This is a genomic window from Rhizobium sp. TRM95796 (assembly GCF_025779995.1).
GTDB lineage: Bacteria > Pseudomonadota > Alphaproteobacteria > Rhizobiales > Rhizobiaceae > Rhizobium_E.
Genome location: NZ_JAOXHE010000001.1, coordinates 1076996 through 1298478, shown reverse-complemented (window position 1 = coordinate 1298478; position 221483 = coordinate 1076996). Strand labels below are relative to the sequence as shown.

202 protein-coding genes, 2 tRNA genes and 2 pseudogenes (1 of these 206 cut by a window edge) are annotated in these 221483 nt (G+C 61.9%); 83 read left to right on the top strand and 123 right to left on the bottom strand.

Translation table 11 applies throughout. The features are described from left to right. Positions 1-77 precede the first annotated feature (77 nt). A pseudogene (locus OCK01_RS06135) lies at positions 78-212 on the bottom strand (type I restriction-modification system subunit M N-terminal domain-containing protein); the annotation flags it as partial. Between the two features lie 112 nt (positions 213-324). Here OCK01_RS06135 and OCK01_RS06130 point away from each other — a divergent pair. The 4 genes from OCK01_RS06130 to OCK01_RS06115 all read left to right on the top strand — a co-directional run bounded on the left by OCK01_RS06130 (position 325) and on the right by OCK01_RS06115 (position 4890). Then, positions 325-1257, top strand: a complete 933-nt coding sequence (locus OCK01_RS06130; protein WP_263823132.1) for a DUF4357 domain-containing protein — start codon at positions 325-327, stop codon at positions 1255-1257. A gap of 180 nt (positions 1258-1437) precedes the next feature. Beyond that, a tRNA-Ser gene (locus OCK01_RS06125) sits at positions 1438-1527 on the top strand. An 89-nt stretch (positions 1528-1616) separates the two neighbouring features. Continuing rightward, a complete protein-coding gene (locus OCK01_RS06120) occupies positions 1617-3548 on the top strand; it encodes a DUF6538 domain-containing protein (RefSeq protein ID WP_263823131.1) in 1932 nt (643 codons plus the stop codon). A gap of 133 nt (positions 3549-3681) precedes the next feature. Further along, positions 3682-4890 carry a hypothetical protein gene (locus tag OCK01_RS06115; protein ID WP_263823130.1) on the top strand — a complete coding sequence of 403 codons (1209 nt, stop codon included), beginning with the start codon at positions 3682-3684 and terminating at the stop codon, positions 4888-4890. A gap of 33 nt (positions 4891-4923) precedes the next feature. On the opposite strand, the gene OCK01_RS06110 is transcribed toward OCK01_RS06115, so the two are convergent. Beyond that, positions 4924-5541, bottom strand: coding sequence for a recombinase family protein (locus OCK01_RS06110; protein ID WP_263823129.1), 618 nt, complete (start codon positions 5539-5541; stop codon positions 4924-4926). Between the two features lie 1287 nt (positions 5542-6828). Between OCK01_RS06110 and OCK01_RS06105 the strand changes: the two genes are divergently transcribed. The 11 genes from OCK01_RS06105 (at position 6829) to OCK01_RS06055 (ending at position 19429) form a co-directional block, all read left to right on the top strand. After that, positions 6829-7089 (top strand): hypothetical protein, encoded by a 261-nt coding sequence (locus OCK01_RS06105; RefSeq protein WP_263823128.1) that lies wholly within the window; start codon positions 6829-6831, stop codon positions 7087-7089. A 157-nt stretch (positions 7090-7246) separates the two neighbouring features. Continuing rightward, complete coding sequence (locus OCK01_RS06100) at positions 7247-7570, top strand: plasmid mobilization protein (protein WP_263823127.1); 324 nt, start codon at positions 7247-7249, stop codon at positions 7568-7570. Then, the gene (locus tag OCK01_RS06095) at positions 7567-8757 is read left to right on the top strand and encodes a relaxase/mobilization nuclease domain-containing protein (protein ID WP_263823126.1); all 1191 of its coding nucleotides are present in this window, start codon (positions 7567-7569) and stop codon (positions 8755-8757) included. Before OCK01_RS06100 ends, OCK01_RS06095 begins: the two co-directional genes overlap by 4 nt. Further along, entirely contained in the window at positions 8754-9392 is a 639-nt protein-coding gene (locus tag OCK01_RS06090; protein WP_263823125.1) for a hypothetical protein, read from the top strand. Before OCK01_RS06095 ends, OCK01_RS06090 begins: the two co-directional genes overlap by 4 nt. 80 nt (positions 9393-9472) lie before the next feature. Continuing rightward, entirely contained in the window at positions 9473-10429 is a 957-nt protein-coding gene (locus OCK01_RS06085; RefSeq protein WP_263823124.1) for a restriction endonuclease, read from the top strand. Positions 10430-10575: 146 nt separating this feature from the next. Beyond that, the gene (locus OCK01_RS06080; protein ID WP_263823123.1) at positions 10576-13380 is read left to right on the top strand and encodes a class I SAM-dependent DNA methyltransferase; all 2805 of its coding nucleotides are present in this window, start codon (positions 10576-10578) and stop codon (positions 13378-13380) included. Next, positions 13377-14852, top strand: coding sequence for an ATP-binding protein (locus OCK01_RS06075; RefSeq protein WP_263823122.1), 1476 nt, complete (start codon positions 13377-13379; stop codon positions 14850-14852). The genes OCK01_RS06080 and OCK01_RS06075 overlap by 4 nt, the downstream gene beginning before the upstream one ends. A 120-nt stretch (positions 14853-14972) precedes the next feature. Next, the gene (locus OCK01_RS06070; RefSeq protein ID WP_263823121.1) at positions 14973-17036 is read left to right on the top strand and encodes a DEAD/DEAH box helicase; all 2064 of its coding nucleotides are present in this window, start codon (positions 14973-14975) and stop codon (positions 17034-17036) included. Further along, on the top strand, positions 17029-18207 hold the full coding sequence (locus OCK01_RS06065; protein WP_263823120.1) for a GIY-YIG nuclease family protein: 1179 nt from the start codon (positions 17029-17031) through the stop codon (positions 18205-18207). Before OCK01_RS06070 ends, OCK01_RS06065 begins: the two co-directional genes overlap by 8 nt. Positions 18208-18241: 34 nt before the next feature. Next, positions 18242-18652 carry a hypothetical protein gene (locus OCK01_RS06060; RefSeq protein WP_263823119.1) on the top strand — a complete coding sequence of 137 codons (411 nt, stop codon included), beginning with the start codon at positions 18242-18244 and terminating at the stop codon, positions 18650-18652. A 75-nt stretch (positions 18653-18727) separates the two neighbouring features. Then, a complete protein-coding gene (locus tag OCK01_RS06055) occupies positions 18728-19429 on the top strand; it encodes a hypothetical protein (RefSeq protein ID WP_263823118.1) in 702 nt (233 codons plus the stop codon). 881 nt (positions 19430-20310) lie between these two features. On the opposite strand, the gene OCK01_RS06050 is transcribed toward OCK01_RS06055, so the two are convergent. After that, the gene (locus tag OCK01_RS06050; protein ID WP_263823117.1) at positions 20311-21108 is read right to left on the bottom strand and encodes a hypothetical protein; all 798 of its coding nucleotides are present in this window, start codon (positions 21106-21108) and stop codon (positions 20311-20313) included. Positions 21109-21139: 31 nt separating this feature from the next. Next, a complete protein-coding gene (locus OCK01_RS06045) occupies positions 21140-22144 on the bottom strand; it encodes a hypothetical protein (protein ID WP_263823116.1) in 1005 nt (334 codons plus the stop codon). 490 nt (positions 22145-22634) lie between these two features. On the opposite strand from OCK01_RS06045, the gene OCK01_RS06040 reads away from it, so the two are divergent. Continuing rightward, entirely contained in the window at positions 22635-24602 is a 1968-nt protein-coding gene (locus OCK01_RS06040) for a hypothetical protein (protein ID WP_263823115.1), read from the top strand. A 282-nt stretch (positions 24603-24884) separates the two neighbouring features. Then, on the top strand, positions 24885-25721 hold the full coding sequence (locus OCK01_RS06035; RefSeq protein WP_263823114.1) for an MBL fold metallo-hydrolase: 837 nt from the start codon (positions 24885-24887) through the stop codon (positions 25719-25721). A gap of 174 nt (positions 25722-25895) precedes the next feature. Here OCK01_RS06035 and OCK01_RS06030 read toward each other — a convergent pair whose 3' ends face one another. Further along, positions 25896-26540 carry a cysteine hydrolase family protein gene (locus OCK01_RS06030; protein ID WP_263823113.1) on the bottom strand — a complete coding sequence of 215 codons (645 nt, stop codon included), beginning with the start codon at positions 26538-26540 and terminating at the stop codon, positions 25896-25898. 331 nt (positions 26541-26871) lie between these two features. On the opposite strand from OCK01_RS06030, the gene OCK01_RS06025 reads away from it, so the two are divergent. Next, positions 26872-27414 (top strand): helix-turn-helix transcriptional regulator, encoded by a 543-nt coding sequence (locus OCK01_RS06025; protein WP_263823112.1) that lies wholly within the window; start codon positions 26872-26874, stop codon positions 27412-27414. A 347-nt stretch (positions 27415-27761) separates the two neighbouring features. On the opposite strand, the gene OCK01_RS06020 is transcribed toward OCK01_RS06025, so the two are convergent. The 14 genes and pseudogenes from OCK01_RS06020 to OCK01_RS05955 form a co-directional block, all read right to left on the bottom strand. Beyond that, positions 27762-28379: a response regulator transcription factor gene (locus OCK01_RS06020; RefSeq protein ID WP_318530226.1), complete on the bottom strand. Its 618-nt coding sequence runs from the start codon at positions 28377-28379 to the stop codon at positions 27762-27764. 176 nt (positions 28380-28555) lie between these two features. Further along, complete coding sequence (locus tag OCK01_RS06015; protein WP_263823110.1) at positions 28556-30637, bottom strand: ATP-binding protein; 2082 nt, start codon at positions 30635-30637, stop codon at positions 28556-28558. 17 nt (positions 30638-30654) lie between these two features. Then, positions 30655-31023 (bottom strand): response regulator transcription factor, encoded by a 369-nt coding sequence (locus OCK01_RS06010; protein WP_263823109.1) that lies wholly within the window; start codon positions 31021-31023, stop codon positions 30655-30657. A gap of 354 nt (positions 31024-31377) precedes the next feature. Then, positions 31378-31977, bottom strand: a complete 600-nt coding sequence (gene wrbA / locus OCK01_RS06005; RefSeq protein WP_263823108.1) for an NAD(P)H:quinone oxidoreductase — start codon at positions 31975-31977, stop codon at positions 31378-31380. A gap of 111 nt (positions 31978-32088) precedes the next feature. Then, positions 32089-32991: an alpha/beta fold hydrolase gene (locus OCK01_RS06000; RefSeq protein WP_263823107.1), complete on the bottom strand. Its 903-nt coding sequence runs from the start codon at positions 32989-32991 to the stop codon at positions 32089-32091. A gap of 154 nt (positions 32992-33145) precedes the next feature. Next, positions 33146-33943 (bottom strand): SDR family NAD(P)-dependent oxidoreductase, encoded by a 798-nt coding sequence (locus tag OCK01_RS05995; RefSeq protein WP_263823106.1) that lies wholly within the window; start codon positions 33941-33943, stop codon positions 33146-33148. A 76-nt stretch (positions 33944-34019) separates the two neighbouring features. Further along, entirely contained in the window at positions 34020-34841 is an 822-nt protein-coding gene (locus OCK01_RS05990) for an alpha/beta hydrolase (protein ID WP_263823105.1), read from the bottom strand. Positions 34842-34882: 41 nt separating this feature from the next. Beyond that, positions 34883-35719: an alpha/beta fold hydrolase gene (locus OCK01_RS05985; protein WP_263823173.1), complete on the bottom strand. Its 837-nt coding sequence runs from the start codon at positions 35717-35719 to the stop codon at positions 34883-34885. Between the two features lie 330 nt (positions 35720-36049). Then, the gene (locus OCK01_RS05980; RefSeq protein WP_263823104.1) at positions 36050-36976 is read right to left on the bottom strand and encodes an MBL fold metallo-hydrolase; all 927 of its coding nucleotides are present in this window, start codon (positions 36974-36976) and stop codon (positions 36050-36052) included. Positions 36977-37078: 102 nt separating this feature from the next. Next, positions 37079-37465, bottom strand: a complete 387-nt coding sequence (locus OCK01_RS05975) for a hypothetical protein (RefSeq protein ID WP_263823103.1) — start codon at positions 37463-37465, stop codon at positions 37079-37081. A 174-nt stretch (positions 37466-37639) separates the two neighbouring features. Next, positions 37640-40411 (bottom strand): ATP-binding protein, encoded by a 2772-nt coding sequence (locus tag OCK01_RS05970; protein WP_263823102.1) that lies wholly within the window; start codon positions 40409-40411, stop codon positions 37640-37642. Between the two features lie 269 nt (positions 40412-40680). Next, entirely contained in the window at positions 40681-40998 is a 318-nt protein-coding gene (locus tag OCK01_RS05965) for a hypothetical protein (protein ID WP_263823101.1), read from the bottom strand. 255 nt (positions 40999-41253) lie between these two features. After that, positions 41254-41763, bottom strand: coding sequence for an MFS transporter (locus OCK01_RS05960; protein ID WP_263823100.1), 510 nt, complete (start codon positions 41761-41763; stop codon positions 41254-41256). 48 nt (positions 41764-41811) lie between these two features. Next, positions 41812-42035, bottom strand: a pseudogene (locus OCK01_RS05955) (haloacid dehalogenase); the annotation flags it as partial. Positions 42036-42413: 378 nt separating this feature from the next. Here OCK01_RS05955 and OCK01_RS05950 point away from each other — a divergent pair. Continuing rightward, complete coding sequence (locus tag OCK01_RS05950) at positions 42414-44585, top strand: putative bifunctional diguanylate cyclase/phosphodiesterase (RefSeq protein ID WP_263823099.1); 2172 nt, start codon at positions 42414-42416, stop codon at positions 44583-44585. Between the two features lie 123 nt (positions 44586-44708). Here the strand turns inward: OCK01_RS05950 and OCK01_RS05945 are convergent, their stop codons facing one another. From OCK01_RS05945 to OCK01_RS05920, 6 genes are all read right to left on the bottom strand, one after another. Beyond that, positions 44709-45173: a DUF411 domain-containing protein gene (locus OCK01_RS05945; RefSeq protein WP_263823098.1), complete on the bottom strand. Its 465-nt coding sequence runs from the start codon at positions 45171-45173 to the stop codon at positions 44709-44711. A 65-nt stretch (positions 45174-45238) separates the two neighbouring features. Next, positions 45239-45514, bottom strand: coding sequence for a copper-binding protein (locus OCK01_RS05940; protein WP_263823097.1), 276 nt, complete (start codon positions 45512-45514; stop codon positions 45239-45241). Between the two features lie 22 nt (positions 45515-45536). Beyond that, positions 45537-46016 carry a plastocyanin/azurin family copper-binding protein gene (locus OCK01_RS05935; protein ID WP_263823096.1) on the bottom strand — a complete coding sequence of 160 codons (480 nt, stop codon included), beginning with the start codon at positions 46014-46016 and terminating at the stop codon, positions 45537-45539. 11 nt (positions 46017-46027) lie between these two features. Beyond that, positions 46028-47401, bottom strand: coding sequence for a multicopper oxidase family protein (locus OCK01_RS05930; protein WP_263823095.1), 1374 nt, complete (start codon positions 47399-47401; stop codon positions 46028-46030). A 13-nt stretch (positions 47402-47414) separates the two neighbouring features. After that, a complete protein-coding gene (locus OCK01_RS05925) occupies positions 47415-48860 on the bottom strand; it encodes a TolC family protein (RefSeq protein WP_263823094.1) in 1446 nt (481 codons plus the stop codon). Positions 48861-49154: 294 nt separating this feature from the next. Next, entirely contained in the window at positions 49155-49661 is a 507-nt protein-coding gene (locus OCK01_RS05920; protein ID WP_263823093.1) for a hypothetical protein, read from the bottom strand. 153 nt (positions 49662-49814) lie between these two features. Here OCK01_RS05920 and OCK01_RS05915 point away from each other — a divergent pair, with 153 nt between their 5' ends. Then, complete coding sequence (locus OCK01_RS05915) at positions 49815-50264, top strand: DUF305 domain-containing protein (protein ID WP_263823092.1); 450 nt, start codon at positions 49815-49817, stop codon at positions 50262-50264. A gap of 34 nt (positions 50265-50298) precedes the next feature. On the opposite strand, the gene OCK01_RS05910 is transcribed toward OCK01_RS05915, so the two are convergent. The 3 genes from OCK01_RS05910 to OCK01_RS05900 are packed head-to-tail and all read right to left on the bottom strand — an operon-like array spanning position 50299 to position 52558. Further along, positions 50299-51018 carry a nickel/cobalt transporter gene (locus OCK01_RS05910; RefSeq protein ID WP_263823091.1) on the bottom strand — a complete coding sequence of 240 codons (720 nt, stop codon included), beginning with the start codon at positions 51016-51018 and terminating at the stop codon, positions 50299-50301. Between the two features lie 47 nt (positions 51019-51065). Then, positions 51066-52274, bottom strand: a complete 1209-nt coding sequence (locus OCK01_RS05905; RefSeq protein WP_263823090.1) for a nickel/cobalt efflux transporter — start codon at positions 52272-52274, stop codon at positions 51066-51068. An 8-nt stretch (positions 52275-52282) separates the two neighbouring features. Beyond that, positions 52283-52558, bottom strand: a complete 276-nt coding sequence (locus OCK01_RS05900; RefSeq protein ID WP_263823089.1) for a metal-sensing transcriptional repressor — start codon at positions 52556-52558, stop codon at positions 52283-52285. A gap of 188 nt (positions 52559-52746) precedes the next feature. On the opposite strand from OCK01_RS05900, the gene OCK01_RS05895 reads away from it, so the two are divergent. From OCK01_RS05895 to OCK01_RS05880, 4 genes are all read left to right on the top strand, one after another. Continuing rightward, the gene (locus OCK01_RS05895) at positions 52747-53070 is read left to right on the top strand and encodes a hypothetical protein (protein WP_263823088.1); all 324 of its coding nucleotides are present in this window, start codon (positions 52747-52749) and stop codon (positions 53068-53070) included. Positions 53071-53167: 97 nt separating this feature from the next. Next, the gene (locus OCK01_RS05890; RefSeq protein ID WP_263823172.1) at positions 53168-53833 is read left to right on the top strand and encodes a HupE/UreJ family protein; all 666 of its coding nucleotides are present in this window, start codon (positions 53168-53170) and stop codon (positions 53831-53833) included. Between the two features lie 22 nt (positions 53834-53855). After that, entirely contained in the window at positions 53856-54494 is a 639-nt protein-coding gene (locus tag OCK01_RS05885) for a transmembrane anchor protein (RefSeq protein ID WP_263823087.1), read from the top strand. A 398-nt stretch (positions 54495-54892) separates the two neighbouring features. Next, entirely contained in the window at positions 54893-55219 is a 327-nt protein-coding gene (locus OCK01_RS05880) for a DUF982 domain-containing protein (protein WP_263823086.1), read from the top strand. A gap of 51 nt (positions 55220-55270) precedes the next feature. Here OCK01_RS05880 and OCK01_RS05875 read toward each other — a convergent pair whose 3' ends face one another. The 4 genes from OCK01_RS05875 to OCK01_RS05860 form a co-directional block, all read right to left on the bottom strand. After that, on the bottom strand, positions 55271-56527 hold the full coding sequence (locus tag OCK01_RS05875; protein ID WP_263823085.1) for an adenylate/guanylate cyclase domain-containing protein: 1257 nt from the start codon (positions 56525-56527) through the stop codon (positions 55271-55273). A 191-nt stretch (positions 56528-56718) separates the two neighbouring features. Beyond that, positions 56719-57168: a Cu(I)-responsive transcriptional regulator gene (gene cueR / locus OCK01_RS05870; RefSeq protein WP_263823084.1), complete on the bottom strand. Its 450-nt coding sequence runs from the start codon at positions 57166-57168 to the stop codon at positions 56719-56721. Between the two features lie 55 nt (positions 57169-57223). Then, a complete protein-coding gene (locus tag OCK01_RS05865; RefSeq protein ID WP_263823083.1) occupies positions 57224-59698 on the bottom strand; it encodes a heavy metal translocating P-type ATPase in 2475 nt (824 codons plus the stop codon). Positions 59699-59777: 79 nt separating this feature from the next. Further along, positions 59778-60329, bottom strand: coding sequence for a Crp/Fnr family transcriptional regulator (locus OCK01_RS05860; protein ID WP_263823082.1), 552 nt, complete (start codon positions 60327-60329; stop codon positions 59778-59780). A gap of 61 nt (positions 60330-60390) precedes the next feature. On the opposite strand from OCK01_RS05860, the gene OCK01_RS05855 reads away from it, so the two are divergent. Further along, complete coding sequence (locus tag OCK01_RS05855) at positions 60391-60918, top strand: Spy/CpxP family protein refolding chaperone (protein WP_263823081.1); 528 nt, start codon at positions 60391-60393, stop codon at positions 60916-60918. A gap of 31 nt (positions 60919-60949) precedes the next feature. Here the strand turns inward: OCK01_RS05855 and OCK01_RS05850 are convergent, their stop codons facing one another. The 22 genes from OCK01_RS05850 to OCK01_RS05745 all read right to left on the bottom strand — a co-directional run bounded on the left by OCK01_RS05850 (position 60950) and on the right by OCK01_RS05745 (position 85252). Further along, positions 60950-61153: a heavy-metal-associated domain-containing protein gene (locus OCK01_RS05850; protein WP_263823080.1), complete on the bottom strand. Its 204-nt coding sequence runs from the start codon at positions 61151-61153 to the stop codon at positions 60950-60952. A 143-nt stretch (positions 61154-61296) separates the two neighbouring features. After that, entirely contained in the window at positions 61297-62217 is a 921-nt protein-coding gene (locus tag OCK01_RS05845; RefSeq protein ID WP_263823079.1) for a restriction endonuclease, read from the bottom strand. A gap of 36 nt (positions 62218-62253) precedes the next feature. After that, on the bottom strand, positions 62254-62694 hold the full coding sequence (locus OCK01_RS05840) for a hypothetical protein (protein WP_263823078.1): 441 nt from the start codon (positions 62692-62694) through the stop codon (positions 62254-62256). 34 nt (positions 62695-62728) lie between these two features. Continuing rightward, positions 62729-63046, bottom strand: coding sequence for a hypothetical protein (locus tag OCK01_RS05835; RefSeq protein WP_263823077.1), 318 nt, complete (start codon positions 63044-63046; stop codon positions 62729-62731). A gap of 4 nt (positions 63047-63050) precedes the next feature. Continuing rightward, positions 63051-63503, bottom strand: a complete 453-nt coding sequence (locus tag OCK01_RS05830; RefSeq protein WP_263823076.1) for a hypothetical protein — start codon at positions 63501-63503, stop codon at positions 63051-63053. 150 nt (positions 63504-63653) lie between these two features. Further along, positions 63654-64418 carry a GIY-YIG nuclease family protein gene (locus OCK01_RS05825; protein WP_263823075.1) on the bottom strand — a complete coding sequence of 255 codons (765 nt, stop codon included), beginning with the start codon at positions 64416-64418 and terminating at the stop codon, positions 63654-63656. Positions 64419-64428: 10 nt separating this feature from the next. Further along, on the bottom strand, positions 64429-64614 hold the full coding sequence (locus OCK01_RS05820) for a hypothetical protein (protein WP_263823074.1): 186 nt from the start codon (positions 64612-64614) through the stop codon (positions 64429-64431). Then, positions 64611-66305, bottom strand: coding sequence for a restriction endonuclease subunit S (locus OCK01_RS05815; protein WP_263823073.1), 1695 nt, complete (start codon positions 66303-66305; stop codon positions 64611-64613). The genes OCK01_RS05820 and OCK01_RS05815 overlap by 4 nt, the downstream gene beginning before the upstream one ends. Next, positions 66302-67756: a type I restriction-modification system subunit M gene (locus OCK01_RS05810; RefSeq protein WP_263823072.1), complete on the bottom strand. Its 1455-nt coding sequence runs from the start codon at positions 67754-67756 to the stop codon at positions 66302-66304. Before OCK01_RS05810 ends, OCK01_RS05815 begins: the two co-directional genes overlap by 4 nt. Next, positions 67734-68342 carry a hypothetical protein gene (locus tag OCK01_RS05805; protein ID WP_263823071.1) on the bottom strand — a complete coding sequence of 203 codons (609 nt, stop codon included), beginning with the start codon at positions 68340-68342 and terminating at the stop codon, positions 67734-67736. The genes OCK01_RS05810 and OCK01_RS05805 overlap by 23 nt, the downstream gene beginning before the upstream one ends. Positions 68343-68344: 2 nt before the next feature. Next, complete coding sequence (hsdR, locus tag OCK01_RS05800) at positions 68345-70789, bottom strand: EcoAI/FtnUII family type I restriction enzme subunit R (RefSeq protein WP_412178977.1); 2445 nt, start codon at positions 70787-70789, stop codon at positions 68345-68347. Between the two features lie 298 nt (positions 70790-71087). Next, a complete protein-coding gene (locus OCK01_RS05795; RefSeq protein WP_263823069.1) occupies positions 71088-71432 on the bottom strand; it encodes a hypothetical protein in 345 nt (114 codons plus the stop codon). 617 nt (positions 71433-72049) lie between these two features. Continuing rightward, positions 72050-72793, bottom strand: coding sequence for a hypothetical protein (locus OCK01_RS05790; protein ID WP_263823068.1), 744 nt, complete (start codon positions 72791-72793; stop codon positions 72050-72052). Next, positions 72790-74709 (bottom strand): ATP-binding protein, encoded by a 1920-nt coding sequence (locus OCK01_RS05785; RefSeq protein WP_263823067.1) that lies wholly within the window; start codon positions 74707-74709, stop codon positions 72790-72792. Before OCK01_RS05785 ends, OCK01_RS05790 begins: the two co-directional genes overlap by 4 nt. Before the next feature lies 1 nt (position 74710). Beyond that, a complete protein-coding gene (locus tag OCK01_RS05780) occupies positions 74711-75148 on the bottom strand; it encodes a hypothetical protein (RefSeq protein ID WP_263823066.1) in 438 nt (145 codons plus the stop codon). A 114-nt stretch (positions 75149-75262) separates the two neighbouring features. Further along, a complete protein-coding gene (locus tag OCK01_RS05775) occupies positions 75263-76192 on the bottom strand; it encodes a hypothetical protein (RefSeq protein WP_263823065.1) in 930 nt (309 codons plus the stop codon). A gap of 143 nt (positions 76193-76335) precedes the next feature. Then, positions 76336-76521, bottom strand: coding sequence for a hypothetical protein (locus OCK01_RS05770; protein ID WP_263823064.1), 186 nt, complete (start codon positions 76519-76521; stop codon positions 76336-76338). A gap of 246 nt (positions 76522-76767) precedes the next feature. Further along, positions 76768-77853: a hypothetical protein gene (locus OCK01_RS05765; RefSeq protein ID WP_263823063.1), complete on the bottom strand. Its 1086-nt coding sequence runs from the start codon at positions 77851-77853 to the stop codon at positions 76768-76770. Between the two features lie 291 nt (positions 77854-78144). Continuing rightward, positions 78145-79383 (bottom strand): type II toxin-antitoxin system HipA family toxin, encoded by a 1239-nt coding sequence (locus OCK01_RS05760; RefSeq protein WP_263823062.1) that lies wholly within the window; start codon positions 79381-79383, stop codon positions 78145-78147. 3 nt (positions 79384-79386) lie between these two features. Then, positions 79387-79824 (bottom strand): helix-turn-helix transcriptional regulator, encoded by a 438-nt coding sequence (locus OCK01_RS26530; RefSeq protein WP_412178969.1) that lies wholly within the window; start codon positions 79822-79824, stop codon positions 79387-79389. Between the two features lie 236 nt (positions 79825-80060). Next, on the bottom strand, positions 80061-83240 hold the full coding sequence (locus tag OCK01_RS05750) for a type ISP restriction/modification enzyme (RefSeq protein WP_263823061.1): 3180 nt from the start codon (positions 83238-83240) through the stop codon (positions 80061-80063). Positions 83241-83413: 173 nt separating this feature from the next. Further along, positions 83414-85252, bottom strand: a complete 1839-nt coding sequence (locus OCK01_RS05745; protein ID WP_263823060.1) for a calcium-binding protein — start codon at positions 85250-85252, stop codon at positions 83414-83416. 295 nt (positions 85253-85547) lie between these two features. On the opposite strand from OCK01_RS05745, the gene OCK01_RS05740 reads away from it, so the two are divergent. Together OCK01_RS05740 and OCK01_RS05735 are read left to right on the top strand one after the other, a co-directional pair. After that, positions 85548-86324, top strand: coding sequence for an SDR family NAD(P)-dependent oxidoreductase (locus tag OCK01_RS05740; RefSeq protein ID WP_412178976.1), 777 nt, complete (start codon positions 85548-85550; stop codon positions 86322-86324). Between the two features lie 86 nt (positions 86325-86410). Beyond that, positions 86411-87130 carry a FadR/GntR family transcriptional regulator gene (locus OCK01_RS05735; protein WP_263823058.1) on the top strand — a complete coding sequence of 240 codons (720 nt, stop codon included), beginning with the start codon at positions 86411-86413 and terminating at the stop codon, positions 87128-87130. 18 nt (positions 87131-87148) lie between these two features. Here OCK01_RS05735 and OCK01_RS05730 read toward each other — a convergent pair whose 3' ends face one another. The 10 genes from OCK01_RS05730 to OCK01_RS05685 form a co-directional block, all read right to left on the bottom strand. Beyond that, positions 87149-87607 carry an SRPBCC family protein gene (locus OCK01_RS05730; protein WP_263823057.1) on the bottom strand — a complete coding sequence of 153 codons (459 nt, stop codon included), beginning with the start codon at positions 87605-87607 and terminating at the stop codon, positions 87149-87151. A 3-nt stretch (positions 87608-87610) separates the two neighbouring features. Continuing rightward, positions 87611-88480: an XdhC family protein gene (locus tag OCK01_RS05725; RefSeq protein WP_263823056.1), complete on the bottom strand. Its 870-nt coding sequence runs from the start codon at positions 88478-88480 to the stop codon at positions 87611-87613. A gap of 11 nt (positions 88481-88491) precedes the next feature. Next, positions 88492-89697, bottom strand: a complete 1206-nt coding sequence (locus OCK01_RS05720) for a vWA domain-containing protein (RefSeq protein WP_263823055.1) — start codon at positions 89695-89697, stop codon at positions 88492-88494. Continuing rightward, on the bottom strand, positions 89694-90572 hold the full coding sequence (locus OCK01_RS05715) for an AAA family ATPase (RefSeq protein ID WP_263823054.1): 879 nt from the start codon (positions 90570-90572) through the stop codon (positions 89694-89696). Before OCK01_RS05715 ends, OCK01_RS05720 begins: the two co-directional genes overlap by 4 nt. A gap of 209 nt (positions 90573-90781) precedes the next feature. Continuing rightward, entirely contained in the window at positions 90782-93202 is a 2421-nt protein-coding gene (locus OCK01_RS05710; RefSeq protein WP_263823053.1) for an aerobic carbon-monoxide dehydrogenase large subunit, read from the bottom strand. Continuing rightward, positions 93199-93699, bottom strand: a complete 501-nt coding sequence (locus tag OCK01_RS05705) for a (2Fe-2S)-binding protein (RefSeq protein ID WP_263823052.1) — start codon at positions 93697-93699, stop codon at positions 93199-93201. Before OCK01_RS05705 ends, OCK01_RS05710 begins: the two co-directional genes overlap by 4 nt. Positions 93700-93709: 10 nt before the next feature. Next, the gene (locus OCK01_RS05700) at positions 93710-94573 is read right to left on the bottom strand and encodes an FAD binding domain-containing protein (protein WP_263823051.1); all 864 of its coding nucleotides are present in this window, start codon (positions 94571-94573) and stop codon (positions 93710-93712) included. Positions 94574-94758: 185 nt separating this feature from the next. Continuing rightward, on the bottom strand, positions 94759-95928 hold the full coding sequence (locus OCK01_RS05695) for an MHYT domain-containing protein (RefSeq protein ID WP_263823050.1): 1170 nt from the start codon (positions 95926-95928) through the stop codon (positions 94759-94761). A 110-nt stretch (positions 95929-96038) separates the two neighbouring features. Then, complete coding sequence (locus OCK01_RS05690; protein ID WP_263823049.1) at positions 96039-97913, bottom strand: diguanylate cyclase; 1875 nt, start codon at positions 97911-97913, stop codon at positions 96039-96041. Positions 97914-98108: 195 nt separating this feature from the next. Further along, a complete protein-coding gene (locus OCK01_RS05685) occupies positions 98109-99128 on the bottom strand; it encodes a helix-turn-helix domain-containing protein (protein WP_263823048.1) in 1020 nt (339 codons plus the stop codon). 147 nt (positions 99129-99275) lie between these two features. On the opposite strand from OCK01_RS05685, the gene OCK01_RS05680 reads away from it, so the two are divergent. Both OCK01_RS05680 and OCK01_RS05675 read left to right on the top strand, forming a co-directional pair. Further along, complete coding sequence (locus OCK01_RS05680) at positions 99276-100343, top strand: cadherin domain-containing protein (protein WP_263823047.1); 1068 nt, start codon at positions 99276-99278, stop codon at positions 100341-100343. Between the two features lie 198 nt (positions 100344-100541). Next, positions 100542-101084, top strand: coding sequence for a hypothetical protein (locus OCK01_RS05675; RefSeq protein ID WP_263823046.1), 543 nt, complete (start codon positions 100542-100544; stop codon positions 101082-101084). Between the two features lie 69 nt (positions 101085-101153). Here OCK01_RS05675 and OCK01_RS05670 read toward each other — a convergent pair whose 3' ends face one another. The 5 genes from OCK01_RS05670 to OCK01_RS05650 form a co-directional block, all read right to left on the bottom strand. Continuing rightward, positions 101154-101300 carry a DUF1127 domain-containing protein gene (locus tag OCK01_RS05670; protein ID WP_182828600.1) on the bottom strand — a complete coding sequence of 49 codons (147 nt, stop codon included), beginning with the start codon at positions 101298-101300 and terminating at the stop codon, positions 101154-101156. Positions 101301-101482: 182 nt separating this feature from the next. Continuing rightward, the gene (locus OCK01_RS05665) at positions 101483-104587 is read right to left on the bottom strand and encodes an efflux RND transporter permease subunit (RefSeq protein ID WP_263823045.1); all 3105 of its coding nucleotides are present in this window, start codon (positions 104585-104587) and stop codon (positions 101483-101485) included. 12 nt (positions 104588-104599) lie between these two features. Next, the gene (locus OCK01_RS05660) at positions 104600-105700 is read right to left on the bottom strand and encodes an efflux RND transporter periplasmic adaptor subunit (protein WP_412178975.1); all 1101 of its coding nucleotides are present in this window, start codon (positions 105698-105700) and stop codon (positions 104600-104602) included. A gap of 103 nt (positions 105701-105803) precedes the next feature. Continuing rightward, a complete protein-coding gene (locus OCK01_RS05655) occupies positions 105804-106361 on the bottom strand; it encodes a TetR/AcrR family transcriptional regulator (protein ID WP_182828602.1) in 558 nt (185 codons plus the stop codon). A gap of 144 nt (positions 106362-106505) precedes the next feature. After that, positions 106506-106940: a winged helix-turn-helix transcriptional regulator gene (locus OCK01_RS05650; RefSeq protein ID WP_182828603.1), complete on the bottom strand. Its 435-nt coding sequence runs from the start codon at positions 106938-106940 to the stop codon at positions 106506-106508. An 84-nt stretch (positions 106941-107024) separates the two neighbouring features. Between OCK01_RS05650 and OCK01_RS05645 the strand changes: the two genes are divergently transcribed. The 3 genes from OCK01_RS05645 to OCK01_RS05635 all read left to right on the top strand — a co-directional run bounded on the left by OCK01_RS05645 (position 107025) and on the right by OCK01_RS05635 (position 110052). Then, positions 107025-107900: an SDR family oxidoreductase gene (locus OCK01_RS05645; RefSeq protein WP_263823043.1), complete on the top strand. Its 876-nt coding sequence runs from the start codon at positions 107025-107027 to the stop codon at positions 107898-107900. A gap of 158 nt (positions 107901-108058) precedes the next feature. After that, on the top strand, positions 108059-109267 hold the full coding sequence (locus tag OCK01_RS05640; protein WP_263823042.1) for a vWA domain-containing protein: 1209 nt from the start codon (positions 108059-108061) through the stop codon (positions 109265-109267). 107 nt (positions 109268-109374) lie between these two features. Further along, the gene (locus tag OCK01_RS05635) at positions 109375-110052 is read left to right on the top strand and encodes a L,D-transpeptidase (RefSeq protein ID WP_263823041.1); all 678 of its coding nucleotides are present in this window, start codon (positions 109375-109377) and stop codon (positions 110050-110052) included. A 4-nt stretch (positions 110053-110056) separates the two neighbouring features. Here the strand turns inward: OCK01_RS05635 and OCK01_RS05630 are convergent, their stop codons facing one another. Then, a complete protein-coding gene (locus tag OCK01_RS05630; RefSeq protein ID WP_318530225.1) occupies positions 110057-110419 on the bottom strand; it encodes a VOC family protein in 363 nt (120 codons plus the stop codon). A gap of 79 nt (positions 110420-110498) precedes the next feature. Then, complete coding sequence (locus OCK01_RS05625) at positions 110499-111200, bottom strand: helix-turn-helix transcriptional regulator (RefSeq protein ID WP_263823169.1); 702 nt, start codon at positions 111198-111200, stop codon at positions 110499-110501. 140 nt (positions 111201-111340) lie between these two features. Between OCK01_RS05625 and OCK01_RS05620 the strand changes: the two genes are divergently transcribed. Continuing rightward, positions 111341-111979 (top strand): 2-dehydro-3-deoxy-phosphogluconate aldolase, encoded by a 639-nt coding sequence (locus tag OCK01_RS05620; protein ID WP_263823040.1) that lies wholly within the window; start codon positions 111341-111343, stop codon positions 111977-111979. 74 nt (positions 111980-112053) lie between these two features. On the opposite strand, the gene OCK01_RS05615 is transcribed toward OCK01_RS05620, so the two are convergent. Both OCK01_RS05615 and OCK01_RS05610 read right to left on the bottom strand, forming a co-directional pair. Continuing rightward, a complete protein-coding gene (locus OCK01_RS05615; RefSeq protein ID WP_263823039.1) occupies positions 112054-112182 on the bottom strand; it encodes a hypothetical protein in 129 nt (42 codons plus the stop codon). A gap of 3 nt (positions 112183-112185) precedes the next feature. Beyond that, positions 112186-112347, bottom strand: a complete 162-nt coding sequence (locus OCK01_RS05610) for a hypothetical protein (RefSeq protein WP_263823038.1) — start codon at positions 112345-112347, stop codon at positions 112186-112188. Between the two features lie 577 nt (positions 112348-112924). On the opposite strand from OCK01_RS05610, the gene OCK01_RS05605 reads away from it, so the two are divergent. The 5 genes from OCK01_RS05605 to msrQ all read left to right on the top strand — a co-directional run bounded on the left by OCK01_RS05605 (position 112925) and on the right by msrQ (position 116314). After that, a complete protein-coding gene (locus OCK01_RS05605) occupies positions 112925-113647 on the top strand; it encodes a tellurite resistance TerB family protein (protein ID WP_263823037.1) in 723 nt (240 codons plus the stop codon). Positions 113648-113730: 83 nt separating this feature from the next. Then, on the top strand, positions 113731-114420 hold the full coding sequence (locus tag OCK01_RS05600; RefSeq protein ID WP_263823036.1) for a GNAT family N-acetyltransferase: 690 nt from the start codon (positions 113731-113733) through the stop codon (positions 114418-114420). Position 114421: 1 nt separating this feature from the next. Next, complete coding sequence (locus tag OCK01_RS05595) at positions 114422-114643, top strand: hypothetical protein (RefSeq protein ID WP_263823035.1); 222 nt, start codon at positions 114422-114424, stop codon at positions 114641-114643. Positions 114644-114719: 76 nt separating this feature from the next. After that, positions 114720-115667, top strand: coding sequence for a protein-methionine-sulfoxide reductase catalytic subunit MsrP (gene msrP, locus OCK01_RS05590; protein WP_263823034.1), 948 nt, complete (start codon positions 114720-114722; stop codon positions 115665-115667). A 26-nt stretch (positions 115668-115693) separates the two neighbouring features. After that, the gene (gene msrQ, locus OCK01_RS05585; RefSeq protein WP_182829419.1) at positions 115694-116314 is read left to right on the top strand and encodes a protein-methionine-sulfoxide reductase heme-binding subunit MsrQ; all 621 of its coding nucleotides are present in this window, start codon (positions 115694-115696) and stop codon (positions 116312-116314) included. Here msrQ and OCK01_RS05580 read toward each other — a convergent pair. Further along, positions 116290-117045, bottom strand: a complete 756-nt coding sequence (locus OCK01_RS05580) for a gamma-glutamyl-gamma-aminobutyrate hydrolase family protein (protein ID WP_263823033.1) — start codon at positions 117043-117045, stop codon at positions 116290-116292. The genes msrQ and OCK01_RS05580 overlap by 25 nt on opposite strands. 248 nt (positions 117046-117293) lie before the next feature. Here OCK01_RS05580 and OCK01_RS05575 point away from each other — a divergent pair, with 248 nt between their 5' ends. From OCK01_RS05575 to OCK01_RS05545, 7 genes are all read left to right on the top strand, one after another. Next, positions 117294-118397 carry a TRAP transporter substrate-binding protein gene (locus tag OCK01_RS05575; RefSeq protein WP_263823032.1) on the top strand — a complete coding sequence of 368 codons (1104 nt, stop codon included), beginning with the start codon at positions 117294-117296 and terminating at the stop codon, positions 118395-118397. A gap of 235 nt (positions 118398-118632) precedes the next feature. Next, complete coding sequence (locus OCK01_RS05570; protein WP_263823031.1) at positions 118633-118854, top strand: aa3-type cytochrome c oxidase subunit IV; 222 nt, start codon at positions 118633-118635, stop codon at positions 118852-118854. Between the two features lie 89 nt (positions 118855-118943). Then, entirely contained in the window at positions 118944-120086 is a 1143-nt protein-coding gene (locus tag OCK01_RS05565) for a Re/Si-specific NAD(P)(+) transhydrogenase subunit alpha (RefSeq protein ID WP_263823030.1), read from the top strand. A 1-nt stretch (position 120087) separates the two neighbouring features. Then, complete coding sequence (locus OCK01_RS05560) at positions 120088-120495, top strand: proton-translocating transhydrogenase family protein (protein WP_137157647.1); 408 nt, start codon at positions 120088-120090, stop codon at positions 120493-120495. 12 nt (positions 120496-120507) lie between these two features. Beyond that, positions 120508-121908, top strand: coding sequence for an NAD(P)(+) transhydrogenase (Re/Si-specific) subunit beta (locus OCK01_RS05555; protein WP_182828616.1), 1401 nt, complete (start codon positions 120508-120510; stop codon positions 121906-121908). A gap of 106 nt (positions 121909-122014) precedes the next feature. Further along, positions 122015-122284, top strand: a complete 270-nt coding sequence (locus OCK01_RS05550) for a BrnT family toxin (RefSeq protein ID WP_263823029.1) — start codon at positions 122015-122017, stop codon at positions 122282-122284. Beyond that, positions 122259-122567: a BrnA antitoxin family protein gene (locus tag OCK01_RS05545; protein WP_263823028.1), complete on the top strand. Its 309-nt coding sequence runs from the start codon at positions 122259-122261 to the stop codon at positions 122565-122567. The genes OCK01_RS05550 and OCK01_RS05545 overlap by 26 nt, the downstream gene beginning before the upstream one ends. Here the strand turns inward: OCK01_RS05545 and OCK01_RS05540 are convergent, their stop codons facing one another. The 4 genes from OCK01_RS05540 to rpsU form a co-directional block, all read right to left on the bottom strand. Beyond that, positions 122568-123635 (bottom strand): NAD(P)/FAD-dependent oxidoreductase, encoded by a 1068-nt coding sequence (locus OCK01_RS05540; protein WP_263823027.1) that lies wholly within the window; start codon positions 123633-123635, stop codon positions 122568-122570. A gap of 54 nt (positions 123636-123689) precedes the next feature. Continuing rightward, complete coding sequence (locus OCK01_RS05535; protein WP_263823026.1) at positions 123690-124601, bottom strand: biopolymer transporter Tol; 912 nt, start codon at positions 124599-124601, stop codon at positions 123690-123692. A gap of 63 nt (positions 124602-124664) precedes the next feature. Beyond that, positions 124665-125471, bottom strand: a complete 807-nt coding sequence (locus tag OCK01_RS05530) for a tetratricopeptide repeat protein (RefSeq protein ID WP_246697636.1) — start codon at positions 125469-125471, stop codon at positions 124665-124667. A 188-nt stretch (positions 125472-125659) separates the two neighbouring features. Next, positions 125660-125890 (bottom strand): 30S ribosomal protein S21, encoded by a 231-nt coding sequence (gene rpsU, locus OCK01_RS05525; protein WP_182828621.1) that lies wholly within the window; start codon positions 125888-125890, stop codon positions 125660-125662. 294 nt (positions 125891-126184) lie between these two features. Between rpsU and OCK01_RS05520 the strand changes: the two genes are divergently transcribed. The 5 genes from OCK01_RS05520 (at position 126185) to OCK01_RS05500 (ending at position 131660) form a co-directional block, all read left to right on the top strand. Next, a complete protein-coding gene (locus OCK01_RS05520; RefSeq protein ID WP_182828622.1) occupies positions 126185-127438 on the top strand; it encodes a sarcosine oxidase subunit beta family protein in 1254 nt (417 codons plus the stop codon). Positions 127439-127455: 17 nt separating this feature from the next. Then, on the top strand, positions 127456-127776 hold the full coding sequence (locus OCK01_RS05515) for a sarcosine oxidase subunit delta (RefSeq protein ID WP_263823025.1): 321 nt from the start codon (positions 127456-127458) through the stop codon (positions 127774-127776). Then, complete coding sequence (locus OCK01_RS05510) at positions 127773-130769, top strand: sarcosine oxidase subunit alpha (RefSeq protein ID WP_263823024.1); 2997 nt, start codon at positions 127773-127775, stop codon at positions 130767-130769. The genes OCK01_RS05515 and OCK01_RS05510 overlap by 4 nt, the downstream gene beginning before the upstream one ends. Further along, positions 130762-131316 (top strand): sarcosine oxidase subunit gamma, encoded by a 555-nt coding sequence (locus OCK01_RS05505; RefSeq protein WP_263823023.1) that lies wholly within the window; start codon positions 130762-130764, stop codon positions 131314-131316. Before OCK01_RS05510 ends, OCK01_RS05505 begins: the two co-directional genes overlap by 8 nt. A 68-nt stretch (positions 131317-131384) precedes the next feature. Beyond that, positions 131385-131660 (top strand): hypothetical protein, encoded by a 276-nt coding sequence (locus OCK01_RS05500; RefSeq protein ID WP_263823022.1) that lies wholly within the window; start codon positions 131385-131387, stop codon positions 131658-131660. A 405-nt stretch (positions 131661-132065) separates the two neighbouring features. On the opposite strand, the gene OCK01_RS05495 is transcribed toward OCK01_RS05500, so the two are convergent. Both OCK01_RS05495 and glgX (OCK01_RS05490) read right to left on the bottom strand, forming a co-directional pair. Then, entirely contained in the window at positions 132066-133115 is a 1050-nt protein-coding gene (locus OCK01_RS05495; RefSeq protein WP_263823021.1) for a DUF2332 domain-containing protein, read from the bottom strand. Positions 133116-133205: 90 nt separating this feature from the next. Beyond that, entirely contained in the window at positions 133206-135146 is a 1941-nt protein-coding gene (gene glgX, locus OCK01_RS05490) for a glycogen debranching protein GlgX (protein WP_263823020.1), read from the bottom strand. A 137-nt stretch (positions 135147-135283) separates the two neighbouring features. On the opposite strand from glgX (OCK01_RS05490), the gene OCK01_RS05485 reads away from it, so the two are divergent. The 3 genes from OCK01_RS05485 (at position 135284) to OCK01_RS05475 (ending at position 136997) form a co-directional block, all read left to right on the top strand. Beyond that, on the top strand, positions 135284-135889 hold the full coding sequence (locus OCK01_RS05485) for a TetR/AcrR family transcriptional regulator (protein ID WP_263823019.1): 606 nt from the start codon (positions 135284-135286) through the stop codon (positions 135887-135889). Between the two features lie 12 nt (positions 135890-135901). Next, complete coding sequence (locus tag OCK01_RS05480; RefSeq protein WP_182828629.1) at positions 135902-136345, top strand: SRPBCC family protein; 444 nt, start codon at positions 135902-135904, stop codon at positions 136343-136345. A 94-nt stretch (positions 136346-136439) separates the two neighbouring features. Then, complete coding sequence (locus tag OCK01_RS05475; protein ID WP_263823018.1) at positions 136440-136997, top strand: LysE family translocator; 558 nt, start codon at positions 136440-136442, stop codon at positions 136995-136997. Here OCK01_RS05475 and OCK01_RS05470 read toward each other — a convergent pair. The 20 genes from OCK01_RS05470 to OCK01_RS05375 form a co-directional block, all read right to left on the bottom strand. Next, the gene (locus tag OCK01_RS05470; protein WP_263823017.1) at positions 136990-138396 is read right to left on the bottom strand and encodes a bifunctional serine/threonine-protein kinase/universal stress protein; all 1407 of its coding nucleotides are present in this window, start codon (positions 138394-138396) and stop codon (positions 136990-136992) included. The two genes, OCK01_RS05475 and OCK01_RS05470, sit on opposite strands and share 8 nt — an antisense overlap. 1 nt (position 138397) lies before the next feature. Beyond that, complete coding sequence (locus OCK01_RS05465; protein ID WP_263823016.1) at positions 138398-139138, bottom strand: metallophosphoesterase family protein; 741 nt, start codon at positions 139136-139138, stop codon at positions 138398-138400. Positions 139139-139209: 71 nt separating this feature from the next. Beyond that, the gene (locus tag OCK01_RS05460; protein WP_263823015.1) at positions 139210-140232 is read right to left on the bottom strand and encodes a sensor domain-containing diguanylate cyclase; all 1023 of its coding nucleotides are present in this window, start codon (positions 140230-140232) and stop codon (positions 139210-139212) included. A gap of 107 nt (positions 140233-140339) precedes the next feature. Further along, positions 140340-141971, bottom strand: coding sequence for an alpha-D-glucose phosphate-specific phosphoglucomutase (locus tag OCK01_RS05455; RefSeq protein WP_263823168.1), 1632 nt, complete (start codon positions 141969-141971; stop codon positions 140340-140342). Positions 141972-141976: 5 nt separating this feature from the next. After that, complete coding sequence (glgA, locus tag OCK01_RS05450) at positions 141977-143419, bottom strand: glycogen synthase GlgA (protein ID WP_263823014.1); 1443 nt, start codon at positions 143417-143419, stop codon at positions 141977-141979. 7 nt (positions 143420-143426) lie between these two features. Further along, positions 143427-144686: a glucose-1-phosphate adenylyltransferase gene (glgC, locus tag OCK01_RS05445; protein WP_263823013.1), complete on the bottom strand. Its 1260-nt coding sequence runs from the start codon at positions 144684-144686 to the stop codon at positions 143427-143429. Positions 144687-144711: 25 nt separating this feature from the next. Continuing rightward, the gene (glgB, locus tag OCK01_RS05440; RefSeq protein WP_263823012.1) at positions 144712-147021 is read right to left on the bottom strand and encodes a 1,4-alpha-glucan branching protein GlgB; all 2310 of its coding nucleotides are present in this window, start codon (positions 147019-147021) and stop codon (positions 144712-144714) included. After that, positions 147018-149483 (bottom strand): glycogen/starch/alpha-glucan phosphorylase, encoded by a 2466-nt coding sequence (locus tag OCK01_RS05435; RefSeq protein ID WP_412178968.1) that lies wholly within the window; start codon positions 149481-149483, stop codon positions 147018-147020. The genes glgB and OCK01_RS05435 overlap by 4 nt, the downstream gene beginning before the upstream one ends. Before the next feature lie 316 nt (positions 149484-149799). Then, complete coding sequence (locus OCK01_RS05430) at positions 149800-150978, bottom strand: vWA domain-containing protein (protein WP_263823011.1); 1179 nt, start codon at positions 150976-150978, stop codon at positions 149800-149802. A 111-nt stretch (positions 150979-151089) separates the two neighbouring features. Beyond that, the gene (locus OCK01_RS05425) at positions 151090-151971 is read right to left on the bottom strand and encodes a transglutaminase family protein (RefSeq protein ID WP_263823010.1); all 882 of its coding nucleotides are present in this window, start codon (positions 151969-151971) and stop codon (positions 151090-151092) included. A gap of 8 nt (positions 151972-151979) precedes the next feature. After that, positions 151980-154343 carry a circularly permuted type 2 ATP-grasp protein gene (locus OCK01_RS05420; protein WP_263823166.1) on the bottom strand — a complete coding sequence of 788 codons (2364 nt, stop codon included), beginning with the start codon at positions 154341-154343 and terminating at the stop codon, positions 151980-151982. Between the two features lie 43 nt (positions 154344-154386). Further along, positions 154387-157713 carry a DUF2126 domain-containing protein gene (locus OCK01_RS05415; RefSeq protein ID WP_263823009.1) on the bottom strand — a complete coding sequence of 1109 codons (3327 nt, stop codon included), beginning with the start codon at positions 157711-157713 and terminating at the stop codon, positions 154387-154389. A 111-nt stretch (positions 157714-157824) separates the two neighbouring features. Beyond that, positions 157825-158499, bottom strand: a complete 675-nt coding sequence (locus OCK01_RS05410) for a dimethylsulfoniopropionate lyase (protein ID WP_263823008.1) — start codon at positions 158497-158499, stop codon at positions 157825-157827. Then, positions 158499-159449: an agmatinase gene (gene speB / locus OCK01_RS05405; RefSeq protein ID WP_263823007.1), complete on the bottom strand. Its 951-nt coding sequence runs from the start codon at positions 159447-159449 to the stop codon at positions 158499-158501. The genes OCK01_RS05410 and speB overlap by 1 nt, the downstream gene beginning before the upstream one ends. A 178-nt stretch (positions 159450-159627) precedes the next feature. Beyond that, complete coding sequence (locus tag OCK01_RS05400) at positions 159628-161241, bottom strand: 5-guanidino-2-oxopentanoate decarboxylase (RefSeq protein WP_263823006.1); 1614 nt, start codon at positions 161239-161241, stop codon at positions 159628-159630. Positions 161242-161303: 62 nt separating this feature from the next. Next, positions 161304-162110 carry an ABC transporter permease gene (locus tag OCK01_RS05395; protein ID WP_182828641.1) on the bottom strand — a complete coding sequence of 269 codons (807 nt, stop codon included), beginning with the start codon at positions 162108-162110 and terminating at the stop codon, positions 161304-161306. A 9-nt stretch (positions 162111-162119) separates the two neighbouring features. Beyond that, a complete protein-coding gene (locus OCK01_RS05390; protein WP_182828642.1) occupies positions 162120-162944 on the bottom strand; it encodes an ABC transporter permease in 825 nt (274 codons plus the stop codon). Between the two features lie 173 nt (positions 162945-163117). Next, positions 163118-164233 (bottom strand): ABC transporter substrate-binding protein, encoded by a 1116-nt coding sequence (locus tag OCK01_RS05385; protein ID WP_263823005.1) that lies wholly within the window; start codon positions 164231-164233, stop codon positions 163118-163120. A 68-nt stretch (positions 164234-164301) separates the two neighbouring features. Continuing rightward, positions 164302-165375, bottom strand: coding sequence for an ABC transporter ATP-binding protein (locus OCK01_RS05380; RefSeq protein ID WP_263823004.1), 1074 nt, complete (start codon positions 165373-165375; stop codon positions 164302-164304). A 79-nt stretch (positions 165376-165454) separates the two neighbouring features. Continuing rightward, the gene (locus tag OCK01_RS05375; protein ID WP_263823003.1) at positions 165455-166387 is read right to left on the bottom strand and encodes a LysR substrate-binding domain-containing protein; all 933 of its coding nucleotides are present in this window, start codon (positions 166385-166387) and stop codon (positions 165455-165457) included. A gap of 146 nt (positions 166388-166533) precedes the next feature. On the opposite strand from OCK01_RS05375, the gene OCK01_RS05370 reads away from it, so the two are divergent. Genes OCK01_RS05370 through OCK01_RS05355 form a run of 4 tightly spaced genes read left to right on the top strand, consistent with a single transcriptional unit; the run spans position 166534 to position 171706 of the window. Then, positions 166534-168105 carry an amidohydrolase gene (locus tag OCK01_RS05370; protein WP_263823002.1) on the top strand — a complete coding sequence of 524 codons (1572 nt, stop codon included), beginning with the start codon at positions 166534-166536 and terminating at the stop codon, positions 168103-168105. Positions 168106-168154: 49 nt separating this feature from the next. Beyond that, positions 168155-169078 (top strand): dimethylarginine dimethylaminohydrolase family protein, encoded by a 924-nt coding sequence (locus tag OCK01_RS05365; RefSeq protein WP_263823001.1) that lies wholly within the window; start codon positions 168155-168157, stop codon positions 169076-169078. 17 nt (positions 169079-169095) lie between these two features. Continuing rightward, positions 169096-170244, top strand: a complete 1149-nt coding sequence (locus tag OCK01_RS05360) for an alpha-hydroxy acid oxidase (RefSeq protein ID WP_263823000.1) — start codon at positions 169096-169098, stop codon at positions 170242-170244. A 7-nt stretch (positions 170245-170251) separates the two neighbouring features. Further along, entirely contained in the window at positions 170252-171706 is a 1455-nt protein-coding gene (locus OCK01_RS05355; RefSeq protein ID WP_263822999.1) for an FAD-binding oxidoreductase, read from the top strand. Positions 171707-171729: 23 nt separating this feature from the next. Here the strand turns inward: OCK01_RS05355 and OCK01_RS05350 are convergent, their stop codons facing one another. Next, the gene (locus tag OCK01_RS05350; RefSeq protein WP_263822998.1) at positions 171730-172569 is read right to left on the bottom strand and encodes a sulfotransferase family protein; all 840 of its coding nucleotides are present in this window, start codon (positions 172567-172569) and stop codon (positions 171730-171732) included. Positions 172570-173149: 580 nt separating this feature from the next. On the opposite strand from OCK01_RS05350, the gene OCK01_RS05345 reads away from it, so the two are divergent. Continuing rightward, a complete protein-coding gene (locus tag OCK01_RS05345) occupies positions 173150-173386 on the top strand; it encodes a hypothetical protein (protein ID WP_263822997.1) in 237 nt (78 codons plus the stop codon). Between the two features lie 61 nt (positions 173387-173447). Here OCK01_RS05345 and OCK01_RS05340 read toward each other — a convergent pair whose 3' ends face one another. Both OCK01_RS05340 and OCK01_RS05335 read right to left on the bottom strand, forming a co-directional pair. Beyond that, positions 173448-174254: a phosphodiesterase gene (locus OCK01_RS05340; RefSeq protein WP_263822996.1), complete on the bottom strand. Its 807-nt coding sequence runs from the start codon at positions 174252-174254 to the stop codon at positions 173448-173450. Positions 174255-174485: 231 nt separating this feature from the next. Then, complete coding sequence (locus tag OCK01_RS05335) at positions 174486-175844, bottom strand: aspartate aminotransferase family protein (protein ID WP_263822995.1); 1359 nt, start codon at positions 175842-175844, stop codon at positions 174486-174488. 194 nt (positions 175845-176038) lie between these two features. Here OCK01_RS05335 and OCK01_RS05330 point away from each other — a divergent pair, with 194 nt between their 5' ends. The 9 genes from OCK01_RS05330 (at position 176039) to OCK01_RS05290 (ending at position 187935) form a co-directional block, all read left to right on the top strand. Beyond that, positions 176039-177397 carry a glutamine synthetase family protein gene (locus OCK01_RS05330; RefSeq protein ID WP_263822994.1) on the top strand — a complete coding sequence of 453 codons (1359 nt, stop codon included), beginning with the start codon at positions 176039-176041 and terminating at the stop codon, positions 177395-177397. Positions 177398-177505: 108 nt separating this feature from the next. Next, a complete protein-coding gene (locus OCK01_RS05325) occupies positions 177506-179173 on the top strand; it encodes an amidohydrolase (protein ID WP_263822993.1) in 1668 nt (555 codons plus the stop codon). Positions 179174-179420: 247 nt separating this feature from the next. Continuing rightward, on the top strand, positions 179421-180506 hold the full coding sequence (locus OCK01_RS05320; protein ID WP_263822992.1) for an ABC transporter ATP-binding protein: 1086 nt from the start codon (positions 179421-179423) through the stop codon (positions 180504-180506). A gap of 4 nt (positions 180507-180510) precedes the next feature. After that, positions 180511-181431, top strand: a complete 921-nt coding sequence (locus tag OCK01_RS05315) for an ABC transporter permease (protein WP_263822991.1) — start codon at positions 180511-180513, stop codon at positions 181429-181431. Continuing rightward, on the top strand, positions 181424-182230 hold the full coding sequence (locus tag OCK01_RS05310; protein ID WP_263822990.1) for an ABC transporter permease: 807 nt from the start codon (positions 181424-181426) through the stop codon (positions 182228-182230). The genes OCK01_RS05315 and OCK01_RS05310 overlap by 8 nt, the downstream gene beginning before the upstream one ends. A 20-nt stretch (positions 182231-182250) precedes the next feature. After that, positions 182251-183279, top strand: coding sequence for an extracellular solute-binding protein (locus OCK01_RS05305; protein ID WP_263823165.1), 1029 nt, complete (start codon positions 182251-182253; stop codon positions 183277-183279). 66 nt (positions 183280-183345) lie between these two features. Continuing rightward, positions 183346-184377 carry a histone deacetylase family protein gene (locus OCK01_RS05300; RefSeq protein ID WP_263822989.1) on the top strand — a complete coding sequence of 344 codons (1032 nt, stop codon included), beginning with the start codon at positions 183346-183348 and terminating at the stop codon, positions 184375-184377. Between the two features lie 150 nt (positions 184378-184527). Next, positions 184528-187767, top strand: a complete 3240-nt coding sequence (gene amt / locus OCK01_RS05295; protein WP_263822988.1) for an ammonium transporter — start codon at positions 184528-184530, stop codon at positions 187765-187767. Between the two features lie 93 nt (positions 187768-187860). After that, a tRNA-Val gene (locus OCK01_RS05290) sits at positions 187861-187935 on the top strand. Positions 187936-187970: 35 nt separating this feature from the next. On the opposite strand, the gene OCK01_RS05285 is transcribed toward OCK01_RS05290, so the two are convergent. Beyond that, complete coding sequence (locus tag OCK01_RS05285) at positions 187971-188552, bottom strand: tyrosine-type recombinase/integrase (RefSeq protein ID WP_263822987.1); 582 nt, start codon at positions 188550-188552, stop codon at positions 187971-187973. Between the two features lie 34 nt (positions 188553-188586). Here OCK01_RS05285 and OCK01_RS05280 point away from each other — a divergent pair, with 34 nt between their 5' ends. Beyond that, positions 188587-188811 (top strand): hypothetical protein, encoded by a 225-nt coding sequence (locus OCK01_RS05280; protein ID WP_263822986.1) that lies wholly within the window; start codon positions 188587-188589, stop codon positions 188809-188811. Between the two features lie 33 nt (positions 188812-188844). Here the strand turns inward: OCK01_RS05280 and OCK01_RS05275 are convergent, their stop codons facing one another. From OCK01_RS05275 to OCK01_RS05255, 5 genes are all read right to left on the bottom strand, one after another. Beyond that, entirely contained in the window at positions 188845-190350 is a 1506-nt protein-coding gene (locus tag OCK01_RS05275) for a sugar ABC transporter ATP-binding protein (RefSeq protein WP_263822985.1), read from the bottom strand. Beyond that, on the bottom strand, positions 190347-191390 hold the full coding sequence (locus OCK01_RS05270) for a hypothetical protein (protein ID WP_263822984.1): 1044 nt from the start codon (positions 191388-191390) through the stop codon (positions 190347-190349). The genes OCK01_RS05275 and OCK01_RS05270 overlap by 4 nt, the downstream gene beginning before the upstream one ends. Continuing rightward, the gene (locus OCK01_RS05265; RefSeq protein ID WP_263822983.1) at positions 191387-193516 is read right to left on the bottom strand and encodes an ABC transporter permease; all 2130 of its coding nucleotides are present in this window, start codon (positions 193514-193516) and stop codon (positions 191387-191389) included. Before OCK01_RS05265 ends, OCK01_RS05270 begins: the two co-directional genes overlap by 4 nt. A gap of 73 nt (positions 193517-193589) precedes the next feature. Then, positions 193590-194579: a sugar ABC transporter substrate-binding protein gene (locus OCK01_RS05260; RefSeq protein ID WP_263822982.1), complete on the bottom strand. Its 990-nt coding sequence runs from the start codon at positions 194577-194579 to the stop codon at positions 193590-193592. A gap of 29 nt (positions 194580-194608) precedes the next feature. Further along, a complete protein-coding gene (locus OCK01_RS05255; protein ID WP_263822981.1) occupies positions 194609-195619 on the bottom strand; it encodes an ABC transporter permease in 1011 nt (336 codons plus the stop codon). A gap of 351 nt (positions 195620-195970) precedes the next feature. On the opposite strand from OCK01_RS05255, the gene OCK01_RS05250 reads away from it, so the two are divergent. The 4 genes from OCK01_RS05250 to OCK01_RS05235 all read left to right on the top strand — a co-directional run bounded on the left by OCK01_RS05250 (position 195971) and on the right by OCK01_RS05235 (position 200563). Beyond that, positions 195971-197563 carry an AMP-binding protein gene (locus tag OCK01_RS05250; protein WP_263822980.1) on the top strand — a complete coding sequence of 531 codons (1593 nt, stop codon included), beginning with the start codon at positions 195971-195973 and terminating at the stop codon, positions 197561-197563. Positions 197564-197583: 20 nt separating this feature from the next. After that, a complete protein-coding gene (locus OCK01_RS05245; protein ID WP_263822979.1) occupies positions 197584-198771 on the top strand; it encodes an acetyl-CoA C-acyltransferase in 1188 nt (395 codons plus the stop codon). Positions 198772-198942: 171 nt separating this feature from the next. Continuing rightward, positions 198943-199587, top strand: coding sequence for a TetR/AcrR family transcriptional regulator (locus tag OCK01_RS05240; protein WP_182828675.1), 645 nt, complete (start codon positions 198943-198945; stop codon positions 199585-199587). 79 nt (positions 199588-199666) lie between these two features. Beyond that, the gene (locus tag OCK01_RS05235; RefSeq protein WP_263822978.1) at positions 199667-200563 is read left to right on the top strand and encodes an SDR family NAD(P)-dependent oxidoreductase; all 897 of its coding nucleotides are present in this window, start codon (positions 199667-199669) and stop codon (positions 200561-200563) included. Between the two features lie 91 nt (positions 200564-200654). Here the strand turns inward: OCK01_RS05235 and OCK01_RS05230 are convergent, their stop codons facing one another. The 4 genes from OCK01_RS05230 to OCK01_RS05215 all read right to left on the bottom strand — a co-directional run bounded on the left by OCK01_RS05230 (position 200655) and on the right by OCK01_RS05215 (position 204909). Further along, on the bottom strand, positions 200655-200789 hold the full coding sequence (locus OCK01_RS05230; protein WP_263822977.1) for a hypothetical protein: 135 nt from the start codon (positions 200787-200789) through the stop codon (positions 200655-200657). Positions 200790-200858: 69 nt separating this feature from the next. After that, the gene (locus OCK01_RS05225) at positions 200859-203204 is read right to left on the bottom strand and encodes a glucose/quinate/shikimate family membrane-bound PQQ-dependent dehydrogenase (RefSeq protein ID WP_263823164.1); all 2346 of its coding nucleotides are present in this window, start codon (positions 203202-203204) and stop codon (positions 200859-200861) included. A 56-nt stretch (positions 203205-203260) separates the two neighbouring features. After that, positions 203261-203770: a sigma-70 family RNA polymerase sigma factor gene (locus OCK01_RS05220; RefSeq protein WP_182828678.1), complete on the bottom strand. Its 510-nt coding sequence runs from the start codon at positions 203768-203770 to the stop codon at positions 203261-203263. Between the two features lie 89 nt (positions 203771-203859). Continuing rightward, positions 203860-204909, bottom strand: a complete 1050-nt coding sequence (locus tag OCK01_RS05215) for a DNA topoisomerase IB (RefSeq protein ID WP_263822976.1) — start codon at positions 204907-204909, stop codon at positions 203860-203862. 273 nt (positions 204910-205182) lie between these two features. Between OCK01_RS05215 and OCK01_RS05210 the strand changes: the two genes are divergently transcribed. Next, the gene (locus OCK01_RS05210) at positions 205183-205437 is read left to right on the top strand and encodes a hypothetical protein (RefSeq protein WP_263822975.1); all 255 of its coding nucleotides are present in this window, start codon (positions 205183-205185) and stop codon (positions 205435-205437) included. Between the two features lie 29 nt (positions 205438-205466). Here OCK01_RS05210 and OCK01_RS05205 read toward each other — a convergent pair whose 3' ends face one another. After that, positions 205467-206135 carry a hypothetical protein gene (locus OCK01_RS05205; protein WP_263822974.1) on the bottom strand — a complete coding sequence of 223 codons (669 nt, stop codon included), beginning with the start codon at positions 206133-206135 and terminating at the stop codon, positions 205467-205469. 208 nt (positions 206136-206343) lie between these two features. On the opposite strand from OCK01_RS05205, the gene OCK01_RS05200 reads away from it, so the two are divergent. From OCK01_RS05200 to OCK01_RS05190, 3 genes are all read left to right on the top strand, one after another. After that, on the top strand, positions 206344-206682 hold the full coding sequence (locus OCK01_RS05200) for a hypothetical protein (protein ID WP_263822973.1): 339 nt from the start codon (positions 206344-206346) through the stop codon (positions 206680-206682). 37 nt (positions 206683-206719) lie between these two features. Then, the gene (locus tag OCK01_RS05195; RefSeq protein ID WP_263822972.1) at positions 206720-206965 is read left to right on the top strand and encodes a hypothetical protein; all 246 of its coding nucleotides are present in this window, start codon (positions 206720-206722) and stop codon (positions 206963-206965) included. 67 nt (positions 206966-207032) lie between these two features. Further along, the gene (locus OCK01_RS05190) at positions 207033-207218 is read left to right on the top strand and encodes a hypothetical protein (protein ID WP_182829476.1); all 186 of its coding nucleotides are present in this window, start codon (positions 207033-207035) and stop codon (positions 207216-207218) included. A gap of 59 nt (positions 207219-207277) precedes the next feature. Here OCK01_RS05190 and OCK01_RS05185 read toward each other — a convergent pair whose 3' ends face one another. After that, complete coding sequence (locus OCK01_RS05185) at positions 207278-207457, bottom strand: hypothetical protein (protein ID WP_263822971.1); 180 nt, start codon at positions 207455-207457, stop codon at positions 207278-207280. A 128-nt stretch (positions 207458-207585) separates the two neighbouring features. Between OCK01_RS05185 and OCK01_RS05180 the strand changes: the two genes are divergently transcribed. Then, entirely contained in the window at positions 207586-207873 is a 288-nt protein-coding gene (locus OCK01_RS05180) for a BON domain-containing protein (protein WP_263822970.1), read from the top strand. Positions 207874-207924: 51 nt separating this feature from the next. On the opposite strand, the gene OCK01_RS05175 is transcribed toward OCK01_RS05180, so the two are convergent. Beyond that, positions 207925-208488: a DNA-3-methyladenine glycosylase gene (locus OCK01_RS05175; protein ID WP_263822969.1), complete on the bottom strand. Its 564-nt coding sequence runs from the start codon at positions 208486-208488 to the stop codon at positions 207925-207927. A 374-nt stretch (positions 208489-208862) separates the two neighbouring features. On the opposite strand from OCK01_RS05175, the gene glgA (OCK01_RS05170) reads away from it, so the two are divergent. Next, entirely contained in the window at positions 208863-210335 is a 1473-nt protein-coding gene (gene glgA / locus OCK01_RS05170; RefSeq protein WP_263822968.1) for a glycogen synthase GlgA, read from the top strand. Positions 210336-210435: 100 nt separating this feature from the next. Here glgA (OCK01_RS05170) and OCK01_RS05165 read toward each other — a convergent pair whose 3' ends face one another. From OCK01_RS05165 to OCK01_RS05155, 3 genes are all read right to left on the bottom strand, one after another. Continuing rightward, the gene (locus OCK01_RS05165; protein ID WP_263822967.1) at positions 210436-210936 is read right to left on the bottom strand and encodes a hypothetical protein; all 501 of its coding nucleotides are present in this window, start codon (positions 210934-210936) and stop codon (positions 210436-210438) included. Between the two features lie 138 nt (positions 210937-211074). Further along, positions 211075-211674 carry a TetR/AcrR family transcriptional regulator gene (locus OCK01_RS05160; RefSeq protein ID WP_263822966.1) on the bottom strand — a complete coding sequence of 200 codons (600 nt, stop codon included), beginning with the start codon at positions 211672-211674 and terminating at the stop codon, positions 211075-211077. Between the two features lie 261 nt (positions 211675-211935). Further along, positions 211936-213033 carry a PRC-barrel domain-containing protein gene (locus OCK01_RS05155; RefSeq protein ID WP_263822965.1) on the bottom strand — a complete coding sequence of 366 codons (1098 nt, stop codon included), beginning with the start codon at positions 213031-213033 and terminating at the stop codon, positions 211936-211938. 406 nt (positions 213034-213439) lie between these two features. On the opposite strand from OCK01_RS05155, the gene OCK01_RS05150 reads away from it, so the two are divergent. Further along, positions 213440-213940 (top strand): ferritin-like domain-containing protein, encoded by a 501-nt coding sequence (locus OCK01_RS05150; protein WP_263822964.1) that lies wholly within the window; start codon positions 213440-213442, stop codon positions 213938-213940. A 331-nt stretch (positions 213941-214271) separates the two neighbouring features. Then, on the top strand, positions 214272-216119 hold the full coding sequence (treZ, locus tag OCK01_RS05145) for a malto-oligosyltrehalose trehalohydrolase (RefSeq protein WP_263822963.1): 1848 nt from the start codon (positions 214272-214274) through the stop codon (positions 216117-216119). 4 nt (positions 216120-216123) lie between these two features. Here the strand turns inward: treZ and OCK01_RS05140 are convergent, their stop codons facing one another. Continuing rightward, positions 216124-216345: a hypothetical protein gene (locus tag OCK01_RS05140; RefSeq protein ID WP_182828691.1), complete on the bottom strand. Its 222-nt coding sequence runs from the start codon at positions 216343-216345 to the stop codon at positions 216124-216126. 130 nt (positions 216346-216475) lie between these two features. Here OCK01_RS05140 and glgX (OCK01_RS05135) point away from each other — a divergent pair, with 130 nt between their 5' ends. Beyond that, positions 216476-218554, top strand: a complete 2079-nt coding sequence (gene glgX, locus OCK01_RS05135) for a glycogen debranching protein GlgX (protein ID WP_263822962.1) — start codon at positions 216476-216478, stop codon at positions 218552-218554. Positions 218555-218600: 46 nt separating this feature from the next. On the opposite strand, the gene OCK01_RS05130 is transcribed toward glgX (OCK01_RS05135), so the two are convergent. Continuing rightward, positions 218601-219314 (bottom strand): helix-turn-helix transcriptional regulator, encoded by a 714-nt coding sequence (locus tag OCK01_RS05130; RefSeq protein WP_263822961.1) that lies wholly within the window; start codon positions 219312-219314, stop codon positions 218601-218603. Between the two features lie 120 nt (positions 219315-219434). Here OCK01_RS05130 and OCK01_RS05125 point away from each other — a divergent pair, with 120 nt between their 5' ends. Next, positions 219435-220070, top strand: a complete 636-nt coding sequence (locus OCK01_RS05125) for a LysE family translocator (protein WP_263822960.1) — start codon at positions 219435-219437, stop codon at positions 220068-220070. A gap of 77 nt (positions 220071-220147) precedes the next feature. Here the strand turns inward: OCK01_RS05125 and OCK01_RS05120 are convergent, their stop codons facing one another. Next, complete coding sequence (locus tag OCK01_RS05120; RefSeq protein ID WP_263822959.1) at positions 220148-220630, bottom strand: BON domain-containing protein; 483 nt, start codon at positions 220628-220630, stop codon at positions 220148-220150. 23 nt (positions 220631-220653) lie between these two features. After that, positions 220654-220830, bottom strand: a complete 177-nt coding sequence (locus OCK01_RS05115; RefSeq protein WP_263822958.1) for a hypothetical protein — start codon at positions 220828-220830, stop codon at positions 220654-220656. A 338-nt stretch (positions 220831-221168) separates the two neighbouring features. Here OCK01_RS05115 and OCK01_RS05110 point away from each other — a divergent pair, with 338 nt between their 5' ends. Further along, on the top strand, positions 221169-221483 hold the 5' portion of the coding sequence (locus tag OCK01_RS05110) for a PAS domain S-box protein (protein ID WP_263822957.1). The gene runs 3465 nt beyond the window's last position; the window shows 315 of its 3780 coding nt (coding positions 1-315); the start codon lies at positions 221169-221171; its stop codon lies beyond the right edge, outside the window.

Sequence of the window (221483 nt, the reverse complement as noted above, 5' to 3'; positions counted from 1 at the left end):
CCTGTTGCCGGCATACTGCCGTGTTCAAAAGCCGAAAGCCACTTATCTCAACTGTTCAATTTTCCCGAACCACCTCTCTCTTCTCGCGTCTGGATGTCATCCAGGCCGCGCATGAAGAGAAGGTAGGTGATCTGCTCGATCACCTCCAGCGGATTGGAGATCCCGCCGGCCCAGACCTGATCGACCTTCGAGCGGATTTCACCTGTGAGCATGCTGTCTCATTCCAATATTCATTCGAGTCGGTTTGACACTAAGCCATAGAGACGTGTTACAGAAGTTGCATCATAAAGTTGAGTGTTGATGCTGTAGAAGGGGAGGAACGTCGTGGATCCGGTCGGTCGCGTCGTCAAGATCTTTATCACCGGGCAGGATCCGCGCAGTCTGCGAACAGTGGAGCTCGACAACTGGACGGGCGTCGCCATCACCGGCCAGCCGGAGTTTTTCAAGAAGGCGCTTGAGGCGGAAGTTCTCAGTCGCTCATGTGTCTACCTGCTCATCCGCTCCAGCGCCGACGATGACCTGCCGGAAATCTATGTCGGCGAGAGCGATGACTTTTCACAACGCTATACGAGCGGAAAATTCCCGATCGACTTCGACACGTTCCTGATCTTCACCAGCAAGGACGACAATCTCACACGCGCGCACGTAAAGTGGTTGGAACGCGAATTGTGGATGATCCTCAAAGGCAACAGCGGCAAGGCGCTGGTCGCCAACAGCAACAAGCCGACAGGATCAAATCTCCCGCGCGCCGATATCGCGACGATGCGGACCTATCTGGGAAATCTGATCTATGTCCTCGAGGCGCTGGGATATGATCTGTTCTCCGTGGAGGAGCGGACATCGGCGTCGCCGCAAGTGTCCCGCCTGGTTGATGAGCCCGTTACTGAAGCGGCCAGCCCCACGCTGAAGCTCTATTCGCCTTTGCCCAAGCGTCCTCAAGACAAGGCTTTTCTCACATATGCCAACGGCTCATACACTCTGCTGCGAGGGTCGAAGATCAGTGCGAAGACGACCGAAACCTTGCCGGCAAACGTGAAGAGATTGCGAGAGCAGTCAATCGAAAATGGCGAGCTGATCGATCGCGGCGACTACATGGAACTGATGCGCGATATTCCATTCTCAAAGCCCTCTCCGGCGTCCGCCCTGGTCAAGGGCCGCAGGTCTACAGGCTACATGGACTGGCTGAGAGAAGGGGACGGCCTTCAACTCGGCGCCGTTCTGGGTCTCGCCACGCCAGCCCCGCCCAGCGAGGATTAGGCGCAGCCGCGCCACACTGAGCCTCTACGGGTGCCGCCGGGCGCTTGGGAGAACGACCTGAAGAAACCGCCCGAAACCCCGTTTTTCCATCTTGCCATCCTCAAAAATCGTCGCTATATCCGCGCCACGCTTCGCCCCTGAGCCCTCGACCAGCTCTCCACCCGGGCGAAAGCGGACTGCGGAGAGGTGGTAGAGTGGTCGATTGCACCGCACTCGAAATGCGGAGTACCTTTACGGGTACCGTGGGTTCGAATCCCACCCTCTCCGCCATCGGATTTTCACTCTCCGTCAATTAGCCGCAAGCTCTTGGCTTTGTTCGCAATTTCCTGACCGACGGCCCCAATTCAGGGACAATCGTCATGAAAGTATCGCGAAAAGTATCGCGCCCGGTACACCCTCCGGTATCGCTTGCCGGGCCGGAACCCGCAGCCTCGGGGAAACTGAATCGCAACACAAAACAGCGATCATGCGGTCCGTATCTCGTCAGAAGCGGCAATATCTGGCTCTTCCAAATCAAACTGCCGCGGCGGATCGCAGGCGGAGCGGTGAAGCGTCCTCTGCGCGTGAGCTTGGGCACATTGTCCGCCAGCGAGGCGCGCCGTGTCGCGGCGATGCTGGCGGGGCTGGCCTTCAAATGGTTTCAGGAGATCGAACGGCGGATGCAGAATGGCGAAGACATGGATGATCTTACGAGCGATAGCGAAGGCGACGCCGAGGACGCAGATTTGTTGTGGTCGTTCCTGACCACACGGATGAAAGCGGTTCTTTATGACATCCGGACACCGATTCCGACGCCATCGCCGGAGGACGAGAGACGGTTCGAGGGATGGCGCGATCTGGTCCAGATTTCGCGGGAGGTGGTGGCCAAGCAGGAGGGGCGGCCGCACAACAGCCTGGTCGCCGACAATGCGTCGATACTGGTAGCGTCTGCGGCGAAGAAGTTCGATCCGGTGACTCAGGCCGAACCGCCCCTTCCAACGCTCGCGAGCACACCGTACACGTCCGGCGACACGGTTCTGCCATCACCGTCCGCGAAGCTAGACTTACCCCCGTCACCCCAAACGCTCCCGCGGACCACGGCAGTCGAAATGCGTGTGATACCCGCAGCGCCCAGGGTGACCTCAGGGCCGCAATCCGACCTTCCTCCCGCCATGCAAGACCGCCGCTACGTGGAGCGTCCGTCGTCGAGCATGAAATCGTTCAGCACGGTCGCAGCCGAATATTTCGCACAGCGCGAAATCAACACATCTGCCGACGACAACGATATCAGAACCGCCCGTTTCCGCGCGAACCTGTTTCTCGAATTGATTGGCGACCACCCCGTTGACACCTACGGTGTTACGGACCTGCAAGCCTATGTCAATCTGCTGAAACACTGGCCTGCGAACAAGGAAGAGCGGCCGGAAACAATGTCTGCACGCGAAATTCTCAAGGGCAATGCCGATCTCCATCTGGCACCGTTGTCGAAGAAGACCTTGCGGGAGGGCTACCTCACGGTTGTCAAATCGATCTTCGGATATGCCGAACGCCATCACGGACTGACGAACGTCATTCGGGGCGCGAAACTTGATTATCCGGACACGGCGCGGCCGTCGATACCCTCGGAGCCGCTGGCCTATCACAAGATCACTCAGTTGTTGCAGGCTGGTGTTCAGACCGAGGAACTCGACTATGCTATGCTCCCGTTGCTTGGCCTGCTCACAGGGCGCAGGCTGGCCCTGCTGGTTCATCTCCGGGGTAGCGATCTCCGGGAAAAGTTCAAGGGAGTCTGGGTAGCGCAGACACCCGGCATCATCCTGGACGGAAAAGTCTGGAAACGCATCCCCTACAAAACCGACGCCAGTATCACTTTCTTCGTGCTCCACGAATTTCTGGTGGAAATCGGTTTTGTGGAATGGGCCGCTGGTCTCGGCGACCGCTTCATCTTTCAGGAACTCGCGCGGCTTGTCGATCCGAGCAAAAGCGCCTCCCAATATATGGCGCGCCTGTTCGGTCGAGCCGGGATCAAGGATACTCGTGGGGAGGTCTTCCATTCGCTCCGGGGTGGTTACATCGACGAATCCCGTGATCAGGACATCAGCGAGCGCGACAGCAAATTGCAGGTCGGGCACGAAGTCCGCACGGACGAGCATGGGAAGTACGGTTTCCGGGTGATTTCAGAGAAGAAGGCGAGGCGCATCGCCTCGATGGAACTGAATCCGGAAATAGACCTATCCTGTTACCGAGGTCTAGATTTCGAGAGGATGGACGGCAAGAAACGCAGCTCTGGGCGAAAGCCCTCCAAGACCTGATTTCGGACGCGCCCTCAAAGTCTCGATCCTTTAATCGGCGATTGACCCACGCGTCTCCGGCGCGGACCATGGAAAAACGCCACCTGAATATGGGCTGGAACCCTCAGGTGGCGCTTCTTTCATTGGAGTCATCATGATAGCTGCCGGCGCAGACTACGAGAAACAGTTTTCTCTCACCGATGAATATGAGGCCAGTATCGAGCGCTCGCCCACCTCGGTCGGCGACCAGTCCACCCCGCATAGGCAGGCGGCCGCCCTCGCGCAGCGCCTCGAAGCCATTGGAATCAACCCGTATCAGTCGGACAAGGAGCGATACCTCGTGGCCTTGCAAGACGGTCCCGGCGAGGTCATCGACCTCGGACGACCGCTCCGGGGAACCCGGCTTTTCGCGAGCCATGCCGTTCGCAAGAATCGTCCCGTCGTGCAGGATTTCGAGTCCTTCGCCGTCGAGGACGGCTTGAAGGATTGCCTCTACTGGGGGATCGGCCTGACTGGCGCGAAAGCGGAGGCAGCCGATCTTCGCGAAGCCATGAAGCGGTTCAATGACAGGATCAACATCGAGTTCTCGGAATTGCGCAAGCGGTTTGCATTCGAGCTTCTATTGCTTGTCGTCCACCCCCGTTTCGATCCCGTCTCGGGCCTCTTCGATTTACATGCGCATTTCGTCGCCCGGATAGCGCCGGAAGGCCGCGAAGCCGTCCGCCGACGTCTCATGACGAAATTCTCGAAGATCGACCTTCCGGACAGCCCGATCCGAAAGGCCGCGGCAATCGCAACCTACATGCTTTGGGGTATTTTCCGGAACAAGGTCATGATCACATGGCCGGATTATGCCCTCAAGGCTGTCTGGGGTCTCACACAGAGCCGTTTCCGCTTCGTGAGGTCCGGAGGCGCATTTGCAAAATGGAAGGCATCCAGGCGGTCGCCGGAGGAGACGGTGGCGGTTGCCGTCGACAAGGGGCAACGGAAACGAAATCGTGCAGAAACCGCCGGTCCCCGGCGGCAGGTATTCACGGGCGATCGGCTGCTGTCGAAGGTGATGGTCAAAATTCGAGGCGTCAGGGTCGCCGCGCTTTTGTTCGAGGCCGCCAGAAGCGAAGACGCCGAAGTCGTGGAGACGAGCCAGGCGGACGCCGGGTCTATGTATCCCTCAGCGACTGTTCGCGTAACTCAGGAATCTCAAGAGAGGCACGCCGACACCTCATGCTCAGCTGGCCGACCATCCACTGACCCGTTCTGGCATGGGCTTTCAAACCGACTATCTCGGGCCAAAAAGGTCGTAAGCTCGTGGGGAACCAAAATCGTCGAATTCGCTCGTGCCGCGATCAGGTGGCTCTTATAGCAGGGCGCTGGAAAGCATGACGTCGTTGAAGGGTTACAAGACCCCGAGCGCCTTCTTGCCATCCTCGCGCAAGACCCCGTCTGGCCCTACGTGCCGATAGAGCGTTTGTCGGGATACAGCCAGTTCCTTGCAGAGATCGGCAACCACGGTTTCGGGTTTGCCCATCGACGCCTGAGCCAGTCTGATCTTGGCCGACGTCATCGAAGACTTCCGACCACCGACACGACCTCGGGCGCGGGCGGACGCCAGCCCGGCAAGGGTTCGCTCACGGATCAGCTCTCGCTCGAACTCCGCCAACGATGCGAAGATTCCGAACATCAACTTCCCCTGCGCCGTGTTGGTGTCGAGCGGCGTGTCACCCGCCAAGACTCGAAAGCCAACGCCGCGCTTCGACAGATCATCCACCGTCGTCACCAGATGTCGGAGATCGCGACCCAACCGGTCAAGCTTCCACACGACGAGTGTGTCCCCGGATCGCAGTGCCTTCAGGCAGGCATCCAGTCCGGGTCGATGGTCTTTCTTTCCGGACACGAGGTCTTCATAGATCATCTGGTCATCGACGCCGAAGAGCATCAGGGCATCTTTCTGGAGGTCCAGCACCTGGCTGCCGTCCGCCTTTGACACCCGCATATACCCGATCAGTTCCCCCATGGAGCCTTGCCTTTCAATCCGTCATGCAAACGGTCGTTTGCGTGACACAGAATGAATCTCCGCTTCGTCGGCCGCAAGACGTCACGATTCCCGTCATTTTATCTACGTCCCGCAAACGTCGGCGAAACCTCTTTCAGCGAGGCGACAAGCAAGCGATAATCAGGATGAGACGAGGCTTCAGGGTCATTGGTCCGTCTCACTTTGCCCGCAAGCCTACTCCTTCCCGACACCCGGCTTGCTACGGCGACGAGGGTGAGAAATTTCAATCGGAGTGCGACGCCGGGCGCAGTCGGTCCCGCCTCCGGGCTTATCTCGCCCGCCGCTGCGCTGAGGCTCCTGCGGCTACGCTTCGTCCGGTCGCCGCACACGCGAACTCCCGAAGTCCCGCCAAGCGGCGGCGCTATGCTGACTTCTCCGGTATGCTCATTTTGCCATGGGGCTCGGACACGCGCCGGAGGGGAAATGGACAGGGAAGTTGCTTAACCGCGCTCCACGCTCCTCTATTGCGGCTCGTAGAGCGTCGTTACCATCGGAGGCAGGTTAGGACCTATCAGATTCCATTTCCCATCCCATATGCCGCCAGCTTACCACCGGGCTCGCTTGGTCAACGGCGTTGCCGTCCGCCGCGACGCTTCGGCCCCTTCGGGGTGACGGGCGCTGCGCGCGGCGGCAATTCCGAGGCATCGGGACGAGGGATTTCGGTTCCGCCCCGCAGGCGGGTTCGCCCTGCCTCCGGCGGATCGAACAAGGGATAACGAAAGAATTGGAAGACGCGAAGACCGCGCGCGGCGGTGGAAACTCAGTCGGCACCGGGAGCGGCGAAGGTCCGAAAATCGTACTAAAGACCTCGAAACTCGAAAGGGTCGCGTCGAAAGTCGAAGGGTCCAACACTTGGCCGACGATTGGCCCTAGCATCACGTACCTGTACGTGACGGCTAGACCCGGCGAGGCCGGAACGAAAATCCGCCCGTCCCAATGCTTTCGCAGTATCCCCGACGATCGTTCGAACGTCGAACGATTCAGTTCGAGAATCGAATGGAAGACTTCGAAAATCGAACCATCCATCAAAACGACGCTTACAGACAGTTCGATTTTCGGCCGATCGATTGTTCGGTTTTCGACGCATCCGGGACGTTCGGAACGATGAATTCGACCGTTAAGATTCCGCATAGTCCGTTAACAGACGATCGGGCATGACCCGCGGTGCCCGTTTCTGTTCCTGGGCTCGCTTCCAGTTTTTTGCTATTCTTCATCTCGTTGAAACGGCATGGAAATTGACAATCTGACATGACCTCGAAACTGAAAACAATCCCCGGATTGACCTTCAACCTTCTTGTCGAGGAAGTTAACGAGCGTGACCGCGAGGGCCGACGTTTGCTCTATCTTGCGTCTGTATATCTTCAGGTCCGTGGTTCCTCCCGGCTGTACCTCATCCGCCGTTCGCGCCTCCCCGGTGCGGCGATCCTATTTGAGCGCGACGCTCGGCTTGGTCGGATCGACGTCGGCCACTTCGTCGATGTCATGAAAGTCAATCTACCGATCGCCTGAAGCGAAGACCCCGCCCTTTGCGCCGGTGAAGTCCAGAACCCAAAATCTGCGAAGACATGAGGGGTAGCCAGCAATGGCGTGTGGATACACGCCCCGCAGGTCAGGGGAAACCCCCGTGAACCCCTCAATTTCCGTGCCGGGCCAGGGAAGAGCGGCAATGCGCGACAAGATCATTCGAGTTCGAGCCACCACGGACGAACTGGCTCTAATTCAGGACCTCGCGAAGTCCCGCGGCATGTCGCTGTCGGAAATGGTGCGTCGTTCTGCGCTGGGCGTGCGTATGCCCGCCGCGGCACTGGACAGGCGCGATCTGGCTGAACTCGCCCGAACACTTGCCGCACTTGGCCGGATCGGCGGGCTCCTGAATCAACTCGTGCGTCGGGCACATAGCGGGAAATTGACCGGGCACGATGCCGAATTGTCGAAGACGCTCGCTGGCGTCGACGCGTTGCGCGCGCACCTGCGGGAGATCATCCGATGATCATCCAAAGTACCCGTATCCGTAGGGAAGGCGGCATCGCCTATCTCGCTCATCACCTCTTGGACAAGTTGGAAGAAAATGAAAGCATTGAAGTCTTGGCGGGCGACCGCAATTCCCTCTTCGACGCCCATGCGCTCGCTGACCTCAAGCGTTGCCGATATAGTCTGCGCCACATTTCCATCTCGCCGGAGAAGGAAATGTCGGCCTCAGACCTGAGTGCCTTCCTGCGGATGGTGGACGCGGAGTTCCAGATCGGCCCGGAGAGGCCCCGGCTGCTTGTGAGGCACATCAAGCACAGCCGATCGCATTTCCACGTCGCCGTCGCCGAGGTGGACCCCGTCTCGTTTCGAGTCCTCGACTGCCGCAAGGACTATGCGCGTCTCGAAGAGCTCGCCCGGCGCTACGAGGCCGACCATGGCGAGAATGTCCAGCCTTCCCGTGCCGAGCGTCGTGAAGCACGGATCGAGGGCTTCTCGGACACGGCGCGCAAAAGGGCCGAACGGACGTCGCCCGGCTTCAATCGTACCAGATTGAAGTCCGCCTTCGCCATAGGCACCGCGGCATTCCGCGCGGAGTTGAAGGCCCAGGGTCTTCGCCTTGCCAACGGCGAAAAGGGCGCGATCCTGGTCACCCGCGACGGCGTCTTCGTGGCGGCCGCCAACCGTGCCGCCGGAGTCCGGAGAAACGAGTTCCAGAAAATCATTGAAGGAGAATTCGACAATGAACGACTTATCGGAAACCAGAAGTCAGCACCCAAACATGCTGGCGACGGTCGAACGCAACACAGCGCGTCTCCTGCCGTTGCTCACACTGCTCGAAACACCGGAAGGACCAGACCGGGTCGGGCAACTAACGGACTTGCTCCGTCTAATTCTGGACGCCCAGCAGCGTCAAGCCATCGCGTTGAAGACCGTCGCCGACAAGCTCGATCGCCTCTCCCAGCGATAACCGGCCGCCGCCGGGAGGACATCATGCTCGCCTGCCTCAATAGGGAATTGGACGAACTGCTACGCCGCGCCCAAGAACTCGCGGAATGGATCAGGTGGGCATTCGAACCCGCGACCTCACGTCTCACCCGTCAGATCGAGGAAGCTCGACGGAAGCGGAAATCATTTCCGTATTCACCGGCCGAACGCGCAGAGCGGCCCGAGCCGACCTATGATTATCGGCGGAGGACGGCACCATGACCAATGAGAAATCGAAGACCCCGAGAAGGCGACGCCGCAATTGCCATGACAGGCTCCGCGCCATGATGCTCGAAGCTCGAAGGCGACGCCGCGCCAATCCTGCGGAGTCGGTGGCGGTGCAGTTACTAGCCCTCTTCACAATCCTCCTGGGTCGGATGCCGGTTGTTCCGAGCGTCGTAACCCCAACTCCCTACACCTCGCCACCGCTCTCACCGGGCGAGGCATATCGGAGGGATATCGGTCGACGTCTTGGAATTCCCCCTCGCTACGTCGGCGTTGTTCTGGCGCAGGGCATCGTGCCGTATTCCGTCTTGTTTGACCATGTGCGCCGCGGTGGCAAGAGCCGAGACGACGCCATGAAGGTTCTCCGGCAGCGGGCACCGGAGCCTTGCCGGGACTGGCTCGATCACGTCGAGCAATGGGGTCTCTGGAGTAGCCTCTTGCTTTGCCACGTCCGCAGCGGTCTTGACGAAGACACCGATGTCCGGCTCCTGAGATCAACCCTTGCTTGGCTGGACGTCGAGACCCCAGATGACGGCGTACCTGGCCCAGCCGGTGCGGGCGCTCCGGCAACGCCCGGGCTTGGTCCTGACATACCTGACCCCGACGAGGACCCGAAGCCGCCGAAGCCCTAAGGGCAGGGAAAAGGTGACTTCAACTCTTGCCATTTCACTTCCCCTTCTACACTTTCTCGATGAAGTCCTGGAGGGGTGAAATGGCAATACCGGATTACGAGACATTGATGCTTCCGGTCCTCAGGCTGTTTGCCGAGGGTGCGCCCAACGTCGCTGCTTGCGTTCCGTCCCTTCAGAAGCAATTCGACATTTCCGACGCCGAGGCGGCCGAGCTCATCCCCAGCGGACGGACAACCGTACTGCAGAGTCGCGCGCATTGGGCGCGGACTTATCTTTCGAAAGCCGGGTTGCTCGCATCCCCCCGCCGGAACCATCACGAAATCACCGACCTCGGTCGGCAGGTGATCGCGTCAAGCCCAACCAAGATCGACAACGAGCTGCTTGCCGGGTTCGAGGGCTTCACCGAATGGATCGAGCGCTCACGGCAGGGCGGTGACGCCGAGCCGCCGCAGGGCGGACTTCCCGCGACCTCGATAATTGTGGACCTCACGCCAATCGACGAGCGGCAGACGCCGGAAGACGCCATGTCCGCCGCCGCGTCCCTTTTGGACGCCGCGCTGCGCGACGAACTCCTTGGGGTCCTGCAACAGCTTTCCCCGCAGCGCTTCGAGCGCCTTATTATCGACCTCCTGATCGCGATGGGTTACGGCGGGGGTGATCTCGCGAACGGCTTGATGACGAAGGCCACGGGCGACGGCGGGATAGACGGCATCATCCATGAAGACGCCCTCGGCCTGGACGCCGTCTATGTTCAGGCGAAGCGTTATGCACCGGAGAACAAGGTCAGCCGTCCCGATGTCCAACGCTTCATCGGATCGTTGACCGGAGAGGGCGCGACCAAGGGCGTCTTCGTGACGACATCCGACTTTTCCAAGGACGCGCACGACTACCTCACGCGGGTCCAGCATCGTGTTGTTCTGATCAACGGACAACGGCTTGCGCGCCTCATGATACAGCATGGCGTCGGCGTGCGTGTCCGCCAGACGTACCGAATTCAAAGCATCGACGAAGACTATTTTGCGGACGTCACCGGCTGAGCGGATTTGACCGCAAGATAGTATTGGAAGACCTCAATCCTTCGCATGACGACTCAACCCCCATCCGCTATTGATCTTTCCCAACAATCTCCGATCCTCCACCGCGAGGGTCGGCATAAGAACAAGGGAATGGAGGACGTCGCCCGATGAATGCCGTCGAGATCGAAGAAGCCGTGTCCGTGCTCGCCAGCGAGCCGTTCGACGCCGTCGAGTTCCCGTTCGCCTTCCTGGCCGCATTCGGCAACAAGGAAACGACGATCAAGCGTCTCAGGACATCGTCGGCAAATTCGTCGGATGTCGCGGGCGGGGTCCTTCAGAAGAGCAATATCCATATCGCGACCTGTGCCGAGGGCAGTGTCGGTGAGACCCTTGTGACGCTGCGCAACAGCCCGAAGACGGCGTCGAACAAGGCCAAGTTCATCCTGGCAACGGATGGCAAATGGTTCGAGGCGGAAGACCTTACCAGCGGCGAAACCGTCGCCTGCCCCTATCCCGAGTTCCCGGATCATTTCGGCGTCTTCCTGCCGCTGGCGGGCATTACCACCGTCAAGCAAATCCGGGAAAGCTCGTTCGACATCCGGGCGACCGGCCGGTTGAACAAGCTTTACATTGAGCTTCTGAAGGACAATCCGGAATGGGCGACGGCGGCGCGACGTCCGGACATGAACCACTTCATGGCGCGACTGATTTTCTGTTTCTTCGCCGAGGATACTGACATCTTCAACGGCGAAGGTCTGTTCACGGCTACCGTGAACCAGATGAGCGAGCGCGACTCCTCGAATACACACGAGGTCATCAGCACGATTTTCCGGGCGATGAACACGCGCACCACGCATGAGGGGAAACCCGACAACCGCCATCGCAAGGCGGCGGACATACCCAGATGGGCAGATGGCTTTCCCTATGTGAACGGAGGCTTGTTCTCCGGCAACACCGAGGTGCCGACGTTCAGCAAGATCGCCCGTTCCTATCTTCTGCACATAGGCGGCTTGAATTGGAAGTTGATCAATCCTGATATCTTCGGGTCCATGATCCAGGCTGTCGCCGACGATGACGAACGTGGTGCGCTCGGCATGCACTACACCAGCGTGCCGAACATCTTGAAGGTCCTGAACCCTCTATTTCTCGATGACCTTCGCGAAAAGTTGGCGGAGGCCGGTGACAACGCTCGCAAGCTTCTCAACCTCCGCAACCGGATGTCCCGGATCAGGGTCTTCGATCCTGCGTGTGGGTCTGGGAACTTCCTGGTCATCGCCTACAAGCAGATGCGGGAGATCGAGGCCGAGATCAACAAACGCCGTGGGGAGCCGGATCGGCGCACGGAAATTCCCCTCACGAACTTCCGGGGCATCGAACTGCGCGACTTCCCTGCGGAGATAGCCCGTCTTGCGTTGATTATCGCGGAGTATCAGTGTGACGTCCTTTATCGTGGCCAGAAGGAAGCCCTTGCCGAGTTCCTGCCTCTGGACGCCGAGAACTGGATCGTCTGCGGGAATGCGTTGCGACTTGATTGGCTGAGCATCTGCCCTCCTGCAGGGACTGGTGTCAAACTTCACGCCAACGATCTGTTTCACACGCCTCTCGATCAGGCTCAGATTGATTTCGAGAACCAGGGTGGGGAAACCTACATCTGCGGCAATCCGCCCTATCTTGGTAGCAAGTGGCAGACAGACGAGCATAAATCTGACCTCAAGGCGATCTTTGAGCGACGAACGAATAGCTGGAAGTCACTCGACTACGTGGCAGGTTGGTTCATGAAGGCCGCAGACTACGGTACGCAGACAAGCGCCGTCGCCGCATTGGTGGCCACAAACTCAATTTGCCAAGGAGTTCAGGTTCCAATTCTGTGGCCGCTAATTTTCAAGACGAACCACAAGATTCAATTCGCTCACACGTCATTCAAATGGTCTAACCTGGCGAGCAACAATGCGGGCGTCACCGTTGTCATCGTTGGTATTTCTAACAGACAGCAAGCAGTAGGCCGCCTATACTCCGTAGATGACAGTGGCAAAGTGGTGGTGCAGGAGGCCAGCAATATCAATGCTTACCTTGTTGCTGGAAGAGATATCGACATTCAGCCTTCGAAAAAGTCGATATCGGGGACTGCGTACATGGATTTGGGGAACATGCCCAAAGACGGTGGAAATCTGCTCCTTTCCTTCGATGAGGCAGTGGCAGCGACAAGCGCGGAGCCAACAATCTCTCGCTTCGTCCATGACTTTGTTGGATCGCAGGAGTACGTAAAAGGAATTGTCCGACGCTGCCTATGGATAGAAGATTCTGAGGTTGATGCCGCGCTAGAATCGAAATTCGTTGCCGCCCGCCTGGCTGGAGTTCGGGAAATGAGGTTGGAAAGCGATGCCGAGTCGACACGGGCATTCGCTGACCGCCCGCATCGCTTTAAGCAGATTCAAGGTAGAGGGCGTACGTCATCAATCGTTGTTCCGAAGGTGACGTCTGAAACCCGTCCCTATCTTCCGGTTGGGCTACTGTCACAACATTCCATCGTGTCTGACAATGCATTCGCCCTTTACGACGCCCCGCTCTGGAACATGGCCTTGATCGCCTCGCGCCTCCATCTTGTTTGGATCGCCACCGTATGCGGCAAGCTGGAAACGCGATACCGTTATTCCAACTCACTTGGCTGGAACACCTTTCCAGTGCCGCCATTGACGGAGAAAAACAAGTCCGACCTGACGCGGTGCGCAGAAGACATCCTCCTGGTCCGGGAAGCGCACTTTCCGGCGACGATCGCTGATCTCTACGAACCGGACACCATGCCCGCCGATCTGCGCGCGGCCCATGAGCGCAATGATGAGGTACTGGAACGCATCTATATAGGTCGCCGCTTCCGGAACGACACCGAGCGGCTGGAAAAGCTGTTCGAACTCTACACGAAGATGACTTCGGATGGCAGCCGGGCAGTCAAGCGGAGGGGGGCAGGCAAATGACCGCCACCAAGGCCACGATGGCCGATGCTCGCACCCTGGCTCTAGTCGATGACCTGAGGAGCCTTCCGGCCGAGACCTCATGGGTCGAGTTCAAAGAGAACAATGAAGACCCGCAGATGATCGGCCGGTTGATCTCGGCGCTATCCAATTCCGCCCGTCTCGCCGACCAGCATTTTGCCTATGTGATCTGGGGCGTGAGGGACGACGATCACACGGCCGTTGGCACCAGCTTCGAGCCGACGAGCCAGAAGCAACAGGGCCAGCCACTCGAACTCTGGCTGGCTCAGCGGCTACAGCCGTCGATCGCGTTTTCTTTCCGGCCGATCGAGTATCGAGGGGTAAGGATCGTCCTCCTGGAAATACCCGCGGCGGCAACCAGCCCTGTGGAATTCGAGCGAACGGCCCATATCCGTATCGGTAGCGCGACACCGCGGCTATCCGACCATCCGGAACGCCTCAGGGCGCTATGGGCAAGATTGCAGCCCTACGCGTGGGAAACCGGGATTGCGGCGCAGTTCCTGTCGAGCGATGACGTTCTCGCGCGCCTGGACTATCCGAGCTATTTCAGCCTGACAAAGCAACCGCTGCCGGACAACCGTAGTGGCATTCTCGAAAAGCTTGATGCCGATGGCCTCATAAAGAAAGACGTCGGCGGACATTGGAATATCACCAATCTCGGCGCGGTTCTTTTCGCCAAGCGGCTCGGCGACTTTTCCCCGTCCATCGCCCGCAAGGGCATTCGTTTCGTCGCATACGACGGATTGAACCGTGCGGGCATCGTGACCCATCGACAGGATGGGCAGAGAGGCTACGCGACCGGGTTCGAAGGCCTGATCCAATATCTCGATCACCTGTTGCCGCATAACGAGCATATCGGCAAAGCCTTCCGCGAGGAGCGGCCGCTTTACCCATCCATCGCCATTCGCGAGCTTGTCGCCAACGCCCTTATCCACCAGGACATGACAATCACCGGGGCAGGCCCGCTGATCGAACTGTTTGCCGACCGAATGGAAATCACCAATCCGGGTCAGCCGCTCATCCAGCCCGAGAGGTTTCTGGATTCGCCACCGCGTTCACGCAACGAGGCGCTCGCATCCTTGATGCGCCGCATGAACCTGTGCGAAGAACAGGGAACCGGGATCGACAAGGTGTTCGCCGCCGTCGAACTGCATCAATTGCCGCCGCCAGATTTCCGAGCGGAAGGCGACGCAGTGCGGGTTGTTCTCTTCGCGCCCAGACGCTTTGCGGACATGACTCCGGACGAGCGGGTCCGGGCCTGTTACCAGCATGCGGCCCTGAAATATGTCAGCGGTCAGCGCATGAAGAATTCAACGCTCTGCGAGCGGTTTGGGATCGACCCGCAGAATGCCGCACAGGCATCCGGCATCATCCGGCAAGCCCTCGGTGGAAATTGGATCAAGCCTGCCGACCCTGCCCATCCGCGAGCAGGCTATGTTCCGTTCTGGGCTTAGGTTTGAAAAGTTTTGATCGGGTTTTGATTTCAGAGAGGGAGAAGCATGGCAAACGAGAGAACTGATAAATGATTTCAATATCTTGCTTTGTAGATTCATTCTTGATCGGGTTTTGACAAAATGGGCAAGGTCATTCCATCCGTTTCCATGCGCACCGCCGGAACTGGCGCTTCGACCAAGGCCAATGAACTCGGCATGCGCACGATGCAAGAGCGCGCCTACGAGCACCGTGGCGAACAATATCTGCTGATCAAGTCGCCTCCGGCATCCGGCAAGTCTCGCGCTTTGATGTTCATCGCGCTCGACAAGCTCCACAATCAGAATGTCCGCAAGGCGATCATCGTGGTCCCGGAACGGTCGATCGGTGGCAGTTTCGCCGACGAGCCGCTTTCGAAATACGGCTTCTGGGCCGACTGGGAAGTGAAGCCCCAGTGGAACCTCTGCAACGTCGCCGGCATCGAGAATTCGTCCGTCGCCAAGTCCAAGGTCAAGGCCGTTGGCCAGTTCCTGGAGAGCGACGACAGGGTTCTGGTCTGCACACATGCGACATTTCGGTTCGCTGTCGAGGAATTGGGCGTCGAAGCCTTCGACGATTGCCTCATCGCCGTGGACGAGTTCCACCATGTCTCCGCCAATCCGGACAACAAGCTCGGCGCGCAGCTCGGACAGTTCCTGTCCCGTGACAGGGTGCATCTGGTCGCGATGACGGGGTCCTACTTTCGCGGCGACGCCGAGGCCGTTCTTGCGCCGCAGGACGAGTCGAAATTCGTCACCGTCACCTACACCTACTATGAACAACTCAACGGCTACGACTACCTGAAGTCTCTCAATATTGGCTATTATTTCTATTCCGGCCGATATCTCGACGCCATCACCGAGGTTCTCGACCCGGCCCTCAAGACCATCGTGCATATCCCGAACGTGAATTCGCGGGAAAGCACGAAGGATAAGGTCAAGGAAGTCAACGAGATCATGGATGCACTCGGAAGCTGGGAGGGCGAAGACCCGGCGACGGGGTTCCACCGAGTCCGGCTTGCGGACGGGCGTCTCATCAAGGTTGCCGATCTGGTGGACGACGAGCCGTCGCGGCGCGACAAGGTCGTTTCCGCATTGAAAGACCCGGCGCATCGCAACGATCGTGATCATGTCGATATCATCATCGCGCTCGGCATGGCAAAAGAAGGCTTCGACTGGATTTGGTGTGAACACGCCCTGACAGTCGGCTACCGCGCCAGCCTCACCGAAATCATCCAGATCATCGGCCGGGCCACCCGCGACGCGCCGGGCAAGAGCTCGGCACGCTTTACGAACCTGATCGCCGAACCGGATGCGAGCGAAGAGGCTGTCGTGGACGCCGTGAACGATACGCTCAAGGCCATCGCCGCCAGCCTGTTGATGGAACAGGTCCTAGCGCCCCGGTTCAATTTCACGCCCAAGAACGCCGAGAGCGGCCCGCTGCCGGACTTCGATTATGGCGACAAGGGCTACGACCCCAAGGGTACGAATGTCGGCTTCAACGAAACGACGGGCCAGTTTCATTTCGAGATCAACGGCCTTGTCACACCACAGAGCAATGAGGCCAAGCGCATCTGCCAGGAAGACCTCAACGAGGTGATCACCGCCTTCGTGCAGGACAAGCCCGCCTTGGAGAAGGGCTTGTTCGATGACGAGACCGTGCCGGAAGAACTGACGCAGGTCCGAATGGGTAAGATCGTCAAAGAACGCTATCCAGAACTCAGCGACGTCGACCAGGAAGCCATTCGGCAGCACGCCATCGCCGCACTTAACCTGACCCAGAAGGCCAAGGCTATCGCGGCGGAAATGGAAGACGCCGGACAGTTGAAAGGCGGATCGGCGCTGATCGACGGAGTCCGCAAATTCGCCATGGACGTCCGCAATCTGGACATCGACATGATCGACCGGATCAATCCGTTCGAGGCTGCCTATTCGATCCTCGCGAAGTCCATGAGCGAGCAAACCTTGAAGCAGGTCGCCGCGGTCATTGCGAGCAAGAAGGTCAGTATTCCCTATGAAGAGGCGCGAGACCTTGCCCTTCGCGCTCGCAAGTTCAAGGAGGAGCGGGGCCGCGCACCGGACATCACGTCGCCGGACGCATGGGAGAAGCGACTGGCAGAGGGCGTCGCGGCGTTGAAACGACATGTCGAGCTAAAGCAGAATGGTTGATATTTCCGACGAAGACCTTCTCGCCGAACTGGACGCAGCCCCGGAGGCCAAGAAACAGGCTGCCAGGACGCCGCGCGAGGAACGCATCATTGCCGGATTTGAAGACATCGTCCGGTTTCGGGAGGAACATGGCCGTGTTCCCCAGCACGGAGAATCCCGGGACATCTTCGAACGCCTCTATGCCGTCCGGCTCGATCGGCTGCGCGAGCAGGAGGATTGCCGAGCGCTATTGCAGGACTTCGATCGGTACGGGCTGCTGGTAGCGGCTCCGGCTTCGAAGGAAGAAATCGAAGACCTTGATGACGACGCGCTTCTCGCCGAGTTGGGCGTCGAACCCGTTGGCGACGTGGACCTCACCAACCTTACGCATGTGAAGCCGCGGGCAGAAGTCCGCGCGGCCGAGGAGGTAGCCAACCGCACTCCGTGCGCAGACTTCGACGAGTTCAAGTCACTGTTCGACAGCGTGCAGCAGGAACTCGAGTCCGGAATTCGCCAGACACGTCCGTTCGAACTCAAAGCGGAAATCCGACCGGGTGCCTGGTTTATCGTCGGCGGGCAAAAGGCATATGTGGCTGACATGGGCGAGCAGTTCACCACAGAGCATGGGCGAACCGACGCCCGGTTGCGCGTCATCTTCGACAATGGCACCGAAAGCAACATGCTCATGCGGTCGCTACAGCGTTCGTTGAACAAGGACGACGCTGGCCGCAGAATTACAGACCCCGTTGCCGGGCCGCTCTTCTCCGGGGAGATGACAGACGGAGATATCGAGAGCGGCACGATCTACGTGCTGAGAAGTAAGTCCGACCATCCTACGGTCGCCGAAAACCGAGACCTCGTGCACAAGATCGGCGTCACCAACATGTCGGTTGAGCAACGGATCGCGGGCGCTCGACTCCAATCAACCTACCTGTTGGCCGATGTCGAGGTCGTCGCCACCTACAGGCTTTTTAATATCAACCGGATCAAGCTGGAACACGTGCTTCACCGCGTCCTGTCTCCGGCGCGCCTGGACCTCACGATAAAGGATAGGTTCGGCAACCCGGTGAAGCCGGAGGAGTGGTATCTGGTGCCACTGCATGTCATCGACGAGGTCGTGGAGAAGGTGAAGGATGGGTCAATCACGGGGTACGAGTATGATCCAGCCGAGGCGCGGTTGAGGGCGATCTGAAAATTCTGTCGAGATAAATTAACTGGAGATTCAAATGAGTGAAAACATGGAGGTGCTGAAGGGGCGGGTTCTGGCCTTGTCGCCCTGGGAGCAAAAGGACATTGTAGGTGGTCTGCCGATTCAGGTGCTGCTCTCCGCTCTGTATGACAAGACCTCCGATCTAGGCTCAATTTACAAAGAGTTGAGAGACAAAGATTCGATGCTCAATGTTTTCGATGAGAGAGCTCGTCTTCGAACCGTTGTTGAAAAATTCGGTGAGACAATTCTCCGGTTTACCGACGCTCAATTCCAAAAGGGTGAGCGTAGCAACGGATGGCGTGATCTCAGCCATACAGAAATGCAAGATATCGTAATCGAAGCTCTGATGACCTCGCTTGGCAACGCTATGAGGGTCAGGAAGGAAACAAGAAATATCGAGGGAACCGCGGGAATGGCGGAACGCTGAAGACTATCTTGCAAAAGTCTGCGTCGGCGAAATCTGTGCACGACCGAGCGCAGCGTATCGGTTGCGGAGGACATAGTGACAAAATTCAAAGAGCCTTTTTTCCGCGTTAAGCTTTCTGATCAGCTGATCGAGTCCATGACGCTTGCGGCGCTCGAGGCTTATGTCTTGGGCGATCAGCGAAACAAGAAGAATAAGGAGAAGATAGAGACGCTCGGTTATATCTGGGGATTCAGGAGAATAGAAGGCGAAACGGTCAATCTTTATCTGGACAGAATGAGCCTTAGTCTTTCGGCAAGGCGAACAAACGGTTCGGTGACGCCACATGAGCATGCCGCCGAATTGAAGCACAATTTGATTGAACGTTGGTCGCCACATCTGCTGCTGCTGGGGGATTTTCATACACATCCGTTTGACGATTTGACTGAAGTTAAGTCCAACTCCGGATGGGATTTTTCTCAGGCCGATCTCGACTACTTGGACGGCGACGAATTCCTATGGGAAAAGTCGGATCAAACACCAGTCAACTTGGTGATGACCGTATGTAGATTGGGCAGAGTTCGGGAGACCTTTTCAGCAGAGATGTGCGATCAAAACCTCTGGCAGTTCGATGCCGGAGAGTTCCGCTTCTGGCTGAATGTCAATGTCGGATTCGTCAACCGTGATGGTGACCGACGTCAGACTTTCAAGGACAAGAGCGGTGTCTTCCTTGATTTGAATACTCGCTTCTACAACATGCCTGGTGACCGGATAGCGTCTCATATCTTGCGGGACGCATAAAAGTTTGGCAAAGAAATGACTGGTACTTGCAACGGTTATAGCCCCCAGCAACTTGTCAGGATCGCTCCTTCCTATCGCAAGCTGACCGGGAAACACGCCCCCTTTTTGAGGAGAGCCCAGCGGAATGTGCGGCGACCATGACCGTCCGCCAGGGGAATGGCATTCGGAGGACTATTCCGAGCCATTCATCTTCCAGCCACCTGCATACTACCCGCTCTGTAAACCCTGCTATGCGCGACTACACAAACGTTTCAATGCCCCGTCAGGCGAATGGGAGTTGTTCTATCTTCACCTTGAGGCGGGCGGGTCTGGGAAGGAATTCGTCGAATTTCGAGGCCTGGCCGAGCGCCGGAATCTGTGCGGCCGAGTCGCATCGGGCGCGCCTCTAGGCTTGCCGCATATCCGGAACAGAGAACCAGGACCCTATTGGTGGTGCGAATTGACGCTTGATCCGGAATCTCTTCACGCCCGCTGGGCCAGACCGCGCCCATTGCGCCAAGGCCCGACGAGGCGGGACTCCGCCGAGCGATCGCAAATGCGGAACTGTCAGATCGTGAGATTGCACTCCGTCGGACGCATGCCAATGCCCCGCTTCGAACGGCTACCATAAGGATGCTCGCCCCAGAGACGCTATCCTGCGATAGCTATAGGACAGACCGCAAATCAGGTGTACTGCGGATTGACGAAACCACTGACGTCCTTGCTTGCGTGGGAACCGGATCGTCGGGAGGACGGCTCACCCTTCTGGGTGAGCCTTATGGCCGAGGGTTGGAACCCGCCTGGGCGCGAGTTCGAATTGACATTGGTGCCTTCGGCGGCCGCCGCCGTGCGGATGTTCGAAATGCGGTAGACGACCGAATGCGGAATTTGAAACTGGCAGATCAGAGGGCAAGATTCGACACAATTCGTCGAGCCTTCTCTCGCCCTGTATCGATGATTGCGGCATTCGTCTTCTGCGAGAGAAGCGCCCTTTGCTTACGCTCCAGAAAATAAGCGATCCTCTCTGCGTTCGCCCCACTGGCATGCGGCATGCCAGTGAGAACGCGTTCCGGACGAATGAGGCCTTTCCCGACGAGCAACTGAATTGCTTCCTCCACCTTACCGCCAAGAGGAATCCAGAGCGCATTCGGCAGAGCGATAGCTTCCTCGACCAGCGACGAGGTAATGAAAGATTTCAACAGCGGAGACGAGGTCATGGGCGGTGATGAACCGCCGTAATCTTTGGCTCCAACGAATGTCGGATATCTGATGGCCGAGGTATAGTGCACGAGATGAGCCGATGAGCCGAACAAGCCCGCGCTCGATTGGATACCCAATTTCTCGTGCAGCCCAAGATAGTCCAGCATGGCAGTTATGTTCGCGCGCATCGATCCGGCGAAGCTTGCAGTCGCTTTGGCGGCCCTGGCCGCAGATGCGACGTCCGCGCCGCGCAAGAGCTGTCGTCGCGCTTCCAGCAAGGCATCAGTAGCCTGCCTCCTTCCGGGCGTGATGCCGCAGATCACCACTTTTGCCTTCTCGTTGATCGTTTCGAAAGGCGCGTATGACGTGGTAATCGGACCTTCCGTCGCAAGTCTCAGGCTGCCGCCCAAGGTAAGATCGTTGGTGATCTGTGACACCGAGGCCGAGGTAATTTTCGCCGAGAAATCGGCAAGTGTAGGCAGTGACGCAATGTTCGTCATTAAGGTCTCCATATTCAATTGTGTTGAAAAATTAGTCTGAGAGACGATCGCGAGTGGGAATTCGGAAGTTTGCAGGCAACCCGTGCAGTTCATCGGTGGTAAATCTCTTCCATTCGACACCGCGAATGATACCCCAATTCCCAACGTCATTCGGACGTCGCCAACTGGGTGCAGGCATCCGTTGCAAGTGCGCCAAGGCATCCGAAAAATCGGCTATCTGGACCTCATCCCCCTTTGTGCCGACCGTGTAGTTTCCTCCACGGATCAGCCCGGGATGGAACGGGGTCCCATCGCGCCCCACCGGAATGAAGAGTACGGTGGAAGCGGCATCAATCGGCTGCGAAGGTTGCTCAGGCTCATCAACCGATTCCCAGATAGAATCGAAGAACTCGGCCCTATCCTTCAACCAGGCAAGCGCATCGGCTGCGGGTATTCGTCCTCCTTCGTTCCCGAGCTTTCGATCATTACCGGACATCATGTTTCGAATGCGCCCTTCGGACACGCCGCCAAACTCGGCGAGTGCCGCGGGCTCCACCAAGCCGCCGTCATCAAGTGCCATTCGGTTCGCCGCCAGCCGAACGATTTTTGTCAGCTGGATATCTTGATCTGATGCCGAAATCTTCCAGAGTGCGAGAGGAGACTTGTCGATAAACTGCATCATCTCGCTGACCAGCGATTCGATGTACCGCCGCCGCTCCGACGGGGCGACGTCCTTCTGCAAGATCACTCCGTAGATCGCGTATGCAGCGGCCTCTTCGAGCCGCCGCGCGATAGGCCAGATGCCGTAGATGGCAGGCATGGCATCTTCGAGAATCCGCCGCCACTCGTTGCCAGAGTAGGTATATCCGGTGGCGGCCCCGACAGGAGCGAGCATAGTGGTCAGCCCTTCCGCCGCGGCCTGCTCTCCAACTATGGCCGTCAGATACTCTCCCGCAGCCTCCACGATACTGACAATCCACTGGCCGAAGTCCCAGTCGTTCAAAAGCTCGACATCGAGCAGGTTGATACGTTCTTCTCTTGAAAGGTCTGCGCGCAAAATCATCCTCCATGAATTCGTGATTTATCGAATTCATACATTTTCCCTCAGTCTATTGCAAGAGGGAAATTTCGTTTTTATGTGATAAAACGTATTTGACAATTTTCCCTCAATAAGTATTTTCTGACGTCAGAGCGTTGTTCGACGCTTCGGGGCGAACCCCGCTTTCTCTATCGTTGCGACAGTCAGCCGCGAACACGGTTGGCCAATTGAGGCGGGGCGACCCGCCTCATTTTTTTGTTGACGCTCTTGTCTCGGGTTTAGAACAGGGCTCGACGTGGAGCCTCGGTATCGCTAAAAGTATCGCTCTCGGTATCGCAATTCGGGTGATTGGTCCGTGAGTTGCGAGCAGTGCACGGAAAGTGCGATAATTGACGGAGAGTCCCACCCTCTCCGCCAAGTTGTATTCCACTCTCCGCCTATTTATCTCAAGGCCTTGGCTTTCTTAGCGAATTTCTGATCGAACTGCCCAGACCCAGGGAGTCCGACCATGAAAGTATCAGCCAAAGTATCAGGCCGGGTACAATCTGAAGTATCCGCAGCCGACGCGGAAATCATTTCCGCATCGAAACCGAATCGCAAGAAAAAATCGCCATCCTCCGGCCGATACCTGGTCCGCAACGGCAACTCCTTGCTGTTTCAGATCAGGATGCCGAAGAGCCTCGTCTCAAAAGGCAACGGGCTTCTGCGATTGAGTCTCGGGCCGATGCCTCTCGCCAAGGCGCGAGCGCTCGCCGACGAACTCGCCGGAATTGCCCGAAAGGCCTTTCGTGATCTGGAGAGAATAATGAACGACGACGACAACATCGATCACGAAGAGGATAGCGAAGAGAGCCGCAAGAGAAAGATGGCGGCACTTTTCGGCCTCGACGGAGCCGATGACGAACGTCTGACGATTCAGGTCATGACGGCGCATATGAAAGCGGCGCTGTATGACATGCACCAACCGGGCGCTCCGCTGTCTCCACAGGAGGCGCAGGGACACGAGATGATCCGCAACCTCGTGTCCATCACACGGGAGGTGACAGCGAAGCGAGAAGGTCGAGAACATAGCCCACTCATCGCCGACAACGCCGACCTGTTGGCTTCCACGTACATCAGTAAATGGCAGACCAGTACGGCGGCACCGGATAACCCTCTGGCTCCAACTGCGGCATCCATGTTGTCCCCGGCCGCTGGGGCTCCCTCCCAAACGAACTCTTCGCCTGGGCCGATTGTTACCGTTCCGCCGCCCATTCAGGTTCCGCCTCTTGTCTCCGGGGCGTCTCCCCCCGAGCCGCAATATCGCGAAGAAGACGATGAGGAAATCGCGGCCTATCATCTGGATAGACGCGTCGCTCGGCGTGCCCATTCCACTCGTCCAAAGTTCAGTGTCGTCGCGCGAAAGTACTTCGCTGCGCGCAGGCTCAAGGACTCTGACCGGACCAACGACATCGAAATTGCGGAAGCACGGGTCGAATTGTTCTTGGACCTGATTGGCGACCATCCTGTAGACACTTACAATGGCACCGACCTCCAGGCCTTCATTGAGTTCCTGAGATACTGGCCATCCAAGAAATCTGATCGTCCCAAGGATATGTCGCCGCGAGAAATCGTCGAGTTCAACAAAGACCTGCATCTCGTGCCGCTTTCGCGCAGCACCCTCGAAGACGGCTATATTGCCGTGGTCAAATCGGTTATCAACTCCGCCCAGACCGAAATGGACTTCGTATCCAAGTTTCGAACGGCTCGTCTCATTTACCCGAGCACTGCTCGGTCTAAGACTCATTCCGAACCATTGGGCAGCGACAAGATCAGCAAGCTGTTTGCAGCAGGCGTGGCAACGGGCTACATTGACGAGGCCATGCTGCCGCCTCTCGCTTTGTTGACGGGCAGAAGACTTTCGCTTCTTTCATATCTGATCGGCGATGATTTCCGTGAGAAGTTCACAGGGGTTTGGGTCGCCCAGACCAGCGGCATCGTTTATGTGAACGGCAGACTTACGCGTGTCCCTTATAAGACCGACGCCTCCACAGAATATTTTGTGCTCCACCGCTTCCTTGTGGAGATTGGGTTTGTCGAATGGGCGATGTCCCGCGGCCAAGATTTCATATTTCCTCAGATCATGAAGAGTGAGGACCCATCCAAACGAGCCTCGCAAATCATGCAGCGTCTGTTCAAGCGCGCCGGAATCAAGGGCGCGCGAGGTGAGGTATTCCACTCACTCCGGGGCGCTTACATTAACGAGTCGACCGAACAGAAGGTAGACAGGCGCGAGCGCAAGCAGCAGGTCGGGCACGAACTCGGCGAAGACGAGCATGAGATGTATGGCTTCTCCTCACTAACAGAGAAGCAGGCGCGACGCCTTGCTCATCTTGAGCTCAGCGCCGAGATCGATTTTTCGGTGTTCCGCGGATTGGATTTCGAGAAGATGGCGGCGAAGGAACGGAAGAAGGGGCGCAGGGCATTCGAAGACTGACATCGCTGTAATGCGCCATCGACGAAAACTATTTCCGCTTCGCTCCAAAGGCGCAAAGCGGAGTTAGCCCTGCCTGCTTCGCACGGCGGATCGTCTGCATCCGAGGCTCCCCAACCAGCCGAATTTCACCAAGGTCTTCCGCGATTAATCGGTGTCGCTGGGCCGATATCGGGCGGGGGACAAGGTTTCCGGGAACGCGCCCTATATCTCCGTATGATTGATCGGCGGCCGCTGATGTGATCGGCTCTATGCTCGGGCCTTGAGCCAGGCAGGGAGAGCAAATTGCGAATCCATCATCTCAACTGTGGATCACATTGCCCCGTCGGCGGCGCTCTTTTCGATGGATCGAGCAAGGGAGCCCTCGCGCATATCTGCACGCATTGCCTCCTCGTCGAAGCGGCCGACAGCCTTGTGCTTGTCGACACGGGGTATGGCCTGAAAGACGTGACTGGGTTTTCGGGACGAAGGCTGCCCGTTGCCTGGTCGCTCATCCTGAACACACGGCTGCGCGAGCGGGACACCGCGATCCGTCAGATCGAGGCACTGGGATTTTCCGGGCGCGACGTCCGCCACATCGTCCTCACCCATCTCGATTTCGACCATGCGGGCGGGATCGCCGATTTTCCTCATGCCCGCGTCCATGTCATGGCGACTGAGAGAGAAGCCGCCGACAACGCGCGCGGTTTCATAGCCCGGCAACGCTATCGGCCCGCCATGTGGAAGGACGTGCGGGAATGGCGGACATACGAGCCGAGCGGAGAGGCCTGGTTCGGCTTCGAGGCCGTCCGCGGTCTCGACGGACTTCCTTCCGAATTTCTCATGGTGCCGTTGCCCGGCCATACGCTGGGCCATGCAGGCGTCGCGATCCGGGGAGACGACGGCTGGTTGTTGAACGCGGGCGACAGCTTCATGCACGATGGCCAGCTCGATCCGGCGCATCCGCATTGTCCCATCGGGATCGACATCTACCAGGCAATCATGAGCAGCGACCGCGACGCCCGCCTGGCAAACATTGAGCGGCTGCGGGGACTGAAGCGTGATAATGGCGCGTCCGTCCGGATATTCGCCTCCCATGACGGCACACAGTTTACGGCCATGCGTCATTCCCCGGAAGCGTGATCAAAATGCGCAGATCAATTGTTCGAGCCCCTAGACCGCTCGCGGGAGCCGGGTTGCCGTGGCATCGCGGGCTATGTCGAGGGCGAGCAGAGGCACTTCCTGGGAGATTGTCAGCGGCTGCGATCGCGTCCGGTTTCCAACGGAATGCGTGCGCTTGTCAGCATCGGCGATCGGTTATCTTTCTTCCTTCTGAATACTGCCCGCGATGCGGGCGATCACTTCGGCCGAGGACAGGATTTCGGAGGCGTAGGACGGCGCGTTTATCTCCACCGTCACCCTCACCTCGTCCATGCTGAAGGCCGCAATGGCATCCTTGACCAGGGTGACGTGATAGCCGAGCTCGGCCGCATACCGCATCGTGGTGTCGACGCAGGTATTGGCGCGCATGCCGATGATGATGACCTTCTCGACACCGCTCTGACGCAGGAGGAGGTCGAGGTCCGTATTCTGAAAGCCGCTCGACACCCAATGTTGCTGGGCAACTGCGTCGCCTTCCTGCGGCGAGAAAGCGGGATGAAACTGTCCGCCCCAGGTCCCTTCGGCGAAAGACTGCGTCCGGCTCGCACCGGCCTGCGCCGGAGGCTGATGCTTCCAGCGGAGGAAGTCGCCCTTGCACCAGCGATGGTGGGGCGCGATGAACACGCGGATACCCGCCGATCGGCATGCCTTCATCACGTGCTCCATGTTATCGACCGTGTCGAGCGCCCTGATGGTCTCCTCGCAATAGATATAGAGCTTGCCACCCTCCGAGATGAAGTCGTTGTAGGGATCGATGATCAGGAGTCCGGTCGACCCGGGTTCGTAGGCCAGATGCGTCATCAGGTTCGCTCCATCGCTTCGTTAAGGCAAAAAAGTGGGTCGGCCCCGGCGGTGGGAGCCGACCCAACTGGCACGTCCGGGACGGGTCACGTGCCTCGCGGCCGGGGCGGAGGGGAGGACGCCGGCCGTGTTCGATGGATTGAAGTTAGCGCCGATCGGTCTTCGAATATTGTGGAATCCCGCTGAATTCGGACGACGCTCACCTGCGTTCGACCATCCATCCGGCGCGTCGGCCATACCTTCGTTTGCCGATATCCAACCGAATGTACAATTCATCGGAGGCAGCGAGGCGAGCATTCTGGGCATCACTTGATCACTCAGGGAGAGCCCGATGAATGCCATTCTGCATTCAGACTTCGAAGCTGGGGCCGCGGTCGCCGCCACACTCGCCGATCTGCTCCTTCGACTTGAGACCGGCCCGTCAGCCGAAGCCAGAACGGCGACGGATCGCCTTGGCGACCTCGCCGTCGATTTCCGCCTTGCCGACGAGAAGCCGGGCCAGGGTCTGTCTTCGTGGCAGCGTCGCAAGGTCATTCGAGACATTGAGGAAAACCTCGGCGGCACGCTTCGTGTGGCCGAACTGGCGAAAGGAGTCGGGCTCTGCGAAAGCCATTTCGGTCGCGAGTTCAAGACGTCGTTCGGCATGACTCCCTACGCCTACGTCATCTCGCGCAGACTCGCGCTTGCCAGGACGCTGATGAGCACGACCGACCTGCCCCTGAGCGAGATCGCGCTTGCCGTCGGCCTCAACGATCAACCCCATTTGTGCACGCTGTTCCGACAGGCCTTCGGAGCGACGCCGGGGCGTTGGCGAGCAGCGAGGTCGACCAACAATGCAATGTCCGCAGACCTACGTGTAGGCCACCTGCACTAGAGGAGACGATAGTATGGGGAATGTCTTCACCAGCTCAGAAAGCTCGACCCGTTCGGCATGCGCGATGGCGAAGAGGAACGCGGCCTACAAGCAGGGCAATCCGCTAGGTCCCCTTGTTATCGGCATCGCGACAGCCTCAGTCTTGGTCGCATCGCTCCTGTTGGCGACCGCCAGCCTGGGGTCGCCCAATCAATCCGGATACGGTGTCGCCCCCTCCGAAAAGGAATGATCGGAAGGCTGGTCAGCCAAAAATCAAGCCTGAACATCGCGAAGCGCAATAAACCGAAGGGGCGCTGATGACGGTCAGCGCCCCTTCGGTTTGAAGGATCGACAGAGTTTATTGGATGTCACGCTGCCGTATGGGTGATCGAAGCCGCGTCGGTGCCCTTGAGCATCTCCGCCATGCGGACCAGGTCCGGGAGCGTCTTTGCGCCCATCTTGCGCATCGCCGACCCGCGGTGGATTTTCACGGTGATCTCGCTGAGGCCAAGCTGTCCCGCCACCTGCTTGTTCAGGAGGCCGGAGGTGACCATGGTCATCACCTGCTGCTCTCGGAGCGACATCGCGTAAAAGAGCTCGGCGACCTTCGAGACGCTGGAATTCTTCTGTCTACCGGAGCGGTCCTTCTCAATCGCGACACCGACGGCGTCGAGCAGCTCCTGTTCGCGAAACGGCTTGGGCAGGAAGTCGACCGCTCCGGCCTTCATCGCCTTGACCGACATCGGGACATCCGCATGTCCGGTCATCATGACCACGGGGAGGTCGACACCGTACTGGGCGAGCTTGTGCTGGAAATCGAGGCCGCTGATTCCGGGGAGCCGGACATCAAGGAGAAGGCAGCCCGGCTCCGGCCCACGCTTGGCAGCGAGAAATTCCTCCACGTTCGGGAAGGTGCGGCAGCCGATACCGACGCTCTCGAACAGGAGCGATAGCGCCTGAGCGAGAGACATGTCATCGTCGATCACATAGACAGTCGAAGCGTTCCGTGACATTGCCCTACCCCCTTTCGATCCGACGCCCGCCGTGGGCTCTCTTGATGAATGGCAATATTCCACAGGCCATGCGAAGATGCGAATTAAAACTTGTAAAGACCGATCAACATCGGCGTATCTGCCTCATCTGCGGCCTGTACTCCATGGCCTCATGCCGCCGCGGGAAGAATGATCTTGAAGAGAGCGCCTGGTCCGGTGTTTTCCACGGTGAGCTTGCCACCATGGGCTTCGACGATCTGCTTGCAGATCGCGAGACCCATGCCGAGACCGGTCGTCTTCGTCGTGAAGAAATTGTCGAACAGGAAGGGCATGTTCTCGGCGGGAATCCCAAGCCCGCTGTCCTGAACCTCGATCGAGACATGATCGCCGCCGACACCCGTCCGGAGCGTTATGGCACGCCGGGCGTGCGGCAGCTTCTGCATTTCCTGGATCGCGTTTACCACGAGATTCACGATGACCTGCTGAAGCTGAACAGGGTCCACCGCGATCGACGTTTTGGCGTCCGAGAATTGCTTCTCAAGACGCACGGCATTCATCTTGAGCTCGTGGTCGACGAATTTGAGCGAGTCCTCGACCAACGACGCCGCGTTCACAACGAGCTTGTCAGCTTGCTTGCCCGTCGCCATCGCGCGGGTTCGGGCGATGACATCGGCGGCCCGCCGGGCGTCGGCGACGATGTTGTTCTGGATGACCGCGAGTTTGTCCTTGTCCACAGTAGGCCGTTCCAAGAGCCGTCGTCCCGCCGCTCCGTAGGTCATGATGGCGCTGAGCGGCTGGTTGATCTCATGCGATATGGATGCCGTGAGTTCTCCTAGGAGCGCCAGCCTTGTATGGTGGGCGAAAGTCTTCTTCAGCTCCGCCAACGCCTGCTCGGCCGCGACGCGTTCGCTGATGTCGATGAGGCCAACCAGCAGACGACCTTCCGCCCTCAGTGCGGGGGACGGATTGAACGAGAGGTGAACCGCGATCGGCGTGCCGTCGACGCGAAGCTGCTCGGTTTCCTCCTCGAACCCTGGCAGCAGATAGAATCCCGATTCGAGCGCGCGAATGAACGTCCGCATGCCCTTTGGGGACCAAAGGCTCCTTACAGTCGTGCCGACGAGTTCGCTTGCCGACTTCGCCCCGTAGAGCGCGACCGCGGCGCTGTTCACCTCGGCGACGACAGTCGCCTCCATTGCCTCCTGAATCAGGTGTGGGTTGAGCTCGATATGGGCGCGGAGATCGGTCACGCCCTCGTCCTTGAGGCGGCGGAATATCTGCCAGAGCCGACGGGTGTCGAGGTGCAGGAGACCCATGCTCATCGCCTGGAACAGCTCGCGGTAGCGGGCTTCGCTTGCGATGAGCTCCGCCTCGGAGCGCTTCCGGTCCGAGATGTCGATTGCGCCGACCAAAACAGACCCCTTACCCTCGTGGCCGGGAGGCCAGCAGACGGTGAAGAGGGCGTTGAACGGGGTGCCGTCCATCCTCGTCAGGATCGTCTCGGCCGACAGCCGCGGCTCCCTGCGGATAGCGTAGAGCAATGCGTCGGCGAACAGATGTCTGCTCTGCCTTGGCCAGGCGGCTTCGACGTTGCCGCCGATCATCGCCTCGCGGCTCTCCGCGCCGAACATTTCCACCGTCTTCTCATTGACGTCGAGGACAATCGTGTTGCGCAACGCCTGTTCGAGCCATTCCTCGTCGTTGTGGAAATGGTGGGCGAAGTCGGTCACTCCGCGTTGCATCAGCTCTCCGATCATCCGGCGCACCCCGGAGAAATCGAGTTCCCAGAATGAGGCCGCCATGGCCTGAAAGATGTTCTCGTAGCGGTGCGAGGCGATGCGGGCCTGCTCTGCGATCTCGTCGAGACGGGCGAGATCGCGGCTTCTCTCGACCACGAACGATGGATATCCGTGGTCGTCGCGTTGCAGTGTCCAGTCTACTCCGGTCTTCAACTCGGCTCCGGCAGCCGACCTTCTGTAGAGCTCGCCGGACCATTCCCCCGCGTCCAGCAAGAGACCCTTGATGGTGTCGAGGCCATGAGGATGTCTTGTCGCCAGGAGTTCGTCCGTGTTGCGGCCCGCGGCAGCGTCGGCCGAGTGTCCGTAGAGGTTCTGCGCCGACCGGTTGACGAACATGATCTCGCCGTCCATTCCGAAGACCATGACGGCATCGGAAACCGTGTCGAGCGCCGACGCCAAGGCCCGCACGTTCGGAATTGGCGTTCTTGCTGGGACCAATAGCTCGACCGTCATCCCGCCCCTCTACAATCTCAATGCCTTGCGAAAACCCTGTCGAGACATTCGAGCAGAAGCTCGCTCTCGAAGGGCTTCGCCAAAAGGCACACTGGACCGCACGCCAGCGCGGCATCAAGTGTGGATTTCTCCTGCAGGGCCGTCATCATGATGACGGGCAGCCCGCCGCGCCTTTCGCTCATGGTGCGGTTGAGCTCGATGCCGCTCATGCCTGACATGTGGATGTCCGTGATCAGGCAATCTGCTGTGTCGGCTTCCGCCGAGCGGAGAAACGCCTCGGCGTTGTCGAAGCCCGTCGCCTGATAATCCGACGCCTGGAGAAGGTCGACCAGCGCATTGAGCAGCGACTTGTCGTCGTCGACGACGGCAACCGAGATTTCAGCCACGAGCATATCCTATCCACTGGCACATGAATGGCAACATTAGCGATCTCAAAGACTTCTCGGAATCATACGATGGTTTATCCCGGCCGAAATCTGTCGCCTTGGCGCGGCCTCATGCTTCTGAACTTGGTTAGAGTTCTTCAAGAAGGGTGTGGCGCGCGCCGCGGTGCATTCGACAAATCCAATTTCAACAGGGAGCCGCCCGATCTGATCAAGGTCTGGTTCTAGAAGCGACTGCGGTTCACCGTGAGGCTTCTGCCGTCCGATTGCCGCGCATTAATTGGCGAGAGACCGCGCAGTTCCGAACTCGGCTCCACGCGGTCTGGCGAGACGGCTTCTTGCATCTTGCCCGCGGGTTTAAGCGAACATCCTGGCCGCGATCCTGGCGACATGCGCGCCCTGGAATCTTGCTCCGTCGAGCTCGATCGGAGAGGGTTGCCGGGAGCCGTCGGCACCCGCGATTGTCGACGCGCCATACGGAGACCCGCCTTTCACCTCTTCGACGCCGGTCTGCCCTGCGAACGCATACGGCAGCCCCACGACGACCATGCCATGGTGAAGCAGGGTCGGCACGAACCCGAGGATCGTGGTCTCCTGGCCGCCGTGCTGTGTTCCCGATGACGTGAAGACGGAGCCGATCTTGCCGACCAGTTTGCCCTGAGCCCAGAGGCCTCCCGTCTGGTCGATGAAGTGGCGCAACTGGGCGGTCACGGTGCCGAAGCGCGTGCCGGAGCCGAAGATGATCGCGTCGTATTGGTCGAGCTCCGAAGGTGACGCGACGGGCGCGGCCTGTTCGGTTTTGTAACCGCGCGAAACGCAGAATTCGTCCGAGAAAAGCTCGGGGACACGCTTCACGGCGACGTCAGCGCCTTCGGACCGCGCGCCATCGGTGACAGCGTGGGCCATAGTCTCGATGTGACCGTAGGCCGAATAGTAGAGAACGAGTATCTTTGCCATTTCAGTTTTCCTTTTTGTGCGGTCATGCGGCGGCGATCGCGGGTCTTTGCCGGCACGCCGTCACGTCTTGCAGTTGGGGGATGGGGTCGGTGTCGGCCGACCCTCTGGTGATCAGAGCGGCTGCGTCAGGAAGGAGCGGATGTAGGCGGCTGCCAGGTCGGGATACTGGTGCTGAGGACCGTGCCCCGTGCGGGGCAGGATCACGAGCTGGGCGCGCGGTATCTTGCGGACGAGCGGGAACCAGTTGTCGACCTTGGTGCTGGGATCGTTGGCTCCGCCGAGGACCAGCATCGGAACTGTCGATTTGGTGAGCGCGTCGCGGACACCTTCCTTGTCCTCGTGATACTTCTGGGCGGCGACGAAGAAGAGCTTGAACTCGTCCATGGTCGAGGGGATGTGTTCGGTCACGCCGGGTCGGGCGTAAATGCGATTGCGAGAGGCCTTGGCGGCGGCGAGGCTTTCCTTGAAGGCCGGATCGAAGAACAAGGTCTCTTCATCCTTGAGGTCGTTGACGGGCTTCACCGCAAGTTTGAACCAGTCTTCACGCATGCGGTGTTCGACTGCGCCTGGGGGATTTGTACCCATGAGGACAGCCCGGTCGACCAGTTCGGGATGCTTGACCAGGAAGACCTGGGCGAGAGCGCCGCCCCAGGACCAGCCGACGAGGTCGAACGTCTTGAGGTCCAGCGCCTTGGTGAAATCGGCCATTGTGTCGGCGACCACGGCCATGTCTGGCGTCAAGGTGCCGTCCGAATAGCCGACGCCGGGATAGTCGACGATGATGACGCGGTGACCCTTGGCTAGCGCGTCAAGGAAGGCCGGGTCCCAGGTGTCGAGAGTGCCGCGGAGGCGGTTGAACATGACGAGAGCGTTGCCGGCCCCGATGTCCCTGTAGCCAAGCTTCACGCCGTCAACTTCGACGAACTTTGTCTCGACCGTGGCGGCGGATTCGTTGGCGAAGGCCTGGGACGGCAGCCAGACGAGCAACATGAACAATGCGAATGCGTATTTCATTGACGTGATCCTTGGGTTTGGGCTGAGAAGGCCGCCGTCGTCCAGCGGGCATAGATGGAGGGCACGCAGCCCGCGGGAGGAACGGGCTGCGCGATGAGGGCGATCACGCGTGGCGGCGCGCGATTTCGACGCCCTTGGAATGGAAGTTTTCGACCTAGTGAGTGGACGAACTCAGGTATCGCGCCGCGGGCCTGTCGAGCGACAGGTGCGGACCAAGCTCGTGACGAGCGCTGTCGAGGGCCTTCCAAAGGTCCTCGTTGCCCAACGACGGGATGGTGACGACCTCGCCCGCGTCGAAACCCGCGAGCGCGGCGTCCACCATGTGTCCGGCGTCCATCATCATGCCAGCCGGGATCGCCGCTTCGTCGAAACCGGCGCGCTCGAAAATCTCTGTTCGCGTGAAGCCTGGCAACACGGCCTGTATCCGAACGCCCTTGGACTTCAACTCGACGTCCAGCGCCTGTGTCAGCGAAAGCACAAACGCTTTGCCTGCGGCATAGCTGCCATTGAACCGCTCGGGCATCAACGCCACGACGGACGCGATGTTGACGATCGCTCCCGAACCCTTCTGGGCGAAGGACTTCGCGGCCGCGGTCGTGAGAGCGTGCAGAACGTTGACGTTGAGATAGACCATGCGGTCCAGGTCGTCGTCGTTGGAACTCAGGACACTGCCGCTCGGTCCGATGCCAGCGCTGTTGACGATCAGTTCGATGTCCCGATCCTCGCGGATACGCTTGATGAGCAGGTCGAGGTCGCCACGCTTGCCAAGGTCGAGGGGCAGCGGGGTGGTGGCGACCGCGTACTTCCCGGTCAGGCGATTGGCGGCGTTACGCAGCCTTTCGTGGTCGCGAGCGACCACGATGAGGTCGTAACCGCGGGCGGCAAGCCTATCGGCATAGACAGCGCCGATGCCGGATGACGCCCCGGTGACGATTGCGATTGGTCTGGTCATGATGATCTCCTTGCTCGGTTCCAATCTGCGAATTTGGGGTCGTCACGCCGGACCACTGCGATCCCGCGTGACGACTTCAGGCGGCGTTGACGACAGCGAGCCGCTTCACCTTCGACATGTCCCGACGTGCGTGGCTCACCGCCCAGTCGAGCGCGAAGTCGGCGACCTCTTCCCAGCCTGCCTCGATGCAGGTGAAATGCGACCGGTCCTCGAAAATCTTGAGAGCCGTCTGGGAGGGCGCGCGCTTTTGCTTGTCGTAGATCGCCCTGGTCATGCTGGCGTCGGCGATCAAGTCACGTCCGCCGCCGATGAGGAGCAACGGAGCGCGATCGGGATTGTCCCAGTTGATTTTGCCGATGGACGAGAGGATGCCGTCCCAATAGACCTTGCCCGCCGTCGGCACGATGTAGCGGTCGTAGTAGTAGTCGACCTTGTCCCTCGGAAGCGCGTTGGCGAAGCGATTGGCGAAGAACTTGCGCGACATGTGCATCGTGCGGCCCCAGCTGCCCCACGAACCCAGGACCGGGAAAGCGGAGACGATCGAATGGATACCGAGCCGGACGCCCGTTGTCGGCGCGGGGTCGATGGCCACGCCTACAGCGCCGAGGCCGCGGTCCAGCAGAATCTGGGTCCAGACCGCGCCCGCGGAGTGCCCGATGAGGATCGGCGGCTCCGGAAGCTTCCGGATTTCCGCCTCGAAGTGGTCGACGATGCCCTTGACGCCGACAGTCTTGAGCATGGGATGCGGGTTGGCGCGGAGATCGGCCGGATCGCGGTCGTCAAACGGCCAGTTCGGGGCGACCACGGTATAGCCTCTGGCCTCGTAGCGGGCCTTGAAGCCCTCCCAACTCTTTGCGTTCAGCCAGGCTCCGTGGATGAGCATGATGGTCTTGGTCATCGGAATTCTCCTTGATCAAACTGATTGCGGAGCAGCGCCGTTCAGGCCGAGGTCTTGAAGAACGCCAGCAGGTCGGCGTTGATCACGTCGGGATGGGTGGTGCACATGCCGTGCGGCAGGCCCGCATAGGTCTTGAGCGTGCCGTTCTTGAGCAGCTTGGCCGACAGCGGCGCGGAATCGGCATAGGGTACGATCTGGTCGTCGTCGCCGTGCATGACGAGTAAGGGCAGTTCGATCGTCTTGAGGTCCTCGGTGAAGTCTGTCTCCGAAAAGGCCTTGATGCAATCGTAGTGCGCCTTGGCACCACCCATCATGCCCTGACGCCACCAATTCTGGATCACGCCTTCCGAGACCTGAGCACCGGGACGGTTGAAGCCGTAGAACGGGCCGGCGGGCACGTCGCGGAAGAACTGGGCGCGGTTGGCGATCAGCGCGGCGCGAAAACCGTCGAAGACCTCGATCGGCAGACCGCCAGGGTTCTTCTCGGACTTCACCATGACCGGCGGGACGGCACCAATGATGACGGCCTTGGAGACGCGGCCCGGCTTGGAGCGGGCGACGTAATGGACGACCTCGCCGCCACCCGTGGAGTGGCCGACATGAATGGCGTTCTTCAGGTCGAGCTTTTCGGCCAGCGCCGCGACGTCGGCGGCATAGGTGTCCATCTCGTTGCCCGTGTCGGTCTGGGTCGAACGGCCATGGCCACGGCGGTCATGGGCGATGACGCGGAAGCCCTTCTCGAGGAAGAACATCATCTGGTTGTCCCAGTCGTCGGCCGACAGCGGCCAGCCATGGTGGAAGACGATCGGCTGGGCGTCGCGCGGACCCCAATCCTTGTAGAAGATTTCGGTGCCGTCGTTCGTGGTGATGGTGGACATGATGAAGTTCCCTTGCTCGGTTGTGTTTGCTGCGTTGGCGGCCGGAGCCATTTTCGGAAGAGCCGCGACGGCGAGCGCCGTGGCTCCCCCGAGAAGCAGGTCGCGCCGGGTCGTGGTGATCGAAGGATGTGTGATCGTGGTGGCGTTCATGTTCGTCTCCTTGGCGGCGTGAATGCCTCTGTTCGACGAGATGAAGCTTGGCCGACCGGGCCGTGTAACGCGAGTAAAGGGTCGTAAATCGGTGATAATCGAAGTTCGTTTCAAATCCGGCCCATAAGAAAGGGACCGGGCATCGAGCCAGGTCCCTTCAGACATCTCAGCAATGGTGGATCAGGCGGCTACAAACCGATAGGCGTCGCCCTTCCGTTCGGCGTAACCGACGCCGGGATACGTCCAATGATATCCCAGGAGCTTGAGCTTCTCGCTGGCGGCGCGGTCGAGGAGATCGAGGCGGTTCTTGAGCGCCAGCTCGGCGTCGGTGTCGAAACCGAAATGCCATTGCGGATGCGCAAAGAAGATGACGTCGTTGGTGCAGGCATCGCCCGTGATGATCAGGTTGTCGCGCCCGGCGAGCTCGACGGAAATGTGTCCCGGCGTATGGCCCGGGGTGTTGATGATGGACATGCCGGGCACGATCTCGTCGCCCTCCTTCACCCGCGTGATGCGACCCTCGACGGCAAACAGGTCACGCTGTGCGCCCTTGGCGAATCCGTGAAGCACGGCCGGCCGCCGAGATTCGAAATCCTTGTCCGTCCAGAAATCCCATTCGGCCTGGCCAACATAGTATTGAGCGTTGGGATAGAGAACCTTGCCGTCCGCAGTCGTTGTCGCGCCCGAGTGGTCAGGATGGGCATGGGTGAACACCACCCTGGTGATCGAGGCCAGATCGACGCCCGCCGCCGTCAGATTGTCCGCAAGCCGCCCGGTGCTCGGCTGGAAGTTGCCGCCCGCGCCGTTGTCGATCAGCATCAGTTCGCTTCCGTACCGGATCAACGGTACATTGGCCTGGACCTGCGCGCCCGTCATGTCGCCGCCTAGCGAGGCCAGGATCGGCGCGCGAACCTCCGGCGATGCGTCGGGCAGCAAGACGTCTGCCGACAGCGTGAGGAAACCGTCGCTGAACACCGAGATGTCGAAATCGCCATGGGCGAAACGATGGGTGTTCGTGGCGTAGGCGGGAACGCCCGCAGCGCCAGCAAGTGCCGCGCCCGCGGCAAGCGAGAGGAATTCCCTTCGATTGGGCTGAAAACCGGTCATCGACGTGTCTCCGTGGAATGGATGAGGCACGGCGATTGTGGGGTCACGCCCGCGTAGGGGCGAGTGAATGCTTGTAAATCACTGCGAAGGGAAACCGCGCCGTCACGCCGTCAGTTGGCGAAGCCAATCGAGATCGGTTGCCGAAGTCCGGATGATTGTGGAAGGCTGCGGGCCGTGGTCCGGCTGCAGCCCATCGGGAATCACGACAGTCTTGCCATGATCGAGGAACGCGCGCATGAGCCCGGAGGCGGGTCCGAGATCGGCCGCGTCGATCGGAAAGAACACCGCCATGTCGAAATCGTTGATGACGATCTGATCGATACCCAGCGCCTCGGCTATGTCGCTGCGGGCGGTGTGATCGGCGAGGAAGCCCGCGATGACCGGATCATCCGAGAACTGCCGCATATGCCCGGCGACCAGCGGAAACCCGCCTCCGTCGCATGCGAAGACAGCCTCTGCTCCCGCGTGTCGAAGCTCGACATAGGCCATGGCGACACCACGCGCCAATTCTCGGTCCGGCGTGCCCGAAGAATTTTCGCCGTCCAAGACGAGAAGGATTCTGGGTTGAACGGTCGCCATGCCACTGCCTCTGTTGTCCAAAGGCTATTCGGGCGCGAGGTGGCGGGCCAGTGAGGAGTTGTAAATCAGTGTAAATGCGGCCGATCAATGCAACGCGCGACGATCGGGCCGTGCCGCGTCCGTCTTGGGCGGTCCAGTGAATTCGACGTTGTCGGCGGGGCCAGAGCTTTTTGGTATCTTCGAAACATCAAGGGATACCCGGCATTCCCATGCGACAGCGCCTTGGAAGATCGCTTCGTCCCCAGCGGCTTTGAACCATTTGTGTGCAGCCGCGGCACCGTTTGTCCCGCCCTCTTCGTAGGCTAACAGCCCTTTCACGCGGAGCAGCTCGGGTCTGCACCACCGCTCGCCAGAGGATTCACCATGGGCAAGCGCTTGGTCAATGACCTCGTGCGCCTCTGCGAAGCGTCCCAAGGAGGCGAGCGCTCTCGCCTCCAACGCCTGGAAATACGTCCTGAACAGATTGAAGCCCGCGTGATCGAGGACCGCCATGCTCCTGCGCAACGAAGCGAGGCATTCCTCGGCACTCCCTTCCAGAAATCTCAGCTCTGCTTCGAAGCAGTTCGCGTAAGAGTGCCAGACGTCCAGGGACAGGGACTTGGTGTGATCCTTGAGGAGCGCGATGTAATCCTTGGCGAGGTCGATGCGACCTTCCAGAAGGGCAAGTGGGCAGGCCGCTTCGGCAAGGACGTTGGTCAACGACAGCTCATGACCGATCGAGATCGCATGTTCGACGTTTGCCTGGGCTTCGGTCAAGGCGGCGTCCCCGTCGCCGAGCATCCAAAGATCGCGTGCAAGAATTATCCTCGCGGTGATACGCTGATCGAACTGAAAGCGGGTCGTCTGCCCGGAGGGCAAAGCATCGTACTCGCCTATCATCTGCTCCAGGAGTTCGCGGGACTGCTCGTGGCGGCCGAGCCAATGCAATGTGGCTCCCCTTATGCGTTTCGCCACCACCGTGTCGACCGGATCGGTCGATCCCGCAGCGACGCTCGCGAACTTGTCGGCGAATTCGAGACCAAGTTGTGGTTCCGCACGGTTTATGGCGTCCACCCACATCGCCCAGATCGCGCGCAGTTGATAATCGACATCGCCGAGGCTCTCCGCGATCCGAAGCGCGGCTGTCCAGGCGTCGACACCTTTCTCCGGCACGTCTGTCGACCGCATCTGTGGCCAACCGAGCGCCGTGTAGAGCTTCATTCTTCGTCGTTCGTCGAGGTCAGGATGGGCATCGAGATAGGCGATGGCCTTTGTGACGGAGGTCAGACATTCGTCCAGCAGGGACAGCCGGAAGAACAGGGGCAGCGCGGCGACGGTTAATCTGACGCCCACCAGCTCGTCGCTGCCGGGTTCGAACGCCCATTCGAGCGCGAGTCTCAGGCTGGCGACATGCTGGGCGAAATCTTCCGGCCAGTCCTCGGTTGACGCAGAATAGAGCTCCTGCTCGCTGATCTCGAAGAGTTCGCAAAGATACTCGGCGAGCCGCGCAATGGTTGCCGGATAGCGGCCACTCTCAAGCAACTTCTCGGCGGCGTAGAGCCGTGTCGTGTCGAGGAGCCGATAACGTGTCGTGTCTGATAGCGCTTCGGCGACCACCAGCGACTTCGAAACGAGGCCCTCGACGACGTCGTCGGGATCATCCAGCACCGCCGAAGCGGCGTCGGCCGTGAACCAGCCGCGGAAGATCGACAGCTGCTGAAGGGCTGTTTGCTCCTCGGGCGTGAGGACGAAGTAACTCCAGTCCAGCGTGGCGCGCAGGGTTTGGTGTCGCAGGAGCGCGGTGCGCCTGCCCCGGCTCAGAACCCGGAAACTGTCTTTCAAGGACGACGAGAGCGCCTTGGCAGACATCGTGTCCATGCGTGCCGCGGCCAGCTCTATGGCCAATGCGATGCCGTCGAGTTGCTGGCAAAGCTCCACGACGTGGACGACGTCGTCGTCCGTAAGCTTGTAGCCGCCGCGGCAGGCGGCGGCGCGCTCCACGAACAACTGTACCGCTGACGACGCCAGCGCTTCGGCGACACTTGCAGTCGCCTCCGGAAGGTCGAGTGGGCTAAGGCGGCGAACCCATTCGCCGGCCGCGCGCAGCGGTTCGCGGCTTGTCGCGAGGAACCTCGGCGTCGATGTGCGGTCCAGGAGGAACTCAACGAAGAGCGCCGCCTCGTCGACGACATGCTCGCAGCTGTCGAGGACGATCACGATATCGCGTCCTTCCAGCGTCTGGGCAATGTCCGCGTCGATGTTCTCGCTTCGCGCGAGGATTTCGAGCTTCGACGCCACTTCCGTCGAGATGAGTTCGCCCGAACTCAATTCGGCGAGATCGACCCAGACGACCTCGGCGGACGTCCGCTGCAGCAAGGCGCGAGCCACGGTGGACTTGCCGATCCCGCCTGGTCCCACAATGGTGATGAGCCGGGCGTCCGGAAGCTGCTCCGACAAAGCCTCGATGACGTTGGCCCGTCCGAAGACCTTCGAATTGGTACGGCGCTCCGACGGAACGGCACGCAGCGGGACGGGCGCGCGCGCCTCCGAAGGTGCGGCCGACTTTCGAGTCACCTCGGCAATGAAGGTGTATCCGCGCCCGGGCACGTTGGTAATGTAGACCGGCTCCCGCTTGGTGTCGCCGAGCGCGCGGCGGATCGCCGAGATATGGACACGCAGGTTCGTCTCGTCGACGAAGGTGTCGGGCCACGCGTGGCGTATGATCTCGGCGTTGGTCAGGAGCTTCCCGGCATGGGAGGTCAGGCAGGCCAGGATGTCGACGGCGCGGCTTCCGAGCGCCACAGGGCTGCCGGCTCGCGTCAGCGTGCGCCTTCCAGCCCTCAGAACGAACTCGCCGAAATGGACCTCGTCTTCCACGATCTGTCTTCCTCGCGTCGATCATGACGATAGTCAATTCGGGGCTCACTTCCAATCATACGATGGCATGATCGAGCTTCTTGCGAACACCCTGCGGTTACCTCGGCTCGTTTGGGATTCAAGGTCCTGAGGCGAAGCCGGAGGACCGTCGCGGGCATCGCGTTCCGCGCTTCCCGATTTGCAAGAAGGGCCGAACATGCCCGGATCGGTCGCGCCCGAGCCCGGTCACGTCGCGGCTGCGACGCTCTGGCGCAGAAAGGGCAATCTGATCAACGGACGTAGAAGATGTAGTTGCCGTTAAGGGCTCTCTTCCGTGAGATGATGTGGCGGATGGGAACGCCGCGTGCCAGAAGCTTACGGCCCAAGGCAGGGTCGGCGTCGATCTCGCGCTGAAGTGCTGCGACCTTCGCCTTTGTCGCCATTGTCTTGATGAAGGCCTTTTCTGCCTTGTTCGTGATTTCGCTCAGGTAGATGACCGAGAAGGGCGTGGGCCGCCGAACGTTGGAATCGACGTCGCCTGCGAAGACGGACGCTGCGAATGAAGCGAGGACGCCGAAGAAGGCGATCGCCAATGTTTTCTTCTGCATGGAACTCTCCGTTGAAAGGGCGCTCAGCGCCGTGTCGTTGCGGAGAGATCATTCCAGAGCGTGGGATGCATCGCCATTATACGCCCCGTCATGACGGACCTACAAAGGTTTAGTTAAGCGGCGAAGTGAGTGAGGCAAGCGGTTACCGGAGTACCCCAGGTGGATCAAGTAGACCAAACGGCCGGAATGCGCCATTAGCGGTCATCGCTGTCACGTCGATAGAAACAAAGGGCGGCTCACGCCGCCCTCCCGAGGTTACTCGGCGGGTGCCATCGCGGCCTTGCCGCTGCGGAGGCCGATCAGCGCCAGCACGGCTCCCGCCGCAGCGACGACAGCCGCTCCGGAGAACGCGGCCTTGAAGCCGGGGAGAAGGTCCGCCGCTTCGGCCGAACCGGATTGATTGGCAGCCGCCACGGCCACCATCGCGGCAAGGCCCACCGCCGATCCCACCTGGTAGGTCGTGTTGATCAGACCAGACGCAAGTCCGGTCTCCTCCGGCCGCGCGCCCGAGACGCCGACCATCGTCGCCGGAATGTAGGCCAGGGACATGCCGAAGGCCGCGAGCAGCGATGCTGGCAAAACGTCGGCCACAAAGTCCCCGTCAGCGGGCAAGCGCGAAAGCATGACCAGCACGGCCGCCAAGACTGAAAGACCGACGACTAGAATGGTCTTGGGGCCGACGAGCGCGATGAACTTGCCTGACAAGCCCACCATCAGGCCATGATGGCCACCGTCATCGGCACCAGCGCCAAGCCGCCTTCCCATGCGGAGTAGCCAAGGGTCTAACGCCCCAGTAGCTGAGATTGAACTGGATCAGTCGATCCTCGCCCTGCGTAGCCTCAAAGGGTTTGCGATTGAGCTGACTGACGACAGCGCCATCACTGCGGCGGCAATGATCGGGGGGAGAAGCAGGCCAAATGCGGGATGGAGCACCCCAGCGCCGATCCTGCCGCGTTGTTAACGCGGGCCAAGGAAAGCTGCTGGTTAGTGTTGCTAATGGTCGCATGCGAAAGGTCTCGCGCGTTGAGCAGTCCCTCCCTAGAATTTGCGCTCTAGCAAAATCCGCCAACGTACTCGGTCCATGGCATGCACCAACTGCACCGCGGGCGCATAACCGGCAAGCTGTTCGACACGTGGTGCCCAGCGGGTGAGTGGAAGCAAGACCTCGAATCTCCATTTCGCGGTGACTAAGTCCAATGGCCGGAGTTATTCGGTATGGCCCAGGGGTTCAGGCGACGACCCGATCACGGGTGCCTTGCCGCGAACCTCGGATACGGGTTAGCGGATTGGAGTTTTATCGTACAAGCACATGTTAATACTGCTTTCAGAGTAATGACTTAATATCGTTTCTGTAGCAAGGCATGATGCCGCTGGCCGCCCATGTGCAGGGGCATTAACGTCGCATTGGATCGTACATGGCACTGAGCTCCCGACTGCGTTTGCGCCTCCTCGCTGTCCTGGCCACGTGCCTCTTTATCCTCTCGACGCTCGCAAGCCTTGCGTATGTGGTTTCAAACGCAATCGGGTCGATGGCCTTGTCGGCGGACCAAATGGATGATGCACGCGCCCTAACTGCCACCACGGGAGCACTTTCTGCTCTAAAAAAGCAGCTGGGCGCTACGGTTCGTGACAATGCCTACTGGGACGATGCCTACAAGAGTCTAAATGGTGATGGGGCCGCGGAATGGGCAACAGAGAACTGGGGGGCGACGACGGAGGACTATCCGCTTTACGATACCGCCTTGGTAATCAATCCCGACGGCAGTTCCTTGATTGCTTACCACAAAGGCGTTTCGATTAGCGATTCGGATGTCGACAGGTTCCTTCTAGGAAACCTCGGGGATGTCGTGGCCGCCGCGCGCCGATCTGGAATTACGGCAGAAAACCTGTCGGTCGGGTTTGTAAAAACCAGCAGTGGGGTGGCTCTGATCGGCGCTGCAGCTGTCCAGCCTTCACAGGAGGATGCCACCTTCGACATTCGAAAGGCGAAGGTCCTCGTCTATTCCAAGCAGTTAACTTCGAGTGTTGTGGCCGAAATCGCTGAGACCTTCAGCATTGAGGGTCTCTTGTTGACTGAAGCGCCTGGCGAACCTTCCATTCTCCATGCCGATATCGTAGACATCAAAGGCCGCAAGATTGCCAGCATGACATGGCCACCTATTCATCCGGGAACCGCGAGCTATCATCGAGTCCGCCCCGCCTTTCTTCTTTCGGCATTAGTCCTTTTGGTCCTACTTGGAGCCGTAGCGGCGTGTGGCTTCGTCGTCTTCCGCGTCCTACGAAACGGCGAGCGCGTGGCCAACCATAAGGCGAAGCATGATGCGCTGACAGGCCTGTTGAATCGTGCAGGATGCCTTGAGCGGCTTGAGATGGCTCTTTCCATTAGAAGCAAGTCCCCGGCGACCCTCCACATTCTTGATTTGGACGGTTTCAAACCCGTCAATGATGCGTGGGGGCATCTGGTCGGGGACAGGCTCATACAGGATGTAGCCGACAGACTTGTTGCGAGCCTCCCATCGACCGCCTCTGTGGCGCGCCTCGGCGGCGATGAATTCGCCGTGATCGGAGACGCGCCTATGCTCGAGACGGACCCGAGCTCGCTCGCTGACTTCATACTCGCGGCGTTGAAGCCACCATTCAATATCGACGGCAGGATCATCGAGATTGGCGGCAGCGTCGGCTCGGCCCAGGCAGAGGCTGGAGTGACTGACAGCGTCGAGCTCTTGAGAAGGGCCGACCTTGCCCTCTATCGGGCAAAGGACCTCGGACGCGGCGTGGCGGTTGGGTTTGAACCTTCGTTGGATGAAGATGCTGGAAGGAACTCCGAACTCGAGCAAGAGCTGCGACATGGTATTGCAAATAAAGAAATTCGCGTCGTGTTCCAGCCGCTAGTCGATGCGTCAACGCGGGAAGTGACGGGGGTCGAGGCGCTTGCTAGATGGACCAGTCCAACTCGGGGACCTGTTTCGCCGGAGATATTCATAAGGGTCGCTGAGAAGGCGGGTCTTATCGACCAGCTCGGCTTTCAGGTTCTAAGGCTGGCCATTCTAGAAGGGGTGCGCTGGCCCGGGATCGGAGTCGCGGTCAACGTCTCGCCACTGCAATTGAGAAATCCAGACTTCTGTCGTCAGGTCCGAGATATACTCGCGAAATCCGGCTTCGACCCGGCGCGACTGACCATTGAGGTAACGGAGAGCGCCCTCATCTCGAATCCTGATCAGGCGAAGCGGGCATTCAACGGTTTGCGTGAGGCGGCGGTGAAGATTGCGCTCGACGATTTCGGCTGCGGCTATGCCAGCATCGGAACGCTCCGCGAATTCGGATTTGACAGCATGAAGGTCGACCGCTCGCTTGTCATTGGGCTACACCAGGATAACAATGGAGGGGCCATACTTCAGGCGACCGTAGCACTCGCGAACGCCCTGCACCTGCCGGTCACCGCCGAAGGCATCGAAACCGAGGAACAGGCGACGGCAGTTAGATTGTGCGGCTGCGACAAACTCCAGGGATTTCTGTTCAGCAAACCCGTCACAGCCGACGAGATCACGGCAAAGTATTTCGCGCACCTGCTTGTACGGTCTGCCTGAGAATCCATTCACCAAACGCTGTCGCTTGAACCACGTTAGTTGCGGTATTGATTGACAAGCGTGATCGCCGTTCCGGGCGTGCCCGTGATGACGATTGTCTTCCATTTTCGCCTCCTCGCCGCGTCAGGCCTTCGGCCGAACGGCTTCGAACAGATAGGGCTTGCCTGACAGGGGCACGGCGACCACATCGTAGCTCGCGGAAGGATCGTCGCCCATCCCGAGCGAACCCGAGGGCATGCCCGGGACGGCGAGGCCTTTGACCGGTGGCCGCTCCGCAAGAAGCTTGCGCACGGACGAGAGCGGCACATGGCCTTCGAGGAAGTAGCCATCGATCTCGGCGGTGTGGCAGCCCTCAAGTTCTGCGGGAACACCAAGGTGGGCCTTGATCGGCGCGAGGTCCCCGAGGTCGTTGAGCTGGACGTCGAATCCGGCGTTCTGCATCGCCTCTGCCCAGAGATGGCAGCAGCCGCAGTTCGGGTCCTTGTGGACCGTCATGACGGTCGGGGAGGCTGAGGTGGGCTTTGCAAGAACGGCCAGCAGGAGCGCCGAGACGCTCCCCGCCAGAAACTGTCTGCGGTCGGTTTTCATGGTCGTTTCCTTCCCTGATGAAGCGTCCGGGCGGCACGGTCGTGATAGACCATGCCGCCACGCGTTCATTTGACTTCGGTCACCGTGATCTTGCCGTTCACCCGATCGGCCGAGAACTCGATGTCGGACCCTGCCTTCAACTTTGCGGCGTCGACGCCCTCGCCAATGCGGAACACCATGGTCATGGCGGGCATGTCGAGGCTCTTGAGTTCCTCGTGGATGATCGTGACCTTCCCGGCCTTTTCATCCAGCTTCTTGACCTTGCCCTTAGTAAATTCGGCCGCGAAGCCGAAGGTCGCCGAAAGGGCGATGGAAAGGGTGATAGCGATGAGCTTTCTCATGATCGTGTTGCTCCTTTAGGTGTCACTTCTCTGCGACGGTGACGTCACCATGCATGCCGGCGTCGTAGTGGCCGGGAACGAGGCAGGCGAACTTGAATTCTCCGTCCTTGGAAAACTGCCAGATGATCTCGCCCGCCTTACCAGGCGCAAGACGGATTGCATTTGGATCGTCGTGTTCCATCTCCGGGAACTTCTCCATCAGCGCCTTGTGTTCGATGACTTCCTTGTGCCCATCGAGCACGAATTCGTGATCCAGTTCGCCGACATTGTGGATCGAAAGGCGCACGGTCTGCCCCTTGCGCACCTTGATGGCGGCCGGCTCGAAGACCATCCTGCCGTCGTCCGTTTCCTTCATCGTGATCTTGATGGTCTCGGTCACCTGCGCCGCCTTGCCGGGCTTGCCGACGACCAGTTCGTCGTGGTGTCCGCCCTCATGCGTGCCGGATGCCAATGCGGCGAATGCGAATGCCGATAGTGCCAATGCGATGATCTGCGTCTTCATGGATTGTCCTTTCAGTGATGGTCTTTGTGGGAGGAATTCGTCGTCGCGCCGTCCTTCGGCGTTACCTTGGTCTTTGCGTCCTCGGCTTTGGCATGATCGGGCAACGATCCCGTCCACTCCCAAGCTTGGGTGCCGGGCGGGTTTTCGTACCAGCCCGGATCGCTGTAATCGTCGGCCGAGATGCCCTCGCGGACCTTCACCACCGAGAACATTCCACCCATCTCGATCGGGCCGTGCGGGCCCCAGCCCGTCATCATCGGCACGGTGTTGTCAGGGAGTTCCATCTCCATCTCGCCCATGTCGGCCATGCCCTTGGTACCCATGGGCATGTATTCGGGCTGGAGCTTCTTGATCTTTTCACTGACCTTGCTCTTGTCGACGCCGATGAAGGTCGGCACGTCGTGGCCCATGGCGTTCATGGTGTGGTGCGACTTGTGGCAGTGGATCGCCCAGTCGCCGAGATACTTGGCGTCGAACTCGTAAGCCCGCATCGCTCCAACAGGGATATCGATCGACACTTCAGGCCAGCGCGCCTCAGGCCGCACCCAGCCGCCGTCTGTGCAGGTCACCTCGAAGTCGTAGCCATGCATGTGGATCGGATGGTTCGTCATGGTGAGATTGCCCACCCGAACGCGCACACGGTCATTCTTCGAAACAACGAGCGGATCAATTCCGGGAAACACCCGGCTGTTCCAGGTCCAGATATTGAAGTCCGTCATTGTCATCACCTTCGGCACATAGGTGCCGGGATCGATGTCGTATCCCGAAAGCAGGAAAACGAAATCCCGATCCACGGGCATGAACTTCGGGTCCTTGGGATGAATGACGAAGAAGCCCATCATGCCCATCGCCATCTGCACCATCTCGTCGGAATGCGGGTGGTACATGAAGGTCCCTGATTTCACGAGGTCGAACTCGTAGACGAAGGTCTTACCGACAGGGATATGCGGCTGGCTCAGCCCGCCGACGCCGTCCATGCCCGAGGGCAGGATCATCCCGTGCCAATGCACCGTAGTGTGTTCGGGCAACTTGTTGGTCACGAAGATGCGAACCCGATCGCCTTCTACCGCCTCGATGGTCGGTCCGGGCGACTGGCCGTTGTAACCCCAGAGGTTGGCAGTCATACCCTCCGCCATCTCGCGCTGGACAGGTTCGGCGACGAGGTGGAACTCCTTGATGCCGTTGTTCATGCGGAAGGGCAGAGTCCAGCCATTCAAGGTGACCACGGGCTGGTAATCCGGCCCCGAAGGCGGATGGAGCGGCCCCTGGGTCGAGGCCTTGTCCATGAGGGCTGCCTCCGGCAATCCCATATTGGTGGTGGAGGCCCAGGCAGAACTGGAGACCAGTGCCGCGCCCGCGCCGAGGATTTGTCTTCTTGAGAACATCTCTGATCCTTCCCTAATGTCCGCCGGGGGCGTTGGACGGCGCGGCGGATGCAGCCTCGGCCGGGGCCGAACCTGCGCCGCCGCCATAGACGGCGGCCGTCAGGTTTGCCGCCGCGAGCCAGAAGTCGCGCTTGGCGTTGATGGAGAGTTGCTGGGCGTTGACCTTGTCCCGGGTGTCGGCCAGAAGCTCGAATGTGTTGGTGATCATGCCGTTATAGGTCAGCAATGACTGCTGCTCGATCGTCGTCCTTAGCGGCACGACGCTGTTGCGATAGAGCCGGGCGATGTCATGGCTGGACCGATAGGCCTCATAGGCAGACCGCGACTCCGAGCGGACGTTGACCGCCTTTTCCGCGAGCTGGTTGGCGGCCCGCATGTAGGCAAGCTCGGCCTTGCGCATCCGCGCCTTGCCGCTGTCGAAGATCGGGATGACGAACTCCAACTCCTTGGAATAGGTCGTCTCCTTCCTGATCTTGCCGTCCTCCTTCTCGCGCTCGGTCTCGAAGCCCGAGACGATCTCGAGGTCGGTGACGAAACGGGTCGCTTCCGTCAGACCGTAGGCTTTGGCGTTCGCCTCCAGTTCCAACTTTGCCACCTGGAGATCGACGCGGTTGGCAAGCGCCTGCGCCTCGATGACATCGGTCGTGATGAGCTTTTTCGGCAACGAAGGAAGTCGGTTGGGAAGCTTGTAGGCAGCATCGTTCCCCCAGAGACCCATCAGGCGCGTGAGTTCCTCCTTGGACAACCGCTCGGCCAAGCGCGCCTGTGCGGCCTGGCCCGCCAGTTCGGCGTTGAAGGCGTGCTCCCGCGCCTGGGAGGCCTTCGTCATTGAGCCGGCCTTGCCAAGCTCCTGCGCAAGTTCGGAGGCCGCGTCTGCGGCGATCTGCGCCTGGCCCAGTTGCACGACGATCTCGCGCGCCGCGACCGCGTTGATCCATGCCCGCCGCGTATTGGCGGCCAGTTCGAGCGTCTTGATCGCGGCGTTGAGCTGCGCCTGCTCGAAACGGACCTTGGCGACCTTGATCGTCTTCTCCCGCGTGGCTAGCGCCAGGAGGTTGACGGCGAGCGTCGCTTCGATCGCCCGGTAGGCTTCAAGGCCTGGCGTGCCGAGCCCTACCGAAGCGGTCGGATTGACGAACATCGTCGATTGCCAGACGTCGGCCCCGGCGTCGCCGAGATCGGCATAAGCCGCCTGAAGGCCCTTGTTGTTGAGGAGAGCGATCTGCACAGCCGTCTCGGCGTCGAGGGTCTTGGACGTCGCCAACAGCGTCTTGACCCGCGCTTGGGTCTTTTCGGCCTGGGCGCGGCTCTGGACCCAAACGGTATCTTTGGCGAGGACGGCCGTCTTATCGCCGACGGTGGTGAACCCGGCATCATCAGCCGAGAACTCGGCTCCGGTCGTGCATCCGGCGAGCAGGATCACGGCGGCCAATCCGCCGATAGTAAGGGAGGGCTTCATGAAGCATCTCCCCCATCGGAGGAGAGGTCCTCGTTGAGCTTTTTCCATGGCTCAGGTTCGACCGGAACACGCGCCGTGTAGGCTACGGGACTGTGATGATGGCTCGATTTTGCCTCTATGGACGGGTCAGCCGGGTCACGGTAGGACGTAACCTCGGGTGGCTTTGTGGCTGCGCATCCGGCCAGCAGAACTGGCAGGGCGGCCACCATTAACAGGTGTTTCATGGATGGATTCCGAACATGAACTGAGGTTCGGTCGCGAACGACCGCCTTCAGCCGCGGATGCGGCCGTCAATCATGTACGGGAACAGGGGGGCCGAATAAGTCCTATTGGGTCGGCGAAAACCAGCAGGTCGTTCGAGTATTCCAGCGCCGCCGAGACTCTGGCGACTCGGAACTCAGGCGCATCATCGACGACGGCCATGTTCAGGCAGAAGTTCGAGCAGCAGTCTTGTTTGGACGTGTTCTCGTGATGGTCGGCCGTCCGTTCGCCATGGTCGTGAACCGCTTCGGCCGCGTCATGCGAATGGGCGGCATGCGCATCGGCGGAGGCCGCCTTCTGGGCGTAGCTCGCGGCAAAGTCGCCATGCATCGCAAAGCTCACAGTCGGCAACATGTAACCCGCCAGCGAGGCGACCAGGGCCAGCCGGAGAAAGAACATCAGCCTATGGGCGGCGATTGCGATCACGAGTTCGGTTTCCTTGACCGTCTGCATACAGAACGATTTGCGGTCCGCCGTCAAGCGAAAGCCCAATCGACAACCATTACCACCTCGTAAGCCTTCCAACACTGGCAAGGTCAAGGGGCTTTTCAACGCGCAGTTTCTCAGCTCGACATTTCAGGGTTCGGAACTCTCACCACATGGCCTGTGTTGATGCAGGACAAGGCGGATCGGGGCCCATGGGCTACCGTCCGGCCCCGAGGCGCAACTTGCGCCCATCAAGGAGACATCACCATGAGAACCAAGCTCGCCATCCTTTCCGGAGCTGTAGCATTCCTGGGACTCGCCTTGGTCCAAGCCCAGGCTCAGGAAGCAGCCATGCCCGGGAAATGCAGCAGCGCCGCCTCTGAAATGAACATGCCCATGGGCAAGATGATGGACATGCCGATGGGAGCTATGATGGAGCAGATGCACGGCATCGAGCTCACCGACTTCAACAAGAGCTACATGGAAGGCATGCGCAAGACCATGCCGCCGATGATGCAGGCGATGATGGCTGGTGACCCCGACATCGCGTTCGTTTGCGGCATGATCGCTCATCACATGGGAGCGATTGAAATGTCCAAGACCTTACTCTCGTATGGCAAGAACGATGAGGCCAAAGCGATGGCAAAGAAGATCATCGACGCTCAGCTCAATGAGATCGAGGAGATGTCGAAGTGGGTCGAGACGAACGCAAAGTGATCTGATCTTCTCGTCCTGGGATGCTCGCCACAGATCAGCGGAACATGATCTCACGGACAGCGACCACCACCAGGATCGCTCCTGCCAGGGCCTCGACCGTTTTGGTCGCGCCAGCGATCAGCTTTGGGTGTCGGGACAACAGTTTGGCAACTCGTTGACGGAAGACGATGGCAGTGAGCGCCGTGGCCGACAGCGTGACGGCGACGCCGATCATCATCACGGCGGCGAACATGACGCCCGCGATCGGAACGCCCCGCGCCATGGCGAAGCTCATCACGAACAGCGTCAGCGGACACGGGACAAGCCCCGCCATGACACCGACGGAAAGGCCTTCGCCATCGCCGTGAGTGTGCGGTGGACGGAAAAGCGCGCTCCACAGCATCCAGAGACCGATCAAGCCGAGCAGCCCCCGGCTGAGGTTCTCCAGTATCGGGGCGTCGCCCGCACTGCCGAGCATTCGCGATACGAGAGGCAGCGAAAACCAGGCGATGAGGACTGCGGTCGTGACATGGACGAAGGAAAGCGTCAGGGACACGGCGAGACCTCGACCCAGTCCGGCTGAGGACCCCGTCAGGTAGGTGGCGAGGAGCGCCTTGCTATGGCCCGGCGTCATCGCGTGAACCGCGCCGAACACGACGCCGAGCGGCAGGAAGGCGAGGAAGGCGGACCAGCTGCCACCTGCGGCAAACGCCTTTATGTGCTCGGCGAGCGCCAGATAGATGTCCCTTTGGATGTCGATCAGCGCTTGGAACACGAGCTCTACAACTCCTTGCGAGTTCGCCTAACCCGGGAATCAGGGCCTCACTGCGATGTTTCGACGGCAGGAGCCGGGCCATGGTGCCCTGCCTCCAATCCACGCCAACCCTGCACCCCAACATAAAGGCCGACCGCGATGATGAGCAGGCTCGACACATAGGGCGCTCGCCGGGCGACCGTCTCGAACCAGGAGATGCGTTTGGTGGCGTGCCGCACGCTCAGCGCCGCGAGCGCCCCCACGGTGACCAGCGTGATGGCAAGCCCGATCGAGAAGCAGAGCACCAGCACGAAGCCGAGACTGAACTGCTTGAGCTGGATGCAGAGGAGCAACACGGTGATCGCCGCCGGGCAAGGGATCAGGCCACCTGTCAGGCCGAAGAGAACGATCTGCCAGTTTGTCACCTTCCGGTCGGCAAAGCGGCGGCGGATATCGTTGGCGTGCGCCAGTTCGTGCGCATCCTGGTAGCCGTCGGTGGCGACTTCGAGACCGCGAAGTTCCTCGTGGATGTGGTCGTGGCCGTGATCATGACCCTCGGTGAAAGCGAGATCGTAGTCGTGGCTATGTCCGCCGTGTCCGAGGTTGAGCCGCGCCATGAATTCGTGCGGCTCGGGGATTTCGTCGACCGACTCCATGAAGCCGTCGCGCTCGACGAAAATGAAGGACTGCATCGCGCCATCCGGGCGTTCGATGGTCAGGGTGACGTCGGCGGCGCGCCAGCCATGGCCTCGCTCGTTTCGGATACGCCAGCGCGGCGGAACGCCATCCTCGAATACCTCGACCGCGACAACGCCATGTCCCGTATCGATCCGTCGGATGTCTTCTCCATGACCGTGATGGCGCGCATGGGAATGCGAGTGGTCGCCATGGTGTCCGTCATAGGAATGCCCGGCCGCAGCTTTGGCGGCCTGCTGGTCACGCCACGTTTGCCGGAACATCCAGAGCGCCACGCCGATGATGATGACCGCCGAAGCAAGCTGGAAATACGGCTCGATTTCTTCGGCGTCGATGCCTTGCCAGATATACATGCCGACGAGCGCGATGCCCCAGACGATCGCCGTGTGCGACACGGTGGCCGCTAGTCCGAGCATGACCGCCTGCGTCACGGTTCCCCGGATCGCGACGATGAAGGCCGCCATCATGGTTTTCGAATGGCCCGGCTCAAGGCCGTGGAGTGCGCCAAGCAGGATGGCTGACGGAATGAACAGCCATGCATGGGCGGTGCTCTGCTGGAGCAGTTCGGCGAAACCAGGCATCGGCAAACTCACAGATACTTCGTGATCGTCTTGAACTCGTCCATGGAAGCTCGCTGGGCGCGACCTTCCTTTCCGACAGCATCCTCAAGACAATGATCGATATGATCCTGGATCAGTGCACGCTTGGCTGTCGAGATCGCCTTCTCGACGGCGTGCAACTGCTGGGCGATGTCGACGCAAGCGCGGTGCTCCTCCATCATAGCGATGACGCTGCGGAGGTGGCCCTCAGCTCGCTTGAGCCGTTTGGCGATTTCCGGATGGCTTTCATGGATATGGTCTGTCATGCGCTTGACCTATCCCCCTGGAGTGGATTAGTCAACGCGCTAGCATTCGTTCGGATTTCAAGGAAACAGCCTCGCCCATGCTATTGTGGGATAGTATTCGTGCTCCCTCACGGGATCGACTCTCAACCCCGGCGCTCCCGCGCCACAATGATGGTGTGCCCTTGCGAACTTGCCTGGCGGCCCTACTTATGATCGCGGTAATGTTTCTTCCCTTGAGCGGGCTGGGACATGGCCCCCTCGATCATGGACCGTCGTTTGCATTCGCTCTTGCCGAGCACGACGAGGACCACGGGCATAGCCACGACATCGATGCAGAGGACTTCGAATCGTTTTCTGGCGAGGCCGACCATCACCACGCTGACCACACCCACGAGAAGGCGAGCACGCCGCCAGGGTTGGGTCAGGTCGTCATGAAGTCCTCATCTGCCGCCTTCACGCTCGGGCAGGATGACGCCCGCGCCGGCCGTCTCTACGCAATAGATAGACCACCGAGACCTTCCTCGCTCGTCTGAACCGCCGCGCTCGCGGCAACTCAACGAACGACAAGGTATTCTCATGCGACCGATCCACGGACGGGGTAGCGACGCCATGCGGCTCGCGCTCCTACCGATGCTCGCGATTCTCCTGATGCTCTTCACCGCCGGACTGGCTTCTGCACATGCGGTTGCCGAAGGCGACAAGGGCTATATCCAGGAAATCTCGGGCATCCACATCCTGCCCTTCATCTATCTCGGAGCCAAGCACATGGTGACGGGATACGACCATCTGCTGTTCCTGTTCGGGGTGATCTTCTTCCTCTACAGGCTCAAGCACATCGCGATCTATGTCAGCCTGTTCGCGATCGGGCACTCGACCACGATGCTGCTCGGCGTGTATTTCGGCTGGAACGTCAGCGCTTACCTGATCGACGCCATCATCGGGCTGTCGGTCGTCTACAAGGCGCTCGACAATCTCGGAGCTTTCAAGGTCTGGTTCGGCCATCAGCCCGACACCAAGCTCGCGACCCTGATCTTCGGCTTCTTCCACGGCCTTGGTCTGGCAACCAAAATCCTCGAATACGACATCGCGCAGGACGGGCTGATCCCGAACCTGCTCGCCTTCAATGTCGGGGTCGAGATCGGCCAGTTGATCGCGCTTGCCATCATCCTCATCGCCATGAGCTACTGGCGGAAGACATCGAGCTTCCTCCGACACGCCTACACCGCCAACGTCATCATGATGACCGCCGGCTTCGTGCTGATCGGCTACCAGCTAACCGGCTATTTCGTCTCCTAATCCCCCAGCAAAGGAACTCGACATGTTCAATTCCAACGCGCCTTCCAAGGACGACCTTCCCACCTCCCGCCAGTTGGCGATCTCGACCGTCAGCGCCGCGGCCGCCGCGGTGGTTATCCTCGCCACCATCGTCCTGCCGTCAGAATACGGCATCGACCCAACCGGGGCCGGAAAGGTCCTGGGGCTCACCGAGATGGGCGAGATCAAGGCCCAACTCGCCGAAGAAGCCGAAGCGGACCGCGTCCAGCAGATGGAGGCTCCGGCGAAAACCGATCTTCCCAAGGATCAGGGCACAAGCCTGATGGAAACTATCGGGAGCTTCTTCATCTCCTCCGCTCATGCTCAGGAGGCGTGGAAGAAGGAGATGACGGTGACGCTCGCGCCCGGCGAGTCCACGGAGATCAAGCTCGAGATGAAGGCTGGCGCGAAAGCCACGTATTCCTGGACTGCGGAAGGCGGCACACTGAACTACGATCTCCACGCCGACGGTGATGGCTCCACGACGAGCTACAAGAAGGGCCGCGCGCAACCCGGCGACGAAGGCGAGTTTGAAGCCGCCTTCGACGGATGGCACGGCTGGTTCTGGCGAAACCGGAGCGATGCCGACGTCACGCTCACCATCAAGGCTTCGGGCGACTTCGCCGAGATGAAGAAGATGTAGTTGATACGGTGGCGGCCCGCCCATTCCCGGCGGGCCGCTCCCATATGCCCGCAACCACCGCCGTGAACGGTCCAAACCCGCGTCCGCCATCTCGCCGGGGCCCGTTATGCCTTTTGTACGCCAACGTTCCCTCCGATCCCAACACCACCCGATGTTTGACTGGTTTCGGCAAATCACTGCTCAAGTCCGAATTCACCGCGCGTGACGAAGCTGGCCGCGTTGCCCTCCATAGCCAAGTGCGGTTTCACTCCCGGTGGAAGGCACCACCAAGGACGTAAAATTGAGAATTTACAGATGCCTGCCCACCGAGACCAGGCAGCCAATCATGGATATGACCACCCCCGATGCGCGGCCTTGAGAATGGAATGCGGTCGCCGAACGGGGCAGGACCGACGCCAGTGCATTTGACCTTCACCTCGGTGGTTGCGCTCCAGATCGGCGGGCGATGGCACTTCGTCGAAACGGCGGATCAAGCGCGCCAATGCCTCCGCGACGAGTTTGACGGGCACGATGGTCCTTCGTTTCAACGTGCCTTGAGCACGTGCGAGGCGGTCTTTGCCGGACTCGTGCCTGCCGATGGCTTGCAAGCCGCTTTCACGGTCGCCGCAATGGAAGCCGGATACCCATTCGAGGTCCATGACAGAGACCAGTCGCTTTTAGAGCGGCGGGTGGCTGCAGAAGCGGAGAACGCACTCACCGACATGTTCTTGCGTCCAGAGGATTGAATCGGCTTGGCCTGGACGTCGAAGGGAACCGGCCGAACAAGCTCCGCTGGGTCATATGTAGGCGACATTAAGCGGAAGTTTGCGGCCGGGTATCGCCACCGCCTTGGAATCATGCCACGCGGCCAACGTTCCAGCCGACCGTGCGGCGAACTTCACGTCTTCCGAGACGACAAGGGTCGCACCGACTGATTTGGACACGACTTGAAGACGCTGCGCGACGTTCACGACGTCACCGAGGACCGTGTACTCGCTGTGGCATCCAGCTTCGAGGACCCCGGCCATCGCGGTTCCCGCATGCAGCCCGATGCCCGCCTTGAGCGCTGGTCGTCCCGCGGCCACTTCGCGCTTCCGCCAGCGATCGAGTTCGTCCACGAGCTCCAGCGCGCAGGCCATGGCCCGGTCGTCATCGTCCTCCCGGGGAGCCGGATGTCCGAACACAGCCATCACACCGTCGCCGAGGAATTTGTCGACAGCGCCGCCGTGCCGGACGACCGCCGCCGATACGATGTCCCGAAACTCGGAAAGCATGTGGCGCAGTTGTTCGGGAAAAGCGGACTCCGCGAAACTCGTAAAACCTCTCAGATCGACGAACATGACGGCCACCTGACGGCGCTCGAGCTGGAGGTCGCCGCCGCCTGCAAGCTGGTCGACGACCGCCGGAGAGAAGAACCGCGCGAGATTGCTCCCGCGCCGTTGGGCGGCCTCCGCGGCCGTCGCTGTTTCGGTATGCTGGCGCACGATGACATGGACGGCAAGCGCGGTGACGCCGAAGCTGAGCGCAAGCCCCAGTTCACGTTGGACTTCGGGATCGAACAGGGCTTCGGACAGTCCAAGTCCCGTGTTGGCGACGGCTGCCGCGATGATGGCGATCCAGCCGAGAAAGACCACCGACGAAAAGCGACCGACGAGCTTCGCGTCGGACGTGAGCGCGGCGTTTATCAGCAGGACGAAGACGACGACCAAGCCCGGCGGCGTCAGAGCGCGGCCGTGGTCCAACGGCCCCTGCGCGGCGTGCATGCAGAGCATGAGCAGGATGGCGACCGCATCGGCGAGCACGAACAGCGGTTGCCGCCATGCGGCGTCGGGACGCCTGGCGGCGACAAGCAGTGAAAGCAGCGTCACGATCAGATATCCGACGATGAGCGCGGTGTGGACAGTGCTTCTCTGATAGGTGCCGATCACGAAGTTGCCGACCAGAACCGCGACGGCGGCCAAACGCAAGAGCTCGCCGCCGAGCAACCGTATGCGAAGCCCATCGCCTGGTACGGCGCGCGCATGTGCGGCGTGGTGCGCCGAATGATTGGACATATCTATCCCCTGTCCGGTGTGGTGCCTATGAATGCCGTCTGGGTGCGTGAGGATGGAAGACCTGCCGAGGGCTTGAACCTGGATCGGCTGCGCACCGAGCAGCTGCTGTGGCGTCGAGATACTAGGGCCGTGACCCTTGTATCGCTCCATCTTCCTTCATGCGCAAACGGATCGCGCGGTTAACGTTACGTTCAGACGGCGGCGACGCCGAACTTACGGCCTTCCTTGGCGGGCGTGGCGTCGACCTTGCCTTTGCCCTCCGCGAAGCCTTCGATGATCGGACAGTCGGGACGATGATCCCCTTGGCAGCTGTTCACCAGATGCTTGAGGGTCTTCGTCATCTCCGCGATCGCCGCCGCCTTCCGCTCGAGTTCGGCGACCTGTTCGAGGGCGATCGCCTTGACGTCGGCGCTGGCGCGGGAGCGGTCACGCCACAGAGCGAGCAAGGTCTTCATCTGCTCCACCGAAAACCCGAGGTCCCGCGCCCTGCGGACAAAACGCAGGGTGTGGATGTCGTTCTCGGTATAGGTCCGGTAGCTCGAGTCCGTCCGGTGGGCGGGTTTGATGAGGCCGATCTGCTCGTAGTAGCGGATCATTTTTGACGAGACCCCGGTGGCCTTGCTTGCATCTCCGATGTTCATGTCCGTCTCCTGGGATGGTGGAGGCCCGTGCCGATGTCGACGCGGTCGATTGAAATCATGCTGTCCGAAAAGTCCGCAGTCTCAGGGCATTCGCGAGCACGAAGACGCTCGACATGCCCATGGCGGCGGCGGCGAGAACTGGGGACAACAAGGTGCCGTTCACCGGATACAGGACACCCGCGGCGACGGGGATCAGGACGACGTTGTAGGCGAAGGCCCAGAACAGGTTCTGCTTGATGTTTCTGATGGTCGCCTGGCTGAGCGCGATCGCCCGTGGAACCCCCGTCAGCTCACCGGACATCAGGACGACGTCGGCGCTTTCGATGGCGATATCCGTGCCTGTGCCGACGGCGAGGCCGACATCGGCTTCGGTCAGCGCCGGAGCGTCGTTGATGCCGTCGCCGATGAAGGCCACCTTGCGGCCGCCCGCTCGCAACCGCTTGACCGCGTCGACCTTGCCGTCCGGCAGGACTTCGGCGACGACCTCGTCGATGCCGAGCTGTGCGGCCACGGCATGGGCGGTGTGGGCGTTGTCGCCCGTGATCATCGCTACCTTCAAGCCGAGCGCATGCAGAGCATTGATGGCTTCAGGCGTCGTGTCCTTGATCGGGTCGGCAACCGCGATTACCGCCGCCAGCTTGCCGTCGACGGCGGCGTAGAGCGGCGAGCGCCCCAGACTGCCCAACTGCTCTGCGCGGGCGGCAAAGCCAGTGACGTCAATCCCGGCCGCGGCCATTGCGCGGTCAGCGCCCACCAAGACCTTCTTGCCGTGGACCACACCACTCACGCCGAAGCCGGGCTTGGCTTCGAACTCCGCGACGTCGGCCAGCGCGATACCTTGACCCTTTGCTCCGGCGACAATGGCCCCGGCGATCGGATGCTCGGAACGCACCTCAACGCTGGCGACCAGGCGCAGGACTTCGGTCTTCTCAAATCCGTCGGCGGCGTCGAAGTCCGTCAGTTCCGGCCTGCCCTTGGTCAGCGTGCCCGTCTTGTCGAGCGCAACGACGTTGACGTCGCGCAGGCTCTGGAGCGCCTCGCCCTTGCGGAACAGGATGCCGAACTCGGCGGCGCGGCCGGTGCCTACCATAATGGAAGTCGGCGTGGCGAGACCCATGGCGCAGGGGCAAGCGATGATCAGGACCGCGACGGCGTTCACCAACGCATAGGTGAGTGCATGGTCAGGACCAAGCGCGAGCCATGCGACGAAGGTGATGGCGGCCGCCGCGATGACGGCGGGCACGAACCAGCTCGTGACCTTGTCGACCAGCGCCTGTATCGGAAGCTTCGAGCCTTGCGCCGCTTCGACCATGCGGATGATCTGGGCGAGCAGCGTGTCGCCGCCGATCTTGGTCGCCTGGTAGGTGAAGGACCCGGTCTTGTTGATCGTTCCGCCGACGACCTCGGAGCCGACGGCCTTCTTCACCGGAACGGGTTCGCCTGTGATCATGGATTCGTCGACATAGGAGTCGCCGTCGACGACGGTTCCGTCGACCGGGACCTTCTCGCCGGGGCGGATGCGGACGATCTCGTTCCGCCGTACATCATCGACCGGGACCTCGACGAACGCGCCATCGCGTTCCACATGCGCCGTCTTGGGCTGGAGCCCGATCAGGTGCTTGATCGCCTGACTGGTCTTGCCCTTGGCGCGCGCCTCGAGGAAGCGGCCGAGCAGGATCAGCGTCACGATGACGGCCGCCGCTTCGTAGTAGACGTTCTCGGTTCCATCAGGCAGCACGCCGGGGAAGAAGGTCGCGATGACGGAATAGCCCCACGCCGCCGAGGTGCCCAACACCACCAGCGAGTTCATGTCCGGGGTCCAGCGGATGAGGTTCGGAACGCCTTTCTGGAAGAAGCGCAGACCTGGCCCGAACAAGACCAGCGAGGCGAGCGCGAACTGAAGGTAGCGGTTCTCCTCCATGCCGATAGTCTCCATGACCCACACATGGATGGCGGGGATGAAGTGCGATCCCATCTCCAGAATGAACAGCGGCAGCGTGAAAGCGGCGGCGAAGGCGAGCGACAGGCCGAGCGCCTTCAACTGCTGCTCCTTTCGGTCCGGCTCCGAACCAGCCGCCGCCTCGCGCGGATGGATGACCTCGTATCCGGCTTTGCGCACCGCGCCCTGGAGCGCGGAGACATCGCCGCCTGTGAAACGGATGGTGGCCTTCTCGGTCGCGAGATTGACGGTGGCCTGCAGCACGCCGGGCACCGCCGATAATGCCTTCTCGACGCGGCCGACGCAGGACGCGCAAGTCATGCCTTCGATCTGGAGTTCGCGGGTCTCAATGCGTGGCTCATACCCGGCCTTCGAGATCGCCTGGATCACGGCGTCGGCCACGGACGGATCGCTATAGGAAACGGTGGCGCGTTCGGTGGCGAGGTTCACGTTGGCCGTCTGGACGCCCGGCACGGCGGCGATCGCCTTCTCGACGCGGCCAACGCAGGAGGCGCAGGTCATTCCATCGATGCCGAACTCGGCCCAGGAGGTGTCGAAGGTGTCTTGTTCAGTCTTCTTGAGCGCAGTCATGGGGTGGTCCCTTTCAGTAACTGCACAGATAGATAATCCTTCCAAGCTTGGTAAGGTCAATCGGTCTTTTGCGGAATCTTCAGATAAACCGTGGCTTGCTCGGAGACCGCTTCCTGCGAGCGGAAAGTTCCCGGTACAGCGCCTCCGGCGACACGCCGATCTCCTCGGCGACGTCCTTCCAGAGTCCTTTCTCCGGCATGCCGCCTTCATTCCAGACAAGCCAGAAGTCTAGCCGTTCGGAGACCGTCCGCAGCGACATGAGTTGAGCCCTGCGCCTCGCCGTCTGGAGTTGATGCGACATGCTTGCCGCCCAGGCACGGCAGAAGCCGATGTCGGTTTCCAGAAGCCGACGGATATCGGCGACGGCGAAGGCATCCGTCACCGAGTCCGTCAAGGTGACGGCATCGCAGTGGTAGTACGCGGAGAAGACGGATGCCTCGGCGAGGATGTCGCCTCGGCAGGCCCGCTGGAGGACGACCGGATGTCCATCCTGCTGGTGGCGCAGGAGCCTGACGGTCCCGCCCCTGATGATATGGAGCCGCTCGACCGCGTCGCCGCGGTGGAAGACGGCGGCACCCGGCGCGAAGACACGTTCCGTGCCGCGAAGGCTGGTGAACAGTTCGGCTGACATGACAGATATCATGTCACAGGGGTGCTGCGACGTTCAAGATGGCGCGAAACGGAGACCTTCGATGCCGAAACGCACAGCCCTGATTATGGCCACCCTCTTCGCGGTCAATCCCGCGCTCGCCGCTGACCCCCATCGTGAGCATGTCCACGCATCGCCTTATGCCGGGGAGAAATCGCACGAGATTAAATCGCTGTCGCAGGCGGATGTCGACGAACTGCTTCGCGGCGGTGGATGGGGCCTCGCGAAGGCCGCCGAGTTGAACGGCATGCCTGGACCGTCCCATGTCCTCGATATGGCATCCGAGTTGAGTCTGTCGGCGGAGCAGGTCGAGAGGACGCGGAAGATACGCGATGCGATGCGCCGCGAGGCAAAGACGATCGGCGAACGGTTCGTTGCGAAAGAAGCGGCGCTCGAGACGAGGTTCCGTGCAGGCGACATCGCAGAGCCGGAACTAAAGACGCGGGTGGCGGAAATCGAATCCATCAGGGCGGAACTCAGGACCGCGCACTTGTCGGCGCATATCGAGATGACGCGCGTCTTGTCGGCCGAACAGGTCAGGCGCTATGCGACGCTTCGCGGGTACAGGTGAGCGGGCCGTTCCCGGCCCGCCCCACCCGAAATCAGGCGGCTCTGTAGGTCGCGGGATAGCCGGCTTCGTCGAGGGCCGCGACGATCGTGCCGGGATCGGCCTTGGTCTCCACGGTTGCCCTGCGCTTGCTCAGGTCGACATTGGCGACAGCGGTGGGGTCGACCGAAATGATCGCCTGGGTGACGGTGCCGACGCAGTGGCCGCAGCTCATGTCGGGGATGTCGAAGTCGTACATGGTCAAATCTCCTGTCATTGGGACATGAGATGATATGGGGTTTCCAACGCTGGCAAGGTCAAGGGGCAGTCCCACAGACATGGTGCTTCGCGAAAGCGATGGCGGCTTTGGGTCAGATGCGGAAATCATTTCCGCTTCCGCCCTCACTCCTCGACGAAGAAGTCCTCGTCGAGCCGCTTAACCTCCACCGTCCGCGCCACCCTGACCCCGACGCCGTGCTCGATCATCAAGTCGGCGAGGCGGTCCCCGTCAATGAGGATGACGCGCTGGGGCAAGTGGCGGACGAAGTCGGCGGCGGGGGCGCTGAAGCTTGAGGTCGTGACAAAGACGCCCTTGGATGCGCCATTGCCGACGAGGCTGCCGACGAAGGCCTGCACCTCCGGACGGCCGACGCCCACATGGACCGCGTAGCGCTTGGCCTGGACATAGATGCGGTCGAGGCCGAGCCTGTCTTCGTCGATCACGCCGTCGATGCCGCCATCGCCGGACTTGCCGATCCGGCGCGCGGCGTCTTCGTGGCTGCCGCCATAGCCCATGGCGACTAGGAGGTCGACGATGGCGCGCTCGAAGAAGGTCGGGCTTTGCGCCAGGATGCGCTGAAGGAGATCGGCCTTGAGGGCGGCGTGCAGCACCGATTGGGCGGCGTCGATCTGTTCTTCTGGCGTCGCGCTCGCTTCCTGCGCGCTCGGGGAAACTGGAAGGTCGGACGATGTTTCCGCGCGGCTCGCTTCATAGAACTGGACGAAGGCAGGATAGGCCCTGAGCGTTTCGACGTCGATCGATTGGGGATTGCCGGCCAGCAGTTTTCGTCCCTCGGCGCTCGCAACGAAACGGCCGCGCGAAGGGCTGTCGATCAGGCCCGCCTTGCCCATGTAGAACTTGGCCCAGTGGATGCGGTTGTGAAGGATGCGCTGTCGGCCGCTCGGCAGAATTTCGTCCCGCTCGGTCTGCGTGAGGCCAAGCTCGTCAGCGATAAGCTCGGCGATGTCAGGTACCTTTGTCTCGCCTTGAGCGGCAAAGCGGAGGACGGGCAGCATCAGGGATTGGTAGTCCGGAATTGTCATGATCCACCATATGGGCAGGACACTATGTTTCGCAACCTAACTTAGTTGACCAGCGACCCCGAGTATCCAGCCCTCGACGCCGGCAACCACTTTCTCCGCATCACTGATGTTCGGGCGAAGCATATCCCGCAAAGCATCGGAACGGTCTGCCATGGATAACTTGGCGGCAATCACATAGGCGTCGTGCTGATCGCCAGTTCGATCCTCCATGGCAAAATCGCGCGACCAGAGGGCGGGATAAACCTCAGCGATCGCGGAGTGTCCGGCTGGTATGTCCCATCCATCGAACGGCCAGAAATGAACACGCTGGCCGAGCTGCCGTCGGATGTAGAGCAGCCAGGGAATTCCGGAATGGCTGGACTTTGCCACCAATCCCTGGACGTCGAAATGGAAAACAGATTTTGCGCCCCGTGCTCGCTCCTCCGTCAATCGCCGCCAGCGGGAGTTGCCGCTCCGCGCAGCACCATTGCCCGCCACGCCTTCCCTGACGAAATCGACATAGACGTGATCCTCATCGGTCGGCCAATGGCGCTGAAAGTCCTCCAGAAATCTTGGCCAGTCCGGCAGGAGACCGTGTCTCGAAATAGCGCAATGGAAACGAGAAGGCGTGATCGATACCGACGATCGTCGGCACGTCTTCGGAGAGAATTTGGACCAACCACTCGGCCACACCGCGGCGTGTCCAGTATTTCCTGTTCGATGGGGGCGGCAGAATTTCGACAGGCGGATTGCCGCCGCTGGCCATGTAGACGCGGAGCCCCTTGAGACTGGACGTCGGCGTCTCCGCGCCGGAATAGTCGATACCGATGTAGCGCTGGAAGTTTGGCATCAAGTCAATCTGTTCCCCGGCACGCCAACAACTCTTCTATCCGCTGCTGACGAATGCCGACGTCCGCCAGTAGCTTGCGCGCCTCTGAGATGGCGGCGTCTATGACCAGCAAGTGTCCAGCGATCTCGGCATCGATTCCGGTTGACGGGCGTTTCACTGCTGAAGCGGACGGTCGAGTTATCTTGGTTTCGGGGAGGCCCCCATGTCGACCGGTTCTCTTGTCCAGCTTTTTCTTGCGGAGATCAGCGTACTGCGGCTGCGCTCTGGCCCACGGAAAGATGCCGCCCTTCGCCGCAATCTCGGTCTCAAGCAACATCTTGCCCTTTTTCGGCAGAGAGCGAGGTACCGTTTGCGTGACTTCTGCATCGATCACCGAATGGAGAAATTGGAGCCTCCAATCGTCGTTGCGCTGAACACGGCGGGAGCTTTCGTTCGGACTGTTTACCTTCTTTGCCACGCCAGGTCTCTTCGGTTTTGGATCGGACTTTCCAAACCAATCCGAACCCGGCCGGATGATGGTGCTTCCACCATTGTAAGCTCCCCTAGCCATGTTTTCCTCCAAACCCTACGTTTCACTCAGTGGCAGAATGGGACGCCGACAACTCCACTACCCTACCTTCACGCCGAATCGCGACACACCGGGGATTGTCGCAAACACGCTCAGCGCCGCCGTCCAGTCACCGCGGAAGAACTCGCCTCCCAGGCTTTGTAGCCGCTTCTCGGCGGCATTCTTGAACGTCTGCTCAGCAGCTTCGGCGGCGGCCTTCCCATCGTAGAGTTCGGATTTCAACTCTATCTTCCAGCGGCCTTTGGCAGCGGGTGGGAAGCCGCAGTTGAGCTCCTTCTGCCGCCGCTCGACGTCGTTGGAAACGCCGATCTTGATGAGGTCGGATTTGTCGAACTGCGGCTTGGGCATACCCATCATGGCAAACCCGTCGCCTTCAAAACGGGCGAGATAGAGATGAGTCGGACCATCCTCGTAGTTGGACGTCCGCTCGCCAAAGCTGCCGGGAAAGGCCCTTGATGGGCGGAAGGCTTCGAGCAGCGTGACCTTCTTGCCCGCCGTCTCTGCCACCGGGGGTTCACCGAAGACATTGACCTCGGTCACCCTCACCTTCAGCGCAAGATCGATTTCTGCCGGGGTCAACTGCGGACTCCAGACAGCGATGGCTTGGCCGGCCTCGGGGCGATAGGTCTCAGGTGCAATGGTTTCGAGTAGCGTCGGTTCGTCGACACGCCACGCCCGCACGACGGGAATGGCGTAACTCCACTTTTCAATGAAGCCATTGTCCCGCTTGCGCTTCATGCCAGCGGCCGACGACTTGTCGACATCGCGGATTGCTCCACGCACCACTTGGAGGAAACCCAGCACACGGTGGCGCTCATCCGCGTCTGGTTTCTGACGAGGTTGCGCCATAGATCAGGAACAGGTCGCCATCCACGATCTGGCCCAGCATGCGATCACGCGCTGTCTCCTCACTCCAGCCGATATAGCCATCCTCCTCGGGGTTGAAGCCATAGAAGGAGCGGAGTCGAATAGAGCGCGGCTTATCGGGCAGGCTAGTCATTCAGCCGCTTCCTTCAGTTCGTTGGCGTCAACGGGCGCAAGCGCCTCGGCCAGCAGCGCGTCGAGCAGCTTCTCGCGCGTCTCGTCGGCGCTGCTCAGGCTGGTTTCCAACTGATCGCAGAGCGCCATGAGTTCATCGACCTTGGCGACGATGCGGTGTTGTTCAGCTAGCGGTGGGAGAGGGATGAGCATGTTTTTCAATGCTGAACCGCTGACGTTCGCCTGCCCAGTTTGCTTCTTGATAAGGGGCACAATTTGTGTCTCTCGGAAGCAGGGCGCGTTCATCGCAATGTTTAAGTACACAGGATCGGAATGTGACAATGAGGGACGCAGACGGATGAGATATGACGCAAATGTCCGCGCATCGCTGTCGCCTAAGTAAATACCAGTCTTCCCGACGAGCTCGGCGCTGTTCGTTCGGTTGTACAATATATCGAACTTTTTCAGGTACAGAGCTGGCAAGTCATCGGAACTTTCTGGAATGCGCTTCTCGTTTCCCCAGATGACTTTTCCGTCTTGAATGTTGCCCATCGTCAGAACTGGAACGCCGCTTTGCGATGCATGGGCTTTTTGTGACGTGCCGTATTGAGTGAATAGAAAAGCATCTCCAGCTTGGCACCATGCCCACGACCCTGGGATGGTATGAGGGTAGTCGTGAGCGCCCGCGGGCTCCAAGGGCGATTCCCTGCGAATTTCCTTTTTGCGAACCAGCGCATCTCGCTCTGCCGCAATCCGCTTCAACAACGCCTCCGCTGGCTCATCCGCCGGGTCCCGCGGCACAAGCTTGCCGCGGACGGCGAGGTTGAGGATGGTCTGGCGCAGCTGCTTGATCTGGTCCGGCCGGGCGGTGAGGGCCGGCAGGGCATCGAGGGCGAAGCGGGCGTCGTCGCGGAAAGTCTCCGAGTCGGGGGTGTTGAGGCGGGCGAGGCTTGCCGCCGCCAGCCGGTCTCGCTTCGTCTCCCGCTCCGTTCGCGCCGCTTCCAGCTCGTCGCACAGCGCCATCAGTTCATCGACCTGTCTTTGGACGGAAGGTGGAACTAAAGGAATCGGCACTTCTTCTATCCGACCGAGCGTCAGAGTTACATTCGCGGTTCCGGACATTCTGGAGACAAGCAACTCATCCTTGAACGCCGAGAGGTATTCAAACAGAAATCGAGCAGAGAAAATGGCTTCATCAAATGGTAGTACTGCAGCGAGGATCGTCCCGAGCGCAAACTGACCCTCCTGATAGTGCAGGCGGTTGATGCTCGCGTTCCCATGTCCGGTTGATGACACCAATGGGACAATGGCGGCAGCGCCATCGAAGTCAAAGTGATCGGCTGTAAGTCTGTCAGCAGCTGTTACGACAAGCGGATATTCCCCAGGCTTCGCCTGTTGGATACCTGTTTTACCCTTTTCAACGCGCGCAACTTCCCCAAGCGAGACAAAAAGCGAAGGATCGGAAAAATCCTCTGGCAATTGTTCAATCGTGATTGCTTCCCTGCGCTTCTGCTTTGGTAGCGACCGTTTGGCAATGAGGCTCGCTTTGCCTTCTTCTAACAGACTGAGCAGTTCGTCCGGTTTGAGTGAATTTTCTCGTTGACCCAGCCTTCCCGACACAGCCAGTGCGACAACGATTTTTCGAAGTTGCAGCACATGCGATGGGTGATCGCTGATCGCCTCAGAAAGCGCGGACAGAAGCACTGCATTCATCGGGCAAGCGCCTCCGCCAGAATGCTTTTCAGCTGATCGCGCAGCCGCGCCGCATTGGCCTCGGCAGCCACCAGCTCTTCCAAGAGCTCTTCCGGATCGCCGTGGTCATCGGCTACCGCATGCGGGTTCTTGAAATCGAGATTGTAGCCGCGTGCCTTGATGTCATCGAGCGTCACCCGCCAGGCCTGCGGACCTTCTTCGCGGCCCTTGCGCTCCTTGCCGCCCCACCATTCGGCGCAATCGTGGAGATGCTCCTGCCGGATCGGCTTGGTCATGGAATAGGCCTTCTGGCCCTCCGGCACCCGGTGCTCCCAATACCAGATGTCCCTGGTCGGCGTGCCCTTCTCGAAGAACAGCAGGTTGGTGCCGATCGAGGCATAGGGCTTGAAGACGGAGTTAGGCAGGCGGACGATGGTGTGGAGGTTGCACTCTTCCAGCAAATGTTCCTTCAGCCGCGTCTTGATGCCTTCGCCGAACAGCGAGCCATCGGGCAGGACCACGGCGGCGCGGCCTCCATCCTTCAACAGGCGCACAATCAACGCCAGAAACAGGTCTGCTGTTTCCTTGGTGCGGAAGGTCGGGAAATTGTTCTCGATGCCGTCTTCCTCGCGCCCGCCGAAGGGCGGGTTGGTGAGCACCACATCGACGCGCTCATCCTTGCTCCAGGAAATCAGCGGCCGCGCCAGCGTATTGTCGTGGCGCACGAAGCTCGGGTCCTCTATGCCATGCAGCAGCATGTTGGTGACGCAGAGCATATGCGGCAGCGGCTTCTTTTCCACGGCCCGCAGCCCGGCCTGCATCAACTCGCGCTGTTCGGGCGTGCGCACATGGTTCTTCTCCATGTGGCGGATGGCGCAGGTGAGGAAGCCGCCCGTTCCGCAGGCGGGATCGAACAGCACTTCGCCTGGCTTGGGATCGATGCGGTCGACCATGAAGGCGGTGAGTGCCCGGGGCGTATAGTATTCCCCGGCATTGCCGGCGGACTGTAGATCGTTGAGAATCTGCTCATAGATTTCGCCGAAATGCTGGCGCTCGGTCAGGCTGTTGAAATCGATATCGCTGATCTTGTTGACCACCTGCCGGATCAGTTGGCCGGACTTCATGTAGTTATAGGCGTCCTCAAACAGATCGCGCACCACCCGACGGCGATCACCCGGCTGCGCCGACAAAGGAAGGCCTTTCAGCGCCGGGAAAAGCTCGTTGTTGACGAAGGCGAGCAGCGCTTCCCCGGTGATGCCTTCCGGATCAGCCGCCCAATTCCGCCACTGGAACTTTTCTGGGATCGGCGAGACATATTCGTCTCGGGTCAGTTCCAGTTCCTGATCCTGGTCGTCCATGATCTTGAGGAAGAACATCCAGCAAAGCTGACTGATACGCTGGGCATCGCCATCGACGCCCGCATCCTGGCGCATGGTGTCCTGGATGGATTTAACTGTGTTGCGGACGGACATTTCTATTCTCTTTAGCTTTCATGAAGAACGCGGCTTCAACGTCACTGACCCGAAGTGTCTCTCTCCAGCAAGGATCGAGGACTGGGGAAGCCTTTAGCAGCGTGAGCGCATCTCTGCAGTCCCGGAGAAACGCTGCATACCCATCGATGTCGTTGGGATAGCCTATTCGCTCCCTGATGACACTATCGAGAATCACGCATTTCGCGGGATCGAGGAACCGAGCGATCTTGGAGGCATATGACATTCCGAGATGCGGAATCTTGCAGAGCGTTTGGATAGCTTTGGGCTCGTCGCCATCGTCGATTTGCTGAGATGCCGCTCTTAGTTTGGCTGCAATCTCGAACCCACTTGCTTTCTGCACCCGGTCGGCATTGCGACGCATCCTCGACCAATTGTAGACATCCCCTACAAAATTCACGCTCGCATTTTCAGCAAAGCCATAGGCTTTAAGCCTGTTTGCGGCTTCCTCGATATCTGCGCTTCCCGAATATTTTGTTCGATGCCGCTCCAGAAGGATCGGAACCTCAGCAGGCAGAAGGACAAAGCGAAAAATTGCAAGTCCATCTGTGACCTGGAGAATCGGCATCGTCAGGCGATCTCCGGATAGAGTTCGCTCTGCATGTCGTGTACGGCCTGTTCGAATTGCGCTTTGCCGCCGAAAGCGCGCACCAGCTCGACCGGAGTACCAAGGGTGTTTGCCGGAGGGATTCGCAGGACATTGGTATCGTCGAGGTTCAGGACACCCTCATCGGCATATTTCGAGAGCAACACGTCGAGGACCGCGCGGGCCTTTCCCTCATATCGGCCGAAAACATCACGCTTCTTGACGTTGTCGGCTCGTTCCTGGCGGGTCAGCGGTTTTCTGTCGAAGGCAACGTGGCAGACGAGATCAAAGGGATCGAGATCGACGCCGAGCTCCTTGGCGATGGCATCAAGCGGCAGACCTTCGGACGCAAGTTCCTTCACCAGCGCGTCCTTGCGCTCCTCCGATTTCCAGCGCTTCAAGAAATCATCGAGGCTCGCAAAGTGCTTGAGGAGCGCCGCTTTTGTATAGTCGCGGAGGCTCTCCGTGACGAGCTTGCCATTGGCATCAAGATATTCGATGCGCTCGGCGACGATGCGGGCTGCGACGCCGTCGACGAAGACCTTCTTCTGACGCTCGCCACCACCGGGCGGGAAGACTGCGCCGTCGTCTTCCCCAGCTGGATCGTCGGCCGTGTAGTCGCCCTGTTCGCCCTCGCCGAAACCGTCTGGTTCAACATCCGGCGGTGTGATTGGGTCATCCTCGCCGGGTTCATAGATTTGCACGGGATCGCCGTCGAATTCCGGGTCGGCGAAATGGTTGGTCGCGCCGCGGAAATCCATGAGGGTGAAATAGAACTTCTGTGTGTCCTCGTGAACGCGCGTGCCGCGACCAACGATCTGCTTGAATTCCGTCATCGAGCCGACCTGACGGTCGAGGACGATGAGGCGACATGTTTGGGCGTCGACCCCGGTGGAGAGCAGTCGCGACGTCGTGACGATCACAGGATAGCGCGACTCCGGGTCGATGAAGTTGCCGATCTGGGCCTGGCCCAAGGCGTCGCTTCCAGTAATGCGCATGACATAACGCGCATTCTCGTCGCAGAGGTCCTTGTTCTCGTTGATGAGTGCCTGGCGCATGCGCGCGGCATGTTCTTCGTCCACGCAGAAAACGATGGTCTTCTGATAGCGGTCGCCGCTCTCCTTGAGGAATTCGGTGACTTTGGCCGCGACCAATTTCGTGCGCTCGTCCAGCACCAAGGTACGGTCGAAATCCTTGGTGTTATAGATGCGGTCCTCGACCTCCTCGCCATCGCGGTCGAGCTGACCCTTTTCCGGCCGGTAGCCTTCGACATCGCGGTCGATGTGAATCTTAATCACCTTGTAGGGGGCCAGGAAGCCGTCGCTGATGCCCTGCTTCAAGGAGTAAGTGAAAACTGGCTCGCCGAAATAGGCAGTGTTGGAAACATACTCCGTCTCCTTTGGCGTCGCCGTCAGGCCGATCTGGGTGGCCGAGGAGAAGTATTCGAGAATTTCGCGCCAGGCGGAATCCTCGGCGGCGCTGCCGCGGTGGCATTCGTCGATCACGATAAGATCGAAGAAGTCCTGGGAGAATTCGCGGAATAGCTTCTGCCTCTCCTCCGGTCCGGTGATCGCCTGATAAAGGCCGAGGTAGATTTCGTAGGCGGTATCGACACGCCGCTTTCTATCCAGCGCCAGCGGGATATCGACCTCGCTGCCGTCAGCACGCTCGATCGTCTTCGACTTGGTCGAAAGCTTCGCCATCGCGCCGCCGAAGGGCCGGAAATCGTTGACCATGGTCTGGTCGATCAGGACGTTTCGATCCGCCAGAAAAAGGATGCGCTTCTTGCGACCGGCCTTCCACAGACGCCAGATAATCTGGAACGCGGTGTAGGTCTTGCCTGTGCCCGTCGCCATGACGAGAAGGACTCGATCCTGCCCTTTGGCGATCGCCTCGACTGCGGCATTGATCGCGTTGACCTGATAGTAGCGGGGAGCCTTTCCGCTGCCATCGTCGTAGTAGTCCTGAAGGACCAAAGCCTCTGCGGAACTGTCGAGACCCTTCCATGAACGGAACAGACGCCACAGCTCTGCGGGAGACGGAAATTGATCAAGTCGGAGCGTTTCCTCCTTGACCGCGCGTTGACCCGTCCGATCATGGAAGACGAAGCCATCGCCATTTGAAGAAAACACGAAGGGGATCGAAAGGGTCTCTGCGTAGTCGAGACCCTGCTGAAGACCGTCGCCGACCGAATGGTTGTTGTCCTTCGCCTCAATGAGCGCGATGGGGATATTCGGCTTGTAGTAGAGAACGATGTCCGCCTTCTTCGCATTCCCGCGGGCAACGAGCTTGCCGCGCACAGTGATGCGGCCCTTGGTGAAGTAAACCTCCTCGCGGACCTGCAACATCATGTCCCATCCAGATTGTTTGATGGCTGGCAAGATGAACTTCGTGCAGATATCGCGTTCCGTAAGTGACGGCTTGTGCATCCCAATGAATCTCCCCATGCAATTGATGGCATGCATCAACTCGTTTTGCATCCATAATTTGTCGACGGACACCAATTGAAACTTGGCCGATGCGGAAAACATTTCCGCATCTTCAACTCGGAATCTCCGATTCTTTTGCAAACGCCGTTACTCGAAGTAATGGGGGGACAGCGCATTGAAACGAACAAACAGTGTTTGCAGAAGCGACAAAGGCCGCCCGCCTTCGGCGAGCAGCCATCTGAATGTGATAGGTCAACGGAAGCTGGATAGATCGAAGTCGCGGTGGTAATTTGCGACGTCAGGAAGAAGGCAGTTCGCCAGCTTCGCAGGAACGGCCGAGATGCCGCTTTATCCGGCCGGGACCGATCTGGCTCGGATACTTGTGTTCCAGCATCGCGAAGACGTCCTCGGCCTCGTCGGCGTCGAAGCCTTGGAGCTCGAGATTCGACACCAGGATGGTGCAGAGCGTGTCGAGCGGTGCACGGGATTGTTGCTTGCGGGCCTCGGCATGGGCCTTCCGGATCGTCAACCAGAGCAGCATGCGGGCGAAATCGTCTCTGCCCGGTCTACGCCGTTCTTTTGCTGCTTCCCGCACTGCCGCCTGGCGCTTCCTCTGTTCTTCCCGTCTGGATTTTCGGGCCATAGTTGTCTCCTCTCATCGGCCTTACTGGGGACAAGACTGCGGCCCACGGATGCAAAGAACAAACGGCGGTGTTCCCGGAATCGCGCTTTCCGGGTTCAGCAACGGAGTCTCGGAGAACGGAATCGCGGGTTGGCAGCCATGAATCGGATCATGGTAAATTGAGATGCATCGAGTTGACTTGTCTCGACTTACGCACAACGCAGGCCAGATCGAAGTGAGGTCTCGGCGATTTGACTGCCGTTCCGCGCGTCCTGAAATCACACTAAAAGCAGCCTTTTGCGCCGGAGCAGCCCTGAACGGCGGTGAGAATAACGAAGCGAACCCGACCGCTGGGGACCCATCTGAACATGCAATCTACCATCAGCTTCAGAGCGCCGCCGCAACGATAAGACTTCTGTCTCAAACACAGACGGGCGTTTACGCCGGAATCGCATTTCCGCATTTCGGAATCTCAGGTAGCGCGTCGCGAATCGTGGGCCGGCGCCATCTGAATCGCCATTTCGATGGCCCGAATCGAATATTCCGCGATCAGCAACGTTTGTTCGAAACCGCGAAACAAAATGCCCGGTTTGCGCAACGGCAACCGAGACTTCTGAATCGCGGTTCACTATGTGGTTTCAGTTGCCTGCCTTCGCCGCCGCGATCTCCCGCCGTAGTTCCTCGCCCTCGAGAACGACCTGCTCGGCAAGGCGTGCTGCCAGCTTGGCCAGCAACATCGGGAAGTTCGCGAGCAGGTCACGTGCGATCGTCTCTGCGACTTCCAGCCGACTGTTCACATGTGCGGCGAGGACCGGATTATAGTTGAGCGTTTCGGCCGTGTTAGCGGGTGGGCGATAGAGAAGCGGCATGTCCTCACCGGTGCCGAAGGCGGTCTCAAGTTTGAGGGTGAGTTCCGTCGCTCTGGCCAGATCACTATCATCCGCACCGCCCGCCCCAATCAGCGCCGATCCGAAGATGAGCATTTCGGCGACGCGTCCGGCGAGAAGGCATCCGATCAGTTTCATCGCGCCTTGCTCCGACTGAACGACGTCGACGTGCAGTCGCGTACGCGTTTCGCCACCATGCTGGCCGCCAATCCGAACGGTCTCGACCGTGCCAACACCGAGCTCTTCATATGCAATCGCGTGGCCGATCTCGTGGACGGCGATCGGCAGCGCGACTGAAGAGTGTGGCAGATTGCTTCCCGTGAGTAGCGCCTTCTGAAGCGCCGTCCACGTCAAGGGAACGCCTTGCCTGCGGCAGCGGCCTCGCAATTCCCGAACCAGACGTTCGATATCGGCACCCGTCATGCCCGCGGCGAGTACGGCCAGCGGTTTCAGGTCCGCATACTTGCTTTTGGTGTTGTCTTGCATCCTGCTCATGACCGACCTCCTTTGACCGTGTCTTCGATTTTAGGAGTGTTTTCAGTGAGAGGAGGCATAGGCGTGCTGAAGATATCGGCCTCGGTTTGGAGCTGCGACATAGGTCGGCTTTCGAGAACGCGCGCGAGATCGTCACCGAGATGGTGAGCGAGAATGCGCGTCAGCGCCGCGCCATCCGGCTGAGGAATGACGATGTGGCGCTCAAGCCGTCCTGAGCGCCTGAGCGCCGGATCGATCTTGTCGGGGTGATTGGTTGCTCCGACGACGATCACACCCTCCGACTTGCCGACGCCGTCGAGAAGTTCCAGGGCGCGGTTGATGACGCTGTCCCAATATTCAGCGTAGTGGCGGGAAGAATCGCCGCGACGGCCGATGCCATCGATCTCGTCGACGAACAAGATTGCGGGTTTGTGTCTTCCCGCGGTCTGGAACGCCGCGGACATGCATTTGAGGACGTCTCCGAGATACCCCGGTTCGAGCCATTGTGCCACCGAGGTCGCCAACATCGGAACCTGAAGCGTGTTGCAGAGCGCTTTTGCAAAGGTGGTCTTGCCGGTGCCGGGCTGGCCAGACAGCAGAAGCTTGGTGCTCAGGTCTGACCAATCGAGTTGTCCATTCCGCCACCGCGCCAGATCAGACTTGAGGTCGAGTGCCCAATCGCGTGCGGCACCATAGCCTGCCAGGTCCTCAACTAGCAGGAGGCGATCTGTCGTTGTCCCAGCCCTCCAGTTCGACTTGGCCTCTGTCTGTCTTGGCTGAACGATCTCGAACGTCGTTTCTGTCGTCTTCCTGCTCTTGTAACTCTGGCGGCTGCGTCCGGCCGACTCGTCCTCGTCATCATCGTCATCTGCGGTGGCTTCGGTTGCCGCCTGGACCTTCTGGAGGATAGCGATCATCTGCTCGGCGGACCGACCTGGCCGCAGCGTGACGACCAGGTCGTCGATCGAGAGATTGCCCGGCTCGTATCTCGCCTTGTTCATTGCGGCCAGCGACAACTTTGGCGGAATACCAAGGCAGACCTGCATTACCTCGGCCACGATTGCGGTGTCGATTGTGGGACAGACGAGCGTCAGGTCGGCCGCGGCAGCTAGGCGCAGGGGCAGGTCCGCCGATACTTCGTCGATCAGGATCACGGGCATGGTGGGCTTGAGCAGCGCCCTGGTCAGCAATTCCGGACCGAAGTCGTCATCCTTCTTGCGAATCTGCTTGCCCGAGAAAACTGTCATGCGATGGGCGTCGGCCGGATTGTCCCGATAGCGGCCAGTCAAACCCTGGCCGCCGAAACCGTCGACCAGGTTCGCCTTGAACGGCAGGATCAACGCGCGTTCGAGTGCCAGCGCGCAGAGCCGTTCGAAGGACACCACCGGGACGCGCAGTGCGACCATTGCATTGGTCCGGCTGAGCACGCCGAGAAGGGCTGAGACGTCCGACACGCTGCTGCCGACGGCACGGGCGACAAGCAGTGCCACAGCGGCGTCGGCGACTGATGGGCGCGCGACATGCTGGCGCATTAAGCGCAGCCGCTCGAACCGTTCGGTAAGTCGATCAGCCGCTTCATCGGCCACTGTCGTCGCCTCGGCAGTCCGCTCATCCCCGATCAGGTGTCCCTTCGAAATGGACCTGTTGCAGCCCAACTCGATGCCATCACCGAACTCGTCACCTTCGGCCTCGGTCGGAAGGCTTCCCCGGCGGAGCGCACGCTCAAGTGTGTTGCTTCCGGTCCTTGCGTCGGCAGCCAGCAGGCGGGCTCCCGCCGCTGTCACCAACCAGGCCTCGCCGGACTGGTCGTCGCCCGCAATCATGAAGTTACTCTCCGTCAGACCAACGGCTTCGGCACGGTGGTAGAGATCATGGACAGCCTTGCGCCGAAGCCGGCGGAGAAGATATCGCGCGATGCGATCGGTAACATTCAGCATGTCACTCACCTCCCGACGGCATGGCATGGCAGGTCGAGGATGGCTCAGCATGCCCGCGGGCAAGTTCGTCCTGAATCCGAATGCGTTCCGGAAGGCGGCAGTCGAGCCAGTCTCTGAACACCATCGCAGACGGGTCTCCAGCGTCGCAATGCCGCTCGAGCAGGTCGGCAACGAGCTTCGGCAGGCTGGCGCGCTTGCGGCCGCGGCGGGCGACCCACCGCATGCCGGTCCCGATCACCCAAGCGGCATCGGGCAGGTCCGCAAGTGACGGCTTTGGTGACGAAGCACAGATCGCCAGGGCGCGCAGCAGCGCATCGCCGCCGGACCGTTCGGCGAGCGGCCGAGGACCGAAGGCTTCGACAACAGACAGGGAAACTACCGAGTCTAGGGATGTTGGTGGCCGTCTGTCTGTGGTGGGGAAGGGAAGAATATCTGCCATGGCAATGTTCTCCTGACGCCGGGAGCGATCTCGACCGGGGGGACTGTTGGGTTTCTTGGGAAGGAGGTTACTATTCCGCCCGCGCCGGCCGATCCGACACTGGCGGATTTGAACTCAATGGGCTGTCGGCGGCGGTGGTGCGACGCCGATCCGCAGCGCGCGATCCAAAGGAGCTGCATTTTCGGGGTCGCCGCCGGGAAGCGTGCCAGCAGAATGACCGACGACGTCGTGCCCGCCGTCCCTACGATCGAAGCGAGGCCAGCTAAGCCGCTGGATATCGGTCGGTGCGTATGACGCCGCCGCCGGGACAGCAAGTTTCCGGCGAACCTGCTCCCTTGCCTCCGAGAGTGTCGCGTCGGTCAGCCGATCGAAGTCCTGACGGACCTGACGTACGAGATCGGCGGCTCCGATGACGCCAAGCAGATGATCGAGATGTGCGAAGCTCCAGATGCCCTGCCTGAGGTCTGTGCGCCTGCCTGCCGCCTCAAGGATCACGACGCGCACCTCATCGACGGCGATACGCTGATGGTCCTTCCATAAGAGATCGGGCGCGACGAGTGCCCCCGCGAGCATACGCTGGCGCAGTTCAACGATGCGCGCCGTCTCGTAGGAGCCAAGGCTTCGCTTGATATCCACCACATGCGCCACCCGTGTGGTCCGATCGACGACGATGAGGTCGGCGACATAGACTTTGCGCGTCCGCGCATTGGCATCGAGGGTCAGACCGCGATAGCGCGTTTCGGGATTGCGGTCGACGAGATCGAGCGCATCCTCGCGCACAGGCAACCGGACCTGCGTCAAAACGATCAGGTTCGGATTGCTCTCGGCAATCACGGCGATCACTTTTTCGAGCAGGCGGCCCTCGGCGACCGACGCCGCGTTGGCCAAGCTCGCTAGCCCGGCAATACCGCTATCGAGCATCGCAGTCATCGCTTCGATCGAAAGGCTGCGGGCGAGTTCGTCGCGAACCAGTTGATCGAGCGTGCGAGCGAGTTCGGCGGGGTCGGCTTGTTTGACGATCGAGGGGATAGATGTGTGTTTCATACGTTCTTCTCCTGACGGAGATCGATCGAGGCTCGAGCAACGCGGATGCGGAAATGATTTCCGCATCGCACCACCATGAGCGTACAGGAAGACCCATGCGCATCGGGTAGGATGCACGAGCACTTCGACCGATCTATTACCTTTCAGTGGCTGCGGCTCAGACGCACGCGCTTGTCGGCGCAAGTGCAGCCGGGCGCATGGACGCCGCTCGCGGGATCACAGGTGATCGCCGATGCGGGCGTCGACACGGGTGTCTGAGCTGAGGTTTCAGCGGGAGAAGAAAGCAGAGAGGCTTCCAGGGTGGAAGCGGATTGGTTATGGCTGTTCATAGCCTGGTTCCTTTCGAGAGAAGGATGTCGGGTTAGGCCCTCGTCTGGAATTGCCGTTCCGGCGGGGGCCGCTTACTAAGAGCAGGATTGCCGTCTTGCTCGTATCCCTGGCATACAGGGCTCCGGTTACAACTTGCAAGCCGGTATCGGAATACCGGTGAAAGTGAACGCGGGAATGGTTAACGGACGACGCGGAGAAAAAGAAACCCTGCCGATGCAGGGTTGAGTCCTCGATTGCCGGATCGCCTATTCGGCTGTGACCAGCGCGACGTTCCGACGCCGCGACGTCAACGGCACCACATTCTCGGACGGCTGCGTAGGGGCGTCGACCTCATTCAGCAGCGCGATCTCAGATTTCACAGTGACGTCTGCTTGGGCCTCTACGCTCTCTTCCGACACCGCTTCTGCATCGGCGGGCGCTTCGCTTTCGATCGCAAACCGGAGCTTTGGATAGACCTCCTCGATGAGCCAGGTGGAGAATTCCTCGCGGCCCGGCCACTGCTCCTGGCTGCCCAGACGGTGAAGGATCGCCTGGAACTGACCCCAACCGGTCGTAGCGTCGATCGTGGTGGGCTTCCAATTGATGTAAGGTTCCTTGGCTACATAGTACGGAGCCATCGTCAATGCGAACAGGTCGTGGACATGACGGCAGTCATACTGAATGGCGGCGGCCAGCTCGCTTTTGATCACGCGCTTGCCCTCCTTGATGCGGGCAACCGCACTCTCGACATGACCCAGAACGTTATCCAGAAGGGCATAGAACGTCGTCATCTGGGACTTTACCCGCTGCTCGGCAACCTTCCTGAACCCCGCGCGCCCAGGCATATTCAGTGGGTCGATTGCCATCGCCGGCAGCTTTTCGACCTGAAGCATGTCCTTCGCTTTGGCCGCGGTCACAGGTTCGCCGCGCGCTATCATCGCCACGACATCATCGACCCGTCCGTCATCATGGGACGCGGCGAGGGCGAACATCAAGGTCGAGGGCGCTGCCGCAATCTCGAGCGTTTCCTTATGACGCGTGAGCTTGTGGTAGACGGAGGTGTAGTTCTTCGCCCACTTGGTCGTGTAACCACACCGCTTCTTGACCCAGGCACCGAAGCGCTTCGGCGGAAGAATGGCCTGTGCACGGGCGAGCTGTTCTCCCAGGGCGAAAGCCTGTTCGGTGGTACGACGTCCGAGCGCCCGGATTTTGTCCGCGGCGTCCTCCAGCTCCCATTCCTGTTGCTCGGTCAGGACCACCTCCTTCGCGGGTGGCATGTCGCTTTTTGACACGCCCGCCAATACCGTGGAGGCTTCGAGCGCCTCTGCCAACTTCTTCTTCGTTCTCGCCATTTCTGTACTCCTGACTGTTTGAGTGACGATCAACATTGCCACACTATGATCTGTCGAAGCAGACAGGCTGTCAATTACTATCTATCTGAATAAACTTCGTAAAGCGTGATTTCGATGGTCAGAATAGGGGTAAAACGACCCCAAATCTGCACTCAGACTGCGCCATGTTGTCGCAGATGAAGAGGTGTTTGATTCAATTCTTACTGGATTGGATTTCGAGCGCAGATTTGCCCGATAGCAGTCAAGAACGACCTAAAACGATGTTGAAAATGCGACATGAGAGGCAGGGCCTCAAAGCTGGCGGAGAATTCGCTCGCAACGCTTACCAATGGCATGTTCGGCGCGTTTGAGGACATCGTGACCGCCAGCAGGCATCGCGTCGACACGAGCCAGCGCCTCGGTAGTGTTTGCTTTGACGCGTTGGGCAAGCTCACGGACCCGGGCAAGCGTGGCGGCCGTGCTTAGCCCGGCCGAGCTCGCGAGCGCCCGCCAGTCGTCGCCATTAAGTTCATTCGGATTGGTCCTTTTGCCAATGACCTGAGGCAGGGACTGATCGACGTTGCGATAGACCATCGCGCACATGACGTCGTAGAGTGGCGCGAGCTTCGCCGTCCCACTCGCACCGATAAGGGTCGAATAGTTCTTGGCGTGCGAATCCGAATTGCCGACGAGCACGTTGAAGATGACGCCGTCAAGAAGATTGAGGCGCTCGGCGGGTGAGACAAGGTCGGCGAGGATGGAAAACATGGCGGCGATGCCAGCGCCGCCTCGCGCACCAAGTCCCGTCCGCTCGTACTTGGCCGCAGGCAGGACACCCAGCAACTGACAGAAGTCTTCCTGATGGATGCGGCGGACGATGCCGCTCGCGTCCACCAGACGATCATAGCGCCTGACGAGCAGGTAGCATCGCTTTCCCGCCACACCTGTGGTCACCACGGCGGCCGACAGCCCACATAGATCAGCCAGGACCATACAGAAGGCTTCGTTCTGCACCGATCCAGAGAGTCTCCGGGTGTCAGGCTTGAGGATGTGTGTGGAGGGCGTTCCGTAAAGCGGGATGGCGATCTGGCCCTCACCTGTCATGTAGACCGGGAGCTTGTCCTGCACGCCCGCGAGCGACATCGACACACCGCTTTCGCCCGCGAGGAACGGGCGTTCGGGAAGCTCATCCAGGATGCGCTCAAGCGCTGTGGCATCGGGTACGATGCTGAAATGATTTCCGGATCGGCGAGGTTCGCCGAAGGAGAAGGCTCCCGCGGTGTCACGTCCCAACCTCAGCAAAAGTCCTATGACATTCTGCGGCGCGACCTTCAGCATCATGCCGAGTTCGCTCAAATGGGCTTCGGGAAGAAGATTGGCGAGCCAAGGCAGAACGCGGTCGCTTCTATAAAGGCCGCGGCCGAGAGGCATTGTGAGAGATAGGGGAAAGGCGGCACGTCTGTTGGCCCAGTCCAGATCGTAGCTCAGAACCACTCCGTCGCGGTCATCGAGACGGGCGACCGGAATGGCGTCGTAGAAGATCGGGATCATGCGTTAGCCGCCGAACCGGGGAAGATGGGAAAGCGCGTCGTCGTCGGCCCCGGCTGCTGGTTCGTGCGTTGATCTCACGTCGCCAAGCTCGATGCCGACGACGCGTGCGGCGATCAATGCCTTCTCGAGATGACAAGTTGGTTTACCGCGCTCCAGTTCAACGATGAAACGTTCACCCGTACCGCATCTTGTCGCGAGTTCGGCCTGGGTCCAGCCCAGCTCTTTTCTTCGGGCACGGACGGCCGCGCCAAATTCCACCGCTGATTTAATCATGAGCTTACCGTAGAGGAAGAATCGTGGCGTAGCAACGGAAATCGCACCGAACGGTAAGATCGCGCCCGTCGCAAATGACTGTCCTCCCGATCGGTAAGCAATCAGGTTGGAGGCGGGCAGCTCGTCATCTGCGCGCGCCTTGAGCAACCTGACCTTCGTGATGACCATTCCGCAAGGCAGACCGTCATCCTAACACCAAGGTAGCGAACGGGCTTGAGGCGTGAAAAACGGCTCTCCGGAAGGAGGGCTCTTGCATCGAAGTATCAGCGAAAGTATCCTACGAAGTATCAAATTCGGCAGTTTTTACAGACTCTTGCTCTGAAGGCCGTGGAATCCCTGTATCAGGCGGAGAGTCCCACCCTCTCCGCCATTTGATCCCTTCGTCTTTCCTGTCAGCCAATCCATCATTCCATGCTTGCGGCCGTCTTGGCGCGGCGCGCTTTTTTCATGGCGTCGGTGATCTCCATGGTCTGGATGGAGACCTCGGTGACGCGGGCGATGAGGTCGATGACCTTTTCTTTGTAATCGGCGAAGCGGTAAGTATTGAATTTCTCGCGGATGGTCGGGTCCTTCGGGGTCTTTTCCTTGTACTGGTCGAGGATCCATTCGAGGCCAGAGCGGTTGCCGAGGCGGTAGGCGAAGGCTTGAGAGGGGATGCCGGAAAGGGTGGTTTCGCTGTCGATGCGGATCACCCCGGCGGCGGGATCGGCTTTGAGAATCGGCTTGGGAGCAAGGCCGGCCGCGCGGGCGCCGGCGTCTGGCGTGTCGATTCGAGTAACTGCGAAAGGCTCGACCGTTTCATAGCCGATATGCAGCGCCATCAGCTTTTCGCCCCAGCCAGCCCAGGCCCAGAAATCGGGATAGAAGGGAATGCGCGGGAAATCGCGCTTCAGGTTCTGCGCGTAGGTTTCGCGATAGATGGGGTCATGCAACACGGCATAGACATAGTGGAAAACGTCCTGCTTGCCGAGCGCGCGATTGCCGGCGGACGCCTTGCATTGCGGGACCGCCGCAGTAGGCTCCGCCGACATCTCTTGCGGATCGACTGAGCGCAGGCCGTCGCGCCCATAAGCCTTGTGAAACTGCTTCAGGCCCCAGTCGGTGATGTTGTCGATGCGCTCACCGGTGGCCGTGTAGCGGTAGAGGGGAAGAAACTGCGCAGCATTAGGAAGAAAGAGATCTTTGTTCGGCACAGCATTGGTTGCTAATGCCGCGAAAGGCACACGATCTTCAACGCTGACAGAAATTCCAAGATTTTTTGAGTTTTGAAAAGGAAAAAATTCAAAATTTTGATAAGGCCTGTGTGTGAAGACAGGCGAAAAATATGTGAATCGATGAACAAATGGGCGATAGTTGGATTTATATATGGCATTTTTGCTCAGCTTAATAGGGGTGCGGCGTTGCAGGTGTCTTTCTAGCTCCGATGTCCATTTAATCTCACGGTTAATACTAAAATTAGACCTTTCACTCCTTCGTAGTTGGTGCCAAAAATCCGTGTCCCGTTGATAGACGCCCACGAAGTGGGAAACCTTGTTTAGCAGGGTGTCCTCTGTCTCACCGTAAGCCCACTCGTCTCGGTTCGTCACAATGCCTAACGAAAACAACCGGAAGATAGCCCGTTCTTGCGAGGACGTCTTAGCTGTCTTGGTTTTCTTATCTGCAACAGGAATAAGACTTTCCCAGTCATTGTCTGTCTGGTTGATCCAGTTGCCCTTCTTGTCCGGTTCGATGCGCTCGCATTTCAACGTCGCGAGTTTGGAAGCGCCGAGGAAACTCAGTTTTTCGGAGGCTGTGTCGAATTCCGGGCGCCTGACATAGAAAATCTTGCAGCCCTTTTGCTTGCGGCGCTTGCCGAGGAAGGAGATGGCAACGCCGGTCTGGATGCCGAAGACATTGTGCTTGGTGCCCGACAGTTTCGGATTGGCCCTGACGTCGCCGCCGAGATCGACGACGTGGATTTCATGAAATTCCTCCGCCACCGCCTTGCGGAAACCGTCGAAGGTGCGGCTGTCGATGAAGGAGCGATTGGTGACGAAAGCGAGCACGCCATCATCATGCATGCGGTCCGACGCCCAACGGAAGAAGCGGGCATACATGTCATAGACCTTGGTCTTCTGCGCCGTTGATAGACGGATGTAACTCGACTTGATCAGCTCGTCGATGCGCGGATATGCCCGATTCTTGTTGTTGTCGTTCTCGTTCTGCTGGTTGGCGTTGTAAGGCGGGTTGCCGATGATCACCGAGATTTTTCGAGCGTTCTGCCGCTTCACGCGCTCGATATTCTCGTCCGAGAGCGCGGCGAACATGTCGTGCTGGTGGCCGGCGCGGATGCCGAGGCCTTCGACATTGTCGAGCGTGTCGACGAAGCAGAGATTGGGAAATTCCGCGAACTGGCCCGAGATCGCCGCATAAGTCGCTTCAATATTCAGGTTGGCGACATAATAGGGCAGGATTGCCACTTCATTGGCGTGCAGTTCGTTCTTGTATTTGTGGGCCAGCTTCTTCGGGTCGCCGCGGAAATAATCGAGCAATTCGCAGATGAAGGTGCCGGTGCCGGTGGCCGGATCGAGGATCTCGACATGCGGGTCGATGAGATTCTTGCCGAAATGCTTCTCGCATAGCCAGTCGGCGCCTTCGATCATGAATTTGACGATCTCGTTCGGCGTATAGACCACGCCCAGACGGTCGGCCTTCTTGGTGTCGTAGACCTTGTAGAAATTTTCGTAGATCACCTTGAGAAACGTCTGTTTCTCCGAATGGCTGGTGATCTGTGCGGCATTGGCTCGTATGGCGGCGTAATAGGGCTCCAGACCCTTCAGCGTCTCCTTCTTCACCGCGCCGGTGAAGAACTTGCCTTCGAGCGCGTAGAGCTCGCGCGCGATGTTGTTTTCGTGGTGGAAGTCGCCTTCGTTGAACACATTGGCGAATATTTCCTCGGTCAGGATGTGCTGGATCAGCATCTCCCGTACATCGGCTTCCGTCAGCGTCGGATTGATCGTTTCCTTGCAGGTTTCGAGAAATTTCTGCGCCGCCGCTTTGAAGGGCGCGTTGTCGGCATAGGCGGTCTCGATCCTGGATCGTAGCGCGCCCAGCACATGCGGCAGATAGGTCTTGAATTCCTCGACCGCCTTGCGGAATTCGCGGATTTCCGCCCGCTCATAGCCGAAGAACAATGTCAGCAGCTTCAGCAGCGCGCCGTTATCGGTCATCGCGCAACGCAGCACCTCGGCCCGATCCTGAATGAGCACGGCGGTGTGGGAGTTTTCGAAAATGATATTGTCCTGAGGATAGCCCTTGGCGAGCTTTTTGCGGATCTCTACGTCGAGATCGTCGGCGGTGTCCTTGGCCTCCCAATAGCCGAAGGGAAGGCCGATCGAATGGAAGATGGTGCCGTCCGGCCGGATTCGGGACTTCTGATTGGATGCGAATTCGTATTGCGCGGCGAACTGCCAGTTGAGCTGACGCGCCCAAGTCTTCAACAAATCCTTGAAAGCCTCAGAGATCACGCCTTCCGTCACAGAGCCGGAAAATTTGCGCAAACGGTCGATTTCATTCAAATATTGATTGATCAGCTGCTGGCTCATGCGGTCCCCCTGCGCGGGTGACATTAACCGGAAGGCTCAGCTTTCGGTAGTGGCTTTCTGACGCCGGTTCACCGAAACGACTGGATGCGGCCCCTCGTTGTCACAGCGGCAGGCCGTCCGCATGAAAACGCCCCGCCATCGCTGACGGGGCGTCTTTTTTGGGCGGGGACGGCTCAGAGCGCGAACTGATCCGCCGTGAGCGACACCGCGCCGGACAGATGCAGGGCGAAGTCGCGTTTGCCGTCGCCGTCGGTGTCGCCGGCCAGATAGGTGTCGCCGTCGCGGGTGAAGGCGCGGAGTTCGCCGGCATGGCCGGAGAAGGCGTCGGAGCCGATGAATTTGAAGGCCTGGTCGCCCTTGCGGTTGCTGTTGGCGTCGATGGCGCTGAGATCGAGGATGTCGCCGGCGCGGCCGGAGAAGTCGTAGATCACATCGGCCGCGTTCAGCCTGCTGGAGCTGTCGCCGCTCGCGAAGACGAAGACATCGGCGCCCTGGCCGCCCGACAGCTGGTCATAACCCGCGCCGCCGTCGAGCCTGTCGGCGCCGGCGCCGCCGATCAGGAAGTCGCGGCCTGCGCCGCCCGATAGCGTGTCGGCGCCGGCCTGGCCCTCGAGGATGTCGTTGCCGCCGTTGCCGGCGACGATGTCGTCGCCAGAGCCTGACAGCAGATGGTTGGCCCGGTCGCTGCCGGTCAGCGTGTTGGCGGCGGCGTTGCCGTAGCCGGTCACGGCCGAACCGGCGAGGGTGAGGTTGGCCGCGCCCTTGACGAGATGGAAGTCGTCGACCGAGGTCGAAATGGTTTCCACCGTCGCGCCATGCTCGAGCGCCACAGAGCCGCCGGAGACCGTGATGCTCACGCCCGCATCGCCATCGATCACATTCACCGCGTCGAGCGTCAACACGCCGGAGGAGACAGTGAGCGCGCTCGTCGCGAAATGGCTGGCGAGGGTGACGCCCTCGGCGATGGCGCCGCTGATGGCGACGTCGCGGGTGACGGTGATCGAGTCGGTCTCCACCGTCACCGTCTCGCCGGCGAGGGCGGCGGCGAAGCGGATGGAATCGCCCTCTGGAAGCTTGGCGAAGGCTTCGCGCAGCGTCAGCGCATAGTCTTCGGCATCCGTGGCGTCCGAGCCGGTGTTGACCGACCAGGCATGGTGCAGGTCGGCATTGCCTGAGCCGCTGTCGTCGAGCACATAGGTGAACAGGCGCGTATAGGCGTCGCCTTCATTGTCGCCGCTGGGATCGATGATCAGCTCGACGGTGATCTCCACCTCGCCCTTGTCATTCTTGCGGACTTCGAGACCTTCGGTTTCGGTGCGTCCGCCCGATGGCGTGGGCAGCTGGAACAGTTCTTCGACATGGCCGGTGGAGAGATCGAGGCTGTAGACCGAGCGGGTGGAATCATGGGCGGCCATATACATCACGCCGTCCAGCACCTTGGCGCCCTGGATGTTCTTCAGGCTCTTGTCCATCTGCAGCGTGCCGGTGAAGCTCCAGTCGTCGAGATCATAGACATTGATCGTGTCGCCCGACTGCCATTCCTTGCCATAGCCGACGCCGGCCTCGCCATCGACAGCCACCCAGCTTGCGACGTCGTCATGTTCATTGGTGGGATCGCCCTTGAGCTCGTACAGTTCGCCTGTGTAGCTGAGGTCGGAGGCGTTGAGCACGGCGACATGGCCGTTCTGGTAATCGCCTTCCTCGCTGTCGAGCGAGATATAGACGCGGCCGTCATAATAATCGATGTCGCCGATATGGTCGAAGCCCATCGCGGCCAGTTCCGCCGGGATGCCGGTCTTGATGTCGAAGTTGGACAGATCGATCGAGCCGGTGGTCTGCAGGAAATTGAAATCAGCGTCGAGCCGCGCCATGCCGTATTGCCAGGATGAAATCCATTCATTGGCGTCGGCGTTCCAGACCAGGCCTTGCGTGAAGCGAAGGCCCGACAGGTTCGAATCGAGATAGTCGTAATCGGTTTTGCTGGCCAGGCGCCAGGTTTGGGTCTCAGACATGGATCGCTCCGTCAGATCGAAAAACAAGTGAATGGTCCCGCCCGTCATGGGCGGCGATACCGGCAGCCGATGCGGGATCAGCCGATGTTCGCGGCTGGCCGACCTTTGGGAAAATTCGGTCGCGGCCTCGACATGCGCAGTTGGTAATGGCTGGAAATGACAGAGGAATGACATTATTCGTATTATTCATACGAATAGAAAATGACAGACTCGGCGCCCGTCCGCCCGGCCGAAGCAAAACCGTCATCTTGGGTCGCTAAAGCGGGCGACCATTGTCATGCTCAGGAGAACGATGATGCTTCCGATCTCGACGCTCGCTCACTATCCCAGCCTGGCCGGGCGCTCCGTCTTCATCACCGGTGGCGGCGGCGGCATCGGCGAAAGCCTGGTGCGGCGGTTTTGCCGGCAGGGCGCGCGCGTCGCCTTCGTCGATATCGCCGAAGAGGCGTCGCGGGCGCTTGTCGCCGAACTGGTCGGCGAGGGGCTGGCCGCGCCGCTGTTCATCCCCTGCGATCTCCGGGATATCGAGGCTTTACGCAGCGCGATCGAAGAGGCCGCAGACGTCTGCGGGCCGATATCGGTGTTGTGCAACAATGCCGGCAATGACGACCGGCATCAGACCGAAGACGTCAGCGTCGCCTATTGGGACGATCGCATGGCGGTGAATTTCCGGCATCAGTTCTTCGCCGCCCAGGCCGTGGCGCCGATGATGACTGAGGCCGGCGGCGGCTCGATCATCAATCTCGGCTCGATCACCTGGATGGTCGGCGATCCCGATTGTCCGGCCTATGTGGCGGCGAAAGCCGGGATTTATGGGTTGACCCGGGCGCTGGCCCGCGAATTCGGGCCGAAGCGCATCCGCGTCAACTGTCTCGTCCCTGGTTGGGTGATGACGGAGCGGCAGAAGACGCTGTGGCTGACGCCGGAGGGCGAACGGCAGATTGACACGCGGCAATGCCTGCCGGGCCGGCTCGATGCCGACGACATCGCCAGCATGGCGCTGTTTCTCGCCGCGGACGACAGCCGCATGTGTACAAGCCAGCAATTCATCGTCGACGGCGGCTGGGTGTGATGGGCGCTTGACGTCGTCATTGCCGATTGTTCATATCGTATGAAGAATCAGGCGGAGGCGGCGCAATGCGATTTCAGAGTTCCCGAATGGCCGGGTCGGCTGTGGCCAGCCTGCATGCCAAGGTGCTGGAGCAGATCGGCCTCGCCATCGTGCGCGGCGAGCTTGCGCCCGGCGATCCCATGCCGAACGCCGATGACTGGGGCGCGGCCCATGGCGTCAGCCGCACGGTGATGCGAGAGGTGATGAAGGTGCTGGCCGGCAAAGGCATGGTGGAATCGCGGCCCAAGATCGGCACCCGCATCCGCGACCGCAGCGAATGGAATTTCCTCGATCCCGACGTGCTCGCATGGCGGTATGGCTCGACCTCGTCGCATGAGGATGCGCGGGCGCTGTTCGAACTCCGCCGCGGCATCGAGCCGCTGGCCGCCGCGCTGGCGGCCCGGCGGCGGACGCCCGACGACATTGCCAGACTCTACACGCTCTATGAACGCATGGAGCAGGCCGCCGACGACAATGACCGTTTCACCGAGGCCGATCTCGCCTTTCACCAGGCCATTCTGCGCATGACCGGCAATGAGCTGGTCGGTTCGCTCGCGGCGCTGACGGAGACGGCGATGGTGATCAGCTTTCGCCTGTCGGACGACAATCCGCTCGGCCAGCGGCCCTCCCTGCCGCTGCACAAACGCGTCTGCGACTGCATCGCCGCGCGCGACGAAGAGGGCGCGCGCGCCGCGATCACGGAATTGCTGGATCTGGCGGAGGAAGATGTGCGCCGCTCGCTGGCGGCGCGCGGCGGCGGCGGCTGAGACGCCGCCAGGTGAAACTCACGCCGCCTGCGCTTCGCCCGCCACTTTCTCCCCGAAGCTGGTGAAAAACTGCGCCGCGAGCTTCTTGGCGGTGGAGTCGATCAGGCGGCCGCCGAGCTGGGCGATCTTGCCGCCGACATCGGCTTTCACCGTGTAGCTCAGAAGCGTAGTTCCGTCGGCCTGCGCAGTCAGCGTCACATCGGCGCCGCCCTTGGCGAAGCCCACCATGCCGCCCTTGCCTTCGCCCGAGATGGTGTAGGAATGCGGCGGGTTGAGGTTGGAAAGCTGAACCGCGCCTTCGAAGCGGGCTTTCACCGGACCGATCTTCAGCACGACGGTGGCGGTCATGTCAGTGTCAGACGTCTTGTCGAGGGCCTCGCAGCCGGGAATGCACTGGCGGAGGATGTCCGGATCGTTGAGCCCCTGCCAGACCGTGTCCACGGGCGCGGCGATGATCTCGCTGCCGTTCATATCCATTGTCTATTCCTCCCTGTTGGCGTCCTGTATGTGACTGTCAAGTTCCGCCCGCTGGCGGCCGCGCCTGACGGCGACGATTTCGGCGAGGATGGAGAGCGCGATCTCATCGGGCGCGATGGCGCCGATATCGAGCCCGGCGGGGGCCTTGACGCCGCCTAGCCGCCGGGCCCGGTCCTCGCTCGGAACGGGTAGAGTCGTGAGAATGGAGTTCGACAGCGTCGCGAATTTCTTGCGACTGCCGACGAAGCCGCAATAGTCCGCCTCCATGCCAAGCGCCGCTTCCAGCGCCGCGCGGTCGCCGCGGCCTTGCGTGGAGACCACGACATAGCGTTTGCCTTGGTCGGGCGCGGACGGTGAGAAGCCGTCGGTCACGCGATCGGCGTCGGGGATGACGGTCAGATCGGCATGCGGCGCGGCGAGATCGACGTGATAGCCGAACTGGCGGCCGAGCGCGGCGAGCGCCAAGGCCACCGGGCTAGCGCCCAAAATCACCAGCGCCGGTTTGGGCAGCACCGGCTCGATGAAAATGTCCATCGAGCCCTTGCTCGGACAGCCATTGACGAAAAAGGTCGCGCCATTGCGCTCCTCGCCGCCCTTCAGGCCCTGATCGGCGAGCAGGTCCTCCGGCTGGATGGAGACGAGGCGCGGCTGGCCGTCGGCCAGCGCCTGCCGCGCCGCTTTCAGCACCGCTGCGCGGGCGCAGCCGCCGCCGATCCAGCCGGCGACGATGGTTCCATCCGGGCGGATCACCCCCTTGGCACCGGCCTTGGCGGCGGTGACGGAGACGGTGCGCACCACGGTCGCGACCGCGAAACTCTCTTCGGCGGCTTTCAGCTTCGACATGATGTCCATGACGTCGACGTGAACGGTCATCGGTTCTGTCCTCACAGGCGGGCGAGATAGGGTTCGAGATCGGCGAGCGAGGCCAGCGTATGGGCCGGCGCATGCAGCTGGACGTAAGGCAGCGCGGCCCTGATGCCGGCGGCGCGGGGCTCATAGCCGTCCCAGCCCAGCATCGGATTGAGCCAGACGACGCGGCGGCAGCGGCGCGCAAGCTGCGCCATCTCTTGTCCGAGGGCGCTCGCGTCGCCGGTCTCGTAGCCGTCGGAGACGATCATCACGCAGGTGCGGGAATGGATGACGCGAGCCGCATGCCAGCGATTGAAGGTCGCCAGGCTTTCGGCGATGCGGGTGCCGCCGCCCGCGCCGCGCGCCATCAGGCCGAGGCGATCGAGCGCGCGGGCTGGATCGCGCTCGCGCATCGCCGAGGAGACATGGGCGAGACGGGTGTCGAACAGGAAGGCTTCGGCCTCGCGGAACTCGTCGAGCACGCCATGGATGAAGCGCAGGAAAACGCCGGTATAGGCCTGCATTGAGGCCGAGGCGTCGAGCAGCACCACGAGCCGCAGCGGCTTGACCTTGCGCTTCCGCCAGACGAGATCGAGCGCGGCCCCGCCATGGCTGATATTGGCGTGGATGGTGCGGCGGAGATCGATCCGACGGCCCTTGGCCCGCATCTCGTCGCGCCGCGTCAGCCGCGTGCGCATCACCCGGGCGAGCCGGGCGGCGATGGCGTGGGCGCGGGCGATATCCTCGGGGTCGGAGAGTTTTCTGAAATCGGTGCGGTCGAGCGTCTCTATCGCCGAGGCGCCCTCCATGCGGCCGGTCGCGCCGTCTTCCGTCTCTGTTTCGCCCGAGACGGGGACCTGATCGGCGCCGCCCGCCTGTGAGGCGCTTGCGGCGCGGTCTGCCAGCGATTTCATCGCCGGATTGGCCTCAGGACCACTGCTCGCTGAGACGAGGCTTCGGCGCTTCACCCGCTTGCCCAGCCAGAAGGCGTCGAACAGACCGTCGAACCGCTGCGATTCCTCGCGCCGGCTGGTGAGCAGATGTTTGAGCGCGGATCGGAATTGCCCGGGCGCAGCAGCGAAGCCTTTCGCCATCAGGAGCGCCGCATCCTGCGCTTCCCTCAGGCCGATTGCGAAAGCGTTGTCGCGCAGCGTCGCCAGGAAAGCGGCGAGGCGTTCGGCGATCACGCGGTCGACATGATCGGATTCCTCTGAGGTCAGGGGCGTTCCGCAACAGCTCATGCGACCCTCCCGGCCAGACGCGCGGTGACTTCGGGCGTGATCCGCGCCCGGTCCTCGCGGGTTTTGAGCAGGCACAGCAGCGTTTCATGCACAATCTCGGGATTGTCTCCGAGGGTTTCGACGCCGAGGCCCGAAAGCGCCACCGCCCAATCCAGCGTTTCGGCGACGCCGGGAACCTTGCGCAGATCCTCCTTGCGGATGGCTTCGACCATGCGGGCGATGGCGAGCGCAAGCGACGCGCCGGCAGTCTGGATCCGGGCGAGAATGATCCGCGCCTCGCGATCGACATCGGGATAGTCGACATAGTGATAGAGGCAGCGGCGGCGCAGCGCATCCGAGAGTTCGCGTGTTCCGTTGGAGGTGAGCACGACGAGCGGGACGGACGTGGCCCTGATCGTGCCGAGTTCGGGGATCGTCACCTGATAATCGGAGAGCAGCTCCAGCAGAAAGGCCTCGAATTCCTCGTCGGCGCGGTCGATCTCGTCGATCAGCAGCACCGGCGGCGAGGCCCTGCGGATGGCCTTCAGCAGCGGCCGCTCCAACAGGTATTTTTCGGAAAACACGTCGTCGGCGAGAGCGTCGACATCGCGGCCGCGACCGGCCTCGATCGCCAGCAACTGCCGCTGATAGTTCCATTCATAGAGCGCGGCAGCCTGATCCAGCCCCTCATAGCATTGCAGCCGGATGAGTTCTGCGCCATGGACCTCGGCGAGGGCAGTGGCCACCGACGTCTTGCCGACGCCTGCCTCGCCTTCGAGCAGCAGGGGGCGGCCCAGCATCTGCATCAGCTGGAGGGCGGTCACCAATTCGCTGTCGGGGATATAGCCGGCGGCGGTGAGGCGGGAGGCGATGTCGGGGCGGGGGATAGGGGTCATGATGCAAACCAGGGCGATAAAACCCCCTCTGGCCTGCCGGCCATCTCCCCCACAAGGGGGGAGAGACCCTGCAGCTGCGTCTTTCCCGCCAATGAGTGACACTGGCAAGGCCGGCTTAGCCCCTCCCCCTTGTGGGGAGGGGTTGGGGAGGGGTTCTTTTCCAACCGGCTCCCGATGATCTTGACGGACCGCCAAGTCATGGCCGCGCTCTACGCCGCCACGCCGAGATCGCGTGCGGCCTTCCAGTTGCGCCAGTGGTCATGCGGCATCTGGATATGGGTCGCGCCGAGAAAGGCGAAGGCGTCGTTGACGGCGTTGGAGAAGGCCGGCACGCCGCCGACATTCGGGCTTTCGCCGACGCCCTTGGCGCCGATCGGGTGATGCGGCGAGGGCGTGACGGTGAAATCCGTTTCCCAATGCGGGGTTTCGACGGCGGTGGGGATGAAGAAATCCATGAAGGACCCGCCCATCACATTGCCCATCTCGTCGTAGCGGATCTCCTGGCCCATGGCGATGGCGAAGGCTTCGGTGAGGCCGCCATGCACCTGGCCTTCGATGATCATCGGGTTGATGCGCGTGCCGCAGTCATCCAGCGCATAGAAGCGCCGGACCTTGTAGACGCCGGTGTCGACATCAATGTCCATCACGCAGAAATAGGCGCCGAAGGGATAGGTCATGTTGGGCGGATCGTAATAGCTGACCGCCTCCAGTCCCGGCTCCATGCCCGGCGGCACGGAGTTATAAGCCGCCCAGCAGATCTCCTTCATTGACTTGAACTTTTCCGGCAGGCCCTTGACCCGGAAGCCGTCGATGTCGAATTCGAGGTCGTCCTCGTGCACTTCGAGCAGATAGGCCGCGATCATCTGCGCCTTGGCCTTGATCTTGCGGGCCGCCATGGCGATGGCTGCGCCGGCCACCGGCGTCGAACGCGAGCCATAGGTGCCGAGGCCGTAAGGCGCGGTGTCGGTATTGCCTTCCTCGACCATGATGTCGTCGGCGGGGATGCCGATTTCGGTGGCGATGATTTGCGCCCAGGTCGTCTCGTGTCCCTGTCCCTGGCTCTTGGAGCCCACGCGGGCAATGCCGGCGCCGGTGGGATGCAGGCGGATCTCGCAGGAATCGAACATGGCGATGCCGAGAATGTCGCAATTCTTCGACGGGCCGGCGCCGACGATCTCGGTGAAGAAGGACACGCCGACGCCCATGATCTCGCGCGTCTCGCCGCGCTTGAAGGCTTCGCGTTTCTCCGCCTGTTCGCGGCGGAGGCCGGCGTAATCGATGGTCTCCATCGCTTTGGCCATGGCGGTGTGATAGTCGCCGGAGTCATATTCCCAGCCGAGCGCCGAGTGATAGGGGAATTGCTCGGCCTTGATGAAGTTCTTCATCCGGAGTTCGGCCGGGTCCATGCCGAGCTTCTGGGCGAGGATGTCCATGCCGCGCTCGATGCAATAGGCGGCTTCCGTGACGCGGAAGGAGCAGCGATAGGCCACACCGCCCGGCGCCTTGTTGGTGTAGACGCCGTCCACCGCCAGATGGGCGACCGGGAAGTCATAGGACCCCGTCACGATGTTGAAGAAGCCGGCCGGCCATTTGGACGGATCGGCGCAGGCGTCGAAGGCGCCGTGATCGGCGAGCACATGCACGCGCAGCCCGGTGACCTTGCCCTCCTTGGTGGCGGCGATTTCGGTGGTCATGTGATAGTCGCGGGCAAAGGAGGTGGTGGTGAGGTTTTCCATCCGGTCCTCCACCCATTTCACCGGCTTGCCGGTGACGATGGTGGCGACCGCCGCGCAGATATAGCCGGGATAGGCGCCGACCTTGTTGCCGAAACCGCCGCCGATATCGGGCGCGATCACATGGATCTTGTGTTCCGGGATCTTGGCGATCAGCGCCACCACGGTGCGGATCACATGCGGCGCCTGGAACGTGCCCCAGATGGTCAGTTCGCCCTTGATCTTGTCGAAGGAACAGACGCATTGGCAGGTTTCGAGCGGCGAGGGATGGGTGCGGTGATAGGAGATCATCTCTTTCACCGTCACATCGGCCTTGCGGAAGGCGGCGTCGGTCAGGTCCTTGTCGCCGACGGCCCATTCGAAAATGTGGTTGTGATGCTTGCGGGGGCCATGCGCGCCCACGGTCTTGCCGGCGAGATCCTCGCGCAGGACAATGGCGTCCTCCGCCATGGCCTGGAAGGGATCGACCAGCACGTCGAGCGGCTCATACTCCACCTCGACCGCGGCGATGCCGTCATCGGCGGCGTAGCGGTCGGTGGCGACGACGAAGGCGACTTCCTGGTTCTGGAACAGCACCTTGCCGTCGGCCAGCACCATCTGCACATCGCCGGCCAAAGTCGGCATCCAGGCGAGATTGACCGTCTTCAGCGTTTCGGCGGTCAGCACCGCCAGCACGCCGGGCACTTTCAGCGCCGCTTCCGTGTTGATCGACTTAATGCGGGCATGGGCATGCGGCGAGCGGACGAAATCGCCATGCAGCATGCCGGGCAGCTTCACATCGTCGACATAGTTGCCCTTGCCCTGGGTGAAGCGGATGTCTTCGACCCGCTTGCGCTTGCAGCCCATGCCTTCGAGGCGGGCTTCGCGCTGTTCGCGCGTGGGTGTCATGTCGTTCATTCCGCGGCCTCCTGGAAATCGGCGCCGTTCAGCTTGGCGGCGGCGTATTGGATCGCTTTGACGATGTTCTGGTAGCCGGTGCAGCGACAGAGATTACCGGCGATGCCGAAGCGGATTTCCTCTTCGGTCGGGTTCGGGTTTTCCTGCAGCAGCCGGTGGGCGCGCATGATCATGCCGGGCGTGCAGAAGCCGCATTGCAGGCCATGCATCATGCGAAAGCCTTCCTGCAGCGCCGACAGCGCGCCGTCCGGATTGGCCATGCCTTCGATCGTGGTGATGTCTGCGCCATTGGCTTGCACGGCGAAGACGGTGCAGCTTTTGACCGAGCGTCCGTCGATATCGACGGTGCAGGCGCCGCAATGGGACGTTTCGCAGCCGATATGGGCGCCGGTGAGCGACAGCGTCTCGCGGATGAAATGGATGAGCAGCATGCGCGGCTCGGCCAGTCCCTCCATCTCGGCGCCGTTGACGGTCATCTTGATATGGGTTTTCGCCATTTGAACCTCCTCAGGCCGCGCGCGCGGCGGCGCGCTGGATCGCGCGGGCGACCATGATGCCGCCGACATGGATCTTGTACTCGGCCGGGCCGCGGGCATCCGCCGCCGGGGCCATGATCGACCGCGCCAGGTCTGCGGCGCGCGCAATGGATGCGTCGTCCAGACTGGAGCCGATCAGCGAAGCCGCCGCCTCTTCCGCCAGAAGCGGGATGTCGGCGAGATTGGTGAGGCCGATAGCGCATGCGGCGACCTTGCCGCCCTCCATGGTGAGCACCACGGCCGCTGCGGCAGTGGCGTAGTCGCCCACCTTGCGCTTCAGCTTCTCATAGGCATAGCCATGCCTCTCGGCCGGCGACGGGATCGACACCGCGGTCAGGATCTCGCCCGGTTCGAGCGCGGTGAAGTAGGCAGCTTCGTAGAAATCGCGAGCGGCGACGTCGCGCGTCCCGTTCGGCCCTTCAAGGCGATAGTGGGCGCCCAACGTGATCATCAGCGCCGGCATGTCGTTGCCGGGGTCGCCATTGGCGACATTGCCGCCGATCGTGCCGCAATAGCGCACTTGTGGATCGGCGATCAGCTTCGCCGCCTCATGCAGGATCGGCAGCGATTGCGCGATCTCGGCGGATTGCAGCAGCTCGTGCTGGGTGGTCATGGCGCCGATGACGATGTCGGCGCCGGAGCGACAGACGCCCTTCAGCGCCTCGATCCCGCCGAGATCGATCAGATGCTCCGGCGAGGCCATGCGCAGCTTCATCATGGGGATGAGGCTGTGGCCGCCCGCGAGCGGCCGCGCCTCCTCGCCGAGATCGGCCAATAGCTTGATCGCGTCCGCCACGCTCGACGGGCGGTGATAGTCGAAAGAACCCGGGATCATCTTCTCCTCCAGATGATGGGCACGCCGCGCTCCCGACGCGGGTGTTGGAGGAGCCTGTGTCCCAACCTCGTTTTCGGCAAGGCGAGCCGGCGGCGGGCGTCACGAAACGCGGCGTTTTGCACGAAATGCGGCTATCCGCGCACGAACTGCGTCAGTCTTTCTTACCTATCGTGGGAAGGTGGCCGTCAGGCGCCGCTGCGGGTCATGCCGAGCCGGGCCTTGACCTCGGCGACGCGGGCGCGGCTGACTGGGGCCTGATGCGGATGGGGCCCATCGAGCTCCACCACCGCCGCATCGCCTTCCTTGCGCACGAGCGTCACATGCGGCATGGCGACGATATGGCTGCGATGGACGCGGATGAACATGGTCGGATCGAGTTGCGCCTCGGCTTCGGAAATCGACCAGCCGCACATGCGCTCGCGATTGCCGTCATGCACCCAGGTGTAATGCGCATCCGCCCTGATCGACCTAACGTCGCCGACCGGCACGAATTGCGTCGCCCCGCCGCTCTGCACCGGGATGCGCTCGATCCGACCGCGCTGCGCCGGCATCGGCGTCGGATCGGGGTCGATTGCCGGCGGCTCTCCGATCGCGGCTCCATCGGCGGCCGCGAGCGCGGGTTGAGGCTCGGCGCTTCCCCATTGCTCCGGCAACAGGAACAACAGAAAGCCGGCCGTGACGAAAAAGCACAGACAGGCGACGACCAGCGAGACGAATTGCGAGGACATCTGGAAGCTCGCGCCCATCGCCGCCATGTCATGGCCGGAGCCGGCGGGGACAATATGCATGCCCCACATGGCGGTGTAATGCATGCCCGACACCGCCAATCCGAAGGCCACGGCGGAAAGAGCGAGCCGCAGGCCGACCTGCGGATCGAGAAAAATCCGCAGCGCGCCATAGGCGGTGGCGATGGCGATCACCACCGACAGCAGCACTTTCAACGGGTCGTGTTCGATAGCGAAAGAACCCGCCAGCCCGTGAATCCCGACATAATGCATCGAACAGATGCCGACGCCGAGCAGCAGCGCCGCAAGTCCGGTCCCGAACGCGCCGGGACGGCTGCCGACCACGAAGAAGATCGACACGCCGACGACCAGCGCGCAGATCAGAAAGGACACGATGGTCGGCAACACCAAATAGGCGACGTCGACGGGCAAGGGCGCCGCCAGCATGCCGATGAAATGCATCGTCCAGATGCCGGTCGACAGAAAGCCGGCCGCGCCCACCAGAAGCGCGCGGCGTTGCAGATCGGTCTTGCCCAGAATGCGGCCCGCGAGGCCGAGGCCGGTATATCCGCCCAGAACCGCGATCGCCAGGGAAAGCGCCACGAGATAGGGATTGTGGCCTGCCAGCATATGATGTCTTCACGCGCAGCCTCCCCGCCGCGCGCTTCCTCCCAGGAAAGAGAATACAGGCGAAGGCGCGCGACTGGCAAGTTCGGCGAGCGATAAATGCGGCGCTGCGGCTAGTGGCCGCCCATCTTGACCCGGTCGTGCTCGGGCGCTTCTCTATCGCCGCCACGAACCGTGTCGCGGCCTGCCGCTTTTGCGTCGTAGAGAGCGGCGTCCGCCAATCCGACGAATTGGGCGGGCGTGAACTGCTTTTCGGCGGAGTGGAAAACGGCGACGCCGATGCTTGCCGTCACCACGCCCTTTTCGCTGCCGACATGGGGAATATCGAGGGCGCGCACACGCTTGCGCAACTCTTGCGCTATCGTGACCGCATCCGAGGCGGTCGTGTTCGGCAGGATCACCGCCATCTCCTCGCCGCCATAACGGGCGGCCCGGTCGCCGCGACGGCGCGCCGCGCCGCGCACCACCCGGGCGACCTGCCGAAGACATTCGTCGCCGGCGGTGTGGCCATAGGTGTCGTTATAGGCTTTGAAACGATCAACATCGATGAGCAGCAGGCTGAGGTCGCCGTCGACCTCGCGGCATCTGTCCATTTCAGCGACGAGGGACGCGTCGAAAGCGCGGCGGTTGAGCAACTCGGTCAGGCTGTCCGTCATCGCCATCTCTTCGAGCTTTTCGTTGAGGTCGCGGAGTTTCTGCTCGTCACGCTTGGCGCGGGTAATGTCGGAGCAGACGACGAGGCAACCGCCATCTTCGGAAATGGTCGTGCGCGATTCGATCCAGCGCCCGTCCTCGAGCCGGAATTCGACCGTGCCCGCGAGCCGGAGTTTCGCAATCGCCGCCTCGATGAAATCCTCCTTCCCGTCGGGCGGAATGCCGATGAACTCGCCACGTTGGATCGCTCCCTCGAGGATATCCCGAGCATGGGCGCCCGGTACGCGAAGGTCTGCGGTCAGCGGAAACATGGAGCGATACCGCTCGTTGCAGAAGATCACCTTGAGATCTGCGTCGAACATGATCAGGCCGTCCGCCATGTTGCTGAGCGCCGCCTGGGCGATTTTCTCGCTGTCGGCGAGAGCCTGGATCAGCTTCCTCTTTTCGGTCAGGTCCCGGTTGTGCGTGATGATGCCGACGAGCTCGCCGGCGTCGTCGTAGAGCGGGGCCTTGAGGGTCGACAGGATGATCGGGTCGGATCCTCGCCAGGCGATGGTCTGCTCGATCATTTGCGCCCTGCCGGAGGCCAGGATGTTTCTCTCCTCGGCCTGAAAGCGATCGGCGAGTTCGGCGGGATAGAAATCGTGGTCGCTGCGACCGAGCAGCGCATTCACGGGGCCTGCGCGCATCAGCGCCGCCGTTGCGGGATTGGCCAGCAGAAATCGCCCCTGGCTATCCTTGACGTTCAGGCTTTCCGGAAGCGACTGGATCACCGCCTCGCACATCTTCAACCGCTTGTCGGTCTGTCGCCGCCTCAATTCGTTGAAGGTCGCCAAAGTCGCGAGACTGGTGGTCACGAAGACGATCAGGATCCAGAGAGGCGCCTCCCGATGAAGGGCCGCCACATTGGAATTGAGCGGCAGAATCATGACGACGAACAGGTCGCAAGCGGAAACAAAAAAGGAGAACAAGATCGATTCACGAAGGCTGGCGATGCGGCCGGCGAGCAGGAGCGAGCCTCCCGCGCCGATGGCGGCGACAAGTCCGATCACGGCGAGACCAGGTCCCGCGCCGGCCCCGCCCAGCCAGAGACGATACGCCCCTGCGATGACGGTTGCGACCAGAGCGCCGGGCCAACCGCCGACGAGCCCGGCGATGGAGATGGGGATCGTTCTGAGATCGATGTAAACGCCGGTGTCGACCTCGATGGGCCGGGTCATCACGGCGAGCGCGCCCAGACCGAAGACGACGCCGAGCTTGAGCTTGTCGGCCAGGGGGCTTCCTTCGCGCCGGGGCGCGAAATTCGTCCAGGCCAGAATGACGAAGAGTATCATGGCGCAATTCGCCAGGACATGGTTCCAAAATGCGCTCACGCCAACACTCGCAGTCTATGTCTAATGGCTTATATGACGATGAACTTACGAATTGTTGGTTACCGAACCGCCCTATCATTTTGCATGATGGGTAAAGAGTTTCGATCCCGGTACAGGCTGGTTCGGCGCCGAGCTATCGGTCGTGACTGCGAGACGTCAGATAAGTCGCAACCACTTGTGAAAGACTGGGGAGAGTGGATCTGCATCCAGCCCAGGCTGCGTCGACGACGTCTCGGCGCGACCACCGAAGCGCAGGTCTCGAGGCGTACAGTCGAAATACGCCTTGAAGGCGCGGCTGAAATGCGCCTCGCTCGAAAATCCGAAATGTTCGGCGACGTCCGCAATTCGCAGGGTCGTCTCGGCCCGCGCCAGAATGCGCGCAGCCGCGCGCAGTCGGGTTTCGCGGATGACGGCGGCAACGCCGCCGGCCGGCTCGAACAAGCGATAGAGCGCCGAGCGTGACAGGCCGGCGGCGCGCGCAACGAAATCGGGCGTCAGATCCGGCGCATGCAGATGATCTTCTATCACCCGTCTGGCCCGGTTCAGCGCCACGCCTGACAGTTCGCGGCGCGCCCTGACGATATTGTCCGCGGTCGGGCGAAGACAGGCCGCAGCCAGCGCCGGCGTGACTTCGGCAAGGCCCAGGCCCGCATTGGGGGACAATCCTTCGGCGTGGCGCATCAAGGATTGGAGGTGATCCGCCAAGACGAGCGCGGCGCCGTCGCGCAGAACCAAACCATGGCGGCTGGCGGCCGCATCCGCAGCGTCGCCCAGCAAACGACGAGGAATGACGACCGAGACATTCTGCCCCGGCGTAATGTCAGGTTGTGTGGGTTGGCCGAGATCGATGATCTTCAGCCCTAGGCCGCTACCGGAGAGGCTGTCCGGATCCAAATCGACGCGCAGCAGCATGTGATCGACGAAATCACGCATAAGCCGCCGCCGGGAGCGCGAATGCTGGAAGGGCTTGGTGCGCATGGAACTGACGAGAACCGAACCGAGGTTGACGCTGTCGATCGCTCCGCAAAATTCGGCGGTCGTGTCGGACGTCGGCAGCCGCTCCATATCGAACATCGTGTTGATCCGACTGCGAAACGCCTCGAAGCGGTGTTTTGGAGCGACCATGTCGGTGCTGAACCGCCTCTTCGCCAAATGCGGGTAGTTTTCCGACGCCACGGATATCCTTTCCAAATAAGCTTTTCTTAACATTGGAACGGGATGCAAAAAAGATCCCTAGCCTATGGGATTCTACGCATAACGCCTGATTGATGGTTCACGTTAAAAACCTGCGCGGTAAAACTCGACGCATGCAGGGAGATGAACATGGCTGTCAAACGAGGTTCCAAGGGCGACGACACCCTTTTCGGAACGACTGCGAGTGACCGATTCTTCGCCAGCAAAGGACAGGATCGGCTCTATGGTGGGGCCGGAACAGATACTCTCGTCCTCACAGGCGCGGCAAAGCACTATGAGTTGGCTTTGACCAAAGACAACGGTTTGGTCACAGGTTCAGTGATCGATCTTCGCAAGGGCGCGCCGGATGGCGTCCAGATCATCGACAGCATCGAAACGATCAAATTCGCGGACGACACTCTGGAAGTTCTCGGCGCTAATCTTCCGCCTCACAGCATAACTCTGTCGAGTTTGTCGATCAACGAGAATGTTACGAAGAATATTCCGTATATAACCGTATCGGCGCAAGATCCGGAAGATATGCCGATCATACGTTATTCTCTGCTCACTGAGAACACGCCGTTTAAGCTCGCTCAGGATCCTTTGCGGACCGCTTCGCTCTATGTGAGCGGTAAGCTCGACTACGAAAAACAATCGAGTTACGAAATCGTCATCCAGGCGAAAGACCTTGCGGGCGGCGTCTCGACACAGACATTCACGATTGAAGTGCGCGATGTCGCCGAACGCTTGCTCGGCACCAACGCGAATGATGTTCTTGTGGGCGACTCCTCGATGAACATCATCCATGGCATGGCTGGAAACGACAGGATGTCCGGCGGCAATGGCGACGATCAGTTGATCGGCGGGATCGGCAAGGACCGCCTCACCGGCGGCAATGGCGACGACGACTTCATCTTCAAGAGCCTCGCCGACTCCACCGCCAATGCCTCCGGTCGCGACGTGATCACGGATTTTGCCCGCGCTCGCTACGAGCATATCAATTTGGGAGCGCTGGACGCCGACACCTCTCGGCGCGGCAACCAGGATTTTGACTTCATCGGCAGCGATGGGTTCAGCAAGACAGCCGGTGAATTGCGTTTCACCGACTCCAAGAACGGCGTCACGGTGCAGGCGGATGTTGATGGCGATGGCAAGGCCGAGTTTTCCATCGATGTTCTCAGCATTTCCAAGCTGGACGCCGGCGACTTCTTCCTCTGAACCTCTCGATCAGGCGACAGCCTTGGAGATGAGCGCGGGGTCCACCCCTGTATCCCGCGCCTCGTCGCGGGCGGACGTGTGACGTCCGCCCGCTTTTTTCTATGAATTCCCATGCGTTGTTCGCTCCTGAGTGGCTTTCTCCGTCATACCGGCTAGAATTTACGGCGATTTCGGTCGATGCGCTTTCAGGAGATCCCCATGCGAACATACATCCTTGCCGCCGCCTTGCTGGTCGCTGCATCCGGCGCCTTGGCGGACGATTGCGCCTTGTCGACCGCAAGCGCCTGCCAGACGGCGAACACGCTGCTCTGGGCCAAGGACTTCAAGCCGGCCCTGCGGGCTTTCGCCGGGAAAAAGAAAGTGACGTGGCTGGGGCGGGCGACGCCGCTCTGGGAGGTCGTCAACGAGGCGATGAGCGGCGTTCCTGACGACAGGGCGGAGACCGCGCCGGGCGTCTACAGGTTTTCAGCCTCCCGCTATCAAAGCGCGATGGAGCGCGGCGCGGTCGTCGTCGAAAAGGGCAAGATCCGGGCGGCAGGCGTGCTGCACTTCAATTGCGGCAAGCAGGGTTGCGACAAGGCTTACACCTTGTCGGTCATTCTCCGGAACAAGGATGACGCGGCGGCGGGATGGATCGAGGCCTGGGGGCGGGAGCAGATGACGCTCAATGCAGAGAGTGGCGGCTATAGCGCCGGGGAAACCGCCATTTCCCGGACCGAGGTGATCATGACGGGCAAATGATCGTCGGACGAAGGCCGGAAAGGGATCGCCCCGATATGTCGTAGGGCGATCCAAAAATCGCGGATGACGTCAGCGGCGGATTTCGCCGCGCGCCACCGCTTCGATGTCGGCGCGACGCAGGCCGAGATCCTGCAACTCGCGTTCGCTGATGCGGCCGAGTTCGGAGAGGGTCTGGCGATATTTGCGCCAGTCGTTCAGTCTTTTCATGAAGCTCATTTTGTTATCCTTGGCCTTTTCGGCATCTATTCAACGCCCGTGATATAGGCGCCGGCGCCCAAGGAATGAACAGCCACGATCGCGCGGCAAATATGCATTGCATGCATAGCAATTATTGCCGAATGGTAAAAATGCGAAGGGCCGCCCGAGGGGCGGCCCTTGCTCAACCGACATGCGGCGTATCAGACATGCGTCGGGCGCTTCGTCCTGAACAACCTGAGCACGAAGACGAAGAAGGCCGGAACGAAGATGATCGCCAGGATCGTCGCCGATATCATGCCGCCCAGCACGCCGGTGCCGATGGCGTTCTGACTGGCCGCGCTCGGACCGGTTGCGATGGCGAGTGGCACGACGCCGAGGGCGAAAGCCAGCGAGGTCATGATGATCGGGCGGAAACGGATCTTGGCCGCCTCCACGGCCGCATCCTTGAGGCTGCGGCCCTCGGCGAAATAGTCTTTCGCGAATTCGACGATCAGGATCGCATTTTTGGCGGAAAGACCGATGATGGCGATCAGGCCCACTTTGAAGTAGATGTCGTTGGGCATGTCGCGCAGGAACACAGCCAGCACCGCGCCGATGACGCCGAGCGGCACCACCAGCATCACCGACAGCGGGATCGACCAGCTTTCATAGAGGCCGGCGAGCAGCAGGAACACGAACAGGATCGAGAAGCCGAACAGGAACGGCGCCTGCGAGCCCGATTGCAGCTCTTCGAGCGACTGGCCCGTCCATTCATAGCCGAAGCCTTCGGGCAGCTGTCGGGCGAGTTCCTGCATCTTTTCGATCGCCGCGCCCGAGGCCACGCCCGGCGCCGCCATGCCCGAGATGCGGACGGAGGGATAGCCGTTATAGCCGATGACCTGGGCGGGACCGCGCTGCCACTTGACGTCGGCGAAGGCCGAAAGCGGCACCATGCCGCCGCTGGCGTTGCGGACGTTCAGCTTCAGGAGATCCTCCGTCTGCAGGCGGCTCGTTTCGCCCGCCTGGATGATCACCCGCTGCATGCGGCCGGAGTTCGGGAAATCATTGACATAGCTGGAGCCGAGATTGGCCGTGATGGTGTTGTTGATGTCGGCGAAGGTCACGCCGAACGTGTTGGCCTTTTCGCGGTCGATGCTGAGCAACACCTGGGCCGCATCCGGCAGGCCTTCGGGACGCACGCCGACGATCATGCCGCTCTGCTGGGCCTGGGCCATCAACTGGCCGGCGGCCGCCTGCAGCGCCGCCTGTCCCTTGCCGCCGCGATCCTGCAGGCGGAAGGAGAAGCCGTTGGACGTGCCGAGACCCTGGATGGGCGGCGGCGACAGCGCGAAGGCCATGGCGTCTTTCAGCCCGAACAGTTGCATGTTGGCGCGGTTGGCGATGTCCTGCGCCGATTGACCGTCGCCGCGCTCGGACCAGTCCTTCAGCGTCACGAAGGCGAGGGCGGCGTTGGGGCCGGTGCCGGAGAAGCTGAAGCCCTGGATGGCGACGATGTTTTCGACCGACTGTTCGGCGCGGAAGATCTTCTCGACCTGTTCGAGCGTCGCCACGGTGCGGTTGTTGCTCGATTCGGCCGGACCTTCGATGTTGACGATCAGGAAGCCCTGGTCCTCGTTCGGCACGAAACTGCCGGGCAGCTGGATGAAGAGATAGCCGAGGCCCGCCACGATGGCGAGATAGACGATCATCAGCCGACCGGCGCGACCGACGATGCCGGTGACGCCGCGGCCATATCCGTTGGTCAGACGGCCGAAGCCGCGATTGAACCAGCCGGCAAGCCCCTTCTTCTCATGATGCCCTTGAGGAATGGGCTTGAGGAAGGTCGCGCAGAGCGCCGGGGTCAGCGACAGCGCCAGGAAGGCCGAAAACAGGATCGACACGACCATGGTCAGGCTGAACTGGCGGTAGATGATGCCCGTCGATCCCGGAAACATCGCCATGGGAATGAACACTGAGGCGAGCACGAGCGTGATGCCGAGGATCGCGCCGGTGATCTGGCCCATGGCCTTCTTGGTGGCTTCCTTGGGCGACAAGCCCTCTTCGGCCATGATGCGTTCGACGTTTTCGACCACGACGATGGCGTCGTCGACGAGAATGCCGATGGCGAGAACCATCGCGAACATCGTCAGGACGTTCACCGAGAAGCCGCTGACATACATGATCGACAGCGTGCCGAGCAGCGCCACCGGCACCACCAGCGTCGGTATGACCGTGTAGCGGAAGCTCTGCAGGAAGATCAGCATGACGACGAAGACCAGCGCCACGGCCTCGATCAGCGTGTGCACGACCTTTTCGATGGAGGCGGAGACGAAGGGGCTGGTGTCATAGGGCACGGCATAGTCGATGCCCGCCGGGAAAAAGCCCTTGATCTGCTCCATCTTGGCCTTCACCGCGTTGGCGGTGGCCACGGCGTTGGCGCCGCTGCTCATCTGGACGCCGACGGCGGCGGTGGGCTTGCCGTTCAGCCGGCTCGAGAAGCTGTAGCTTTCGGAGCCGATGTCCACCCGCGCGACGTCGCGCAGACGCACCGTCGATCCATCCGGATTGGCGCGCAGCACGATATTGGCGAATTCCTTGGGATCGGTCAGCTGGCCCTTGACCAGCACGGTGGCGGTCAGGTCCTGGTTGATGGGATTGGGCGCGGCGCCGATCTGGCCGGCGGCGACCTGGGCGTTCTGGGCGGTGATCGCGGCGGTGATGTCGGACGCCGTCATCTTCAGGCCGACCATCTTGTCGGGGTCGATCCAGATTCGCATCGCGCGCTGGGCGGCGAACAGCTGGACATTGCCGACGCCTTCGATGCGGCGCAGTTCGCCCATGATGTTGCGGCTGAAATAGTCGCCGAGCGCCACGGCGTCTCGCTGGCCGTCGGTGGAGGTGATGGCCACCACCATCAGGAAGCCGGAGCCGGCCTGCTGCACTTCGATGCCCTGCTGGGTGACGGTCTGCGGCAGACGCGGCTCGACGCGGCGAATGGCGTTCTGAACATCCACCTGCGCCTGGTCGATATTGGCGCCGGAGACGAAGGTGGCGTCGATGGAAATGCGGCCCGACGAGTCCGAGGTGGATTCGAAGTAGCGGAGGCCGTCGACGCCGTTGAGCTCTTCTTCGATCGGCTGGGTGACGCTCTGGTAGATTTCCTGCGGGGAAGCCCCGGGAAAGTTGGTCGAGATCGACAGCTGCGGCGGCGCGACGTTGGGATATTGCGCGATCGGCATGAAGGGCAGGGCGATGAGGCCTGCGATCGAAATGAAGATCGCAAACACCCAGGCCAGAATGGGTCGTTGAATGAAGAATTGTGCCATCAGGACGAGCCTTTAGTTCTTGGGCTGGGCGGCGGCGGCTTCGGGAGCCACTTTCGCGCCGGGCTGGACCTTGGAGACGCCGTCGACGACGATGCGTTCGCCGCCCTTGAGGCCGCTCTCGACGGTCCATTGCGCGTCGATCACGGCGCCGAGGGTCACGTCGCGCAGCTGGGCGACATCGCCCTCGCCGACGACATAGACCTGGGCCCGGCCATCCTGGGTGCGGATGACGGCGCGCTGCGGAATGAGAATGCCGTCCTTGTTGACGGCCTGTTCGATGCGGATGCGGACATATTGCCCGGGCAGCAGATCGCCTTTCGGATTGGGGAATTCGGCGCGCAGCGTGATTTGGCCCGTGGTTTCATCGACGCTGGCGCTCGAAAACAGCAGCTTGCCTTTTTCCGCATACATATCGCCGCTGTCGAAGACCAGTTCGACGCGGGCCTGACCAGGGGCGGGGCTTTCGAGGCGGCCCGCCTCGACGGCCCGCTTCAGCGACAGCATTTCGTCGACCGATTGGGTGAAGTCGGCATAGACCGGATCGATCTGCTGGATCTGCGCCAGATTCTGCGTGCTGTCGGCGGTGACGAGCGCGCCTTCGGTCACCAGCGCCCCGCCGATGATGCCGGTGATCGGGGCGCGCACTTCGGTGTAATCGAGGTTGATCGTCGCTTCATCCAGCGCAGCCTGCGCCAATGCGACATCGGCGGCGGCCTGGGCGGCGGCGACGGCGGCATTGTCGTATTCGACCTCGGAGACCGCGTTGCGCTTGCGCAACTGGTCCTGGCGTTCGAGCTGTTGACGAGCATTCTTTTCCGTCGCGACCGCGCGCTGAAGCGTGGCCTGGGCGCTGGCGACGCGCACCTTGAACAGTTTCGGGTCGATCCGGTAGAGCACGTCACCGGCCTTGACCAGGCTGCCCTGTTCGAAGACGCGCTCCTGCAGGATGCCGGTGACGCGGGCGCGCACCTCCGCCGTGCGGGTGGCGGCGATGCGGCCGGGCAATTCGCTCATCACCGGCACAGCCTCGGTCTTCAGGGTCACAACGCCGACGGCTGTCGGCGGCATCTGCTGCTGCTGGCCGAAGCTTTGCGAGGCGATCATGGCGGACATGGCCAAGGCCGTCAGTCCGAGGGCGATTTTTTTCATCGTCTTACCTTCAATCGGTTGTCTGAATTCGGAGAAATTCGGTGGCGGCGGACGCCCGGAGCTCGGATCATGGTTCGGGAAAGGCGGCGTACATTGTCCCGATATCCCGTAGCAATCCGGCGCGCTCGACCTCGCTCCAATGATGGAGGTCGAAATATTCCATGATCGTCAATCCATAAAATGCGAGATAGGCGATCAGCGAGGCCCGCGGACGCCTGGCGTCGCGGGTGACCGCGGCCAGATCCTCGGCGGTGCATTGGCGAAACAGGGACTGAACGCCCTCGTCGTGCGAACTGGCGGCGCAGATGGCCAGCGCCACGGCTCTTTCGCTGTCGGAGGCGAGGGCGCCGGCCGCGGAGAGCCGGCCGAAGAGCGGAGGATTGTCGCTGTCCTGCTGAATGCGCACGCTTTCTGCGACGCGTTCGCGGTCGATACGGATGCGGCGTTCGACCAGCGCGTTCAGAAGGCCCGACTTGGTCTTGTAATCATAGACGACGCGGGACTTGCTGATGCCTGCTTCGCGCGCGACTTCGTCGATCGACAAGCCCACCGCTCCCAGGCGCACGACCACTCGTTCCGCCGCATCCAGCACGTCGTCGGTCGAGATTTTACGCGTCTTGGCCATCCAGCGGTCCATGCAGTCGGAATGCGAACGATCGTTCTTTTATGCCGGTATAACAATCGCCTCGACAGATCTTTGTCAACCGTGGAAAGCATTTCAAGCTAAGTTTTTTCGCGTGATCCGGCAGGAATTCTGATTTTCCCGAAATCAGGCCGCATTTTCCTGCGTCGAATCGAATCTGGCGCGGGCGATGCGGATGTCCGCATGGCGACGCTCGGCCCAATCCATCAGAGCGGAGATGGGGATCATCGCGTCGCGTCCCAGCTCGGTCAGCGCATATTCGACGCTGGGCGGCTTGGTGGGAAACACTTGCCGGCTGACCAGTCCGTCCCGCTCGAGGTCCCGAAGCGTCTGGGTCAGCATCCGTTTGGAAATATCGGGAATGTCGCGCGCCAGGCTCGAGAAGCGGCGGTTTTCCGTCGTGAGCGACAACAGGATCAGCACTGTCCATTTGTCGCCGATGTGATCGAGCACATCGCGGATCGGGCAGTTTTCGCGACTGAAGCCGAGAGCGTTCCATTTCTCCATCCGGTCGCCGGACCTCAGCGGTCCCTGTTGGTTCTTTGCAAGTAACCTGGGCATCGAAAACTGCCTCCTTTTCAGTCGGGTCGTTGGTCTCTATTGTAGACCTGTCTTCAAAATAAGACCATACCCAAGGAGAATGTGATGTCTCACGACGCCAAGACCTATCTGGTTACCGGAGCGAATGGACAGCTCGGCCTGCTCGCCGTGCAAAGCCTGATCGAAAAGGTTCCCGCCGCGCAAGTGATCGCGCTTGTCCGCAAGCCCGAAGCCGGAGCCGATCTCGCCGCTCTCGGCGTGACGGTGCGCATCGGCTCCTATGACGACCCGGCGAGCCTCGACGCCGCCTTCGTCGGAGTCACCCATGTTCTGCTGATTTCGTCGAGCGAGGTCGGCCAGCGCCTGGCGCAGCACGAGAATGTCATCGCCGCCGCCAAGAAGGCCGGCGTCGCCTTTCTCGCCTATACCAGCATCCTGCGCGCCGACACCTCGCCGCTCGGCCTGGCCGTCGAACACCTGGCCACGGAGAAGGCGATCGTCGCATCGGGGATTCCTTACGCCTTCCTGAGGAATTCCTGGTATCTCGAAAATTATCTCGGTTCGATCGGCCCGGCGCTCGAGCACGGCGCCGTCGCGGGCTCCGTCGGCGAAGGCCGCATCTCCGCGGCGTCGCGGGCCGACTATGCCGAAGCGGCCGCCGTGGTGCTTGCCAATTCGGACGCTTACGTCAACGCGGTGCTCGAACTGGCCGGCGACGACGCCTTTACGCTCACCGATCTCGCGGCGGCGATCGGCGAACTCGCCGGTAAGCCGGTCGTCTACGCCTATATGCCCGAAGACGCCTACAAGGCCATGCTAGTGCAGGTGGGTCTGCCGGAGGGCTTTGCCGGCCTGCTCGCCGACTCGGATGTCGGCGCGTCCAAGGGCGGGTTGTTCGAAGACGGCAAGACGCTGAGCCGGATCATCGGCCGTCCGACCACGCCGCTGAAGACGGTTCTGGCCGGCGCGATGGGCAAGTAACGGAATCGGCCGCGCCGCCGCTCCCGACGGGCGGCGGCTCTTCCTCCCCCGGCGCAGCTTCGCCACCGCATGCGAATGCAAATCTTTATACATTGGAAAGGCTGAGGGGCTAAAATAGCGACTGCGCAATAACGCGTGCTCTGTATCAGGAGCCCCTCTTGTCGAGCCTGTTTGGTGTATTTCGTCTGTTCATCGGGTCGCGTCGCGGAAATTTCGCCCTGACGGCGGCCCTGGTGCTGCCCGTGCTGCTGGGCGGCGTCGGCCTGGCGTTCGACATGGCCGCGATGGTCAATCAGCGCACGGTGTTGCAGAACGGTCTGGATACGGCGTCGCTGGCGGCGGTCAGCGCGCTCGCGGCCAAGGACAAGACCACTCTGAATGTCAAGAGCTACGCGATCGATTTTCTCGTGGCGCAGCTTTCCGGGCAATTGCCGAGCAACGTGGTCGAAGATCTCAAGACCTCCACCACTGTCGTGCCCGATAAGAACACGGTGGGCACCCAGACCACGTACACGGTGGCGATGTCGGCGCGCATCACGGTGGAACTGACGCCGTTCACGCGACTCCTCGGCTTCACCAACCGCAAGATCGCGGCGCGTTCTTCCACATCCTCTGTTGTCGTCGGCAATGCTCTGTCGCTCTACCTCGTCGTCGACCGGTCGGGATCCATGTCCTGGGTGACCAACACAGCCTTGTCGACGCCTGCCAGTTGTCAGAATTACGCCGATCTCGAAGACTGGGCGTATTATCCGGATATCGCAGCCACATCCCCCTGTTACCTGAACAAGATGGGAGCGCTCAAGCAAGCCGCCGCCACCCTGTTCGATACGATCGATTCGATCGAGACGTTGGACGCGAACAATCATGTCACCCGCACCGGGTCTGTGACGTTTACGGACAAGGAACAGGCGGCCTCCGCTCTCGCCTGGGGAACGACCACCGCGCGCGCCTACATCTCGGCCTTGCCTTCCTATCCCTCGGGCGGAACCGACATGTCCGACGCCATGGACACCGCCTATGCGGCGCTCACCGCCGCCAGCGAGGCGACGGAGCACGCCAACCACGGCAACACCCATGTGCAGAAATTCATCGTGTTGATGACCGACGGCGAAAATACAGGGGCCAGCAGCAAGCACAAGCCGTCGCTCGACACCAAGACGCTCAACGCCTGCACCTCGGCCAAAAATGCCGGCATCACCATTTATACGGTCGCCTTCATGGCTCCGACGCTCGGCAAGACCCTATTGCTCGCCTGTTCCGGTTCATCGAGCAATTCCTACACGGCCGACAACGCGTCGGAACTGATCACCGCTTTCGAAGCCATCGCCAAGAAAGTATCGGATCGCTCGACCAAGCTGACCAACTGAGCATCCTCTCCGCCCTCATCATGAGGGAACCCCGGGAAACGTCATACGTTTGCCTGTTCGGGCGAAGACAAAGCGCGGACGCGCATGTCCGAACAGACGAGGTGTTCATGACGACGGGAATTCATAGGCGCAGCCTGATCCTGGGCGCGCCATTGCTGCTTGCGGGCTGCGCGAGCGAGAGGCGGGTCACCAGTATCGGAAGACCTGCGGGGCCGCGTATCGATCCCTATTACCAGGCGATGTATGGGCCCGTCCTCGGCGAACCTTTCCCGGTCGCCGCCGTCGATCTTCGTCGCGTGGATCCGAAATTCTGGCGGCAACAAGTGGCCTATGACAGCTATGAACCTGCCGGCACGATCGTCGTCGACGTGCAGCAACGCTTCGCTTATTACGTTTTGGGCAATGGCGAGGCGATCCGCTATGGCGTCGGCGTGGGACGCGAAGAGGGCCTCAACTTCCAGGGTGAGGCGCGCATCGGCCGCAAGGCGGCATGGCCGCGCTGGACGCCGACCCCCGACATGATCGCGCGGGATCCGGAAAAATACCTGCAATACCAGACTGGCATGGATGGCGGGCCGATGAATCCGCTCGGCCCGCGCGCGCTCTATCTTTATGTCGACGGCCAGGACACGCTGTTCCGTCTGCATGGAACGGTGGAGCCTTGGTCGATCGGCACGATGGTGTCGTCGGGCTGCATCCGCTTTCTCAACCAGGACATCATCGATCTCTACGGCCGGACGCCGGTCGGAACGCGCGTCGTCGTCCAATCCGGCGGCTACGCCTGAGAGATCAGCGCGCCACGTGGAAGACGCGCAGCCGATGGCCGTCGGGGTCGACGGCCGTGAAGGTGCGACCGAAATCGGCGGCCATCGGCGGCTGGATGAGTTCAATGCCGCGCGCCGTCCAATCTTTGGCCGTCGCGTCGACCTCGTCGTCGGAGCCGAGGGGGAAGCCGAGTTCGAAACCACCCGGCGGCGTGGCCGCGGGAATGACGCCGTCCCTGGACCAGAGAGCGAGTTTCAACCCGTTCGGAAGCACGTAGAACGAGAAGGTCGGCGCGGCCTCGATCGGTTGAAGGCCGAGCAACGCGTCGTAGAAAGCGCGGCTTGCGGTCATGTCGGCGACGTAGAGGAGAATATAGCTGGGGGTCATGATCTTGTCCTTTCTGATCTCGGGGCTTCGGCGTCAGGGTCGGCGTCGGCCTCGAAGGACGGTCTAGCGCTGCCTGCTGTCAGTTTTTGTCAGCAGCGTTCGGGCCGACGCCTTGTTCGCGTTTCCACTCCTTGAGCATGGCGGCGCGGCGGCGGGGATAGCGGCGGTCGAGCGGGCGCAAGCCTTCGATCCGGTCGGCGCGGAAATGGCGGAAGCCGTTGCGCAGCGCGCACCAGGCCACCACGACCCGGACATTCTCGAAAAAACCGAGCGCGAAGGGCCAGATCTCGCGACGCGTCGCCGCGCCGCTGGCGTCGGCATAATCGATCTCGGCGGCCTGCTCTTCCCGGATCAGGCGACGCATCAGCTTGAGGTCGACGCCCGAGCCCGCGCGGGGGGAGGGGCCGACCAACAGGCTCGACGTTTCCAGCCGCTCGGCGAGATCGGCGGGCAGCACGGCGCCGATCTTGGCGATCAGATGTCCGGCGGCGTCCGACAGGCCTTCGTCCGCCCGGCTGGCCACCCAGCGGGCGCCCAGCACCAGCGCCTCGATCTCGTCTTCGGAAAACATCAGCGGCGGCATCAGGAAGCCGGGGCGCAGCACATAGCCGAGACCGGCCTCGCCTTCTATGTCGGCCCCTTGAGCCTGCAGCGTGGCGATGTCGCGATAGAGCGTGCGGAGACTGACGCCGGTTTCCTCGGCCAGCGCCTGGCCGGTGACCGGCCGCCTGTGACGCCTGAGCGCCTGCAACAACTGCATCAAACGTTCTGAGCGGGGCAGGGCGGAACGGGACATCGAAGAACCTGTTTGACCGCTGTCGGCTGGCTGCGGGTCGCGTCTTTCATATCCTTTTTGCTCGACACCGCCAGCCGAGTTTAGTAGGTCTGCCTGCAATTCAATCGTTTTAAGGGAGCGGCGACATGAACGCCAAGACCGAGAACCTTCTCTCCACGCTCAAGCTGCAACCGGTCGTGCCGGTGATCGTGATCGACGATGTGAAATCGGCCGTGCCTTTGGCCCGCGCGCTGGTGGCGGGCGGCCTGAAGGCCATCGAAATCACGCTGCGCACGCCCGCGGCGCTGGACGCCATCAAGGCGGTCGCAGAGGAAGTCGAAGGCGCAGTCGCCGGCGCCGGCACCGTCCTCGATGCGCGCCAGTGGGAACAGGCCGTGAAGATGGGCTCGAAATTCGTCGTGTCGCCCGGCGCGGGTCCCTCGCTGCTCGACGCCGCCGACCAGAGCGACGTGCCGCTTCTGCCCGGCGCCGCCACCGCCACCGAAGTCATGCATCTGCGCGACCGCGGCTATAGCGTGCTGAAATTCTTCCCGGCCGAACAGGCCGGCGGCGCCGCCTATCTCGGCGCGCTCGCGTCCCCGCTCGCCGGCATCCGCTTCTGCCCAACCGGCGGCGTCTCGCTCAAGAACGCCCGCGATTATCTCAGCCTCTCCAACGTCGTCTGCGTCGGCGGCTCCTGGGTCGCGCCCAAGGCCATGGTGACGGAGGGCGATTGGGACGGCATCACCAAGCTCGCAGCGGAAGCCGCAGCGCTGGCTGGGTGACGCCTAGGGTCTTCGGCTGATCGACAAGGAAATGCCTGCCGCCGCCTCTATGGTCTACTCGACGTGAGGCGGCGTTAGGCGTCGACCAACTCGATTTTCAGTCGCTTTCCGAGCGACCGCGCAGCGCGCTCAAGCGTGTCGAGAGAAATGCCGATATTGGCCGGATCGAGAACACGGTCCAACTGAGAGCGGCTCGTGCCCATTTTTTAAGCCATGTCGGATTTCGAAAGCGCCTGCAGTTTTCGCTCTTCATCGATTTGCCAAGCCAGAACCTGCTTGATCGCCGCGCCGTAGACCGCTTCTTTCTCGCCGAGGTCTTCGAGGAAGTTTTCAAGCGAGCCGCCGACGACAGGATGATTGTCTGTCATATCTCGAAAGTCCTCCGCTTCATTTTCGAATTTGATAATCTTTCCAACGCTTGATCGCCAATTTGATTGCCGCCTGCTGGCCGCCTTTGCCTTCTGCGCCGTGAAACAGCAGCATGACGCCGTCATCGATCCCAAATTATGTTCTTGCTTCGACGCGACCATTTCTGATGCTTGACCGCACTTTGAGCACCCCGTCTCGCAGCGGTCTGCATGTCGGCAACCCGATCGGCCAGCCAAACTCGACTTTGGCGATATCGACGGCGACCACCTGACGATCTGTCTTGTTCAGTGACATCAGCCATTCTTTTACCGGCTGGACACCGCTCCGGGTCGTGTCGAACCGGGCGACAATCCGCCTCGACTGGGCAGAGTGCACCATATTTGGTTCGAACTTCAATGGGAGAGTTGGGGCGTTCCGGTTCGTCCCAGGGTTGCGCAAAGTGTGCGTCTTTTCCAGGGGTATTGGTCATAGACGCCGCGAAATTTTCGGTGATGGCGTGACCTGCGTCATCCTCTTTGCATAATCCGCGCGTCATACCTATCTGCTGACGAGATCATCTCAACCGGAGGATATGGAATGTTCGACGCCAAGAAAATTCTCGACCAGTTTTTAGGCTCCAATATGCCTGGAGTCGGCGGTTCGGTGAAAGACCGGGCCGGACAGGTGACCCAGATGGCGAAGGACAATCCACTTGCCTCCGGCGCGATCGCCGCCGTGCTGCTGGGCACCGGTACGGGACGCGAGCTGACCGGTTCGGTTCTGAAGCTGGGCGGTCTCGCCGCCATCGCCGGTCTCGGCTATCAGGCCTACAAGAACTGGCAGGCTGGCAATCAGCCTCAGCCGGTTGGCGGCGCGCCTGCGCCGGCTCAGGGACAGGCCGCGCCGGATCTGCTGCCGGCGCCTGCCGGCACCGGCTTTTCGCTGGAAGATCACACCAACAATGACGATTTTGCGCTGGTGCTGGTGCGCGCCATGATCTCGGCCGCGCGCGCCGATGGTCATATCGACGAGGCCGAACGTCAGGCGATCCTCGGCAAGGTCAAGCTCGCTGGGCTCGACGCCGACGCCGAGGCCTTCCTCACCGGCGAACTGACCAATCCCGTCGATCTCGACGCCATCATCGGCGCCGCGAAGACCGAAAGCCAGAAGGTGGAGCTCTACACGGCATCCCGCATCGCCATCGATCCGGACACCCGCGCCGAACGCGGCTATCTGGATCTTCTGGCGGGCCGGCTGGGTCTCGCCGATGGGCTGATCGATCATATCGAGGCGACGGTCGCTTCCGCAAAGGTCGGCTGAGCCGCCGCCCATCACCGAAATTTATTTGTCGATCTCTCGGCGTGGTGATGAACATCATCCCCGGTTCTGTTAAGGAGACGGGGATGAAGAAGGAAGATCTCAGCAATTGGACGCCGCGGCCCGCGCCGAAGGCGGTGCGGCTCGAAGGCCGTTACGTGACGCTCGTTCCCTATGTGCGGAGCGAGCATGCGCGGGCGCTATGGACGGCGCTTGGCGAAACCGGCGTCAATGCGCGTCTGAAATACTTCGCAGCGCCCGATTTCCAGACCGCGGACGCCTTCGCCGACTGGCTTGACGCCGTCGAAAAGGCCGGCTGGCTGCGCGAAGTGTTTATCGACAACGAGACCGGCGACGTCGTGGGCATGGCCCATTATATGCGCGCCGATCCCGCCAACGGCGTGGTCGAGGTCGGCGGCGTGGCGCATGGCCTGGCGATGGCGCGCAGCCCGATGTCGACCGAAGTCCATTACCTCATGGCGCGGCATGTGTTCGAGGATCTCGGCTATCGCCGCTACGAGTGGAAATGTCACAACGACAACGCGCCCAGCCATGAAGCGGCCAAACGTCTCGGCTTCTCCTTCGAAGGCGTGTTCCGCAAGCACATGATCTCGCGCGGCGAAAATCGCGACACCGCCTGGTACGCGATGATCGACGATGACTGGCTGCGCCTGAAAATGGCGTTCGAAGCCTGGCTGGCCCCGTCGAATTTCGACGCCGCAGGCCGACAATTGCGCGGTCTCGCCGAGATCCGCTCCACTATCACGGAAGGTTGACGTGTCACAGTCAGAGCACAAGCGCGAGACGCGCAGGAACGCCATCGCGGCCGCCATCATTCTCCTGGGAGCGGGCGTCGCGCTCGCTTTCATGCCCAGGATCGTTCTGGGGCTGGGCGACGTCTCGCCCTGGCTCGGCTTCGGCGCCGGCGTGGCGATCATCCTGTCCTTCTTCGCCGTCTTCTGGCTGCGCGCGCGCTGGCAAAAGCGCCGTTCACGCTGATTTGACGCGCGGCGTTGTAACAAATGCCGCGTTGCCTCGTATAAGCTTGCAAGACCTGACCTGAAGAGGATCCGTCATGCCGGCTTATCGCTTTCCCAAGATCGCAGCTTCGGAGATCACTCCGCAATCCGTTTTCCTGCGTCGACGGGAATTCCTGGCAGGCGCGGCGGCGGCCGGCCTGATCGGCGCGACGGCGTCGCCGTCGCTCGCGGCGTTGGCCGCCAAGCCGTCCGCCTACAAGGTGAACGACAAGATCACCCCTAAGGAAGACGCCACCACCTACAACAATTTCTACGAATTCGGCGTCAACAAGAGCGATCCCGCCGATTACTCCGACAAATTCAAGCCCCGGCCCTGGACGATCAAGATCGACGGTTTGGTGTCCAAACCTCTGGAGATCGATGTCGATCAGCTGATCGCCAAGATGTCGGTGGAAGAGCGCGTCTACCGCTTCCGCTGCGTCGAGGCCTGGTCGATGGTCCTACCCTGGAGCGGCTTCATGCTGGCCGATCTTCTCAAACTGGCCGAACCGCTCGCTAGCGCCAAATACGTCGCCTTTCAGACGGCCCTGCGTCCGGACGAAATGCCGGGGGTCGGCGGCTTCGCGCCCATTCTCGACTGGCCCTACAAAGAAGGACTCAGGCTCGACGAGGCGATGCATCCGCTGACGTTGATGGCTGTCGGCATCTATGGAGACCTGCTGCCCAATCAGAACGGCGCCCCGATCAGGCTCGTCGTTCCCTGGAAATACGGCTTCAAGAGCATCAAGTCGATCGAGCGCATCACGCTGGTCGAGGCCCAGCCGCCGACCGCCTGGAACACGGCGGCGCCGGATGAATACGGCTTTTATTCCAACGTCAATCCCAAGGTCGATCATCCCCGCTGGAGCCAGGCGACCGAACGGCCGATCGGCGAGGGCGGCGGCTTTTTCAACTCGCCGAAGAAGGATACGCTGATGTTCAACGGCTATTCGGATGAAGTCGCCTCGCTTTACGCCGGCATGGATTTGAAGGCGAATTACTGATGGCCGTCTCGAGCAGCGATGCGTCGATGGACTGGCCGCGCCGCATCAATCGCACCGTCGCCAAAATTTCGCCCTGGTGGATCTACGGGCTCGGGATGATCCCGGCCGTCTGGTATTTCTGGCAGGGCGCGACCGGGAAGCTGAGCGCCAATCCGGTGCAGTCCTTCGAGCACCTCCTGGGCGAATGGACGCTGCGGTTCCTGATCGCGACGCTGCTGGTGACGCCGATCCGCGATCTCACGCGCGTCAATCTCTTCCGCTTCCGGCGTGCGCTCGGGCTGATGAGCTTTTATTACGCGCTGATGCATGTGCTGACCTACGCCATCCTCGACCGGGCGCTGGTGCTTTCCGAAATCGTCGCCGACATCATCAAGCGGCCCTATATCATGGTGGGCATGGCGGCGTTCGTGGGCCTGGTCGCGCTGGCGGTCACGTCCAACAACTGGTCGATCCGCAAGATGGGCCGCAACTGGGGTCGGCTGCATCTCCTGATCTATCCGGCCGCCATTCTCGGCGTCACGCATTTCATCATGGCGGTCAAAAGCTGGCCGCCGCGGCCGCTGGTCTATATCGCCATCATCGCCGTGTTGTTGCTCTACCGGCTGGCCAAATACACGGCCGCTCAGCGGCCCTTCGCTTCGGCATAAGCGCGCACGGCGTCGCCGAAGGATTTGAACAGGCGTGCGGAGGTGGCGTCGCTTTCGACCCAGTATTCCGGGTGCCACTGCACGCCGATGGCGAAATTCGGCGCGTCGATGACGGAGACGGCCTCGATCGTGCCGTCTTCGGCCACCGCTTCGACGGCGAGGCGAGGCGCAGCGACGCCGATCGCCTGGCGGTGCAGCGAATTGACCTGGAATTCGCCGGCGCCGAGGGCTGCGGCGATGCAGGAGCCTTCCTTGACCTTCACGGTCTGCCGGATGGCATACATCCTGTCGCGCTCCGGCACGTCGGGACGGCGGTGATCCCAGACGCCGGGCTTTTCCTGAATTTCGGTTTCCAGCGTGCCGCCGAGCGCGACATTGAGCTCCTGAATGCCGCGACAGATGGCGAGCAGCGGCACGCCGCGATCGATGGCGCGGCGGATCAGCTCCATACTGGTGGCGTCACGCGCCGGATCATAGGGGCCGTTCTGTTCCGAGGCGTCGCCACCGTAAAGCGAGGGATGCACATTCGAGCGCGACCCGGAAATCAGTACGCCGTCGACACGGTCGAGGATGGCGTCGATGTCGTTGCCGCTTTCGAGTGCGGGCACGACGATGGCGGTTGCGCCCGCGCCCTTGACCACGGCGTTGACATATTGTTGCGGCGTCGCATGCCAGTAGTAACCTTCGATTTCGCGCGTGTCGGCGGGAATGGCGATGATCGGGCTGGGCATGCTCGTCTCCGGCGTCGTTGGGAACGGCCATCAAGTGGCGCGTCGGCTTTGTGATGTCAATCGCCTCATTCCTAAAACGAAGCGCCTAACTATCGGTAAGCACTATCTTACTGCGACGGAAGCATAAGGAAAATCCGATGTTCGCGTCTTGCGGGCGCCATGGGGGCATGCTTAACATCCGCGTCGGGCGAGGGCGACCTCGCTGGGGAAAGCAAAACTGCAAGATCCGTTTTACTGGGAGGTGTCACATGGATCGTCGTTCATTTTTCAAGAAGGCTGGCGTTGCGGCGGCCGGCGCGGCTGGCGCGGCCTCACTGGCTGCGCCTGCGATCGCGCAGTCCAATCCGAAAGTCACCTGGCGCCTGACCTCGTCCTTCCCCAAGGGGCTGGACACGATCTATGGCGGCGGCGTCGACATCGCCAACCATGTGCGCGCCGCCACCGACGGCGCTTTCGACATTCAGGTCTTCGCCGCGGCCGAAATCGTGCCGGGTCTCGAAGCGGCCAACGCCGCCGGCGCGGGCACCGTCGAAATGGCCCATACCGTGCTCTATTATTACTACGGCAAGGAGCCGACCTACGCGCTCGGCGCCGCCATTCCCTTCGGCCTCAACGCCCGCATGCAGAATTCCTGGTATTACACCGGCGGCGGCGACCTGATGAACGAGTTCCTCGCCACCCAGAATCTCTACGGCATGCCGGCCGGCAATACGGGCGTGCAGATGGGCGGCTGGTTCCGCAAGGAGATCAATACGCTGGAAGACCTCAAGGGTCTCAAGATGCGCATCGGCGGCCTCGCCGGGAAGGTGATGGAGCGGCTCGGCGTCGTGCCGCAACAGATCCCGGGCGGCGACATCTATCCGGCGCTGGAAAAGGGCACCATCGACGCGGCCGAATGGGTCGGCCCTTATGACGACGCCAAGCTCGGCTTCAACAAGGTCGCCAAATATTACTACTATCCGGGTTTCTGGGAAGGCGGCCCGGTGGTTCACGCGGTGATCAACCTCGCCAAATGGAACGAGTTGCCCAAGCATTATCAGGCCGTGCTGTCGGACGCCTGCGCCACGGCCAATTCGATGATGCTCGCCAAATACGACGCCAAGAACGCCGTGGCGCTCAAGGAATTGGTCGGCGGCGGCGCGGTGCTGAAGCCCTACAGCCAGGAGATCCTCAACGCCGCCTACGAAGCCTCGCTGACGACCTATGCCGAGCTCAGCGAAAAGAGCCCGCATTTCAAGAAGATCTATGACCACCAGCTGGCCTTCAAGAAGGACGCCTATCTCTGGGCGCAGATCGGCGAATACACCTTCGACACCTTCATGATGATCCAGCAGCGCGCCGGCAAACTTTGAAACCGCAGCGCTGATCCTGCCCGGCCCGGAACGCCCGTCGTTCCGGGTCTCTTTTTTTGATTTTCGACGTCGCTTTCAATCGATTTTATGTCGCTTGGGGGCCCGTCTGAGATTGCGCGGCCCTAGACCTTTGTGTAAGGCCTGAAGCAGCGCCGAGGTTCAGCCTCAGGCTGTAGGGGAGTAGGACAAAGCGCCGGGAGACAGTATTCCGCGCTTTCAGAATGGGAGAATTCGAATGGCCGAACATCACACCGGACCGGCGGAAGTTGGCGCGTCGATGGACTACGCCGAACATGAGAAGACCTATAGCGGTTTCCTCTGGGCCGCCAAATACGGCACGATGGCCGTCGTGGTGTTGCTGATTGCGATGACGGTCGGCTTTTTCACCGGCGCCGGTTTTATTTTCTCGGTCCTGCTGTTCATCGTCCTGACGATGGCCGGTTTCTTTTTGATCTGACATTTCGATCCGCGCGAAGCGACGTCCGGCCGTGACTGCGGCCGGAGCCTTTCGTGCGCCTTAAATTTGGCGAAGAGGAGAGCCGGCGCGTGGGCAGTCTGATATTCGTGGCGAAAGAGACCGAGGGAGCAGAGCCGCGGGTGGCGGCGTCTCCCGACACGGTCAAGAAAATGAAAGCACTGGGCTTCGACGTGGTCGTCGAAGCCGGAGCGGGCTATGCGTCGCGTATCCCGGACGCTGAATTCGAGAAAATGGGAGCCCGCGTCGGGGGCGGCTCGGACGCTGCTTCCGCCGATGTGGTGTTGAAGGTTCGTCGGCCGACCGCAACAGAGCTCGCGGGCTACAAGCCCGGCGCCATCGTTCTCGGAGTCATGGACCCTTATGGCAATGACGAGGCGCTTCAGGCCATGGCTGCAGCCGGCGTCTCCGCCTTCGCCATGGAGCTGATGCCGCGCATCACACGCGCGCAATCCATGGACGTGCTGTCGTCGCAGGCCAATCTCGCCGGCTATCAGGCGGTGATCGACGCGGCTGCGGAATATGACCGGGCCATGCCGATGATGATGACCGCAGCCGGCACCGTGCCGGCGGCGAAGGTCTTCGTGATGGGCGCGGGCGTCGCGGGCCTGCAGGCCATCGCCACGGCGCGGCGTCTTGGGGCGGTGGTGTCGGCGACCGACGTGCGTCCCGCCGCCAAGGAACAGGTCGCCTCGCTCGGCGCCAAGTTCATCGCCGTCGAGGACGAGGAATTCAAGGCGGCGGAAACCGCTGCTGGTTACGCCAAACCGATGTCGGCGGAATACCAGGCCAAGCAGGCGGCGCTGGTGGCCGAGCACATCGCCAAGCAGGACATCGTCATCACCACCGCCCTCATTCCCGGTCGTCCGGCGCCACGGCTCGTCAGCCGCGAGATGCTGAAGGCGATGAAGCCGGGTTCGGTCGCGGTCGATCTCGCCGTCGAGCGCGGCGGCAATATCGAAGGCGCGGTGGCGGGCGAGATCGTCGAGGTCGAAGGCGTCAAGGTCATCGGCCATCTCAATGTCGCCGGCCGCATCGCCGCCTCCGCCTCGCTGCTCTACGCCAAGAACCTCGTGACATTTCTGGAGACCATGGTGTCGAAGGAGACGAAGACGCTCGCCCTCGACATTACGGACGAGCTGGTCAAGGCGACCATGCTGACCCATGGCGGCAAGGTGGTCCACCCCAATTTCGGCGGCGCGCAGGGAGGCTGAGATGGCGACGGAAACTCTGGATAAAGCTTTACAGAACCTCGATGCAGCGGTTGCTGCGGTTCATCAGGCCGTCGAGACGCAGCCTTCGATCGCGGATGCGGCGCATGCGCTGTCGGGCGGGGCGATCGATCCCTTCGTCTTTCGACTGGCGATCTTCGTCCTGTCGATCTTCGTCGGCTATTACGTGGTCTGGTCGGTGACGCCGGCGCTGCACACGCCGCTGATGGCGGTGACCAACGCCATTTCCTCGGTGATCGTGGTGGGCGCGCTGCTCGCGGTCGGCCTTTCGGCGAGCGGTTTCGCCACCGGCTTCGGCTTCGTGGCGCTGATCCTCGCCTCGATCAACATTTTCGGCGGCTTCCTGGTCACCCAGCGCATGCTCGCCATGTACAAGAAAAAAGAAAAGTAAGGGGCGAAATCCATGTCCGTCAATTTCGCAGCCTTTCTCTATCTCGTTTCCGGCGTGCTGTTCATCATGGCGCTCCGCGGGCTCAGTCATCCCTCCACCAGCCGACAGGGCAACCTCTACGGCATGGTGGGCATGGGCATCGCCATCGTCACCACGCTGCTGCTCGCCAAGCCGACATTTGGCGGGCTGGCGCTGATCGTGCTTGGCCTCGCCATCGGCGGCGGCGTAGGCGCGGTCATCGCCCGGCGCATCGCCATGACGTCGATGCCGCAGCTGGTCGCCGGTTTCCACTCGCTGGTCGGTCTCGCCGCGGTGCTGGTGGCGGCGGCGGCGCTTTACGCGCCGTCCTCCTTCGGCATCGGCGAGGTGGGTCAGATCCATGGCCAGGCGCTGGTGGAAATGTCGCTGGGCGTCGCGATCGGCGCGATCACCTTCACCGGTTCGATCATCGCCTTCCTGAAGCTTGATGGACGCATGAGCGGCAAGCCGATCATGTTGCCGATGCGGCATGCCCTGAACATCGCCATCTTCGCGGCGATCGTGGTGCTGATCGGCGTTCTCGTGGCCACCGAAAGCCATTTCGTGTTCTGGCTGATTGTGGCTCTCGCGCTGGCCTTCGGCGTGCTGCTGATCATCCCGATCGGCGGCGCCGACATGCCGGTGGTTGTGTCGATGCTCAACTCATATTCGGGTTGGGCGGCGGCCGGCATCGGCTTCACGCTCGGCAATCTGGCGCTGATCATCACCGGCGCGCTGGTGGGCTCGTCGGGCGCGATCCTCAGCTATATCATGTGCAAGGGCATGAACCGCTCCTTCGTGTCGGTCATCCTCGGCGGCTTCGGCGGCGACGCGGGGGCTTCCGCCGCCGCGGACAATTCCGACAAGACGGTCAAGCAGGGCTCGGCCGACGACGCCGCCTATCTGATGGCCAACGCCTCCAAGGTGATCATCGTGCCGGGTTACGGCATGGCGGTGGCCCAGGCCCAGCATGCGCTGCGCGAGATGGGCGACAAGCTCAAGGAAGCCGGGGTCGAAGTTAAATACGCCATCCACCCGGTCGCGGGCCGCATGCCCGGCCACATGAACGTGCTGCTCGCCGAAGCCAATGTTCCCTATGACGATGTGTTCGAACTCGAGGACATCAACTCCGAATTCGCCCAGGCCGACGTCGCCTATGTCATCGGCGCGAACGACGTCACCAATCCGGCGGCCCGTGACGACAAGTCCTCGCCGATCTACGGCATGCCGATCCTCGATGTCGACAAGGCCAAGACCTGCCTGTTCGTCAAGCGCTCGCTCGGCTCCGGCTATGCCGGCATCGACAATACGCTGTTCTACAAGGACGGCACGATGATGCTGCTCGGCGACGCCAAGAAGGTGACGGAAGACATCGTCAAGGCTTTGGCGCACTGACATCTCGCCATCTCGGCCATCAAACCCCGCCCTGAACAGGCGGGGTTTTTCGTTTGCACGTTCCGCGCGATCTCGATAGCTTCGATATGCTTGTTGTCTTCAATAAATGCGGATCGTTTGGGACGAAATCAAGCGGCAGGCGAATTTGCGCAAGCAAGGCTTCGATTTCGCTGCGCTGGATGTGGGGTTTGTTGAACGCGCCCTCATCTTTCCAGCGAAACAGGGGCGTCGTCAGGCCATTGGCCTGTTCGTCGAGCAGATGGCGGTGGTGATCTTTTTCCGACTTGGGGAGGAGGGGCTGTCGATCATCTCGATGCGCGCGGCGAACCGTAAGGAAAGGGCTCTTTATCATGTCGCAAAAAATGACCAAGCCTGATGATCCGGATTTCATACACGGCTTTCCGCGCGAGATCTGGGATGAAGTGTCCGACAATCCCGAACTGACCGAAGAGGATTTCAAGCTCGCCAGGCCCTTCCGCGAGGTGTTTCCGGAACTGGCCGCGGAGATCGAACGCAGCCGTGGGCGGCCCGCGTCCGAGAACCCGAAGAAGCAGGTGACGCTCAGGCTCGATGCCGATGTGGTCGCCCGTTACAAGGCGGGCGGCAAGGGATGGCAGAGCCGCATGAACGCCGATCTTCGCAAAGCGCTTGGCCTCTGATCAGGAAAAGCGCGACAGGCGATAGGGCGCGAGCAGCGGCTCGGCTGCGCCCTCCAACAGTTCTTTCGCCGCGAATTCCCCGATGGCTGGGGCGAGCGTGATGCCGGAATGGGTGACCGTGATATAGAGGCCGGGAACGCCCTCGGCGCGGCCGACGATCGAGAAACCGTCCTCCGGGATGGGGCGAAAGCCGATGCGGTATCCTTCGAGCTCCAACTGGTCGCCGCCGACGAGGCGCGAGCACATGTCGTCGAACACCCGCCTGGCCGTGGCGGCGGGATCGGCGCCGGGATCCGTGCCGTTGAAGGAGGTGGAGGCGATGATGCGGCCATCCGGCGCCTGGCGCATTTCCATTTCCGGCGCAACGACGATATGATTGAGCAGACGAGGGGCGGGCTTGGTGTCGATGATGAGGCCCGGCGAGGAACTCATGGGCACTTTGACGCCGGCGGTTGCGGCAAGCGCCGCAGTCTCAGCGCCGGCGGCGAGGATGACCTCGTCGGCCTCGACGACGCCGTTCGCCGTCACGACGCCGACCACACGGCCGTTTTTGAAGGACAGCGCCGAGATCTCGGCGCCGTCATGGACAATTGCGCCGAGACGTTCGGCGTCCGCCAGCAGCGCGAGCGCGACGGGACGCGGCTCCACCATGCCCTCGCCGGAAATCTTCAGCGCCCAGTCGGGAGCATGTCTGATGGCCGGCTCGAGGCGCAGGATCTCGTCCCGATCGATCCGTTCGAGATCATAGCCCCAGCTTGCATGTTCCTCCGCGAACTTTTCCAAACCCTCCGGCGGCAGGTCGTAGCAGATCGAGCCGCACCAGTCCGGGCTGACGCCGGGGACGGCGGCTGCGAGCCTGCGCCAGCCGGCCATGGCCGCCATGCGCAGGCGGAAATATGGTTCGGGATTGCCCCAATTGGCGTTGATCCATGCGAAGGAATTGGGCGTGGCCACGCCGCCGCGCACGCCGCAGAACACCGTCACCCGCGCTCCCGCCTCGGCCAGATGCCAGGCGATGGAGGCTCCGATGACGCCGCCGCCGATGACGATGATGTGTTTGCCCGACATGCCGATTCCTCTGTTGCGCCGCCAACTTAGCGTCGAAAGCGGAAAAGGGAAGGTCTAGCTTTCCATGGGATAGGAGACGAAGGCGAAGCGCCGGCCATCCGGGGACCAACTGTTGACGTTGACCGTGCCCTGGCCGCCGTGCAGGCTCGCTATTGTTTCCGCCGCCGCCCAATCGCCATTCCGCACCAGTTGCAGTTCGACCGGCCGGTTTTCGGGATGTCCCCGCGTGCCCTCGGGATAGGAGAGGTAGCAAGCGAGATCGCCTGTTGGCGCGAGATGCGGAAACCAGTTGACGCCAGCGTCGAAGGTCAGCTGTTCGAGATCGCCTCCGTCGCGTCTCATCCGCGCGATCTGGGCGTGTCCCGGCGTCGCGCTGAAATGCTCGGTGTTGAAATAGATCCACTCGCCGTCGGGAGAATATTCGCAGCCATCCGCGGGTTTCGCACCATAGGTGAGCTGGCGCAATGCGTCGCCATCGGTTCGCATCACATGGATATTGGCCGCCCCCCAGGGGCCATGCGGCCCAGGCTCGACACCGACGAAAGCGAGCTCGGCGCCGTCGAGGCTGACGCCGTGCAGGAAATGCCGGAGCGGGCGATCGGGAGCGGGGCGGCTGACGGGCCAAAAGCGCCGCGTCGCGAGCGACACGCCGTAAATGCGCCAATCGTAACAGGAGACATAGATCGTATCGCCATCCGGCGCAGGCACATGGTCATTGTTGACGAAGGGTAGGCCGGGGATGTCGAGTTGCTGAAGATCGCCTGACGCGAGGTCGAGCGTCCAGAGAAGGCCGTCGCCGTTCAGAAGAAGCCGGTCCGGCCAAGGCCAGTTCGGCGCTTCCAGGAGAAGATCGCGGGTGCGGAACGCTTCCCTCGTCTGTCCGGTGTCTGCGTCGAAGATATGGACGGTGCAGCTTTGCATCGGCAGCAGCCGTCGATGATCTCTCTGGACATCTTCGTGAGCCACGCCGATTCTCCTTCGCACGCGCATCCATGAAAAAGGCCGCTCGCGGCGGCCTTCACTCCGTGGTTATTGCGCCGCGACGCCGGTCGCGGCCCGTGTTCTCGCCACACCGTCGCGGGCCGGCTGGTATTTGAGATCCAACGACAGAGCATGCGCATAAGACTTGTAGGCGCGTCGCGCGTCGCCCTTGCGCTCATAGATCAGCGCCTGGTTGGCCCAGGATTCGGCCAGCGATCCATCCAGTTCGATGGCGTGATTGAAGTCGGCGAAGGCGTTGTCGTCGTCGTTCATCGCCACATAGGAAATGCCGCGGCCGTTATAGGGCTCTGCGGAATTCGGCGAGAGCGAGATGGCGGTCGAGAAGTCTTCGATCGCCTTGGCGTGATTGCCGCGCTTCTGGTAGATCAGGCCGCGATTGTGATAGGCGCGCGGATCGGTGGTGTCGAGGCCGATCGCCTGATTATAATCGTTCATCGCCGGATCGAGCTGACCGGCCTGGCGATAGACATTGCCGCGGCCGATAAAGGCGACGTCGTAACGCGGATTGAGCTTCAGCGCCGTGTTGTAGTCGGCGAGCGCCGCTTCGGGCTGGCCCATGTTGCGGTAGATAAGCCCGCGATTGGCGTAGGCCTGATAGAAGCGCGGGTTGAGCGCGATTGCCTGGTTAAAGTCAGCCAGCGCGCGCTTGAATTCGCCGGCGCGGCCATAGGCCGATCCACGCGTGTTATAGCCTTCCGGATCCTGCGGGTTGGATTCGATCACCGAAGTCAGCGACGCGATGTTTTCCTCGCCGCCCTGGGCCTTGTTGATGCGGATCGTGTCCGTCGTATCGGTCGTGTTGCAGGCGGCGAGCGCGAGCGTGAGCCCCGTCATGGCCAGGCCGATACGGACCTTTCGACCCAGGCCATTGGCCTGTGCGAGGAGGGAAGTGGCGAGGCTATTGTGTCGGAGCATGATCGGTTCTTCGCGCAAGCTGCCGGAGCAGGGGACAATCAAAAAGGCGGCGGCGACTCACATCGCCCCCGCCAGACAACATCGAATTTCGTCAAGACGACGGCGGTTCAGCGCGCGGCAGCAGCGCGACCCGTCACGAGGCCTTCGCGCTGGGCGCGCTTGCGCGCCAGCTTGCGAACGCGACGAACAGCCTCGGCCTTTTCGCGAGCGCGCTTCTCAGAAGGCTTTTCGTAGTAGTCGCGCATCTTCATTTCACGAAAAATGCCTTCGCGCTGCATCTTCTTTTTCAGAGCGCGGAGAGCCTGATCAACATTGTTGTCGCGAACCAGTACCTGCACGTGAATCCCGTTCCTTGTCTCGAGTTGAGCCCGGCCTTGAGGCGCAGGGCGAACAAAATAAATTCGCTAAGCCGGACGGCCAAGCGATTGACGCAAGCAACTACCAGATCAAATGCGGCAAGTCCAGTGGTTCCCGTCATATTTTGAACCGCAGCCAGCGGTTATGCTGGCTGTCGCGGCTTTGGCGGAGACCCGCCCGACTGCGTCGCAAAATGGACGTTGTCAGAACATCTTTTTTGCGATTTCCTCAGGCTCATCAAGGCTGCTGACGCCGGTATCTGGAGCAAATTCGCGATGCGCAAATATTCTGTTTTCGCCGTCGCCCGCGAGGCCCTTCGCGGGCATACGGGCTGGGAAAAGCAATGGACGTCGCCCGAGCCGAAAAAGGAATATGATGTCATCATCATCGGCGGCGGCGGTCATGGCCTCGGCGCGGCCTTCTATCTCGCCAAGGAGCATGGAATCACCAATGTCGCGGTGATCGAGAAGGGTTGGCTTGGCGGCGGCAACACCGGCCGCAACACCACCATCATCCGCTCCAACTATCTCTATGAAGAGAGTATGGACATCTATGAGCATTCGCTCAAGATGTGGGAGAACCTGTCTCAGGAGCTGAATTACAACGTCATGTATTCGCCGCGCGGCGTAATGATGCTGTCGCATACGGTGCATGACAAGCAGACCTTCATGCGTCACGTCCACGCCAACCGCCTCTATGGCATCGACAACGAATGGCTGACGCCCGAGCAGGCCAAGGATTATTGCCCGCCGCTCGATATCGCCGCTTCCGCCCGCTACCCGATCAATGGCGCGGCGCTGCAGCGTCGCGGCGGCACGGCTCGCCATGACGCAGTCGCCTGGGGTTACGCCCGCGCCGCGACTGATCGCGGCGTGCATGTGATCCAGAACACCGAGGTCACCGGCATTCGTCGCGGTCCCGACGGCGCGGTGATCGGCGTCGAGACGAACCGTGGCTTCATCGGCGCCAAGAAGATCGGCGTGTCGGCTTCGGGCCACAATACGGCGATCATGTCCATGGCCGATGTCCGCGTGCCCTTGCATTCCAACCCGCTGCAGGCGCTGGTGTCGGAGCCGATGAAGCCGATCTTCCCCTGCGTGGTGATGTCCAACACCGTGCACGCCTATATCTCCCAGTCCGACAAGGGTGAATTGGTGATCGGCGCCGGGACGGACCAGTATGTGTCCTATTCGCAGACCGGCGGTCTGCAGATCATCACGCATACGCTCGACGCCATCTGCGAAATCTTCCCGATCTTCCGGCGCGTGAAGATGATGCGCCAGTGGGGCGGCATCACCGACAACACACCCGACCGTTCGGCGATCCAGTCCAAGACCCCGGTCAAGGGCCTTTATGTGAACTGCGGCTGGGGAACCGGCGGCTTCAAGGCCACGCCGGGCTCGGCCCATCTCTTCGCCCATCTCATCGCGCGCGACGAACCGCACAAACTCGCCGCCGGCCTGACGCTCGACCGCTTCCGCTCCGGACGTCTGGTCGACGAAGCCGCCGCCGCCGCCGTTGCGCATTGACAGGTTAGGTCAAGACCATGTTTCTCATCCACTGCCCCTATTGCAACGAAGACCGTTCGGAGCTCGAGTTCCGCGGCGTGGGCGACGCCCATATCGATCGTCCGCAGAACATCACCGAAATTTCGGACGAGGACTTCGCCGAGTATTTCTTCATGCGCGACAATCCAAAAGGCCTGATCTACGAGCGCTGGCGCCATATCCATGGCTGCGGCCGCTTCTTCCGCGCCATTCGCCACACCGTCAGCGATCGTTTCGTCATGACCTACCGGCAGGAAGAGCCGCGTCCTGACGAGGCGACCGTCCAGGCCAAACTCGCCGGCATTGGAGGCCAGAAATGAGCGGAGCCAACCGTATCGCAGGCAAGGGCCGCCTGACCCCCGCCAAGACCGCCCGCTTCACCTATGACGGCCGCATTCTGACCGGTCTCGAAGGCGACACCGTCGCCTCGGCGCTGCTCGCCAACGGCATTCATCTCGCCGGCCGGTCGTTCAAATATCACCGTCCGCGCGGCATCCTGACGGCCGGTCCGGAAGAACCGAACGCGCTGATGGACGTGTCACGCGACCCGAGCCGCAAGACGCCCAACGTCCGCGCCACGATGCAGGAGCTCTATGACGGCCTGACAGTGTCGTCGCAGAACCGCTGGCCGTCGCTCGCCTTCGACATCGGCGGCATCAACAACCTGTTCGCGCCCTTCTTCGCCGCCGGCTTTTACTACAAGACCTTCATGTGGCCGAAGGCCGCCTGGCACAAGGTCTATGAGCCGCAGATCCGCAAGGCCGCCGGCCTCGGCGTATCGCCGACGCAGGACGATCCCGACCACTACGCCAACCGCTTCGCCCATTGCGACGTGCTGGTGGCGGGCGGCGGCGCGGCTGGCATCGCAGCAGCGCTCGCCGCAGCTGAGACCGGCGCGAGCGTGATCATCGCCGACGAGCGCGCCGAATTCGGCGGCGCCCTGCATTTCGACACCAACGTCACCATCGACGGCCAGGACGGTTACGTCTGGGCGCAGAAGACGATCGCAAGGCTCAAGGCCCTGCCGAATGTGACCGTGCTGCCGCGCACCACCGTGTTCGGCTATTACGAGCACAATTTCATCGGTCTCGCCGAGCGCGTCACCGACCATATGGCCAAGCCCGCGCCGCATCTGCCGCGCGAGCGTCTGTGGCAGGTCCGCGCCAAGCGCGTGGTGATCGCCACCGGCGCGATCGAGCGCCACATGGTGTTTGACGGCAATGACCGTCCGGGCGTGATGCTGGCGTCGGCGGCCCGGACATATCTCAATCATTATGGCGTGGCCGTCGGCGCCAAGGTTGGCGTCTACACCGCCCATGATTCCGCCTATGAAGCCGCCTTCGACCTCAAGGCCGCCGGTGTCGAGATCCCCGTGATCGTCGACAGCCGCGACAAGCCGGGCGAAGCCGTGCTCGCCAAGGCGCGTTCGATGGGCATCAACGTGCTGACCGGCCATGCGGTGCTGACCACGAAGGGCAAGCTGCGCGTCTCCTCGATCGTCGTGGCGCGTCGCGGCCAGAAGAGCGGCGAAAAGATCGCCGTCGACGCGCTGATCATGTCCTCGGGCTGGACGCCGTCGGTGCATCTCTTCTCGCAATCGCGCGGCAAGCTGGCCTTTGACGCCGAGAACCAGCGCTTCCTGCCGGGAACCTATCTCGAGGACTGCATGTCGGTCGGCGCCTGCAATGGCACGAACTCGATACAGGCTACGATCGACGAGGCGCTCGGCGTCGGCGAATTGCTCGCCCGCGCCGCCGGAGCCGAAGGCAAGTCCACCGTCTCCATCGCCGCGAACCAGGCCTTCGACTGGACGGGCGGCATGGCGGGCAGCGCCGAAGGCGCTGGCCCTGACGACACCTCGGCCAAGGCTTTCGTCGACTTCCAGCACGATGTCTGCGCCAAGGATATCCGTCTCGCCGTGCGCGAAGGCATGCATTCGATCGAGCATGTCAAGCGCTTCACCACCAATGGCATGGCGACCGACCAGGGCAAGACCTCCAATATCCATGGTCTGGCGATCGCGGCGGAAGCGCTGGGCAAGGCGATGCCCGAAGTGGGCCTCACCACCTTCCGCGCGCCCTATACGCCTGTCACGTTCGGCACGCTGATCAACCATTCGCGCGGGCCGCATTTCGACCCGGCCCGCAAGACGCCTATCCATGCCTGGCACGAAGCCCAGGGCGCGGATTTCGAAAATGTCGGCAACTGGAAGCGCGCCTGGTATTATGCGCGTCCGGGCGAAGACATGCATCAGGCCGTCAATCGCGAATGCAAGACGGTCCGCACCGTCGCCGGCGTGTTCGACGCCTCGACGCTCGGCAAGATCGAAGTGGTCGGCCCCGACGCCGCCGCCTTCATGAACCTGATGTACACCAACTCCTGGGACACGCTGAAGCCCGGCCGCTGCCGCTATGGCATCATGCTGCGCGAAGACGGCTTCGTCTATGACGACGGCGTCGTCGGTCGTCTGGCCGAGGATCGCTTCCATGTCACCACCACCACGGGCGGCGCGCCGCGCGTGATGCATCACATGGAAGACTATCTGCAGACGGAATTCCCGCATCTCAAGGTGTGGCTGACCTCGACCACCGAACAGTGGGCGGTCATAGCCGTGCAGGGTCCGAAGGCGCGCGAGATCATCGCGCCCCTCGTCGAAGGCATCGACCTCTCCAACGAGGCCTTCCCGCATATGAGCGTCGCCGAAGGCAAGATCGCCGGCGTGCCGACGCGTCTCTTCCGCATGACATTCGCGGGCGAACTCGGCTTCGAAATCAACGTGCCGGCCGATTACGGCCAGGCCGTCTGGGAAGCGATCTGGGAACGCGCCGAGCCGATGGGCGCTTGCGCCTATGGCACGGAGACCATGCACGTGTTGCGCGCCGAGAAGGGCTATATCATCGTCGGTCAGGACACTGACGGCACGCTGACGCCCGACGACGCCGGCCTCGCCTGGGCTGTCGGCAAGAAGAAGACCGACTTTGTCGGTATTCGCGGCTTGAAGCGCCCTGATCTCGTCCGCAGCGGTCGCAAGCAGCTGGTCGGTCTCAAGACCAAGGACCCGCGCGAGGTGCTGGAGGAAGGCGCGCAGATCGTCGCCGATCCCAACCAGCCCAAGCCGATGACCATGCTCGGCCATGTGACGTCGTCCTATTGGTCGGAAATTTGCGAACGCTCGATCGCCATGGCCGTTGTTATCGACGGTCGCGCCAAGATGGGGCAGACACTTTATGTGCCGATGGCCGACCGGGTGGTCGCCGTCGAAGTCTGCGACGCCGTGTTCTATGACAAGGAAGGAGGCCGCATCAATGGCTGACGCTCTCTCTGCTCTCCGAAAGTCGCCGATCAAGGCGGGCCATGGCGGCTCGGCGGTCGCCTCCGTGACCTTTGCTCCGGCCGCCGCTCGCGCCTCGCTGCGCGCCGGCGCGGACGCCGTCTCTGCTTTGTCTTCGGCGCTCGGCTTGGAACTGCCGACCAGGCCCAAGGGCACGGCTTCGGCCGACGGCAAGCATGCGCTCTGGCTCGGTCCCGACGAATGGCTGCTGATCGGGCCCGACGGCGTCGATTTCGTGGCGCTCGCCGGCCAATCCGGCGCGCTGCATTCGGCGGTGGATGTGTCGCATCGCAATGTCGCTTTCGTCATCTCCGGGTCCGGCGCCCGCGCCACTTTGGCCTCGGCCTGCCCCTTGGATCTCGGCGACGCGATCTTCCCGGTCGGCGCCGCCTCGCGCACGGTGTTCGGCAAGGCCGAAGTGGTGATCTACCGCACCGGCGAGGAAAGCTTCCGGCTGGAATGCTGGCGCTCCTTCGGCGAATATTGCTTCGGCATGCTCAACGAAGGCGCGGAAGACGCGGCGATCTGACGGATCGCTTTGCATCGGCTTCGCCCTGCGCTATTGTCTAACGACATTCTTGCGTGGGGCGAAGCTCAATGATTTCACTGACGCTGACAGGCGAATTGGAAGAGCGGCTGAAAGCCGCCGCCGACGAGAGCGAAACAACGGCCCCGGAAATCGTCGCGCGCGCCGTCGAGCACTATCTCGAACTTCGGGATGTCCGCCTGAATTCCGCCCGCGCTGCTGCGGCGGAGGCTGACAAGGGCTATTTCGTTTCTCAAGCCAAGATGCATGCATGGATGGACAGTTGGGGGACGGAGGATGAGCTGCCTCCGCCGGAAGCGGATACCAACTGTTTTTCCACGCATTGAGTCCAGATCAGAAAGAGAGCGTATAACCTGATGTTGGGGCCTGTAAAGCTCAATACGAAAGCAGCCAAAATGGAAGTCTCATCATGAAGATTGATAGAGATAAAATTATATACCACTTTCTGCTGGGGCCACTTGGATTCAGATATCGAACGATTATCGCAGCGCTTGTTGCGGCACTCATTAATGGCGTTCTATTTCCCTCAAACCCCTACATATTCGTGATAATTATGGCGCTCTATCTCGCCTTTGGGATGAGTGGCATTGAGCGCAAATTGATACTGAAGTGGCGGCAAAAAAGTAAGTAGAAGGCTTCATTGCGTCCGCTTGTCATCAATCAAACTGACGACGAATCGGACCTTCGAAGCATAGGCCGCCTGCCTGTGGCTTTCACCGGAGGCATACGATTCACCACCCCGCCCACCTGATCCATCGGCCGTGGAAATCTCCGCGGCCGATTTCTTTTTTCGCGCCGCCGGGCCAGATCTCGAGCGTGAGGGCGGCGCCGTCATGGGATCTGTCGTCGGCTTCGAGCGCGAGGCGGGCCAAAGGCGCGTCGTCGGTGGCGTGCCCGCCGGCGGCGGCGATCAGCGCCTCTCCCTCCGCCTGCAAAGGCGCCGGCAGATATTGCCAGGCGATGGTGTGGAAGATCACATGAACGGCGCCGGGGCGCGGGGAGGCGAGGCGGGTTCCAAGCCAGTCGATAGCGTCGGCCTGTTCGACGGTCACGCCATGGCGTGCTGCGATGTCGAGCGCGGCGCGGGTGCGCGACAGACGATCCTCCTGATCCGCCCAGATGTAGGACAACATGCGCAGGCGGTGGGCGGGATCGGCGGCATTGACGGGGTGGAGATCGCAGCCGGCGCGCTCCAGCACCGAGATGCGCGCTTCGGGCGGCGCTTCGCCATGCCAGTCCGGCGCGATTTCGACGGTGGAGGCCGGATCGCCCCAGGCGAGGTCGCCGAGGCGGTAGCGATAGCGGTCCCATTGCAGATTGAGCCCGGCGCTGGCGCCGACTTCCGATAGGACGAGCGGCTTGCCCAGGAGTTCGGCGATGGTTAGGAAGCCGGGAAGGAGCGCGCCGGAGCGGCGCACTTCATTGGTTTGCGGCGCGGATCGAAGACGCGCGAGAATGAAATCGGCATGATCGGCGAGGGCCTTTTCGACGGCGTTCCAGAGCCGATCATCCGGCGCGTCGTGCGGCGGGTAGACGGAGATGAGATCCGGAGCGAGCCCTTCCAGCACCAGGGCGTGCAGGCAACCGGCCAGTCGCAGCGGTACGGAATCCGCCTGGGGCGAGGGATCGCCTGACCAGTTCAACAGCCGATCGGCTATTGCGCCCCCGGGCGTCAGCCGCGCGGAAATAAGCCGGCAGAGACGGGCGGTGAAGGGCGATCCCAGCGCGTCGCAGGCGGCGGACTGGCGTTCGAAGGCGTGGCGGACGGCGTTGATGGTCATGCAAGATGTCCCTGTGTTCACCCGGCTGAAGTTAGAGCCGATTGACGACAGTTTCTATGTCGGTGTCCTGCAACTTTGGCGCCGAAACGCTCAGGCGGGCGGACCGAGATAGAGGCTCACTGAGCGAGGCGACACAGTCATGCCGTCGCCGACGAGGCATTTCCAAAGCCGCGCGCCGCCGGGCAGGCGGATGGGTTTTGCTTCATTGGCGCGATTGAAGGCGACGGCCAGCGTGGCCTGGCGACCGGTGACGCGGTCGTTGGTCTGCAGGGTCATGATCAGCTGGTCGGCATGATGGGATTCCCAATCGGCCACCTGCATCGGTTCGCCCTTGACGGTCAGCCAGGCGACGTCGAGGTCAGTCAGGAATTCCAACCCTTCGAAGATGGTGAAGCGGCGGCGGAGCGCCGAGAGCATAGACGCATGCTCCAGGATCTCCCGGTCGATCATGGACCAGTCGATCCAGGACAACGCGTTGTCCTGGGCATAGGCGTTGTTGTTGCCCTGCTGGCTGCGGCCGAATTCGTCGCCGGCGGTCAGCATGATCGCGCCCCGGGACAGGAACAGGGTTGAGAGAAGCGCCATCACATCCGTGCGGCGACTGGCGTTAACCGTGGCGTCGTTGGTCGCGCCCTCGACGCCATTGTTCCAGGAATAGTTCTCGTTGTGGCCGTCGCGATTGTCCTCGCCATTGGCCTCGTTGTGCTTGTGGTCGTGGGAGACGAGGTCCCAGAGCGTGAAGCCGTCATGGGCGGCGACGAAATTGACCGTGCGGGTGCGGCGACCCTCGTGCCGGCTGAAAATGTTGGACGAGCCTGATAGCGCGGTGGCGAGCGGGCCGATGCGATGATTGTCGCCGCGCCAGAACAGGCGGATGTCGTCGCGGGCGCGGTCGTTCCACTCCAGGAAGGAGGGCGGGAAATTGCCGAGCTGATAGCCGCCGGGACCGACATCCCAGGGTTCGGCGATGAGGATGCGATCCTTCAGGATCGGGTCGGCGCGCATGTCCGAAAGCAGCAGAGCGTCCGAGGTAAAGCCCTGAGGGCCGCGTCCAAGGATCGGCGCGAGATCGAAGCGGAAGCCGTCGATGCCGGCATGGCGCACGAAATGGCGGAGGCTGTCGAGAACGAGATTGCGCACCGGCGCGTGATGACAGGCCAGCGTGTTGCCGCAGCCGGTGTCGTTGATCAACTCGCCCGGCTTGCCCGGCGGGTGGCTGTAGTAGGTCAGGCTGTCGAGCCCGCGCATCGAGAGCGTGCCGCCCTCAGTGTCGCTTTCGCCGGTGTGGTTGAAGACGAGATCGAGGATCACGCCGAGGCCATGGCTGTGCAGCGTGGCGACGGTTTCGGCGAGCTCACGCAAGCCGCCGGGGCAGAGGCGCGGGTCGAGCGCCATCAGCGCGATCGGATTGTAGCCCCAACTGTTTCTCAAGCCGAGCGGCGGCAGGTGACGCTCGTCGAGCCAGGCGGTGATGGGCATCAGCTCGAGCGCAGAGACGCCCAGCGTCTCGAAATGCGCGAGAATGGCGGGATGGGTGAGCGCCTTGATCGTGCCGCGCTCATCCTCGGGAATATCGGGATGCAGCATGGTGAAGGCGCGGACATTGATCTCATAGACCAGCCCGCCCGGCTTCCAATGAGGCGGCTGGGCATGGATGGGCGACAGGTGCTGGAGAATAGCCCGCGGCGCGATGTCGGCGGTGTCGACGCCATAGGCGGCGAGACGGTGATCCTGTACAAAGGGCCGGTCCAGCTCCAGCGCATAGGGATCGACGAGAAGCTTGGACGGATCGTACCAGAGGCCATGGCTCGGCGCATAGTCGCCGTGGGCGCGGAAGCCGTAGCGCTGGCCGGCGCGAACGCCCTCGACATCGGCTCGCCAGACATGGTCGTGTCCGCATGTCATCTCGGTCAGGCTCTCGCGTCCCTCCGCATCGAATAGACAAAGCTCGACCTTGCCGGCATGCCGCGAGAACACGCCGAAATGCGCGCCGGCGGCGGTGAGCGTGGCTCCGAGCGGATGGTGGGTCATGGGGTGGTTCCTGCGGGTCTGATCGATTTCGGCACATCCTACTCCGAAACACTTACGAAGCGTCAATCACCGATGTGATGCTTGACGAGGTACCAACCGGTTGGTATGTATGGCGTGAGAAGACGGGGAGGAATGCTGTGGCTGACCTGCGGCAACAGACGCGGATGAAACTGCTGGACGCCGCGCAGGCGTCGATCCGAGCCAAAGGTTACGCGGCGACATCGGTGGATGACATCTGCGCCGGCGCCGGCGTCACCAAGGGCGGTTTCTTCCACTACTTCAAGAGCAAGCAGGACGCGGTGCTGGCCGCCGTCGATCACTGGAACGAGTTCACGGGCGAAATCTTCGCCACGGCTCCCTATGCCCATCTCGCGGATCCCCGCGACAGGGTGCTGGGCTATGTCGATTTCCGCATGGAAATCCTCGATCGTCCGGTTCCGGAATTCACCTGCCTTCTCGGCGCGCTGGTGCAAGAGCTCTATCAGACGCATGAGGACATTCGCGCCGCATGCGACGCCGGCATGAGCGCCCATATCGCGACCATCGAGGCCGACATCGCCGAGGCGCGGTCGACATATGCGCCGGATGCGGACTGGTCCGCCGAGAGCCTCGGCTACTTCATCCAGTCCGTGCTTCAGGGCTCGTTCATTTATTCGAAGGCCAAACACGAAGCGGAGACGGCGCGCGCCAATCTTCGCCATCTCCGCCGCTATATCGAAAGCCTTCTGCCGATATCATTGTAAGAGGAGACCGTCATGCCCTACACCATCCGCCTGCACCGTATCATCAAGGCGCCGCCGGAACGCGTCTATCGCGCGTTTCTCGATCCCGCAGCCAACGCCAAATGGTTGCCGCCACAAGGCTTCACCTGCACGGTCGACCATATCGACGCCCGCGTCGGGGGCACATACCGGATGACCTTCACCAACTTTTCGACCGGCCAGGCCCATTCCTTCGGCGGCGTCTATGTCGACCTCGTCCCCAACGAACTCATCCGCAACACCGACACGTTCGACGATCCCAATCTGCAGGGCGAAATGGTCACGACGGTGCGGTTGACGCCGGTGTCCTGCGGCACCGAGCTGCATGCCGAGCAGTCTGGGTTGCCCGACATGATCCCGCCGGAAAGCTGCTATCTCGGCTGGCAGGAATCGCTCGCCCAGCTGGCGCAACTGGTTGAGCCTGAGATTCCGGGCTGACCAATCTGCGACATGACATCCGGCCTCTTGATCTTCATCAAGGCTCGGCGGGCCATGTGTTATAACAGATAAGGCGTGATCGCGGAGATATGTCTTGTTTGAATATGTGCTTGGCCTGATTGCCCTGCTCCTGACGCCGGGGCCGACGAACACCTTGCTGGCGCTGGGCGCGGCGGAGCGCGGCGTGAAGGCCGGGATGCGCTATGCGCCTCCGGCGCTCGCCGCCTATCTCATCGTCGTCATCCCGCTTGCGACCGTGGCCGGAGAGGCGCTGACCGCATTTCCGACAGTCGCCCTCGTCATCAAGGCGCTCGCTGCGGCCTGGGTGTTCTGGCTTGCGGTCAAGCTTTGGCGTCCCGACACGGGTGCGGCGCGCGTGGTGACGGCGCAGGAGATTTTCGTGACCACGCTTCTCAATCCCAAGGGTTTGGTCATCGGTCTCGTGTTGACGCCGCATGGGTCTCTCGCAGAGGTGCTGCCTTATCTCGGCTGTCTCGCGGCGACGGCGCTGGCTGCCTCCATGGCCTGGATTCTGTTCGGCGCTCTGGCGATCGGACAATCGGGTCGGGTCGCGCCGCGGACGATGCGGCGGGCAGGGGCCGTGATGCTCGCCGGCTTTTCGTTGTTTCTCACCTCGAGCCTGATCAACTGACGGCTTGAGCGCGCTTGCGCACCACCGTTACCGTACAAGGCGCATGCGCAGCCACTTCGCCGGAGACGCTGCCGATCAGCGAGCGCATGGCCGAGGCGGCCCGCGCGCCCATCACGATGTGATCGACATTGTTGGCGCGGGCGAAGTCGAGAATGGCGTCGGCCGGATTGACCGCCTCGATGACGTGATAGGTGATTGCGCCGTCGCGAGCCTGCAGGGGCGCGGCCCAGCCCTTGAGCTCCACCAGCCGACTGACATGCTTGTTGTTGCCCTCTTCATCCAGCGTCGTGTCGAGGCTGATGCGGTTGATGCGGAGAATATTGAGGCAGGCGATGCGGGCGCCGGGCGACTTCTCGACGATGCGGGAGACGTTCAGCCTGAGCGCGTCGAGGAGATCCTGGTCGGCGCGGGCGAGGTCGATGGAGACGAGCACGATCGGCGCATCGGCATATTGGCCCGCCACCACCTGCGGCTCGACGCGGTCCCAGGGTTCGGGATTGAAGCGGCGCCGGAGCACGGCGGCGAGGCCGTCGCGCCTGAGCTTTTCCGATCGCGCCGTCAGCTTGACCTGGGCGAGATCCTTGAGGTCATTGGCGAGTTGCGCCGCCGTCTGGTAGCGCCAGGCGGGATTGACCTCCAGGCATTTCAGGATGACTTCCTGCAGCGCCGGGGGAATGTCCGCCTTGAGTGCGCGGGGTGGATAGGGATCGCGCCAGAGCCGCTTCTTGAGCCCCTTCAGCCGCTGTGGATCGCCGAACGGACGCCGTCCGGTGGCGAAGAAGTAGAGCAGCGCGCCGAGCGCGAACAGATCGCTGCGGAAATCGGTGCGTTTGCCGAGGATCTGTTCCGGCGCCATATAGGGCGCAGTGCCATAGGGAAGGCGGAACTCTTCCGCCATCAGATCCGGTAGTTGCGTATGGCAGGCGAGGCCGTAATCGATCAGCACGGCCTCGCCCGTGTCGCGGAACAGGATGTTGGACGGCTTGATGTCGAGATGGACGACGTTCTGGCGATGGAGATCATCGAGCGCCAGCGCGATCCGTCGGCCGAGATCGGCCAAGTCGAGGGGAGGGCGCGGCAGTTTCTCGAGCATGGGATAGAGCGAGACGCCGGGAACCTGCTCCATGACGATATAGGGCTGGCGGGCGAAATCGCCATTGGCGATGAAGGCAGGCGCATGCGGTCCGGTGATGCGTGGCAGGATCATCTGCTCCATCTCGAAGCTGACAATCGCGGCCGGGTCGTCTCCCTCGCTCATCTTCGGCGTCTTCATCAAAAGAGGGACGCGCTGGTCGGGATGCGTCACGCTCCAGAGCCGCGCCATGCCGCCATTATGCTTCAATTCGCCGATCACGAAGCCGTCGATGACGTCGCCGGGGGCGAGCCTGGGTTTCGCCATGTCAGCGGCCCACCATCAGGCGGCCCGCGAGGCTTTCCGGCAGGCAGGCGGCGTGGATCTTGCTCACCGTTTTGTCAATGTCGTAGCTGACGCGGAGATAGCGCAGCGTGTGCGCCTCGGTGTCGTAAAGGCCGATCGCCGCCTTGGAATTGTCGTCGCGCGGCTGTCCCACCGCGCCCATCACGGCCAGCCAGCGGCGCGAGGCGGAGAGCGGGATCGCCTGGTCCGAACAGGGCGTGAAATGAGTGACCTTGCCGGTGGACGACAGTGAATAGAGGGCCGGTCGGTGGGTGTGGCCGCAAAAGCTGACGGTCGCCGTGCAGGCGCCGAGATGGCGGGCGGCTTCGACTGATGACAGCACATAGCGCCAGCGCGCCGGCTCGCTCGCTTCGGCGTGGATATAGAGCCTGTCGTCGTCGACGAGGTTCATCGGCAGCGAACCGAGATAGCGGCGGGCGTCCTCCGACAGTTGGTTGCGCGTCCAGTCCATGGCGCGCCGGGCGGCGTCGGTCATCGTCTGGGAGGCGTCCTTGCAAGCCTGGTCGTGATTGCCGCGGATGACGAGCGCGCCTGCCTCCTGCAGCGCGCGGGTCTTCTCCACGCACCATTCCGGATCCGGCCCATAGCCGACGATATCGCCGAGGATCACCAGACGCTCTGCGCCGAACCTGTCGGCAACCGCCAGACAGGCTTCAAAGGCTTCACGATTGGCGTGTATGTCCGACAACAGCGCGATCAGCACGATGACGTCCTCCCCGCCAAGCTTTTAGCAGAGGCGAAGATGGCTCGCCATTAGCCGAGAGGCTAACGCCGTCAGGCGGCGGTTGTCCGCTGAGCGCCGGGCTTTTCGTCGTCATCCGCAAATTGAACCCGGTTCCGTCCGTTGGCCTTGGCCTGATAGAGCGCCCTGTCAGCCATCTTCATCAGATCCTCGATGTGAAACGTGACGGGCGAGGCCATGGCGACGCCGAAGCTCGCGCTGACGCTGAGATCGACCCCGAGATCGTCGAATGTGATCTCGGCCACGGAAAGACGCAGCCGCTCGGCCACCGCCATCGCCACCTGTGGCGTCGCGCCTTCCAGAAGCACGGCGAATTCTTCGCCGCCCATGCGCGCGATCACGTCATGGTTCCGCAGCGTGCGGCGGCAGGCCTGTGTAACACGGGTCAGGACCTGATCGCCGATGAGGTGGCCATGCCGATCGTTGACATGCTTGAAGTGATCGAGATCGAAGGAGATGAGCGCGACGAACGGCCTTGCGCTGGGGGTGGGGGACAGAAGTTCCCGGGCGAAACTGTAAAAGGCCCCCTTGGAGGCCGCGCCGGTCAGCCAGTCCAGGCTGGACCGCAGGCGAAGCTCCATCTGGTCCATGGCGACGGCCGCGAGGCCGGCGAGAATATTGCTCTTTTCCTCGGAGAAGTCGCGCGGCGCGAGATCCATCACGCTCAGCGCGCCCAGCGCGAAACCGTCCGGCGTGATCAGCGGGGCGCCGGCATAAAACCGCACATGGGGTTCGCCGGTTACATAGGGATTGGCGGCGGTGCGCGGATCCAGGCTCAAATCCGGAAACACAAGCGGCGTCTTGCCTTCGATCGTCATGCGGCAGAAGGAGTCCGCACGGTTGATTTGACACAGCGTCGAGCCGCTTTCGGCCTTGAACCATTGCCGATCCCGGTCGATCAGCGAGATATGCGATATCGGCATGCCGAAAATGTTGCGCGCCAGTTCCACGATGCGGTTGAAATGCGCCTCGTGCTCGGTGTCCAAGATGCAATAGCCGGCAAGCGCTTCAAGCCGACGTTCTTCGGCGCTTGCTCCATCGCTGTCGTCCTGCATGCGCTTCCCCCCAAATCACCATGCAGGCATCTTATCACGAGTTCGTTTAGTCTAAGCTAATTGAGGGGCATGGTTCGGCGCCCCTCAAAACTCGTGCCGGGTCGAGATCAGGTGATCACGCTCGGGGCGTCGCGACCCGTTCTTTTCCTGATGCCGGCGATTTCGTCCGCGACGGTGATCAGATCGGCCAGGGCTTCCTGCGTATTGATGTCGTGGCGGCTGGCGTCGGGCTCGTAGCGCTCGACATAGACCCGCAGCGTCGCGCCGGAGGTACCGGTGCCGGAGAGGCGGAAGACCACGCGGCTGCCGCCTTCGAACAGGATGCGGATGCCCTGGTTCTTGGAGACGGAATTGTCGACCGGATCGTGATAGGCGAAATCGTCGGCCGCCTGGACCTTGAGATCGCCGAAGCTCTTGCCCGGCAGGCTGGCGAGCTGGGCGCGCAGATTGTCGACCAGACCGTTGGCGGCGTCGGTCGCCACTTCCTCATAGTCGTGGCGCGAATAGTAATTGCGGCCGAAGGCGGCCCAATGCTTGGTGACGATGTCCTTCACCGGCTCGTTGCGCACGGCGAGAATGTTGAGCCACAGCAGTACGGCCCAGAGGCCATCCTTTTCGCGGACATGGTTCGAGCCGGTGCCGGCCGACTCCTCGCCGCAGATCGTGGCCATGCCTTCGTCGAGCAGGTTGCCGAAGAATTTCCAGCCGGTCGGCGTCTCATAAATGCCGACGCCCAGCTTTTCGGCCACACGATCAGCAGCGCCGGAGGTGGGCATGGAGCGAGCGATGCCGGCGATGCCTTTGGCGTAGCCGGGGGCCAGATGGGCGTTGGCGGCGAGCATGGCGACGCTGTCCGACGGCGTCACGAACATGTCCTTGCCGATAATCAGGTTGCGGTCGCCGTCGCCGTCCGAGGCGGCGCCGAAATCGGGCGCGCCCGCCCCGCTCATCATCTCGTCATAGAGTTCCTTGGCGTGGACGAGGTTCGGATCGGGATGATGGCCGCCGAAATCGGGAAGCGGGATGAAGTTGCGCACCGATCCCTCGGGCGCGCCGAGCCTGCCTTCGATGATCTCCTTGGCGTAGGGGCCGGTGACGGCGCTCATGGCGTCGAAGACGACGCGGAAGCCCGAGGCGATCTTGGCGCGGATGGCCGGGAAATCGAACAGGCTCTCCATCAGTTCGGCATAATCCTTGACGGGATCGATGACCTCGATCTCCATGCCGTCCAGCGTCACCGTTCCGACAGTGTCGAGATCGACGTCGGCGGCGTCGGATATCTTGTAGCTGGAGATCTTCTTGGACAGATCATAGATGGCGTCGGTGATCTTCTCGGGCGCCGGGCCGCCATTGGAGGCGTTGTATTTGATGCCGAAATCCTCGGTCGGGCCGCCGGGATTGTGCGAGGCCGACAGGATGATGCCGCCGAAGGCCGCGTATTTGCGGATGATGTTGGAGGCGGCCGGCGTCGAGAGAATGCCGCCCTGGCCGACCATGACCTTTCCGAAGCCGTTGGCGGCGGCCATCTTCATGGCGATCTGGATGACCTCGCGGTTGAAATAACGGCCGTCGCCGCCGATCACCAGCGTCTTGCCCTCGAAGCCTTCGAGGGAGTCGAAGATCGACTGGATGAAGTTCTCGGCGTAGTTGGGCTGCTGGAAATGCGGCACCTTCTTGCGCAGGCCCGATGTGCCGGGCTTCTGGTCGGAATAGGGCGTGGTGGAAACGGTCTTGATCATCGCGGTCATACCTTGGCTCGAAGCGTTTCGTAGAGATGGGCGTATTGGCGGGCGCTGGCGGTCCAGGAGACGTCGGAGCGCATGGCGGCCCGCTGCATGCCCGTCCAGAGGGCGTGGTCGGAAAAGAGTTTGAAGGCCCGGGTGAGCGCGCCGCCGAGGCCTGCGTCGCTGACGGGCGAAAACTGGATGCCGGTGGCGACGCCAGCCGACAGCGCCGCGCCATTGGCGTCGATCACCGTATCCGCCAGTCCGCCGGTTCGGGCGACGATGGGAATGCAGCCATAGCGCAGGCCATAGAGCTGGGTCAGGCCGCAGGGCTCGAAGCGCGAGGGAATCAGGATCGCGTCGGCGCCGGCCTGCATCAGGTGAGACAACGGCTCATCATAACCGAGCACCAGGCCGACCTTGTCGGGATGGCGTTCGGCCGCATCGCGCAATTGCGCTTCGAGCGCGCTGTCGCCGGCGCCGAGAACGGCGAGAGAGCCGCCTTCGGCGACGATCCGGTCGACGGCGGAGGCGATGAGATCGATGCCCTTCTGATGGGTCAGGCGCGAGATCACGCAGAACAGCGGGCCTTCGCTGGGCGACAGGCCGAAGCGCTTTCTGAGTTTCAGGCGGTTCTCGGTGCGCCGTTCCAGGGTCGCGGCGCTGTAGTTCACAGCCACCGCGCTGTCGCTGGCGGGGTCCCAGACCTGCGGATCGATGCCGTTGACGATGCCGCTGAGGTCGGCTTCGCGCGCCTGCATCAGGCCTTCGAGGCCCATGCCGTATTGCGGCGTCTTGATCTCCTCGGCATAGGTGGGGCTGACCGTGTTGATCGCCCAGGCGGTCCTGAGACCCGCCTTGAGAAAGGCGACGTCGCCGTAATATTCGACATCGCCCGAGTGATAGGCGTCCTCCGGCAATTCGAGCCCGCCGAAGATCCCGCCCCAGAAGCGGCCGGGAAAGGCGATGTTGTGGATCGTCATCAGCGAGGGCACGCGGGCGCTGGCCGGGCTGTATTTCAGGTAGACGGGCGCAAGACCGGCCTGCCAGTCATGGCCGTGCAGAAGTTCGGGCGTCCAGGACGGATCGAGCCCGTTGCACAGCCGGTTGGCCGCCATCGACAGCGCGGCGAAGCGCCGCCAATTGTCCTCGTGATCGCGACCGCCCGCATCCGTATAGGGCCCGCCCGGCCGATCGAAATATTGTGGCTGGTCGAGCACGTAGAGATCGAGCCCGGCATGACGGACGAACAGGATGCGCGCCGGCGCGCCGATCAGGCTCGGCAGTTCGGCGACGACCGCGGCGTCGCCGATCTTGCCGAGCACTGAGGGATAACCGGGCAGCAGCGTCCGCATCTCCACGCCGAGAGGGGCCAGCGCGAGCGGCAGAGCGCCCGCGACATCGGCCAGGCCGCCGGTCTTGATGAGCGGAAAGACTTCCGAAGCGACCGAAAGGACTTTCATCTGCGCCTCAGCCAAGACGATCGATCATCGCCTGGGTGATCAGGCAGATGCCGCTCTCGGTGCGGCGGAAGCGGCGGGCGTCGATCTCGGGATCTTCCCCGACCACCAGGCCGTCCGGAATGATCACGCCCCGGTCGACGACGCAGTTCTTCAGACGCGCATTGCGATGCACGGTGACCTCGGGCAGCACCACGGCGTGGTCGAGCTGCGAATAGGAGTTCACCCGGCAGCCGGTGAACAGCAGCGTGCGGTTGATGGACGCGCCGGAGACGATGCAGTTTCCGGAGATCAGAGACGATACGGCGGCGCCGCGGCGGCCATCCTCGTCATGGACGAATTTCGCCGGCGGCGTGATTTCCGAATAGGTCCAGATCGGCCAGTTGCCGTCATAGAGGTCGAGTTCGGGCACGATGTCGGTCAGGTCGATATTGGCCTGCCAATAGGCGTCGACCGTTCCGACGTCGCGCCAGTAGGCATGCGTCTCGGTCTCGGCGCGGACGCAGGATTCGGCGAAGCGATGGGCGACCGCCTTGCCGTGCTTGACGATATACGGGATCAGGTCCTTGCCGAAATCGCGGCTGGAATTGGGATCGGCGGCGTCGCGGCGCAGCAGATCCATCAGGAACTTGGTGTGGAAGACATAGATGCCCATCGAGGCCAGCGCGAATTCCTCGTTGCCGGGAATGCCGGGCGGATCGGCGGGCTTTTCGATGAAGTCGATGATCACGTCTTCGGGATCGACATGCATGACGCCGAAACCGGTGGCTTCCATGCGCGGCACTTCCAGGCAGCCGATGGTGACGTCGGCGCCGGAATTGACGTGCTGGCGCAGCATCAACTCATAGTCCATCTTGTAGATGTGGTCGCCGGCGAGGATGACCATGTATTCCGGATTATAGGGCTCGATGATGTCGATGTTCTGATAGACGGCGTCGGCGGTGCCTTCATACCACTGTGTCTCCGACACGCGCTGCGAAGCCGGCAGAATGTCGAAGCTTTCGTTACGCTCGGGGCGGAAGAAGTCCCAGCCGCGCTGCAGGTGGCGGATCAGCGAATGCGCCTTGTATTGTGTGGCGACGCCGATGCGGCGGATGCCCGAATTCAGCGCGTTCGACAAAGCGAAGTCGATGATGCGGGTCTTGCCGCCGAAATAGACGGCGGGCTTGGCGCGCCGGTCCGTCAATTCCTTGAGACGGCTGCCGCGGCCGCCGGCGAGAACATAGGCCATAGCGTCGCGCGCCAGGGGTTGAATGCGTTTTTCCGCCATATTGAAGTCCTCCCGTATTGCTTCGTCAGTCTGCCAGTTCCAGCCACAGTGTGGCCAGTGGCGGGAGCGTGCAATGCGCCGCTGCCCGTCCGAGTTCCCCGGGCCCGGCGATAACCGCGCCCATATTGCCGATTCCGGAGCCGCCATAGACTTCGGAATCGGTGTTCATGATCTCCCGCCACGTGCCGGTTTCCGGCAGCGGTATCCGGTAGTTCTCCCGCACCACCGGCGTGAAATTCGTGACGACCGCGATCGGCTTCTCCCCCGGCGCCTTGCGCAGCCAGACATAGACGGATTGCTCATGCGCGTCCGCCATCAGCCATTCGAAGCCTTCCGGCTCGCAATCGCGGGCGTGCAGGGCCGGCTTGTCCTTGTAGAGATGGTTGAGGTCGCGCACGAGATTGCGCATGCCGGCATGGCTGGGATAGTCCAGCAGGCCCCAGTCGAGACCGCGCGCCTCCGACCACTCGCTCCATTGGGCGAATTCCTGGCCCATGAACAACAGTTTCTTGCCGGGATAGCCCCACATGAAGGCGTAATAGGCGCGCAAGTTGGCGAATTTCTGCCAATCGTCGCCCGGCATCTTGGCGATCAGCGAACCCTTGCCATGCACCACTTCGTCATGGCTGAGCGGCAGCACGAAATTCTCGGAGAAGGCGTAGAGCAGGCCGAATGTCAGCTCGTTGTGATGGTGCTTGCGATGCACCGGGTCGCGGGCCAGATATTGCAGCGTGTCGTGCATGAAGCCCATGTTCCACTTGAAGCCGAAGCCCAGGCCGCCATCATGCACGGGTGCGGAGACCTTCGGCCAGGAGGTGGATTCCTCGGCGATGGTGATGATGCCGTGATGCGAGCCGTAAAGCTGCTTGTTCATCTCCTGCAGGAACTGCACGGCTTCCAGATTTTCCCGTCCGCCATATTGATTGGGCACCCACTCGCCGTCTTTGCGCGAATAATCGAGATAGAGCATCGAAGCCACCGCATCGACGCGGAGCCCGTCGATATGGAACTTCTCCGCCCAATAGAGCGCCGAGTTGACGAGGAAGCTCGCGACCTCCGTGCGGCCAAAATTATAGATCGCGGTGTTCCAATCGGGATGGAAGCCCTGGCGCGGATCGGCATGCTCGTAAAGCGCCGTTCCGTCGAAGTCGCGCAGGCCGAATTCGTCAGTCGGAAAATGCGCCGGCACCCAGTCGAGGATAATGCTGACGCCGACTTTATGCGCGCCGTCGACGAAGCGCGCGAAACCTTCAGGCTCGCCAAAACGCGCCGAGGGCGAAAACAGGCCGGTGGTCTGGTAACCCCAGGACGGATCGAAAGGATGTTCGGTGACCGGCAGGAACTCGATATGGGTGAAACCCATCTCGACGCAATAGGGGATCAGCGCGTCGCCGAGCTCGTCCCAGCTCATCATTTCGTTGTCGGCCTTGCGGCGCCAGGAGGCCGCGTGGACCTCGTAGATGGAGATCGGCTGGCGCCGGGCGTCGACGCTCGACCACCAGGCGCGATGGGCGGCGTCCTGCCAGTCATGCGCCATTTCGCCCGTCGTCACCGAGGCGTTTTTCGGACGCAGCTCCGAGCGTCGTGCAAAGGGATCGGCCTTGAGCGGCAGAAGCGCGCCGTCCTTGGCGAGGATTTCGAACTTGTAGGTTTCGCCCGTGCCGATGCCGGGGATGAAGATTTCCCAGACGCCGGTGTCGGCGCGGTGGCGCATCACATGGCGGCGACCGTCCCAATTGTTGAAATTGCCGACGACGGAGACGCGGGCGGCGTTCGGCGCCCAGACGGCGAAATGAAAGCCGTCCGCTCCCTCATGACGCAGCGGATGCGCGCCGAGCCGATCGAACAGACGCTGATGCGATCCCTCGCGCAGATAGAAGTCGTCGAGCGGGCCGAGCACCGGGCCGAAGCCATAGGGATCGACCACGTCCCAGGAGCCGAGCGCGTTCTGGGCATGGTAGCGCAGCGGTTGCCGGCTCTTGATCGAGACGGGGCCTTCGAAGAAGCCGGCGGCGTCGCGGCGGGGAATTTCCCCCGCGACATCGCCGCCGAGCGTATAGGCGATCACGCTTTCGGCGCCCGGGATGAAGGCTCGCGCGATGAACTGCTTGCCGAATTCATGCACGCCCAGCACCGCGAACGGGTTGGCGTGCACGCCGTTGACGATGGCCGCGACTTCCTCGTTGAAGATGCGGAAATCCCTGTTGTCCTTCGCGCGCTCGGGCGCAGGCGCGCCGGAGCCCGCCTCCGCAGAAGCATCGGGCGCAGCCCGGTCGTTCGCAACTCCTCCCCCAGAACCTGTCTTGCGTCCGGCCGTTCCCGCCTTTTGGCTCATCCCGCTCTCCAGATTTCCTTGGCGTATTGCCGGATCGTGCGATCCGACGAGAACCAGCCCATGCGGGCGGTGTTCTTGATCGCGGTGGAGAACCAGGCGGACTCATCCGTCCAGAGCTCGTCCATATCGCGTTGGGCGGCGGCATAGGCGTCGAAATCGCCGGCCACCATGAACCAGTCATGCTGATAGAGGCCATCCACCAGGCTCGAAAAGCGGCCGGGATCATCCGGCGAAAAGACGCCGGACGAAATGGCGTGCAGCGCCTGGGACAATTCGCGGGAGCCTTCGATGAGGGCGCGGGGATTGTGGCCGTCGGCGCGCGCCTTGGCGACTTCTTCGGCGGTCATGCCGAAGATCTTGATGTTCTCGGGACCGACGCAATCGCGCATTTCCACATTGGCGCCGTCGAGCGTGCCGATGGTCAGCGCGCCGTTGAGCGCGAACTTCATATTGCCGGTGCCCGAGGCCTCCATGCCCGCCGTCGAGATCTGCTCGGAGAGATCGGCGGCCGGCACCAGCATCTCGGCGAGCGAGACATTGTAGTTCGGCACGAAGACGACCTTGAGCAGGCCGCGCACGGCCGGATCGGAATTGACGACACGGGCGACGTCGTTGATCAGCTTGATGATCAGCTTGGCGTTGTGATAGCTCGGCGCCGCCTTGCCGGCGAAGATCTTCACGCGCGGCACCCAGTCGAGCTCGGGGCGCGAGCGCATCTGGTCGTACAGCGCCACCGCTTCGATGATGTTGAGGAGCTGGCGCTTGTATTCGTGGATGCGCTTGGCCTGGATGTCGAACATCGCCGAGGGGTCGATCTTCAAGCCCATGCGGCTCTGGATCAACTGGGCGAGACGGGCCTTGTTGTCGCGCTTGACGGCGGCGAACCTTTTCTGGAACTCGGCGTCCTCGGCGAATTTATTGAGATCCTGCAACGCCTCGGTCTCGTCGAGGAATTTGTCGCCGATCGTTTCGCGCAACAGGTTGGTGAGATCGGGATTGCATTGCTGCAGCCAGCGACGCGGCGTGATGCCGTTGGTCTTGTTGTTGATCCGCTCCGGATAGAGCTTGTGCAGATCCGAAAACACCGTGACCTTCATGAGGTCGGTATGAAGGGCCGAGACGCCGTTGATCGAATGCGAGCCGACAAAGGCGAGATTGCCCATCCGCACGCGACGGTCGCCGCCCTCGTCGATCAGCGAGATCGAGCGGATCTGAGCGTCGGTGAAGTTGCGCTCCTTGCGCGCTTCCAGCAGGATCTTCGCGTTGATGCCGTAGATGATCTGCATGTGACGCGGCAGCAGGCGTTCGAACAGCGGCACCGGCCAGGTTTCCAGCGCTTCCGGCAGCAGCGTGTGGTTGGTGTAGGAGATCGTGTTGCGCACCAGGTCCCAGGCGGCGTTGAATTCGTAGCCGTGCACGTCGCAGAGCAGACGCATCAATTCGGCGACGGAAACGGCCGGATGGGTGTCGTTGAGCTGGATCGACACTTTGTCCGGCAGATTGTCGAATGTGTTGTATTGCTGGCGGTGCCGGCGGAGAATGTCCTGCAGCGAGGCGGAGGAGAAGAAAAACTCCTGCCGAAGACGCAGCTCCTGGCCCGCCGGGGTGGCGTCGGCGGGGTAGAGCACCCGCGCCAGGCTTTCGGCCTTGTTGCTCTCGCGCAGCGCGCCGATATGGTCGCCGGCGTTGAAGGCGTCGAGCAGGATCGGGTCGATCGGCTGGGCGGTCCACAAGCGCAGCGTGTTGACGCGCTTGCCGCGCCAGCCGACGATCGGCGTGTCGCAGGCCACCGCGATGACGCGCTCGGCCGGCTTCCAGACATAACGGGCGTCGCCATCGGGGGCGAGCACGGATTCCACCTGGCCGCCGAAGCCGACTTCATAAGCGCTTTCGCGGCGCTCGAATTCCCAGGGATTGCCGTGGGCGAGCCAGGTTTCCGGCAACTCCACCTGCCAGCCGTCGGCAATCTGCTGGCGGAAGAGGCCGTGGACATAGCGAATGCCGTAGCCATAGGCGGGAATGTCGGTGGTGGCCATGGATTCCATGAAGCAGGCGGCGAGGCGGCCGAGACCGCCATTGCCGAGCGCCGCATCCGGCTCCAGCGCCGCGACGAGGTCGATCTCGACGCCGAGCGTCTTCAGCGCGTCGCGCAACTCCTCCATAAGGCCGAGGTTCGAGACGGCGTCGCGCATCAGGCGGCCGATCAGGAATTCGAGCGAGAGATAATAGACGCGTTTGCCGCCGGAATCGTAGGTTTCGCGCGTCGAGGCCATCCAGCGGTCGATGATGCGGTCGCGAATCACCAGAATGGCGGCGGTCAGCCAGTCATGCGGCTTGGCGACTTTCACATCCTTGCCGATCCGGTAGGTCAGTCGTTCGACGATGTCCTTGGCGAGGGCTTCTGGATCGGTCGGACGCGGCGACGGAAAGGGGATTTCGGACGTCTCAGTATGTATGGTCATGGTCTTCTCGATGTCGCTACCGAATTGGAAATGTCGATGCAGCCTTTATGCGCATCGAAGGTGACGGGACGATGAGCTGAGCGGGTTCATGCGACGCATAAGTTCCCTTCGGCCTGGCATTTGTTGCAGACAATGCGACCTTGCCCAATCTGGCGTTTCCCCTTTGCGATGCCGGTCTGTCCCCGCCGAACATCTTTGTTGTTTCGACGATAATAGGCATTCCGCGACGACAAGATCAACTGTTGATCGACAAACAAAAAAACCGCCGGCGCGGGGCCGGCGGCAAGTCGTGCGGGGCAGGCAAAAGAAAACGGGTCTACTGGGTCAGGCGAGTCGCCGTCTCCGTGGCGCGTTCGCCGATATATTCGAAGGCGGCGTTGAGATCGTCGGCGTCCTCGGCGGAGAAATAATGCGCGCTGGTGGTGGCGCAGTAATTGAGCAGCGCCTTGCCGCGATCCGGCGCCATGAAGGCCACGGAATAGACTTCGATGCCGGCGGTCCGGGCGGCGTCGCACCATTGTTTCGTGGTCGTGTCCGCGGAGGTGTAGTTGTTGTCGCCGTCGGTCATGAAGACGATGAATTTGGAGGGAGTCTGGCCGTTGACGGCGGCATGCGCCGCGTCCTCGGTCGAGGCGTTCAGCGCCTGATAGGCCGTCTTGAGGGCGGCGCTCGAATCCGTGCCGCCAGTGGCGGTCAGCGCGTTTATATAGGTTTTGGTCCGGCTCTCGCCCCAGGCCAGATTGACCGGCGTCTGCATGGCGGAATTATACGACACGGCCGCCGTGCGGACGAGGACCGTGTCGGGGTCTGCGTCGCCCAGCTGCGTCATCAGGTTGTTGGCGGCGTTCCGAAGCGCGGTGATCTTGTCGTAATAAGTGTAGCAGGTATAGGTCTTGCGGCCGTAGCGGCAGGTGTAGGAGCCCGAAACCGTGTTGGTGTATTCCGCCATCGAGCCCGAACGGTCGAGCACCAGATACATCGACAAGGCGTTCTTGCTTTCGGTCGTCGACATGGTCGATGCGCTGACGGTGATGCGCCCGCTGTCCTGGCCGAGAAAGTTCGACAGGGTGGAATAGTCGACGTCGTAGCAGGTCGTGACCGTGACATTGTATTTCTTGGCTGTGCCGACCGTCGTCGTCTGCGTCGCGTTCACATGAGTGCAGGAAGCAAGGTCTGACTCTCTGTTCTGCTCTTCCGCTTCGTCGACATTGGCCTGGTTGGACATCTGGCCCTTGACGAAATCCAACGCGAAGGCCTGGGCCTGATCGGTCGTGATCGTTTGCTTGGCGAGCGCGGAAGCCGTCGCAAGCGCCGCGGCGTCGGCTGCGGCCTGCAGGGCGTTCTTGTTGGCGATCAGTTGCGAGGCGTCGATGGCGAGGCCCGCCGCGCCCAATCCCACCGGCAGGATCAGGGCGCTCATAATCGAGAAATTGCCGCGCTTGTCATTCAGCAGGCGGCGTAATTCGGTATAACATCTACCGTTCAGTCGCATCATGCTACTCTCGTCATGGAGTGGACATGCGGCGAAGGTTAACAGCGATGTCTTGTCGTCAGGTTTCCCGGCGAACTCGGATTTAAGGCAAATTTTACCGGTCTTTACAGGGTGTTAAGTCTTGACCGGAATCACGTCGACGGCCTGCGTCGTCGAATGGCTGCCATAGCTCTTGAGCACGCCGATGACGGGGGCGACATCGGCGTAATCGCGGCCGAAACCGACGCGGATATGATCCGAGCCCGCCATGATGTCGTTGGTCGGATCCCATTCCATCCAGCCGGTCGCCCGCCCGCACCAGACGCGCACCCAGGCATGCATGGCGTCGGCGCCTTCGAGCCGCTCCTTGCCGGGCGGCGGGATGGTGCGCAGGAAGCCGCTGACATAACCGGCGGGCACGCCGAGCGAACGCAGCGCGACGATCATGACATGGGCGAAATCCTGGCAGACGCCTTTCTTCAGCCTGAAGGCTTCCTTCGCAGGCGTGTCCACCTTGGTCGCGCCGGGCAGATATTTGAACTCCTGATAGATGCGTTTGCACAAAGCCGTCGCGGCTTCGCGGATCGACATCTCCGGCTTGACGATGTTTTTCGCCCAGGCGGCGATCTCGGGCGCAGGTCCGAGCCGCGGGCTGTCGTTGAGAAAATGATGCGGGGCATCGGCATCCACCGACCAGCAGTCGGAGATCTCCGAACCGAGCTTGGCGACCGTCGGCGAAAAATCCGCCTGCGGCGGCAGGTTCTCGACCTGTACGCGCGCCTGCAACCGGATCTCCATCTTGTCATGCGGTCGACGGAAGCTGACTGCGACGGCGGGATTCTTGAAGAAGTCGACGAAGTCGGAGCGCTCCTCCGGCTGAGGGGCGAAGCTGATCGTGCCGGCGATCAGCCGCTGACAAGGCCCGAGCGTCAGCGGAAGAACGCGCACCATGTGGCGGGCGCCGCTGGCCGGGACCTCGTAGAGATAGCCGATCTTCATCGTAATGTCGTAAAGCATGGCGGAGCCTAGCCGATATAGGTGCGGGCGAGAAGGTCGGAAAAGGTTTCCATTTCCCGTTCGAGACGACTGTATACGTCGTCGGACATGCTTTCCGGCGTCATCAATGCGAGAGTCGAATAGAGCCTGAGCGCCTCGCGGTGCACCGGCGACATCTGGCCGTTGACGATGGCGTTCGGCAATTGCTCGACTTCGGTTTTGATCTCGTTGAGCTGATAGAGCACCGAACGCGGATTCAGCGGATCGAGCGCCAAGAGATCGGTCACCGTCATCCGGGCGGTGGCGACATTGTAGCGACGGCGATGGGTCATGACGCTGTCGCCGATCTCGATCAGCATGTCGAGCGCGCCGTCGGGCGCATCCGGTCCCGACAGATGGCCTAGCAGGCGGGACATGTGCAGGCCGCGTTCGAGATAGCGGCCGATCGACAGGAAGCGCCAGCCGGTGAAGCGGTACATGTTTTCATGCACGAGACCGGCGAAACCGGCGAGCTTGCGCAAGAGAACGGTCATGGCACTGGTGGCGTCGTCGCCGGGCTGGATCTTTTCGCGGAACTCGCGCGCGGTCTTGGAGAGATCGTTGAGCGCCAGCCAGCCATCGGGCGAAAAGCGGTCGCGGATGTTCGACGCCGAATAGAGCGCGCTCGAAATATTCATCAGCAGGCTTTCGGGCACAACCTCTTCCGTGTCGATGTCGAGCGCGGCCAGATAATCGGAGACATTGGCAAGCAGCGGCTGCTTGCGGTCGGCATATTCGGCGAAACGGCCGTGCCAGGCGCGCAGGATGCGCAGCGCTCCTTCCGCCCTCTCGATATAGCGGCCGAGCCAGAACAGATTGTCGGCTGCGCGGCTCGGCAGGCTGCCGGGCATGTTGCGGGTGAAATTCTCTTCCGACGGCAGAAGCGTGGACCATTTCACCGGTCTGTCGGAGACGATCCAGACATCGGCGACCGAGCCGCCCTTCTGCATGGCGATGGCCGACACGTCGTCGCCGGCGCCGATGCGAGCGAAACCGCCGGGCATGATGGTCCATCCGTCGCGGGTGCGGGCGGCGAAGACGCGCAGGCTCATCGGCCGGGGCGCGAGCTTGCCATCGACGAAGGCGGGTGTGGTCGAAAGCTTGACGATTTCCTGTCCGACCAGGCGGCCGCCGCGCTCGGCGAGCGTTTTCAGGATTTCCGGATCTTTTTCGCGCAGCAGGCGGCCGGGTTTGGATTCGCCGGCGTCGTCGAAAAATGGCAGGCGGGAATAGGCCGGACCAATCACCATCTTGTCGAGATTGCGCGCCACATGCTCACGCTCTTTTTTCTGTCCGCACCACCAGGTGGCGATCGACGGCAGTTTCAGATCCTCGTTCAGCAGGCGTCGACAGATGGCGGGCATGAAGGCGAGGAAGGCGCGGGTCTCCAAAAGTCCGGCGCCGAGCGCGTTGACGATGGTCACGGTCTCGGCGCGCAGCGCCTGGGTCAGGCCCGGCGTGCCGATCTGCGAATGCTGGTTCAATTCGAGCGGGTCGGCATAGCTGGCGTCGAGGCGGCGCCATAACACGCTGACCGGCTTAAGGCCGGCGACGGTGCGCACCATCACCTGACCGTCGACCACCGTCAGGTCTTCGCCTTCCAGCAGCATGAAGCCGAGATAGCGGGCGATGTAGGAATGTTCGAAATAGGTTTCGTTGGCCGGGCCCGGGGTCAGGATGGCGATGCGATCGTCGGCGTTTTTCTTGTAGCTCTGCAACTCATCTCGGAACGCTCCGAAGAAAGAGGCGAGGCGATGGACATGGGTTTCGGCATAGATGTCGGAAAAGGCGCGGGTGGTGGCGACGCGGTTTTCGAGCGCAAAGCCGGCGCCCGAGGGCGCCTGCGTACGATCGGCGAGCACCCACCAATTGCCGTCGGGGCCACGGCCAATCTCGAAGGCGACGAAATGCAAATAGTGACCGCTGACCGGCTTCAGCCCGGCCACAGGGCGAAGGTATTCCGGATTGCCGGCGATCAGGCCCGGCGGCAGGAAACCCTCCTGCACAAGCCTGTTGTCGGAATAGACGTCGGCGGCGATAAGTTCCAGCAGTTCGGCGCGCTGGATCAGTCCCTCGGCGAGATTTTCCCATTCGCGGGCGTCGACCAGCACGGGAACATGGCTAAGCGGCCAGGAGCGTTCGGCATTGGGCGCGCCGCCATAGGCGCGATAGAAAACGCCGGCGTCGCGGAGATAGCGGTCGGCCTTGTCGAGACGGCGCTCAAGCTCAGCCTCCGGCATGCGGGAAAGCGATTCGACGAAGTGACGCCAGACCGGGCGCACTTTCCCGTCCGGTCCCAGCATCTCGTCCGGGGCGCCGGCGATCGGCTTGTAGTCGAAAGCGCGGTCCGCCAAGGCTTTGTCGTCCTTCCTGCCGCTCGCTTCAATTCTTGCCAATTCAGACTCCTGGCGGCCTTCTGAGATCCAGCGTCAACGGGAACTCGGGATGAGGTTGCTCGGGCCAGAGCTGATAGAGACCGGCCGTATGCCCCCAGGGTTCGAAGCGCGCCAGCCGCCGGGCCTGCGCTTCATATCCATTGACGGGGAAGGTCTCATAGTTGCGCCCACCGGGATGGGCAACATGATAAATGCAGCCGCCCACCGCCTTCCCCGTCCATTGATCATAAATGTCAAAGGTTAGCGGCGTGTTGACCGGCAAAACCGGATGGATCCCGGCTGCCGGCTGCCAGGCCTTGAACCGCACGCCGGCCACTGCCGGGCCGCCCGCGTGAGTCTGCGTCAACGGCACGGGCCGTCCATTGCAGGCGACAGCGAAGCGTCCGGGATTGGCGGTGTCGAGTTTGACCTGCAGGCGCTCGACGGAGGAATCGACGAAGCGCGCCGTGCCGCCGATCGCGCCGGTCTCGCCTGTCACATGCCAGGGCTCCAGCGCCTGGCGGAGTTCCAGGCGGGCGCCGTCGTAGGAGATTTCGCCATAGAAGGGGAAGCGGAATTCGAGCTGCGCTTCGAACCATTCGGGGCGGAAATCGAAACCATGCTGCCGAAGGTCGGCGAGCACGTCCATGAAATCGGCCCAGACGAAATGCGGCAGCATGAAACGATCATGCAGCGTCGTGCCCCAGCGGGTGAAACCACCCTCGAGCGGCGCTTTCCAGAACCGGGCGATCAAGGCGCGGATCAGCAATTGCTGGGCGAGCGACATGCGCGGCTCGGGCGGCATTTCGAAACCGCGGAATTCGACCAGCCCCAGCCGGCCTGTCGGGCCGTCAGGCGAAAACAGCTTGTCGATGCAGACTTCCGACCGGTGGGTGTTGCCCGACGTGTCGACGAGCAGATTGCGGAACAGACGGTCCACGAGCCAGGGCAGGGGCGGTATGCCCTTGCCGGGCGCGGGCACCTGCGCGAGCGCGATTTCCAGCTCATAGAGCCCGTCATGGCGCGCCTCGTCGATGCGTGGCGCCTGGCTGGTCGGGCCGATGAAAAGGCCTGAGAACAGGTAGGACAGCGACGGATGGCGCTGCCAATAGAGCACGATGCTCTTGAGCAGGTCCGGGCGGCGCAGGAACGGGCTGTCATAGGGCGTGGAGCCGCCGACCACAACGTGATTGCCGCCGCCGGTGCCGGTGTGGCGGCCGTCGATCATGAACTTTTCGGCGCCGAGGCGGCAGAGCCGCGCTTCCTCATAGACGGCGGTGGTGATGTTGACGCAGTCCTTCCAGTTGTGGGCCGGATGGATATTGACCTCAATCACCCCCGGATCGGGGGCGACGCGGATGACATTCAGGCGCTCGTCATGCGGCGGGGTGTAGCCCTCGATATGGACGGGCAGCTTCAGGGCCGCCGCGGCGCGTTCGGCCGAGGCGACGAGATCGAGATATTCCTCGAGCGTCGCGGTCGGCGGCATGAAGACGCAGACGCGGCCGTCGCGCACTTCCACCGAGATCGCGGTGCGCACACGACCGCCGATTTCCTCATAGGACTGGCCGACCGGGCGGTCGCGCAAAGCGATGTCGCGCTGAAAGGAATGCTCGTGCATCACCCGGCCCTTTTCGGTCGAGAAATCCGGCAAAGGCGGCTTCTCGATCATCGGATCGGTGGGATTGATATAGGGATACCAGGAGGGCGAGACATAGGGCAGGGAATTGAGCGGCAGGCGGAAGCCGACGGGGGAGTCGCCTGGCACAAGATAGAGCCGACCACGCCGCGTGCGCCATTGTTCCGACACCCAGGTGCGGCCCGAGACGCGGCCCTGCCAGGCCTGAACCGGCAGGACATAACCCGCCGGCGTCGTCAGGCCATTGGAAAACACCTTGGCGATGCGGCTGCGCTCTTCGGGATCTTTGAGCTTGGAATTGGACGGATCAACATTTTCCGGCAAACGGGCCTCGCGAACGATCCATTCGGCCGGGTCCTCATAGGCAGCCACGACATTGTCGGTCTTGATGTCGAGTTCAACGGCGATGGCCTGCAGCAGCCGACCCGCATCCTCATGCGTGATCTGGTGATCGCGCGTCTCGATGGCGATCAGGCCCGGGTCGTTCCAGATCGGCAATCCGTCGCGGCGCCAATAGAGCGAGAAGGTCCAGCGCGGCAGACTTTCGCCGGGATACCATTTGCCCTGCCCGTAATGCAGGAAGCCGCCTGGGGCGAAGCGGTCGCGCAGGCGGCGGATCAGCGTATCGGCGAGGCCGCGCTTCATCGGTCCGACCGCGCCGGTGTTCCATTCCTCCGCCTGGAAGTCGTCGATGGAGACGAAGGTCGGCTCGCCGCCCATGGTGAGCCTGACATCCTCGGCCTTGAGATAGGCGTCGACCTCTTCGCCGAGTTCGTCGAGCTTTTCCCAGCTGTCTTGCGGGAAAGGCTTGGTGATGCGCGGATGTTCGGAAACGCGCGTCACGGTCATGTCAAAGGCGAATTCCGTCTCCGCCTTGCCGAAATAGCCGCCGGTGATGGGGGCGGCATTCTTGAAATGCGGGGTGGCGGCGAGCGGAATATGACTTTCGCCCGTCAGCAGACCTGATGTGGGATCAAGGCCTACCCAGCCGGCGCCGGGAATATAGACTTCGCACCAGGCGTGCAGATCGGTGAAGTCGACCTCCGTTCCCGAAGGTCCGTCAAGCGCCTTGATGTCGGGCGCGAGCTGGATCAGGTAGCCCGAGACGAAGCGGGCGGCGAAGCCGAGATGGCGCAGGATCTGCACCAGGAGCCAGCCGGTGTCGCGACAGGAGCCTTTACGGGTCTTCAGCGTTTCCTCCGGCTCCTGAACGCCGGGCTCCATGCGGATGACATAGCCGATTTCCTGCTGGAGCCGCGCATTCAGCGCCACCACCATGTCGACGGTGTGCTGGCCTTCCGTCCGATCGAGCGTTTTCAGGAAGGCGTCGAGAAGCGGGCCAGTCGGCTCCGGCTTGCGGTAGATCGACAGGTCTTCGACGAGATCCTCGGAATAGTCGAACGGCCAAGCCTGCGCCGATTCCTCGACGAAAAAGTCGAACGGATTGTAGACGGTCATGTCGGCGACGAGATCGACCTCGATCTTCAGTTCCGTCACCGGTTCCGGGAAGACGAAGCGGGCGAGGTAATTGCCGTAGGGATCCTGCTGCAGATTGACGAAATGATTGGACGGCGTGACTTTCAGCGAATGGCTGAGCACCTTGGTCTTGGAATGCGCCGCCGGTTTGAGACGGATGATCTGCGGGCTCAGGACAACTGGATTGTCGTATGTGTAATGCGTGAGATGATAGATGCTGGCCTTGATCGACATAAGCGCGGTTGTTCCCCTTGTTTGAACAAGAGTTTGTGCAATGCAACGGGGGAAAGCAAGCGGCAATTCCCGCTTGCCAAAAGCAAATTCATCGAGGAGTTCCTGGTCATTTCAGGTGGATAGAGGCTGGTTTTCCGCTTCGACAGCGGCCCAATCGTCACAAAGGATCATTTCCGCCGGGATGTTCACATCCTTCGTCCAGCCATAGACGCAGAGAAATGGAACATTTCCGGAACGAAAAGCATGCGGAGCCCAGGCTTCGTTCCAGACGGGCTCATGCGCCGGCCGCCAATCAAGCGGGTCGCCGGGCTGAAATCGCCAACCGTTCGGGCCGGTAAAGGGCGCGTAGAGCTCTGGGGCGGCGTGTTTGTGATCGCGGTAGAGAATGTTGGGGCCAAAGCCGAAAAGGCCGAGATCGAAATCCTCCGCCTGGATCAGCCCATGTTCGCCGATCAGGATCGTCGCGCAATGATTGGTCGCGTAGGTCTCGCCGATGATCTCACGCGGATAGGGATCATAGGCGCGCCAGTCGAGATAGGGCATGGCGGCGCGGATAGCGCCGGCAAGCGGCGCCTCTCCGTTGGCGGTCATCCAGTCGAGCGCTACGTCGACGTGATCGACGGCGGCGATGCGATGCGGCGTCTTTTCCCGCACCGGCCCGCCGCGGAAACGGCCGATGCCGGCGCGGACGTCTGCGACGCCCACGCTATCGAAACGGCCGAGATATTCATCCAGCGCCGCGATCAGCGCGCGGACAGTCTGTTCGCGGTTCTGGGCAGCAGACATCAGACTATCCTTTTCACGCCCGGCAGAACGCAGAGCATTTCATAGAGGATATTGGCGCCGATCAGCGCGGTGTTGCCCGAGGGGTCGAAAGGCGGGGAGACCTCGACCAAATCGCCGCCGACAATGTTGAGACCGGCTGCGCCGCGGACGATTTCCAGCGCCTGCCAGGTGGTCAGCCCGCCGACTTCGACCGTGCCGGTGCCCGGCGCGAAAGCGGGGTCGAGGCTGTCGATGTCATAGGTGAAATAGACGGGCGCGTCGCCGATCTTGGCCCTGACATCGGCCATCAGCGGCGTCATGGATTTGCCCCAGCAATCCTCGGCCTGCACCACCGTCCAGCCCTTGGAGCGGCCCCAGTTGAAATCGTCGGGCGAATAGCCGGAGCCGCGCAGGCCGATCTGGAAGACCTTGTCGTTGATCAGCAGGCCGTCGTCATAGGCGCGGCGGAAGGGCGTGCCATGGGCGATCTTCTCGCCGAACATCTCGTCATTGATGTCGGCATGGGCGTCGATATGGATCAGCGCCACAGGGCCGTGTTTCTTGGCGATGGCGCGGAGGATTGGATAGGTCAGCGTATGATCGCCGCCCAGCGTTAGCGGGATGCAGTCATGACTGAGGATCTCGTCATAGGCTGCGGTGATGATGTCCACCGTCTTCTTGAGGTCGAAGGTGTTGATGGCGACATCGCCGATATCGGCCACCTGCAGACTGTCGAAGGGGGCTGCGCCGGTCGCCATATTGTAGGGCCGGATCATGCAGCTTTCCTGGCGGATCTGGCGCGGCCCGAGCCGCGTGCCGGAGCGGTTGGACGCGCCGATGTCGAGCGGTATTCCGACGAAGCAGACATCGAGGCCTTCGGCCGTGGCTTGCGTGGGCAGGCGCATCATGGTCGAGGGGCCGCCGAAGCGCGGCATCTCATTGCCGCCGAGGGGTTGGTTGAACTGGGTCATGCTGTTCTTCCTTGTCAACTTTTGTTCCCTCCCCAACCCCTCCCACAAGGGGAGGGGCTTAACCTGCCGTGCTCTCAGTCGTCCTACAACCCTTAATGCAAAGCCGGCAGCAATTGGTGAGACAGTTTCGGCCAGGCTAGCCCCTCCCCCTTGTGGGGAGGGGTTGGGGAGGCGTGTTTTATGCGATCGCCTTCATCGCCTGATCCCGCACCTCCGGGCCAAACAGAACCAGCGTCGGCTCGGTGTTCCTGGCGGCGGCTTCGACGAGGTCGAAGAGATCGTCGAGCGTGTCGGCGCGGGCGGTCTCCCAGCCATAGGCCTGGCCGAGCGCGAGGAAATCCGGGGTGAACAGATCGACGCCCAGCGGCGGGATGTTCTGCGACACCATATAGGACTTGATCTCGCCATAGCCCTTGTTGTCGTAGAGCAGCAGGGTGATCGGCAGGCGCGCTTCCATGGCGGAGGCCATTTCGGCGATGGCGAATTGCACGCCGCCGTCGCCGGCGAGCGCGATGACCGGGCGTTCCGGGGCCGCGCGCTTGGCGCCGATGGCGGCCGGCAGGCCGTAGCCGAGCGTGCCGTAACCGGTGGCCGAGTTGAACCAGGAGCCGGGCGCCGCCGAAGCGAAACCGAGATTGCCGGCATAGACGAGCTGGGTGGAATCGCCGACGAAGATGGCGTCGGGGAGCCGGTCGCGGATGGTCTCGAGGATCCTGAGATCGCCGAGCATCTGCGGCGAGACATCCTGGTTGGGATTGGAGGCGACATGGGCCGCGCGGGCAGAGCCGTCGCGCGATGCGGGCTCGACGAGGGCGGCCAAGTGGCTGGCGGCTTCGGCGCTGTCGGCGACGATGCCGATTTCGGGCAGGATGGTGCGCATGATCTGGGTCGGGTCGATGTCGACGCGGATCAGGCGGCCCGGTATCGTGAAGAAGCCGTCCTCATACATGTCGTAATCGGTCGGGCCGAATTCGGTGCCGATGGCCAGCACCAGGTCGGAGGCCTCGATCATCTGCCGCGTGGCGGAATAGCTCGCCGAGAGCGACACGGCGAGGGGATGGCCGACGGGCAGAAGACCGCGGGCGTTGGTGGTCATGACCACCGGGGCATCGAGCATTTCGGCGAGCGAGCGTATTTCCTCGGCTGCGCACACGGCGCCGCCGCCGGCGAGTATCACGGGGCTTTTTGCGGCGTTCAGCAACTCCGCAGCGGCGGCGATGTCATCGGATTTCGCTTCGGGGCGGCTGAGGCGTGGGATGGAGCGGGGAACGGTCAGATGTTCGGCGGAGGCCAGCATCACATTGATCGGCAGTTCGATATGCACGGGGCGGGGCCGGGCGCTGTCGAAGACGGCGAAAGCGCGGGCCAGCGCCGGGGCGAGTTCCTCGGGCCGGTTGACGGTGTAGCTGAAGGCGGCGACGTTTTCGACCAGCGCCCGCTGGTTCGGCAATTCATGCAGCCAGCCTTCGCCAGAACCCATGCGGCCGTGGCTGTTGACGGTCGAGATCACCAGCATGGGGATGGAATCGCCATAGGCCTGGCCCATGGCGGTGACGATATTGGTCATGCCCGGGCCGGTGATGATGAAGCAGACGCCCGGCTTGCCCGAGACGCGGGCGTAACCGTCGGCCATGAAGCCGGCGCCCTGTTCGTGCCGGGGGGTGATGTGGGTGATCGAACTGCCGGCGAGGCCGCGATAGAGCTCCACCGTATGCACGCCCGGAATGCCGAACACCGTGTCGACGCCATAGGCTTCCAGAAGCCTGGTGAGATACATGCCCGTGCTGATCACGTCGCGCTCCCTTGCTGCGAGTCTGTTATTCTACAATTGTATAATTTCACGGCGACGGCAAGTCAGGCGGCGGGCTTTTTGTCGCCGCTCGACAGGACCGTCTTCACCAGCACGCCGATCACCACCAGCACGATGAGGATCACCGAGATCGCGGCGATGGCGGGGTCGATATTGTCGCGCAGGCCCATCCACATCATGCGCGGCAGGGTGACGGCGTTGACCGAGGTGATGAACAGCGTAACCCCGATCTCTTCCCAGGAGAGAACGAAACCCATGAAGGCGGCGGTGATCACGCCGAAGCGGATATTCGGCAGAATGACTTTGAAGACGCGCGTGAACACGCCGGCGCCGAAACCGCGCGCTGCCAAATCGATGCGCCGGTCGACCTGCGACAGCGCCACCAGGATCAGCACCACGCCATAGGGCGCGATCATCACGGCATGGGCCAGCGCCACGCCGAGCGGCGTGTCATAGCCGATCCAGTCGTTGAGTTTCGACAGCGAAGTCAGGAAGAAATACAGCGTGATGGCCGAGACGACCGGCGGCGCCACCATCGGTATCAGCACGAAACCGATCAGGATGCTGGAGAACCACGGGCGGAACATCCAGACGCCGAGCGCGAAGGCGAGCGCCATCGCGGTCGCGAAGGCCGTGCTCATCAGCGCGATGGTGAGCGACAGCCAGGCTGCCTGAGCCCATGCCGGATTGGTGACGAGCGCCTGGTAATGCCTGAGCGACCAGACGCCGCTCGGCATCGACAGGAAGCGGGCAGGGGTGAAGGACACCGGCGCGACCGCGATCAGCGGCATCAGCAGAAAGATCGCGACGAAGGCGGCGGCGATGACGGCGAGGGTTGAAGGCTTATACATGGCGCGACCTCACTTGAGCATGCCGCTGGGGCGCGCATAGCGCATCAGCAGGGACAGCAGCAGGCCGACGACGATCATCATCAACACGCTGATCGCCGCGCCCAATCCCCAGTCGGGGCTCTGGAAAATGCGGAGATAGATGAGTTCCGCCGCCATCACGGAGCGGCCGCCGCCGAGGATCGCGGGCGTGATGAAAAAGCCGAGCGCGAAGACGAAGGTGAGGATGGCCGCGCCGAGAATGCCGGCGCCTGTCATCGGCAGATAGACCTGCCAGAACACCCGTCTCGGCGTCGCGCCCATGCCGCGCGCGGCGAGCAGCACGCGTTCGTCGAGATTGCGCATGGCCGAGGCGATCGGGAAAACGGCGAAGGGAATGAGGAAATGCGCCATGCCGAGCACGACGCCAAATTCGTTGCGCACCATGGTCAGCGGTTCGGAAATGACGCCGAGTTGGGTAAGCCAGGTGTTGAGCAATCCGCGATTGGAAAGCAGCGCCACCCAGCCGAAGGCGCGGGTCAGGACCGAGATCCAGAACGGAATGAGGATGCAGAGCTCCATCGCCAGCCGCTGACCGGGCGTGCCGCGCACCCAGATATAGCTGATCGCATAAGCCGCGGTGACGGCGACCAGAGTGACGATCAGGCAAATGCGGAAGGTGCGCACCATCACCGACAGGATCAAGGGATCGGTCGCAGCGGCGGCATAGTTCTGAAGACCCGGCTCCGGAAGGGTCACGCTCCATTCCAGCACGCCGAGAAACGGCATTACATAGGCCGCCGCCAGGAACAGTATCAGCGGGCCGATTAGGACGAAAGGCTTGAGACTGTGCGGCATGGGGCTGGGTCCGGGACTTGGGAAATGTTGATGACGGCCCCTCATCCGGCTGCCGCCACCTTCTCCCCGCGCGCGGGGAGAAGGACGATTTGGCTATGCAGGCGCTTCATCTCCCTTCTTCCCGCCTGCGGGGAGAAGGTCCCGGCAGGGGGATGAGGGGCGAGCCGCCGACGTCAGGCCGAAATAATCTTGGTGTAGGCGTCAAGCGCCGGACCGTAATTGGTTTCGTACCAGCCCATGTCGAGCGCGATCTGCTTCTTCATGTTTTCGGGATCGACCGGGTTGAGGCGCTTCTTGTCCTCGGCGACCAGTTCGTCGGCCGCCGGGTTGGCCGGGCCCTGGCCGAGCATGTCGAACATGACGATCTGCTTTTCCGGATCCTGGGCGGAGGCGATGAACTTCATGGCGGTGTCCTTGCCGCCTGGATTGCCCTTCACCACGCCCATGGCGCCGGGCGAGATCAGGCCCTGGTCCCAGACGAACTTGATCGAGCCGCCGGAATCCTGTTCGATCAGGCCGGCGCGGGTCGACCAGATCAGCGCCATGGACGCTTCGCCGTTCAGCAGCACAGACTGGCTTTCGGCGCCGCCGCCCCAATAGGAAACGACATTGTCCTTGAAGGCCGCGAGCTTCTTGTGAGCGCGATCGAGATCGAGCGGGTAGAGCTTGTCGGGCGTCACGCCGTCGGCGAGGAGGGCTGCTTCCCACATGCCGGCGCCCCATTTGTAGAGCGAGCGCTTGCCGGGAAATTTCTCGACGTCGAAGAAGTCGGCCATGCCGGTCGGGACCTTGTCGCCGAATTTCGAGGCGTCATAGGCGATGATGTAGGAGAAGAAATAGGTCGAGGCCGCATATTTCCAGCCGAAGCCGGGGCGCATCTTGTTCTTGTCGACGATCGCATAGTCGATCTCTTCCATCATGCCCTTCTTGCCGAGCGCTTCGGCGGAGAAGGGATCGACGTCGACGATGTCCCAGCTCGGCTTGCCGCCCTTGACCTGCGCTTCGATCGCGCCTTCGGTCGGGCCGGAGCCGTCCTGCTTCACGGTGACGCCCGCTTCCATCAGGAAAGGCTGCCCGTAGGCGGCGTCATAGGCCGTGCCGGCGTCGCCGCCCCAGTTGACGAAGACCAGTTCGTTGGCGGCCGCTTCAGCGCCCTTGGCCCGCAGCGCGAGCGGCGCGCCTGCCAGCAGGAAGGCGGCGATCTGGGTAAAGCGGCGGCGCGAAATCTCCCCCCGCGCGGCTTTGGCTTCCAATATGTCCAGGCAATCTCTTTCGAATTTATCAGTCATGTCGTTCACCTCTGTTTTATGGTTCTGGCAGGCGCATTCCCTCGGGCCGCTCGGGCCCGGCCGGAAACTCAGAGAAAATAGCCGCGCTCTTCCGGCCAGCCCGCGAAGGCGCGGGCTCCGGGCGCGAAATCGGCTGGCGTCAGATGGGTCGGCAATTCCGCGACGAGCGTCGCGCCGTCGCCGGTCACGGTGGAAAAGCGGGTGACGCCGCCGAGATAGGTCGAAGACGTGATGGTCACCGGCAGGGCGTTGCCCTGCGTTTCCCGCGTCTGCGTCAGGGAGATATATTCCGGCCTGACGGCGATGGTGTTCGACAAAGCGCCGGCGTCGGGCGCCAGGCGGACGATTTCGCCGGCGCAGCGCGCCACATAGCCGTCGCCGCTGAAGATGGCGTCGGTGACCGGGAGAATGTTGATGTCGCCGAGGAATTCGGCGACGAAACGGTTGGCGGGCCGGTCGTAGATCTCGCGCGGCGGCGCCACCTGCTGCAATTGTCCATGGTTGAAGATCGCGACCCGGGTCGACAGCGCCAGCGCTTCCGTCTGGTCATGCGTCACGAAGACGAAGGTGGTGCCGGTTTCCTTGTGCAGCCGGCGCATCTCCTCCTGCATCGAGCCGCGCAAATTCTTGTCGAGCGCCGAGAAAGGTTCGTCGAGCAGGAGAACGGACGGTTCGAAGGCGAGCGCGCGTGCGAGCGCCACGCGCTGCTGCTGCCCGCCCGAGAGATCCGCAGGACGCTTTTTCTCGTGGCCGCGCAGGCCGACGGTGTCGATCATCTGGTCGACGCGGGCCTTGATTTCCGAGCCGCTCCGGCCCTGAACCTGCAGAGGGAAGGCGATGTTCTTCTCGACCGACATATGGGGAAACAGCGCATAGCCCTGAAACACCATGCCGAAGCCGCGCTTTTCTGCGGGAAGACGGGTGATGTCGACGCCGTCGCGCGTCAGCGTTCCAGAACTCGCCTCGACGAAGCCGGCGAGGATCATCAGGAACGTCGTCTTGCCCGAGCCCGAAGGACCCAGCAGCGTCAGGAATTCTCCGCGCCCGATGGTCAAGGACACATCGTCGAGCGCTTTGAAATCACCGTAAGTCTTCCCGATTCCTTGAGCGGAAAGTTCTGCCGCCCGTCTCGCAGTCTGCATCGCTGTTCCCTTTTTTTGGGGAGCCTATGGGTGATGCGGCGCTTGCACAAACGAAATCTTTTCGCCCTACCGACAAATTTCATTCACCTATAATGCGATCGGCGCCCCACAGCCTTCGCTGCGCTGCATCATTTTTCATCACCTCCGATTTCAACCAGGACGAAAAGGCGGCGACGGTCTGATTGTCGGCTTTGGCTTCGGAAACGACGAGGTAATAGGCGCGGCTCGACTGGATGTTGAGGTCGAAGGGGCGGACCAGATGGCCGAGATCCATTGCGCTGCGGCAAATGAATTCATCGCCCATCGCCACGCCTTGTCCCGCCATGGCGGCGGCATAGACGAGGTTCATGTCGGAGAAGAGGATGCCGCTCTGCGCCAGCGACCTGTCCAGCCCCGCCTGCGTCAGCCACAATTCCCAATCCTCGTGGTCGACGAGATGCAGCAGGGTCAGCTTGCCGATATCCGCCGGACCCGACAGGGCGGCGCCCTTGTTGAGGAGAACCGGGCTGCAGAGCGGCGTAAACTCCACCTCCGCCAGCAGCTCCACCTGCATATCCGGCCAATGGCCATGGCCGAAGGCGATGAACACGTCGACGTCGGGATTGGAGACGTCGTCGAGGCGGCCGGGCGTGGTGATGGACAGGCGAACGTCGGGATGGATGTCCTTGAAGCCGCCCACCTGGGCGCAGAGCCAGCTGGAAGCGAAGCCGGGAGGGCAGGAGACTTTCACCGAGCCGGTGACGCCGCGATTGGCGTGGCGCGCCGCAGAGCCGGCGATGGTGGTCAGCGCCTTGCGCACATCCAGCGCGTAACCCAGGCCCTGCTCGGTCAGCTCGACCTTCGTGCCGATGCGGTTGAGGAGTTGAAAGCCGAGATCGCGTTCGAGCAGCCGCAATTGGTGGCTCACCGCCGACCGTGTGAGGTTGAGCTCGTCGGCCGCCTTCCAGACGGAGCCGTGGCGGGCGAAGCTTTCCAACGCGCGTAGCGCCTGCGTAGAGGGAATGCGGGTCATGATCGATCTCCCATGATGCCCCAAGGCTAGCCAAATCTTGGGCAATGGTGAACCGAATTTGCATGAGGCCGGAAAACAATTCACTTTTTCGAATAAGCGAGTTGCGCTGTAGTGCCCATCGACGAATTTCCCAAGGAGAAGCGGCCATGGCCGACACGGCGGCGCAAGCCCACGCCCTAGCCCAGATCGATGCGACGGCGTCGACGCGTTCGACCTGGACGTCGACGATCTTCGACTTCGGCGAGACGGCCTGGCGCGAATATCGCTCCGCCGAATGGTATGTGAAGACGCTTCGTGCGCATGGCTTTTCCGTCGAGGAAGGCTCCGCCGGCATGCCGACCGCGTTTGCTGCGCAATGGAGCAATGGCCCCGGCCCCTCGCTGGGGCTCTACGCCGAATATGACGCGGTGCCCGGCAATTGCCAGGCGGCGTCGGTCGAGAAGCGGCCGCGCGAGGGCCTGAGCGTTCATGCCGGCGGGCATACCGATCCGCATTCCGGCCTGGGCACGGCGGGTCTGGCTGCGCTTCTCGCGATCAAATCGGCGATGGAGCGGCATGACATCAAGGGAACGCTGCGCTTCACCGGCGAGCCGGCCGAAAAGGTGCGCGGCTCCAAGCCCATCCATGCCGCCAGGGGCTATTACGACGGTCTCGACGCCATGCTGTCCTTCCACCCGTTCTATATGCTGCCGATGTGCAACACGGTGCGGCTGGAGACGCATTGCGGCGCCGCCTATTCGATGATCTATCGCTTCCTCTGCGACGAGCCGGAAGGCTGGGGCCGTTCCGACGGCGCGCCGATCCCGCAGGCGCATTCCGCCGTCCGCGCGCCGGGCGCCAATGACGCGCTGATGCTGATGTATATGTCCTCCAAAGGCCTGCGCGAATCCATGCTGCCGCATATGGGCGGCTGGTCGGTCTCCGAAGCGATTCTCACAGCCGGACAGGCGACGGCCGACAATCTGCCGGCCGGCCTCGCCGAGATCCAGTACATGCTGCGCATGCCCACGATCGACATGGCCGAGCAGGTGATCGCCGTGCTCGACCGCAACGCCGAGGCGGCGGCAAAGATGTCCGGCTGCCGGGTCGAGCGTCACTGGGTGTGCAAATCGCGCCCCGGCCTGCCCAATCTGGCTTTGGCCGGAACGGTGTGGGAGACGATAAAGTCTGTCGGCGCCCCGCAGTGGGACGAGCAGGCGCGCGAGATCGCTCGCGCCGTGCAGAAGAATTGCGGCGTCGAGCCGATGGATAATCCCTTTCTCGACGAATGCGAGCGGCTGATCGATCCCGAGGAGGCCGAGGCGATCCTGAGGCGGGATCTCGCGCCGTCGCAGACGCATTCGACGTCCGACGATTACACCGATATGAGCTGGCACGCGCCGCTCGCCCGCTTCTACATCGCCCGCCCCACGCTCAAGGGCCCCAATGGATTTCGCTATCCGGCCTGGGCGATGAATGCGCTCGGCGGCATCCCCGAGACCATCGACCCCATGGTGACGACGGCTGCGAAGGTGCTGGCGCATGCGGGCCTGCGCATTCTCGAAGACCCCGCCGCGCGCGCCGCCGCCAGGGCCGAGTTCGAGACCCGCACCGGCGGAGGCGTCGGCGGCGACCGCTGGCTCGCTCCGCTCTGCGACTACGACCCGCCCATCCAGTTCCGTTGGCCCGAATATGTCGAGACGCCGCGCGGCCGCGACTGGTGGATACCTTCTCTTTGAACCTGCGCCCTTTTGAACCTTGCCCCCGTCAACCCAGGAGAACCCGATCATGACCAGCCCTTTCAACGAGCCTTTCTCGCTTCAGCGCCGCAGCCTCACCGGAAACACGCCCAGGCTGACCACCTGGGGTTTCCAGAACGAAACCGATCCCCTGACCGACGTGCTGCTCGGCTCCCCGGCCTATCTGCGCCACATGGCGACCAGTTCGCTGTCGCGCAAGCATCTGCGCGAAAACCCCTGCAACATTCAGACAGCCCAGGCGCAGCACAAGGAACTGGTGTCGGCCTATGAGCATTTCGGCGTGCGCATTCACTGGCATGAGCCGACGCCGGAATTGCCGATGCAGGTTTATAGCCGCGATTCCTCGGTGATGACCCCTTATGGCGCGATCATCACCGCCATGGCGCAATGGTGGCGGCGCGGCGAAAATTACGCCGCCATCCGCACCTATGAAAAGCTCGGCATACCCATCTACGACATGGTCACCGCCGGCACGTTCGAAGGCGGCGATTTCAACGTCATCGAAGACGGCGTGGTGCTGATCGGCTGCGGCGGCGCCCGCACCCAGGAAGAGGGCGCGCGCCAGGTGAAGGAATGGTTCGACAAGGAAGGCTGGGAAACGCGGCTTGCCTTCATCGACGAATATTACGTGCATATCGACCTGATGGTGGTGCCGATCGCCGAGAAGCTGACCGCCGTCTGCCTTGACTGCACCGATCCCGCGATCGTAACTTGGCTCAAGGACAAGGGGCATGAGATCGTCAACGTGCCGTTCCAGGACACGATGGCGCTCGGTTGCAACTTCATGTCGCTCGGCAAGGACCGCATCATCGCCCCCACCACGAGCAAGACGCTGATCGAGCAGTTGAAGGCGCGGGGCTTCGAAGTGGCCGCCGTCGACACCAGCGAGATTTCCAAGACCGGCGGCGGCATCCACTGCATGGCGCAAGCCCTGAAGCGCGAAGCCGCCTGATAGACAGGAAGGCATTGATGGCCGATTTGAGCCGGCGCTTCCCCTCGGTGGCGCATATGAAGGAAGAAGCCCGGACACGCATTCCGGGCTTCGCCTGGGACTATATGACCGGCGGCATCGGCCCGGAAGAGAATGTCCGGCGCAATGTGGATGATCTCCAGTCGGTGCTGATGACGCCGCGCTATCTGAATGGCGAGGCGGATATTCCGCTGATCTCGACATCGTTGTTAGGCGCGCAATTGGATGCGCCGTTCGGCGTCGCCCCGATGGGGCTCAACGGCTTGATCTGGCCGGGCTGCGAAAAGCCGATCGCCGATGCGGCCCGCGCCCACAACATCGTACATGTGCTGTCGACGCATGCGACGCAATCGCTCCAAGACATGAAGCGGCATTCGGGCGGCAATGGCTGGTTTCAGCTCTATCCGCCCAATGACCCGCAGATGGAGAGCGATCTCATCCGCAAGGCGCGCGAGGCGGGCTATCAGGTGCTGGTCGTCACCGTCGACATTCCAGCGCCCACGCGGCGCGATCGCGACATCCGCAACGGGCTCTCGGTGCCGCCGCAGATTACCGCGCGAACGCTGGCGCATGTGCTGGCGCGACCGCGCTGGCTCATGCGGCTCGCCCGGCATGGCATGCCGCATTTCCGCAATCTCGAACCCTATGCGCCGCCAAGCCTGAGCATCACCCAGCTCGGGACTTTTCTGGGCGAGATCCTGTCGGGGCACATTACCGCCGAGCGGTTCAAGCGCATTCGCGACCAATGGCCGGGCAAGCTCGTCGTCAAGGGCGTGCTCGATCCCGATGAGGCGGCCGCCTATATGGCCTCCGGCGCCGATGGCGTAATCGTCTCCAATCATGGCGGACGCCAGCTCGACGCCGCGCCGTCCTCCGCCGCCATGCTGCCCAAGGTCCGGGCGAAGCTCGGGCCGGACGCGCTGGTGATGGTCGATGGCGGTGTTCGCTCCGGCCTCGACATCGCCCGGATGATCGCGCTGGGGGCGGATTACGTCTTTCTCGGAAGGCCTTTCCTGTTCGCTGCGGCGGTCAGCGACGAGGGGCCGGCGCATCTGATCGACGTGCTGAAACAGGAATTGTTCGGCACGATGCAGCAGGTAGGCGCGGCGAGGCTTTCGGATCTTCCCTCCTTTTTCCATCATGCCTGAGACTGTCATGACCCAGCCGTTCGACCCTTTGTTGCAGGATCTTCTCGATGTGCTGGGCGAGGGCGTCGTGTTCAGCGGAGACCAAATACCCGGCAAGGCGAAGTCCGACGAAAGCCGCACCGGGCGCGCCATGCCTGCGATCTATCTCCGGCCGCGCACGGCGGTGGAGGTGGCGGACGCTTTGCGGCTCTGCAACGCGGCGCGCCGACCGGTCACCATTCAGGGCGGCATGACCGGGCTTGCCGGCGGCGCCAATCCGGACGGCGGCGACGTGGCGTTGTCGCTCGATCGCCTGGCCGGCGTCGAGGAGATCGACCGCGACGCCGGCGCGATGACGGTATGGGCGGGAACGGTGCTGGAGACGGCGCAGAAGGCGGCGGAAGAGGCCGGTTTTTTGCTGCCGATCGACCTCGGCGCGCGGGGCTCCTGCCAGATCGGCGGCAATCTCGCCAACAATGCCGGCGGCATCCGCGTCATCTCCCACGGCGTGACGCGCGACAATGTGCTCGGCCTCGAAGCGGTCCTCGCCGATGGAACGGTGATCTCCTCGCTCAACAAGATGCAGAAGAACAATACCGGATATGATCTCAAGCAGTTGTTCATCGGCTCGGAAGGCACGCTCGGCGTCATCACCCGCGCCGTTCTGAAGCTCAAGCCGATCGGCGAGGGCCGTGAAACCTGCCTCTGCGCGGTAGAGAGTTACGAGGCGGCGGTGTCGCTTCTGCATGCCGCGCGCAAGGACATGGCGGGCTTGTCGGCGTATGAGGTGATGTGGCGAAACTTTTTCGATTTCAGCTCCAAGGCGGAAGGATTGCGCTTCTTCGAGGAGACCCCGCCCTTCGTGGTGTTGATCGAGCAGACCGGCGCAGCCTCGATCGAAGCGTTTCTGGAGGCCTCATTCGAACAGGGCCTGATTGCAGACGCCGTGATCGCGCAATCGGAAAAGCAGAGGCTGGACGTCTGGAAAGTGCGGGAAGGCTATGCGCTCGACCATCTGCCGGACCTGATGAATTACGACGTCAGCCTGCCGATCGGCGATCTCGACGCGTATGCTCGAGAGGTGACCGACGACATCCTTGCCGATTATCCGGAAGCGCATGTTTCGGTCTTCGGCCATATGGGCGACAGCAATATCCATCTCTGCATCTCCGTCGGCCAGGCCGGCGAGGCCGAGCATAACGCGGTCGATGGCATCGTCTACGACCATGTTCGCCGCTTCAAGGGCGCAGTCTCGGCCGAACACGGAGTCGGTCGGTTGAAACGCGCCTATCTCGGCCATAGCCGCAGTCCAGAAGAGATCGCCCTGATGCGCCGCATCAAGGCGGCGCTCGACCCCAACGGAATCCTCAATCCCGGCCGGGTGCTGCCAGCGAGCGAAGGCGACGATTCCGGGCGATCTGTGAGCGTCCGAACGACCGTCCAGAACAAAGAGAGACGCCGGCGCCGATTTGATCCGTCGTGAGCGTCGGCGCGGATCTGCGGGCGTCAGCGCGTTTGTTCGAAGAAATCTCGACCGAATTCGCTGATCAAAAACTCCTTGGCCGGGGCGGTTTGCTGCACCAGCTTATCCGTCACCCAATCCGGGATCTCGATCTTCTGGCTCACGTTCACACCTTCCTCGGCCGCGACATAATTGCCGAACCGCGGCGCTCCGATAAAATCTTCGATCGTGGTCAACAGGGTTTCGGGCTCGTTCTTGAGCATTGCGAACGGCAGGAACAGAAGGCGATCCGTACCGGCTGCGTTCTTCCAGTTGGGGATGCTGCGGTGGTACAGGCCGCGGGGGCCTTGCCGCATATGATGAAGGAAACGCCGCCATGACGTCTCGTCGATTGTAGTTAATTTGCTCCTCTCCGCAGTCATTCTGATCTGAGAAACGGCGCGAGCAAGTGGATCGCGAATGATCGCAATGAATTTGGCATCTTTCAGCATTTTTGCTGCTTTTTCGACCCTGGGCTTTTCCATGTCCAGGTAGGCAGGTGTTATTTCTCCAGAAATCCTCTCAAATGCAGTTCTGTGATCAAATATTCTGCTGTACCATGAGTCCTTTAGGAAATCATCCGACGCAAGAGAGGTTAAATAGTTCAATTCATAAACATATTCATCATTTTCAACTTCCGGTTTCGCCTTTTTATGCTTCTGAATTGCTCGCTTGTATCTGTTAAAATTCTCAGAAAATGATTTTTTATTATCAATTGATCTATCAAAGAAATGTATTTCTTTTACAGGAGGTAGCCATATATCTGGATGTTGTTTCAGCATATGGTGCAGCCATGTGGTGCCTGCTTTCTGTGCGCCGATGCAAAGAAAGTTTGGAAGACCCATAATCGTTTCCTTTTACACTAAAATATCCGGACGGTTTTATGATTGATTCCGAGAGGAAGTCTGTCAAACAGAAAACAAAAATATAGACATATAAATATGCTATACTAAAATATTGAAATTAAAATTGCGATCATATCCATCTTTTGTTGATATTTTCAATATCAGATTTATATTTATTATGTTAAAAACTTTACATTACTTCGTGAAAGATGAAATTCCTAAAATTATTGAATTATAAAATTAGTTGATTGCACTTTTTGATTTTGCTGTGGCTTCCGAAGCCGCGAACAACTTTTGTTTCGCAGAACTAATTCCGCTGCCGGCAAGGGTCGCAAATATACTTCGAAGCTCCCAGATGCATTCGAGGAAAGTTTTATTTGCACTTTCCGGAATAAATCCGAAATGGTATTAACTTATGTCTGTCGGGAGGAAATATTCAGCTGGTCCGGCTGTCGGTCGCAGGAATGGAATTCTCCTCCATCTGGCCCTTGGAAAGAAGCGGGAGACATGTGATCGGACCCTGGGGCCGAATCACATGCGGCCATAACGCCGCCGCCGGTCCATTTCAGGAGCGCGGAAAATGGTTGATCGGGAGGGGTGTCGGCGGCTGCCTGACTGGCCGGCTGTTCTAAAAATCGCTGTTGCAAGGCAATGTTCAACGATGCGCGCGGCAGCCTTCAAGATGTCGCAATGCGGCGAAAAACGTAGAAAATGTCATAAATTTGCTGTGAGTCGGGCCGCCCGTCCATATCCTGATCTGGACGGCTGGAAAGAGATGGCGTTCGGAATTCTGCGCAGTATCGCGCAAGAAAGTTGATTTCAGATCCAAGCAGTTTTGTCAGCCGCAAATGATGCGCAAGCCGCGTCCGTCCACCTCGTCAATACCAGTCATCGCGCTCGGCTTCGATCGGCATTCGCGCCGGGCGTCGGTCGAGGAAGGCGTCGTTGTGGATGATCGTCTGTTCTTCGCTCAGATGCACCACGGCATAGGCGGGCGGTTCGTCGCTATAGACGGTTTCCACCGATCCGCCGACCAGCGGCAATTGATGATTGGTCGATGGCAGGGCGGAGTAACTGATGCCGCGCCAGACGCCGGAGACGGCGCGATGGCCGTGACCGAAGAAGATATGCCTGACATCGTAGCCTGAAAGGATCTCGGCGAAATCCTCGGGATCGTCGAGCATGATCTTGTCCATCAGGGGATGGGCGATGCCGAAGGGGGGATGATGCATGAAGAGATAGATCGGCTTGCCGTCGGCGGCATCCAGTTGCTCGGCAAGCCATTCGCGTCGCGCCGGGCAATAGAGGCCGGCCGACGAGGGCGGTCCCTTGAGCGTGTCGAGGAAGAGAAGCGTGCGACCATCCGCCTCGATGGCGAACTGGACGAAGCCGTTTTCATCCACGGGGCGATCGGAGAACACGGCGCGGAAATTCGCCCTGTCGTCATGATTGCCGAGAATGAGATGGCAGGGCAGGGGGAAACGCGCCAGCCGCTCCTTGAGCCGCTGATAGGCGGCGGCTTCGCCCCTGTCGGTGAGGTCGCCGGTAACGGCCACGAAACCCGCATCGGCTTGATGGGCGGCGATATCGTCGAGGCAGGCCTCGAAACGTTCGAACGGATCAAGCCCCCAGAGCTTGCCGCCTTCTGGAAGCAGATGAAGATCGGTGACGTGGATGAACTTCATGCGCGGCTCCCGTGTCAGGCTTGCGTTTAGGTAGCGTAAGGAGGCGTCAGGGATGTGACAGGAGGGTTGTGATGCGTGTCGTGCACCGCCCCTCATCCCCCTGCCGGGACCTTCTCCCCGCGCATGCGGGGAGAAGGAGGATGTGGCAATGTGGGCGCTCCATCCTCCTTCGCCCCGCTACTGCGGGGAGAAGGTCCCGGCGGGGGATGAGGGGCTATCCGCGACGTATGCTTACTTCCACTCTTTCCATGCCGCATCCAGCGCGGCCTTCAGCCTCTTGGCCATGAAATCCACCTCCTCTTCGGTGATGATCAGCGGCGGGGAGGCGAGCATGCGGTCGCCGGTGGCGCGCAGGATCAGGCCGTTTTCGACGCAATGATTGCGCACCCAGGTGCCGATTGCATCCGGCTTTTCGAAGCGCTCGCGGGTCTTCTTGTCCTTGGCCATCTGCAGGCCGGCCATCAGGCCGACGGCCTGGGTTTCGCCGACGAGATCGTGATCCGTGAACGCATGCCAGGCCTTGGCGAAATAGGGGCCGATGTCGTCGCGCACGCGCTCGACGAGCTTTTCCTCTTCGATGATGCGGAGATTTTCAAGCGCTGCGACGGCGCAGACCGGATGGCCGGAATAGGTGTAGCCGTGGTTGAAGTCCGTCTGCATGATGACATTGGCGACGCGGTCGCTGACGAGCACGCCGCCGACGGGTAGATAGCCCGACGACAGGCCCTTGGCGACCGGCGCCATATCCGGCTCGAAGCCGAAATGCTGATGGCCGAACCAACTGCCGGTGCGGCCAAAGCCGCAGATGACTTCATCGGCGACCAGCAGAATGTCGCGTTCCTTGCAGATTCGGACGATTTCGGGCCAATAGGTCGAGGGCGGCACGATGACGCCGCCGGCGCCCTGGATCGGTTCGGCGACGAAAGCGGCGACATTGTCCGCGCCCAGTTCGTCGAGCTTGGCTTCGAGTTCGCGGGCGACCGTCACGCCGAAGTCTTCCGGCGAGAGATCGCCACCCTCCGCATACCAGTAGGGCTGGCCGATATGGTGGATCTTCTCGATCGGCAGGGAGCCCTGCTCATGCATGTATTTCATGCCGCCCAGGCTGGCGCCGGCGACGGTGGAGCCGTGATAGCCGTTGCGGCGGGCGATGAAATGGGTCTTTTCCGGCTTGCCGAGCGCCGCCCAATAGACGCGCGCCATGCGGAACCAGGTGTCTGTGGCTTCCGAGCCGGAATTGGTGAAGAAGACATGGTTGATGTTGGCGCCGGCATGAGCCGTCACCTTCTGGGCGAGCAGCGCGGTCGGCGGCGTCGTGGTGCTGAAGAACGTGTTGTAATAGGGCAGTTCGTCCATCTGCGCCCGCACGGCCTCGGCGATCTCGGTGCGGCCATAGCCGATATTGACGCACCACAGGCCGGCGAAGGCGTCGAGATAGCGCTTGCCGTTGGTGTCGATGATGGTCGATCCCTCGCCGCGGGCGATCACACGGGAGCCGGCTTCGTTCAGCTTCTTCATATCCGAGAAGGGATGAATATGATGGGCGGCGTCGATGGCGGCGATGTTGGAGAGCGCGGCGGTGCTGGTCATGTCATTCCCCCTTGCCGCAGAAAGCCCTCCCGGCTCCGGAGGGATGCAAGGCGAGGGACGCGGCGGTTTTGCCTGATTGAAAGGCGACGTGTTATCAGCTACCAAATTGGCCTGACTTCCCGATTTTGGCAAGAGATCAACGGCTTTTTGCCCGTTTCGCCAGACAAACCTGCTCAGCGAGGCCCAAACTCATCATGACATCATCGAGACCGGACGCCGGCATTTCGAACCCCGCGACGCCGCCGCGCATTGAAATCCTCCTGGTCGACATGAATGGCCGCCTGCGCGGCAAGCAGATCCCGATCGAGGCCGAAGACAAGGTCTGGAAAGGCGCTGTACGGTTGCCGGCCTCGACGCAATCGCTCGACATCTGGGGCGACGACAATGACGATCTGACCCAGATTTCGCTGACGCTCGGCGATCCCGACGGCGCCGTCATCGCCGACCGCGCCAGCCATCGGCCGATGCCCTGGGCGCCCATGGGATCGAGCCAGACGCTCGCCACCATGCACACGCTCGCGGGCGCGCCGCATTTCTGCGATCCGCGCGCCAAGCTCGCCGCGATCCTCGAACGCTTCAAGGAGAAGGGGCTGACGCCTGTGGTGGCGACCGAGCTCGAATTCTACGTGATGGAGGGTTCGAGCCGCGAAACGGGCGTGCCCATGCCGCCGTCGATCCTTACCTGCAAGGGCGCGCCCAACGGCTTCCAGCTATACGAGATGGACGCGGTCGACAGCATGCAGCCCTATCTCGATCTCGTGCGCGCCTATTGCGCCGAGATGGGCCTGCCGGCCGACGCCACCACGGCGGAATTCGGCGCCGGCCAGTATGAGATCAATCTAAATCACAAGGCCGACGCCATGGCGGCGGCCGACGATTGCATCTATCTCAAGCGGGTGGTGGAGCAGGCGGCGCGCAAACTGGGGCTGAAATCCACCTGCATGGCCAAGCCCTATTCCGACCAGGCCGGCTCCGGCCTGCATGTGCATGCGAGCCTGATCGACAAGGACGGCCGCAATGTGCTGGACGCCAAAGGCGGCGAGCCGACATTGCTCAAATCCGTCACCGCCGGCATGCTGAAGACCATGCGCGAGAGCCAGTTGCTGTTTGCGCCTTTCGCCAATTCCTACCGGCGCTTTCAGCCGAGTTCGTTCGCGCCTGTCGATATCGACTGGGGCTTCAGCCACCGCGGCACGGCGGTGCGCATTCCGGAAAAGGATGGGCCCGGCGCGCGCGTCGAACATCGCGTCGCCGGCGCCGACGCCAATCCCTATTTTCTGCTGACCGCCATTCTCGGCGGCATGCTGCTCGGACTGGACGAGACGCTGGATCCCGGGCCGGCGACCTCGCCCGAAGGGGGCCCCGAAAATCCCGAGCGGCTGACGCATGACTTCCTGACGGCGGTCGAGGCTTTCGCGTCCTCCGCCTTCATCGGCGACATCCTCGGACGCGACTATCAGAGGCTCTACGCCGACACCAAGCGCAAGGAAGCGCTCACCTTTCTCCGCACCGTCTCCGATTTCGACTACCGCACCTATCTTCCGCGGATTTGAGAGGCCTGAGGCCCGATCTTTTTCAGGCGCGCGCTTCCGGCGCGCGTCTATGGTTTTGGCGGAGATCTGCTAAGCCTAACCCGATACAGCCAGCCTTCGGAGTCGCTCATGTCCGGCATCACCCCCATCCTGATCGAAAACGCGTCCGTCCTGACCATGGATCCGGCCAATCCGCGCGCGGAAGCGGTCTATGTCACCGACGGCAAGATCGCCGGCGTCGGGTCGAACGCCGAGATGCGTGCTCTGGCGGATAAAAGCGCCCGTGTCATCGACGCCGGCGGCAACACGCTGACGCCGGGTTTGTCGGAAAATCACCTGCATCTGTTCTCGGGCGCGGCGGAACTCGACCATCTCCCGCTCGCCGGCGTCGAGGGCTTCGAGGCGCTCAAGGAAAAGGCGCTCGCCTACGGCGCCGCCATGCCCGACGAGGCGGTGCTCTATGGCCAGGGAGCCAATTACACCATTCTCGGCGACGAGCGCATGACGCGGCATCACCTCGACCGGATCTTTCCGGATCGTCCCTTTGCCGTCTTCGCCCATGATCATCACACTGTCTGGGCCAACACCAAGGCGCTGGAATTCGGCGGCTTGCTGCATGGTCTCAAGGTTCGTCCGGGCAATGAAGTGGTGATGGGCGAGGACGGGCTTGCGACCGGTGAACTGCGGGAGATGGAAGCCTTTGGACCGCTGCTGCGCGCGTCGGGCTTCGAGCGCTACCGGCTGGGTCTCGCCACCGGCGGCGAGCCCGATCCGTATCCTGAAGAAGACGAGTTCGAAACGGACATCGTCGTGATGCGGCGTGGGCTTGACTACTGCGCCCGCCACGGCTTCACCTCGCTGCAATGCATGGACGGCAATCTCTACCAGTTGCAACTGCTGGCCGAGATCGAGAAGCGCGACGGCTTCCTGCCGCTCCGCGTGCGCATTCCCTTCCACTACAAGAGCTTCATGGACCTGCCGATGCTCGAAAAGGCGTCGGCGATGGCGCAAGCCTATAACTCCGACTTTCTTTCCTCCGGCACGGTCAAGCTGTTTCATGACGGGGTCATCGACAGCTGGACGGCGGTGATGATCGAGCCCTACGCCAACAAGCCCGACGCCCATGGCGAGAGCCTGTTCGAGCCCGAGCAGTTCCGCGACGTGGTGATCGAGGCCGATCGACGGGGCCTGCAGATCGCCGTGCACGCCATCGGCGACGGCGCCGTGCGCGCGGTGCTCGACGCCTATCAGGCGGCGCGGCAGGCCAATGGTCCCCGCGACAGCCGCCACCGCATCGAGCATATCGAAGTGATCCATCCCGACGACATCGACAGGTTCAAGGAACTGGGCGTCATCGCCTCCATGCAGCCGGCGCATGCGCCGGGCGTGATGTCGCTGTCGCTCGAGCCGACGATTTCGATGATCGGCCGGGACCGTTGGCGCTATTCCTACGCCTGGCGGACGATCAAGGACGCCGGGGCGCATATCCCCTTCGCCTCGGATTGGCCGGTGTCGCCGATCGATCCGATGTATTCGGTCCAGGCGGCGCTGACGCGCAAGACGTGGCAGGACGGCGATCCCGACCAGCGCTTTACCCTCGAGGAGGCGCTGGCCGCCTATACCGCCGAAGGCGCCTATGCGGAATTCAACGAAGATCGCAAGGGTATGATCAGGACGGGCTATTTCGCCGATCTCACACTGCTCGACGCCGATCTGGAGGCGCGAGATCCCGAGGCTATCCATGGCGTTACGCCGTCGCTGGTCGTCTGCGGCGGCCGCGTGACCTACGAGGCCTGACGCCACCGCAAACCGTTCGGCGTCTCAGGCTAAAAAATTTTAGGTCCGGGACGCCGAAAACAGAGTTGTCAATTTCGTTTCGCTGTGGTCAGTTAATCGGGCGATCGCTGAAATCAGCATTTCAAAAATTGAGAAAAAACAAAGCGATCCGGGGAACATCTACATGCCGACGACTTTTTGACGAGGCTCGAGGCATGGGCGGAGAGCATCATGACGATGCGCACCGAAACCTGGGATGTGAGTCAGAATGAGTGACACCAACGCGATCGACATTCGCGGCGTGACCAAATATTACGGCCATGGCGACTACCGCGTGGCGGCCGTGCGGGAAGCCGATCTCTCGATCCGGCAAAACGAATTCTTTACGCTCCTGGGCCCTTCCGGCTGCGGCAAGACAACACTGCTCCGGATGATCGCCGGCTTCGAATTCCCGCAGGAAGGCGACCTGATCCTTTACGGCGAGAACATCGCCGAAATGCCGCCGTTCAAACGGCCGATCAACACGGTTTTCCAGAATTACGCGCTTTTCCCGCATATGTCGGTGGCCGACAATATCGGTTTCGGCCTGAAGATGCTCGGTAGACCCAAGACGGAGATCCAGGCGCGCGTCGCCGAGATGCTGAAGCTCGTGCGGATGGAGCATCTCGCGGGACGCGCCACCAGCCAGTTGTCCGGCGGTCAACAGCAGCGTGTGGCGCTTGCCCGCGCGCTCGCGCCGGCGCCCAAGGTGCTGCTGCTCGACGAGCCGCTCTCGGCGCTGGACTACAAGCTTCGCAAGGAAATGCAGGTGGAGCTCAAGCGGCTGCAGGCCGAAACCGGCATCACCTTCATTTTCGTCACGCATGACCAGGAAGAAGCGCTGACCATGTCGGACCGGATCGCGGTGATGTCGGCGGGCCGCATCCTGCAGGTCGGCGCGCCCCGCGACATTTACGATCGGCCCGCCGATCGCTTCGTGGCCGACTTCATCGGCGAGACGAATTTCCTCAAGGGCAGGATCGGCGCGATCGAGGCCGGCGCGGCGAAAGTCGACCTCGCCTGCGGCGTCTCGCTCACCGGTCCCCTTCCCGACGGCGCCTCGGCCGGCGACGAAGTGACGGTGATGATCCGTCCCGAGCATAGCCGGCTAACCCGCGAGGGCGGCGCGCTGTCCGGCGAGGTCGCGTCAATCGTCTATTTCGGCACCGACACCTATTTCAACCTTCGTCTTTCCGACGGCTCCACCTTCACCGTGCGCCAGCAGAACCGGCCGGGCGAGGAGAGCGCGATCGGGGAAGGACAGACCCTCGGCGTCATGCTCCCCGACGCCGCCATCCGTGTTTTGAGGGGTTGAGATCATGGCGCGTCACGAGGCTCTCATCGAGGCGCAGCAAAGACGGGATGTTCGCAATCGCTGGCTTTTGTCGCTGCCGGCGCTGCTGATCATTCTGTTCGCAGCCACCGGCCCGCTTTTGATCGTGCTCGTCTACTCATTTCTGATGCCGGGTGAATATGGCGATGTCAATTGGACATTCTCTACGGAATCCTGGGTCGGCGTCGTGCTGCAGCGGGATATTTTCGACGATACGCTGACCATCGCCGATGCGCATGTGTCGATCTTCCTGCGTTCGGTGCAACTCTCGGTGCTGACGACGCTGCTGACTTTGTTTCTCGGTTTCCCGACAGCCTATTTCATCGCCACGCGGCCGGCGGGCAGCCGCGATCTCTGGGTGTTCGCGATCACCATCCCCTTCTGGACCAATCTTCTCATCCGCACCTTCGCGATGCTGGAGGTGATCCGCAATCAGGGCCTGATCAACACGCTATTGATGAAGCTGGGCGTGATCGATGCGCCGATCCAGATGCTGTTCACCGATGGCGCGATCCTGGCCGGCATGGTCTATGTCTATCTGCCGCTGATGGTGCTGCCGCTCTACGCCAGTATGGAGAAGCTCGATTTCAGGTTGGTCGAGGCTGGCTATGATCTCTACGCCACGCCGTTCCAGGTGCTCCGTCGCATCGTCATTCCGCTGGTCAAGCCGGGCATGATCGCCGGCTCGATTCTTGTGTTCATCCCCTCGCTCGGCGCCTATGTGACGCCTTCGATCCTCGGCGGCGGCAAGAATCTGATGCTCGGCAACCTGATCGAACTGCAGTTCGGACAGGGGCGCAACTGGCCGCTCGGCGCGGCGCTGTCGATCGTGATGATGGCGCTGGTGATGGTGGCGCTGATCGCCTATGTCCGCAATTCCGGCTCGATGGAGAAGAGCCATGGCTAACCGCATATTCGACGTCCGTCGCCAGCGCGGCTTCACCACCATCGCTTTGCTCTCCTTCGTCGCGCTTTATGTGCCGATTGCGGTGCTGGTGGTGTTTTCCTTCAATGCGGGGGAGAGCATTTCCGAATGGGGCGGTTTTTCGCTGGACTGGTATCGCTCGGCGCTGGGCAATGTGCGGGTGATCGAGGCTGCGGGCCGTTCGTTCCAGATCGCGACCGTGGCGGCTTTGGTCGCGACCGTGGTGGCGACGCTCGCCGCGGTGGCGATGACGCGCACCGCGCCCTATCGCGGCATGACCGCGAAATACGCCTTCCTCAATCTGCCGCTGATGGTGCCGGAAATCGTCACCGCCGTGGCGCTGTTGATCTTCTTCTCCAGGCTCAAGATGTGGACCGGCTATTCGGGCATGGGCTACCTGATCGCCGCGCATACGGCTTTCTGCGTGCCGTTCGCCTATCTGCCGGTGCGCGCCCGACTTGAAAGCATGGACACCACGCTGGAGCGCGCGGCGGCGGATCTCTACGCCACGCCCGTGAAGGCCTTTCGCTACATCACGCTGCCGCTGCTCTGGCCCGGCATCATCGCCGGCTTCATGCTGGCCTTCGTGATCTCGCTCGATGACGTCGTGATTACCGAATTCGTCAAATCCGGCGGGCAGGACACGTTGCCGACCTATATGCTCGGCCAGATCCGCCGCGGCACGACGCCTGAAGTCAACGCCATCTCCACGATGTTCCTGCTGCTCTCCTTGCTGGCGGTGACCATCTTCTTCTTCATCAACCGAAAACGAAGTTCATAAGAAAGGGAACCAAAATGACAATGGGACGGAAAATGCTGGCGGGCTTCGCCATGCTGATGGCGTCGGCCAGTTTTGCTCATGCCGACGGGGAATTGCACATCTACAACTGGGGCAATTACACCAGCCCCGAGATGATCAAGAAATTCGAGCAGAAATACAACGTCAAGGTCACGATCACCGACTACGACTCCAACGACACCGCGCTCGCCAAGGTGCGTCAGGGCGGCACCGGCTTCGACATCGCCGTGCCGAGCCAGAGCCATCTGTCGATCTGGATCAAGGAAGGCCTGATTCAGGAGACCGACCCCGGCAAGATGGAGAACGCCAAGAACATCGCTCCGGAATGGGCCAATCCCGAATTCGATCCGGGCCGCAAATATTCTGTTCCGTGGCAGTGGGGTTCGGTCGGCGTGGTCGTCAACACCGATGTCTACAAGGGCCCGGCAGATAGCTGGGGCATCCTGTTCGATCCGCCGGAAGAGCTGAAGGGCAAGATCAACATCGTGCCTGAGATGTCGGATGTCCTGTATGCGGCGATCGCCTATAACGGCGGCAAGCTGTGCGAGACCGACAAGGCGATCCTGAAAAAGGCCCGCGACACGCTGGTCAAGGCCAAGCCCAACTGGGTGGCGATGGAGTACAACACCATCGAAAAGATGACGGCCGGCGATTTCGCCGCGACCTCGGACTGGAACGGATCGGCGCTGCGCCAGCGACTCGCCAAGCCGAACATCCACTATTTCTATCCGAAGGAAGGCATCACCTTCTGGTCCGACAACGTGGTCGTGCTGAAGGAAGCCAAGAATGTCGAAAACGCCAAGCTGTTCCAGAACTTCATCATGGACCCGGAAAACGCCGCGATGATCTCGGCTTTCGCGCGCTATTCCAACGGCATCAGCGGTTCCGACAAGTTCATGCCCGAGGACATGAAGGGCGCGCCCGAGCTCAATCCGCCGGCCGACGTCAAGGCCAAGGCCGAATTCATGAAGCTTTGCGACCCCGCCACCCAGGATCTCTACACCAAGATCTGGACCGAACTGCAGAAGTAAGGTCTTCGTCTTCGTCTCCCGCCGCGAGCTCATCGCGGCGGGTTTTTCATTCACCGGAATTCCGCCATGAAAACGATTTTTTCCCCCCGCCATCTGGGCCACGCCAACAATCTCGAGCTCGTCGCGGGGGCCATCGTTCCCGCCTATGAGATGCCCTCTCGAGCGCAGTTCATCCATGACCGGATCATCGAGGTCGGCCTCGGCCCGATCCTCGGACCCGACGAGCATACACTCGACACCGCCGCCCGCGTACACCGCAAGGATTTTCTCGATTTCCTGCCGACGGTCTATCCGCGCTGGAAAGAAGCCGGCCGCGACGGCACCGCGCTGCCCTTCACCTGGCCGACGCGCGGGCTCCGCGGTGACGTCGTTCCCGACTTCATCGACGGCGCGCTCGGCTACTATTCCTTCGACGCCGGCATCGGCATGGTCGAAGGCTCGTGGGACGCGATTAAGTCCTCGCATGACGTGGCGCTGACGGCGGCCGCGCTCGTCAAGGGCGGCGAGAGGGCCGCCTATGCGCTTTGCCGTCCCCCGGGGCACCATGCCGGGGCCGGCTTCATGGGCGGCTATTGCTTCATCAACAACGCCGCGGTCGCCGCGCAATGGTTCCTCGATCAAGGCGCATCGCGCGTGGCGATCCTCGATGTCGACTATCACCATGGCAACGGCACGCAGGAGATCTTCTACCGCCGCAAGGACGTGCAGGTCATCAATCTCCATGCCGACCCGATGCAGGAATATCCCTATTTCCTCGGCCACAAGGACGAGATCGGCGAAGGCGAGGGCGAAGGCTTCAACCTCAATTATCCGCTGCGCTGGGGCGCGACGTTCGAGACCTGGAACGAGGCGCTGGAAGACGGCTGCCGCAAGCTCGTCGACTACGCGCCCGACGTCGTCGTCGTCTCGCTCGGCGTCGACACATTCGAGAAGGATCCGATCAGCAAGTTCAAGCTGAAGACGGAGGACTTCCCGAAGATCGGCGCGCGCATCGCCAAGCTCGGTCTGCCGACGCTGTTCGTGCAGGAAGGCGGCTATGCGGTCGCCGATATCGGCGTCAACGCCGTGGGCGTCCTGCAGGGCTATGAGGGCGCATGAGAGCGGCTGGCCGGCTTCGGCCGGCCTCCTTACTTTTCGATACTCTAAATTACGTAGGACTATCAGCGGGATAATCCTGATTCGTTTCAAAATGAAACGATAATTTAATGTCGTGGGGATAGTTTTTGCCGGACTTTTCCGGGATCGCCCATGTTTAGAGCTCTGTTTTTTCGTCGTTTGTCGTCCATTGCCCTGACCGCGATTGTTCTGTGCGGCGCGCCTGTCGTCGCCGTGGCGGCCGAGGACGACATGTCCTACAAGGCGCAGATCGACCTGACCTGGCTGATGACGGCGTCGTCCCTGGTGATGATGATGCAGGTCGGCTTCCTGCTGTTGGAAGCCGGCATGGTTCGATCGAAGAATTCGATCAACGTCGCCCAGAAGAACTTGCTCGACTTCGTCTTCGGCATCGTCGCTTTCGCCTCCGTCGGGTTCATGATCGCCTTTGCGCCGTCTGCCGGCATGTTCATCGGCATCAGCCACGATTTCTTCATGTTGAACGACCTCGAGCCTTGGGAGGCCGGCTTCTTCGTCTTCCAGGTCATGTTCTGCGGGACGGCGGCCACGATCGTGTCGGGCGCGGTTGCGGAACGGATGAAGCTCTCGGCCTATGTCGCCGGCTCGATTGTCATGTCGGCGCTCATCTATCCGGTCTTCGTGCATTGGGCCTGGGGCGGCGCGCTCGGGCCGTCGTCCGGCGCTTTCCTGTCCAATCTCGGCTTCGTCGATTTCGCCGGCTCCACCGTCGTGCACGCCACCGGCGGCTGGGTGTCGCTGGCCGCCTGTCTGGTGATCGGCGCGCGGCGCAACCGATTCCGCGAGGACGGTTCGATCACCCGGATATCCGGGCACAGTCCCGTTCTGTCGACCACGGGCGCATTCCTGCTGTTTTTCGGCTGGCTCGGCTTCAACGGCGGTTCGGCCATGCGCATGAGCGCCGATGTGCCGATCATTGTTCTCAACACCGTGCTCGCCGGCGGCATGGGGGCTTCGATCGGCTATGTCATGGGGCTTCGCAACGGCGTCATCCTGCCGGAAAAATCCTTCACCGGCATGCTGGGCGGCCTGGTCGCGGTCACAGCCGGCTGCCACATTCTGACGCCGGCAGGGGCCATGGCCATCGGCGCCGTCGGTTCTGCGGCGGCCGTCTGGAGCACGCATGCGATCGAGCGCTATTTCAGGATCGACGACGCGGTGGGAGCGGTCGGCGTCCATGCCGTCGCCGGCGTCATCGGCACGCTGATGCTGGCTTTTCTCGCGCCCGTCGACAATCTGCCGAACGGCGGCCGTTGGGCGCAGTTCGAAATCCAATTGCTCGGCTCCGTCGTCAATTTCCTCTGGGCTTTTTCGGTGGGCTACGCATTCTTCTGGCTGCTCGACAAGGTCTCGCCGATCCGGGTCAGCGCGCAAGCCGAGGATATCGGCCTCAACGTCGCGGAGCACGATACCCGTCTGGGCGTCGGCCATGTCGAGACGGCATTGTCGGATCTGCTCGGCGGCTCCGGCAATCTCAAACATCGGCTGCCGGACGACAATGGCGGCGAGGCGGAAACGCTGACCGGCCTGTTCAACCGCCTGATGGACACTCTGGAAGAACGCGAAAAGGAGCGCCTCGACGTCGAGCACGCCAAGCGCGACCTGCAGGAGGCCGACCGCGTCGCCGCGCTCGCCAATGCGGCGCTCGAAGCCATCCTCGTCCATATCGGCGGCACGATCGTCGACGCCAATGACCAGTTCAGCAAGCTTTTCGGCGGGCAGCGCCACGAGGTCATCGGTCGCGGCCTGTTGGATTTCGTCACGCCGGAAGAAGCCGAAAGGCTGAAGTCGCGGCTCGGCGCGCAGGGCGAGCAGACATTCGAGACCGTGATGGTCAGCGCCGACAACGAACATATCCCCATCGAAGTCCGCAGCCGCGACATCCATTATCGCGCCCAGCAGGCGCGGGTGGTCTGCATCATCGATCTCAGGGAACGCAAGGCCGCGGAGCAACGCATTCGCTACATGGCCCAGCACGACCCGTTGACGGGCCTGCCGAACCGCGTGCTGTTCAACGAGGAACTGGCGCGGCGCACGACATCCACGACGCATGGAGCCTCCCATGCTCTCGCGCTGGTCGACATCGATCATTTCAAGGATATCAACGATGTCTACGGCCACCAGGCCGGCGACAAGGTGATCTGCGAAGTGGCCCGGCGTCTGTCCGACATTTCCGGCCCCAACACCACAGTGGCGCGGCTCGGCGGCGACGAATTCGCCGTCATCGTGGTCAACACCGCCTTCGAGAACCAGCTCACAGATCTCGGCCTGCGGCTGATCCGCGCCTTCCGCACACCGGTCGATATCGGCGGCGGCGCGATGTGTCCGGTCAGCGTCAGCATCGGCATGGCGCGCTGCCCGGATCACGCCGAAACGCCCGACGACCTGATCGCGCTGGCCGATATCGCGCTCTACGAATCCAAGAACGCCGGCCGCAATCGCTGGACGATTTTCCGACCCGGCATGAACGAACTGACCGAGAAGCGCCGCGAACTCGAGGCCAAGCTCGCCCAGGCGCTGGAGCGGGAGGAATTCGAACTCTACCTCCAGCCGCGGGTCGACACCGCCTCCGCCTCAATCTCCGGCTATGAAGCGCTGTTGCGCTGGCGCGACGGCGATGGCCAGATGATCAGCCCGGCCGATTTCATTCCGGTGGCCGAAGCGTCGGGGCACATCGTGCCGATCGGTCTGTGGGTCGTCTCGGAAGCGTGTCGGATCCTCGCCGAGCACATTCCCGACGGCAAACTCAGCATCAACGTGTCGCCTTTGCAGTTCCGCCAGCCCGGCTTCGTCGATTCGCTCGTCGGGATCGTCGGCAAGGCGGGAATATCGACCGACCGTCTCGAACTTGAGATCACTGAAAGCGTTCTGATCGACGACGACGCCCGCGCGCTCGCCATTCTTCAGGATCTCAAGCGCAAGGGCTTCGAAATCGCGCTCGACGATTTCGGCACCGGCTACTCCTCTCTGTCCTATCTCAGCCGCTTTCCGTTCGACACGATCAAGATCGACCGCAGCTTCGTCGCCAATCTCGACGAAGCCGAGAGCTCCGGCGTCATCATCCGCACCATCGCCGAACTGGGCCGCGGATTGGGGATGACGCTGGTGGCCGAAGGCGTCGAAACCATAGAGGCGGCGCGCTTCCTGACGCAGATCGGCTGCCACGAATTGCAAGGCTATCTGCTCGGCAAGCCGGTCGCCGTCGAATCGCGCGCGCGCGACGTGGACGCGGCGGTCGCAGAGGTTATTCTGTCCGCCGCCAGCGCCGCCTCGACCTTCACTCAGGATCTCAAGGACGCCGCCGACCGGCTGAAACTCGCGGGTTCCGAGATCCCGCTCCAGAAAACCGCATGATAACAACGCCGCCGCTTGCATTGCCCCCGCAAAGCTGTTAGAGGCTGCGCACCGCAAACGGGAAGCCTGCTCCGGCTGGTTTTTCGACAGGATGGGCGTGTAGCTCAGCGGGAGAGCACTTCGTTCACACCGAAGGGGTCACAGGTTCGATCCCTGTCACGCCCACCATCCTAAAGTTATCCCCTTGATTTCATTTCGTTTTTCTACCTAGATCCCGCACCGGGTTTTGGGTGCGGGATTTTGGCGGCCTCTATTTGTTCTGCGAGCATGCGCGAATTCTTCATTCCAAGCTTCGCGCGCTCGGCGCCCTTGGTGTAGATTTCGGCCTGTCGGGATGTCGTCCATCCATATTGCGCCATCAGGTCATGCACCGTTGCGCCGCCGTTCGCCGCCAGCGTGGATGACAGCTTTCGGACACCGTGCGCCGATTTGTTGACGCCAGCAGCCCTACACGCCTTCCGAAACCAGTTCGAAAAACTCTCGGCTGTGTAGGGCTTTCCCTTGTCGCTGACGATGAAATGCAGATCGCCGGTCTTCGTCCTGTTGATGATGTCCATCAACGCATCGGGAAGCTCCAGTGTGACCACAACGTCGTTTCCTCGCGTCTTGTATGGGCGGATCGTCATCACGTTGCCAGCGAGATGCTGACGACCAGCAATGTGCATACAGGCGGCTAGGTCGTGCTTCGCCATGACGATGTCGCCCTGTTGGTAAATGACCCCCGGCTGCAGGCGACAGAGGTCGCGATGCCGGCGCAGGCCGGAATTTCCGGGGGCGCGTTGCATGACATTGTCGCGCAAAGGATGCTGACTCGATCAGGTGCGAAACGAACTGGGGAATGGATATCTTTCGTCCCGCGCGTTCACCGTCACCGACATCTCGGATCTTCTGGGCTTTTCCGAAGTCGCCCGTTTCCCGAGCTCCTTTCAGCGCTGGAACGGCGCCGCGCCGCAAGCCTATCGCACCGCTCTGGCGGGGAAGCCGGAGCAATGGCGGCCGGCTCGCGGCGTGGGCTTCCGTGCGACCGAATTCGGACAGGGCTGAGCCGTCCGGCTGTCGCGACGAAACGGGGCGGCGTCAGTGGATGGCAGCGTTGAGGATGGCCTCGGCGGTGGCGTCCTCGCGGGAGAATTCGGCGGCGATCGCGCCGCCCTTGGCGACGAGGATGCGATCGGAGAGATCGAGAATTTCCGGCAGGTAAGACGAGATCAGCATCACGCCCGCTCCGGCGTCGGCGAAGTCGCGGATGATATTGCGGATTTCTGCGATCGCGCCGACGTCGACGCCGCGCGTCGGTTCGTCGAAGATCACCAGCCGCGGTTTCTGGGCAAGCGACTTGGCGATGACGACCTTCTGCTGATTGCCGCCCGACAAGTGCAGGACCGACTGGTTGTCGCCGATGCTGCGGATGGAGAGACGTTGCGACCAATGCGTCGCCAGCCCGCGCAATCTCGCCATGGGCAAGAGGAAACGGCCGCGGCCGAACTTCGCGAGCCAGCCCAGTTCGATGTTTTCGCGAATGCTCATCGTATCGAAGAAGCCGTCGAGCTTGCGGTCCTCGCTGACATAGGCGATGCCGTCCGCCACCGCTTGGGCGGGCAGCGCATAGCGCACCTCGCGGCCATCGAGCCAGATGCGTCCGCCGTCGAAATTCCGTTTGGTGTGGCCCATCACGACTTTGGCCATTTCGCTGCGGCCCGAGCCGATCAGTCCGGCGATGCCGGTGATTTCGCCGGGAAAGATGGAGAAGGACATGTTGTTGACCATGCTGCCCATGCGCAGGCTTTCCACCCTCAGCACCGGCAGTGCCGAGCGCGGACGCGCCTCCGACGGGCCGCGCCCGGAGGTCTCCAGCAATTCTTCGCCGACCATATGGTGAATGAGGCGGGCGCGATCGAAATCGGCGGCGGGGCCCGTCGCCACCAGCCTGCCGTTGCGCAGCACCGAAATGCGATCGGCATAGGTCAGGGCCTCTTCGAGCGCGTGCGAAATGAAGATCATCGCCACGCCGCGCTTCTTCAGGGCGCCCATCAGTTCGAACAGGTGTTCGGTTTCCTCCGGGGTGAGGGCCGCCGTCGGCTCGTCGAGGATGATGACCCGCGCATCGTTGAGCACGGCGCGAGCGATCTCGACCATCTGCCGTTTGGCGGCCGACAGAGAGCCGGCCAGCTGTCCCGGATCGACGTTGAAATTCAGCCGCTGCAACACTTGCCGGGCCGCGCTGCGCACTTTCCGCACGGAATTGAACACGCGCTCGCGACCGAGAACGATGTTTTGCGCCACGGTCAGCTGCGGAACGAGGGTCGTTTCCTGATAGACCATCGAAATTCCGCGGCGGCTGGCATCCTTGGGCGCTGCGAGCGTAGCCGGAGCGCCATCGATCTGCAGCGCGCCTTCGGACGGCGTAATGACGCCGGCGATCAGCTTGCAGAGCGTGGATTTTCCGGCCCCGTTCTCGCCCGCCAATGCGTGGATTTCGCCGGGATGGAGATCGAAGTCTACGCCGTCCAGCGCGGCGATGCCGCCATAGCGCTTCGTGACTTTGTCGAGGCGGATGATCGGCGGGGCGGCTGTCTCGGTCATGTGACGGATCCCAGATTGAGGATTTCGCCGCTGGCCCGGCTGACGGCGACCAAGTCGCCTTTCCAGGCCAGCGCATTGCTGATGGCGTGGCGACGGCCGTTGGCGCGCGACTGGGCGGAGCCGATCGGCATGAAGTCCTCGTCGAGCAGGATGATCAGCCCGTAGGAGAAAGACGGCGCCCATGGCTTGATCTCGCCGAACAGACGCGTCGCTCCGAGCTCGATCGGGAAATCGGCGCTGAATTCGGGGTTTGCGCGCGGCGAGATCCAATGGCGCGGATCGATCGTCGACTTCATCTCGTCGACGAAACGGCGCTCGGTGCGCAGGAATTCGATCAGCGGATCGCGCCTGGACAGGCAGGCGAGCGCGAAGCCGCCGTCCACTTTGCGGATTCGGCCCATATAAGCGGGAAAGCCGGCGCGGCGAACCCGGCCCTTTGCATCGATTACCCGGGCGGCGTCGAGTTCGGTGATGACGAGGTCGCCGGCGCGATCGCGAGTGACGCCCATCGGGCAATGGAGTTCGCCTGCAAGACGACGGACACCGCCGTCCGGCAGATGCGCCGCCAGAACGCCTCTGCGCGCCGGTTCCCAAGGAGCCATCGACAGCGCCGCGTCGGCCGAGGGATAGCCGCTCTGCAGCGTGACGATCTCGTCTCCGTCGCCGAACAGGCAGTCGATCACCGGCCCGGCATCGGCGTTGGCATGGAAATCCCAGGAACTCGCTTTCCCGGCCGGGTCGAGGACATGCATCCGGCCCGTCGCGAGACCGATCGCCAGCCGTCCGTCAGGGCTCGCCGCCAATGCGGTGACCGTGTCGTCGAAGGCGTGTACGAGGCGCGGCGCATCATTGAAATGGTCGAGCGCGAACACCGATGCGCCCGAGGAGAACACCAGCCGGCCGGCCGCGTCGATCGCGATCGCATCAGGGCGATCCACCGATATCGATCGGGCCTCGTCCAGCCGACTGTTCGGCCCCAACACGCCTTCCAGCGTCATGACCGGGGGCTTGGCCGTGGCCCGCTTGAAGAACCAGCTCATGCTTTCCCCCAATAGCTGTCTTGACCGGTCCAGCGCGGATCGGCCGATGGGAGCGCCAGTCGGCCGATCTTGTCGTTGGTGACGCCGCCGAGATAGAGGACGCCTTTGTGTTCGCGCATCGAGGTGATCATGTAGAGCGGTCCGCTCGCATCGTCCCACAGCGCATCGACGATGGCGCCCTTGCCGTCGACCTTGAGCACGCCGCCGAGATTGAGGTTGCCGAACAGCCAGTTGGTGGGCGGCACCTGTTTGGTCATGCGTCGCCGCAGGGCGGGGTGTTGCATGGCGAGGTCGATCACCGGATTGCGCATGCCGGCCAGCGCCACCCAATACCCGCCGTCCGACGATCGGTTTATGTTGTCGGGGTAGCCGGGCAGGCCATCGAGGAAGACGCGGGGGCCGGCGTCGAGATCGTCGAGATCGAAGGCGAGGATGGAGCAGCCCCAGGTGCTGGCGACCAGCAGATGCCGGCCGTCGTGGCTGAGACAGACGCCGTTCGGGAAAATGAGGTTGTCGCATACCGTGCGCGTCCGGCGCGTCTTCGGATCGAAGCTCAACAGACGACCGTTCGGGCGGCCTTCGAGCAGATCGAGGCCCCAGTTCTCGATATCATAGCGCTTGGTGGCGTCGGTAAAATAGATCACGCCATCCGGGGCGATATCCAGATCGTCGGCCATGCGGATGACGGTGTCGTCATTGACGCTGAACAGCGAGCGTTCGGTCTGGTCGGTCAGGAGCTCGACGGCGCCGTCCATGGTGACCCGCACGAGGCCCATGCCGGCGACGCAGGCGATGATGGCGCCGGCCCGATCGAAGGCGAGGCCGAGAGGTCGGCCGCCGATCTTGGCGAGCGGCGTCGCCCGCGCGCCGTCGAGAGGAGAAAGCCGCATGATATAGCCGTCGCGCGTGCCGCAATAGAGATTGCCGTCACGATCGATCAGTACGTCTTCAGGTCCGTCGACTTCGCCCGCCGCCAGCAGCGTCGCATCGCGCAGTTTCGGCGCGCCGTCGCCGGGCATCAGCCCCGCCATGCCCTTGATCGGTGAGATCGCCAGCGCCACGGGATCGAGATAGGCGGAGGCGAGCAGCCGATGCCGATTCTTGCGAAAGCGGACATCGATGGCGAGAATGGCGATCAGGATCGCGCCGAGGGAAAACTGGACGAAATCGCCGCGCAGACCCGCATTGATCAGCGCGTTGTTGAGAATATAGACCGTCAGGAAGCCGATCAGCACGGGGATGACCGCGCCGCGACCGGGAACGAAGCCGCCGAGCCCGACGACCAGCGCCGTCAGGGCGAAAAACTCCATGCCCAGCCCGGTGTCGGAGCCGGCGCTGTTCTGCCGCGCTGCGAAAAGAAATCCCGCCAAGCCGACGATGAGGCCGGCCAGAACATAAGCGAGGAAAATGGTGAAGCGCACCTGAATGCCGCCATGGCGCGCCGCCTTGCGATTGCCGCCGACCGCCAGGATGTGCCAGCCGAAACGCGACTGCCGGAACATCACGAAGGTCGCGACCGCCACCGCCAGCAGAACCCAGAAACCCACCGGCATGGTGAGCAGCTTCTCGAAGCCGATGAAATCCCATGTGTCGTCGAGGCGGCTGCTGCTGGAAATCTCCACCAGCCGCGCCTGCGACGCCAGCGTATAGAGGCCTCGCACGGTGATCATGGTTCCGAGCGTCGTCAGAAGCGCGCCGCAACCGATGATGCCGGCGAGCAAGCCGTTGATCGCACCGATCAGCGCGCCGCAGGCAAGGCTGAGACCCAGCGTGGCGGGAACCGGAAGTCCGAGAATGTGAAAACCATATAGCGCAACGAAGGCCGATAGCGCGAAATTCGATCCCACCGACAAATCGATGCCGCCGACCGCGACGACGATCAGCAGCGCCAGCACGATCAATCCGCCGTCGGCCGCATATTGGGCGAGATTGCGCAGATTGGATGCGGCGAAATAGCCGTCCGTCGTCACGAGCACGCCGACGAGTACGCAAACAAATGCAATGAAGGGGATGGCGCTTTCGATCCAGCCTTTCGACAGGAGATCGGTCAGGACTCGCCGCGGCGAGATCACGACCTTTGGCGCAGGCTGGCGTTGCAGATTGGAGAACTCGAAAGATGCGGTCATTGCGGGATCCGTCGGTGTCGGGCCTGCGAAGGGGCCGGCCTGGCGCAGGCCGGCCCCGCACTCGCAAGGGTGATTACATCTTCCAGCAGAGATCGGCGGAATAGGTGTCGCCGGCCTTGATGATCTTCATCGGGGATTCGAGGGAGAGCATCGCGCCGTCCGGTCCCGACGCGCCTTGCAGCAGAAGGTCGATGAGCGTGCCGGCGTCGCGGCCCTGGCCGTCGGCGTCGTAGCTCCAGACGCGATCGAGCACCTTGTCCTCGACCGCCTTGCAGGCGACGGAATCGCCGCCGCCTGTGGCGTAGACCAGAACCTTGTCCTCGAGGCCGGCGTCCTTGACGGCGTTGCCGGCGCCCATCGTGTGGACGTCCCAATGGCCGAAAATGGCGCAGAGGTCGGGATGTTGCTGCAGCACGGTGGCGGTGATCTGGCGGGCCTTTTCAGGCTCCCAGTCTGAGGCCTGGTTGGACACGACCGCGATTTCCGGATGCCGTTCGAACACCTTGAAGGCGGCGTCGTTCATCATCACGCTGTCGGCGGCTGTGAGCTGGCCAGGAATGATCGCGACCTTGCCGGATTTTCCGCTGTCCTTGCCGCATTCCTTGACGATGTCTTCGGCGATCTCACGGCCGATCCGCTCCCAATTGGCGCCGACGAAGGCGGAGGAGGGCTGGTTCGATTGCAGGTTTATTTGCAATACCTTGATGCCTTCGGCCTCGGCCTGCTTGATCTGACGCGACAGCAGTTGCACCGTCGGATTGTGTACGACGAGCAGATCAGGCTTCTCGCTGATCGCCTTGGCCAGCAGTTCGGACATCACGCCGGTATTGAAGGCCGCATCGCGAACATCGATCGTATAGCCGTAGATCGCCGCATGCTCCCTCATGCGGCGCGCCCAGCCTTCCGTCAGCGAAATGCCCATCGAGATCGGCACGAAGATCACCTTCTTGCCGGCGATGCCGGATTGCGCCATGGCCGTTTCTGGGCCGCTCATCAAGCCGCACGCGCCGATCACGGCCGCCGACAGGGCGATGCAAAGCCGTCTTCCCAATTTATTCAACATGGTCTCCTCCTTGGTTGAATGGATTGCCCTCAGAGATCGCCGATCGTATCCGTTTCGGCGTCTCGCGGGTTCAAATAACGATCCGCGACGATCGCGGTGATGAGGACGACGCCTCTCAGCACGTCCTGGGTCTGCGACGAAAAATCCAGCAGGGTCATGCCGTTGCGCAGCACCGCGATCAGCGCCGCGCCGATCAGGATGCTGCCGACGCCGCCACGGCCGCCGCGAAGCGGAATGCCGCCGAGGACCACGACGAGGATCACCTCGAACAGCAGGCTGCCATTGGTGACGGTGCGGAAATCGACCGTGCCGCTGGCCGACGACACCACGACGCCGGCGATCAGCGCCGTCAGCGCTGCAAAGACATAGATCATCAGCGTGGTGGTGCGCACGGGCAGGCCGGACAGGCGGGCGGCCTGGGGATTGTCCCCCATCGCATAGAGCGTGCGGCCGGGAATGGTGAAGCGCAGCAAGAGCCAGGTCGCAATCAGCACCGCCGCCATCAGCGCCACCGGCGCGGAAAGGCCCGGAACGACGTTGCCCGAGAGAAGGATGACGGCCGGATTGCTCTTGGGCAGCAGCAGAAGATATTCGCCGCGCAGAATGGCGAAGCGGAAGAGGCCTGTGATCAGCATGGCCGACGCCAGCGTCGCGAGCATGGCGGGAATTTCGGCGTAGGCGGTGAGCCATCCGTTCATCAGACCGACGAGCGTCATCGCGAGCACCGTGAGCGCAAAGGCCGACGCGCCGCCGAAGCCGGCATTGATGAGGATGCTGAAGGTGGCCGCCCCGGCCACCATCTGCGCCACCAGAGAGAGGTCCAGTCCACGCGAGATAATCACCACCGCCATGCCGCAGCTCAGGATGACGAGCGAGGCCGAATTCGACAGGATGACGCGCAGATTGCCGAACGTGGCGAAGCCGTCGATCGTCAGCGAGAACAGAAGCGCCAGCAGAAAAGTCGCCGCAAGCACTACGGCGGCGAGCATGTTGACCTTGCCGCGCACGGGCATTCGGAAAGGAAGCGACGCCTCAGCCATGGATGACCTCGCCGACGAACGCGCCGCGACGAGCAACCTTCTTGGCGGCGTCGAAGCCTCGGCCGGTCGCCCGGCGCTTTTCTTCCAGCTCCATGATATCTCCCTCGCGACCTCCCGCCGCGTCCTCTGCCCAGCATCATGCACATTTTTTACTAACCCACAAGAGAGTGAATATTGACTTGCAAAAAAAGTTGCCGCATTGATCGGGTTAAGGGGCCGCCTGTTCGAAGAGGCGGTCGGGAGGAAAGCCATGCGCCTGTTCGCGTCCACGATCCATTCGCGCCGCCTGCCGCAGGGCGGGGCGCTCGTCTTCCTTGCGCGCTATGCGGCGTCCGCCGCCGAGGTGGACCAATGATCCATGGTCGCATGCAGGATTTCCCGCTGACGCTCGACAAGTTCCTGGTCCACGGCGCGACCTGGCACGGGAATGCGGAAGTGGTGACTTCGAGCCAGGAGGGCATGACGGCGCGCGTCAGCTACGGCCTGCTTCTCGCCCGCGCCCGTAGCCTTTCCGCCGTATTGCTGGACCGCGGGGTCCGCCCCGGTGAGCATGTCGCGACACTGGCGTGGAACAGCGCTGCGCATGTCGAAGCCTGGTACAGCATCATGGGCATCGGCGCCGTCTGCCACACGCTCAATCCACGGCTTGCGCCTGCCGACATCGCGGCGATGCTGCGCCAGTCGCAGGCCCGCATCCTGATCGTCAGCGCCGATCTGCTTCCACTTGCCGAAGCCGTCGCGGAAGCGGCGCCCGACGTCACCACGCTTTTCACGATCGACGGCGCGCCCGCAGCCGATCGAGCCGTCGACCGATTGTCGCGGGAGGCGATCGAGCCGCTGCTTTCCGACGCCGCCGGCGAGGCCGTCGAGTGGGGACGGTTCGACGAGACGGCGCCGAGCGGCCTCTGCTTCACCTCGGGCACGACAGGCGCGCCGAAGGGCGTCACCTATACGCATCGGTCGAGCTTTCTGCATGCGCTGAGGTTGCTGCAGGCGGATCAACTGGCGATGACGGCGCGCGACAGCGTGCTCGCCTGCGTGCCGATGTTTCACGCCAACGCCTGGGGCATACCCTTCGCCGCGCCCGCGGTCGGCGCCCGGCTCGTCCTTCCCGGCAAGAGGATCGACGGCGAAAGCCTCGCGCGACTGATCAATGACGAGGCGGTCACCATCGCGGTCGGCGTCCCGACGGTCTGGCTGGGGCTGGTGGAGCATCTGGAAGCGGTCGGGGGCGACGTTCCAAGCCTCGAGCGGATCCTGGTCGGCGGCGCCTCGCTGCCGCCCGCGCTGATGAGGCGCATCGAGGCGCGGCTCGGGGCGACGGTGCAGACGAGCTGGGGCATGACCGAATTGTCCCCCTCCGGCACGGTGGCCGTGCCGGGCGATCCGGAGCGCGACCCGGCTCTTTCCGGCCGGCCGGCGATCGGCGTCGAACTGTTGCTGACGGATGCGAAAGGCGCGCCGCTCGCCGAGCAACGCAACGTCGAAGGGCATCTGCGGGTGCGCGGCGCAGCCGTCATCGAGCGCTATTTCGGCCAGACGACATTGGCGACGGACGCCGATGGTTGGTTCGCCACCGGCGATCTCGCCCGCATCGACGATAAGGGACAGCTGATCATCACCGGCCGCGCCAAAGATCTGATCAAATCCGGCGGCGAGTGGATCAACCCGGCCGAGATCGAGGCGATCATCGGCACGCTGCCGCAGGTTTCGCTGGCAGCCGTGATCGGCGCGCCTGATATGAAATGGGGCGAACGGCCGTTGCTCCTGGTGGAAATGCGCCGGGGCGAGGACGTGCCGGACGCCGAGCTGCTGGATTCGCTTCGCGGTCGCGTCGCTTCCTGGTGGATCCCCGACCGGGTCGTCCGCATCGACGAAATGCCGCGCGCGCCGACGGGCAAGATCGACAAGATGCAATTGAGACAGCAATACGCCAACGCCTGAGGGCCGGCGGGGAGAACGTGATGAGAGAAGCAGTGATCGTCAGCACAGCCCGCACCGGGATCGGCAGGGCGTTTCGCGGATCGTTGAACGCGACGAAATCCCCGAGACTGGCGGGCCACGTGCTGGCGCAAGCCATTGCGCGGGCCGGCGTCGAACCCGGCGAGGTGGAGGATGTCGTCCTGGGCGTCGTCCTGTCGGCCGGCACAGCCGGCATGAACCTCGCCCGCAACGCCGCCCTCGCGGCCGGCTGCCCGGTCTCCGTCGCCGGCCAGAGCCTCGATCGCCAATGCGCCTCCGGCCTGATGGCCATCGCCACGGCCGCCAAGCAGATCATCGTCGACGGCATGGATGTGGTGGCGGCCGGTGGACAGGAAAACATATCCGCGGTGCAGAACCCCTATTTCGCCTGGGTCCAGAAAGAGGCGGACCCGGCCGTAATCGCAGCGGCTCCGCATGCCTATATGCCGATGCTCCAGACCGCCGAATATGTGGCGCGCGCCTATTCGATCGGCCGCGAGGCGCAGGACGCCTATGCGTTGCAGTCCCAGCAGCGTACGGCCGCCGCGCAGGCCGCGGGTCGGTTCGACGCCGAAATCGTCCCTTTCTCCGCCACCATGACGGTTACCGACAAGTCGACGGGCGAGACCCGCGAAGAGGCGGTGACGCTCGCGCGCGACGAAGGCAATCGCCCGGAAACGACGACGGAGGGGCTCGCCGCCCTTCGTCCGGTGATCGAGGGAGGCGTGATCACCGCCGGCAACGCCAGCCAGCTTTCCGACGGGGCCTCGGCCATGGTGCTGATGGACGCGCGCCTGGCGGAAAAACGCGGGCTTTCGCCGCTCGGCATTTATCGCGGCATGGCCGTGGCCGGCTGCGCGCCGGAGGAAATGGGCGTCGGGCCTGTCCACGCCGTGCCGAAGCTGCTGGAGCGGCACGGGCTCCGCGTTGGGGACATCGGTCTCTGGGAACTCAACGAAGCCTTCGCCGTCCAGGCCCTCTATTGCCGCGACAAACTCGGAATCGACCCCGAACTCTACAACGTCAACGGCGGCGGCATCTCCATCGGTCACCCCTATGGCATGACCGGTGCCAGGCTCGTCGGTCACGCGCTGATCGAGGGCAGGCGGCGAGGCGTACGCTATGTCGTGGTCACCATGTGCGTCGGCGGCGGCATGGGAGCGGCGGGACTGTTCGAAGTCTGCAGGTAGAAGGCCGCGCTCGTCGGCGCGGTGGATGCAATTGACGCGCGCGCCGGGCCGAGGCAATAACAAATCGAGACCTTCGGAGACGATCCGGAGAGCGAGCTAAGAGGTCCGAGTGTGCCTGTCGAACGCAAGAAAACCCCGAAAAGATCCGTGAAAGCGGAGCGGCGCGCCGAAATGATCGAACAGATCCTGGACGCCGCCGAGGCTCTTTTTTCGCGGCACGGTCTCTATGGCGTCACCCTGAAGGATGTCGCCCAGAGCATCGGCGTCCATCACACGCTGATCAATTACTACTTCGACGACAAGAAGCAGCTGTTCGACGCCGTATTCTCCCGCCGCGCCTCGGTGACCAGCGAACGGCGCATGAGAATGCTCGATGAATACGACGCCGCAACCAAAGGCAGTCCGACCGTCGAAGGCGCGTTGCGCGCCTTTCTCGATACGGATCTCGATCTATATATCGAAGGCGGCGAGAACTGGAAAAACTATGCCGCGCTCGGCGCGCAGGTGGCCAATACTCCGGAATGGGGCGCCGAGATGATGGACAAGCATTTCGATCCCGTCGTGCTGCGCCTGATCGATATCCTCAAGAAGGCGCTGCCCGACAGCGCCGAGGAGGATATTTTCTGGGGTTATCATTTCGTCACCGGCGCCCTGATGCTGACATTGGCGCGCACGGGGCGCATCGACAAACTGTCCGGCGGCCTCTGCCGTTCGGAGGATCTGTTGGCGGTCAAGGCGCGGATGGCGACCTTCATGGCCGCCGGCTTCAACGCCATCTGCAAGCCTCGCTCCGAGGGTTCCGCCTCGACCAACTGACCGGCGCATCGACGCCGATGCCCTTGCTCAAGTTTATTCATTATCGAGTGAGTTAATAAAACAACCAGGAGACTGTCTCATGAAGCTGAAGGGCCGCACCGCCATTGTCACCGGGGCCGGCGGAGGGCTCGGCCGTTGCCACGCGCTGCAGTTGGCCTCTCTGGGCGCTGCCGTCGTCGTCAACGATCTCGATATCGGCCAGGCGCAAGCCGTCGCCGACGAAATCAGCGCGCAAGGCGGCGATGCGATCGCTTTCGCCGCGTCGGTCACCGACGAGCAGAAGATTGCCGAGATGGTGGAGACCGCCATGGCGCGCTTCGGACGCGTCGACATCCTCGTCAACAATGCCGGGATCCTGCGCGACAAAAGTTTCGCCAAAATGTCGATCTCCGACTTCCGTCTCGTCCTCGAGGTGCATCTGATGGGGTCGGTAATCTGCAGCAAGGCGGTGTGGGACATCATGCGAGAGCAGCGCTTCGGCCGCATCGTCATGACCACTTCGTCCTCGGGGCTCTACGGCAATTTCGGGCAATCGAATTACAGCGCAGCAAAAATGGGGTTGGTCGGGCTGATGCAGACGCTGGCGCTCGAAGGCGATAATTACAATATCCGCGTCAATGCGATCGCTCCGACCGCCGCGACGTCGATGACGGAAGGACTGCTGTCTCCGGACGCCTTGGATGTTCTGAAGCCGGAAAGGGTCAGTGAGGGACTTTTGGCTTTGGTCGGCGACGACGCGCCGACCCGGACGATCCTTTGCGCCGGCGCCGGCCATTTCGCCGCCGCCCATATCACGTTGACGACCGGCCTCGGCATCGAGACCGGCCCACAGACCCCGGATGTGGTCGTGGCCTCGCTGGACAGGATCACCGATCGCAAGGGAGAAATCGTCCCCCGCTACGGTTTCACACAGGCCGAGCGCGAATTGGCGAGCGTCGGCGCCGCCGCGCCGATCCTCGCCAACACAAGGCCCTGACGTCAGGACCATTCGAGGCAAGCCGGTCGGCTCTGCATCTGTCTGTCGAACGGATTGGAGACCGTTCAGTCCTGCCGACGAGAGCGAGCCGCTATTTGGGGTTTGGCCTCTTGTCCTGAGCGTCTTTCGGCGCCTGCTTCTGCTGGCGGGCGAGCTCGCGATCGATGACGGCGGGATCACCCTCGGCGGCGTCTTCGTTCGCGGCGGGTCTCGGGTCTTCGGGCATGTGAGATCTCCATTGAAAAGAGCGGGATGACCCAACATCCCGCTCCTCGATGCGTTCCCAGGCGTCTTACTATTTCGTCGGCAGACTGTAGGCGATGACGTAGTCGCCCGTCTTGGTGCCGACGGAGCCGTGGCCGCCGGCGACGATCAGCACGACCTGCTTGCCCGACGCGTCGGTGTAGGTCATCGGCGTCGCCTGGCCGCCGGCGGGAAGGCGGCCCTTCCAGAGCTCGCGCCCGGTCTTGATGTCATAGGCGCGGATATAGTCGTCGACAGCCGCGCCGAGGAAGGCCACGCCGCCGCCGGTGATGATCGGGCCGCCGATGCCGGGCACGCCGACCTTGAAGGGCAGGGGTAGCGGCGTCATGTCATAGACCGTGCCGTTGACATGCTTGTAGGCGATCTCGCCCGTGCGGAGGTCGGCTGCGGCGACATAGCCCCAGGGCGGCGCCTGGCAGGGAATGCCGAGCGGGCCCAGGAACGGTCCCATATACACGCCATAGGGCGCGCCTTCGTTGCGGTTGAGACCCTGCTCCGAACCCTTCTCGTCGGCGCCCTTGGGCGGCACCTCGGCGCGCGGCACGAGCTTGGAGGTGAAGGCGAGATAGGTCGGCATGCCGAACATCACCTGCCGGACCGGATCGACCGCGACGGACCCCCAGTTGAACACGCCGAAATTGCCGGGATAGACGAGCGTGCCGTTGAGCGACGGCGGCGTGTATTGACCCTCGTAGTTGAGTTTGTGGAACGAGATGCGGCAAGCCATCTGGTCGAACATCGACACGCCCCACATATTCCGCTCTTGCAATGGCGGCGGACGGAAGGTGAGGCCGGTCAGCGGCTGCGTCGGCGCCGCCCGGTCCTCGGGGATGGTCGTTTGTGGGGCGGGAACTTCCTTGATCGGGATCAGCGGTTCGCCCGAACGGCGGTCCAGCAGATAAATGTCGCCCTGCTTGGTGGGACCGACGAGAGCGGGAACCGTCGTCCCATCTGGCCTGGTGATGTCGAGAAGCGCCGGTTGAGCAGGCACGTCCATGTCCCAGAGATCGTGGTGCACGGTCTGGCGCACCCAGCGCACCGCGCCCGTATTGACGTCGAGCGCGACGATCGAGGACGAGAATTTCTCCACCGCCGGGCTGCGGTTCATGCCCAACTGGTCGGGCACCTGGTTGCCGAGCGGAATGTAGACGAGGCCGAGCGCTTCGTCGGTCGAAAACACCGACCAGCTGTTGGGCGAATTGGGCGTATAGGTTTGGCCGGGGGCGATCGGGGCGGTCTGGTCGGGATTGCCGCTGTCCCAGTTCCAGATCAGGGCGCCGGTGCGGACGTCGAAGGCCCTGATGACGCCGGAGGGCGACTTGACCGAATAATTGTCGTTGACCGCGCCGCCGATGATGATCTTCTCGGCGGTGATCACGGGCGGCGATGTGGAGTAGTAATAGCCGCTCGGATTATAGGGCATGCCCTGCTGAAGCTGCAGCTGGCCTTGTTCGGCGAACGTGGTGCACACCTGGCCCGTCTTGGCGTCGAGCGCGATCAGGCGCGCGTCCGACACGGGCAGATAGACCCGCTCCTTGCAGGGAGTGTCGATGGCGGCCTCGGCGTCATTGAAATAGGTCACTCCGCGGCAGGTCTGGTGCTGGCGTGCGGCGTCGAGCTTCACGCCCGGGTCGAAACGCCAGACTTCCTTGCCGGTGGTGGCGTCCAGCGCGATGGCCCAGTTGTGCGGCGTGCAAAGATAGAGCGTGTTGCCGATCTTGAGCGGCGTCACCTGATAGGTGGTTTCGCCGACGTCGTCGGGACCTTTCTCGTCGCCCGTCTCGAAACGCCACTTTTCTTGCAGCGAGCCCACATTCGCCGGGGTGATTTCGGCGAGCGGCGAATAGCGCTGGCCGAGCTGGGTGCGGCCGTAGCGAGGCCATTCGCCGGGCGCGATATTGTCGGGCGTCGACGCCTGAACCTGCGGCGGCGGATCGGGTAGAACGCCCGGCTGATCATGCGGGGTCTGAAACATCGCATAGACGGCGACGACGATGGAGACGAGGAGCGGCGCGCCGAGGGTAAGGGACGAGGCCCTACGGCCCTCCGCCCGATCCAGGGCGGCGCCCAGGCGCTTGCGCACGAAGGGGCTCACGAGCCAGAGGCCGAACACGATGATGAAACCGCCGCGCGGTCCGAGCTGCCACCAATCGAAGCCGACTTCCCACACCGCCCAGGCGAGCGAGCCGAGCGTGAATAGGCCGTAAAGCGCCAAGGCTTCCTTGCGCCGCAAGACGAGCAACGCCGCCACGATCACGAAGACCGCGCCGGCGATGGCGTAATAGGGGCTTCCGCCCAAGGTCAGAAGATTGATGCCGCCCACCAACAGCACAACGCCCGAAGCGGCGCTCACGAGCGCCGTCAAAGCAAGTATCAACATACGTCAGTCCCCTATCTGTAAGACGCAGATCTCCGGCCGCGAGGTCTTCAGCCTCAGGCGGAGAGGTCTCCATCGACTTCCAGTGAAATCTGGTGACGGGCCCGATTGAGGCGACTCTTCACCGTTCCAACGGCGCAATCGCAAACCTGCGCCGCCGTCTCATAGCTCTCGCCCATCACCGCCACGAGCAACAGCACCTCGCGGTAATGTGTCGGAAGGCGGGAAAGCGCGCGCTCGAGTTCACGCCCGCGAACCGTCCACTCCTGGGTGGCGGAAATAGCGCTATCGTCCGAAACACAGGCGTCCGATCCCGGCGCCTCGCGCTTGGCGACGACGATCCGGGTGTAAAACGTGTTTCGCATGATGGTGAACAGCCAGGACTTCAACCGTGTCCCCGGCTCGAATTTTTCGATATTGGCGATCGCCTTGAGAAGGGTTTCCTGGACGAGGTCGTCGGCGTCCGAAGCGTTGCGGCAGAAGGAGCGGGCAAAAGCCCTCAATGCCGGGATGAGGTCGACGATCTCGGCGCGTATCGTTTCCCCCTGTGATTGCGACGCAGTCATATGGGCGTTCCCTCTCGAATAAACACGCATGACGGGTTAACGCCGCCGCCGTCGGTCCGGTTCCGGAAGGGCGCCGATAAAGGTCGGGGTCATGCCGCCCGGGATGCGGTCGCCGGCGCCTCGTTCGGAAGAAAGGCCGCCAGCAGCGCTTCCTTGCGCGTCAGGCCACGCGGCGTGTCGGGCGGATCGGCCAGAAGCGACGCCAATGCGTCGCGTCCCGCCACGCCGTCGGGGAGAGCCAGATCGAGCACTTTGGGATGAATATAGCTTTTTCTGCAGATGGCGGGCGTATTGTGCAGTTCCTCGGCCGCCGCCGCGCAGAGCAACTTGACCGTCGGCGCCTCTTCGTTCGCGATGGCCGCCATCGCGACGCTGAAGGCGGCGACGCTGCCGCCCCAGGTGCGGAAGGTCTTGGCGGACACGGTCAAGCCGGTGGCGTCGCAGAGATAGGCGTTGAGTTTGCCGGAGTCGATCGCGTGATCGCTCCCCGCCGCATCGCGCCAGGCGAACAGACGCCGGCCAGGCAGGTCGGCGATGGCTTCGAGGCTTTTCTGCAGCCGCGGATGTTTGAGGGTGCGCTGAACGCGTTTGCCGCCTTTGGCGCGGAACTTCAGTTCGATGCGATCCTCGAGGATCCGCACATGCCGCTTGAGCAGCGTGGTTGCGCCAAAGGTGTTGTTCTCGCGTGCATAGGCGAGATTGCCGACGCGGATATGGGCGAGGTCGAGCAGCATCGCGACGGCGGCGAGGATGCCGGTCTCATTCTCCGCGCCGGTCGCCAGATCGCGGGCGACCCTGCGGCGAAAACGCGGCAGCGACGCGCCGAAAGCGGCCAACTGGTCGAACTTATGGCCCGAGCGCTGGCTCTGCCACTCCGGATGATAGCGATACTGCTTGCGTCCTCGGGCGTCGAAACCCGTTGCCTGAAGATGACCATGCTCCGACAGGCAAATCCAGACGTCGCGATAGGCCGGAGGTATGCCGAGCTTGCGGATGCGGGCCAGCGTTTCGGGATCTTTCACGATGCTTCCGCAAGGCAGGCGGAAGCAGAAACCCTTGCCGCGTCGCTGCCGCAGAATACCGGGTTCGACGTCGCTGACATAAATGAGATTCGAGACGGTAAGCGGCAACTCGACCATGATCAACCTCCTGAGAGCGCTGATCAACGCGCGTCTCCTCTGGAGTGTTCCCGACGCCCATCGGCGCCGAAAAGATGATTTATTTGGAACCATCTCGGCCCCGGGCGGTTCTGAAAGCGAGGTCGCGGGCCGTGCCAAACGGACGCGACGGCGCTGAAGAACATGAGGGTTTTTCCGTTTTCACCTCATGGCCAACGAAATGGCAGACGAGCTTCTTACCCGTCCGGTCCCGCCTCAACCGTCCACGATCTACGACAAACACGGAGACGAAGCATGGCCCGCAAGGAGAATGCCGAAGCCGCCGCCGCGCCCATCCCCGATGATCAGCCGACGACCGCGCGCGACGCCGAAATCTCGGAAGCCGCCGTGGATGGCGCGCTTCAGGAAGCGGACGGTTTGGTTCTGCCGGACATCAGCGAACTCGAAAGCGAAGGCGCGACCCAAGCCTTCGCCGTTCCTTTGACGCCGCCCTTCATGCAGGACGACGACGCGGACGAGATGGACGGCGAAGACCAACAGCGCGGCTGAGGCTCTGCGCCGACACCGCTCCTGCGACGTCAGTTGATCAAGCGGTGTTCACCGATCCCGGTGGTTTCCAGCAATGTCACCAGCCATTTTTCGACGGGCACATCGGCGGGACAGTTGTCGATCTCTTCGATCGCTCGCTCGAGCGCACGCTCGACAAGCGTTTCGGCGGATTCCTCGGTCGGTGTGATCTGTCTCGCCCGCTGGCGAAGCAGCGGCAGAAGCGCGAGAAAGTCGCGTTCGGCGCCGGATGTGTCCTGTTCCGTATTCTTGGCTTCCGCTTCGGCCTTCTCCAGCGCGCGCCGGATGACGGGCCAAGGGGCCGGCTTGGCTACGCGAGCGGCGTCGCGATAGGCTTCCGGCACGATCGCGCTTTCGTATCCCGTATAGAAAATATAGGGAATATTCCGCTTCACGAGTTCGGCGGCGAGATCGAAGGCGATATGGCCGTTCAGGTTGAGGTCGAGGATTGCGGCAGTAATATCCCGATCTGCTCTGAGGGCGACGAGAGCCTCTTCAACGCTCGTATAGGGACCCGACACTGCATAACCGTCCGCAAGCGGCTCAGACGCCAGTTGCTCGCCGATAATATAGTCGTCTTCCAGCACAAGAAGTTTCCTGCCGGGAGTGGACGTCCTGGCCGACTTGGCGCTACGGCCGGAAATGGGGAGCGGATGGGCGGAGTCCGCAGTCTCGCGCACGTCGTTCGCTCCATGGTTTTCGCCTGATGTCCGTGCTCCGGCCAATCTCGTTTCTCCTGCGAAGCATGCGCCGTTCTCAATCAGACCATGGCATATTATGGGTGTTCGTCTGGCGCAAAGCTAGTGCGATTTATGCGATGGTTCGAATTTGTGCGGGGAACGTTTATCCCCACGGTTTGGTTTCCCCCAGGCAACAGGGAGAAACGACATGTCATCTCTTGCCATTTTGAAAAGGTTCGCCGCGCCGGCGGCGGCCAGCGTCGCGCTGTTGACGGCTGGGGCCGCCGCACTGGCGCAGGATGCGAAGCCGGCCGCCCAAAGAGAAAACTGTCAGGTCCGACCGGATGGACAGGCGGCTCCCGCACAGCCCCTGACCGAACGTTTGCAGGACTGCAACAGCGTGCTTCAACCCAAGGGGCTGGGAGATCCGGACATCGTGACGGTTCCGCCCAAGGTGAATGATCCCATGGCGATCAAGCCGCAGCCGCCCGTCGCGCCGGCCGACCCAGGCGTCGGCGGTTCAAGCGCCACCCCCGGCTCTCCGTAAGAACTTCGACGCGCGTTCCACAATAGAGGATGACGAAATGAATGCGGATGAACTGGAAAGACGATTGAACGCCCACCGTGAGGTGCTGACCACGATCGTGGCGGCGCTGGCCGGCAAGGGCGAAGTCGATATTCTGGACGACCTGAGGCCGGACACCCTGTTCATGAACGGGCAGGAAGACCCCGGCGTGCTGCCGAGCAGCGCCTTCGCGCTCGAACAGGCGCATGCGGACGAGATCAAACGGATCGTCGACGCTGCGCGACAGCGCGTCGAGAAGCGTTGACGTCCAACGCGCCGGGAGGGAACAACCATCCCCGCTCCGTGTTAGTCAGACAGGAAGGAGATATGCGATGTTGAAATACGAACCACTCTCTTCGTCCCCTGAGCCGGGCTCGCAACCTCCCGAGCCGGATGTGATGCCGCCGCCCGTGTGGAAGCCGGATCCGCCGATTCAGGAGCCGGAGCCCGATCGTCTTCCCGACGAGGAGCCCCTGCCCAATCCCGACGAAACACGCGCGCCGCCGAAACAGGTGTAGACTGTCGCGGCGACGCGGCATCATCGATTTCGCGTGCCGCGTTCGTCATAGTTTACGTCTCAATCGCCCGGGCCTTTCTTCTGGCCCGGGTTTTTCGCGTCTGTGGCGTCTTCCTGTCCGGTAATGACCGTGGGTTTGGCGCTCGCCACGCCGCTCGCCTTGCGGTCCGCCTGACTTGGCGCGAACTGTCCCTCGGCGTCTTTGCGGATCTTGCGCAGGTCTTTGTCGGTCTGTTCCATGGTGGTCTCCCTGGGTTTTCCTCAAGAACCGCCGAATGTGGGAGAGGTTCCCGTCCATTTGGGCGGGGAGGGAACCCGAAGCGCGCGCTTACTGTTGTTGTCGACAACGACGTCAAAGGAGAAGCCGCATGGTGTTCAAACCCCAGACCTTTCATGGCGATACGCCTGAGATCGACGAGCCCGCCGGCTCCGCCGGAACCGAGGCGCGGGTGGCCGACGCGCTTGCCCGCGCCGCCGATCTCGACGCCACGCAGGTGTCGGTGACGGAAGTCGACGGGGCCATCGTGCTCGGCGGGATGGTGCTCTATCCTGAGGAAGTGGCGATCGCCGGCGATATCGCCGAGCGTGTCGGCGGTCTGCCCGTTCGAAACACAATTCGCTGTCAGAGCGAAACGCCGCGCGGCGCCAGATCTTGAGTCGCAGACCGCAGCCGCTTGTCTTCGACGGGCGATCGCTTCGCTCTGGTGCTATGATCGGAACGGCTTGCTCAGATAGGGCGAATTCCGGACGCCGAAGCGGAGCAGTTCCTCCGCAGCTTTGGTGATGCCGATGCGGGGCCCGATCACCATATCGGGTCGTGCGGGGCTCGTCCGGATTTCGAAGGGAAAACCTATCATCTCCGTCCCGTCTTCCGCGCCCGTGACGCCGAGCGCTTCGGTAAGGCGGCCCGGACCCGCGCAGAGTAGCCGGTCAGGTAGGCCGCCGCGGCGTTCGCGCATGGCGTCCAGCTTCTCTGTGGGGGCGAGGGCGCGGATCAGCACTGCGCTCGCCGGTTCGCAGACCGCATTCAGGCACCAGTGCATGCCGTATGAGCGGTAGACATAGGCGAAACCAGCGGGGCCGAACATCGCGCCGTTGCGCGGCGTCCGGCCGCGATAGCTGTGCGAGGCGGGATCGTGGCGATGATAGGCTTCCGTCTCCACGATCACGCCGCCAGCACCGCGAAAAAGAAGAGTCATTCCAAGAAGATCTCGCGCCACGCTTTCGGCCGGTCGATTGAAAAAGTCTCTGTCGCGGAGCACTGTCGTCATGTTTCGTCACTCTTGGCGAACCCAACGGAAGCTGTCTTCCCTAACGTCAGAATATTGTATTTCGCAGACTTGAACGACAAACTTGACGAGTATGGATTCGGCCATGTCTTTGCTCCGTAAGTGATGACGAAGATTGGTTTGATCATAAGCGAACATCCATCCGAATTACTTCCCACCGTCAAAAATATTTTAATAACTTCAATCTGATGATAATGTCTGCGGCACGGCCTCTCCGACAAAATGGACATGATTCGGCGATAGGGGAGGAACCGGAAAAGCCCAGCGAAGTTGTAGTGGATACCAGATATCATTTTTGGAACCTAGCCGGGGGGCCGCATGCCGCAGAGATCAGCACCCATCAGTGGGAAACGTCCATGAAAATCCTGTCCGTCACTTCTGAGGTTTTTCCCTATATCAAGACTGGCGGGCTCGCGGATGTGACTGGTTCTCTCCCGAAGGCCTTGAAGGTGTTCGGCGTCGACTCCATTACCCTTGTGCCTGGTTATCCCGTCTTCGATACGCTGCTGGCGGCGCAACCGCCGCTGTTTCGGTTCGACGAAATACTCGGCGAGGACGCCGCGCTGCATTTCGTGCAGACGCCGGACGCCGCTCTGTTCGTGCTGGATATTCCCGCGCTTTATCGCCGTCCCGGCGGCCCCTATGTCAACGAGCATGGCGTCGATCATCCCGACAACTGGAAGCGGTTCGCGGCGCTGTCGCTCGCCGGCGCGCTGATCGCCAATGGCGAATTGCCCGGCTGGAGCCCCGACCTCGTTCATACGCATGACTGGCAGTCGGCGCTGACCTCGGTTTATATGCGCCATATGGGCTGCGATAAGCCGGTCGTGCTGACGATCCACAACATCGCTTTTCAGGGACAGTATCCGGCGGCGCTCCTGCCTTATCTTCATCTGCCGCCCAGCGCGCTCAGCGTGGATTGCCTGGAATATTACGGCGACATCTGCTTCCTCAAAGGCGGACTGATGACGTCGGATCTCATCACCACCGTCAGCCCGACATATGCGCGGGAAATCCTCACGCCGCGTTTCGGCATGGGGTTGGACGGCGTGTTGCGCCATCGCCGCGAGGATATGCGCGGCATCTTGAACGGCATCGACGAGGATGTCTGGGATCCCGCGACCGACCCGCTTCTGCCGCAGGTTTTCGATGTCGACAGTCTCGACCTCAAGGCGGTGAACAAGAAGGCGCTCAATGCGCGGCTCGGCCTGCATGACGACGATGCGCCGATCTTTTCCTGCATCAGTCGCCTGACCTGGCAAAAGGGCATGGACATGGTGGCGTATGCCGCCGATTATCTCGTCTTCAATGGCGGCAAGCTGGTGATCTGCGGCAAGGGCGATCCCGAGATCGAGGCTATGCTGCAGTCCATGCAGGCTCGTCATCCCGGCCGCATCGCCGTCAATATAGGCTATAGCGAAGAGCTCGCCCATCTCATCCACGGCGGCTCGGACGCCATCATCCAGCCTTCGCGCTTCGAGCCCTGCGGGCTGACCCAACTCTACGGGCTGCGCTATGGCGCGATCCCCGTCGTGTCCCGAACCGGCGGACTGGCCGAAACGGTGATCGACGCCAACGACGCCGCCATGAACGCCGAAGTCGCCACCGGCTTCCAGTTTCATCCGGTCACCACCGACGGCCTCTGCCACGCCATTCGCCGCGCCATGGATGTTTACGCCGATCCCCTCCAGTGGCGGCAATTGCAGACCCAGGCGATGAAGGCGCGGTTTTCGTGGGAGCGCAGCGCCGGCAGATACGCGGCGCTGTTCCGCAGCCTGGTGAGCCGCTCAGGGGCGACAGGGTTCGAGATGCGGCTGGCGGCGGGGTGAGGCGGCTTCAGCCACGTGTTGAATCTCGGCGACGTCTGTTCGGTGCCGCGGCTGTGTGACCATTTTCGGTGTTGTATGACTTACTCTCCACCTTCGTCCGTTAATCGGACTGAGGCAGCGCTTGCCGTTTTGCGTTCCGCGCCAGAAAGAAGAATTGGACGACGACTCCCACGATAAACATCGCTGCGACGATCTCGAGCGCCGCCTTCAACACCGGGGAATTCTGGTCGGCGGCAATCGGATGGCCGTCCGGAACTCGGCGCAGAGTTTCGGAAACGGACGGAACCATCAGCAGAAATACGGTGACGCTGAGAAGAAGGGTTTCAACGTATTTTTGGAGGCGTCCGAGGAAAGTGAGCCGGTGGGCGGCATAACCGGCTATGAGACAAAGCAAAGTGACGATGGCGATCGCCGGGCTTATCGGCGCTTTGGCGACCAGAAAGATCGTCAGACTTCCGATCAGCATGCAGATGAAGTAGATGCGCCCGGCAATGCTGTCCGGTTTTATCCGCCCGAACCTGACGATCATGTACAAGGCGGCGGGTATGGCGGGAAGGCTTCCCAGAGTGTGGATCCATCCAAGCGTCGTAATTCCAAACATCATGGTTCCTTTCGCGTGATTTATCTGGCCGATACCGGCCCGTTTGGGTCAAAGGCCTGGAAACAAGGCTTCCATCCTACTAGTTGGTAGCCAAGCCGGGCGCGCTATTGCGACGCCGCGTCCGGCGCTGGCGCTCTGTCACTGTTGCGTAGTGAGCTTCGCGACTTTGACGTGGTCTAACGCCGCTGACGCTATCATGGAAAACTTCCCCGCATCCCCGTAAGTCCGCGCCGACAGCATGGCCCCATGGATGACCGCCATGAACAACTCCGCTTCATCACGAGGGGTATGTCTGAGGTGAATGAGACCTTCTTTCGAGGCGCGCTCGAATACTCGTGTCAGCCATCCCGACAGAAGATGGAAATATGCCTTGACCTCGATGGCGACGTCCGACGGCAGCAGAGGCAACTCACTCGCCAACAAGGCGCAGACACAAAATGGGCGACTTCCTTCCTCGATGCACTCTGCCCAATGGCCGATGAAAGCCTGCAGTTGTTCGATCGGGTCTGTGACGTTGCGCTCAAGCATGTCAAAGGCCGTCTCGGCATCCTGGCGATATCGTTTGACGAGAGCCAGAACCAGATCAACTTTCGTGGGAAAATGATGGTGGATGCTTGCCTTGCGGATGCCGACGATCTCGGAAATGTCCGCATAACTGAAACCATTGTAGCCGCCGGAGACGATCAGCTTTTGCGCGCTGGCGAGGATGTGCTCGAAATTGGACAGAATGTTGCTCATGCCGAATGTCTACCTTCTAGTAGGGAGCCTGTCAAACCAAAACGGTCATGGTCGCGGGCCCGGTTGGAGAAGATGATCGACTGCATCGGCTTGAAAGCGCCGCGTCCCGGCAACGCCGCGCGCCCGGGCTTTAACAACACATCGCTTCTAGGGATCAAGGAAGCACTGACGGCGGGCAGCGCGACACCCCCTTTATAGAAGCAGCAACAAAAAAAGGGCCGCCTCGCGGCGACCCTTCGATATCGAGATCCAAGGCCGATGTTACTTGGCGGCGGCCTTGTATTCCGGCTGAGCCTTCAGCGTGTCCTTGTTGGCGTCGATATAGACGCGGACATCGTCACCCTTGGTGTTGCGCATGATGTTCAGCTCTTCCGGGCTGACGGCGATTTCACGGGCGCCGATGCCGAGGAAGCCGCCGACGTCGAGCACGACGTCCTGGATCTGGCCCTGCTCGTTCATGACGAGACGATTGATCGTGGCGACGTCTTCATCCTTCGGTCCATAAACCGTCGCGCCCTGCAGCTTTTCAGCGGTCAGTTCGGTTGGCTGTGCGGTCTCATAGCCATCGCGGGTCACGGTCGGTGGGGTAAGACGCGTACGATTGTCGGTCATCGCCGTGTCGGTCGCATTTTCGGTGTTGGTCGAAGCCGTGGTCTGCATGTCCTGCTGGGCTGCGGCGTCGGTCTGCGCCTGATCGGCGGCCGGCGGCGTGGCCGTGGCGGGGGTGTTGGCGGCCTGGGTGTCGACGCCCGAATTCATGCCGGTGTTGTTGCCGTTTGCAGCCGTCATGTCGGTCGAAGCAGCGCCGGTCGCCGCCGGGGCAGTCGCGGCCGGTGCGGTCGCCATGGTGTTGCCGGTCGCGTCAGCCGCCGGAGCGTTGGACGCGGTTTCTTCCGGAGCCGTCCAGGCCGGAGCATCGTTCAGCGCCTGCTTGTTGGCGTTGATCACCAGGAAGTAGTCATCGGCGCCGTCGCCGTTCTTGACGAACTTCACCTGGTCCATCGGGACGGCGACGTTCTTTTCGCCGATGCCGAGGAAGCCGCCGACGCCGAGAACCACGGCCTTGACGTCGCCCTGACGATCCATCAGCACTTCGTTGATTTCGCCGACGTCATCCCAGTCGCGCTCGGCGCCCGGCTGAACCGCCTGATCGGCCGCCATGGCCTGCTCTGTCGCATAAATGCGCTGACCGATGAATTCGGACGCACGCACATCATTGGGGCCCGCCTGGTACGAGCTGAACTGCATCGACTCGCCAGTGGTCGCGGCGGGGGCCGTGGTCGACTGGTCCGAGGACTGTGCAAAGGCGCTGCCGCCCATTACGAGCACGATTGCCGTCGTTGCCAAAAAGCTTTTCATCACGCGATCTCCTTGAGTTAAACTTTATAGTTCGTGTTCATGCTGCCGCATTTACTTTGAACTTTCGGCGCGCCGTAGCGTGTCGCCGTGTCCCAGAAACTGCTCGCGACGGGAAAGGTTCCGATGATCGGCCGATTAAACCGATGTATCGGCCCTCAACCTCACGTGGAGAATTTCTTGTGAATCTTGCTCACATTCAGGAACTTTCCCGATGCAGCCTTCGTTTGGGGCCCGCGTGACGCGATGCCTTTCTTCTTACGCATATGTGAGAAGGGCGCGCGAACGTGACGCGACAGGATGCGGTTCGGAGGTTGACGCCTTCGCCGCAAATGGGCGGAGTTTGGCGTTTCAAAGATTATATCCAATCTCTCTCCCTCAATGGAAACTATTCCCTAAGGAGAAAAACATGGCTCAGAAAATGCTCGAAGATCTGTTCTACGACACGCTCAAGGATATCTATTATGCCGAGCGCCAGATCCTCAAGGCGCTGCCGAAGATGGCGCGCAGCGCCAACGACCCCAAGCTGAAGCAGGCTTTCGAAAAGCATAAGGAAGAAACCCAGGGCCAGATCGAGCGCCTGCAGCAGGTGTTCGAGCTGATCGGCAAGCGCGCCCAGGGCAAGACCTGCGAAGCGATCCAGGGCATCATCGCCGAAGGCGAAGAGATCATGGACGAATTCAAGGGCGCCCCGGCGCTCGACGCCGGCCTCATTTCCTCGGCCCAGGCGGTCGAGCATTATGAGATCACCCGTTACGGCACGCTTCGCACCTGGGCGAATCAGCTCGGCTACAAGGACGCCGTCAAGCTGCTCGAGATGACCCTGGAAGAGGAGTCGCGCACCGACGAGGACCTGACCAAACTCGCTGAAACCGCGGTCAACGCGGCAGCTCAGCAGAAGGCCGCCTAAGGCTATTCGATCGGATCCCGGCGCAATTTGCGCCGGGGTCCTTTTCGGCCCATGATCTGGGTTCGCGTGAGACACGCCGCGAAGATGCGCCCATACTGCTGTTGCTACGCAGTGCCATCAGCGGGCGCCCGCCGTTTGGTCGATTTCTGACATCGCTCACCATGTGAGCGTTCTATCCAACACGGTACCCGCAACTAATCCTCATTGTCCGTTAAGTTTCAGGTCCGGTTGGCGATCGCGAACCCCGCGTTGCCTAGGGCGGCTCAAAATACGTCTCGTTTCCGGAACGACCTCGCGCGCTCGAAGTTTCCCCAAGACCGGAGGTTACCAGATGACGCCAGACCAGACGACGCAGCCCACCGAGGACACTTCATCTCACCGAAGCGAATATCGCGTCGATCCCCATAGCTGGGGCGCCAATTATATCGGGGCGGGCGAAGTCCTGTTTCGTCTGTGGGCGCCGGATGTGGCGAGCATGACGCTCCGCCTCGACGGCGCCGACGAGCAGATGACGGCGGCGGGCGACGGATGGTTCGAGCTTTTGGCGACGGGCGTATCCGCCGGCGCGCGCTATCAATTCGTGCTGCCCGACGGCTCCGTGGTCGCCGATCCGGCGTCGCGCGCGCAGGACGGCGGCGTATACGGTCCGTCGATCGTCACCGACCCTGCCGCCTATGCCTGGGGAGACGCCTCCTGGACCGGTCGTCCCTGGGAAGAGGCCGTCTTGTATGAGATTCACATCGGCGCATTTACCGAGGAGGGCACGTTCCGCGCCGCCATCGGTCGGCTCGCCGATCTCGCCGCTCTCGGGATCACCGCCATCGAAGTGATGCCGGTGGCGGAATTCGCCGGCGAGCGCGGCTGGGGCTATGACGGCGTGCTGCTCTATGCGCCGCACCACAGCTATGGCGGGCCGGACGATTTCAAGGCTTTCGTCGATGAGGCCCACCGGCAAGGACTGATGGTGTTTCTGGATTGCGTCTACAATCATTTCGGCCCGGCCGGCAATTCGCTGCCGCTTTATGCGCGCTCCTTCTTCGACGCCGAACGCGATACGCCCTGGGGCGCCGGCATCGACTTCTCGGAGCGGCCGGTGCGCGACTTCTTCATCGAAAACGCGATCTACTGGTTGACCGAGTTCAATATCGACGGCCTCCGGCTCGACGCCGTGCATATGATCGAGGACCAGACCGACGCGCATTTCCTGACCGAGCTCGCCGCCCGCATCCATGCCGAATGCCCCGGCCGCAAGCGGCATCTGGTGATGGAGGACAGTTTCAACAGCACCATCTTCCTGAGCGGCGATCTGCCTGCGAACAAACGCCACGACGCTGCTTGGAACGACGATTTCCATCACGCCATGCACGCCTTTGTAACCGGGGCCGGAACGGGCCATTTCGCCGATTTCGCCGATCGTCCCTTCGAGATGATGGCGGCGACGCTCGCGCAGGGTTATGTGCGCACGCTCGAGCCGGAACTCGTCTATGAAGGGCATTCCATGCCCGCGCCCGCCAGCCTCAGCCCGACCGCCTATGTGCATTTCCTGCAGAACCACGACCAGATCGGCAATCGCAGCTATGGCGACCGATTGCGGCAGCTGGAGCGGGGGGAACTCTATGATCTTCTGACGTCGATCCTGTTTCTGTCGCCGCAGATACCGATGCTGTTCATGGGTGAAGACTATGGCGACACACAGCCGTTCCTGTTTTTCTGCGATCATGAAGGCAGGGTGGGCGAGGAAGCGCGTGAAAACCGCATCCGGGAAGGGATCGCTTTCGCCACCTTGACCGAGGGTGAGCGGCCGGACGATCTCGTCGACCCCAATCTGCCAGAAGCGTTTTCATCGTCGAAAATCGTCTGGAGCCGCCGCGAGGCGCCTGAAGGACGGCGACGGCTGGAGCAGGTGAAGGCTCTCATCGATCTTCGCCGCCGCTTCGTCATACCGCATCTCATCGATATCGGCCGCGGGGCAGGCCGGCTTCTGCTCGGCCAGAGCGGCCTCCTGGCGATCGACTGGCGGCTGAACGGCGCAGTGTTGCAACTGCGCGCAAATCTCGGCGAAGAGGCCGCGCGACTGCCGGCGACCGAGGGAGACATCTTTCACCGACATGGCGCAGATCGTGCCGAGGACGGCGCGCTCTCGCCGTTGTCGGCGTTGTTCGCCATCACACCGACTTAGCCGTTCAAGGACGCCCGTTGGTGAGATCGGCGCCGTTGATCGACGCCGGCACGCACATCTGCTGATGGCATGGTTTCGGCAGCGGCAGATCGATCGCGTCGGGCGCGAGAAATCTTGGCTGAACAGGCGGCGTGTTGCGCCGGATTTCGATCTTGGTCAGCGTCCAGGCGAGACGCGGGCTGGCTGCGTGACGTCCGGTGCGGTGCTGAATGAAGCGGATGGTCATGATCTTTCCTCCTCTGATCCACAAGGTACAACAGCCTCGGGCTCTCGTAGGTTCCGCTCCACAGCGTATGACCAAGGAACCAAAGCGATGCCTGTCCGTTGCTGGTCAGCTTCAGGAAAAGAGGGCGACCATGGATATGAAGGCGGATCAATTCACCATCGAGACCGGACACGGCATGCGGCTCGGCGCCAATGTCGAAGAGGGCGGAGTCAATTTCGCCCTATTCTCGGCGCATGCGGAAAGCGTCGAGCTTTGCCTGTTCGACCCCACGGGATCGATGGAGATCGCGCGGCTGGCGTTGCCGCAGAACACCAACGAAATATGGCACGGCTTCGTGCCCGGTCTGCAGGCGGGCGCGCTGTACGGTTATCGTGTCCACGGTCCTTACGACCCCGAAAACGGCCATCGTTTCAACGCCAACAAACTGCTCGTCGATCCCTATGCGCGCGCCTTCCACGGCGATCTCGTCAAGTCGGATGCGCATTTCGCTTATGACCTCTACGCCGAAGACAAGGATCTGACCTTCGACAGCCGCGACAACGCGCCGGAGATGGTCAAATGCGTGGTCGTCGATTCCAAGGCGGGCAGACGGCCAGGCAATCGTCCCCTCATTCCCTGGGCCGAGGCAATCGTCTATGAAACGCATGTGAAAGGCTTCACCAAGCTCAATCCCAAAATTCCCGAAGAGCTGCGCGGCACGTTCGACGGTCTCGGCCACAAAGCGGCGGTGGACTATATCAAGGCGCTCGGCGTCACCTCGGTCGAGCTTCTGCCGATCCATGAATTCTTCGACGACTTCCATCTGATGGACAAGGGCCTCACCAATTACTGGGGCTACAACACTTTCGGCTTCTTCGCCCCGGCCTCGCGCTATTTCGGCCCACGCGGTCGCGAAGGCTTCCGCGACATGGTGCGCGCCTATCACGACGCCGGCATCGAGGTGATCCTCGACGTGGTCTACAATCACACCTGCGAGGGCAACGAGCTCGGGCCGACCTTCTCCTTCAAGGGCATCGACAATTTCTCCTACTACCGCACGCTGCCCGACCAGCACCGCTATTACATCAACGACACCGGCACCGGGAATACGCTCAACACCTCGCATCCGCGCGTGTTGCAGATGGTGATGGATTCGCTGCGCTACTGGGTCGAGGAGATGGAGGTGGATGGTTTCCGCTTCGACCTCGGCTCCATCCTCGGCCGCGAGCCCGACGGCTTCGATCAGCGCGGCGGCTTCTTCGACGCCGTCACCCAGGATCCGACGCTTGCGCGCGTCAAGCTGATCGGCGAACCCTGGGATATCGGCCCCGGCGGCTATCAGGTCGGCGGCTTTCCGCCCGGCTGGGCGGAATGGAACGACAAGTATCGCGACAGCGTGCGCGAATATTGGAAGAACGACGACGGCAAGGCGCAGGATTTCGCTTCGCGCCTGCTCGGCTCCGGCGACATTTACGACCAGCGCGGCCGCCAGCCGTGGTCGAGCGTCAACTTCATCACCGCCCATGACGGCTTCACGCTGCACGACCTCGTCGCCTATAACGAGAAGCACAACGACGCCAACGGCGAAGACAACAATGACGGCCACAACGACAACCGCAGCTACAATTACGGCGCGGAAGGCCCCACCGACGACGAAGGCGTCAATGCGGTGCGCGAACGGCAGAAGCGCAATTTCCTCGCCACGCTGTTTTTGTCGCACGGTACCCCGATGCTGCTGGCCGGCGACGAGATGGGCCGCAGCCAGGGCGGCAACAACAACGGCTATTGCCAGGACAACGAGATCAGCTGGCTTGCGTGGGAGAACCTACCCGCAACCTGCGGCACCTTGCTCGACTTCACTCGCAAGGTGATCGCGCTGCGCAAGAGCCAGCCGCTGTTTCATCGTGAAAACTGGCGTGACGGCATGGCGGTCAACTGGTTCAATCAGGATGGCGGCCAATTGATGCCCGAACAATGGGAGTCGGAGAATCCTCTCTGCCTGCATCTCGGCCGCGACGATCTGGTCGACGACGAGGCGCTATGGTCGCATAGTCTGATGATCTTCAATCCTAAGCCGGAGCAGATGGAGTTCCAGATCCCGGATATCGGCGGCTTTTCCTGGCGGCTCGAACTGACCACCGAGGATGACGCCCGTCGCGGAGAAGAATTCGCGCCCGGCCATCGCTTCGAAATGGACGAACGCTCGATGGCGGTGTTCCGCCGGGTGTAACCCATCTTGATTGCCACGCCCCCGTCCATCCCGACGGGGGCGTTTTTTATGTCGAGACAGGACGATCGGAAGCGGGCTGGTTGATGCGCCAGCCGGCGATCCACGCTGCTCGAAGCCGGTCGCCCTGTTTCAAGAAATAATCGCCTGTCGGCGAACAGGATTCCAGGCGGTCCATCCGGAAATTGCGGATCGCCTGACGTAACTCGCACCATGCGACGACGACGGCGGCGCCGGCATAGTAGATCAGCGCCAGCGGCCAGACGGTGCGCGATGTCCTGACGCCGGCTTCGTCGCGATAGCCGATCGATAGTTTTTCCTCGTCGCGTATGGCCGTGCGGATCGACTTGAACTCCGCCCCCTCCGGCGCCGGCGCGCTTCCGCCCCAGGCATGCAGCGCCCTCGACGTCATCGCCTGGCGCAGCGGCTCCGGCATGGCGGCCGCGATTTTTGCGACGACCCGTTCCGAGGCTTTTTGAAGATCGCGATCCCCCGTTCGTTCGATCAGCGCCATGCCCAGCACGATCGCCTCGGTTTCCTCGACGGAAAACATCAGCGGCGGCAGATCGAAGCCGGGACGTAAAATATAGCCGATGCCGCGTTCGCCGGCGATCGGCACCCGCATCGCCTGGAGCGCCGCGATATCGCGGTAGATCGAGCGAACGGTGACTTCCAACTGTGCAGCAATGTCTGCGGCCGTCACCGGCGCTCTCGACACTCTCAAAATCTGGATGATCTCGAACAGCCTTGACGCTTTGCGCATCGATTCCGCCTTCACTCCTGACACGTCGCTGTCAGTTGGACTGGAGTATAGCACGCCGCAACAGACTGGAAAGTCTGAAAAAAATCATCTGCTGCTTACAATGGACGGTGCGGTACTGACATGACTTACGCTGAAAATCTCTGGCTGTTTTTCGTTCTGCTGACGGGCGTCATCGCCGTGCCCGGCATGGACATGGCTTTCGTCATCGCCAATTCGCTGTCGGGCGGACGACGATCCGGCCTGGCGGCGACCGCGGGGATGATGGCGGGGGGAGCATGTCACACCCTGTTCGGCGCCGCCGCCGTGGCGGGACTGACGCTGTGGACCCCGTTCCTCGCCCGGCCGATGCTGATCCTCGGATCTGCATATATGATCTGGATCGGCTACACGCTGACGAGGAGTTCAATCGTCTTGGCGACGCTCGACGAAAGCGGGAGGTCGACGCGAAGGAAGGTGTTTTTCCAAGCCTTCATCACCTGCCTGCTCAATCCGAAAGCCTGGCTTTTCACACTCGCCCTTTATCCGCAGTTCCTGAAGCCCTCCTTTGGACCCTATTGGGTGCAGGCTCTGGCGATGGGGTTCATGACGGTGTCTGTGCAACTGACGATTTATGGCGGCTTGGCGCTGGCGGCGGCGCGCGGTCGCAATGCGATCGCCGCCAGGCCGCGACTGACGATATGGCTCGGGCGGGGCGCCGGCCTCATGCTCATGGCCATCGCGCTTTACATTCTCGTTCGCAGTTGGGGAGACCTGTGACGGCGCAACCGGCTCCTGATATGAAAAGGCCCGCAGCGGTGTCGTTGCGGGCCATCGTGTCGGAAAAGGGATACCGCTCAATCGGCGTCGCGCGGGATGTGGCTGTCGACCCCGATGAGCGTGATGCGATTGATCGTGTCTTCGACGCCCGGCGTCCCGAGCGCGATCTGGTTGATCAACTGGCGGTCACGCTCGGTCTCGACCTTGCCGTCGAGCGTGGCGACGCCGTCATGCATGGTGACCGTCAACTGATTGTCTTCCCAACGACGTGTGTTCGTGAGGCGTTCGTAGATGGTTTCCTCCACGCCGTCGTCCTCCACGGCGGCCTTGGCGGTCTCCGGGAAGAGGTTGGGTCCGCCCTGGCTTTCGATGGCCGGCTCGTCGGATATTTCGACGCTCGTCTTGTCCTCGTCATCGAATTCGACGCCATAGGCTTCGTTTTTCTTGGCCACGACCTCCTCGTCGGCATAGGGCCAGCCTTCGGAAATATCGCGTTCATTATAGTCGCGATAATCTTCTTCCCGGGTCTTTGGCCGCGGCGTTCTGGTCAGGGATGCCATATCGTTCTCCTTGATCTCTACAGTCAATCCTGTCTCTGCCCTTCGACCGGCTGGGAAGGGTCGGCGTCCGGAGGCGGAGGCGGCATCGGATCGAAGCCGTGTTCACGAATGCGTCTCGCCTCGCGGCGAAGACGATAGACTTCGAGATCCACGACATTGCTCGCCGGTCCCTTTGGCGTCTGGCTCGGCTTATCGACCATCTGCTGCTCCTTCATGAGTGCCTGTGGCTAGAACGCTGCGTACGGGGAGGGGTTCCCTCGATAGGGCCGACGCATCCGCAGTGCGAACGGGTGGTTTCCTCTCCTGGCTGCACGTAAAAAAGCGCGGTCCTCGAAAAAAATTACGCCATCGCGGGAACCTTCTTGTTTCGGCCGCATTGTCCGTCTCGCGGGACTATGCGCAACAGGCGGCGTTGATGCGAGTTCTGCGGCAAGTACTTGAAGGCGATACTAAATTTCTTGAGTTTAGGGTTGGTGGGGATGTTTGATGCTGGCAAATGCGGTCTGCGGCGCTCGTCCGAAGCTGCGCGGTGGCTCCGATGAACTATAGTGCATCCGATTTCGCCTTTTTGTCCGGGGGCGGCAAAGCGGCCGATCTTCTCGCCGGTTTCGATTGGGAGAATACGTCTCTCGGGCCGATACCGACCTGGCCGCAATGCCTTAAGACAGCCTGCAGCATTCTTCTGCAATCGCCGGTGCCGATCGTCATGCTGTGGCGCGAAGACGGCTATATGATTTACAACGACGCCTATTCCGTATTCGCGGGCGGCCGGCATCCGCAATTGTTCGGCTCGAAAGTGCGCGAAGGCTGGCCCGAGGTCGCCGATTTCAACGACAATGTCATGAAGGTCGGC

Excerpts from the sequence above, each read along its gene's own strand:
- OCK01_RS06120 (WP_263823131.1), top strand. The coding sequence starts at position 1,617 with ATGAAAGTATCGCGAAAAGTATCGCGCCCGGTACACCCTCCGGTATCG.
- OCK01_RS06115 (WP_263823130.1), top strand. The coding sequence starts at position 3,682 with ATGATAGCTGCCGGCGCAGACTACGAGAAACAGTTTTCTCTCACCGAT.
- OCK01_RS06110 (WP_263823129.1), bottom strand. The coding sequence starts at position 5,541 with ATGGGGGAACTGATCGGGTATATGCGGGTGTCAAAGGCGGACGGCAGC.
- OCK01_RS06105 (WP_263823128.1), top strand. The coding sequence starts at position 6,829 with ATGACCTCGAAACTGAAAACAATCCCCGGATTGACCTTCAACCTTCTT.
- OCK01_RS06100 (WP_263823127.1), top strand. The coding sequence starts at position 7,247 with ATGCGCGACAAGATCATTCGAGTTCGAGCCACCACGGACGAACTGGCT.
- OCK01_RS06095 (WP_263823126.1), top strand. The coding sequence starts at position 7,567 with ATGATCATCCAAAGTACCCGTATCCGTAGGGAAGGCGGCATCGCCTAT.
- OCK01_RS06090 (WP_263823125.1), top strand. The coding sequence starts at position 8,754 with ATGACCAATGAGAAATCGAAGACCCCGAGAAGGCGACGCCGCAATTGC.
- OCK01_RS06085 (WP_263823124.1), top strand. The coding sequence starts at position 9,473 with ATGGCAATACCGGATTACGAGACATTGATGCTTCCGGTCCTCAGGCTG.
- OCK01_RS06080 (WP_263823123.1), top strand. The coding sequence starts at position 10,576 with ATGAATGCCGTCGAGATCGAAGAAGCCGTGTCCGTGCTCGCCAGCGAG.
- OCK01_RS06075 (WP_263823122.1), top strand. The coding sequence starts at position 13,377 with ATGACCGCCACCAAGGCCACGATGGCCGATGCTCGCACCCTGGCTCTA.
- OCK01_RS06070 (WP_263823121.1), top strand. The coding sequence starts at position 14,973 with ATGGGCAAGGTCATTCCATCCGTTTCCATGCGCACCGCCGGAACTGGC.
- OCK01_RS06065 (WP_263823120.1), top strand. The coding sequence starts at position 17,029 with ATGGTTGATATTTCCGACGAAGACCTTCTCGCCGAACTGGACGCAGCC.
- OCK01_RS06060 (WP_263823119.1), top strand. The coding sequence starts at position 18,242 with ATGAGTGAAAACATGGAGGTGCTGAAGGGGCGGGTTCTGGCCTTGTCG.
- OCK01_RS06050 (WP_263823117.1), bottom strand. The coding sequence starts at position 21,108 with ATGACGAACATTGCGTCACTGCCTACACTTGCCGATTTCTCGGCGAAA.
- OCK01_RS06040 (WP_263823115.1), top strand. The coding sequence starts at position 22,635 with ATGAAAGTATCAGCCAAAGTATCAGGCCGGGTACAATCTGAAGTATCC.
- OCK01_RS06030 (WP_263823113.1), bottom strand. The coding sequence starts at position 26,540 with ATGACGCATCTGGCCTACGAACCCGGGTCGACCGGACTCCTGATCATC.
- OCK01_RS06025 (WP_263823112.1), top strand. The coding sequence starts at position 26,872 with ATGAATGCCATTCTGCATTCAGACTTCGAAGCTGGGGCCGCGGTCGCC.
- OCK01_RS06015 (WP_263823110.1), bottom strand. The coding sequence starts at position 30,637 with ATGACGGTCGAGCTATTGGTCCCAGCAAGAACGCCAATTCCGAACGTG.
- wrbA (WP_263823108.1), bottom strand. The coding sequence starts at position 31,977 with ATGGCAAAGATACTCGTTCTCTACTATTCGGCCTACGGTCACATCGAG.
- OCK01_RS06000 (WP_263823107.1), bottom strand. The coding sequence starts at position 32,991 with ATGAAATACGCATTCGCATTGTTCATGTTGCTCGTCTGGCTGCCGTCC.
- OCK01_RS05995 (WP_263823106.1), bottom strand. The coding sequence starts at position 33,943 with ATGACCAGACCAATCGCAATCGTCACCGGGGCGTCATCCGGCATCGGC.
- OCK01_RS05990 (WP_263823105.1), bottom strand. The coding sequence starts at position 34,841 with ATGACCAAGACCATCATGCTCATCCACGGAGCCTGGCTGAACGCAAAG.
- OCK01_RS05985 (WP_263823173.1), bottom strand. The coding sequence starts at position 35,719 with ATGTCCACCATCACCACGAACGACGGCACCGAAATCTTCTACAAGGAT.
- OCK01_RS05980 (WP_263823104.1), bottom strand. The coding sequence starts at position 36,976 with ATGACCGGTTTTCAGCCCAATCGAAGGGAATTCCTCTCGCTTGCCGCG.
- OCK01_RS05975 (WP_263823103.1), bottom strand. The coding sequence starts at position 37,465 with ATGGCCTATGTCGAGCTTCGACACGCGGGAGCAGAGGCTGTCTTCGCA.
- OCK01_RS05965 (WP_263823101.1), bottom strand. The coding sequence starts at position 40,998 with ATGCAGAAGAAAACATTGGCGATCGCCTTCTTCGGCGTCCTCGCTTCA.
- OCK01_RS05960 (WP_263823100.1), bottom strand. The coding sequence starts at position 41,763 with ATGGGAAGGCGGCTTGGCGCTGGTGCCGATGACGGTGGCCATCATGGC.
- OCK01_RS05950 (WP_263823099.1), top strand. The coding sequence starts at position 42,414 with ATGGCACTGAGCTCCCGACTGCGTTTGCGCCTCCTCGCTGTCCTGGCC.
- OCK01_RS05945 (WP_263823098.1), bottom strand. The coding sequence starts at position 45,173 with ATGAAAACCGACCGCAGACAGTTTCTGGCGGGGAGCGTCTCGGCGCTC.
- OCK01_RS05940 (WP_263823097.1), bottom strand. The coding sequence starts at position 45,514 with ATGAGAAAGCTCATCGCTATCACCCTTTCCATCGCCCTTTCGGCGACC.
- OCK01_RS05935 (WP_263823096.1), bottom strand. The coding sequence starts at position 46,016 with ATGAAGACGCAGATCATCGCATTGGCACTATCGGCATTCGCATTCGCC.
- OCK01_RS05930 (WP_263823095.1), bottom strand. The coding sequence starts at position 47,401 with ATGTTCTCAAGAAGACAAATCCTCGGCGCGGGCGCGGCACTGGTCTCC.
- OCK01_RS05925 (WP_263823094.1), bottom strand. The coding sequence starts at position 48,860 with ATGAAGCCCTCCCTTACTATCGGCGGATTGGCCGCCGTGATCCTGCTC.
- OCK01_RS05915 (WP_263823092.1), top strand. The coding sequence starts at position 49,815 with ATGAGAACCAAGCTCGCCATCCTTTCCGGAGCTGTAGCATTCCTGGGA.
- OCK01_RS05905 (WP_263823090.1), bottom strand. The coding sequence starts at position 52,274 with ATGCCTGGTTTCGCCGAACTGCTCCAGCAGAGCACCGCCCATGCATGG.
- OCK01_RS05900 (WP_263823089.1), bottom strand. The coding sequence starts at position 52,558 with ATGACAGACCATATCCATGAAAGCCATCCGGAAATCGCCAAACGGCTC.
- OCK01_RS05895 (WP_263823088.1), top strand. The coding sequence starts at position 52,747 with ATGATCGCGGTAATGTTTCTTCCCTTGAGCGGGCTGGGACATGGCCCC.
- OCK01_RS05890 (WP_263823172.1), top strand. The coding sequence starts at position 53,168 with ATGCTCGCGATTCTCCTGATGCTCTTCACCGCCGGACTGGCTTCTGCA.
- OCK01_RS05885 (WP_263823087.1), top strand. The coding sequence starts at position 53,856 with ATGTTCAATTCCAACGCGCCTTCCAAGGACGACCTTCCCACCTCCCGC.
- OCK01_RS05875 (WP_263823085.1), bottom strand. The coding sequence starts at position 56,527 with ATGTCCAATCATTCGGCGCACCACGCCGCACATGCGCGCGCCGTACCA.
- cueR (WP_263823084.1), bottom strand. The coding sequence starts at position 57,168 with ATGAACATCGGAGATGCAAGCAAGGCCACCGGGGTCTCGTCAAAAATG.
- OCK01_RS05865 (WP_263823083.1), bottom strand. The coding sequence starts at position 59,698 with ATGACTGCGCTCAAGAAGACTGAACAAGACACCTTCGACACCTCCTGG.
- OCK01_RS05860 (WP_263823082.1), bottom strand. The coding sequence starts at position 60,329 with ATGTCAGCCGAACTGTTCACCAGCCTTCGCGGCACGGAACGTGTCTTC.
- OCK01_RS05855 (WP_263823081.1), top strand. The coding sequence starts at position 60,391 with ATGCCGAAACGCACAGCCCTGATTATGGCCACCCTCTTCGCGGTCAAT.
- OCK01_RS05850 (WP_263823080.1), bottom strand. The coding sequence starts at position 61,153 with ATGTACGACTTCGACATCCCCGACATGAGCTGCGGCCACTGCGTCGGC.
- OCK01_RS05845 (WP_263823079.1), bottom strand. The coding sequence starts at position 62,217 with ATGACAATTCCGGACTACCAATCCCTGATGCTGCCCGTCCTCCGCTTT.
- OCK01_RS05835 (WP_263823077.1), bottom strand. The coding sequence starts at position 63,046 with ATGCCAAACTTCCAGCGCTACATCGGTATCGACTATTCCGGCGCGGAG.
- OCK01_RS05820 (WP_263823074.1), bottom strand. The coding sequence starts at position 64,614 with ATGACTAGCCTGCCCGATAAGCCGCGCTCTATTCGACTCCGCTCCTTC.
- OCK01_RS05815 (WP_263823073.1), bottom strand. The coding sequence starts at position 66,305 with ATGAATGCAGTGCTTCTGTCCGCGCTTTCTGAGGCGATCAGCGATCAC.
- OCK01_RS05810 (WP_263823072.1), bottom strand. The coding sequence starts at position 67,756 with ATGTCCGTCCGCAACACAGTTAAATCCATCCAGGACACCATGCGCCAG.
- OCK01_RS05805 (WP_263823071.1), bottom strand. The coding sequence starts at position 68,342 with ATGCCGATTCTCCAGGTCACAGATGGACTTGCAATTTTTCGCTTTGTC.
- hsdR (WP_412178977.1), bottom strand. The coding sequence starts at position 70,789 with ATGCACAAGCCGTCACTTACGGAACGCGATATCTGCACGAAGTTCATC.
- OCK01_RS05795 (WP_263823069.1), bottom strand. The coding sequence starts at position 71,432 with ATGGCCCGAAAATCCAGACGGGAAGAACAGAGGAAGCGCCAGGCGGCA.
- OCK01_RS05790 (WP_263823068.1), bottom strand. The coding sequence starts at position 72,793 with ATGAGCAGGATGCAAGACAACACCAAAAGCAAGTATGCGGACCTGAAA.
- OCK01_RS05785 (WP_263823067.1), bottom strand. The coding sequence starts at position 74,709 with ATGCTGAATGTTACCGATCGCATCGCGCGATATCTTCTCCGCCGGCTT.
- OCK01_RS05780 (WP_263823066.1), bottom strand. The coding sequence starts at position 75,148 with ATGGCAGATATTCTTCCCTTCCCCACCACAGACAGACGGCCACCAACA.
- OCK01_RS05775 (WP_263823065.1), bottom strand. The coding sequence starts at position 76,192 with ATGAAACACACATCTATCCCCTCGATCGTCAAACAAGCCGACCCCGCC.
- OCK01_RS05770 (WP_263823064.1), bottom strand. The coding sequence starts at position 76,521 with ATGAACAGCCATAACCAATCCGCTTCCACCCTGGAAGCCTCTCTGCTT.
- OCK01_RS05765 (WP_263823063.1), bottom strand. The coding sequence starts at position 77,853 with ATGGCGAGAACGAAGAAGAAGTTGGCAGAGGCGCTCGAAGCCTCCACG.
- OCK01_RS05760 (WP_263823062.1), bottom strand. The coding sequence starts at position 79,383 with ATGATCCCGATCTTCTACGACGCCATTCCGGTCGCCCGTCTCGATGAC.
- OCK01_RS26530 (WP_412178969.1), bottom strand. The coding sequence starts at position 79,824 with ATGGTCATCACGAAGGTCAGGTTGCTCAAGGCGCGCGCAGATGACGAG.
- OCK01_RS05750 (WP_263823061.1), bottom strand. The coding sequence starts at position 83,240 with ATGAGCCAGCAGCTGATCAATCAATATTTGAATGAAATCGACCGTTTG.
- OCK01_RS05745 (WP_263823060.1), bottom strand. The coding sequence starts at position 85,252 with ATGTCTGAGACCCAAACCTGGCGCCTGGCCAGCAAAACCGATTACGAC.
- OCK01_RS05740 (WP_412178976.1), top strand. The coding sequence starts at position 85,548 with ATGCTTCCGATCTCGACGCTCGCTCACTATCCCAGCCTGGCCGGGCGC.
- OCK01_RS05735 (WP_263823058.1), top strand. The coding sequence starts at position 86,411 with ATGGCCGGGTCGGCTGTGGCCAGCCTGCATGCCAAGGTGCTGGAGCAG.
- OCK01_RS05730 (WP_263823057.1), bottom strand. The coding sequence starts at position 87,607 with ATGGATATGAACGGCAGCGAGATCATCGCCGCGCCCGTGGACACGGTC.
- OCK01_RS05725 (WP_263823056.1), bottom strand. The coding sequence starts at position 88,480 with ATGACCGTTCACGTCGACGTCATGGACATCATGTCGAAGCTGAAAGCC.
- OCK01_RS05720 (WP_263823055.1), bottom strand. The coding sequence starts at position 89,697 with ATGAGCTGTTGCGGAACGCCCCTGACCTCAGAGGAATCCGATCATGTC.
- OCK01_RS05715 (WP_263823054.1), bottom strand. The coding sequence starts at position 90,572 with ATGACCCCTATCCCCCGCCCCGACATCGCCTCCCGCCTCACCGCCGCC.
- OCK01_RS05710 (WP_263823053.1), bottom strand. The coding sequence starts at position 93,202 with ATGAACGACATGACACCCACGCGCGAACAGCGCGAAGCCCGCCTCGAA.
- OCK01_RS05705 (WP_263823052.1), bottom strand. The coding sequence starts at position 93,699 with ATGGCGAAAACCCATATCAAGATGACCGTCAACGGCGCCGAGATGGAG.
- OCK01_RS05700 (WP_263823051.1), bottom strand. The coding sequence starts at position 94,573 with ATGATCCCGGGTTCTTTCGACTATCACCGCCCGTCGAGCGTGGCGGAC.
- OCK01_RS05695 (WP_263823050.1), bottom strand. The coding sequence starts at position 95,928 with ATGCTGGCAGGCCACAATCCCTATCTCGTGGCGCTTTCCCTGGCGATC.
- OCK01_RS05690 (WP_263823049.1), bottom strand. The coding sequence starts at position 97,913 with ATGATACTCTTCGTCATTCTGGCCTGGACGAATTTCGCGCCCCGGCGC.
- OCK01_RS05680 (WP_263823047.1), top strand. The coding sequence starts at position 99,276 with ATGGCTGTCAAACGAGGTTCCAAGGGCGACGACACCCTTTTCGGAACG.
- OCK01_RS05675 (WP_263823046.1), top strand. The coding sequence starts at position 100,542 with ATGCGAACATACATCCTTGCCGCCGCCTTGCTGGTCGCTGCATCCGGC.
- OCK01_RS05670 (WP_182828600.1), bottom strand. The coding sequence starts at position 101,300 with ATGAGCTTCATGAAAAGACTGAACGACTGGCGCAAATATCGCCAGACC.
- OCK01_RS05665 (WP_263823045.1), bottom strand. The coding sequence starts at position 104,587 with ATGGCACAATTCTTCATTCAACGACCCATTCTGGCCTGGGTGTTTGCG.
- OCK01_RS05660 (WP_412178975.1), bottom strand. The coding sequence starts at position 105,700 with ATGTCCGCCATGATCGCCTCGCAAAGCTTCGGCCAGCAGCAGCAGATG.
- OCK01_RS05655 (WP_182828602.1), bottom strand. The coding sequence starts at position 106,361 with ATGGCCAAGACGCGTAAAATCTCGACCGACGACGTGCTGGATGCGGCG.
- OCK01_RS05650 (WP_182828603.1), bottom strand. The coding sequence starts at position 106,940 with ATGCCCAGGTTACTTGCAAAGAACCAACAGGGACCGCTGAGGTCCGGC.
- OCK01_RS05645 (WP_263823043.1), top strand. The coding sequence starts at position 107,025 with ATGTCTCACGACGCCAAGACCTATCTGGTTACCGGAGCGAATGGACAG.
- OCK01_RS05635 (WP_263823041.1), top strand. The coding sequence starts at position 109,375 with ATGACGACGGGAATTCATAGGCGCAGCCTGATCCTGGGCGCGCCATTG.
- OCK01_RS05630 (WP_318530225.1), bottom strand. The coding sequence starts at position 110,419 with ATGACCCCCAGCTATATTCTCCTCTACGTCGCCGACATGACCGCAAGC.
- OCK01_RS05620 (WP_263823040.1), top strand. The coding sequence starts at position 111,341 with ATGAACGCCAAGACCGAGAACCTTCTCTCCACGCTCAAGCTGCAACCG.
- OCK01_RS05615 (WP_263823039.1), bottom strand. The coding sequence starts at position 112,182 with ATGGGCACGAGCCGCTCTCAGTTGGACCGTGTTCTCGATCCGGCCAAT.
- OCK01_RS05610 (WP_263823038.1), bottom strand. The coding sequence starts at position 112,347 with ATGACAGACAATCATCCTGTCGTCGGCGGCTCGCTTGAAAACTTCCTC.
- OCK01_RS05605 (WP_263823037.1), top strand. The coding sequence starts at position 112,925 with ATGTTCGACGCCAAGAAAATTCTCGACCAGTTTTTAGGCTCCAATATG.
- OCK01_RS05600 (WP_263823036.1), top strand. The coding sequence starts at position 113,731 with ATGAAGAAGGAAGATCTCAGCAATTGGACGCCGCGGCCCGCGCCGAAG.
- msrP (WP_263823034.1), top strand. The coding sequence starts at position 114,720 with ATGCCGGCTTATCGCTTTCCCAAGATCGCAGCTTCGGAGATCACTCCG.
- msrQ (WP_182829419.1), top strand. The coding sequence starts at position 115,694 with ATGGACTGGCCGCGCCGCATCAATCGCACCGTCGCCAAAATTTCGCCC.
- OCK01_RS05580 (WP_263823033.1), bottom strand. The coding sequence starts at position 117,045 with ATGCCCAGCCCGATCATCGCCATTCCCGCCGACACGCGCGAAATCGAA.
- OCK01_RS05575 (WP_263823032.1), top strand. The coding sequence starts at position 117,294 with ATGGATCGTCGTTCATTTTTCAAGAAGGCTGGCGTTGCGGCGGCCGGC.
- OCK01_RS05570 (WP_263823031.1), top strand. The coding sequence starts at position 118,633 with ATGGCCGAACATCACACCGGACCGGCGGAAGTTGGCGCGTCGATGGAC.
- OCK01_RS05560 (WP_137157647.1), top strand. The coding sequence starts at position 120,088 with ATGGCGACGGAAACTCTGGATAAAGCTTTACAGAACCTCGATGCAGCG.
- OCK01_RS05555 (WP_182828616.1), top strand. The coding sequence starts at position 120,508 with ATGTCCGTCAATTTCGCAGCCTTTCTCTATCTCGTTTCCGGCGTGCTG.
- OCK01_RS05550 (WP_263823029.1), top strand. The coding sequence starts at position 122,015 with ATGCGGATCGTTTGGGACGAAATCAAGCGGCAGGCGAATTTGCGCAAG.
- OCK01_RS05545 (WP_263823028.1), top strand. The coding sequence starts at position 122,259 with ATGTCGCAAAAAATGACCAAGCCTGATGATCCGGATTTCATACACGGC.
- OCK01_RS05540 (WP_263823027.1), bottom strand. The coding sequence starts at position 123,635 with ATGTCGGGCAAACACATCATCGTCATCGGCGGCGGCGTCATCGGAGCC.
- OCK01_RS05530 (WP_246697636.1), bottom strand. The coding sequence starts at position 125,471 with ATGACGGGGCTCACGCTCGCGCTCGCCGCCTGCAACACGACCGATACG.
- OCK01_RS05520 (WP_182828622.1), top strand. The coding sequence starts at position 126,185 with ATGCGCAAATATTCTGTTTTCGCCGTCGCCCGCGAGGCCCTTCGCGGG.
- OCK01_RS05515 (WP_263823025.1), top strand. The coding sequence starts at position 127,456 with ATGTTTCTCATCCACTGCCCCTATTGCAACGAAGACCGTTCGGAGCTC.
- OCK01_RS05510 (WP_263823024.1), top strand. The coding sequence starts at position 127,773 with ATGAGCGGAGCCAACCGTATCGCAGGCAAGGGCCGCCTGACCCCCGCC.
- OCK01_RS05505 (WP_263823023.1), top strand. The coding sequence starts at position 130,762 with ATGGCTGACGCTCTCTCTGCTCTCCGAAAGTCGCCGATCAAGGCGGGC.
- OCK01_RS05500 (WP_263823022.1), top strand. The coding sequence starts at position 131,385 with ATGATTTCACTGACGCTGACAGGCGAATTGGAAGAGCGGCTGAAAGCC.
- OCK01_RS05495 (WP_263823021.1), bottom strand. The coding sequence starts at position 133,115 with ATGACCATCAACGCCGTCCGCCACGCCTTCGAACGCCAGTCCGCCGCC.
- glgX (WP_263823020.1), bottom strand. The coding sequence starts at position 135,146 with ATGACCCACCATCCGCTCGGAGCCACGCTCACCGCCGCCGGCGCGCAT.
- OCK01_RS05480 (WP_182828629.1), top strand. The coding sequence starts at position 135,902 with ATGCCCTACACCATCCGCCTGCACCGTATCATCAAGGCGCCGCCGGAA.
- OCK01_RS05470 (WP_263823017.1), bottom strand. The coding sequence starts at position 138,396 with ATGGCGAAACCCAGGCTCGCCCCCGGCGACGTCATCGACGGCTTCGTG.
- OCK01_RS05460 (WP_263823015.1), bottom strand. The coding sequence starts at position 140,232 with ATGCAGGACGACAGCGATGGAGCAAGCGCCGAAGAACGTCGGCTTGAA.
- OCK01_RS05455 (WP_263823168.1), bottom strand. The coding sequence starts at position 141,971 with ATGATCAAGACCGTTTCCACCACGCCCTATTCCGACCAGAAGCCCGGC.
- glgA (WP_263823014.1), bottom strand. The coding sequence starts at position 143,419 with ATGAAAGTCCTTTCGGTCGCTTCGGAAGTCTTTCCGCTCATCAAGACC.
- glgC (WP_263823013.1), bottom strand. The coding sequence starts at position 144,686 with ATGGCGGAAAAACGCATTCAACCCCTGGCGCGCGACGCTATGGCCTAT.
- glgB (WP_263823012.1), bottom strand. The coding sequence starts at position 147,021 with ATGAGCCAAAAGGCGGGAACGGCCGGACGCAAGACAGGTTCTGGGGGA.
- OCK01_RS05435 (WP_412178968.1), bottom strand. The coding sequence starts at position 149,483 with ATGACCATACATACTGAGACGTCCGAAATCCCCTTTCCGTCGCCGCGT.
- OCK01_RS05430 (WP_263823011.1), bottom strand. The coding sequence starts at position 150,978 with ATGATGCGACTGAACGGTAGATGTTATACCGAATTACGCCGCCTGCTG.
- OCK01_RS05425 (WP_263823010.1), bottom strand. The coding sequence starts at position 151,971 with ATGCTTTACGACATTACGATGAAGATCGGCTATCTCTACGAGGTCCCG.
- OCK01_RS05415 (WP_263823009.1), bottom strand. The coding sequence starts at position 157,713 with ATGTCGATCAAGGCCAGCATCTATCATCTCACGCATTACACATACGAC.
- OCK01_RS05410 (WP_263823008.1), bottom strand. The coding sequence starts at position 158,499 with ATGTCTGCTGCCCAGAACCGCGAACAGACTGTCCGCGCGCTGATCGCG.
- speB (WP_263823007.1), bottom strand. The coding sequence starts at position 159,449 with ATGACCCAGTTCAACCAACCCCTCGGCGGCAATGAGATGCCGCGCTTC.
- OCK01_RS05395 (WP_182828641.1), bottom strand. The coding sequence starts at position 162,110 with ATGTATAAGCCTTCAACCCTCGCCGTCATCGCCGCCGCCTTCGTCGCG.
- OCK01_RS05390 (WP_182828642.1), bottom strand. The coding sequence starts at position 162,944 with ATGCCGCACAGTCTCAAGCCTTTCGTCCTAATCGGCCCGCTGATACTG.
- OCK01_RS05385 (WP_263823005.1), bottom strand. The coding sequence starts at position 164,233 with ATGACTGATAAATTCGAAAGAGATTGCCTGGACATATTGGAAGCCAAA.
- OCK01_RS05380 (WP_263823004.1), bottom strand. The coding sequence starts at position 165,375 with ATGCAGACTGCGAGACGGGCGGCAGAACTTTCCGCTCAAGGAATCGGG.
- OCK01_RS05375 (WP_263823003.1), bottom strand. The coding sequence starts at position 166,387 with ATGACCCGCATTCCCTCTACGCAGGCGCTACGCGCGTTGGAAAGCTTC.
- OCK01_RS05370 (WP_263823002.1), top strand. The coding sequence starts at position 166,534 with ATGGCCGACACGGCGGCGCAAGCCCACGCCCTAGCCCAGATCGATGCG.
- OCK01_RS05365 (WP_263823001.1), top strand. The coding sequence starts at position 168,155 with ATGACCAGCCCTTTCAACGAGCCTTTCTCGCTTCAGCGCCGCAGCCTC.
- OCK01_RS05360 (WP_263823000.1), top strand. The coding sequence starts at position 169,096 with ATGGCCGATTTGAGCCGGCGCTTCCCCTCGGTGGCGCATATGAAGGAA.
- OCK01_RS05355 (WP_263822999.1), top strand. The coding sequence starts at position 170,252 with ATGACCCAGCCGTTCGACCCTTTGTTGCAGGATCTTCTCGATGTGCTG.
- OCK01_RS05350 (WP_263822998.1), bottom strand. The coding sequence starts at position 172,569 with ATGGGTCTTCCAAACTTTCTTTGCATCGGCGCACAGAAAGCAGGCACC.
- OCK01_RS05345 (WP_263822997.1), top strand. The coding sequence starts at position 173,150 with ATGGTTGATCGGGAGGGGTGTCGGCGGCTGCCTGACTGGCCGGCTGTT.
- OCK01_RS05340 (WP_263822996.1), bottom strand. The coding sequence starts at position 174,254 with ATGAAGTTCATCCACGTCACCGATCTTCATCTGCTTCCAGAAGGCGGC.
- OCK01_RS05335 (WP_263822995.1), bottom strand. The coding sequence starts at position 175,844 with ATGACCAGCACCGCCGCGCTCTCCAACATCGCCGCCATCGACGCCGCC.
- OCK01_RS05330 (WP_263822994.1), top strand. The coding sequence starts at position 176,039 with ATGACATCATCGAGACCGGACGCCGGCATTTCGAACCCCGCGACGCCG.
- OCK01_RS05325 (WP_263822993.1), top strand. The coding sequence starts at position 177,506 with ATGTCCGGCATCACCCCCATCCTGATCGAAAACGCGTCCGTCCTGACC.
- OCK01_RS05320 (WP_263822992.1), top strand. The coding sequence starts at position 179,421 with ATGAGTGACACCAACGCGATCGACATTCGCGGCGTGACCAAATATTAC.
- OCK01_RS05315 (WP_263822991.1), top strand. The coding sequence starts at position 180,511 with ATGGCGCGTCACGAGGCTCTCATCGAGGCGCAGCAAAGACGGGATGTT.
- OCK01_RS05310 (WP_263822990.1), top strand. The coding sequence starts at position 181,424 with ATGGCTAACCGCATATTCGACGTCCGTCGCCAGCGCGGCTTCACCACC.
- OCK01_RS05305 (WP_263823165.1), top strand. The coding sequence starts at position 182,251 with ATGGGACGGAAAATGCTGGCGGGCTTCGCCATGCTGATGGCGTCGGCC.
- OCK01_RS05300 (WP_263822989.1), top strand. The coding sequence starts at position 183,346 with ATGAAAACGATTTTTTCCCCCCGCCATCTGGGCCACGCCAACAATCTC.
- amt (WP_263822988.1), top strand. The coding sequence starts at position 184,528 with ATGTTTAGAGCTCTGTTTTTTCGTCGTTTGTCGTCCATTGCCCTGACC.
- OCK01_RS05285 (WP_263822987.1), bottom strand. The coding sequence starts at position 188,552 with ATGCAACGCGCCCCCGGAAATTCCGGCCTGCGCCGGCATCGCGACCTC.
- OCK01_RS05275 (WP_263822985.1), bottom strand. The coding sequence starts at position 190,350 with ATGACCGAGACAGCCGCCCCGCCGATCATCCGCCTCGACAAAGTCACG.
- OCK01_RS05270 (WP_263822984.1), bottom strand. The coding sequence starts at position 191,390 with ATGAGCTGGTTCTTCAAGCGGGCCACGGCCAAGCCCCCGGTCATGACG.
- OCK01_RS05265 (WP_263822983.1), bottom strand. The coding sequence starts at position 193,516 with ATGACCGCATCTTTCGAGTTCTCCAATCTGCAACGCCAGCCTGCGCCA.
- OCK01_RS05260 (WP_263822982.1), bottom strand. The coding sequence starts at position 194,579 with ATGTTGAATAAATTGGGAAGACGGCTTTGCATCGCCCTGTCGGCGGCC.
- OCK01_RS05255 (WP_263822981.1), bottom strand. The coding sequence starts at position 195,619 with ATGGCTGAGGCGTCGCTTCCTTTCCGAATGCCCGTGCGCGGCAAGGTC.
- OCK01_RS05250 (WP_263822980.1), top strand. The coding sequence starts at position 195,971 with ATGATCCATGGTCGCATGCAGGATTTCCCGCTGACGCTCGACAAGTTC.
- OCK01_RS05245 (WP_263822979.1), top strand. The coding sequence starts at position 197,584 with ATGAGAGAAGCAGTGATCGTCAGCACAGCCCGCACCGGGATCGGCAGG.
- OCK01_RS05240 (WP_182828675.1), top strand. The coding sequence starts at position 198,943 with ATGATCGAACAGATCCTGGACGCCGCCGAGGCTCTTTTTTCGCGGCAC.
- OCK01_RS05235 (WP_263822978.1), top strand. The coding sequence starts at position 199,667 with ATGAAGCTGAAGGGCCGCACCGCCATTGTCACCGGGGCCGGCGGAGGG.
- OCK01_RS05230 (WP_263822977.1), bottom strand. The coding sequence starts at position 200,789 with ATGCCCGAAGACCCGAGACCCGCCGCGAACGAAGACGCCGCCGAGGGT.
- OCK01_RS05220 (WP_182828678.1), bottom strand. The coding sequence starts at position 203,770 with ATGACTGCGTCGCAATCACAGGGGGAAACGATACGCGCCGAGATCGTC.
- OCK01_RS05215 (WP_263822976.1), bottom strand. The coding sequence starts at position 204,909 with ATGGTCGAGTTGCCGCTTACCGTCTCGAATCTCATTTATGTCAGCGAC.
- OCK01_RS05210 (WP_263822975.1), top strand. The coding sequence starts at position 205,183 with ATGGCCCGCAAGGAGAATGCCGAAGCCGCCGCCGCGCCCATCCCCGAT.
- OCK01_RS05200 (WP_263822973.1), top strand. The coding sequence starts at position 206,344 with ATGTCATCTCTTGCCATTTTGAAAAGGTTCGCCGCGCCGGCGGCGGCC.
- OCK01_RS05195 (WP_263822972.1), top strand. The coding sequence starts at position 206,720 with ATGAATGCGGATGAACTGGAAAGACGATTGAACGCCCACCGTGAGGTG.
- OCK01_RS05190 (WP_182829476.1), top strand. The coding sequence starts at position 207,033 with ATGTTGAAATACGAACCACTCTCTTCGTCCCCTGAGCCGGGCTCGCAA.
- OCK01_RS05185 (WP_263822971.1), bottom strand. The coding sequence starts at position 207,457 with ATGGAACAGACCGACAAAGACCTGCGCAAGATCCGCAAAGACGCCGAG.
- OCK01_RS05180 (WP_263822970.1), top strand. The coding sequence starts at position 207,586 with ATGGTGTTCAAACCCCAGACCTTTCATGGCGATACGCCTGAGATCGAC.
- OCK01_RS05175 (WP_263822969.1), bottom strand. The coding sequence starts at position 208,488 with ATGACGACAGTGCTCCGCGACAGAGACTTTTTCAATCGACCGGCCGAA.
- glgA (WP_263822968.1), top strand. The coding sequence starts at position 208,863 with ATGAAAATCCTGTCCGTCACTTCTGAGGTTTTTCCCTATATCAAGACT.
- OCK01_RS05165 (WP_263822967.1), bottom strand. The coding sequence starts at position 210,936 with ATGTTTGGAATTACGACGCTTGGATGGATCCACACTCTGGGAAGCCTT.
- OCK01_RS05160 (WP_263822966.1), bottom strand. The coding sequence starts at position 211,674 with ATGAGCAACATTCTGTCCAATTTCGAGCACATCCTCGCCAGCGCGCAA.
- OCK01_RS05155 (WP_263822965.1), bottom strand. The coding sequence starts at position 213,033 with ATGAAAAGCTTTTTGGCAACGACGGCAATCGTGCTCGTAATGGGCGGC.
- OCK01_RS05150 (WP_263822964.1), top strand. The coding sequence starts at position 213,440 with ATGGCTCAGAAAATGCTCGAAGATCTGTTCTACGACACGCTCAAGGAT.
- treZ (WP_263822963.1), top strand. The coding sequence starts at position 214,272 with ATGACGCCAGACCAGACGACGCAGCCCACCGAGGACACTTCATCTCAC.
- OCK01_RS05140 (WP_182828691.1), bottom strand. The coding sequence starts at position 216,345 with ATGACCATCCGCTTCATTCAGCACCGCACCGGACGTCACGCAGCCAGC.
- glgX (WP_263822962.1), top strand. The coding sequence starts at position 216,476 with ATGGATATGAAGGCGGATCAATTCACCATCGAGACCGGACACGGCATG.
- OCK01_RS05130 (WP_263822961.1), bottom strand. The coding sequence starts at position 219,314 with ATGCGCAAAGCGTCAAGGCTGTTCGAGATCATCCAGATTTTGAGAGTG.
- OCK01_RS05125 (WP_263822960.1), top strand. The coding sequence starts at position 219,435 with ATGACTTACGCTGAAAATCTCTGGCTGTTTTTCGTTCTGCTGACGGGC.
- OCK01_RS05120 (WP_263822959.1), bottom strand. The coding sequence starts at position 220,630 with ATGGCATCCCTGACCAGAACGCCGCGGCCAAAGACCCGGGAAGAAGAT.
- OCK01_RS05115 (WP_263822958.1), bottom strand. The coding sequence starts at position 220,830 with ATGGTCGATAAGCCGAGCCAGACGCCAAAGGGACCGGCGAGCAATGTC.